Below are 188,499 nucleotides of genomic sequence, written 5' to 3' on the forward strand. Positions count from 1 at the left end.
GCGGCTGGGGCGCACCCGGGCCACCCATGCTCGGATCCGCCAGCATCGTCGCAGCATGATGCACCCCACCACCGGGCGGCGGAGGCATCGAACCAGGAGGACCCGGAGGACCAGGAGGCGCGGGCGGCTGGGGCGCACCCGGGCCACCCATGCTCGGATCCGCCAGCATCGTCGCAGCATGATGCACCCCACCACCGGGCGGCGGAGGCATCGAACCAGGCGGGGCGGGGGGCGCCGGAGGACCGGGCGGGCCGGGCGGGCCCTGCTGGGAGAGCTGCGTCGGCAGGTACCCGCCCGCCGGAGCGCCGGGCGCACCCGGGCCCGAGGGCGGCGGCACAGGCGCACCCGGCCGCGCACCCGGCGTACCGGGGGCACCCGGCGGCGGCGGAGTCGTCGGACCGCCCCCACGCGCCCCGCGCGGCGGCACGACGGCCTTACTGGTGGCCGCGTCCGCGATGTCACCGGCACCGGGGCCGGGACCGGGAACCGGACCGGAAGCACCCGGCACACCCGGCGCAGGCGCACCGCTTCCCCGCGGCTCCAAGCCGGGGGCGATCGCCGTCGGAGGCAACCGACTGCCCCCCGACATCAGGGCGGTCGGCGCGTCGGCCGGCACGACCGGCGGCGGGGTCCCCTCGTCGTCGGCACCCGAGAGCGGCGGCGCGAACACCGTGGCCGGCAGCGGCACCGCACCGTCGTCGGAACCCGCGTTGGTGTCGGTCCCGGCCCAGGGGGTGGACCCAGCGGGCACGCTCGGCGGGGACGCAGCAACGGAGGACGCCGGAACGCCGTCGTTGGCGGTCGGCTCGTACGCGACCGGCCCACCCCGCGAACCCTGCGCATCGGCAGGAGGAGCGGCAGGAGGCGGAGTGTCCGAGGGAGCCGAAGAAGCCGACGGGGCCGAGGGAGCCGCGCCCCCGTCCCGCCCCGCTCGCTGATCCGGAATGCCCAGCTTGTCAGCCGCTTCCTGGAGCCACTCCGGGGGGCTCAGCAGGAACGACGTCTGATTCAGGTCGATGCGCTGCGGCGGCTCCGGAGCAGCCGGAGCCGCGTCGTGCGCCCCGTACTCCTCCTCGTACCGCCGGATCACCTCACCCACCGGCAGCCCCGGCCACAGCGTGGCCTCACCGCTGTCCCGGGCGATCACCAGCCGCTGCCGGCCCCCGTCCGGGACCGGACCCTCGGCACGGTCCTCGCCCCACACCACGAAGCCCAGCTCGAACTCCCGCACCCGCACCTCACGGTGCTGGTACGCGGGCACATCGCCGTTGATCCAGTCGTCCGCGCGCTCCTGCGCCTGCGCAAAGGTCACCATCGCGCTCACCCCTCCACCGGGACGGCCCGCGCGAAGCCGCCGTCCACCATCAGGTTCGCCACGGTCTCCAGCTCCGGCGGATTACCCGCCAGACGCTGCAGGAAAGAATCGAAATCGCCGCCGCACGGCAGCAGCAGCCGTTCCACCCGCTCCTGCACGCTCCAGCCGTCCCGGTCCCGGGCGTCGTCGTACGCACAGAACCAGACCGAGCCGACCCCATGGCCCTTCACCTTCACCGCGAGAAGGCCCCCCTGGACGAAGCCGACGCCCAGGTAGTCCTTGGTGAGGTGGTCCCGCAAGCACTTGTTCACATACACCAGGTCGTTCACGGCGGCCTCCTCGCGCACCGTGAAGAACGGCTGGTCGACCAGGAGACCGAGTTCCGCGTCGAGCGCCGCCCCGACCGGAGCCGAACCACCCGCCGCCTTCAGGAAGGACCGGTACGCACCGGGCAACCGGTAACCGAGGTCCTCCTCCACGCCCAGGATCTGCTGCTCGCTCACCGCCACAGCGCCCTTGGGCAGCCGGAAATGCGCGGGCCGAGTCTCCTGCAAGGGGCGCGTGCCGCGCTTGTTCTGGTCGACCGCCGTGGCAGCGAGGCCGCCGTGGTGCCTGAGCAACGCCTTGACCTCGACCGGGATCAGCTCCATGCGCCGACCGCCGGGGACGTGATGCCAGGTCCAGCCATGCGGGGTCGCGACCGCGGGAATCGTGTCCCACAGCTCATGGCCACTCGCCGCCAGCGCCGCGTTGGCCGAGACGTAGTCGGTGAGCCGCAGCTCATCGACGCCGAAACCCGGCGGAGGCTCGGCGATCTCGGCGGCGGCGCGCGCGTACGGCGCGAAGTCCGGGCTGCCGTGCTCGTCCATCCGCACGCCTCTGGGATGGCGGGACGCCCGGACCGGGTCCGGGAAATGCACGAGCTGCCCGGCATAGGCCGCGTTCGGTGGCGCGGCTTGCTGCCCGAGCCGACCTGTCGTCATGGCGGTTGCCCCCTGCTGCGTCTGGCTGGTGAGGACCGACCTGCCCAAGGGGGCGGTCCGCGCACAGCCTATGCGGTGGCGCAAGAGCGGGTCTCGCCCGTGCGCCGCCCCCTTTCCCTTCCGTCACGAACCGTCACAACGGCGTGACGGACAAGCAACGCTCCTGCCACCTCCGGCGACACGGAGGCACGTTTCCCCGCCCCAGCTTCCCGACCAGCCGGGACATTTGGCAGGCTGTCACCGCAACTCGGGGGCGTGCACATCGCGCAGCTACCGCTGCCGGCACGGGAGGGAAAGCACCAATGCACACCGCACGAACAGTCACGACCGGGGACCCACGCCTCGGCTGGAGCAACACCGGAACCAGCCCCACACCCCGCCTGCACCACCGCCGCGACGGCATCCTGCCCGCCGTGGCCGCGGCGCTGTCCGTACGCGGCGAGACGCTCACCTGCACCGCGGGCAAGGGCGATCAGCCCCCCGTACTGCACCACCTCGTCCAGGACTTCCTCGACACCCTCACCAGCAGCCAGCGCGAACGCTTCACCGGCCGCTGCCCCGAAGCGATACTGCTGTCCCGGCAACTCACCGCCGCGGAAGCCGGCCGCTCCAAGCGGGCCCAGCGCAAACCACTGACCAACGGCGAAGCCCGCCGCGCCCTGAAGCACTCACGGCTCACCGCACGGCGCATCCGCGAGGACGGCGACCCGATGCACGGCAGTTACGCACCGCCGTGCCGCTCCTGCACGGAGATGCTCGCCCACTTCGGCGTACGTCCCGTCGACCTCACGACCACCGGGGCGGCGACCGCCGCCGAGAAGGGCTGACCGGGCGCCGATGCACGACCGAACCGACCTACCCGAACAGGCAGGCCCCACAGGCCGGGACCCCCACGCCACGACCCGCTTCCCCGTCGCCGTCGACGCCTCCCTGCGCGCCGCAGGCTGGCAGCCCGGCCGCTGGGACATCCGCCGGGCCGAGGAGTGGGCCGACGCGCTGCGCTCACACGCGTCACCCGCCGGTCATCAGCACGCGGTCTTCCCGGCCGCCGTCGAGGCGTGGGCGGAATTCGGCGGGCTCCGCATCACGGCGTCCGCGCCCGGCCGGCACATCGCACCGTCCCCCGTACACATCGACCCGATGAGCGGCCTGCATCTCGCCCGCACGCTCGGCGACCTCGGCCGGGCGCTGGAGACCGAGGTCAGCCCTCTCGGCGAGGAAGGGGACGGGCGGGCCGTCCTCGCGATCGACACCGAGGGACGCGTCTACAGCATCGACCACACCGGGGACTGGTACCTCGGCCCGGACATCGACCAGGCACTCGCCACCCTGATCGGCGGCATCCAGCCGGAACGCCTGATCCCCGGCTGAGCGACCGAGCACCGGGGCCGCCCGGTGGCCGCTTCGTCCCCGTCGGACGGGCCGGGCGGCCGGTCCTGCCCGCCCGGTGCCGTCAGGCCGCCCCCCGGTCCGGCAGGACCGCCGACACCCGAAAGCCCCCCGCATCCGTCGGCCCGGAAACGAAGACGCCGCCGAGCCCCAGCACCCGCTCCCGCATACCGACGAGCCCGTTGCCCCCGCTCGGCAGCCCGGCGTCCGCCGTGGCGGCGTCCGACGGGCCGTTCTCCACCTGCATCGCGACCTCCGAGCCCCGGTGCGCGAGCCGCACCCACGTCTTCGCGCCGGCCGCATGCTTGTGCACGTTCGTCAGGGCCTCCTGCACCACCCGGTACGCGGTCTGCTCGACCGCGGGGGCGTACGGGCGGGCCTCACCGTCCACCGAGAGCTCCACCGTCATACCGGCCGCCCTGGACTCTCCGACCAGGGTCTCCACCTCATGCAGCCGAGGCCCGTCCTCCGCCGCGGCAGCCGCCACGGCCGCAGCCGCCCGGCCGACCGACGCGAGCGGTACCTGCGCGGACCGCGCCGCCACGGGCTCCCCGCTCCGCAGCACCCCGAGCATCTCGCGGAGCTCCGTCAGCGCCTGCCGCCCCATGTCACCGACCAGCGCGGCATTCCGTACCGCCTTCGCCGGATCCTTCGGCGCGACGGCCTGCAGCGCGGCAGCGTGCACGACCATCAGGCTGACCCGGTGAGCGACCACGTCATGCATCTCCCGGGCGATCCGGGTGCGCTCCTCCGTACGCGCCCACTCGGCCCGCTCCTCGGCCCGGTCGGCGAGCAGCGAAAGCTCCCGCTCCAGCGAATCCGCCCGCTCCCGCAGGCTCTCCATCAACCGGCGCCGGGCCCCTATGTACAGGCCGAACAGCACGGGCGGCGCGGTGAGCCCGAGCGACATGAACAGCGAGAGCAGCGGTACGTACCAGTCGTCGCGCCCGAAATCGGTCTGCGCGTCGACGCTCTGCCGCAGCCGTACGTACGTGACGATGAACGTCCCCGTGAAGGACATCCCCATCAGCACCGCGGTGATTCTCCGCGGCACATCGGAAGCGGCCAGCGTGTAGAGGCCGACCAGCCCCATCAGGAAACCCATCTCGGCGGGCGTCGTCGCGATCGACACCAGCACCACGGCGATCGGCCAGCGCCGCCGCACCACGAGCACAGCACCCGCGAGCAGCCCGAACACCACACCGACCGGCACCGGCAGCCCGGTGTTCCCGGCGAATTCCACCCCCTCCAGAGCGCATTCCAGCGCCGACAGGACCGCGAGCCCCACGTCCAGGGCGACGCCGCGCCGCCGTTCCCACCACCAATAGCCGCGGGTGGTCGTACCCGCGGCTTCCCGGTATGCCCCCGTTGTGGTCATGCCGTCCAGACTAAGGGCGGACGCACCTCGTTTTCGGGCGACCTGGACAGCAGGCGCGGATCGGGACACCGTGACCCGTCGCGTCCGGGGCCGGTGGTACGGCATAGTGTTGTCTGCCCGGTCGACGGCCTGACGGTATGTCCAGTCGATCGGCTTTGCTGTCCCCTGTGGTGTAACGGCAGCACAGTGGCTTTTGGTGCCATTTGTCCGGGTTCGAATCCTGGCAGGGGAGCTTCTGCGAGCGGGCCCCGACCAGTGCGGTCGGGGCCCGCGCCCGTGTCGGCCCCCAGGCGCCCCGGTATCCTTCGGATGTCCACCACCCGAAGCCGAAGGGCATTTCCGTGAGCGTCATCCGCCCGGCAGCCGTCGTCGTCCTCGCAGCGGGTGAGGGCACCCGTATGAAGTCGAAGACTCCCAAGGTTCTGCACGAGATCTCCGGGCGCTCGCTCGTCGGACATGTCGTCGCCGCCTCCCGCGAACTCGACCCGGAGCATCTCGTCGTGGTCGTCGGCCACGAGAGCGAGCAGGTCGGCGCGCATCTCACCGCGGTCGACGACCGGCTGCGGACTGCCTACCAGGCCGAGCAGCGGGGCACCGGCAACGCCGTGCGCGTCGGTCTCGACGAGCTCGGCGGGACCGTCGAGGGCACCGTGATCGTCGTCTGCGGCGACACCCCGCTGCTGTCCGGCGAGACGCTCGGCGCGCTCGCCGCCACCCACACGGCCGACGCCAACGCCGTCACCGTGCTGACCGCCGAGGTCCCGGACTCCACCGGCTACGGGCGGATCGTCCGTGACCCGGCCGACGGCGCGGTCGTCGAGATCGTCGAGCACAAGGACGCCACCGAGGCCCAGCGCGCGATCCGGGAGATCAACTCCGGGGTCTTCGCGTTCGACGGCCGGCTGCTCGCCGACGCCCTCGGCAAGGTCCGTACGGACAACAGCCAGGGCGAGGAGTACCTCACCGATGTGCTGTCCATCCTGCGCAGGGCCGGGCACCGGGTCGGCGCCTCGGTCGCGGGCGACCACCGCGAGATCCTCGGCATCAACAACCGGGTCCAGCTGGCCGAGGCCCGGCGTCTGCTGAACCAGCGGCTGCTGGAGCGGGCCATGCTGGCCGGGGTGACCGTCGTCGACCCGGCGTCCACGCTGATCGACGCCACCGTCACCTACGAGCGTGACGCGATCGTGCACCCGGGCACCCAGCTGCTCGGCGCCACGCATCTCGCCGAGGACGCCGAGGTCGGGCCCAACTCCCGCCTCAGGGACACCGTCGTGGGCGCGGGCGCGCGGGTGGACAACACGGTCGCGGACGGGGCCGAGGTCGGTGCGGGCGCGACGGTCGGCCCGTACGCGTACCTGCGGCCGGGTACGAGGCTCGGGCGCAAGGCCAAGGCCGGTACGTATGTGGAGATGAAGAACGCGACGATCGGCGAGGGCACGAAGGTCCCGCACCTGAGTTACGTCGGTGACGCGACGATCGGCGATCACACCAACATCGGTGCGGCGAGCGTCTTCGTGAACTACGACGGCGTGGCCAAGCACCACACCACGATCGGCTCCCACTGCCGTACCGGCTCGGACAATATGTTTGTGGCTCCCGTCACGGTCGGGGACGGCGTCTACACCGCCGCCGGCTCGGTCATCACCAAAGACGTGCCGCCCGGTTCGCTGGCCGTCGCGCGCGGTCAGCAAAGGAATATCGAGGGCTGGGTGGCCCGTAAGCGTCCGGGAAGTGCCGCCGCGCAGGCGGCTCAGGCCGCCGCTCCGGAGCACGACAGCGAAAGCTGACCGGAAACAGGTGCGCCGAGCACGGCGTACCGTGATAGATGCTCACCCCATTTCGGCTGGCTCGTTGCACATCGGGACAGATGCGTGCAGCGCCAGGAACACGTCTGAGGAGACTGTGCTGTGACCGGGATCAAGACGACCGGCGAGAAGAAACTGATGCTCTTCTCCGGCCGCGCCCACCCCGAGCTGGCCGAGGAGGTTGCGCACCAATTGGGTGTCGGCCTCGTGCCGACGAAGGCCTTCGATTTCGCCAACGGTGAGATCTACGTGCGTTTCCAGGAGTCCGCTCGCGGCGCCGATTGCTTCCTGATCCAGAGCCACACCGCTCCGATCAACAAGTGGATCATGGAGCAGCTGATCATGCTGGACGCGCTGAAGCGCGCCTCGGCCCGCTCCATCACGGTGATCGTGCCGTTCTACGGTTACGCGCGCCAGGACAAGAAGCACCGCGGTCGCGAGCCGATCTCGGCCCGCCTGGTCGCCGACCTGATGAAGACGGCGGGTGCCGACCGCATCCTCACCGTCGACCTGCACACCGACCAGATCCAGGGCTTCTTCGACGGCCCGGTCGACCACCTCTTCGCGCTGCCGATACTGGCCGACTACGTCGGTGCCAAGGTCGACCGTTCGAAGCTGACGATCGTCTCCCCGGACGCCGGCCGGGTGCGCGTCGCCGACCGCTGGTGCGACCGCCTGGACGCCCCCCTCGCGATCGTCCACAAGCGTCGTGACAAGGACGTCGCCAACCAGGTGACGGTCCACGAGGTCGTCGGCAATGTGAAGGGCCGGGTCTGTGTCCTGGTCGACGACATGATCGACACGGGTGGCACGATCTGCGCCGCGGCCGACGCCCTGTTCGCGCACGGTGCCGAGGACGTCATCGTGACGGCGACCCACGGCGTGCTGTCGGGTCCGGCCGCGGACCGCCTGAAGAATTCCAAGGTCAGCGAGTTCGTCCTCACGAACACCCTGCCGACGCCGGGTGAGCTGGAGCTGGACAAGATCACGGTGCTCTCGATCGCTCCGATGATCGCGCGCGCGGTGCGCGAGGTCTTCGAGGACGGCTCGGTCACCAGCCTCTTCGAAGAGCAGTAAGCAGCACGGCACAGAAGATCCACTTTGGGGTGCGGCCTCCCCGCCGGGTAGACTCAGCGAGTTGCTCGGCGAGGGAGGCCGTACTCATGTGTACGGCGGTCCGTTATCGACGCGCTCTTCGTAGCAGGCCTGTCGTGGGCCGGGTGACCATCCAGTTTTCGTCACCCCACGAGGAGTGCAGTCATGGCCGAGATCAAGCTCGCCGCCCAGCCCCGTACCGAGTTCGGCAAGGGCGCCGCCCGCCGCGCCCGTCGTGACAACCAGGTCCCCGCGGTCGTCTACGGCCACGGCGCCGAGCCGGTCCACGTCACCCTGCCGGCCCACGAGCTGCTCCTCGCGCTCCGCACCGCCAACGTCCTGATCGGCTTGGAGCTCGACGGCAAGGACGCGCTGGTCATCCCGAAGGCCGTGCAGCGCAACCCGCTCAAGGGCGACATCGAGCACGTCGACCTGCTGACCGTGAAGCGCGGCGAGAAGGTCAACGTCGAGATCGCCGTGCACGTCGAGGGCGAGCTCGCCCCGGGCGGCAACCTCCTCGAGTACGTGCAGAACACCCTGCTCGTCGAGGCCGAGGCCACCCACATCCCCGAGTCCGTCACGGTCTCCATCGCGGGCCTGGACGCCGGCGACTCGATCCTCGCCAAGGACGTCCCGCTGCCCAAGGGCTCCGTGCTGGCCGGTGACGAGGACGCCGTCGTGCTCCAGGTCGTCTCCGCGCAGGCCGAGGAGCCGACCGCCGAGGCCGCCGAAGCGGGCGCCGAGGCCTGAGCCTCGCCCTCCCGGCAGCACTGCTGCACTGCTGCACTGCTGCACTGCTGCACTGCTTCACTGACGGGGCGGCGGTTCCTTGTTCGAGGACCCGCCGTCCCGTTTCCGTCCCGTTTCCCTGTAACCGGGCCGTTTCCCTGTAACCGGGCCGTTTCCCTGTAACCGGGCCATCCGGAACCATCCGTACGCGAGGAGACCGAGCGCAGATGTCCGACGCCACCGAACCCTGGCTCATCGTGGGCCTCGGCAATCCCGGTCCCGAGTACGCGGCGAACCGGCACAATGTCGGTTTCATGGTCGTCGATCTCCTCGCGGAGCGGATCGGCGGGAAGTTCAAGCGGGCGCAGAAGGCCCAGGCGCAGGTCGTCGAGGGCCGGATGGGCCCGCCCGGACCGGAGAACCGCCGGGTGATCCTGGCCAAGCCGATGTCGTACATGAACCTCTCCGGCGGCCCCGTCACCGCGCTGCGCGACTTCTACAAGGTGCCGACCGACCACATCGTGGCGATCCACGACGAACTGGACATCGACTACGGGACGCTCCGGCTGAAGCTGGGCGGCGGCGACAACGGACACAACGGGCTCAAGTCGATGACCAAGTCCATGGGCGCCGATTACCACCGGATCCGGTTCGGGATCGGCCGGCCGCCGGGGCGGATGCAGGTCGCCGACTTCGTGCTGAAGGACTTCTCGTCCGTCGAGCGCAAGGAGCTCGGGTACCTGGTGGACCGGGCCGCAGACTCGGTGGAGTGTCTGCTGGCGGAGGGGCTGGAGCGCGCGCAGAGCGCGTACAACTCCTAGCCCGGCCCGCGCACAGAGCGCTTACAACTCCTGGGCCCGGTCCGCGCGCACAACTCTGACATTCCCGCCGGTACCCAGGCGATTTTCAGCCATGAGTTGACCGGGCGCGTTGCTCTGCCCAAGGATCGCTCCCCATGAAGCGGAGCTCCTCCCACCGCGCCCTGGTCCATGCCCGCAACGCCGCCATGGGCTGTGTCGTCCTGCTGCTGCTCGTCGCGGGTGTGTTCTCCTCGTGGAGTTCGGCGCACCACATCGTTCTGCCGAAGGGCCGTGAGCACGGCACGATGACCGTCACGGGCTGTGGCGCCGATGTCTGTACCGGTCCGTTCGCGCCGTCCGGGCAGGCTGCCGCACGCGCCCGGGTGACGATCGAGAAGTCTGTGGCGGCGCGACGGGGCGACCGCTTCCCGGTGGTCGTGAAGCCGGGTACGGACGATGTCGTACGCACGGGGATTCCGGGTTTCCTGCATGCGTGGGTGCCGCTGGGTGGCGCGTTGGTGCTGGCGGCTCTGGTGATCGGCGGCGGTCTGCGGCTGTCCCGGGTCGCCTGGGGTACGGGGATCGCGGGTGCGGTCCTGCTGGTGGCGACGTTCATCGCCCTGTGAGCGGGACCGCACCCGCGTCCCGGCGGCTCAGCCGGTGTTGCGCAGACCCGCGGCGACACCGTTGACGGTGAGCAGCAGGGCCCGGGCGAGCAGCGGGTCGGCCGCCTCGCCGCGCTGGGCCGCCTCGCGCTGGCGGGCGAGCAGGGTGACCTGGAGGTAGGAGATCGGGTCCAGGTAGGCGTCGCGGATGGCGAAGGTCTGCTGGAGCACCGGACTGGTGCCGAGCAGTTCGGATTCGCCGGTGACCTTGAGGACTTCCTCGACGGTGCGCGCGTGCTCGGCCTCGATGTCGGCGAACACGTGCTTCAGCTCGTCGGGGACGAGCGTGTCGACGTAGTGGCGGGCGATCCGCAGATCGGTCTTGGCGAGCGTCATCTCCACGTTCGAGATGAAGTTCCGGAAGAAGTGCCACTGTTCGTGCATCTCGGCGAGGACGGTGTCCAGACCGGCCTCGCGCAGTGCCTTGAGGCCGGAGCCGACGCCGTACCAGCCGGGCACGATCTGCCGTGACTGGGTCCAGCCGAAGACCCACGGGATGGCCCGCAGCCCGTCCAGGCCCGCGCCGGAGTCCGGACGCCGCGACGGACGCGAACCGAGGTGCAGTTCGGCGAGCTGGTCGACGGGGGTGGAGGCGAAGAAGTACGCGGGCAGGTCGGGGTCCTCGACCAGCCTGCGGTACGCGGCGTGCGCGGCGTCGGAGACGGTGTCCATCGCGGCGTCCCAGCGGGCCAGGGCCTCGTCGGACTGGCGGGGGGCGGTGTGCAGCGCGGAGGCCTGGAGGGTGGCCGCGACGGTCAGCTCCAGGTTCTCCCGGGCGAGCGCCGGGATGAGGTACTTGTCGGAGATGACCTCGCCCTGCTCGGTCACCTTGATCTCGCCCTCCAGGGTGCCCCACGGCTGGGCGAGGATCGCGTCGTGCGAGGGGCCGCCGCCGCGGCCGACGGTGCCGCCGCGGCCGTGGAAGAGCCGCAGCCGGACGCCGTAGCGGTGCGCGACGTCGCGCAGCCGGCGCTGTGCCCGGTGGATCTCCCACTGCGAGGTGGTGATGCCGCCGAACTTGGAGGAGTCGGAGTAGCCGAGCATGACCTCCTGCACGTCGCCGCGCAGGGAGACGAGACGGCGGTACGACGGGTCGGCGAGCATCTCGTCGAGGATGACGTCGGCGGCGCGCAGCTCGTCGGTGGTCTCCAGGAGCGGCACGATGCCGATCTTGGCCCAGCCGCCGTGCAGATCGAGCAGTCCGGCCTCGCGGGCCAGGACGGCGGCCGCGAAGACGTCGTCGGCGCCCTGGCACATCGAGATGATGTAGGACTCGATGACCTCGGGGCCGAATCGCTCGAAGGCTTCCTTGATGGTGTGGAAGACGCCGAGGGTCTTCTCGCCCGCGGCGTCCAGCGGGGCCGGGGTCGGGGCGAGCGGGCGGCGCGAGCGCAGTTCCTTGGCGAGCAGCTTCTGCCGGTAGTCGCGCGGCATGTCGGCGTAGCGCCAGGACTCCTCGCCGAGCCGGTCGAAGAGCTGGCCGAGGGCGTGGTGGTGGGCGTCGGCGTGTTCGCGTACGTCCATGGTGGCGAGCTGCAGGCCGAACGCGGCGAGTGTGCGGATGGTGCGGTCCATCCGGCCGTCGGCGAACAGGCCGCCGCGGTGCTCGCGCAGGGAGGTCTGGATGAGCTCCAGGTCGGCGATGAGCTCGGCGGTGCCGAGGTAGTCGCAGCCGGGGCGGTGCGGGGTGCCGCCGGCGAGACGATCGCGGGTGTTGACGAGCTTCTGCCGAATGCAGGTGGCCTTGAGGCGGTACGGTTCCTCGGCGTTCAGCCGCTTGTAGCGGGGGCTGATCTCGGGGAGGCGTTCCAGGTCGGCCTGGAGCGAGGTCAGCAGTTCGTCGGTGGCGCCGGTGTAGCGGATGGAGTTGGAGAGCTGGGCGCGCAGGTGGTCGACGAGTTCCAGGGCGTCGGTGATGCCGTGCTCGTGCTGGAGGATCAGTACTTCGCGGGTGACGGCGGGCGTCACGTTGGGGTTGCCGTCGCGGTCGCCGCCGATCCACGTGCCGAAGGTGAGGGGGCGGGTGCCGGCGGGCAGTTCGACGCCGACGCGCTCCAGTTCGGCCGCGAGGTCTTCGAGTACGTCCCCGACGGCATTGGCGTGCAGTTCGTCGAGGTAGTAGATGGCGTTGCGGGCCTCGTCGGCGGGCTCGGGACGGACGACGCGGAGTTCATCGGTCTGCCAGATGAGGTCGATGTTCTCGGCGAGGCGCAGGTCCTGGCGGCGCCGGTCGGCGTCGATGACCGGTGTTTCCAGCAGTTCGGCGATGCGGCGGAGCTTGTTGAGTACGGAGCGCCGGGCGGCCTCGGTGGGGTGCGCGGTGAAGACGGGCCGTACGTTGAGGTTCTTGACGGTCTCGCGCAGGTGGACCGGGTCCGCGTCCTTCAGCCGGTCGGCGGTGCGGGCGAGGAGCCCGCCCTCGGCGGCGCGGCGGTCGCGCATCTCGTGGGCGCGGTGGACCTGTTCGGTGACGTTGGCGAGGTGGAAGTAGGTGGAGAAGGCGCGCACGAGTTGCGCGGCGGTCTCCAGGTCCGTGTCGCCGAGGAGTTCGGCGGCGGCCTCACCGTCGGTGCGGGTCAGGGCGCGGACGCGCTCGACGAGGTCGAGGAGTTCCTGGCCTTCCTGACGTACGAGGGTCTCGCCCAGCAGGTCGCCGAGGCGGCGGATGTCGGCGCGCAGCTCGGGGCTGGCGGCGGGGGTCTGGTCGGCACTGCTCACAGTGTGCGGCTCCTTGCAGTGAATGAGGAGGTGCGTCGCGTAGCGAATCCCAACAAGGGTGGCGGTGGGAGACGGGCGGGCGGGATCTCCGGGGCCGCGGCCGGCAGCGGTGCTGACGCCACCCCGGGAAAGCAGAGTGCGGACCGCGCTGTCCGACCCCACCAGGATAGGTGTCCACACTGTGGGCGCCGCTCCGCCCCGATCGGGTTTCCCTTCGCGGAAGGCCCGTCGCGCTCTCGTGCGGTGGGCCGTCGCGCTGCCATACTTACGTAAGCGTAGGTTACGGATGCGTAGCCGGAGCAGTCCGTCGTACTCCTCATCCCCAGGGGATCCCCCATGAACACCAGCCCCGCTGAGGTCGACGAGGCCCAGCCGTCGGCGGCCGATGACCAGGCCCTTCTTTCCGCCACGCTCGGCGGCGACAGTAAACGGTCGGTCGAGCAGTTCGCTCTTCTCCTGTTCATCGTGGTGCCGTTCGTGGCGCTGGTCGCGGCGGTGCCGCTGGCCTGGGGCCGGGGCGTGAGCTGGCTCGATGTGGGTCTGCTCGTGGCGATGTACTTCATCGGCTGCCACGGGATCACGATCGGTTTCCACCGCTATTTCACCCACGGTTCCTTCAAGGCGAAGCGCCCGCTCCGTATCGCTCTGGCCGTCGCGGGTTCACTGGCCGTGGAGGGCCCGCTGGTGCGTTGGGTGGCGGATCACCGCAAGCACCACCGCTTCTCGGACGCGGAGGGCGATCCGCACTCGCCGTGGCGGTTCGGCGAGAGCCTCCCGGCCCTGTTGAAGGGGCTGTGGTGGGCGCATATCGGCTGGATGTTCGATGAGGAGCGGACGTCGCAGCAGAAGTACGCCCCCGATCTGATCAAGGATCCGGCGCTCCGGGGGATCTCGCGCCACTTCCTCACCTTCACGACCGTGTCACTGCTGCTTCCGCCGCTGGTCGGCGGTCTGGTGACGATGTCGTGGTGGGGGGCGGCGACGGCCTTCTTCTGGGGTTCTCTCGTCCGGGTGGCGCTGCTGCACCATGTCACGTGGTCGATCAATTCCATCTGTCATGCGGTCGGCAAGCGTCCGTTCAGGTCCCGTGACCGGTCGGGGAACGTGTGGTGGCTGGCGGTGCTGTCGTGCGGCGAGTCCTGGCACAACCTGCACCACGCGGATCCGACGAGTGCGCGGCACGGTGTGATGAAGGGGCAGATCGATTCGAGTGCCCGGCTGATCCGCTGGTTCGAGAAACTGGGCTGGGCGTCCGACGTGCGCTGGCCCGACTCCGCCCGGATCGAGTCCCGCCGTATCGACTCCCGGCGCGACCGTACGCATACCGAAGCGGCATGATTGACGACGTGGCGACCGACTCCAGCACCAGCAGCGAGAACAACCGTCCTTCTTCCGCCCGGCGCACCCGCCGGGTGCGGATGACCGGTAAGGAACGTCGCGAGCAGTTGCTGGACATCGGCCGTACGCTCTTCGCCGACAAGGGCTTCGAGGGCACGTCGGTCGAGGAGATCGCATCCCGGGCCGGTGTTTCCAAGCCGGTCGTCTACGAGCACTTCGGCGGCAAGGAGGGCCTGTACGCCGTCGTGGTGGACCGCGAGATGCGCCAGCTCCTCGACATGGTCACCGGCGCCCTGACCGCGGGCCACCCCCGCGAACTCCTGGAACAGGCCGCGTTCGCCCTGCTCGACTACATCGAGACGTACACGGACGGCTTCCGCATCCTGGTCCGCGACTCCCCCGTCGCCCAGTCGACCGGCACGTTCGCCTCCCTCATCAGTGACATCGCCACCCAGGTGGAGGACATCCTCGGTCTGGAGTTCAAGGCCCGCGGCTTCGACCCGAAGCTGGCCCCGCTGTATGCCCAGGCCCTGGTCGGCATGGTCGCCCTGACCGGCCAGTGGTGGGTCAACGCCCGCAAGCCGAAGAAGGCGGAGGTCGCGGCCCACCTGGTGAACCTGGCCTGGCACGGCCTGGAGAACCTGGAGTCGAAACCGCGGCTGGTAGGGCACCGCAAGAGCTGAGGGGCCGGCGCCCGAGCCGCCGGCGGTCAGGGGTGCATCCGGGCGCCCTCGAGCACCTGGCCGACCGCGTTGCGCAGCCCGTACACGGCAGGACCCACCAGGTCCGGTTGGCCCTTCGCCACAGCCCGTCACCGCCGCGCGGTTGTCCCGGTCATTGCCGGTGGCGAAGAGGCCGGACGTGACGACGGTTTGTTCCACGGAGCGCCGCGGGCGGGACGCAGTAACAGGTGCGTGGGATCAGTCGGCGTCGAGGCCGTCGATCAGGCGGTTGAGGAACCGGGTGAAAGTGGCTTCGGGGGTGAGGGTGCGTCCGGGGGCGGAAAGGGCTTCGGCGAGTTCCGGGTGGCAGCCGTCGGCAGCGACAGCGGCGAGGTAGCGGGCCTCGGCTGCGGCCCGGTTCGGGGATTGTGAGGCTGCGGCCTGCGCGATCTCGTGGGCGGCGTGTCCGGCCACGAATGCGGTGAGCTGGGCGAAGGCCTCCAGCTTCGCCGCACCGTCCAGTCCGGTGGGCCGCAGGACGGCGAGCGCGCGTTCCACGAAGGCCAGCGTGTTGGGGCCCGGAACGCGACGGGTGGACAAGGCGGCGGGCAGCCAGGGGTGGCGCAGCATGTGTGCGCGCTGCAGGTGGGCGATGGTCTTCAGATCGGCACGCCAGTCGCCGCTGGGCGGGTCCGTGGCCGTCAGTTCGCCGCTGACGTGGTCGACCATCAGCTCCAGCAGTGTCTCCTTGTCAGGGGCGTAGCTGTAGAGCGACATGGCACCGGCTCCGACCTGGGCGGCCACCCGCCGCATGGTGACCGCTTCGAGCCCTTCGGCGTCCGCCAGGGTGACGGCTGCCACGATGATCTCCTCCCGGCTGAAGGAGGGCCTGCGGCCCCTGCGGGGCTCGGTGGGACGCAGCCAGAGCTGTTCGGGGTCGACGCCTGCGGCGCCGGACCCCCCGTCACGGGACACGGTCTCGCGCTCCTTCTCCTGGTTGTTGAGGCGGCTCTTGCGAAGGTCATCCAAGCATCCTCTATTCTCGTACACCGTACGTAATAGAAATAGAGGAGGGGACCGATGCCACCACGCACGCCCGACGCCGTGGCCGGACCGGCCTGGGTGCCACCTGCCGGAAAACCGCCGCTGTCCTCACGGATGATGAGAGCGACCTGGCGGGGCCTGCCGGCGAAACGGCATGAGGCCGGATGGGAACCGGGGCTGGTGGTGCCGGCCGCCGACAGCAGCCCGTTGATCACTGATCACTACTTCCCGCGTGCGGAGGGCGACTTCCCGACCCTCCTGGTCCGCTCCCCTTATGGCCGCGGCGTGCCATGGTCTCCCCTGTACGGCCTGCTCTTCGCCGAACAGGGCTTTCACGTGGTCCTGCAGAGCTGTCGCGGCACCGGCGGTTCGGGCGGTGCGTTCGACCTGTGGCGTAACGAGGCCGCGGACGGGCAGGCCACGGTGTCGTGGCTGCGCGAGCAGCCCTGGTTCAACGGAACACTGGGGACCGTCGGCCCCAGTTACCTGGGCTACGTGCAATGGGCCCTTGCCCTGGACCCGCCGCCGGAACTGAAGGCAATGGTGGTGCAGGTGGGCCTGCACGATCCCTACGCCCTGTTCCACGCGGACGGTGCGCTACGCCTGGAGAACGCCCTCGCCGTCGGTATGGGCATGGCCTACCAGCACCGGGGCATGGGACCGTTCCTGAAGGCGACGCTGCGCCTTCAGCGCCGCCTGCGTGACGTCACCACCGCGCAGCCCTTGCGCGGGGCGTACGTGTCCGCCCTCGGGGGCGAGGTGCCCTGGTTGGACGACGTCATGACGCACCCGGACCCCAAGGACGCGTACTGGCACGGCGCGTCGCTGGCGGAACCGGCGGAGCGGCTCAGCGTGCCCACGAGTCTGATCACGGGATGGCATGACGCGCTGGCGGACCAGACCTTCGAGCAGCATGACCGGCTGCGTCGGGCCGGATGCGAGACCGCTCTGCTCGTCGGCCCCTGGACCCACACCTCCGCCCTGCAACAGGGATGGCCCGAGGTGTTCGCCGAGAGCCTCGCGTGGCTGCGCGCCCACCTGTGCGCCGACCCCTCCGGCCTGCGCCCGACCGCGGTGCGCATGCACATCGGCGGCGAAAACGCCTGGCGGGACCTCGACGAGTGGCCGCCGGCCGCGGCTGCCACCTCGTGGTACCCCATCTCCGGCGGGCATCTCACCCAGCAGGCCCCCACGGACTCCGCACCCCTGACCTCATTCCGCTACGACCCGGCCGACCCCACCCCGTCCCTCGGCGGCCCGCTGCTCTCCCGCACCGCCGGCCCCCGCGACAACGGCACCCTGGAAGCCCGAGACGACGTCCTGACATTCACCAGCCCCCCACTGACCGAGCCCCTGGACATTCTGGGCCCGGTCTCGGCTCTGCTGAGCATCTCCACGGACACCGGCCACGCCGACGTCTTCACCCGCCTGTGCGACGTGGACCCACAAGGCCGCTCCGTCAACATCTGTGACGGACTGGGCCGGCTTCGGGCGACTGAACATGTGCCGTCGCAGGTCACCGTGCCGATGAGCTCCACCGCCCATCGCTTCGCCGTCGGTCACCGCATCCGCTGGCAGATCAGCGGAGGCGCCCATCCCCGCTACGCCCGGAATCCCGGCACCGGGGAGCCGCCGGTGGACGCCACCACCTTCACACCGGTGCGCATCGCACTCCACACGGACTCGGCATTGATGCTTCCCCGCAGCTCCGGGCTCACGTGATTCTCCGGCCCTGCGGGAAACGGCCGAGTGGGCCGGGCCGCCAGGCCCGGCCCACTCGGCCGCGCCGTCCCGCAAGGGCCGCAGGCCTCCGCAGGCGGGGAGAGAAGCGCGGAACCTGTAGCAGCCCACGTAGTTGAGGCCGCGAAGCTGCTGCACGCCCACCCGACGCACCTGGTACGGGCGTTCAGCGGCGCCTTCGGCATCGCCCCGCACCAGTACCTGATGGCCCACCGGGTCGACCGCGCCCGACGGCTGCTGCTCGATGGGCAGCCGCCCGGAGAGGTAGCGGCCGCGGCCGGCTTCTACGACCAGTCGCACCTGAACCGGCATTTCAAACGGCTCGTAGGCCCCCCCCGGGCGGTTTGCCCGCGAGGGCTCCGCGGCTGCGGTACCAGTGCCGTGACCGGCCAGGTCCGACCCGGTCCCCGCCGAGGAGGACGGGCACGGGCTGCTGACCGTCGACGCGCCGGCCGCCCGATGGGGGCAGCGGCTCGCGTGCGGAAATCTCCTCGCCCGGCCGGAGGTCGACACGGGCCCTGCGTCACTCGTTGTGATGACGCGCTCGATTCCGACCGCTACCGTGAGGGAGCAGGCCCAGAATCCCGTCCATGGGAGGAATCATGACCGCCGAGCCGATCACCGGGCACAGCAGCCGCTGGCCGGTGCCGCCCCAGGACGGATACACGGTGGACGATCTGTTCACCTTGCCCGATCTCCCGCCGCACACGGAGCTGCTCGACGGGAGCCTGGTTTTTGTGAGTCCACAGCGGGATTTCCACAGCACGATGATTGATCTGCTCATGGCCGGGCTGCGCAGCTGCGCGCCGCCCGCGACGAAGATCCGCCGCGAGATGACGGTGGTCCTCGACCGCCGCAACGGCCCCGAGCCCGATATCTCCGTTGTCCGTGCCGAAGCCGTCACCGGCCCTGACCTGACCCGTTTCCAAGCCGCCGACGTCCTCCTCGCCGTCGAGGTCGTCTCCCCCGACTCCGAGGCCCGTGACCGCGACGCCAAGCCGCAGAAGTACGCCGGGGCCGGTATCCCGAATTTCTGGCTGGTCGAGATGGCCGGCACCGACCAGCACCCGGTGGTGCGGGTCTACGAACTGGACCCGGTGTCCAAGACGTACGCCCTGACGGGAATCCATCACGACCGCCTCAAGACGGGCGTCCCGTTCCCGATCGACATCGACATCACGCGGGACGCGCTCAATCAGCTCTGACGCCGGACACGGACGGGCTCTGCCCGGTCGGCCGCACCGGGCGAACATCCCACTGGCGCCGCTGCCGATACCGTACGAAGACCGAATCACCCGCACCGGAGGTCACCGTGAGCGCCCAGTCCGACAGACCGTACGGACCGCTGATCCCCATGCCTGAGCTCACGCCCGACGCCTTGCGGGCTGCGGTTGCACGGATCGCCCCGAGCCGCATTCCCGCGCTCACTCAGCATCTTTTCGAGGCCACGACGAACGCGCAGCAGACGCAGAGCCTCGCTCCACTGAGCGCGTTCATCCACTCCTGGGCCGTGTTCGTGGCAATCGAGAGGCATCCCGAGCACGCCGCCCGGCTGCATGCGCTGGAGCGGGTCGTGGACGCGGGCGAGGAAGATCCGACCGAAGCGATCACCGAGATACGGCGTATCCATGAGACAGCGGAAGCAGAGGCCGGACTGCGGTGACCGGCTGGACGTGGGACTACAACCCCAGCGCGGAGTACATCACTGGTGAACTACCGCCCGGCGTCGTGGCGGAAGTCGAGCGACTCGCCACTGAGCTCGCCGCGCTCGGGCACGATGCGGTGAAGATCGGCAGGCCGCTCGACAGGGAGGGAGGTCTCCGAGAGTTCGACATCATGGGCGGACGCGGATTCATCAGCTTTCTCGCCGTGCCGCGCCATGAGTGCGTCTATGTCTGCAACGTCACTTGGTACGGATGAGCCCTGCTGCTCGTCAGGCAACCCGCTCCAGGAACTCCAGCCGGTTCCCCACCGGGTCGTGGCTGAAGAAGCGCCGGTGCCCCGGCAGGTCGCCGTCCCAGGTCACCTCCGCGCCGCGTTCCGCCAGCCGGGCCGCGTACGCCTCGATGTCCGTGACGCGCAGGCCGGGGTGGGCCTTCCTCGCCGGATGGAAGTCGGGGTCGATGCCCACGTGGAGCTGGACCGGGCCCGCCTCGAACCAGCAGCCGCCGCGGGAGGCGAGTGCCGGGGGCTTGGGCAGTTCCGTCATGCCGAGGGTGTCGATGTAGTAGGTGCGCAGGGCGTGCTCCGAACCTTCCGGGGCGGCCAGTTGGACGTGGTCGAGGGCGGCGATCATCACTTCTCCTTACGGGCCGCGGCGAAGATGCGGCGGAACGGGAAGACCGTGCCGTGCGGGCCCCGGGGGTAGGCGGTGCGCAGCAGGTCGCGGTATTCGGCGAGGAACGCGTCGCGGGCCCCGGGGTCGTCGGCCAGGGCCGTCAGGACGGGGCGCAGGCCGGTGCCCTTGACCCAGTCGAGCACCGGGTCCTCGCCGGGCAGCAGATGCAGGTACGTGGTCTCCCAGACGTCCGCCGTGATGCCGGGGGCCGTCAGCGCGTCGAGGTAGGCGGCGGGGTTGAGCACCGCGTCGGCGTGGCGCAGTTCGCCGGCCAGGCGGTCGCGCCAGCGCGGGGACCCGGCGAGTTCGCGCATCAGGACGTGGCTGGGCTGGTGGAAGTTGCCGGGGACCTGGAAGGCGAACGTCCCGCCGGGGGTGATGGCGTCCAGCCAGACCGGGAAGCGGGCGGTGTGGTCCGGGACCCACTGGAGCAGGGCGTTGGAGACGATCAGGTCGTACGGCTCCGCGGGGGTCCAGGTCGCTGCGTCGGCCTCGGCGAAGTCCAGGAGGGGGCCGGCGTGGGTACGTGCCTGTTCCAGCATCTGCGGGGAGTTGTCGTAGCCGGTGATGTGCGCCTTCGGCCAGCGGTCGGCCAGCAGCGTCGTCACGTTGCCCGCGCCGCAGCCGAGGTCGGCGATCCGGGGAGCGGGGGCGGCCGGAGGCTCCGCGATGCGGGACAGGAGGTCGTGGAAGGGGCGGGTGCGATGGTCCGCGTGGCGCAGGTACTGCTGCGGATCCCAGGTGGGTGCGGTCATGGGATCAGGATCACGCCAGAACTATCTTGATGTCAAGACACTTGAATTCAAGAGACTTCATGTCGACAGACCCTCTACACTGATCCACATGGAGGACGAGGTCGACCGACTGGTCGCTGCATGGCGCCGCGAGCGCCCCGACCTCGACGTGGAACCACTCGAGGTGCTCAGCCGCGTCTCCCGCCTGGCCCGACATCTGGACCGGGCCCGCCGGATCGCCTTCTCCGAGCACAGCCTGGAGCCTTGGGAGTTCGACGTACTGACGTCCCTGCGCCGCGCCGGCGCCCCCTACCAGCTCTCCCCCGGCCAGTTGCTCACCCAGACCCTGGTCACCTCGGGCACGATGACCAACCGCATCGACCGGCTGACCAAGAAGAACCTCGTCGAGCGGCTCCCCGACCCCAGCGACCGCCGCGGCGTGCTGGTCCGGCTCACCGCCGAGGGGCGCGACAAGGCCGACCAGTCGCTGGCCGGCCTGCTCGCCCAGGAGCGCGCCATCCTGGGCGAGCTCTCCACGCAGCAGCGGGATGAACTGGCCGGGCTGCTACGCCGGTTGACTGCCCCGTTCGACAACATCCCCTAGGGTCTGCCCGGCCGGTTCCAGATCCACCGGTCCGACACCCGCCCGTCGGGCCAGTGCGACCGCGGCCAGCGTCGAGTGCACGCCCAGCTTTCCCAGCACGTTCTGCATGTGCGTACGCACCGTGTGCGGGGAGAGGTAGAGCCGCTCCGCCACCGCCTTGCGCCCCAGGCCCGCGACCATGCAGCGCAGCACCTCGCGCTCGCGCGGGGTCAGCGACTCGACGAGCTGTTCGCTCTCGGTGCGGTGTTTGCGTGCCGCCGTCAGCTCCCGCAGCACGCCCGTGAGCAGGGCGGGGGGCAGATGCGTCTCGTCGCGCAGCACCCCCCGGATGACCGTGAGCAGCCGTTGCAGCGAGCAGTCCTTGGCCACCCAGCCCGAGGCCCCGGCCTGCAGCGCCAGCGCGGCCCGGAGCGGGTCGTCCTTCTCGGCGAGCACCACCGTGCGCACGGAGGGCCGGCCCGAACGGACCCCGGCGACCAGCGAGATGCCGTCCACCGGGGCGGCCTCCCCGCTGCGGGGCGCCGGGACGGCTGCCCGGTGGCCCCGCGCCCCGGCCAGGTTCCGCGCCCCGGCCAGGACGCCCAGTTCGGCATCGATCAGCATCACGTCGTAGCCGCGCCCCTCGGCGGCGGCCCGTTCCAGACACCGCAGCGCGGCGGGGCCGCTGCCCGCCGCCGCCACTTCGACGTCCGGCTCGGCCGCGAGCGCCGCCGCGAGCGACTCTGCGAAGATGCGGTGGTCGTCCACCACGAGAACCCGGATACGAACCACAGGCACCCCCATGCCGCCTCTGTTGCTGGGCCACCCCCGGCCCGACGAAGGGACGGAACGGCGGCGGGTACGGCCGCCCGGATCGGGGAGATGGACCGCAGTCCCACGACCGCCGCCGTGTGTCGACTGCCACCCGCCCCGGGCGCCGTACCCGACTGTTTCGTACCCCTGAATCAGCACCGGCCCCCACCGGTGCTGTGCATCAGCGTACGGCCGTGCGGCCGATGGGGAAGGCGATTCGCAGAAGTGGCAGGCTCCGCTCCGTTGGGTGTGATACGTGATCCGTCGTGAGGCGGAAGTGAACGGCCTCAGCCGAGGCGTCGGGCACCCGCCGAAGGAACCGCCGGGAAGATGCGCGGCGCCGCGTACCCCGCCGAAGCGAACGCCGCCAGCACGGACTTGGCGACCGTATCCGCCTGCGCCTCCTCCACCAGGACGATCGCCGAGCCGCCGAAGCCGCCGCCGGTCATCCGCGCGCCGAGCGCCCCGGCCTCGCCCGCCGCGGACACCACGAGGTCCAACTCCGGGCAGGAGACGCGCAGATCGTCGCGGAGCGAGGCGTGCCCCGCGTCGAGGACCGGGCCCGCTCCCCGCACATCGCCCGCGTCGAGCAGCGCGATGACCTGCTTCACCCGCTCGTTGTCGCTGACCACATGGCGTACGTAGCGCACCACGGACTCGTCGACGCCGGCGTCGGCCAGGGTGTCCAGGGCCGCGCCGAGTCCGTCGTACGGCAGCTCGCGCAGCGTACGTATGCCGAGTGCCGCCGCCCCCGCCTCGCAGCCGGCCCGCCGCTCGGCGTACGCGCCGTCACCGAGCGCGTGCTCGACCTGGGTGTCGACGACCAGCAGCCGCAGTCCGTGGGCGGCCAGGTCGAAGGGGACCTGACGCCGGGTGAGGTCGCGGGTGTCGAGGTACAGGGCGTGTCCCTCGGTGCAGCAGGCGGAGGCCATCTGGTCCATGACCCCGCACGGCACGCCGACGAACGCGTTCTCGGCGCGTTGGCCGATGACTGCCAGCTCCGAGGCGGAGAGCTCCAGTTCGAAGAGGTCGTTCAGCGCCAGCGCGGTGACGACTTCGATGGCCGCGGAGGAGGACAGGCCCGCGCCGGTGGGGACGGTGGAGGTCAGCTGGATGTCCGCCCCGGTGACCGGGTGACCGGCCTCGCGCAGCGCCCAGAGCACTCCGGCCGGGTACGCCGCCCAGCCGTGCCCCTGGTGGGGGGCCAGTTCGTCGAGCCGGAGCCGGACGACGCCGCCCGGCACGTCGGCCGAGTGGAGCCGCAGTTCGCCGTCGGTGCGGCGGGCCACGGCGGCGCGCGCGGTGTGCGGCAGCGCGAGCGGCATCACGAAGCCGTCGTTGAAGTCGGTGTATTCGCCGATCAGGTTGACCCGGCCGGGCGCCGCCCAGACTCCTTCGGGGGCGGTGCCGTACAGCTCGGTGAAGGCGGTGCGCAGCTCAGCGTTGTCGGTCATGGAGTGGTGGGCTCCTCTCGGCGGGCGAACGTCCAGGCGTCGGAGACGATTCCGGTCAGGTCGGCGCGTGACGGCGTCCAGCCGAGCCGCTCCCTGGCGGTGGCGGCGGAGGCGACGAGCACGGCGGGGTCACCGGCGCGGCGCGGGGCCGTGGTCTCGGGGACCGGGTGGCCGGTGACGGCGCGGACGGTCTCGATCACCTCGCGTACCGAGAAGCCGTTGCCGTTGCCGAGGTTGCAGATCAGGTGCTCGCCCGCGGTGGCCGCGTCCAGGGCGAGGAGGTGGGCCTCGGCGAGGTCGGCGACGTGGATGTAGTCGCGGACGCAGGTGCCGTCGGGGGTCGGGTAGTCGTCGCCGTACACGGAGATCGACTCGCGCTGCCCGAGGGCGACCTGGAGGACCAGCGGGACGAGGTGTGATTCGGGGCTGTGCCGTTCCCCGTAACTGCCGTACGCCCCGGCCACGTTGAAGTAGCGCAGCGAGACCGCGGCCAGTCCGTGGGCGGCGGCCTCGCCGGTGATCATGTGGTCGACGGCGAGCTTGGTGGCGCCGTAGGGGTTGGTGGGCGCGGTCGCGTCGGACTCGGTGATGGGGGTGGTGACGGGTTCGCCGTAGGTCGCGGCGGTGGAGGAGAAGACCAGGGTCCGTACGCCGGCGTCCCGCATCGCGGCGAGCAGTGCGACGGAACCGCCGACGTTGTTCACCCAGTACTTCTCAGGGTCCGCGACGGACTCGCCGACCTGGGAGTACGCGGCGAAGTGCAGCACCCCGTCGTAGGAGGCGTCCAGCCACTTCGCCGCGTCCTGGACGCGGCCCTCGATGAACTCGGCCCCGGCCGGGACGCCCTCCCGGAACCCGGTCGAGAGGTCATCCAGGACGGTGACGGTGTGACCGGCCTCCAGCAGGTGCTGGGCGACCACGCTGCCGACATATCCCGCGCCACCTGTGACCAGGCACTTCTTCTGGGGCTTGCTCACTCGCTCGCTACCTCTCGCAGTCGCTGGGCCGCGGCCTCCGGCGGCACATCGTTGATGAACACGTTCATGCCGGATTCGGAACCCGCGAGGAACTTCAGCTTGCCGGATGTGCGTCGTATGGTGAAAAGCTCCAGATGGAGCCCGAACTCCTCCCGCCCCGGAACCCCGAACGGGGCCTGGTGCCAGGCCGAGATGTACGGGGTCGGCGGCTCGCCGGGGCCGAAGATCCGGTCGAATCGCCTCAAGAGTTCCAGATAGACCTGTGGGAACTCCGTGCGCGCGGCCTCGTCGAGTTCCCTCAGATCGGGGACGCGGCGGCGGGGATGGAGATGGACCTCGTACGGCCAGTGCGCCGCGTACGGCACGAAGGCGACCCAGTGCTCGGCGGCGATGACGATCCGCGAGCCGTCCTTCTCCTCGCGGGCCACGACGTCGTCGAAGAGGTTGCGGCCGGTCTCGGCGCGGTGGGCCCGGATCGAGCGGAGCATCAGCTCGGTGCGCGGGGTGACGAAGGGGTATCCGTAGATCTGCCCGTGCGGATGGCCGAGCGTGACGCCGATCTCGGCGCCCCGGTTCTCGAAGCAGAACACCTGCTCGACCTGCGGAAGCCCGGCGAGTTCGGCGGTGCGGTCGGTCCATGCCGCGAGGACCAGGGCGGCCTGGTCCTCGGTGAGGTCGGCGAACGACGCGTCGTGGTCGGAGGTGAAGCAGACGACCTCGCAGCGGCCGGAGTCGCCGGCGAGCGAGGGGAAACGGTTCTCGAAGACGGCGACGTCGTAGTCCGCCTCGGGAATCTCGCTCAGCCGGCCGTCCCGCGAGGGGCAGAGCGGGCACTCGTCGGCCGGCGGGTGGTAGATGCGGCCCTGGCGGTGCGAGGCGATGGCGACGCTGTCGCCGAGGAGAGGGTCACGGCGGATCTCGGACGAGGTCGAGACGGCGTCGAGGGGCCGCAGGTCGGCGGCGTCGCGCACGACATCGTCGCGGCTGTCGTAGTAGAGCAGCTCCCGGCCGTCGGCAAGCGTCGTAACCGTCTTCTTCACCAGGTTCCTCCAAACATAACCAAACACAATGAACCACAAGTCAACAGGAGCGTCAATGGCGAACACGGCGCGAGAAGTGCGCGTACAGGGGTCCGCGATCCAGGTCGCCCCGTGCGCGATGAGTTCAGGAAAAGTGTTCAGCTTTTGAACACAAGAGCGTTGTTTCCTTCGGGTTCAGTTCACGCAACGAAGGAAGCGGGCCTCGATGAAGTCCGGTGTCCGAGGCCGAACTGGCCGAACTGGCCGGACTGGTCTACGGAGCCGAGTCCCCGGACGCCGAGGAGGCGCCGGCCGAGGGCGACAGCGCCTGGTACCGCATGCCGGGCCCACCGGGCTGGGGCGCGATCGCCCTCGCCGCCCTGTGCTACGTCCCGTACTCGTTCTGATCGGAGGAACCCACCATGTCCGGCCCGCACAAGGAAGTCTCCGGACTGGAGCGGAAGTCCGCGACCGCGGCCCGACTCCTTCAGCAGGAGGCCCGGCCTTTCAGCAGGAGGCCCGGCGGCATCACCCGATGCCGCCGGGCCCCTGCCCGTCCAGCGGCACCGCCCGGTCCAGCAGCCCCGTGCGGGCCGCGAGTGCCGCGGCCTCCAGCCGGGAGCCCACGCCCAGCTTCATCAGCACCCGCTGCACATGCGTGCGCGCGGTGCTCGACGCGATCCGCATCCCGGCCGCGATCAGCCGGGTGTCCTGTCCCTCGGCGACCCGCACCAGGACCTCGATCTCGCGCGGGGTCAGCAGCTCCAGCAGCCGCTGCCCCTCGTCGTCCGGCGCCGCGGCCGGGTTGAGCAACTCGGCGAAGGCGCCCTGGAGCAGCTGCGGCGCCACTGCGGCCTCACCGGCGCGCGCCTTGACCATCGCCCGCTCGACGCCCTCCATGCGCTCGTCGTGGCGGACGTATCCCGCGGCGCCCGCCGCGAACGCCGCCGCGATCCCGCGCGGGCTGGGCACCGGACCGAGCACCACCACGGCCACCTGCGGGCGCTCCCGCCGGATCCGTACGATCGGGTCGAAGGCACCGGGCTCGGCGGGCGCCGCGGTGCCGAACAGGCAGACGTCCGGGGCCCTGCTGACCACCAGCTCGGCCGCCCCCGCGGTCGGCGCGGCCGCCGCGAGCACCCGGTGGCCCCGCAGTTTCAGCGCCGAGGCCAGCGCCTCGGCGAGCAGTCGGTGATCGTCGACCACCATGAGCCGCACGCCCATCGAGCACACCCCCGTAGCACCGGCGCCAGGCCCCCCGGCCCGCCCTGACCCGGCAAGCTACACGCTTGTTCGACGTTACGGGCGTCTTACCGGCCAAAAGGCTTGGGATGGCCAACTCGGCGCGCTTTCAAGATCAGTTGACAGCCTGCCATGTTCGCCCGGACGTCGTTTCGATGCGCCTGCCGACCATTACCGTTCGACGACGGCAGCGTCCGGGCCGTCAGGTGTGCGCGGGGGTGGAACCGATGGACAAGCGCCACCCCCGCGCATACGGGGGCAGTTACTCCCTGCCGAAGCCGACCGCCAGGCGGCGGCTCTCGTCCAGGGACCCATGGGGCTTGCTCACCGTGGTGCTGGCCAGGTACAAGTGCCCGTCGTTGTAGAGGAATTCGGAGTAGTCCGGCGTGAAGCTGGTCTCCGCCTCGCGGACGGACCGGTCGCTCGGGTTCTCCATCAGCACCGTCTGCTTGAACGTGGCGCCGTCGATGGAGACGACCTGGCCGCCCTTGTCGTACGGGGGCACCCGGTACGCGATGATGTTGCCGCCGTCCATGCGGATCGGGAACATCGTGTAGCGCTCACCCGCGTCGGCCCGGTCGCTGGTCGGTTTGCCGGTCGTGAGGTCGAAGGAGATTATCTCGTTGGTGTCGCCGTACTCGCCGGTGCCCTCGTGGTCCTCGGTCGGCACGTAGATGCGGTTGTTGCCGACGGCCAGCTGGCTGCAGCTCTCGACCTCGGAGGAGTGGCACTGCGCGGCGTACTTCTCGCCGTCCGCCGCGATCCTGGTGAGCAGCTTGCCGGTGGAGGCGTCGATCGAGAAGAAGTCCGAGATGCCGCTGCCGTCACCGGCGGTGTCGCCGACGTCGGCCGCGACGACCAGCGGCTTGGTGGAGACGATGCTCGCGTAGTCGACACCGGGCGGCATCTTGTACGAGGAGATCGGGGCGCCGGTGGTCGGGTTCAGTGCCTGGATGACGAGCTGCGGGTCGTCGTACGTACCGCACTTGCGGACCACGGCGAGCGCGTCCCCGCCGCCGTAGCCGGCGTCGTAGCAGCCGTCGGTGGAGGCCTTGGGCTTCCAGCGCTCCGCGCCGGTGCTGAGGTCGAACGCCGCGCCGCCCTCGGTGCCGGCCGCGGCGACCGTGGTGCCGCTGAGCGTTATCCCGTCGTACCTGACCGGCTCGTCACCGCTGGTGGCGGCGGTCACCGACTTGCTCCACATCAGCTTGCCGGTGTTCAGGTCGAGCGCGCCGACCTGGTTGCACGGCTGGTACTTCTTGGCCTTGGTCGGCTTGCCCGCCTCGAAGACGACGGCCGTCTTGTAGTCCTTGGACATGTGCCGGGAGGCGGCGCAGACCTGGCCCGCCAGCGGGATGGACCACAGCTTGGTGCCCTTGGCCAGGTCGTAGCCGACGATCTCGTTCAGGCCGGCCTTCACGTACGCCTTGTCGGTCAGCCAGGAACCGTCGACCTTGGTGACGTCGTCGACCTTCGGCAACGGCAGCTGGAAGGCGACCTTGGACTTGGGGTCGGCCGGTGTCTTCTCCTTGCCGCCGCCACCGACCGCGCCGCCCTGGCCGCCGCCCTTGCCCTCGGCGGTGCCGCCGCCGGTCTGGGACGCCTCCTCCTTCTTCTTGCCGTCGTCACCGCCGCTGGAGGAGTACCAGACGCCACCGGCGACGATCAGCACGACGGCGACCGCCGCGGCGACGATGATCTGCGTCTGGGTGCCGAACTTCTTGCCGCCGTTCCCGTTGCCGTTCCCGTTCTGCTGCGGCGGGTACTGCTGCTGCATCGGGGCGGTCGGGTAGCCGTACCCCTGCTGGGGCGGCTGACCGGGCGGCAGGCCCTGCGGGAAGCCGTACCCCTGCTGCGGCTGACCGGGCACGGGCGCCTGCGGGTAGCCGTACCCGGGCTGCGGCGGCTGGCCCGACGGGTAGCCGTACCCGGGCTGCGGCGGCTGGCCCGACGGGTAGCCGTAACCCGGGCCCGGCTGCTGCGGCGGGCCCCCGGGCGGCGGGCTCTGCGGGGCGCCTGCCGGCGGCGGGGCCTGCGGGGCGCCGAATCCGCCCGCGGGCGGGGTGGCCGGCTGCTTGCCGAACGGGTCGGCGGGCGGCGGTGTCGGCGCGCCGAACCCACCCGGCGGGGGGTCCTGCGGGGCACCGAACCCGCCCTGGGGCGGCTCGTTGGGCGGCTGGGGCGGCTGCGTCATGGCGTACGTACCTCGGGGGGAAGGGAGAGTCGGTGAGTCGGGGCGGGCAGCGGCCGAAGGGGCTCGGGCCGCTGCCCGCCGTGAACGTCGGGCGCCGACGGGTCGGTTCCGTCCGTCGGGCGCCGACGGCCCGGTTCCGTCAGAAGTCTTCGTGAGCCGTCAGTTGCCGAAGGCCATCATGGTCTTCGTCTCCAGCTCTTCCTTGTCGTTGCGCCCGCTGACGGTTCCACTCGCGATGAAGGAACGGCCACCGGCGTAGACGATCTTCGTGTTGTAGAAGGTGCTCTCGATCTCGGACATCGACACGGGGTGCTTCAGCACCATCTGCACGCTGCCGCCGGTCGGTGCGAGGGTGGCGATCCCGCCGCCCTTGTTGTAACCCGCCTCCACGTAGAGCAGCACGTTGGCGCCCTCCATGCGCAGCGGCTTCACCGTGCGCTCGGCCGGGGCCGCGGCCTTCCACTTGGGCTTGCCGGTGTTCAGGTCGAACGCGACGACCTTGTTCGTACGGGCGAGGCCGCTGGAGTCCGGCGCGGTCGCGATGTAGAACGTGTTGGCGTCGGCGGCGACGCCGGTGCAGCCGTCCAGGGTCTTGACGAAGACGGCGAAGGCGCTGCCGCAGTCCGGCGCGAACTTGTCGCCCTTGTCACTGACAAGCCCGGAGCGGAACGAGCCGTTCTCCTTGAGCGAGAGGATGCTCCACCCCTTCTCCTTCTCCTTCTTCAGGGAGACCACCAGCGGGCTCACCGAGAAGACCCGGTCGATCTCCCAGCCGCGCTTGGGCCGGTAGGTCCACTTGGGCTTCCCGGTGGTCGGGTCGAGCTCCTGGATCTGGTGCTGCGGATTGTAGGGGTCGTCGGTGCGGCAGTTGGAGGCGGTGATCAGCTTCGGCCCGCCCGCGAAGGCGAACGGCTGGCAGTTGCCCTGCTGCTTGCCGAACAGCTCCTTGCCGTCGCTGACCCGGTAGGCGTTGGAGTTGCCGGTACGCCCGACCGCCACGGTGTCGCCGCTGATGGCGAGCGAGATGTCCGACATGATGTCCCAGATGCCGTTCTTCTTGATCGACTTCTTCCAGCCGACCGTGCCGGTGTTGAGGTCGATCATCTGGAGGTCCGCGCAGACCGCCCTGTCGGTGGTGCCGTTCTTGACCCCGATGACGATCTTGCCGTCGGTGGTGGTCTGCGAGGGTGCCGCGCACAGGTCGGCGGGCAGCTTCAGCGTCCACTTCTGCTTGCCGTCGGCCACGGAGTAGCCGGAAATGCTGCGGTACACGCCCTTGACGACGGTGTCGCCGACGACCCAGGGGCCGTACACGTCCGAGCCGTTGCGCGGCAGGTCGATGTCGTTCTTCTGCAGCCAGAGGACCTTCGCCTCGCCCGGCTTGCGGCCGGCGTTGAGGTCGTCGTCGCTCTCGCGGCCGTCGCCGTTGCCGTTGCCGTTGCCCTCGTCGACGGAGGGCGAGGTGCTCGGCTTGGCGTCGTCGCTCTTCTGCGCGACGGGCTTCTTGTCGTCACCGCCCCCGCTCGTGGCGATGAAGACGCCGCTGCCGATCACGAGGAGCGCGACGACCGCGGCGCCGATGATCAGCGCGGGCTTGCGCTTGAGGAGGCTGCCACCGCCGGGACCGCCCGGGCCGCCCGGGGCCGGTGCGCCGGGGTACTGCTGCTGCGGGTAGCCGTAACCGGGCTGCGCCTGCTGGCCGTACGGGCCGGGCTGCTGGTTGTACGGGCCCGGCTGCTGCGCCTGACCGTACGGGCCCGGCTGCTGGCCGTAGGGGCCCGGCTGCTGCTGGTTGTACGGGCCGGGCTGCTGGGGGTAGCCGTAACCGGGGGCCTGCCCGGGTATCTGGCCGGGGGCCTGACCCGGCATCTGACCGGGCATCTGACCGGGCATCTGGCCCGGCGCCTGGCCGGGGGGCTGGGGATGGCCGTAACCGGGCTGCGCGGGCGGCGCAGTCTGCGGAGCCGGTGGGGTCTGCGGCGGCTGGGCAGGCGGCGGGGTCTGCGGCGGGCCCTGGGGCGGCTGAGGACTTCCCGGCGGCGGCTCCTGCGGTGCGCCGAAGCCCCCCTGCGGCGGTTGCTGACTGGGCGGCTGGGTCATCAGCACGTCCCCCTTCGTGCGGTCCGGTGCCCGTTCCGGTCTCCCCCGCGATTCCGCGGAGTTCGAAGGGGTCGACGAGACCCCTGAACTCCACGGAAAGGAGCGAATCGGGCATGGATCCCGCAGTGTTACGACAGTCGAGCGGGGCTTCTTTGTACCACCCGCATCACCACGGACACCGGGTCGGTCCACCCCCTGTTCCCAAGGGAGAACCGCCCCGTGATGCCCCCGTTACGCCTCTGCCCGTCAACTGCCGAAAGCCACCATCGACTTCATCCACTTCTCGTCGTCGTCACCGATCCCGCTGAGCGTCGCGTGCATAAGAAAACTGCGCCCGTCGAGATAGGCGACCCGGGAATCGAAGAAGTCCCGTTCGACCTTCGCGGCCGACGCCGGGTGCCGCAGCACCATCTGCGGCGTACCGCCGGCCTGCGGGAGGGACGCGATGCCGCCGCCCTTGTTCTTCCCCGCCGCCAGATACATCAGCAGCCTGCCGCCCTCCACCCGCATCGGCATCAGGGTCTGACCGGCCGGCGCCGCGGCCTTCCACCTGGCCCGGCCGGTGTTCAGGTCGAAGGCGACGACCGCGTTGGTGGGGGCGGCGGCGTCCTCGTCGGGCTTGGTCGCCAGATAGACCGTGCGGTCGTCGGCCGCCACCCCGAGGCAGTTGTCGAGGTTCTTGCCCTCGGTGAGGAGGTCACCGCCGCACTTCGTCGCGTAGTTGCCGGTGCCGCCGATCAGTTGGGAACGGTAGGTGCCGTTCTCGTTGAGCACGATAATGGCCCATTCGTCGTCCTGCTTCAGCGAGACGACCAGCGGGCTGACGGAGTAGAACTGCGCGACCTCCCACCCCTTCTTGACCTTGTACGTCCACCGCACCTTGCCGGTGGCCGGGTCGATCCGCTGTACCTGCTGCTCCTTGTGGTCGTCGGCCGCCGTCTGGCAACTGGTGGCGGCGATCGCCACGGGCCCGCTCGCGAAGCCGAACGGCTGGCAGTTGCCCGGCAGTTCCCCGAAGAGCACCTTGCCGTCGCTGACCCGGAAGGCATCCGTCCTGCTGGTGCGGCCCACGGTCACGGTGTCCCCGTTGATCGCCATCGAGACATCGGAGAGCAGATCCCAGGTGCCCTGGCGCTTGTACGTCTTGCGCCAGCCGGCCTTGCCGGTCGTGAGGTCCACCATCTGGAGCGAGTTGCAGAGCGCGTCGTCCGCGGTGCCGGTCTTGATCCCGAGGACGATCCTGCCGTCGGCGGTGGGCTGCGAGGGCGCCGCGCACAGATCCGCCGGCATGCGAAGGCTCCACTTCTGCCCGCCGTCGGTGACCGAATAGCCGGAGACCGTGTGGTACATGGCCTTGACGATGGTGTCGCCGACGATCCAGGGGCCGTACACGTCCGAGCCGTTGCGCGGCAGGTCGACGCCGCCCTCCTGGAGCCAGAGGACCTTCGCCTCGCCCGGCTCGCGCTTGGCGTTGAGCGCGTCGGCCTCCGCGCGGAGGTCGTGCGCACCCTGGCCCTGCCCCTGGCCCTTGCCGTCGCTCCCGTCGCCGGTGGAACTCGGGCCGGGACCGGCGCTCGCCTTCGCCGTGGGCTTCGACGCGCCGTCGCCTCCGCTCGTGGCGAACCAGACGCCACCGCCGGCCAGCAGCACCACGGCGAGCACGGCGCCCAGGACCGCCCCGCGCCTGCCCCGGAAAAGACCTGCGCCCCCGGGCTGCGACTGCGGGTGCTGCGGGTGCTGTGGTGGCGGTGGCGGTGGCGGTGGCGGAGCACCGTAGCCGGGCTGCGGCTGAGCCTGGTAGCCGTACGGACCGGGCTGCGTGGGCGCGTTGTACGGCCCGGGCTGCGTGGGCGCGTTGTACGGCCCCGGCTGCGTGGGCGCGTTGTACGGTCCCGGCTGTACGGGCGGCACCCCGTACGGCCCCGGCGGCGGATCGTACGGGGCGCCGAAGTCTCCCTGCGGCGGTTGCTGGCCGGGCGGCTGGGTCATCAGCACGTCCCCCTTCGTGCGGACCAAATCCGGCACCTGCACCTGCACCTGCACCGGGCAAGGCTTCTTTCTACCACCCGCCCCTTAAGCCCCACAGGTCACACCGGTCGCACCAGTCACACCGCGGGCACTGCAGGCACCGCAGCGATCAGGCGTCCTCGGCCAGTTCCAGCCAGCGCATCTCCAACTCATCGCGCTCCGCGACCAGTTCGCGTAGTTCCGCGTCCAGCTTCGCGACCTTCTCGAAGTCCGTGGCGTTGTCCGCGATCTGTGCGTGCAGCGCGGTCTCCCGCGTCGACACCTTGTCGAGCTGCCGCTCCACCTTCTGCAGTTCCTTCTTCGCCGCACGTGCGGCCTGCGGGGAGACGGTCGCGGCCGGCGCGGCCTTCTCCTTGGCCGCGGGTGCGGCGGAGGGCGTGGCCTCCTCCTCCATCCGCTGCCTGCGCTCCAGGTACTCGTCGATCCCGCGCGGCAGCATCCGCAGCGTGCGGTCGCCGAGCAGCGCCATCACGCGGTCCGTGGTGCGCTCGATGAAGAACCGGTCGTGGGAGATCACGATCATCGACCCGGGCCAGCCGTCGAGGAGGTCCTCCAGCTGGGTCAGGGTCTCGATGTCGAGGTCGTTGGTGGGCTCGTCGAGGAAGAGGACGTTCGGCTCGTCCATCAGCAGACGCAGGATCTGGAGCCGGCGCCGCTCACCGCCGGAGAGGTCGCCGACCGGGGTCCACTGCTTCTCCTTCGAGAAGCCGAACTGCTCGCAGAGCTGGCCCGCGGTCATCTCCCGGCCCTTGCCGAGGTCGACCCGGTCCCGTACCTGCTGCACCGCTTCGAGCACCCGCAGGTTCGGGTTCAGCTCCTGGACCTCCTGGGAGAGGTAGGCGAGCCTGACGGTCCTGCCGACGACGACCTTCCCGGCGGCGGGCTGGGTGTCGCCCTGCGTACGGGCCGCCTCGGCGAGCGCCCGCAGCAGCGAGGTCTTGCCCGCGCCGTTGACCCCGACCAGGCCGATCCGGTCGCCGGGGCCGAGCTGCCAGGTGAGGTGGGTGAGCAGTGTCTTGGGGCCCGCCTGGACGGTCACGTCCTCCAGGTCGAAGACGGTCTTGCCGAGCCGCGCGTTGGCGAACTTCATCAGCTCGCTGGTGTCGCGCGGCGGCGGCACGTCGGCGATCAGTTCGTTGGCCGCCTCGATGCGGTAGCGCGGCTTGGAGGTACGGGCGGGGGCGCCGCGGCGCAGCCAGGCCAGCTCCTTGCGCATCAGGTTCTGCCGCTTGGACTCCTCGGTCGCGGCGATCCGCTCCCGTTCGGCCCGGGCGAAGACGTAGTCGCTGTAGCCGCCCTCGTACTCGTGGACCGTGCCGCGCTGGACGTCCCACATGCGCGTACAGACCTGGTCGAGGAACCAGCGGTCGTGGGTGACGCAGACGAGCGCCGAACGTCGTACCCGCAGATGGCCGGCCAGCCAGGAGATGCCCTCGACGTCGAGGTGGTTGGTCGGCTCGTCGAGGACGATCAGGTCCTGTTCGGCGATGAGCAGCTTGGCCAGCGCGATGCGGCGCCGCTCACCGCCGGAGAGCGGCGCGATGACGGTGTCCAGGCCGTGCTCGAAGCCCGGCAGGGCGAGCCCGCCGAAGAGCCCGGTGAGCACATCGCGGATCTTGGCACTGCCCGCCCACTCGTGGTCGGCGAGGTCGCCGATCACCTCGTGGCGAATGGTCGCCTCCGGGTCGAGCGAGTCGTGCTGGGTCAGGACGCCGAGGCGCAGCCCACCACTGTGGGTGACGCGGCCGCTGTCCGCCTCCTCCAGCCTGGCGAGCATCCGGATGAGGGTCGTCTTGCCGTCGCCGTTACGGCCCACGACACCGATCCGGTCCCCCTCGGACACTCCGAGGGACACGCCGTCGAGCAGGGCACGGGTGCCGTACACCTTGCTGACCTGCTCGACATTGACCAGATTGACGGCCATTTCACTCCTGCCCGGGGGGATCGATCGACTTCCCAGGGTACGGGGCCCGGGGGCGGGATTCCGCGGGCGGCCTTGTCTTCCAGCCGCCTCAGACGTACGCTTTTCTGTACGTACAGCTTCCTGTACATGGACCCACGCCGGGAGGCGAGTATGCGCACCATGACCTACACGGAATCGCGCGCCAAGTACGCGGAGACCCTGAGTGCTGTTGTCAACGACCGCGAAGAAGTCATAGTGACGCGCGCCGGCCACGAGCCCGTGGTAATCGTGGCGCTCGATGAGTACGAGTCCATGAAGGAGACGGCCTACCTGTACCGCAGCCCCGAGAACGCGCGTCGCGTCCTGGCGGCGATCGACGACCTTGAGAACGGTGGCGGCACGGTACGGGAGCTCCTTGAATGAAGCTCGTCGTGCACGATCTCGCATGGACGGACTACGTGTGGTGGCAGACCCAGGACCGGAAGATCCTCAAGCGGATCAATGCCTTGCTCCAGGACATCGTCCGCAACGGAAACGAAGGCATCGGTAAACCGGAACCCTTGCGGCACGATTTCCACGGGTACTGGTCCCGCAGGATCAGCGAGGAACACCGACTCATCTACCGCGTGATCGAGGACGAGGTACGTATCGTCTCGTGCCGCTACCACTACGGCCGCTGAATCGTCGCCCCCGGCGCCGGGGAGACCGCGGCCCGGGCGTTGCGGCACGTTCCCGAGGTGATCAGCGCCTCGGCCACCTTCCGCGCCGACTCCTCGTCGGCCACCAGGAACGCGGTGGTCGGCCCGGAGCCCGAGACCAGGGCGGCCAGGGCACCGGCCCCGGTGCCCGCGGCGAGGGTGTCGGCCAGCGAGGGGCGCAGGGAGAGCGCGGCGGGCTGGAGGTCGTTGCTCAGGGCGCCCGCGAGGGCGGCGGTGTCACCGGCCCCCAGCGCGTCCAGGAGTGCGGTGGACGCGGCGGGGTCCGGGACGTCCGTACCGGCCGTGAGCCGGTCGAACTCGCCGTAGACGGCCGGGGTGGAGAGCCCGCCGTCGGCGACCGCGAAGACCCAGTGGAAGGTTCCGCCGACCTCGATCGGGGTCAGCCGCTCGCCGCGGCCGACGCCGAGGGCCGCGCCGCCGACGAGGCTGAACGGCACGTCGCTGCCCAGCTCCGCGCAGATGGCGAGGAGCTCTTCCCGGGTGGCGCCGGTGGACCAGAGGGCGTCGCAGGCCAGCAGGGCGGCGGCACCGTCGGCGCTGCCGCCCGCCATGCCGCCCGCGACGGGGATGTCCTTGGCGATGTGGATGTGCACATCGGGTGCGATGCCGTGCCGTTCGGCCAGTGCGATCGCGGCGCGGGCGGCGAGGTTCGTCGCGTCCGGCGGGACCTTCGCGGCGTCCGGGCCCGAGCAGGTGATGCGCAGCTCGTCGGCGGGGGTGACGGTGACCTCGTCGTACAGGCCGACGGCGAGGAAGACATTGGCCAGGTCGTGGAAGCCGTCGGGGCGCGGGGCGCCGACCGCGAGCTGGACATTGACCTTGGCCGGTACGCGGACAGTGACGCTCACTCGCCCCTCCCGGAGGGCTCGTTACGGACGTTCCCCGCGGACTCGTCACGGGCGTTCCCGGCGGGCTTGCTCCCGGCAGGCTTGCTCCCGGCAGGCTTGCTCCCGGCAGGCTCGTTCCCGGCGGGCTCGTTCCCGGCAGGCTTGCTCCCGGCAGGCTTGTTCTCGGCGATGGCGGCGAACTCCTCGACCGTCAGCGCCTCGCCGCGGGCCTGCGGCGAGATCCCGGCAGCGACCAGCGCCGCTTCGGCGGCGGGCGCGGAGCCCGCCCAGCCGGCCAGGGCCGCCCGCAGCGTCTTGCGGCGCTGGGCGAACGCCGCGTCGACGACCGCGAAGACCTCGGCCCTGCTCGCGCTCGTCCTGATCGGCTCGGTGCGCCGGACCAGCGACACCAGACCGGAGTCGACGTTCGGGGCGGGCCAGAAGACGTTGCGGCCGATGGAACCGGCCCGCTTGACGTCCGCGTACCAGTTGGCCTTCACCGACGGCACGCCGTAGACCTTGTTGCCCGGCCGGGCGGCCAGCCGGTCGGCGACCTCGGCCTGGACCATGACGAGGGTCCGCTCGATCGACGGGAACCGTTCCAGCATCGTCAGCAGGACCGGCACGGCGACGTTGTACGGAAGGTTCGCGACCAGCGCGGTCGGCGCCGGGCCCGGCAGCTCCCGTACCAGCATCGCGTCGGAGTGCACCAGCGTGAACCGGTCGGCGCGCCCCGGCATCCGGGCGGCGACCGTGGCCGGCAGGGCGCCCGCCAGCACGTCGTCGATCTCGACGGCGACGACCCGGTCCGCCGCCTCCAGCAGCGCCAGGGTCAACGAGCCGAGCCCGGGACCGACTTCGACGACGACGTCGTCCGGGCGGACTTCCGCCGTCCGCACGATCCGGCGGACCGTGTTGGCGTCGATGACGAAGTTCTGACCGCGCTGTTTGGTCGGGCGTACGCCCAGCTCGGCGGCCAGCTCGCGGATGTCTGCGGGGCCCAGGAGGGCATCGGGCTCAGTGGTGCTCACCCGGTAAGCGTACGGCCGCGGCGCGGCCGGGGGCTCGCGCCCGTCCGGCGCACGGCTTCTCCGGCCGGGCGCCGGGCTCCTACCTCCGCGGCCGGACCACGACCTCATCGCCGTCGGCGAGTTCGCTGCCGAGGGCCGGGGTGACGCTGTCGCGGGCGGCGAGCGTGACGCCCTGGTCGGCGAGGAGCTCGTCGACGTCGTCCGCGAAGGTGTGCAGGGTGCGGGGCCTGCCGTCGACGTCGAGCGTCACCGCCTTGTCGCAGGCCACGAACGCCGTGGTGCCACCGGCCAGGAACGCGACGACGAGGGCCTGCGGGACGAGGCGGCGCAGGCTCTCGGGCCCGATCGGGGCCCAGTGCCGCCGGGCGGCCCGGCGCGCCGCCGCCCGGCCGCCGGTGGCATGGGGGGCGGGCGGACGGCCGGGCGACGGCAGGTCGACGACGGTCGGGGCGTGGACCGCCCAGGCGGCGAGCGTCAGCCGCTCATGGAGCGGGACGGACGCGGGGGCGGCGGCCGGAAGCGGGGCGGGCGGTCGCACCACCTCCGTACGCCCCCTGCCGCGTGCCGCGCGGTGACTGCCCTTCGAGTTGCTCACGATGCTCCAGAGGATCCGATCGGCCGGCTCGCCTGATGGCGCCCGGGACGATAGCGGAGCATCGGTGACTCTCCAAAACGGCTCGACCGCGTACCGTCACCGACCGTGGGGGTGCGTACCGTCAGTAGTCGAATGCGCGAGCGGTGTTGTCGGCGATGGCCGACGCCAGGGTGTCCTCGTCCACGCCCTTCACCTCCGCCATGGCACGCAGCGTGACCGGAATGAGATACGGCGCGTTGGGCCGTCCGCGGTACGGGGCGGGGGTCAGGAACGGTGCGTCCGTCTCGACCAGCACCAGTTCCATCGGCGCGACGGCCAGCGCGTCGCGCAGCGGCTGGGCGTTCTTGAAGGTGACATTGCCGGCGAAGGACATGAAGTACCCGGCGGCCGCGCAGGTCCGGGCCATGTCGGCGTCGCCGGAGTAGCAGTGGAAGACGGTCCGCTCGGGGGCGCCCGCGTCGGCGAGGACGCGCAGCACATCCGCGTGCGCCTCGCGATCGTGGATGACCAGCGCCTTGCCGTGCCGCTTGGCGATCTCGATGTGGGCGCGGAAGGACTCCTCCTGCGCGGCCATGCCCTCGGGGCCGGTACGGAAACAGTCGAGCCCGGTCTCGCCGACGCCGCGTACGTGGTCGAGTGCGGCCAGCGCGTCGATCTCCGCGAGCGCCTCGTGCAGCGCCGCTGTCCCGCCCGCTTCGCGCGCCCCCTGTCGCGACCCCCCATCGGGGTCGCCGTGCACGATGCGCGGCGCCTCGTTGGGGTGGAGGGCGACCGCCGCGTGCACGTTCGCGTGCGCGGCGGCGGTCTCGGCGGCCCAGCGTGAACCGGCCACGTCGCAGCCCACCTGGATCACGGTGGTCACGTTGACCGCCGCGGCCCTGGCCAGGCCCTCCTCGACGGTCGCGTCCTGCATGTCCAGGTGGGTGTGCGAATCGGCGACCGGCACCCGGAGGGGTTCGGGCAGCGGCGGGGCTTCGGTACGGCTCATGACGACGATCGTACGAGGACCGCGCCGGACACCTCGTCGGCGGTGGAAGCCGGACGCGCGCCGGGTGTCGCCGGCGGTGGAAGCCGGACGCCTTACCTGCGGTGGAAGGGGTGCAGCAGGTCGGACAGGTGCCAGTGGTGCTGCGCGCCTGCGGGTGCGGCGGTGGTGGCGGCGGCCATGGCCTCGTCGTCCTGGGCGTCGATGCCCTCGACGGGCGGCCGCGTCGGCCGGGGCTTGTGGAGCAGATTCTGGACGGCCGAGACCCGGCCGGCCCGCATGATCCGGACCACGTGCCCGTCGCAGTTCACGCAGCTGGGCCGGGAGAGAGGCGAGGGAACCCGCTCCCCGTCCGCCTTGTATATGACGTAGTCGTTTTTGGAGCCGTCGACGTGGTGCTCTATCTCGTAGGCCTGTTCCCAGCCGTATCCGCACTTCATGCAGGCGAAGGCATACGCCTCATGGACGGTGGTAGGTGTGATCTCGCTCATGCCTGCTCCTTTGGTCCGCCGGACAAGCACTCCGGAGAATGCGTCCTTGGTCCAGTGGACGCCCTTACCGGCGGGAGCGCATCGGACCGTGACGAGTGTTGGAGCGGTTTTGGCCTTCTCGTGGCAGAAAGGCCCGGTGCGCAACTCTCGCTTTGCTCAGGACATCAATTCGTTGACCTATGCGGGGCCGGTTCGCTCCGCATTCTTTGCCGCCACGACCGCGTCGAAGACTTCGCGCTTGGGCAGCCCCGCGTCAGCGGCCACAGCGGCGATGGCTTCCTTGCGTCGCTCCCCCGCCTCCTCGCGCACCCGCACCCTGCGTACCAGCTCCGCGGCGTCCAGTTCCTCGGGTCCGGATTCGGCCGCGCCCTCGACGACGACGGTGATCTCGCCGCGCACCCCTTCGGCCGCCCAGGCCGCCAGCTCGCCCAGCGGGCCGCGCTTCACCTCCTCGTACGTCTTGGTCAGCTCCCGGCACACGGCCGCCCGGCGGTCGGCGCCGAAGACCTCGGCCATCGCCGCGAGGGTGTCGTCGAGCCGGTGCGGGGCCTCGAAGAAGACCATGGTGCGGCGCTCGTCGGCGACCTCGCGCAGTCTGCCGAGCCGTTCGCCCGCCTTGCGCGGCAGGAAGCCCTCGAAGCAGAACCGGTCGACGGGCAGCGCCGACAGGGCGAGAGCGGTGAGCACCGCGGACGGGCCGGGGACCGCGGTGACCTTGATGTCCTTCTCCACCGCCGCGGCCACCAGCCGGTAGCCGGGGTCGGAGACGGACGGCATCCCGGCGTCCGTGACCAGCAGGACGCGGGCGCCGCCGGTCAGTGCCTCGACGAGTTCGGGCGTACGGGCCGACTCGTTTCCCTCGAAGTAGGAGACGACCCGCCCCGTGGTGTGGATGCCGAGCGCCTGGGTGAGGCGGCGCAGCCGCCGGGTGTCCTCGGCGGCGACGACATCGGCCGTCTCCAGTTCGGCGGCGAGGCGTGGCGGGGCGTCCGCCACATCGCCGATGGGGGTTCCTGCGAGTACCAGCGTTCCAGTCGTTCCAGTCACATGAGTCATCCTCCCAGCACGGGCGACAGCGCTCGCACAGACGCGTTCCCTACGATGGCGCGGTGACGAGTACTGCGCCCGAGGCCCGACAGGGTCAAGACGCCGGGGAACCGCACGGCGAAGAGCCCGCCTCCTGGCAACAGCGGCTGCGCCGCTTCGGCCATGCGCCGCGGCCCGGAACCGGGCTGCGTGAACGGCTGGTTCCGCCGTACACCCGGCCCGGCGCCCAGCTGTGGGCGGTACTCGGGATCTCCCCGCCGCTGGCCGGGCGTCTGGTGCGGTGGTCCGCCTGGGGCGGTCCGCTGCTGGTGGCGCTGGTCGCGGGGGTGCTGCGGTTCTGGAAGCTGGGCAGCCCGCACGCGCTGATATTCGACGAGACGTACTACGCCAAGGATTCCTGGGCGCTGATCAACCAGGGGTACGAGAGCGACTGGCCCAAGAACATCGACAAGCTCATCCTCGACGATCCGTCGAAGGTGCACGTTCCGGTGGACCCGGGCTATGTGGTGCATCCGCCGGTCGGCAAGTGGATCATCGGGATCGGTGAGCACTTCTTCGGTTTCACGCCGTTCGGCTGGCGGTTCATGGTCGCGGTGCTCGGCACGCTGTCGGTGCTGATGCTGTGCCGGATCGGCCGGCGGCTGTTCCGCTCGACGTTCCTGGGGTGCCTGGCGGGCGCACTGCTCGCCGTCGACGGTCTGCATTTCGTGATGAGCCGCACCGCGCTGCTCGACCTGGTGCTGATGTTCTTCGTGCTGGCCGCGTTCGGCGCGCTGCTGATCGACCGCGACTGGGCGCGGCGCAGGCTCGCCGCGGCGCTGCCGGTCGACGAGGAGGGTGTGCTGCGCCCCGATGCCGGCGTCGCGGAGAATCTGCGGCTCGGCTGGCGTCCCTGGCGGCTCACCGCCGGTCTGATGCTGGGGCTGGCCTTCGCCACCAAGTGGAACGGCCTGTACATCCTGGCCGGCTTCGGTCTGATGACGGTGCTGTGGGACGTGGGCGCGCGCCGGACCGCGGGTGCGGTGCTGCCGTACCTGGCGGTGCTCAAGCGCGATCTGCTGCCGGCGTTCGTCTCCACGGTCCCGGTCGCGATCCTCACGTACCTCGTGTCCTGGACCGGCTGGATCGTCACCGACAAGGGCTACTACCGGAACTGGGCGCAAACCGACGGCAGGGGCGGCTACTGGACGTGGCTGCCGGACTGGCTGCGCAGCCTGTGGCACTACGAGTACCAGGTCTACGAATTCCATGTGAATCTGACCTCCGGCCACACCTACCAGTCCAATCCCTGGAGCTGGATCGTGCTCGGCCGGCCCGTCTCGTACTTCTGGCAGGAACAGCCGGGCTGCGCGGCGTCGGAGACCGGCAAATGCTCCCGCGAAGTGCTGGCCATCGGGACGCCGCTGCTGTGGTGGGCGGCATGCTTCGCCCTGGTGTACGTGCTGTGGCGCTGGTTCTTCCGGCGCGACTGGCGGGCGGGGGCGATCGCCTGCGGTGTGGCGGCGGGCTGGCTGCCCTGGTTCCTCTACCAGGAGCGGACGATCTTCCTCTTCTACGCGGTCGTGTTCGTGCCGTTCCTGTGTCTGGCGGTGACGATGATGATCGGCGCGATGCTGGGCCCGGCGGCGGGGAGCGGCCCCCGGCAGGAACTCGGCCTGGCGGCCGGCGACGCGTCCGGCGAACGGCGGCGGACGCTGGGGGCTGTCGCGGCGGGCGTGCTGGTGCTGCTGATCATCTGGAACTTCATTTATTTCTGGCCCATTTACACGGGAACGCCCATTCCCGACGGGTCCTGGCGGGACCGGATGTGGCTGGATACCTGGATTTGACCGGCACACCATGATTCGACCGTTGCATTCACGCCGCACGTATCGCGTTCCTATAACAACCATCTCGACTGTCACCACTGTCCCGTAGGGTGCCCAGCAGCATCCCCTTGAACGCGTTCAAGGGGAACTCCTGGGGAGGGGGACTGACGGATGCGCAGTGGAGCGAAGGTCGCGATGGTCGGCGGAGTGTTCGCGGTCGTGGTCGGCGGGGTGGGCTACGGCGCGTACAACGTCCTGGACGGGCTGAACGGCGGTGGCGACGACGGTACGAACAGCAGGTCCGCCTCCGCCGAGGTGAAGACGGGGCCGGTCACCGCCGCGGAGATCGATGACACGGCGAAGAAGTTCCTCAAGGCCTGGGCGAGCGGTGACGCGACCGTCGCGTCCCAGCTCACCAACAACGCGACCGAGGCCGAACCGGCCCTGAGCGGCTACCGCGAGAGCGCCCATGTCACCGATGCGGTGATCACTCCGGGCCCGGCGGTCGGTACGAAGGTGCCCTACACGGTGAAGGCGACCGTGTCGTTCGAGGGGAAGAGCAAGCCGTGGTCGTACTCCTCCGAACTGACCGTGGTGCGCGGCCTGACCACCGGCCGGCCGCTGGTCGAATGGGCCCCCGCCGTGATCCACCCGCAGCTGACGGCCGGTGCGTCGCTGAAGACGGGTGAGGCGTCGACACCGTCGATCGAGGCCGTCGACCACAACGGCAGGGCGCTCACCAAGGAGAAGTACCCCTCCCTGGGCCCGATCCTGGACGCGCTGCGCGACAAGTACGGCGAGAAGGCCGGCGGCACGGCCGGCATCGAGACCTGGATCGAGAGCGAGAACGCGGACGGGCCGGACAAGACCCTGCTGACCCTCACCAAGGGCAGACCGGGCAAGCTGCAGACCACCCTGGACGCGAACGCCCAGGCGGCGGCCGAGACGGCCGTGAAGAAGTTCAGCCAGGCCTCGGTGGTCGCGGTCCGGCCGTCCACGGGCGCGATCCGCGCGGTCGCCAACAATCCGGCCACCGGCTTCAACACGGCGATGCAGGGCAAGCAGGCACCCGGGTCGACGATGAAGATCGTGACGGCGGCGCTGCTGATCGAGAAGGGCCTCGCCTCGGCGAACCAGAAGATCGAGTGCCCGCCCACCGCGATGTACATGGGCCGTACCTTCAAGAACCTGGACGACTTCTCGATCCCCGACGGCACCCTGACGACCAGCTTCGCCCGTTCCTGCAACACGGCCTTCATCAAGCTGATCGACGACACGAAGGACGACGCGGCGCTCGCCAAGGAGGCCCGTGACGTCTTCGGAATCGGCCTGAACTGGCAGACCGGTGTGGTGACCTCCGACGGCAGCGTGCCCGAGGCCACCGGTGGCGAGGCGGCCGCCCAGTACATCGGTCAGGGCACGATCCAGATGAACGCACTCACCATGGCGTCCATCACCGCCACCGCGAAGAACGGCACCTTCCGCCAGCCGATCCTCGTCGACCGGGACCTCGACGGCCGGCCGATCGCCACCGCCTCCCGGTCGCTTTCCCCGTCCGCGTCCCAGCAGGTCACCGACATGATGCGCCAGACAGCGAGTTGGGGTACCGGAAAGGCCGCGATGGCCTCGGTCGGCGGCGACAAGGGCGCCAAGACGGGCTCGGCGGAGGTCGACGGCCAGGCCACGTCCAACAGCTGGTTCACCGGTTTCAGCAACGACCTCGCCGCCGCGGCGGTCGTCCAGTCCGGCGGCCACGGCGGCGACGCGGCGGGCCCGGTGGTGGCAGCGGTGCTCCGAGCGGGATCGTGAGGCGTCCACCCGCCAAGGCCGTGGGCACGTCCGGCCGCGGCCGGTCAGGGCCCCTCGGCTCGCGCATGTTCGTGCTCGGGATATGCGCGTCCGTCGGCGGGATCGCCGGCGCGATCAGAGGCGTGGCGGACGGCGTGGGACTCCTCAAGGTCCTTGGACTACTTGCCGTAGGAGTGCTCGGGGTGACGCTGACCGCCGGCTGCGTCGTGTCGTACGCCGGGAAGAGGTGACGGCGATTCCCTCTCGACGGGGTTCCGCACGCGCGGAACCCCGTCGCGCGCCCCGTACCGCGTTCGCTAGCGTGCGGGGCATGAGCACTCCCGACACCACCGCCGCCGAAGCCCACCCCCGATTCGCCGAGGCCCTGCGGGAGCTGGGCCTCGATGTCGAGGTCCGCCGGTTCCCGGAGGCCACCCGTACCGCCGCCGAGGCCGCTGCCGCGATCGGCTGCGAGCTCAGCGAGATCGTCAAGTCCCTGATCTTCGAGGCCGACGGCGTCCCGGTGCTGGTCCTGATGGACGGCTCCTCGCGCGTCGACGTCGAGCTCGTACGCGCAGAGCTGGGGGCCGGGAAGGTCAAGCGGGCCGGGGCCGATCTGGTCCGGGAGACGACCGGGTACGCGATCGGGGGCGTACCGCCCTTCGGGCACCGTACGACGACCCGGGTGCTGGCCGACCGCGGACTGCTGGACCACGACGTGGTGTGGGCGGCGGCGGGCACCCCGCACACGGTCTTCCCGCTCGACCCCAAGAACCTGATCGGGCACGCCGGTGGAACCGTGGTGGATGTGCGCGAGCAGTCCGCGTGACACCGTTCCTAGCCAGTGTGCATGAGTGAGTCCTGGACCCACTCATATGTGCTGGGCGCATCCCGAACGGTGTTGGATGCACTGGGTCCCCGCTTTCTCGTCCCGTTCGGCGGCATGCCTCCAGGGGCGTGATCCGTTGCGGGTGGGCGGGTTCCGTCACGCCCCCGGGTGCCCGGTGGGGCCTGGGCGGTCCGATGCCCCGCACGATCTTCCCCAAGCTCTCAACTCCGTTCGAGCAGGGGAGACCCCATTGGTCGTGTGGGGGCGGTGCCGTCCTTCCCCAAGCTCTCAACTACGTTCGAGCAGGGGATACCCCATCCCGGACCGGGTGTCCGAGGGCGCGTCGTCCGATCGCGATGCCGGCGGCATCGTGACGGGACATCTTTCGCTTGGGGGTGGCCAGCGGTTTCTGCCAGTGCTGGGCACCCCACATCGAGGTGTAGGCGGGGTCGACCGCGACAATGCTCAGGCCCTGTTCGGCGGCCATGGAAACCAGCCGGGCCTTGAGCTTCCCGGTCGGAATACCTGAGATCAGCTGCCGGAACCGCTTCTTGCGGCCGTGTTTCTCGCGGGTCTTCTCGGTGGTGAAGTCGAGGTCTTCGATGGCGATCGCGCTCACACCGGCCTGTTTGGCCCAGTTGATCAGGCGGGTCAGGGCGTGGCGGATCTGTCCGTCGCGGTGGGTGGCGGTGCCGGAGAGGTCGTAGGGGAAGCGGTGCGGGTCGCCGATGGGGTTGCCGTGCGGGTCGAGGTGGTAGGCGGCGAAGTGGTCGGCGTTGGTGTCGACACCGACCATGCCCCGGGCGCGGGCCGTCTCCAGCGGGATGGTCTGGACGACGGGGCGTTGCCAGGACGCGGTGAGGTACCAGCGGCCACGTTCGGTGTCGAGGTGGATGCGGTAGGCGACGGCACGGTTCGCGGTGATGCGGTCGGCCCACTCCTGGCCCCGGTGCGCGAACCCGATACGGGTGGTGAGGGTGTACCGGCCATGAGGGGCGTTGGCCAGGTGCGCGAGCGGGGCGGGCAGTTTGATGCTGACCTCGCCGTCCGGGGTGACGCGGATCGTTTCGTTCCCGAACCGTTTCCCGGACTCGCCGTCGGCGGCGATGAACCAGCGCTCCGCTTCCCAGCGTTCTCGCCACTGCTCTTCGGTGAGGTGGGCCTGGGTGAGGTGGTGGCGGGTGTTGAGGAGGCGCTTGCCGCCCCGCACCACCCGGACGCGTCCGGCCTGCCGGTCACGAACCGCGGCATCATGCCGCGCTTCCAGCGCCGCGAGACGGCGGGACTTGTGGAACCACTCACCCTTGGAGCGGTAGCCACCGGCTCCCCGCTTGGTGCCCTTCTGCCCGAAGGGGAGGGACAGGCGGTGCCGCAGCATCCCGATCCCGGCTTCCAGATTCCGGATCTGCGCCGCCTGACAACGGCGCGCCAGCGCCCACTGATCATGGGTGGCCTTGGTGATCGCACCGGCGATCCGCGACGACGACTGTGCGGTCAGGTCCCGCTTACGCGCCGCCCAGGTCTCCTTGCTGTGCTCCAGACCATCCGCACAACGGGCCCTGAGATCCCGGGAAGCCAGACGGCCCTGATGCTCACCCACCGCGCGCAGAACCTTCTCGTCCTGGGAGGTGGGGTGCTTGAGACGGTCCCGGATCGCCACCCCGCACGGCCCGGGCACCACGAACGGCGCCGCCAACTCCCGCACACCACCCACCCCAACACCCCCCTCCCACGAGACCGGAAACCCACTACCCAGCCCAACGAGCACCAGCCGCCAAGGTCACCCATTCGGCCCCAGAACTCCCGTTCCCACCCGCGTGAACCCGCCGACAGGACTCACTCCTGCTCACTACAACGCACTTCAGCTCAGCAAACCGACAGCAGCTCACAACCCTCTACCTGAACATCGCACAGCCCAGCTCCGACCGGCTGTGGCGCAGGGCAACCAACGACACCCCCGTGGCCAACGGCTGAACCGGTCGGCATCGGGCTGATGCTGCACACGAGTTGACCGGAAGGGGCGGGCGGCGTCTCCGGGGGCTCGCCGCCCACCCCTTCGCGAGAACGTGACACCCGAACCCCGATGTGTCACGTTCGTTTTGCACCCCACCTGTACTCCGCGCCATGCCGAGGAACAGCTGGGGCGAGCTCCCCGACGAAGTCCACACGGCGATCCGCGAACAGACCGGCCCGATCGAGAGAGTCGAGTCGGCCGGTCATGGGTTCAGCAGTCGGTTCGCCGCCACCCTGGACACCGCCCGGGGCCGGGTCTTCGTCAAGGGAATGCCCCGGGACCGCCCGCCGGTGCCCCCGGCGATACGTACACGGGCTCCGTCACTCCGCCGAAATCGCCTGCCGGAAGCCGGAGTTCACCGCGGTCAGACCGCCGTCCACCCGTAGCGTCGTGCCCGTGATCCAGGCCGCGTCGCGCGAGGCGAGGAAGGCGACGGCGGACGCGATGTCGTCGGGCTCGCCGACCCGGCCGAGCGGGTAGAGGCCACTCACCCGGGACAGTTCCGCGTCACGGCCCGCCCAGGCGGCCGTGCGGATCGTGCCGGGCGCGACCAGGTTGACGCGTACGCCGCGCGGTCCGGCGTGGCCCGCGAGGGTGCGGGTCAGGCTGCCCAGGCCGGCCTTGGCGGCGCTGTAGGCGTGGTTGCCGAAGTCCTGTTCGCCGTTGACCGAGCCGATGTTGACGATCGCGCCCCGGCCGGAGGCCACCAGGTGCGGAAGTGCGGCGCGGGCGCACCGGTACGGGCCGGTGAGGGTGATGTCGAGGTCGCGCTGCCAGGCCTCGTCGGGCTCGTCCTCGAAGAGCGGGGCATCGGGCGTGCAGGCGTACGCGTTGTTGACCAGCACGTCGAGGGAGCCGAAGGCGGCGACGGCGCGGGCGACCGCGGCCTCGACCGCCGCCCGGTCGGACACGTCGCAGGGCAGTGCCTCGGCGGTCCCGCCCGTCTCGCGTATCGCCGCGGCGGTGCGTTCGGCGCGGTCGCCGTCCAGGTCCGTGACCAGGACGCCGGCGCCCTCCGAGGCAAGCCGACGGGCCGTGGCGGCCCCGATGCCCTGGCCCGCCCCGGTGATGAGTACGCCGTATCCGTCGAACCGTGAACCAGCAGAGGAAGGAGGAGTCATAGCGCCGACCGTACTGCCCTGACCAGGGCCTGGGCACGGGGATCGGCGGTGACTCCCTTCCGCAGACCGTTCGTCACATAGCCCAGCGCGATACCGGATTCGGGGTCGGCGAAGCCGAGCGAGCCGCCCCGGCCGGGGTGGCCGAAGGAGCCGGGGGCGAGCAGCGGGGCCGCCGGGCCGTGCAGCATGTAGCCGAGGCCGAAACGGGTGTTGACGACCAGGATCCGGTCCGGACCCGCCGACTCCTCGGTGCGGGCGAGGGTGAGGGTGGCCGGGGCGAACAGGCGGTGGCCGTCGACCGGGCCGATCATCGCGGCGTAGCAGCGGGCCAGCGCGCGGGCGGTGGCGATGCCGTTGGAGGCGGGGAGTTCGGCCGCCCGGTAGTCGGGGGCGTTCTCGTCGGGGAAGGGGTCGATGGCCCCGAAGGCGCGGCGGGTGAGGGACTCCGGATCGCGGTACGCCTCGGCGACGGACCGCTTGGGGCGCATCCGCAGGGTGCCGCCGTTGCCCGCGACGGCCGGCGGTTCGACGGGGCCGATGCGGCCCACCCGGTGCGCCTCGTCGGCCGGGAGGCCGAACCAGAAGTCCAGGCCGAGCGGGCGGGCGATCTCCTCGGCGATCCAGCGGCCGACGGTGCGGCCGGTGACCCTGCGCACCAGTTCGCCGATGAGCCAGCTGTAGGTCTGGGCGTGGTAGCCGTGGTCGGTGCCGGGTTCCCACTGGGGGCGCTGGGCCGCGACGGCCTGCGGACCGGAGACCCCGTCGGCCGCCTCGGAGGGGGTCAGCGGGCAGTCGAGCGCGGGTATGCCGGCCCGGTGGGCGAGGAGGTGACGGACGAGCACCCGCTCCTTGCCGGCCGCCTTGAACTCCGGCCAGTACGTGCCGACCGGGGCGTCGAGATCGACCTGGCCGCGCTGGTGCAGCAGCAGCGGTACGGCGGCGGCGATGCCCTTGCCCGCCGAGCGGACGATCTGCACGGTGTCGACGGCCCACGGCTCGGCCCCGTCGACGTCTCTCGTACCGGCCCACAGATCGACGACCTTGCGCCCGTCCCGGTAGACCGTGACTGCGGCGCCGCGTTCGCCGCGCTGCTCGAAGTTACGGACGAAGGCATCCCGGACCGGTTCGAATCCGGCCGCCACCGTGCCCCGTACGTCCACACCTGTTCCTGCGCTGCCGCTCATCCCCCCATGGTGCATCCCGTCGCAGGTCGCAGATGTGGCGGGTCACCTCGAATCCACGGTCACGGAACGCGGGTCGAAGCCGAAGGGCAGCTCCAGACGGTGGCTGCGCATCAGCTTCTCGTCGCAGAGCAGGTCCTGGGTACGGTCGTCGGCCGCGATGACGCCCTCGCTCAGGACTACCGCGCGCGGGCAGAGCTCCAGGGCGTACGGCAGATCGTGCGTGACCATGAGCACGGTGACGTCCAGGGACCGCAGGATGTCGGCGAGCTCGCGCCGGGAGGCCGGGTCCAGGTTGGAGGACGGCTCGTCCAGGACGAGGATCTCCGGCCGCATGGCGAGGACGGTGGCGACGGCGACGCGGCGGCGCTGGCCGAAGGAGAGGTGGTGCGGCGGCCGGTCCGCGTACTCCGCCATGCCGACCTGCGTCAGCGCTTCGGTGACGCGTTCCTCCAGCGCGGCGCCGCGCAGCCCGGACGCGGCGGGGCCGAAGGCGACGTCCTCCCGGACGGTGGGCATGAAGAGCTGGTCGTCGGGATCCTGGAAGACGATGCCGACGCGGCGGCGGATCTCGGCGAGGTTGCGCTTCTCGACGGGGAGACCGGCGACCCGGACGGTGCCCGCGCCGGCGTCGAGGATGCCGTTGAGGTGGAGGACGAGGGTGGTCTTGCCGGCTCCGTTGGGGCCGAGCAGGGCGACGCGTTCGCCCCGGTCGACCGTCAGGTTCACGCCGAAGAGCGCCTGGTGGCCGTCGGGGTAGGCGTAGGCGAGGCCGCTGACCTCCAGGGACGGCGCGGGGGCGGTGTGCAGGCTCATAGGGTCCATCCCAGCAGACAGATCGTGAGGGCGAGGACGGGGAGGGCGGCGGCGTACGCCCACTGGGTCCGGGAGGCCGTCACCTCGTCGATGACCGGCATGGAACCGGCGTAGCCGCGACTGACCATCGCGAGGTGGACGCGTTCGCCGCGCTCGTACGACCTGATGAAGAGCGCGCCCGCCGATGTGGCCAGGACGCCCCACTGCCGTATCCCGCGGGCCTCGAAGCCGCGGGAGCGGCGGGCGATCGACATCCGGCGCATCTCGTCGGTGATCACATCGCCGTACCGGATCATGAAGGACGCGATCTGGACGAGCAGCGGCGGCAGCTTGAGCCGCTGGAGGCCGAGCAGCAGCGCGCGCAGTTCGGTGGTGGAGGCGAGGAGTACGGAGGCGGCGACGCCGAGGGTGCCCTTGGCCAGGACGTTCCAGGCGCCCCAGAGGCCGGGGACGCTGGCGGAGAGGCCGAGGACGTGGGTCTGCTCGCCGGGCACCACGAACGGCATGAGCAGCGCGAACGCGACGAACGGCACCTCGATGAGCAGCCGCTTGAGCACGAAGCCCGCGGGGATGCGGGCCAGTGCGGTGACGGCGCCGATCAGTACCGCGTAGAGCGCGAACGCCCACACCGCCTCGCGCGGCGTCGAGACGACGACCACGACGAAGCAGAGGGCGGCGGCGAGCTTGCAGTGCGGCGGCAGGTCGTGGACGGGCGAGTGCCCGTGCCGGTAGAGCTTGTGCGCATGTCCCGCGCCCATGTCAGACCATTTCCCGGTCGTGCGCGGAGCCGACGGGCGCGTCCGGCGTGCGACGGCGGCGGATCACGTAGAAGACCCCGCTGCCGACCACGATCGTGGCACCGACACCGATCACCCCGGCGAGGCCGCCGGAGATGCGGGCGTCGGAGACGTCCTTGACGCCGTAGTCGGCGAGCGGGGAGTCCTTGGCGGCGTGCTCCTCGGTCTTCTTGTCGATGCCCTGGTCGGCGGCGACCTTCTCCAGGCCGTCGGGGCTCGCGGAGGCGTAGAAGGAGACGAAGCCCGCCAGGACGAGGGCGGTGACCAGGCCGGTGGCCCAAAGTCCCCGGGTGGAGCGGGCGGCGACCGGGGCAACGGGCTGCCGGGCCGGGGCGTCGACGAGCTCGCCGTCGACCCGGAGCTTGAGCGGGGCGGTGAGTCCGCGGGCGCCGTGGACCAGATCGGGGCGTACGGCGACGACGGCGCCGACGGTCAGCGCGGTGATCACGGCCTCGCCGATCCCGATGAGGACGTGGACCCCGGCCATGGCGGTGAAGACCTTGCCGATCGGGATGTCCGTGGTGCCGCCGATCCAGTAGATCAGCGTGAAGACGCAGGCCGCGGCCGGTACGGAGACCAGGGCGGCGACGAAGGACGCGACCGTCACGGAGCGACGGGTCCGCGGGAGGACGCGGGCCAGCCCGCGGAAGAGGGCGTACGCGACGACGGTGGTCGTGATGCCCATGTCGAGCACGTTCACGCCGAGCGCGGTGAGACCGCCGTCGGCGAAGAGGACGCCCTGCATGAGCAGGACGACGGAGATGCAGAGCACCCCGGTGTACGGCCCGACCAGGATCGCGGCGAGCGCCCCGCCCAGCAGATGCCCGCTGGTGCCCGCGGCGACCGGGAAGTTCAGCATCTGCACGGCGAAGATGAACGCGGCGACGAGACCGGCGAGCGGCGCGGTGCGCTCTCCCCCACTCTCGGCTGCGCTCGAGCGGGAGGTGCCCCCCTGTTCACGGCGGGCACCTCGCAGGCTGACGGCGACGGCGCCCGCGGCGACGACTCCGGCGGCGGCGGAGACGGGGGCGTCGATGAATCCGTCGGGTACATGCATGGAGGGCTCCGCTTCCTGCGATCCTGCGTTACCGCGGATGGTGTCGTGAACCGCTCAATGATAGGGCCTTGTTGCGAATGCTTCGCAAGAGCGGGTATGTCACAGCTGGCCGCCCCCGGCTCCCCCTGGCGGGAGATCTCGCCGCGCCCCCGGCGGAAAATATGGGACATTGGATGACGAACATGAACAGACTGGAGGAGTCGGCCATGCCCCCCGTGATTCATGAACAGGCCGAGGCCTGGCTCGTCAATGACACCCCCGACCTCCCGGCAGTACCGGTCGACCTGCTGTACGACGCCGACGTCGACCCGCGCACCGTCCATGTCGCCTTCCCCGGCGGCACCGACTGGGCCTTCAGCCGCGACCTGCTGGAGCGCGGACTGCGCTCCCCCGCCGAACGCGGCGGCGTCCGGGTGTGGCCGTGCGGCCGGACCCAGCTGGTCGTGGAGCTCCGCTCGAAGGAGGGCGTGGAGGTGGTGCAGTTCGACAACGCGCCGCTGATCCGTTTTCTGCACCGCACCCACGGCGAGAACGCCCCCGGCCCCGCGCGCGTGACCCGTATGGACGCATGACGCATCCGCATGACAGAAGCCCCCGTGCCGCTCGCACAGGGGCTTCCGTCATCGCCCCGGTTCCCCGTCCCCACAGGTAACCGGCGCATCCGGGGCCGCGCTCCGCTCAGGCGCGGGCCCCGGAGGCTCCACGGTTCAGACGCGGGTCAGCTCGCGCTCACCCCCGGCGTCACCGCCGCGTCCGTCACCGCCGCGTCCGTCACCGCCGAAGCCGCCTCCGCCGGTGCCGCCTTCGGACGTCTCGCCGAGCTGCTTGCGCAGCCCCTCGCCCTCCACGTCCACGTTCGGCAGGAGCCGGTCCAGCCAGCGCGGCAGCCACCAGGCGCGCTTGCCGAGCAGGGCGAGGACCGCGGGCACGATCGCCATCCGGACGACGAACGCGTCGAAGAAGACGGCGATGGCGAGCGAGAAGCCGATCATCTTGATCATCGTCTCGCTGGAGCCGATGAACCCGGCGAAGACCGCCATCATGATCACGGCCGCGGCGGTGACGACGCGGGCGCCGTGCTGGAAGCCGGTGACGATCGCCTGCGGGGCCTTCTCCCCGTGGACGTACGCCTCCCGCATCCGGGTCACGAGGAAGACCTCGTAGTCCATGGCCAGACCGAAGACCACGCCCACCATGAAGATCGGCATCATGGACATGATCGGGCCGGTCTGTTCCACGCCGAAGAGCGAGCCGAGCCAGCCCCACTGGAAGACCGCGACGACCGCGCCCAGGGCCGCGACGACCGAGAGCAGGAAGCCGAGGGCCGCCTTCAGCGGCACCAGCACCGACCGGAAGACCAGCATCAGCAGCAGGAAGGCCAGGCCGACGACGAGCGCCAGGTACGGCAGCAGCGCGTCGTTCATCTTCTGCGAGAAGTCGATGTTCATCGCCGTGGAGCCGGTGACCAGAACCTCGGCGCCGGTGCCGGACTTGATGTCCTTGCCGGTGTCTCGGATCGCGTGGACCACGTTCTCGGTCTCGGTGGAGCTCGGCCGGTCCTTCGGGACGACGGTGATCATCGCGGTGTCGCCGGCCTTGTTGAACTGGGCCGGGGAGACGGCGACGACGCCCGGGATGCCGGAGATCTCGTCGGAGACCTGCTTGGCCGCGGTCTTGCCGTCGGAGCTGTTCGCGGTGTCGACGACAACCATCAGCGGCCCGTTGAAGCCGGGGCCGAAGCCGTCGGAGAGCAGGTCGTAGGCGCGCCGCTGGGTGGTGCTGGTGGGCTGGGAGCCGTCGTCCGGCAGACCCATCTCCAGGGAGGCGGCCGGTACGGCGATGACACCGAGGCCGATGACACCGGCCAGCAGCACCCAGACCGGCTTGCGCAGCACGAACCGCGCCCAGCGGGTGCCCATGTTCGGCTTCGGCTCGGGCCGGCTCTCCGCCCCGGACCGGCTCTCCGCCGCAGCGGCCTTGCGCGCCTTGCGTCCCATGACCCGCTTGCCCGCGAAGCCCAGCAGCGCCGGAACCAGGGTGAGCGCGATGAGGACGGCGATCGCGACCGTGCCGGCCGCGGCGAAGCCCATCTTCGACAGCATCGGGATGTTCACGACGGCGAGGCCGACCAGCGCGATCACGACGGTGAGACCGGCGAAGACGACCGCGGAACCGGCCGTGCCGACGGCCCGTCCGGCCGCTTCCTCGCGCTCCCGGCCCTCGGCCAGCTCGGCGCGGTAGCGGGAGACGATGAACAGCGCGTAGTCGATGCCGACCGCGAGGCCGATCATCATCGCGAGGGTGGAGGTGGTGGAGCCCAGGTCGAGCACGTTCGCCAGGGCCGTGATCGTCGAGACGCCGATGCCGACCCCGATCAGGGCGGTGAGCAGCGGCAACCCGGCGGCGATCAGCGAACCGAAGGTGATGACGAGCACCACCGCGGCGATCGCGACGCCGATGATCTCGGTGGCCCCGGTCTCCGGCATCACCTGGAGCGCGTCACCGCCGATCTCCACGGTCATCCCGCTCTTCTGCGCCGCGTGGCCCGCGTCCACCAGGGCGCTGCGGGTCGCGTCGGTCAGCTCCATCGAGTTGACCTTGTAGGACACGGAGACGTACGCCGTGGAGCCGTCCTTGCTGACGGCGTTGCCGGTGTACGGGTCGGTGACGGAGGCGATCTGGTCCGAGCCGGACTTCAGCTCGCCCGCGAGCTTGTTCACCTCGGCCTTGTTCGCCGGGTCCGTCATCTTCTGGCCGTCGGGGGCCTTGAAGACGACCCGTGCGGTCGCGCCGTCGGCGCTGGCGTCGGGGAAGCGCTGTTCCAGCAGGTCGAAGGCCCTCTGAGCCTCCGTACCCGGGATCGAGAAGGAACTGGAGGTGGCGGTGGACGCGGAAGCCGCGCCGAATCCGGCGAGTGCCAGCAGTGCCACCCAGATCAGGGCGACATAGCGGCGGCGCCGGAAGGCGAGCCGTCCGAGCTTGTAGAGGAATGTGGCCACGGAGTCGTACTCCCGGTCAGGTCGTGTGAGTGGAAAAGGGCGTGAGGAACCAGCCCGACGACGAGAGCGGCGTGTCAGGTGGAGCTTGGGGAGGGGGCCGTACGAAGGAGACGGGTCGCGCTGAACGGACCTGCCGCGCGAAGGGGTCAGACGCCGAGAGCGGGGAGGATCACGGAGTCGACGTAGTCGGTGAGGAACGCCTGGTCGACGGGGCGGTTCTCGACCAGCTGCCGAGCGGTGAAGGCACCGATCAGCATGTGCGATACATATTTCAGCGCCGGATGGTCCGGACGCAGTTCACCCCGGTCCACAGCTCGGCGCAGCAGCGTGTCGAGGCCGGTCATCTCCGGCTCGATCAGCAGCTCGCGCAGGGCCTGGAGCAGATCGGGATTGTCGTGGACGGCACGGCTCAGGCCCCGCATCAGCGCGGAGTCCTTCTCCATCTGGCAGTCGTCGCTGCGGCTCAGCACGGCGTGGAAGTCGCCGCGCAGCGATCCGGTGTCGACCTCCGCGAGGGAGACCGGCTTGTTGTGCCGCAGGGCCCTGACGACCAGCTCGGGCTTGCTCCCCCACTGGCGGTAGAGGGTGGCTTTGCTGGAACGGGTACGGGCGGCGACGGCGTCCATGGTCAGGGCGTCGTAGCCGACTTCGCGGAGCAGGTCGAGCACGGCGGCGTACAGCTCGCTCTCACGCTCGGGCGTGAGCCGGGTGCGTGCCATGGGTCGACCTCCTGTTCGCCGTTCTGTCCGCAACTCTCGCACAGCGAGTCAATCGAACGAAACTGTTTCGTACACTTCGACGTTACCCCGCCACCCAGCGAAACGAAAACGTTTCGCTTGTGTTCCGCACCACAAGTTGCCGGGGCCCCCGCACGCGGAAAGCATTGAAGAGTGAGTGACGACGTCGCGTATCTCCGATTCCCGCACCTCCACGACGATCTGCTCTGCTTCGCCGCCGAGGACGACCTCTGGGTCGCTCCCCTCGCGCCGGAGGGGCAGCGGCCGGGCCGCGCGTGGCGGGTGACCGTCGACCGGACCAGAGTCAGCCACCCGCGGTTCTCCCCCGACGGGAGCCGTATCGCCTACACGACCTGGCGCAGCCTCGACCCCGAGATCCACCTCGCACCGGTCGAGGGGGGCCCGGCAAGGCGGCTCACCTACTGGGGGTCGACGGACGCCCGGGTCTGCGGCTGGACCCCCGATCCGGGGGACGCCGCCCAGATCCTCGCCGTGTCCTCGCACAACCAGCCGTTCGCGCACATCTCCTGGGCCTACACCCTCCCCACGGACGGCAGCCCCGGCGGCAAGCTGCCCTGGGGGCCGGTCTCCGACATCGCGGTCGCCGACATCGACGGCGAGCGCCGCACCCTGCTGCTCACCGGCAAGCCGCCGCACGAACCGGCCGCGTGGAAGCGGTACCGGGGCGGTGCGATGGGGCGGCTGTGGCTGCACGGCCGGCGGCTGCTCCCGGACATCGGCGGGCATCTCGACTCACCCATGTTCGTCGGCGACCGGATCGCGTTCCTCTCCGATCACGAGGGCGTCGGCAATCTGTACTCCTGCCGGCCCGACGGCACCGATCTGCGCCGCCACACGGACCACGACGCCTTCTACGCCCGGCACGCCTCCAGCGACGGGCGCCGGGTCGTCTACCAGTGCACGGGCGATGTGTGGCTGGTGGACGACCTGACGTCGCCGGACGCGGTGCCGCGGAAGCTGGAGGTACGGCTCGGCGGGCCGCGCGTCGGACGGCGTACGCACCAGGTGCCGGCCGCCAGCAACATCGACGCGCTGTCCGTGGACGAGACGGGCCGGGCCAGCGCCGTCTCCGTACGCGGCAGCCTGTACTGGCTCACCCACCGCGACGGCCCCGCCCGGACGATCGCCGACACCCCGGGCGTCCGGGTCCGGCTGCCCGAGATGCTCGGCAGCGGCGGCCAGGTCGTCTACGTCACGGACGCCGACGGCGAGGACGCGATCGAGATCGCCTTCCTGCCGCGCGCCAGCGGTGACCGCGCTCCGCGCCGGCTGGCCTCCGGGCAGATCGGCAGGGTCCACGAACTGGCCTCCGACCCGGACGGCGAGCGCCTGGCGATCGCGACGAACGACGGGCGGCTGCTGCTCCTGGACACGGACGAGGAGACGTCCACGGGGGAGCCCGTGGAACTGATCCGCTCCATCAACGGCCCGGTCCGCGACATGGCGTTCTCGCCGGACGGCGCCTGGCTGACCTGGTCGCACCCCGGGATCGGCCGTTCCCTGCGCCAGATCAAACTGGCCCGCATCCTGGGGACGGGATCGCCGGTGATCGTCGATGTCACCAACGGCCGCTTCGAGGACGAGAATCCCGTCTTCACGGGCGACGGACGCTACCTCGCCTTCCTCTCCTGGCGCGGTTTCGACCCGGTGTACGACGTCCACACCGGGGACCTCTCCTTCCCGCTGGGCTGCCGCCCGTACCTGGTGCCGCTCTCCTCGGCGACGCCCTCCCCGTTCGCCCTGTCGCCGGAGGGGCGCCCGGCGGCGGGCGGTCTCGACCCGGCCGACGACGTACCCGATGTCGGTACGGGAGAGGGGCCGTCGACGGTCACGGTCGAGTTCGAGGGGCTGGAGAACCGGGTGACGCCGTTCCCGGTCTCCGCGTCGAAGTACTCGGCACTTCATCCGGTGAGCGGCGGCGGGCTCGTCTGGCTGCGCTGGCCGATCTCCGGCGCGCTCGGTGAGACGTTCGCGAACCCGGCGGACATGTCGGGCCGCCCCACGCTCGAACACTTCAACATCTCCAAGGCCAGGAAGACCGAACTCGTCGGCCACCTGGACTGGTTCGCGGTCAGTGGCGACGCGACGCGGCTGGTCGTCATGGACGAGGGCGAGCTGCGCGCCGTCCCCGCCACCGAGATCGGTGACAGCGACTCGACGGTCTACCTCGACCTGCGCCGCATCCTGCACGAGGTCGACCCGGCGGCGGAGTGGCGGCAGGCCTACGAAGAGGGCGGCCGCATCATCCGCTCGTACTTCTGGGAACCGGACATGTGCGGCATCGACTGGGACGGCGTGCTCGACCAGTACCGCCCGCTGGTCGAACGGGTCGCCTCCCCCGACGAGTTCGCCGATCTGATGCGTGAGGTCCTGGGCGAACTGGGCACCTCGCACGCGTACGTCGCACCGGCCCGCCGCAACGAGGGCCCGCCGCACTACCAGCGGGCGATCGGGCTGCTCGGCGCGAACCTGGTGTGCCGGGACGGCGACTGGACGATCCGGCGCATCCTGCCCGGTGACTCCTCCGACTCCAAGGCCCGTTCCCCGCTGGCCGGTACGGGCATCCGGGAGGGCTCGGTCCTCACCCATGTCGACGGCCGCCCCGTCGACCCGGTGGCGGGCCCGTACCCCCTCCTCTCCGCGGCGGGCGGCACCACGGTCGAACTGACCTTCCGCCCGCCCGGCAACGAAGGCCCTTCCCGCCGCGTCGCGATCATCCCCCTGGTCGACGAACGCCCCCTGCGCTACCAGGACTGGGTGGCCAAACGCCGTGAGGTCGTACGGGAGTTGAGCGGCGGCAAGTGCGGGTATCTGCACATCCCCGACATGGGCGGCTCCGGCTGGGCGCAGTTCAACCGGGACCTGCGCATGGAGGTCTCCCGCCCGGCACTGATCGTCGACGTACGCGGCAACGCGGGCGGCCACATCAGCGAGTTGGTGGTCGAGAAGCTCACCCGGACCATCCTCGGCTGGGACCTGACCCGCAACGCCCAGCCGGTGTCGTACGCGTCCAACGCGCCCCGGGGTCCGGTGGTCGCCCTGGCCGACGAGGCGACGTCCTCCGACGGCGACATGATCACCGCCGTGTTCCGGCTGCTGAAACTGGGCCCGGTGGTGGGCCAGCGGACCTGGGGCGGCGTGGTCGGCATGACCGGCCGGCACCGGCTGGGCGACGGCACGGTGATCACGGTGCCGATGAACGCGGCCTGGTTCGACACGTACGGCTGGTCGGTCGAGAACTACGGTGTCGAACCGGACCTGGAGGCCCTGCGCACCCCGCTCGACTGGGCCGAAGGCCGGTACGCGGTACTCGACGACGCGGTGCGGGTGGCCCTGGACCTGCTGGCCGCGCACCCTGCGGCGACCCCGCCGACGTACGACTCGGTACCGGACCGTCGGCGTCCCCCCTTGCCGCCACGGTAGAAGGCCCCCGCGACGGCTCACCGCTCGGCGCTCAGCGCGTCGGCCCGGCTCCGGATCCGCCGAGGCCCGCCGGTTCGTACACCGGCGGGCCCCACCGGGCAGGCGCCCGCAGTTCGCACCACACCGTCTTCCCGTACGACCCCTGCTCGACGCCCCACCGCAGCGTCAACGCGTCCACGAGCGACAGGCCCCGCCCCGACTCGTCGCCGCTCGCCGCAGTGCGCAACACCGGCCAGGCGCACGGCGCGGGATCGCTCAGCTCGACGCGGATACGGCCAACGCACGTACCGCTGCCCCGGAGCGTGACCGGGGTCCCCTCACCGAGATGCACGATCACATTGGTCAGCAACTCACCGACGCAGAGCAGCAGATCGGGCGAATCCGCCCCCCGCACCGCTCCCGCAAGGTGTGCCGCATCTCCGGTACGGCCTTCGGCACGGCAAGCAGATCCACCGTGAGCGGCAGCGGGCTCATCCACCGGCCGCCGCGTGCACATCGCCGACCTGGTACGGCGCAGCCGCATCGTTACGCAGATCCTGCCGTGGAACGGCCCAACCCGCCCCTTCACCGAACTGTCGCTCTTCCTCATGAACTTCGACGACGAGCCACCTCTGCTCTACACCGAGGGTCCCTACCACGGCCAGACCATCGACGATCCGTCCCTCGTGGTGCAGTACCGCAAGGCATACGATCGGCTGAGGGCCGCCGCCTTGCCGCCAGAGGTGTCCCTCGCCCTGATCGAGAAGGCGGCTGAGGAGTACCGGCATGACCAGCAGCGATCTTGATCTCCGCGCCGCTACCTGGCGCAAGAGCAGCTACAGCAACACCTCCGGCGGCGACTGCCTCGAAGTCGCGGACGGCCTCCCCGGCGTCGTCCCCGTCCGCGACTCCAAGCGCCCCGAAGGACCGGCGCTCGTCATCACCGCGTCCGCCTGGACACCGTTCGTCGAGGCCGTCAAGGCGGACTGACCGCCGCGCCGTTCGCCGCCGGGTAGGTGGGCGTCCCACCACGCGAGGGAACGGAACGCGGGCGGGCGGGCGGGCGGCGGATCGCCTTCGCGTACTTCCTCGCCCCCCACCCCCACCACCACCGGCCGGCTCAACGCCCGGCCGTGATCCTCATTCGGCAGGAGCAACGACGTGCACCAGCTCACGTACGACGACATCAAGGCAGCCACTGACCGGATCGCCGGACACATCCGCCCGGTCACCGTCGCCCCCGTCGACCCGGGAACGATCCGCGCAGCTCAGGGCGGCCTCCTCGACGCCCGGTCCGAGGAGCCCTGCGAGGTCTGGTTCGCGCTGGAGTTCATGCAGCACACCGGCTCCTTCAAGGCGCGCGGCGCGCAGAACTTCGTCCAGGCCCACCGCGAAGCCGGCACCCTGCCGGACGCGGGCGTGACCATCACCTCCGGCGGGAACGCCGGGCTCGCCTGCGCATGGGCGGCCCGGCAGCAGGGCGTGCGCGCCACGGTGTTCGTGCCGACCGTCGCCCCGGCGGTGAAGGTGGCCCGGCTCCGCGACCTCGGGGCGGACGTGCGAGTGGTCGGCGCGGAGTACGCCGAAGCCCTGGAAGCGTGTGCGGAGTTCGCCGTCTCGTCCGGCGCGCTCGCCGCGCACGCCTACGACCACCCGCTGATCGCCGCCGGGGCCGGCACCCTGCTGGAGGAGATCCATGCCCGGATCCCCGGTCTGGACACCGTGGTGGTCTCGGTCGGCGGGGGCGGCCTGTTCGCCGGCGTCGCCACCGCCGCTCAGCACCACGGAATCCGCACGGTCGCCGTCGAGCCGGAGAACTGCCGGGCGCTGAACGCCGCCATCGAGGCCGGTCGCCCGGTCGACGTCCCCGTCGACTCGGTCGCCATCGACGCCCTCGGCGCCCGCCGCGCCACCGCGCTGGCCCTGCACGCCGCCCGCCGGGACGACGTCCGCTCCGTGCTGGTACCGGACGGCGAAATCGTCCGCGCCCGCCAGGAGTTGTGGGACCACCGCCGCGTCGCCGTCGAGCACGCCGCCGCCACCGCACTGGCAGCGCTCACCGCCCCGGACCTTCCGGCCGGGCCGACAACGCCGAGCCACGGCTACCGGCCGGGCAGCGGCGAGCGGGTCGCCGTCGTGCTGTGCGGGGCGAACACCGACCCGAGCGACCTGGTGCACCCGGCCGAGAACTGATATCCGGTGGCCGGCCAGGACTTGCCGCGCTGGGCGGCGACGGCCGAAAGCCCCGGTCCACGCCACGTGAAAGGGGCGCACCCGGAGACCCGGGCACGCCCCTCACAGACAACGCGCAGTGTCGCGAATCGCGTCAGCGGTCGAAGCGCTCGCGGGTGTCGTCCGCAGCGTCCCGGACCCTGTCACGGCCTTGCTGGGCCTTGTCACGGCCCTGCTGCGCCTTGTCACGGCCCTGCTGCGACGTCTTCGAGGCCCGCTCGGACGCGCCCTGCGTCCGCTCCCGGCCCGATTCCTTGCCCTCGCTCGCCTTGTGCTTCGCCTGGTCGGCGAGCTCCTGCGCCTTGTCCTTGAACTGGTCTGCGATACCCATGCTGTTTACTCCTAGTGAGTGCTTGGGGGACGGTCCGTAAGGACCTCGACCAGACTGACACGCTCGGACATTCATCGCATTTCGATCACTTACGCTGCGTACGCACCGCCCGCGCGTCCCGGTCCGCCGCCCCTCCCGCGCCCACGAGCCCCTTGCTCACGCCCTCCAGCCGCGGCCCGAACCGTCGCATCTCCCGCTGCCCGACGACCCCGATGACCGTCGGGAGGCAGCCCCGTACGGACTGCATCCCGCGCAGCCACCACTGCGCGTACACATGCGCGGAGCGCCGCTCGATACCGGCCACGATCCGGTCGACCGCCGGGCCCAGCGGATACGTACGGTTCGACGGCCAGGGCAGCCGCTGCCGCAGTTCCCGCATGACGTCGTCCTGGTCCGCGCCCCGCACCATGTCCGTGTCGGTCCAGGACAGATAGCCGACCCCGACCTTCACCCCGCGGTAGCCGACCTCGGCCCGCAGACTGTGCGCGAACGCCTCCACACCCGACTTGGACGCGCAGTACGCGGTCATCATCGGCGCCGGCGTGATCGCCGCGAGCGAGGCGATCTGCAGGAAGTAGCCGCGGCTCTCCATGAGTACGGGCAGGAACGCCCGCCCCGTCACCGCGCCACCGATCAGATTGACCTCGATGACCCGGCGCCACGCGTCCGGGTCCGAGTCGACGAACGGGCCGCCCGAAGCGACCCCGGCGTTGGCAACGACGATGTCGATCTTCCCGAACCGCTGCTTGACCTCCTCGGCGACGCGGGCCATCGCCTCATGGTCGGTGACGTCCGCAAACCAGTGGTCGCTCTCCGAATGCAGCCGCTCGGAGACCTTCTTCAGCTCGTCCGGCTCCAGGCCGACCAGCGCGAGCCTGGCGCCGCGCGCCGAGAGCTTGCGTGCCAGCAGTTCACCCACGCCACGCGCCGCGCCCGTGACGACGACGACCTGTCCTTCGAGACTCCGCCGGTCGCTCATACGACATCCTCCTTCTCGGCCGTACCGTCCACACCGTCCACACCGTCCGTACTGCCCGCGCCGCCCGCACTGCACGCGCCGCCCGCCGGGACATACGCGGTGACGAGCTCCCGGATCTTCGCGGTGACCGCCTCGGGCGCCTCCACCGGTGTCATGTGCCCCATGCCCGCCAGTTCGGTGAGGCCCAGGCAGTCGGGGAGCGCCGCCGCGATCGCGCGGGCGTGCACGGGCGGCGTCAGCCGGTCCTGCGTACCCGCGATCACCGCCGTGGGCACCCGCAACTCCCGTACCCCGGCGTCGAGATCGAGCTCCGCGAGGACGTGCCCCCAGGCGACCCTGGCCACCCGCGGACACGCGTGCACGATCCGGGCGCAGGTCTCGACCCGTTCCGGAGCCGAGCCCGCTCCCATCGTGCCGTACTTGAGTATCCGCCTGGAGACCGGTGTGACCGGCCCCAGCGGGGCCCGCGCCCCGAGAATCGCGCGGGTCATCCGGGTCCGGACGGCCCCGGCCCGCAACGGCACCACCAGCGACTCGGCGATCAGCCGCGAACTACCGGTGCTGCACAGCAGGACGGCCGCCGCGTGTGCCCGCAGCCCGGCCCGCCGCGCGGCGGCCATCATCGTCATGCCGCCCATGGAGTGCCCGGCGAGCACGGCCTTCTCGCCCGGTGCGAGGGTGGCGGACAGCACCGCTTCGAGGTCGTCGGCGAGGGCGTCCGTGCTGTACCCCTCGCGGCCGGCCGCGGGTGAACGGCCGTGGCCCCGCTGGTCGTAGGCGACGACCCGGTGGTCCACCGCCAGGTCCCGGATCTGCGCGGCCCAGAAGTGGGTGTTGCAGGTCCAGCCATGCGCGAGGACCACCGCGGGGGCGCCGTCCGGCCCGTGCACCTCGACGTGGATCCGGGCGCCGTCGGCGGAGAGCGCGGTCAGTTCGCGCGCGGGGACCGGCGGGGCGTCGTCCCACCGCAGCAGCCGGCTCATCCCACGACCTCCTCGGCGACCGGCCGCTCGGCGGCAGCGGCCCGCTTCGGTATCCGCACGATCTCGTACTCCGCGAGGTCGACCGACCGCGTCGCCTTACGGAATTCGGCGGTGGTGCCCGGCCACACCGTGGTGTTGCGCCCGTTGACGTCCAGGTACCAGCTGGTGCAGCCGCCGGTGTTCCACACGGTGCGCTTCATCCGGTCCTGGACGCGACGGTTCCAGGCGTTGACCGCCGAGGGCCGCGCGTCGAGTGCGACTCGGCCGCCCAGCACGTTCAACTGGCGCAGGTAGTCGGCCATGTAGTTCAGCTGGGACTCGATCATCAGGATCATCGAGGAGTTCCCGAGCCCCGTGTTGGGGCCGATGATCGTCATCCAGTTGGGGAAGCCGGCCGCGCTCGCACCGCGCAACGCCTGCATACCGCCCTTCCAGGACTCGGCGAGCGTGCCGCCTTCCGTGCCCACCACCCGGTCGGCGATCGGCATGTCGGTCACGTGGAAGCCGGTGCCGAAGATGATCGCGTCGACCTCGGTCTCCGTACCGTCACAGGCGACGGCCGTGGAGCCGCGCACCTCGGCCAGACCGGAGGCGACCACGTCCACGTTGGGCTGCGCGAGCGCCGGGTAGTAGGCACTGGAGAGCAGGATGCGCTTGCAGCCGATGCGGTACGAGGGGGTCAGCCTGGCCCGCAGCGCCGGGTCCTTGATGGACCGGGCCATGTTGGACTTGGCTATCTTCTCGACCAGGCCCAGCTCGTTCGGATGCTTGGTGAAGGCGCTGACCTGCAACTCCCGTATGCCCCACAGCAGTCCGCGGCGCGCGGTGCCGGTGACGGGGAGCGTGCGGTGCAGCCAGCGCTCGGCGCCGCTGATCCTGCGGTCCATGCGGGGCATGACCCACGGCGGGGTGCGCTGGAAGAGCGTCAGCCTGGCGGCCTTCGGCTGGATCGAGGGCACGATCTGGATCGCGGAGGCGCCGGTGCCGATCACCGCGACGCGCTTGCCGGTCAGGTCGTAGTCGTGGTCCCAGCGGGCCGAGTGGAAGACCCTGCCGGGGAAGCCGTCGAGCCCGGGGATGTCCGGCATCTTCGGGTCGGAGAGCGGGCCGGTCGCCGAGACGACGACATCGGCGGTGAACGTGACCCCGTTACCGGTCCCGATGACCCAGTGGAGCTCGTCGCGGTCCCAACTCATCTTCATGACTTCATGGTTGAGCCTGATGTGCGGACGCAGCCCGAAGGTGTCCGCGACATGCTCCAGATAGGCGCGGATGTGTTCCTGCCCGGAGAAGGTGCGCGGCCACTCGGGGTTGGGCGCGAACGAGAACGAGTAGAGGTGGGACGGTACGTCGCAGGCGCAGCCCGGATAGCTGTTGTCGCGCCAGGTGCCGCCGACGGAGCCGGCCCGTTCCAGGACGACGAAGTCCGTGATGCCTTCGCGGCGCAGCCGGACCGCGGCCCCGAGGCCCCCGAATCCGGATCCGATCACCGCCACTCGTACGTGCTCGTGCTGGGCCATGCTGCCGCCTCCCGCGGTACGTCACACGACTCTGCCAGCAATCACTGGCATTGTTGGGAGAGTAGAGCAGCTCCGTACTGATGGGTAGGGGTCCGACAAGGGAAAGTTACCGGCGGTACAACATAGGGTGCGGGTGTGGCTGAGGAACGCGAGCACCGCGAATACCGGATGGAGGAGCTGGCCAAGGAGGCCGGCATCCCCGTACGGACCGTGCGCTTCTACCGGGAGCGCGGCCTGATCTCGCCACCCCGCCGCGAGGGGCGCATCGCCTGGTACGACGATCACCACCTGGCCCGGCTGCGCACCATCGCGGGCCTGCTGGAGCGCGGCCACACCCTGACCGGCATCGCCGATCTCGCCCGCACCTTCGAGAGCGGCCGCGATGTCGCCGAGGTGCTGGGCCTGGGCGAACCGAGCGAGGAGACGCCGGTCCGCCTCACCCCCGAGCAGCTCGCGGACCACTTCGAGGGCGAGGTCACCCCGGAGAACCTGGCCGCCGCCCTCGACCTGGGCTATCTGGCCACCGACGGCGACGAGATCGTCCACATCAGCCGCCGTCTGCTGGAGGTCTCGGCGGAGCTGGTACGGGAAGGGGTGCCGCTCGCCACGGTGCTCTCGGCCGGCCACCGGGTCCGCGAACACGCGGACGCGCTCGCCGAACTCTTCGTGAGTGTCCTCGAAGCCCACAGCGACGAGGATGCCCGCGGCGACGCACCCGAACCGCCCCAACTCCGCCCACTGGCCCGTGCGGTGGTGGACGCCGAACTCTCCATGGCCCTGGACCGCCGCCTGCGCCGCGCGGACACCGCACGCACGCCGCGCAAGCCCGCCCCGTGACGCAGCGGGCCCAAAACCGCGCACACCCGACGGCCGACGGGCCGATGACCGAGACCGCGACGACCGACACGGCGTAGAACCACGGGCCGAAGTCCTACAGCTCGAAGACCACCGTCACCGGCGCGTGGTCGCTCCACCGCTCGTCGTGCGTCGCGGCCCGCTCGACCCAGCCCTTCACCGCACGCTCCGCCAAGCGAGGCGAACTGGCGATGAGGTCAATCCGCCAGCCCGTGTCGTTGTCGAAGGCCCGCCCGCGGTAGGACCACCAGGAGTACGGCCCCTCCTCCTCCGGGTGCAGCGCCCGTACGACATCGACGTACGCGGCCTCGCCGAAGACCCGGGTCAGCCACTCCCGCTCCTCGGGGAGGAAGCCGGAGTTCTTCTTGTTGCCCTTCCAGTTCTTCAGGTCGGCCTCCTGGTGGGCGATGTTCCAGTCGCCGCAGACCACGACCTCGCGCCCGTCGGCCGCGGCCCGCCCCCTGAGGCCCTTCAGGTACGGGAGGAACGCGGCCATGAACCGTTCCTTCTCCTCCTGCTTCTCCGTGCCGACCTCGCCGGAGGGCAGATACAGACTGGCGACCGTGACGCCGGGCAGGTCGACCTCGACATAGCGGCCGCTCGCGTCGAACTCCTCGCTCCCGGCGTCCCCGAAGCCGCCGAACCCGATCTGCACTCGCTCGGGCGCACGCCGGGTGTAGAGGGAGACACCCGCCCGCCCCTTGGCGGCGGCCGGCGCGTGCACGGTGTGCCAGCCCTCGGGGTCACGCACCTCGTCGGGCAGCTGCTGCGGCTCGGCCCGCACCTCCTGCAGGCAGATCACATCGGCTTCGGTCCGGGCCAGCCACTCGACGAAGCCCTTTTTGGCGGCGGCGCGGAGCCCATTTACATTGACGGTGGACACAGTGAGCATCCAGGAACGATACCGACAAGACGATCCGCATACCTGTACGATATTCCGCATGAATATCCAGCCACGCCCCTTCGACCACCCCGACGCCGTCAAACTCAACGACCAGGTGCAGCTCGAATACGCCGCGCGGTACGACGACGAGGGCGATGTCACACCGCTCGATGCCTCGATGTTCGAGCCGCCGAACGGTCTGTATCTCCTCGCCTACGATGCGCAGGGCCGCCCCGTCGCCACCGGAGGGTGGCGTTCCCAGGAGCGGAACGAGGAGGGGTACTCCGACGGCGACGCCGAGATCAAGCGGATGTTCGTGATACCCGAGGGCCGTGGCAACGGGCTGGCGCGCCGCATCCTGGCCGCCCTGGAGGCCGACGCCCGGGCGGCGGGCCGTAGCCGGATGGTGCTGGAGACCGGGGACAAGCAGCCCGAGGCCATCGCGCTGTACACGTCCAGCGGTTACACCCTGTGCGAGAAGTTCGGCCACTACCGCACCTACGAGAGCAGCCTCTGCTTCGCGAAGCCGCTGCGGTAGCGGCCCCGCGCTCCCCGTGCATCGGACCCCGGGCCCCGGCCGCGACCGCTCCCCCGGTCAGCGCACTCGCGCGACGCCCACGTAGAACCCACTGCGCTCCTGCGCCGGCGCAGGCTCCTCCTGGTACCACTCCGGGGCGTACACCAGCCCGGGCTCGACGAGATCCAGGCCGTCGAAGAAGGGCTCGACCTCGCTCCGGGTGCGCATCCGCAGCGCGATGGCGCCCTTCTTGTACGCGGTCTCGGTCTCCTGCCGCAGCTCGGGGTGCTGGTCGGCCGTACCGTGCGAGAGGACCAGGAAACTGCCCGCGGGCAGGGCGTCGACCAGGGTGCGGGTGATGCCGTACGGGTCCTGGTCGTCGGGCAGGAAGTGCATGAGCGCGATCAGGGACAGCGCGACGGGCCTGCTGAAGTCCAGCAGCTCACGGGCTCGTTCGAGGATCGCCCGCGGCTCCCGCACATCCGCGTGGAGGTAGTCGGTGGCGCGTTCCGGGCTGCTGACCAGCAGCGCTTCCGCGTGACGCAGGACGATCGGGTCGTTGTCCGCGTAGACGATCCGGGCGGCCGGCGTGATGGCCTGGACGACCTGGTGCAGATTGGGCTCCGTGGGGATACCGGTGCCGATGTCGAGGAACTGGTCGATCCCGCCGCGCGCCAGCCAGGCCGAGGCCCGGTGCATGAACGCCCGGTTCCGCGCCGCGTTGCCCCGCGCCTGAGCGGGCAGCTTCTCCCCTACCCGCTGGTCCACCGGATAGTTGTCCTTGCCGCCCAGGAGCCAGTCGTAGACGCGCGCGGGGTGGGGCTTGCTGGTGTCGATCAGGGGCTGGGGCTGGGGCATTCCGGCCGTCACAGGACGCTCCTCCGTACGGGGTATTCATGAGCAGGCAAGCGCTCTGCCCGCCCGGGCGTCTCGTATTATCGGCCCGCACTGACGTCGAGTACCACCAAGGATTGTGTGAATCACTCCGATCTCCAGGCCAAGGCCCTTTCGCTCGCGGCCGGCATGGCCGCCGCCGATCACAGCCCGGATATCCAGCTGTCCCAGACTCGCCACCGGGCCGCGCTGGTGGCTAACTGGCACATCGCGCGCGGCTCAACCGTCCTCGAACTGGGCTGCGGACAGGGCGACATGACCGCCGTCCTCGCAGAGGCGGTCGGACCCAAGGGGCGCGTGGTGGCCGTCGACGTGGCCGAGCCCTCCTACGGGGCGCCGGTCACGCTCGGGGAATCGGCCGCCCGGCTCGCGGCGGGCCCCCTCGGGCCGCGCATCGACTTCCGCTTCGGCACGAACGTTCTCGACCCATCGGTCGACTTCCCCGAAGGCGCCTTTGACCACGTGGTGCTCGCACACTGCTCCTGGTACTTCGCCTCGCTCGGGCAACTGCGAGACACACTGGCCCGGGTACGGCCGTGGGCGCGGCGACTATGTTTCACCGAGTGGGACTTGACGCCCACCTCTGGCGACCAATTGGCGCACCTCCTCGCCGTGCTGATCCAGGGGCAGATCGAGGCCGCAGGATCGCATGGCGAGGGCAACGTCCGCACGCCCTTCTCCCGTGAGGGGCTGCTGCGGCTCCTGCCTGAGGCCGGATGGACAACCGACGGCAGCGGGTCAGCCGATACCGAAGACCTCCAGGACGGCGACTGGGAAATCGCTGCCTGCCTAGACCTGGCCGGAACGGAGGAACGCTTGGCCGCGCTGCCCGAGCCGGTGCGACAGATCGTCCTGAGCCAGGCCGACGTTCTCCGGGCCATCGCGAGGCGGCGCGGCAACCGAGCGCTCGCTGCGTATTCAGTCACCGCACGCTGACACGCCCCAGCGGCTGGCCGGTCAAAGTTCAGTGACTGACCGACGGCCTCGGCCACACCAAGCGGTAGGCCATGTCAGTCGGCCAGTCCTTGGAGGGTCCGCCAGGGCGCGGAGCGACCGTCGAGGAGGTGGAATTCAGGGGCCCGGACACTGGCAAGACCTGGCGCAGGCAGCGTCACCGCAGCTTCAACTGCTCGCGAAGACGGCTCACATGAGCCTGGATGTCACGTTCGATGCCAGGGGCCGCCTCGGGGGCAAGGTGGGCGGCAGGGTCCGGAGCGGGTTGGCGGCAGGGGCCGCACAGCCCGTCGCGGAACGCCTCGGACTTGCCGGGTGCGCCGCATTCGGTGCACTCGACCATCAGACGGCGTACGGGAGCGCCCGGCGCAGCCGGTGCCGGGGTGACGGGCAGGCGGGGCGGGATCTTGTCGAGGAGGCGACGCCTGACGAAACCGACGGGCGAGTCGACAGCCGCGGGAAGTCCGGCGGTGAGGGCGTGCGTGAGGTAGTCGGCGTCGACACCGCGTGCGAACCACTCGGCGGCCGTCTGCTCCAGCGCTGTGCAGTCTGCGGCGGAGAGGGCCAAGCGGGGTTCGGTACGGCCGAGTCGGGCCAGGGTGAGGAAGGCGATCGAGGAGTGCCCCGAGGCACCCTTGTCGCACTTCGGCTCCGCAGTGCGCTGCTGCGGCACGGCCGGGACGGGTGGCGGTACCACTACGGGTGCGGCCGCTTCGGCCGGGACATCTGCCCGGGGTGCGGCGGGATCGGCAGGGACCCACGGCGGCGGGGTTGCGACGGCCACTGCGGCCTCCTGCGGTACGGGGCGGCTCTCCTCGGCGGCGAGGAAGGTGGTCCACCACTCGTTGTCGCGGGCGGTGCGGGACCAGAAGGTGCGCGTGACCCAGCGGACCTGGCCGCCTTCGCCGGTCAGGCACCGTACGTGACGCAGATGACCGGCCACACCCAGGGCCCGCAGGGCGCTGCCGACGGCCATCTGCCCGTACAGCGGCTGGCTCTTGGCCAGCGACTTGATGTCCATCGCCGCGCCGTCGGGCAGTTTGTCGACGTAGCCCGCGATGTGCCGCTCGCGCTCGGGCAGAAACGCGAAGTCGGCCTCGCGGGGCGGGCGCTGGTCCGGTACGGATCGTTTCCCGTATCCGGACTTGGCCTTCGGGTACGGGCGCGAGGATGCGGGCGCGCACAGGGCAGGGCTAAGGTTCTGGGTAACCACGGGATCGGCCTTTTCGATCTTGGGGTGAGACCCCGGCTCGGTGCTGTGAACACCGCGTCGGGGTCGTTACGTTGGGGGCACCGTAAGCAGCCGCGACTCCGCGCCGCAAGTTGGTCACGATTAGTCATACTTGCTGGCCGTGACGGGTCAGGGAGGGTGGGAAGGTTTCCCCAACCCCCCTTCTTTTACCTACCGGTTGTAAGACACAGCTCGGGTCACGAAGCCCGGACCCCGACGCCCGGAGCCCGAAGCTCAAGACTCGGGCTCGGCGCCGCCCCGTACCCACGAAAGAATGAACAGGCCCCTTCCGAGGCTCGAATCCCGAATCCCGGCTCCCGAATCCCAGCTCCCGAAGCTCGGGCTGCGGGGAGCCCGCGAGCGCACATGATCACGAACCGTCCAATGCGGTGCTCGCGGCCCACACCCAGCGGTTCCGTCGCAGACGGCGGGCCTCTTCGGCCTCGGGTGCGGTTCGGGTGCGGCGAGGTTTCACACCTTGACGATCTCTACCGCGGGACCGCAGAGGAGCGTGAGGTCCTCCGGGTCGGAAGTGAGAACAGTGACCGGCTGGGGCGCGATGCCGGCGATAACGGCAAAGGCAGAGTCGATGGCGTACTTGTGGCCGTGGAGACGGTGGGCGCGCAGGAGGGCGGCGGCCTGGTCGGTGATCTCCTTGGTCACGTCGTGAACGTCGACGCGGGAGAGGACCCACTTGATGCGGGCGGGGTGGACGCGCTCGTAGTCGGCCTCAAGAGTGGTCATGGCGCTTGTGGCCACGCGGACGCCCTCTTCCGACGCCGCTTGGACCAGGGCCACGACAGCACGGTCCTTGCGGTAGAGCTTCGAGAGGCCTTCGCTGGCGAGCAGCAGGGTGCCGGGCATCAGGCTGCCGCTCCGCCGACCTGTCGATGATCATGGCGCAACAGGGCGCGGGCGGCCTCGACCTCCTCGCGGGTGAGCTCGTCGTTGTCGGTCTCGAAGTCGGCGACGATCTCCCGGAGCTTGTCCATGGCGACCCGCTGCTCGAGGGCTTCGGCGACGTAGGCGGAGAACCCGCCGGGCCCGACATGAACGCGTACGGCCTCGGCAAGGTCCTCGGGCAGGCTGATCGAGTACTTCTTACTACCGCTCATGACGTCGATCCTACCCTCGGTGGTATCACCACCGGTATGCAGAGTCGCTGTGGCGCGACCCTCCGCCTCGTAGTGGGCAGGTCTGGCGCTACCAGCTACCAAGACCGCCGGCTCGATGAAGGAGGCCTGTCTCGGGTTCTTGTTCAGCGCACGCGCCGCGCGGGTGAGCTGCTCCTGCTCACACCCGAACCGAACTCGGAGCGGCGCGGCTTGAATCAACGCTTCCGACGCGGCGAAGGACCGGGCTCCGGGACGGGCGGCGGCACGGCAGACGTCACCGGGAGACCTCCAGGGCGATCGCCATCGGAAGGGCAAAGGCTCTGACATCGGCAAGGCTGGGAACGCGGCGCACAGCGACCGCCAGGTTCCCGAGCATGCCTTCGGCGGCACTTTTCGATGAACGAGGAACAAGCGCCGAACGAATCGCGGCACCGAACGCATCCGCCCCACGGCATGCGTACGTCTCCACCGCCGGCCCCGGCCCAACACCCCACGAACATCGCCCAAGTGAGTGGGTGAACAGACTTGGGTACCAACCACGCCTGAAACGACAGAATCCCGGTCCGACGGTGATCGTCGGACCGGGATCCTGTATGTGCGGTGGACCTGTGGGGATTTGAACCCCAGACCCCCTCGATGCGAACGAGGTGCGCTACCAGACTGCGCCACAGGCCCTTGCAACGAGTGAAACTTTAGCACCCCCACGGGCGTGCCCGGAAATCCGGTCCGTACTGGTCAGCCGAGTCGGTGTCGCAGCGGGGCCCGGCGGTCTCACTCGTTGGCGGCACGGGGGCGTTCCCCGTCCTCGTACTGGTCGAAGAGCGGGGTCCGGCCGCGGTCGCGGGTGCGGCGGGACTGGTTGGTGCGCTGGCGCGGCGCCGGGTCGACGGGCGGTGCCGCGACGTACGAGGTGCCCGTCTGGGTGGGTTCGGCGGTGCTGGAGCGGGCCGCGCTCCAGGTCTCCGGGTTGCCGACCTCGACGCCGCCCGTGGCGCGCGGGGCGACCGGGGCGGTGACGTAGGTCGGCAGCGGGACCGGGACCGGCTCCCAGCTGTCGCCCTGGACCCGGCCACGTTCGCGCTGCTGGTCGACCCATTCCGCGTGGTCCGTCTGCTCGACCAGGGCGCGGCGGCCGGCCTCCTGCGGGGAGACCGCGGGTGCGGGCTCGGGCTCGGGGTGGCGCGCTTCGGGCTCCTCGTCGGCCTCTGCGGGGGCCGACGCGGCCGGCTGGTGCCTGCGGGGACGGTTCTCGCGCAGACGCTGCGCCGCCACCTCGGCCCGCCGCCGGTCCATGGTGAAGGCGAACCGGCGTCGCTCCTGGGCGCGCAGATGCACGATGTACGTGCTCAGCAGCAACGCCGGAACCGCGGGCGCCCACAGGAAGCCGAGGCCGCCGACCGCCGCGACGACCGCCCCGAGGGTGAAGGCGAGGAAGAGGACGACGGTGGTACGCCGACGGCGCGCGAGGACCTGCAGGCGCTGGGCACGCCGGACGCGCTCGGCGTCCGCCCCGCCGGGGCGCGGGCGCGCGCGCCGTGCGGATGCGGGGCGCACCCGGTCCGCGCGCTCGGGCGGGCGCGCCGGATCGTGCAACCTGGCTTCGGTATGCGCCGGAGGCGCGGCGAAGGCCCGGACGTCCACGGAATCCATACGGTCCGTGTCGACGTCCGGGTCGGCGTCGGGCCCCGCCTCCTCGGCGGTGCGCTCCCGCAGCTCCCTGGCGTACCGGCGCTCCATTGCCGCCCGTCCGGACAGCAGCCGGATGGCGGTGCTGAAGCGTTCCGTCGGACGGGCTTCGTTGAGCTCGTCCTGCCTGCGGAGCCACATCGGCACCAAGTAGGCGGCCCAGGCCCCGACGATGACTGCGTAGATGAGGCCGCTGCTGCTCACGTCTCACACCGTAGAGGGGTTTGCACGGAGGCATCCGCCAATTGGCCCGGTGTGTCGCACGATCCGGCTGATCTCAAGGACTTTTTTTGTGATTGTTCAGATCGGCAGTGCATGTTTGCGCGTTCATTTGTGCTCATACGCCGATCGATATCGAACACTTATTTCATTTCCGTCGCGTTCCGGGTCGTGCCTGGTGCCAGCGCCGGAGCAGTCCCTCGGGCACTTCCTCCGCGGTGAGCGCGTAGATCAGATGGTCCCGCCAGGCGCCGTCGATGTGGAGATAGCGCGGACGCAGGCCTTCCTCACGGAATCCCAGTTTCTCGACGACCCTTCTGCTGGGCCCGTTCTCCGGCCGAATGCACACCTCGATACGGTGCAGTCCGACCCTTTGGAAGCAGTGGTCGACCGCGAGGGCGACGGCGGTCGGCATCACGCCGCGGCCCGCCACGTCCTGGTCGACCCAGTAGCCGATATGGCCCGAGCACATCGAGCCCCAGGTGATGCCGGCGACCGTCAGCTGGCCGACCAGACGGCCCTCGTACTCGATGGCGAAGGGCAGCATCCGGCCCGCGTTGGCCTCGGAGCGCAGATGACGGACCATCTGACGGTAGGTGGGGCGCTGGGCCACCGGGCCGCCCGGGGCGGGCGGCGGCACGGTCGCCTCCCAGGGACGCAGCCAGTCACGGTTGCGCCGGTTGACCTCGCGCCACATGCGCTGGTCGCGCAGTTTCACCGGGCGGAGGGTGACCTCTCCGTCCGTGAGGACCACCGGCCAGGTCGGGACGTTCAGCTCGGGCTCCCGGGTCGGGGGTGATCGCCGCCGCGAAGCTGGTCGACGGCGTGCACCAGGAGACGTGCGAGGACGGCGAGGCCGTCGCGCACCCCGCCGGTGGAGCCCGGCAGGTTCACGATGAGTGTGTGGCCGGCGACGCCCGCGAGGCCGCGGGAGAGCGCGGCGGTGGGCACCTTGTCGCGGCCCTCGGCACGGATCGCCTCGGGGATGCCGGGGATCTCGTGGTCGAGGACGCGCCGGGTGGCGTCGGGGGTGCGGTCGGTGGGCGAGATGCCCGTACCTCCGGTGGTGACGATGACGTCGTACCCGGCGGCCACCCCGGCGCGCAGCGCCTGTTCGACCGGGTCGCCGTCGGGCACGACCTGCGGCCCGTCGACGGCGAAGCCGAGCCGCGTGAGCGCCTCGGAGATCAGGGGGCCGCCCTTGTCCGCGTAGACCCCTGCGGAGGCGCGGTTCGACGCGGTCACCACAAGGGCGCGGTAGGCCGACGACGCGGCCTCGCCGGGGACGCCCGCCGCTCCGCCGCCGGCCGCTTCACCGGGCGCCGTCACGCGTCCGCTCCGTCCGGCGCGGTGCGCCGGTACTCGCCGGACTTGCCGCCCGACTTCGACTCGACCCGCACGTCCGTGATGACCGCCGCCTTGTCGACCGCCTTGACCATGTCGATCACGGTGAGCGCGGCGACCGAGACGGCCGTCAGGGCCTCCATCTCGACGCCGGTGCGGTCCGTGGTCCTCACCGTGGCGAGAATCTCCACCGCGTCGTCGGCGACACTCAGCTCGACCTCGACACCGGAGACGGCGAGCGGGTGGCAGAGCGGGATCAGCTCGGGGGTGCGCTTGGCGCCCATGATCCCGGCGATCCGGGCGGTGGCGAGAGCGTCGCCCTTGGGCACTCCTTCGCCGCGGAGCAGCTCGATGACGCGCGGCGAGACGAGGACCCGGCCGCTGGCGCTGGCCGCCCGCGCGGTGACGTCCTTCTCCGAGACGTCGACCATGCGGGCCGCGCCCGCCTCGTCGATGTGCGTCAGCCTGTTCTGCGTACTCAACTCACTCCGCCTCGCGGTAGGGCGCCGGTTGTCCGATCGGCCCGCACCACTGGTGCGGGCCGAGGGGCCCGGGGGTGTCCCCGGGACGGCACAGCGGCAGATACCGTACCGCCACCGCCCAAGGATCAGCGGAGCAGGATCACCTCGGTGTCCGTGCCGGGCTCGGCGGAGGTGACGTCCTCGGGCAGCACGATCAGCGCGTCCGCCTGCGCGAGGGCGGCGATCAGATGCGATCCGGAGCCGCCGACGGGGGTGACGGTGCCGGCCTCCGCGTCGTACGTACCGCGCAGGAACTGGCGTCGGCCGGCCGGTGAGGAGAGCGCCTTGTCGGTGTTCAGCGTGGCCCGGGTGGTGGGGCGGTTCACGTCCTGAAGGCCCATCAGGGCGCGGATCACGGGCCGTACGAACAGCTCGAAGGAGACGTACGACGAGACGGGGTTGCCCGGGAGCGCCAGCAGCGGGGTGTGTTCGGGGCCGATCGAGCCGAAGCCCTGCGGTTTGCCGGGCTGCATGGCCAGCTTGCGGAAGTCGATGCCGCTGCCTGGCTCGTCCTCGTCGCCCACCGACGACAGGGCTTCCTTGACGACGTCGTACGCGCCGACGCTGACACCGCCGGTGGTGACGACGATGTCGGCGCGGATCAGCTGGTCCTCGATCGTGGCGCGGAGCGTGTCGGCGTCGTCGGTGACGGCGCCGACCCGGTAGGCGATCGCTCCGGCGTCCCGGGCGGCGGCCGTGAGCGCGAAGCTGTTGGAGTCGTAGATCCGGCCGCCGGTCAGCTCCTCGCCGGGCTGCACCAGCTCGCTGCCGGTCGAGATGACGACGACGCGCGGCCGGGGCCGCACCTTCACCGTGGAACGGCCGATCGCGGCGAGCAGGCCGATCTGCGGCGGGCCGATCACCGATCCGGCACTCAAGGCCAGATCGCCCGGCTTGACGTCGCTGCCGCGAGCCCTGACATGGGCGCGGGCCTCGACGGGGCGGTGGACGCGGACCTCGCCGCCCGCGCCCTCCGGGGCGTCGCGGTGGGCGCGCATCGTGTCGGCCGGGCCGCCGCCCGTACCCCCGTCGGTCCATTCGACCGGGACCACGGCCTCGGCGCCCGCCGGCAACGGGGCGCCGGTCATGATGCGGGCGGCCTCGCCGGGGCCGACGCGCCGGTCTCCGGGCAGCCCGTCGCTGCCGGCCGCGACGTCACCGATGACGGTGAGCACCGCGGGGAACTCCTCGTCGGCGCCCTCGACATCGGCGACACGGACCGCGTACCCGTCCATCGAGCTGTTGTCGAAGGGCGGCAGGGCGATCTCCACGACGACATCCTCGACGAGGACGCAGCCCTGGGCATCGTGCAGTTGCAGCTCGATGGGTTCGAGCGGTCGCACCGCGCCGAGAATGTCTTCCAGGTGCTCGTCCACCGACCAGATCGTGCTGCTCAAGGTGCTACATCTCCTCGGTGACGTAACTGCGGAGCCAGGTCCTGAAGTCCGGGCCCAGGTCTTCACGTTCGCACGCGAGTCTGACAATGGCACGGAGGTAGTCGCTCCGGTCACCGGTGTCATAGCGGCGCCCCTTGAAGACGACGCCGTGCACGGGGCCGCCGATCTTCTCGTCCTCGGCGAGGAGTTGCAGGGCGTCGGTGAGCTGGATCTCGCCGCCGCGCCCCGGCTCGGTCCTGCGCAGTATGCCGAAGACGGCGGGGTCGAGGACGTAGCGGCCGATGATGGCGAGACTGCTGGGTGCCTCGGCCCTGTCGGGCTTCTCGACGAGGCCGGTGACGCGCACCACATCGCCCTCGACGGTGGGCTCCACGGCCGCGCAGCCGTACATGTGGATCTGCTCCGGCGGGACCTCCATCAGCGCGACGACGCTGCCGCCCTCGCGCTCCTGGATCTCGACCATGCGGGCCAGCAGCGGGTCGCGCGGGTCGATCAGGTCGTCGCCGAGGAGGACCGCGAACGGCTGGTCGCCGACGTGCGGCGCGGCGCACAGCACGGCGTGACCGAGACCGCGCGGATCGCCCTGCCGGACGTAGTGCATGGTGGCCAGGTCGCTCGACTCCTGGACCTTCCGGAGCCGTTCGGCGTCTCCCTTGCGGGTGAGCGCGGACTCCAGTTCGTAGTTGCGGTCGAAGTGATCCTCGAGGGGACGCTTGTTGCGGCCGGTGATCATCAGGACGTCGGAGAGGCCGGCGGCCACCGCTTCTTCGACGACGTACTGGATCGCGGGCTTGTCGACGACAGGCAGCATCTCCTTGGGAGTGGCTTTGGTGGCCGGCAGAAAGCGGGTGCCAAGTCCTGCCGCCGGGATGACAGCCTTGCTGATCCTGGTGTGCGACTGAGTCATGCGCAGAACCATAACCGGTACGCATGGGCGGAAGATGAGGTTCCGGTTAACTTTGTACGCCTATGTGAACTTACGAGAAATTCAGGTGCCCATTGAATACCGACATGTCGCGAAAGGCGCTTCTCCGACGTGAACTGCTGGCCGCGCGGCGCCTTCTGACCAGGGAAGACGTGGACAACGCCGCAGCGGTTCTGTCCCGCGGCGCATTGCGTCTTCCGGAGCTCTCCGGGGCCCGCACCGTCGCCGCGTACGTCTCGGTGGGGAGCGAGCCGGGCACCCGTCCCCTGCTGGACGCGCTGCGCGCGCGGGGCGTGCGGGTGCTGCTGCCGGTGCTCCTGGCGGACAACGATCTGGACTGGGCGCCGTACGAGGGAGCCGGCCGTCTGGTGCGGGCCGGTCGCGGGCTGCTGGAGCCGGACGGCGAACGGCTCGGCCCCGACGCCGTTCTGGACGCCGAGGTGGTCCTGCTGCCGGGTCTCGCGGTGGACGCGCGCGGGATGCGGCTGGGCCGTGGCGGCGGCAGTTACGACCGGGTGCTGGCCCGGCTCGCCGCGGCGGGGGCGCATCCGGCGCTGGTCGTCCTGCTGTACGACGACGAGGTGGTCGCGCAGGTCCCTGAGGAACCGCACGACCACCCCGTGGACGTGGTGGTGACTCCGGCCATGACCCGCCGGACGGGTCCTACGGTTTGAGGGTCAGGGTGTCGGTTGTCGACTCGGCGACGGAGTTGGTCCCGAAGGACCAGTCGAGCAGTTCGCCGTTGACCCACTTGTCGGTCTGGTCGGTGTAGTGCGCGCTGAACGCGTGCCCGGAGGCGCCGGAGAGGTTGATCCAGCGGGACTTGTCCCAGTCCCCCACGTTGACGACCATCCGCATCGACGGAACCCAGACGACGTCGTAGCCGCCCGCCGCGTTCCAGCCACTGGCGTTCACCGCGGCCTCGCCGCCGCCGAGGTTCCACGGACCGCGGTTGAGGGCCCGCTGGAGCAGATCGGGGCCCTCGGTGCCGAGGGTCTGGTTCTTCAGGGTCAGCCGGTGCAGCCGGCCCCAGTTCCAGGTGGTGATGTCCTTGCCGAGCTTGGCGGTCAGCTCCCAGCGGGCGTCCGCCATGGCGCGGGCGAAGAGCCGGTCGCGGTTCTCGGTCGCCTCGTCGCGGCCACGCTCCGGCGACTTCCACCAGTCGCTCTTCGGGTCCTCCATCAGCCGCTCGACCACCTGGTACCAGCGGTCGCCGCCGTCCGGCTGTGCCGTGTCCGCGTCGCGCCGGCCGCACTCGCGCACCAGCTTGCCCTGCTCGTCGACCGGGCCCGAGCTGTCGGCCCGCGGTACGTACAGGCACTCGCCCTTGACCCGCAGCTCCTTGGGCAGCTTGTCACCGAAGGCCAGCTTCAGGATGTTGCGCCAGACCGCGTTGAAGTACGCGGCGGCGGCCGAGTCGGGCTCCTGGGTGTAGTCCCAGCCCTCCAGCAGCTTCTGTGCCTCGCGGACGCTCTTGTCCGAGATATTGATCTTCATCAGCTCGGGCACCAGCAGCGCGGCGATCTCGCTGGTGTTGTCCATCTGCATCTTCTGCATGTCTTCGGTCGAGATCTTCCCGCCGCCCTTGATCTTCGACTTGATGAGGTCGTCGATCCGCTGGCTGCGGGCGCCGTAGCCCCAGTCCTTGGTGAGCAGGTGGCGGTACTTCTTCTCGTCGATGACGGCCTGGTTGGCGGTGACGATGTAGCCGCGCTTCGGGTCGTACTCGTAGGGCAGCTCGTCGAACGGGACCGGGTCCTTCTTCCAGCCGTACGCCGAGGACCAGCCGGGGCTGGGCATCGTGCCGTCGCCCTGGAGTCGGACCGGGATCTTCCCGGGCGCCTGGTAGCCGATGTGGCCCTCGGTGTCGGCGTAGATGAGGTTCTGCGAGGGAACCTCGAAGTGCTCGGCCGCCGCCCGGAAGCTCTTGAAGTCCTTGGCCCGGTTGAGCTCGAAGACGGCGTCCATGGATTTGCCGGGCTCCAGTGCGGTCCACTTCAGGGCGACCGCGTAACCGTCGGCCCGGTCCGGGGCCGCGTTGGCGACGGGGGCCTTCTGGCCGACCTTCTCCAGTTCGCTGCTGCGGTCGGAGACCAGCGGACCGTTGTTGGTCTCGCGGACGGTGATGTGCCGGCTCTTGCCACCGGCGACCTTGATGGTCTCCTCGCGGACGGTGAAGGGCTTGACCTTGCCGTCGTACAGGTAGCCGTCGCCGGAGACCTTCTCCAGGAAGAGGTCGGTGACGTCCGCGCCGAGGTTGGTGAAGCCCCAGGAGATGTCCTGGTTGTGGCCGATTATCACGCCGGGCATGCCGGAGAAGGTGTAGCCGGCGGCGTCGTACTGGCACTTCGCCGTGATCTGACGGCAGTGCAGCCCCATCTGGTACCAGAGCGAGGGCAGCTGGGGCGCCAGGTGCGGGTCGTTGGCGAGCAGCGGCTTGCTGGTCGTCGTGTACTTGCCGGAGACCACCCAGGAGTTGGATCCGATGCCGGTGCCGTTCGGGCCGAGGAGCGCCGGGATCTGGTCGAGGGTGTCGGAGAGCGAGGAGAGCTGGGTGTTCAGGCCCTCGGTGGCGCCCGCGGCGGTGTCCGAGCCGATGCTGTCGGACGGTGTCGCGTCCGGGTCGAACTTCCCGGTGACCGGGGAGATCCCGCCCCCGCCGACGATCGGCTTGTGCTTGCCGTACGGGTAGGGCGGGTACAGGTCCTCGATCTGCTTCGTGTCGAGCCTGCTGGTCATCAGCGAGCGGTCGATCTCGTCCTGCATGTTGCCGCGCAGGTCCCAGGCCATGGCCTTGAGCCAGGCGACGGAGTCGACCGGGGTCCACTCGGCCGGCTTGTAGTCGTTGGTGAAGCCGAGGGCGGCGTACTCGACGGAGATGTCCTTGCCGTCGCGCCCCTTCAGGTAGGCGTTGACGCCGTCCGCGTACGCCTGGAGGTTCTTCTTGGTGTCCGCGGACAGGACCTTGTCGTACTCCTCCTGCGCGACCTTGTGCCAGCCGAGCGTGCGCAGGAAGGAGTCCGTCTCGACCTGGCCGGAACCGAACATCTCGGAGAGCCGGCCCGCTGTCATGTGGCGGCGGACGTCCATCTCCCAGAAGCGGTCCTGCGCCTGCACGAAGCCCTGGGCGCGGAAGAGATCGGTGTCGGAGTCCGCGTACAGCTGCGGGATTCCGTAGGAGTCGCGCTTGACGTCGACGGTGCCGTCGAGGCCGTCGAGCTTCAGCGACCCGGTCGTCTGCGGGTACGAGGCCCGCACGGTAGATACGGACCAGAACGCGCCGTACCCGATACCCGCGACAAGCGCCAGCACCAGAACGATCACGATCAGGCGGGCACGTCGCCCCTTCTTCCTGCCGGTCTTCCCACCGGCGGAACCGGTGGTGCCGGAAGAGGCGGTTGTGTTGGCGGGCATCGCTGTCCTTCGAGGGGCAGGTGGTCCTGGGAGTGCAGGAGCAACCATAGGCGCAGCACCGGGGCGGCTCTGACGCGGCATAGGGATGGTTCGCATTCCGCAGCGATCGTACGAACGATCGAACGCGTCAAGAAAGCGTTAAAGATTAGGTAAGGTAACGAAGTGTCGGCCGGGAAGAGCCGATGCCGAGGGTCGATTCGGCAGGCGTACGCAGGGAAGGAACGGCCACTGACTGTCCACGCGCTCAACGAACTCCTGCTCGCCTGCTCACTCGTCCTGCTCGTCGCGGTGGCGGCGGTGCGTGTCTCGTCCCGCAGCGGGCTCCCCAGCCTGCTCCTGTACCTGGGCATCGGGATCGCCATAGGGCAGGACGGCATCTTCGACGTCACGTTCAACAACGCCGAACTGACCCAGGTGATCGGCTATGCCGCACTGGTCGTGATCCTCGCCGAGGGTGGCCTGGGCACGAAGTGGAAAGAGATCAAGCCCGCGCTGCCGGCCGCGGCGATTCTCTCGATCGTCGGCGTCGCGGTGAGTGTCGGCGTCACCGCGGCCGGGGCCCATTACCTGGTCGGCCTGGACTGGCGGCAGTCACTGATCATCGGCGCGGTCGTCTCGTCGACGGACGCCGCCGCGGTCTTCTCCGTACTGCGCAAGGTGCCGCTGCCCGCCCGCATCACGGGTGTACTGGAGGCCGAGTCCGGCTTCAACGACGCCCCTGTGGTGATCCTGGTGGTGGCCTTCTCGGCCAAGGGCCCCGTCGACAGCTGGTACGCACTGGTCGGCGAGATAGCCCTGGAGCTCGCGATCGGCGCGGCCGTCGGGCTCGCTGTCGGCTGGCTCGGCTCGTTCGGACTGCGTCATGTGGCACTGCCCGCGTCCGGTCTCTATCCGATCGCCGTGATGGCGATCGCGGTGTCCGCGTACGCGGCGGGCGCCCTGGCCCACGGCAGTGGCTTCCTCGCCGTCTACCTGGCCGCGATGATCCTCGGCAACGCCAAACTGCCGCACTGGCCCGCCACCCGCGGTTTCGCCGACGGGCTCGGCTGGCTGGCCCAGATCGGCATGTTCGTGCTGCTCGGGCTCCTGGTCACGCCGCACGATCTGTACGACGACTTCTGGCCCGCGGTCATCGTGGGACTGGTACTGACCGTGGTGGCACGTCCGCTGGAGGTCTTCATCTCGCTGGCACCGTTCCGGCTGCCCTGGCAGGAGAAGGCGTTCATGTCCTGGGCGGGGCTGCGCGGCGCCGTACCCATCATCCTGGCGACCATTCCGATGGTGTCCGGAGTCGAGGGCTCCACCCGGATCTTCAACATCGTCTTCGTGCTCGTCGTCGTCTACACCCTCATCCAGGGACCGACCCTGCCCTGGCTGGCGAAGGCTCTGAAGATCGCCGACGTTCCGTCCGAGGCCGCCGACCTGGGCATCGAATCGGCGCCGCTGGAGCGGCTGCGCGGCCATCTGCTGTCGGTGGCGATCCCCGGGAAGTCGAAGATGCACGGCGTGGAGGTCGGGGAGCTGCGACTGCCCGCCGGGGCCGCGGTCACCCTGGTCGTACGGGACGGGAAGAGCTTCGTACCGGCACCGTCGACCGTGCTGCGGCGCGGTGACGAACTGCTGGTGGTCACCACCGACCCGGTGCGCGACGCGGCGGAGGAGCGGCTGCGCGCGGTCGGCGAGGGCGGCAAGCTCGCGGGCTGGCTGGGGAAGACCGGCAAGGGCGGCGAAAGCCTCGCCGGGAACCATGTGGCACATGATGTGGCACACGCGCTGAAGACGGTGACGAAGCGCGGGAAGGCCGACGGGTCCAAAGCGCAGCACTGAGACTCCTGCGTCACCAGGGGTGAAGGTTTCTGCCAGTCAAGGCTCGATGTGCTGCCGATCCGAGGCGGGGGCGAGGGCCCTCTGCACAATCAGAGGTGTGCGGGGGCGTCTGCCTGTATCATGAAGGAGGCCGGTTCGGCCCTTATACGGGGCCGGTCGGCCCGACGACCCACTCGAACGACCCACTCGAACGACCCACTCTGCCTGATGCAGAGCTGGCGCGACCGTATGGCGGTCGTGGCGTCCTCCGCCTCTGCTGAGCGCCCGGCATCTACCGCAGTCCCGCGCGAAGAGGACAGCTCTCGGCAGCACCCGCACGAGCCCGCACCACCCGTGCCGGCCGGCCCCGGGAGCTCTGCCACCAGGCGGCAGAAAGGCATGGACCGTGGCATCCACGGTCTCCGACCGCCCCGGTTACGGGCAGTTGCTGCGCACCCCTGGTGTGTGGACGTTTCTCCTGCCGGGCTTCGCCGCACGGCAGCCCTTCGCGATGCTGACGATCGGCATCGTTCTCCTGGTTCAGCACACCACCGGCTCGTACGGCAGCGCGGGCTCCGTCGCCGCCGTGACCGGTGTCTCCATGGCCCTGTTCGCGCCGCAGACCGGCAAGCTCGCCGACCGTTTCGGCCAGCGCGCCGTGCTGCTGCCCGGTGTCGTGGTGCACGCGGCATCGGTGTCGGCACTGACGGCGCTCGCGCTGGCGGACGCGCCCCTGTGGGCCCTGTTCGCGGCGGCCGTGCCGACCGGTGCGTCGATTCCGCAGATCGGGCCGATGGTCCGGGCCCGCTGGGCGGCCCTGCTGGGCGCGGCACCGGGCCGCGAGGCTTCACCGTTGCTGTCCACCGCAGCCGCGTTCGAATCCGTGACGGACGAGTTCACCTTCGTCATCGGCCCGGTGCTCGCCACCGCGTTGTGTACGGGGGTGCACCCGGCGGCAGGCCTGATCACGGAGGCCGGGCTGACCCTGGTCGGCGGACTGCTCTTCGCCGCCCAGCACCGCACCCAGCCCGCGGTGCGCAATACCGCGCCCGGCACCTCCCGGCGGCATGCGTCCGCGCTGTCCGTACCGGGTGTCCGGGTGCTCGCGGTGGCCTTCCTGGGGATCGGCGCGGTCTTCGGCGGCATGCAGGTCTCGCTGACCGCCTTCGCCGAGGAGATCGGCCGGCCGGGGGCGAACGGCCTGCTGTACGGGATCTTCGCGGCCGGCAACATGCTGGCCGGGATCGCCTGCGGCGCCATTGCCTGGAAGATCGGGCCGCGGCGGCGGCTGATCGTCGGGTACGCGGCGCTGACCCTGACCGCGTCCGGACTGTGGGCGGTGCACTCCGTGCCTCTGCTGGCCGGGCTCGGACTGCTGGTCGGGCTGTCCATCGCCCCGGCCCTGATCAGCGGCTACACGCTGGTGGAGGCGCTGGTTCCGGAGTCCGCCCGGACCGAGGCGTTCACCTGGCTGACGGGCTCGGTCGCCCTCGGCCAGGCGGCCGCGGTGACGGTCGCCGGACGGCTCGCGGACGCACACGGCGCGAGCACCGGATTCGTCGTGCCGCTGGTCGGGACCGTACTCGCGCTGGTCATCCTGGTCGCGCTGCGTTCGAGGCTGGCCCCTGTCCGCGCCACCGTCACAGCCGCGCGTGGCGCGGTTCGCCGCGATGCTGTCACGGCCGGAGAGTGACGATTCCTGCACTCGAATCACTGGAACCACTGGAACCGCGGGTACCAGGTGCAGCTGGAACCGCGGGTACCACTGGAATCAGCGGAATACGTCAGTGTGACTCCTGCGGACTTCTGCGCCGCATGATGTGGCAGCCTTCTCATCCAGGCCGACGGCCCTCATGACGGCCGAGCCCTGACCGCTGCCCACCGGGCAGGTGACAGACGTTACTGCAAACAGCGGCCCGCAGCAGTTACCATTGACGACTGTTAGCACTCATCGAGTGAGAGTGCCAGGAGGAAGACAAGTGCCGACCTATCAGTACCAGTGCACCGAATGCGGCGAGGGCCTCGAGGCGGTGCAGAAGTTCACCGATGATGCCCTGACCGTTTGCCCGAGCTGCGAAGGACGCCTGAAGAAGGTGTTCTCGGCGGTCGGCATTGTCTTCAAGGGTTCCGGTTTCTACCGGAACGACAGCCGTGGCTCCTCGTCGAGCACCACGCCGACGTCGTCCTCGGCGAAGGCGGCCGGTTCCGATTCGTCGTCGTCGACGGGGTCGGACACGAAGTCGTCCGCCTCCTCCTCGGCTGCCGCGTCTTCGACGTCCTCTTCGTCCTCTTCGTCATCGACGAGTGGTACGTCGGCCGCCTGACCCGCACCGCACTTCCCCGAGGACCCCGCCGAACCGTCCGGCGGGGTCGTCGGCGTTTTTCCGCGTCGCTACTGTGATCGCATGGCGAACGCAGAGATCGGTGTCATCGGTGGCTCGGGCTTGTACTCCTTCCTGGAGGACGTCACGGAGGTGCGTGTGGACACCCCGTACGGAAAGCCGAGCGACTCCCTCTTCCTCGGCGAGGCCGGCGGCCGCCGGGTCGCTTTCCTTCCCCGCCACGGACGCGGCCACCATCTACCGCCGCACCGCATCAACTACCGGGCCAACATGTGGGCGCTGCGTTCCGTCGGCGTACGACAGGTGCTGGGCCCGTGCGCGGTGGGCGGACTGCGTCCGGAGTACGGACCGGGTACGCTGCTCGTACCCGACCAGATGGTGGACCGCACCAAGGCTCGTACGCAGACGTACTACGACGGGGAGATCCGGGCCGATGGCGCGGAGTCGAATGTCCTGCATCTGGGCTTCGCCGATCCGTACTGCCCCGAAGGGCGCAGGGCGGCGCTGGCGGCGGCTCGCGCGAAGCGCTGGGAGCCGGTGGACGGCGGGACGCTGGTGGTCGTCGAGGGGCCGCGCTTCTCGACCCGGGCGGAGTCGCGCTGGCATGCGGCGATGGGCTGGTCGGTGGTCGGGATGACGGGGCACCCGGAGGCGATCCTCGCTCGTGAACTGGGCCTCTGCTACACGACGATGACGCTGGTGACGGACCTGGACGCGGGGGCGGAGGCCGGGGAGGGCGTCTCGCACGGGGATGTGCTGAAGGTGTTCGCGGCCAATGTGGACCGGCTGCGCGCAGTGCTCTTCGACGTGGTGGCCACGCTGCCCGCGGCGGCGGACCGCGACTGCCCGTGCTCGCGTGCACTGGACGGGCTGGAGACGGGGATCAAGCTTCCTTAGCCGGGGCAGCCGGTGGAGGCAGCCGGTGGAGGCAGCCGGTGGAGGCAGCCGGGTGACGAGGTTATCCACAACCCTGGGGCTGTCCACAGGCTTCGGCGGGAATCTCGCGGACGGTGGATCGTGAGGGGTGTTCGTCCGAAACTCCTCATGCCAGGTGGTGTTGACCATGTTCCCGTCGTCGCAGTCGTCCCCGTCATCCCCGTCGTCCCTGCCATTCCCGTCACTCCCCTCTTCCGAGTCGTCCCCGTGTGCGCGCTCCGGGCGTTCCGCTCCGACGATGGCTCCAGGGCCTCCGGCATCGGCTCCCCCGCCCTGTGGTGTGCCCGCGTTCGAACCATTGCGGGTGCGCGGAGGCGGTGGGCACCGGCTGCGGCGGGCACTGTGGCGGCAACGCCACACCATGGCCGCCGGACTGGCCCTGACGGCTGCCGCGCTGGCCGCGACGGGGCTGGGCGGGAGCGTCGGGAGCGGCGTGGGCGGCGATTCCGGGCATGGTGCGGGTGCAGAGGCAGGGGGTGCGGCCGGGGCGGCGCCGGAGCGGGCGCGGGGGACGGCTCCGTTGGTGTCCGCACCGGTCCGGATCGCGGATGCGGGGACGGTGCGGCTGTTACGGCCGGGTGACCGCGTCGATGTCATCGCCGCCGAGAGAACCGGATCCGATGCCCGGGTGCTGGCGAAGGGCGCGCGGGTGGCAGACGTACCGCAGGCCCCGGCCGAAGGTTCCGCGGAGGAAGGTGCGCTGATCGTGCTGTCCGTACCGCGGGGCACGGCCGCGTCGCTGGCCGGTGCGGGCATCTCCGCCAGGCTGGCGGTGACCCTGTGCTGATGCGTACTGATGGTCGGTCAAGTAACCGGATCCAAGGCGCAGATCGGGTGATTCCACGGCGTACTGCCGTAGGTTGCGGAGCAGTTTTACAGCTCCTGCCTCAAGGGACCCTGCGTCACGGACCCGAAGATGGGCGAGGCGATCAAGGCGATCGAGGGCATCCGGATCCTGCGGGGTTCGGTGCACAGAGAGAACCGACAGCAGCGTCGTCGGACCACCACGGAGCGGGGGCTCAGATGTGGTGGGGCGGCTTCTCGTCGAGAAAGCGTGCCAGATCGGCGGCGCTGCCGCCGGCCGGGGCCCGCTCGCCCCACCCTCGGTCCGTATCGTCCGCGGACTGCTGGTCCAGCGGATCGTCGAAGATCAGAGCCGGTTCGGGTTTCGGCTGTTCCGGCTGGGACGGCTTCGAATCGCGCGGGCCGGGGGCGGGGGCGGTGCTCATGCATCCAGGGTACGGCGACGGTCTGCGGTACGACGGTCGTCAGCCGGACGTCTGTGATCAGAGGAACGTCGGTGGCCATCGGTACGTCGGTGGTCAGCGGAACGTCGGTGGTCAGCGGTCCTTCGGGTCGAGCAGCCACAGCCCGAGGACGACGAGGAACGACAGACAGAGGAAACCGGCGCCCCACCAGGCCGTGCCGGTGTTGCCCTCCATCCACGCGTCGACGATGACGGTCAGGCCCCAGAGCTGTCCGATGACGACGGTCATGGCCAGGGCCAGCCGGGCCGTCAGTTTCGAGGAGCGTTCGGGCTCCTGGTCGGTCCCCGCGCCCGGGCCGGGACCGGTGTGGCGGATCCGGGGGTCGCCGTAGCCACTGGTGGGGCGGATCTGTGGATAGCGCTCGTGGACGGGGCGGTTGAGCTCGGGGCGGGCACTGCCCGGGTGGTACTCCGGGTACTCCCCCGGGTGTTCCGTGGATTCCTGGCTCCGGGGCTGCTGGGCGTCGGTCATGTCCGCCTGCCGGTGGCCTCGGCCTCAGCGGCCCGGGTACGCGACGTCCTGCCTCTTTGGCGGGCGGCACCGGTCCCGTTCACTCTGACTGTTCCTGGTCCGTCGCCCGTGGGCGGCCCCGGTGCGTCGGCAGCTGTCCCCGACGCATTGGCCACGGGCGCCTCCGCGCCTCCGTCCTTGACCGCGGGGCAGCCGATGCGGGACGCGAGGTCCGGGCGGTCGGCGCTGAGCTGACGGCACAGTCCGTGTTCGATGCTCTCGCCCGAGCGGGTCGTACCGACCGCCCAGATACTGCCGTCGGCCTGCTCGGTGAGCACCACCTTGGGCAGTGCGCGGGGTGGCGGCCCGGCGGTGACCTCGCCGGTGCGGGCATCGAAGACGCCCTCGTGGCAGGGGCAGTACAGCTCGCCCTGCGAGCCGCGGTCCTTGCGCCAGAGCACGGCACAGGCGAGGTGGGTACAGATCGCGGAGTAGCCGACGAGGGTGCCGTCGTCGAGCCGGACGGCGACCGCCCGGTCCTCTTCGTCCGGGTAGTGGAAAGCGATGGACTCGCCGGGAAGGAGCTGAGTGGTGATCTTCTTCGGCGCAGGTGTCTTGCCGTCGTCGGGTTCGCCGTGGCGCGGAAGGATTCCGCCGGCCACGGCGAGACCGCCGACGGCGAGGCCGCCCGAGACGGTCGCGACGATCCGGAGGTAGTCGCGCCGGGTGGTGAGGGAGTCGGCGGCGATCCGGTCGTGCAGGGCTTCGCGCGGGTCCCCGGAGGGCGGCTGGTCGGTGGCGCTCATCGGCGGACGTCCTTCCCGTTGATCTCGACGACGGGAAGGCCGCCGGGCACCGGCCACTGGACCTTGTCTGCGGGGACGACCATGGCCACACCGGTGCGGACCTCGCTGCGGCCGAAGACGAAGGTGTCGGCGACCTGGACGCCGGGGCGCTCGGCCTGGAGTTCCTCGACGGTCCCGTAGAACAGCGCTCCCGTCGGGCAGACGGTCGCGCACATGGGGGCGAGGCCGTAGGCGGTGCGGTCGCAGCAGAGGTTGCATTTCATCTGCAGCTTCGCCTGCAGATCGATCTTCGGGACGCCGAAGGGGCAGGCGTTGACGCAGTTGGCGCAGCCGATGCAGCGGCTGGTGTCGGCCTGCTGCACCACACCGTCGGCGGTCACCAGGATCGCGTCGGCGGGGCAGACCTCGGCGCACGGGGCGACCGGGTCCTCGCAGTGCATGCAGACCGTGGGAAGGGAGGCGACGGACTGGCCCTCGTCGGTGTAGTCGAGGTGGATCATCGATTTGCCGCGGTGCGAGTCGCATTCCCGGCAGGCGGAGACACAGGCCTGGCAGCCGATGCAGCGCCCCGGATCGATGAAGATCGTTCTGCCCATCATGCGGGGATCAGCCCCTCTCCGAGGTACCACGGCCCTGCGGGGACGTGGGCGGCAGCGGGTCGGTACGGGAGACCTGGGTCTCCGGGTAGGCGATATGTCCGGGTGCGACGGGAGGCGCGGGGACCTCGTCGATCCTGTCCGCGTGCTCGATACGGCAGGCGCACACCTTGTACTCGGGGATCTTGGAGCGGGGGTCGAGGGCATCGATGGTGAGGGCGTTGGCCGAGGTGGGAACGGGCCAGTGGTACGGGATGAAGACGGTGTCGGGGCGGATCGCCTCGGTGACCAGGGCGGGGAAGACCTCGCTGCCGCGCCGGGTGACGACGCGGACCGGTTCGCCGTTGCGGAAGCCGTGGGAAGGGTGGAGTTCGGCCCAGGGGCGCGGGGTCTGTTCGACGAGGGCGCCCAGTCGGCGGGTCTGGTTGCCGGACAGGAAGTGGGCGACGGTGCGGCCGGTGGTGAGCGACATGGGGTGCTCGTCGTCGTACGGGTCCATCGGCGGGTGCCACTCGACGACCTGCAGATGGATCTTGCCGTCGGGGTGGTAGGTCTTCCCGTCCTCGAAGAGCCGGGGGGTGCCGGGGTGGTCGGTGGAGGGGCAGGGCCAGGCGATCCCGCCGGTCTCCTCCAGCCGTTCGTAGGTGATGCCGTAGTAGTCGTTGACGGTTCCGGCGGAGGCGGTCCGCAGTTCGTCGAAGACCTCGCGGGAGTCGGCGAAGGCGAATTTGTCACCCGCGCCGAGGCGCTTGGCGAGTTCGCACATCACCCAGGTGTCGGTCCGTACGCCGGGGGGCGGGTCCTGGGCCTTGTTGTGCTTGACCACCCGGGCCTCGGCGTTGGCCATCACCCCTTCGTCCTCGGCCCAGGTGGTGACGGGGAAGACGACATGTGCGTTGGCAGCGGTCTCGGAAAGGAAGAAGTCGAATTGGGCATGGAACTCTGCGGCGTCGTAACCCTCCTTGACCACCTTGTAGTTGGGCAGGGAGACGAAGGGGTTGTTGCAGATGCCGATCAGTCCGCGGATTTCGCGGCGCTGCATCTGCCAGACCATTTCCATCATCGAGGTGCCGGCGGGCGGGAGTTCGGACTCCTCGATCCCCCAGATCTCGCAGATCTGTCTGCGGTGCTCCTCGTTCGTGATCGAGCGGCCGCCGGGAAGGAGGTCGGATTTCTGACCGTGTTCACGGCCGCCCTGGCCGTTGCCCTGGCCGGTGAGGGTGCCGTAGCCGGCGCCGGGCTTGCCGATGTGGCCGGTGGCGGCGCAGAGGTTGATCACGCTGAGGCAGTTCTCGACGCCCTGCGAGTGGTGTTCGATACCGCGGGCGTGCCAGGCCATGGCCTTGGGGGCGCGGGCGAAGGCGCGGGCGACCTGGACGATCTGCTGGGCGGGGACCCCGCAGATCTCGGCGGCCCGGGACGGCGGGTACGCGCGGGCCTTGGCCTTCACGTCCGCCCAGCCGGTGGCGTGGGCGGCGAGATAGGCCTCGTCGGTCAGTCCCTCCTCGATGACCACGCTCAGCACGGAGTTGAAGAAGGCCGAGTCGGTGCCGGGCCTGAGCGCGACATGGATGTCGGCGGTGCGGGCGATCGCGGTTTCCCGGGGATCGACAACGATCAGGCTCGCACCGCGGTCCCGGGCTCCCCACACGTACTGGGTCATCACGGGGAAGCACTCACCGACGTTGGAGCCCGCGATGAGCAGACAGTCGGTGAGCAGGATGTCGGAGAAGGGGTTGCCGGCCCGGTCGATACCGAAAGCGAGTTTGTTGGCGCCCGCGGCGCTGACCATGCAGAGCCGGCCGTTGTAGTCGACATGCCGGGACTTGAGGGCGACCCTGGCGAACTTGCCGACCAGATAGGTCTTTTCGGTGAAGAGACTGGCGCCGCCGAGGAGCCCGAAGGCATCGTTCCCGTAGCTGCGCTGGATGCGCTTGATCTCGGAGACGGTGAAGTCGAGTGCCTCGTCCCAGGAGACCTCGCGGAAGTCCTCGTCCCGGGAGCGGCGCAGGAGCGGGGCGGTCAGCCGGTCGGGGTGGTTGACCTGCTGATATGCGTTGATGCCCTTGGGGCACAGCCGCATCCGGTTGATGTCGTGGTTGCGGGGTTCGACGCCGAAGACCTTGCCTCCCCGGTCGACGCGCAGATACATCCCGCACTGGACCCCGCAGAAACAGCAGTGGGTGGGGACGAGCGTCTCGCCGTCCTGGTCGGCGTGCCACTGGTCGGCGGGGATACCGCCCGCGTCCCGGAAGTCCCGGGTGCCGGGCGGCGCGAGGGAGGAGCCGAGAGGGACGGCCGTACGGGGGGCGGCCGCTCGCGCATCCGGGGTCACTGGAAGCCCTTCTTCACCTGGGAGAGATAGGCGCTGCCGCGCAGCACCCGCTTGCAGCGCGGGCAGTATTCGGCCCACTCGTCGAAGTCGAGACTGAGATCGCGCATGGTGCCGCGGAGGTTCTCGACGTACGGCGCGGTGTCGATGGGCTCCTCGCAGCGGCGGCAGCCGAAGATCTCCTGGTCCTGCCGGGCGGTGTATTTGAACAGCTGCATGCCGACCGCGGCCGGGCGCTGGACGATGTGGAAGAACTTCCCGAACGGGATGTAGATGAGGGTGAAGACCACCGACACCATGTGGAGAATCGCCAGGAACTCGTATCCGCCGCCGTGCAGGAAGATCGACGAGAAAGTGAGCAGCAACCCGGACACGGAGATGACGATCAGGGCAATCAGCGGCACCAGGTCGTACGCGAAGCGCTGGCCGGTGATGGCGCCGCGGTCCTTCATCCGCCGCCAGAGGAAGTACGAGGCGCCGGGGATGACGAGAACGGCGGCGATGTCCAGGCCGTGGAACATCAGCCAGCCGAGGATGTCCAGGGAGTCGAATCCAATGATCTCGAAGCCCCAGATGCGCATCGCGTAGCCGGGGCCCGAGCCGGAACCGGAGGTGAAGGTGAACCAGCCCCAGGTCAGCGGGAAGGTGATCAGGGAGGCGAGGACGCAGCCCCAGAAGATCAGTTGGTGGGCGGCCCAGCGGGCGTGGGAGCGGGCGCCGAGGAATTTCTGGAAGCCCAGGTAGGTGGCGATCATCCGGGGCAGGGCGGTGGGGGCGTTGCGGAAGTTGGCCAGGGAGAAGAAGCTCCGCCACCCCTGCTTGAACAAGCGCCGGGCGCCGGGCGCGGAGACCCAGACGGTGTAACGGTGGGCGACGCCGAAGGCGAGGAAGACGGTGGCGACGGCGTACGGGAGAAGGGCGGAGTCGAAGTTCTCCAGGAGCCGGCTGCCGAACACGATCGCGAGGATCAGCAGGGCGGAGACGATAACCCCGGCCGCGGTCGCACGGGCGGTGACGGACCGGGGCGCGGCGGCCCGGTGTCCGGCACCCTCGGCGGGCTGCGGGGTGCCGGGCGCTCCGGGGAGGCCGGTGTGCCCGCCACCGGGGGCGGGCTGCGCGGCAGCGGCAGAGGCTTCTGGGGGCTGGGTCACCCCGTCACCGTAGGGTCGTATGGGATGGTTGGTCCTGTTTTACGGCTCGGCGGGGTGAGCCCGTTCGCCTGACCGGCTCGCAGATCGTGGGCGGACCCGCGGCGCCCGTCGGGTGGCTCACAGCCCGCCGGAAGGCTCGCGGCGCCCGTCAGGTGACTCACAGCCCGCCGGAAGGCTCGCGGGCCCGTCGTGTGACGCACAGCCCGTCGGACGGCCCGCAGCGCCCTTCAGGTGAACCTGCGGAGACCCGCTGCGGCAGGGTCCGGCCCGGCAAATCCGCGTTGCTCCGTGGTTTCTCCGAGGGCTGTGCGTCCTCGTCCACCGGCCAAAGCTCCACGAGAACTTCCCGCCCTGCGTCCGGGGGCGCGTCCCTGGGCACCACCGACCTCGTCTGGTGTGCTGATGCCATGCCCGGAATGACTGCCCGCAGCCGCGCCGAGAAACATCGCGCGTCGACCCCGCTGGAACTCTTCTTCGACCTCTGCTTCGTCGTCGCCGTGGCCCAGGCGGGCGGGCGGCTGCTGCATGCCGTCGCCGAGGGCCATGCCGCCATCGGAGTCATCAGTTACGCGGCCGTCTTCTTCGCGATCTGGTGGGCCTGGGTCAACTTCAGCTGGTTCGCCTCGGCTTACGACACCGACGATCCGCTGTACCGCGTGGTCACGTTCGTGCAGATCACCGGTGTGCTGATCCTCGCCGCCGGGGTGCCGCGCGCCTTCGACGCGGGCGACTGGACGGTCGTCGTCGTGGGCTACGTCGTGATGCGGCTCGCCCTGACCAGCCAGTGGCTGCGCGCCGCGTACTGCACCCGGGGCCTCGAGCGGCGCGTCGCGCTGCGGTACGCCGTCGGCATCACGGTGGTGCAATGCGGCTGGATCGGCATGCTGTTGCTGACCGACAACACGGGCGGAGCGCGTGCCTCCGTCTTCGTCGTGCTCGTGCTCGCGGAGCTGTCCGTTCCGGCGATCTCCGAGCGCGACCGCCCGACGAGCTGGCATCCGCACCACATCGGTGAGCGGTACGGCCTGTTCACGATCATCGTGCTGGGCGAGACGATCGCGGCGGCCACGGTCGCGGTCCAGGAGGCGGTGGACGAGCATGAAGTGTTCGGTGAGTTGCTGCCGATCGCCGCAGGCGGGCTGTTGATCGTCTTCTCCGCCTGGTGGGTCTACTTCGCCGTGCCGATCCATGACTACCTCCGCGGCAGCAGGGAAGCGTTCATCTGGGGATACGGACACTTCCTGATCTTCGGGTCCGCGGCCGCGATCGGCTCGGGCCTCGAACTCGCGGTGGAGCAGGCCGTGGGCCAGGCCCATGTCTCGGAGACGGTGGCCGCCGCCGCGGTGACCGTGCCCTCGGCGCTCTTCCTGCTGACGGTGTGGGCGCTGCACGCCCGCCACTTCAAGCGCGATCTCGCGGAGCAACTGCCCCTCCCCGTGGCCGCGCCGGCGATCCTGGCCTGTACGTTCGCCGGGGGGTGGGCCGTGTTCGCGGCCGGCCTGGTGGCTGCGGCGACCGTGGCCGCGGGGGTGCTGCTGTCCCGGCGGCCCGCGGTGGCGGGGTGAGCACACGGATGTGGTGCGGTGCCCCACGGACGACGTGTGGTGAGTTGCCAGTGGTGAATCCTGTGAGGAGCGCGTAATGACGGAAGAACCGCACAAGCCGACAGTCCTCTCCACCGTGCAGCACACATCACCCCTGTCCGCCGGGCCGCTCGACGCGCTCACCGATGTGGCCGGGCTGCGCGTCGGCCATGCACAGGTGCCGGGTGCGGGCGCGCTGAGCGGCACCACCGTCGTCCTCGCCCCCGAAGGGGGTGCGATCGCGGCCGTCGACGTACGCGGCGGCGGCCCCGGCACCCGGGAGACGGACGCGCTCGATCCGCGCAATCTGGTGCAGCGCATCGACGCCGTCGTCCTGACGGGCGGCAGCGCGTACGGCCTGGACGCGGCGTCCGGTGTGATGGCCTGGCTGGAGGAACAGGGGCGCGGGGTACGGGTCGGGCCCGATCCGGCGCAGGTGGTGCCGGTCGTCCCGGCCGCGTGCATCTTCGACCTGGGGCGGGGCGGTGACTGGCGGGCCCGCCCGGACGCGTCGACCGGCCGCGCGGCGGTGGCGGACGCGGCGGGTACGGAGACCGGGGCGCCGGTCGTCGAGGGGAATGCCGGCGCCGGTACGGGTGCGGTCGCCGGGCCGCTCAAGGGCGGGGTGGGCACGGCGAGCGTGCGGCTGGCGTCCGGGATCACGGTGGGCGCGCTCGCTGTGGTGAACGCGGCGGGTTCGGTGCTCGATCCGCGTACCGGAGTGCTGTACGGGGAGTACGGCGCCGCCGAACCTCCGGTGCACCCCGCGCCCGAGGTCCACCGTGCGGCGCAGCAGCGCCTGGCCGAGGCCCGGGAGGCGAACGCGCGGCCGCCGCTCAACACCACGCTCGCGGTCGTCGCCACGGACGCCGACCTCACCCGGGCCCAGGCGCAGAAGCTCGCGGGTACGGCGCACGACGGACTGGCGCGCGCCGTCCGCCCCGTACATCTGCTGACCGATGGGGACACGGTTTTCGCGCTGGCCACCGGCGCCCGGTCACTGGATCCGCAGAACCCGATCGCGCTGAACGATCTCCTGGCGGCCGGCGCGGACGCGCTGACCCGTGCCATCGTGAAGGCCGTCCGGGCAGCTCAGAGCGTCAACGGCCGCCCCGGCGGGGGCAGCTACCCCGCGTACAGTGATCTCTACGGGGCGAGCCGGTCCCCGTCGTGGCCGTCGGGGCAAAGCCGCCCGGACCCCGACTCGCCTGCCGGGTAAGAAAGTTCGGACGAACCGCCAGGAACCATCTGCGTGTGTCATACGTTTTCCTGAACCCCGGTCACGATGTCGGACCCAGGGACTACGTTAAGCACGCACCAAGTAACACGCGGCGACGGCCTGGAGACAGCACCTTGAGCGATCCGTACGAGACAACCGAGCAGCACCTCGAGCGACTCCTGCGACGGGCACTCAACTCTTTCGATCTGCCCGACAGTACGGTCGAGAGACTCGGTACCGCACTCGCCCACAGCAGTTCCCTGCACTCCTCGCACCACAGTTCCGTACTCCACCGCGAGACCTACCGGCACACGTATCTGCTGTCCGACGGCACCCCCCTCACCCTGTGGGAGCTGGTGCACGGCGGTCCGCGGAGCGCGATGGACCCGCGCTCCCGGACGGAGCCCGACCTCCGGCACCACGAGCTGTACGACGACGAGGCCGATGCCCATATCGCCGCCGCGCGGCTGACCGGCGGCTTCGGTGACGTCCCGGCGTTCGGGGAGGACGGGCCGCAGGCCGACCTGGAGATACTCACGGTCCTGATGGTGGCTCCCCCGGTCCCGCCGCCCCGGATGTACGCCCCGGACAACTCCGCCGACCACGCCCGCCGCGTCCTGCGCCGCGCGGAGAACAGCGACTGCCCGGGCGAGGAGACCGCCCGGCTGCTGCGCGCCGCCTTCGCCCACCACATCACCCAGGTCTTCGGCCGGCAGTGCCAGGTGGACGGCCGGGACGCCGGATTCACCCTGTACGAGCACGCCTTCCTGCTCCTCGACGGCAGCGAGACGAGCCTGTGGGAGGTCGAGCACACGGCCACGCCGGACGGCCGCCACATGTGCGAGGTGTACGGCGACGAGGACTCCGCGCGCGGTGCCATGGAGAGCCGCACACGCATCTGCTGACCCGAGGACCCGAGGGGACCCGGGCGAGGAACAAAGGGCGACGGTGCCCGCATCCCCGAGGGGTGCGGGCACCGTCGCCCTTCTCCACGCCGGAGCAACGTCGGAGCAACGCCGGAGCAACGTCGGAGCATCAGGGAGTGAAGGCGGGCTCCTTGCCGAGCTCGGGCTTGTTCACGGCGTGCACGGACCCGGCCACGGCGTCCAGGGTCCCGTCGCCCGGATTCCCGTGGTCCACGGCTTCGTCCGTGGTGTCCGCGCCCTCGCCGTCGCCCTCCGCGTGCCGCCGCGGCCGGGCGGGCAGCGCGAACATCACCAGGAAGATCACCGCGAGCACCCCGGCCACCCACCACAGCGAGTGCTGGAACCCCTCCGCGAAGGCCGGGCCCATCTGCTGCGGCGTCAGCCGGTCCCCGATCGAACTGAAGAAGACGACCGAGACCAGTCCGAGCCCGAGCGCGTTGCCCATCTGCTGCACGGTGTTGATCAGTCCGGAGGCCGAACCGGAGTGTTCCTTGGGCACCTCGGACAGCACCATGTCCGTCAGCGGGGCCACGATCAGGCCCATGCCGGCGCCCATGACCACGAGCGGCAGCGCCATCTGCCAGGACGTGATTCCCATGCCGTACCGGTCGGACTCCCAGATGTAGAGGAGCAGGCCGACGATCATCAGCAGCGCGCCGGTCTGGAGGACCTTGCGGCCGAAGCGGGGCACCAGCTTCTGTACGGAGATCCCGGCGGCGAACGAGACGGCGATCGAGAACGGGATACCGGTCGTGCCGGCCCGCAGCGCGCTCCAGCCGAGCCCCTTCTGCATGTACAGCGTCCAGACCAGGAAGAAGATGCCGAGGCCGACACCGAAGGCCAGCTGCACGGCAATGCCCGCCGCGAAGCTCTTGACCCGGAACAGCGACAGCTCCACGAGCGGCGAACCGTCCTTGCGCGCCTTCTCCCGCTCGAACACCACCAGGACCAGGAACACCAGCAGGCTGCCGATCATCGACGCATAGCCCCACAGCGGCCAGCCCAGCTCGCGCCCACGGGTCAGCGGGTAGATCAGCATCAGCAGCCCCAGCGTCACCAGGGCGACGCCGATCAGGTCGAGCCGGAGCGCCTTCGGGGCCTTGGACTCGGTGATGAACTTGCGGCCCAGTACGAGGCCGACGAGGCCGACCGGCAGGTTGATCAGGAAGATCGGCCGCCATTCGAGACCGGCGATGTTCCACTCGGTGAGCAGCGCGCCCAGCAGCGGTCCCATCACAGCGCCGAGGCCGACGATCGCGCCGAAGAGACCGAAGACCTTGCCGCGCTCGTGCGCCGGGAAGGTGGCGTGCACGATCGACAGCACCTGCGGGACCATCAGCGCGGCGGTGCCGCCCTGGAGGATGCGGGAAGCGACCAGCATCTCCGGATTCATCGCAAAGCCGCAGAGCGCGGAGGCCAGCGTGAAGCCGCCTATGCCGATGAGGAACAGCCGCTTGCGGCCGTAGATGTCGCCCAGCCGGCCGCCGGTGATCAGCCCGGCCGCGAAGGCCAGTGCGTATCCGGCGGTGATCCACTGGATCGAGCTGAACGAGGCGCCGGTGTCCTTCTGGATGCTCGGGACGGCGATGTTGACGATCGTGACGTCGACCAGGTCCATGAAGGCCGCGGTCATCACGATGGCGAGCGCGAACCAGCGTCGCCGGTCCGACGGGTCCGAGGACACCGTGGGCCCGGATGCCGTGGACGGCAGAGATGCGGAAGAAGTCATAAGAAGAAGCTAAACAGTCATTAGGACAGGTCATGACCCAATGGATGGGCAACCTGGTGAGACGACCGACACCCGGACACACCGGCACCCGGACACGAGGATGGGCCCATGACGGACACCCCGGCACGACTGCTGAACCTGCTGTCGCTCCTCCAGACGCCTCGCGAGTGGCCGGGCAGCGAGCTCGCCGAACGGCTCGACGTCAGCCCGCGCACCATCCGTCGCGACATCGACCGGCTCCGCGAACTCGGCTATCCGGTCGAGGCCTCACGCGGTTCGGTCGGCGGCTACCGCCTCGTCGCGGGCACCGCCATGCCGCCGCTGCTCCTCGACGACGAGGAGGCGGTGGCCATCGCGGTCGGCCTGCGGGCGGGTGCCGGGCATGCCATCGAGGGGGTCGACGAGGCGTCCGTACGGGCTCTGGCGAAGCTGGAGCAGGTGCTGCCGTCGCGGTTGCGGTACCGGGTCTCGACCCTGCAGAACGCGACGGTGCCGCTGACCCGTGGCGACGGCTCGACGATCGATCCGCACACGCTGACGGTGATGGCGTCGGCGGTCACGGGCCGGGAGCGGCTGCGGTTCGCCTACCGCGCGGGCGACGGCGCGGAGACGAAGCGGGAGGCCGAGCCGTACCGGCTGGTGAGCACGGGGTGGCGCTGGTATCTCGTCGCGTACGACCTGGGGCGCGAGGACTGGCGTACGTTCCGGGTCGACCGGGTCAGCGAGCCGTTCGCGACCGGGGCCCGGTTCACACCGCGCGAGCTGCCCACGGGGGACGCGGCAAAGTTCCTCGCCGGCTCGATCGCCCGGCGGCAGCCGGAGCTGGCGGTGGAGGTGGGTTTCGCGGCCCCGGCGGACTTCGTGTCCGCGCGACTGCCCGCCGCGTTCGGCCCCCTGGAGCGGACCGGCGAGAACAGCTGTCGGCTGCGGGCGGTGCTGTCGGACTCGCTGGAGTGGGTGGCGCTCCGACTCGCGCTGGTGGACTGCGATTTCACCGCCCACGAGCCGCCGCAGCTGGTGGAGTACCTGGGCGATCTGGGCGCCCGCCTGACGCGCGCGACGGCGCGCTGACGCTCCGCCGGCCGGACAGCGGCCGGGGGCGGCGGCCGGGCGGCAGCTTGCGTGCGAGCACCAAAAAGCGTGCGAACGCCAAAAAGAATGAGCCCCGGCGCCAGGGGGGGGTGGGCGCCGGGACTCAGCTCAGGGGGTCACGCGAAGCGACCTATTTCGGAGGTTACTGGACCGGGGCTCACGCCGCAGCGTCAAAACCCGTGTCGTGGGCCATTCGCTTCAGTTCGAGCAGCGCGTGCTTCTCGATCTGCCGGATCCGCTCACGGGTCAGGCCGTGCTGCTTGCCCACCTCGGTGAGGGTCCGCTCACGGCCGTCCTCGATGCCGTACCGCATACGGATGATCGACGCGGTGCGGTTGTCGAGCTTGCCGATCAGGTCCTCCAGCTCCTCGCTGCGCAGCAGCGTCATCACCGACTGCTCGGGTGACACCGCGGAGGTGTCCTCCAGCAGATCGCCGAACTGCGTCTCGCCCTCGTCGTCGACCGACATGTTGAGGCTGACCGGGTCACGGGCCCAGTCCAGGACGTCGCCCACGCGCTCCGGCGTGGAGTCCAGCTCGGCGGCAATCTCCGCGTGGTCCGGCTCGCGCCCGTGAGCACGGGCGAATTCGCGCTGCACCCGGCGTATCCGGCCGAGCTCCTCCACCAGGTGGACGGGGAGCCGGATCGTACGGGACTGGTCGGCTATGGAACGGGTGATGGCCTGACGGATCCACCACGTCGCATACGTGGAGAACTTGAAGCCCTTGGCGTAGTCGAACTTCTCGACCGCGCGCACCAGGCCCGCGTTGCCCTCCTGGATCAGGTCGAGCAGGGGCAGCCCGGCCCGCGGATAGCGGCGGGCGACGGCAACGACGAGTCGGAGGTTGGAACGGATGAATATGTCCTTGGCGCGCTCGCCCTCGGCGACCAGCGCCTCCAGCTCCTCGCGCGACGCTCCGCCGGCTTCGCTCTCCACCGCACCGTCGAGAATCTGCCGCGCGAACACGCCCGCCTCGACGATTTGCGACAGCTCCACCTCCTTCGCGGCATCGAGAAGCGGCGTACGCGCGATCTCGTCCAGGTACATGCCGACCAGGTCGCGATCGGCGATCTCTCCGCTCGAGGCGCGAACACTGCTTGCCCGGCTGCTCCCACCGGTGGTGGACGAACGACGGGCGACGGCACGGGTTGCCATGCGTGCTCCCTTGCTGAGTAGGTCGCGACACCCTCTCGGGTGCCCTGCATCCGATGGAAACAACGACTGGAATCCGGACAGAATTCCCATGCCTGGCATTCATTTTCGCGATCATGCAGTACCCTGTGCCGCCACGAGGGGGGATCGCATGCCGAACACCCGGACAGAAGTGCTGGTCAGGCCGGGCACCGAAGGTGATTTGGTGGCGCTCACGGACATCTACAACCATTACGTGCGTGAGACCGCGCTCACATTCGATACAGCCCCCTTTACACCTGAACGGCGTCTGCCGTGGCTTCGTTCCCACCCTGAAGACGGCCCGCACCGTCTTCTGGTTGCTCAGGATGTCCGCATTGTCGGCCCCGCCTCGATCCTCGGATACGCCACCAGCAGCGCTTTCCGGCCCAAGGCGGCGTACGCAACCTCGGTCGAGGTGAGCGTGTACTGCGCTCCGTCGGCCACCGGCCGCGGCATCGGCACGCTCCTCTACTCGGCCCTGTTCGAGGCGCTGGCCGACGAGGACCTGCATCGCGCGTACGCGGGCATCACGCAGCCCGACGACGCCTCGGTCCGGCTGCACGAGCGCTTCGGCTTCCGCCACGTCGGTACGTATGCCGAGGTGGGCCGGAAGTTCGGCACGTACTGGGACGTGGCCTGGTACGAGAAGCGGCTGGGACCACAGTCCTAGGGCCCGGCCCGAACGCGACCTAGGTCCGCCGCCCGTTACGCACCGCGGGCGCCGCGCCTAGCGTGCTTCCGTATGAGCGACCGCATGGACAACCGTATGGGCGACGCGGCGAGCAGCCATGACGCGACCGACGACCACGGCGCCGCCGGCGGCCACGACACGACCGGCAGCAGCCACGACAAGACCGCCCACGACACCACAGGCACCCTCGACGAGGCGCTGGAGCGCCTCCACACCGCAGGCCCCGAACGGGACGGCTGGCTGAGCAATCACGGCCCGATGGCCGTCGAAGCGCTGGTCCGGCACGGCCAGGCACCGGCCGTCCACCGATGGCTCGACCATTACAGCCACAAGCTGGAGGACATGCCGGACACCGCGTCCCGGGTGACGGCGGCGAACTGGCGCGAGGCCCTGGGCGATCCGCGCCGGATCGCGGACTGGACGCGGTACTTCGAGCGGGAGACGGCCGAGCGCCCCTGGCGGGAGGTCCTGGCCGAGTGGTGGCCGCTGCTGCTGCCCGGCATCGCGGCGGGCGCCACCCATCCGGTGATCCGGGTCGGCCACTCCGTGCGCACCCTGCTCGCCGGTGAGACGAGCGCGCCCCGGATCGCCGAGCTGGCCCACGGCCTCGGCTACTGGGCCGCCCGCCACCGGCCGCTGCCCCCGCTGACCCGGCTCGCGCCCGCCCCGAGCGCCGCGGCCGCGCTGGACTCCGTACCGCCGGTGCCCGAGCAGAGCGGCGGCATCCGGGACCGGCTGGCGCAGCTCACCGGGTTCCCGATGTGGCCACAGCGGTTCACCGACGACCCGGACGAGGCGCGGACCCGGCTGGAGGAGCTGGTGCGGGCCGCGACCCACCGCTATGCCACGCACGGGTACGGCGAACCGATCATGCTGGTGCACGCGGCGACCGCGCCCAACGCCGTGCTGCGCACGCTCCCCGCGCTCCCCCGCGCGCTGTGGGCGCCGAGCCTGCGGGCCGCCTGGGCGGCGAGTGCCGCGGTCACCGCCGCGTACAGCCCGGCCGAGCCGGCCCCGTACACACCGGCTGCCGCGTCCGCGGAGGAGCTCTTCGCGCGGGCGGCGGCGCACGGCGACGATCACACGATCAAGTTCACCGACACCGCGCTGGACGTCGGCGACGCCACAGCCCTCGCCGCCGCGCTCCGCTCGATCGAACTGAATCCGCCGACGCTGTGACGGACCTGCCGACCCCGGAGTCAGTTCTTCCGAACCCGCCACGAACCCGCCACCCCCGTGACAGACCCCCCGAATCCCGCCACGAACCCACGACCCCCGTGACGGGCCGCCCGAACCCGCCACGAACCCGCGACCTCCGTGACGGGCCGCCCGACTCCGCTCGCCGGCCTCAGCCGAACTGCACCGACCGCTTCGCCAGTCCCATCCAGAACCCGTCGATGACGCTGCGGCCCCGGTCCAGCTCGTTCTCCGACGCACCGAGCGTCACGAAGAGCGGCGCGAAGTGCTCGGTGCGCGGGTGGGCCAGCCGGCCGGCCGGGGACTTGTGCTCGAAGTCGAGCAGGGCGTCGATGTCCCGCGCCTGGAGCGCCCGCTTCCCCCAGTCGTCGAACTCCGCCGACCAGCCGGGGGTGCCGCCGCCCGCGTGCCGCAAGGCGGCCAGGTTGTGGGTGAAGAAGCCGCTCCCGACGATCAGGACGCCCTCGTCGCGCAGCGGCGCGAGCTTGCGCCCGATGTCCATCAGCCGCTGCGGGTCCAGGGTCGGCATGGAGATCTGGAGTACGGGGATGTCGGCGTCCGGGAACATCTCCACCAGCGGGACGTACGCCCCGTGGTCGAGCCCGCGGTCCGGGATGTCCTGGACCGGCGTACCGGCACCGCGCAGCAGCTTGCGTACGTTCTCCGCCAGCGCCGGGGCGCCCGGGGCCGCGTACCGCACCTGGTAGTAGTGCTCGGGAAATCCCCAGAAGTCGTACACGAGCGGGACCGTCTCCGTGGCGCCGAGGGCGAGCGGGGCCTCCTCCCAGTGCGCGGAGACCATCAGGATCGCGCGGGGGCGGGGCAGCCCGGCGGACCAGGCGGCCAGTTCGCCGGGCCAGAGCGGGTCGTCGGCCAGCGGCGGTGCGCCGTGGGAAAGGTAGAGGGCGGGCATGCGCTCCGCGGTGACAGTCATGGCACTCCCCATCCGCTGCTGATCGAGGTAATTCTTCTACAGGTGTCTTTGAGAAGGAAAGGTTCTTTAATCTTCAAGTTCCTACCTCCCGAGACCTTAGCTCTATCTAGTTAAATCTTCAAGAAAAGGTCGTACAGTGGAGTACATGACCCCGGCATCCCCCTGCGAGCCCCGCTGGCTCTCCGACGAAGAGCAGCACGTCTGGCGTGCGTATCTCCACGCCACGACGCTCATGGAGGACCATCTCGACCGTCAGCTGCAGCGCGATGCCGGCATGCCGCACATCTATTACGGACTGCTCGTCCAGCTCTCCCAGGCGCCCCGCCGCCGGAAGCGGATGACCGAGCTGGCCAAGGACGCCAAGATCACCCGCTCCCGGCTCTCGCACGCCGTCGCACGGCTGGAGAAGAGCGGCTGGGTGCGCCGCGAGGACTGCCCGTCCGACAAGCGCGGCCAGAACGCGGTCCTCACCGACGAGGGCTACGAGATGCTGCGCCGGTCCGCGCCGGGCCATGTCAGCGCCGTGCGTCAGGCGATGTTCGACCGGCTCACTCCCGAGCAGATGCGCTCGCTGGGCGAGATCATGCAGGTCGTCGCCACCGGACTGCAGCCGGAGGGCACGGACGCGGATCTGCCCTGGCTGCGCTGAGCCGCCCGTCGAAACGGCTCTGCCCCGGTCCCGTCGAACGGAACCGGGGCAGAGCCGCGTAAATCTCGCTCCAGGTCGCACGACCACGTCAGTGGGCGACGACCGGGACCTTGAACTCGTCCTCGACACCGTCGGCGTCGCCCGAACCGGAGGCTCCGCCCACTGCGGTCATCGAGGGGCGTCCGGCGTTGATGAAGGTCACCGCGATCGCGGAGGCCGCCACCAGGATGCCGACGGCCCACCAGATGGCGCCGGTGAAGCCGTGCACCATCGACTGGAGCTTCAGCAGCTCCGGGTCGGTGGCACCGAGCGCGGCGTGCGAGGTGGCGTACGCCGTCGCGGCCGAGGCGGCGACGGTGTTCAGCAGCGCCGTACCGATCGCGCCGCCCACCTGCTGCGAGGTGTTGACCATCGCGGACGCGACACCCGAGTCCCTCGGCTCGACACCGTGCGTGGCCAGCGACATGGCCGGCATGAACGCCGTACCCATGCCCAGGCCCAGCAGGAGCTGTGCGGGCAGGATGAGCAGGGTGTAGGAGGAGCCGATCTCCAGCTGCGTCAGCAGCAGCATGCCGACGGCGGCGGTCAGGAAGCCGGGGCCCATGAGCTTCCGCGCCGGAACCCGGGTCATCAGCCGGGCACCGATCTGCGTCGAGCCGGTGATCATGCCCGCGATCATCGGGAGGAAGGCGAAGCCCGTCCTGATCGGCGAGTAGCCCCTCACGACCTGCAGGTAGTACGTCAGGAAGAGGAACAGCCCGAACATCGCGATGATGGCCAGACCCAGCGAGAGGTAGACGCCACCGCGGTTGCGGTCCAGCAGGACGCGCAGCGGCAGCAGCGGCGACGAGACCCGGGACTCGGTCGCGACGAACGCCAGGAGCAGCACACCGGACGCGATGAACATGCCGATGGTCAGCGGGTCCGACCAGCCTGCGGACTCGGCGCGGGTGAATCCGTACACCAGGGAGACCAGCCCCAGCGCGGACAGGACGACACCGGGGATGTCGAGCGCAGAGCGGTTGCGGCTGCCGGCCGGCTCACGGATCACGAAGTACGCGCCGAGGGCCGCGACGATCGCGAACGGGATGTTGACGAAGAACGTCCAGCGCCAGTTCAGCACCTGGGTCAGGAAGCCGCCGAGGATCAGGCCGACGGCGCCACCGCCACCGGCGATCGCACCGTAGATACCGAACGCCTTGGCGCGCTCCCTGGCATCGGTGAACATCACGGCGAGCAGGGACAGGGCCGCCGGGGCGAGCAGTGCGCCGAAGACGCCCTGGAGTGCACGGGAGCCGAAGAGCATGCCCTGGTTCTGCGCCGCACCACCGAGCGCGGAGGCCAGCGCGAAGCCGATCAGGCCGACGACGAAGGTCCGCTTGCGGCCCCAGAGGTCGGCGATCCGGCCTCCGAAGAGCAGCAGCCCGCCGAAGGCGAGGGCGTAGGCCGTGATGACCCACTGCTTGTTGGCATCGGAAATACCCAGGGCCGTCTGGGCGTGCGGCAGCGCGATGTTCACGATCGTGGCGTCGAGTACGACCATCAGCTGCGCGAGGGCGATGAACGCCAGTGCTTTCCAGCGGCTGGGGTCCGGGAGTCGGATGTCGGCTGTTTTTGGCATGGAGGTATCCACCTAAGGGCGCACGCGGGCGCGCGAGGTCATGAACCGAGAGGTCGGCGAACGGGCAGTCGGTCAGGGACGGTCGAAGACAGCGACCGTCGGCGAAGGGCGGGCGGTGAAAGGGAAGACGGTGAAAGCGCGGGTCGGGAGAGGACGAGGCGTAAGGACGCGGATCGTGAGAGGGCAGGGCATGAAAGCCCGGGTCATGAAAGGTATGGCGCGGTCGAGGTGCACCGGCCGCCCGGTGGCGTGCCCGGTGCGGGCGTCATGACCGGCGCCGCAGATCCTCCAGGGTCGCCGCCGTTCCGGGCAGCCGGGACCGGGCCGGGGCCTCCAGTCCGTCCAGGAACAGCTGTAGATGGCGGTGAGTGAACCGGTCGATGTCCAGGCATCCGATGCCGGGCAGCGGCCGGGTGAGCTGGGAGAGGGCGACCACTACGTCACCGACGGCGATGTCGGTACGCAGGCGCCCCGCGGACATGGCGCGCGACACGAGCCCTTCGACGGCCTCTTCGAGACGTCGGCGCTCGGCGAGCAATTCAGGATGGTCCTTGTCGAAGCCGCCGGACAGCATCGGGCACAGCGCCCCGATCCGTTCGTCGGCCGCCGCGTGCACGAAGCGGCTGAGTGCGGCGAAGGGATCGGCCTCCTCGGCCGTCGCCTCCTCCGCGCGTTCGGTGGTACGGGAGGTGACCGCGAGCACGACTTCGTGCGTCAGCGCGGCCCGGTCGGGGAAGTTGCGGTAGAGCGTGGCGTTGCCGACGCCGGCGCGGCGGGCCACCTCGTCGAGCGGCACATCCGGCCCGAACTCGACGAACATCTCGCGCGCGGCCGTCACGATCCGCTCCCGGTTGCGCAGCGCGTCCGCCCGCGGACGGGTCGTCCGGGGCTGCGCCGCTCCGGTGGCGGCGCGGGTGACGGTATCCACGACGACTGTTCCTGCCTTCCGACTCTTCCTGCTCTTCCGGACCTTCTGGAGCCTCCGGGCCTGCTGACCCGTCCGGCCCTCGTCGCCACGCCCTTCGTCGCCGCGACGCTGTTCGTTCTTCATGGCGACCCCTTCCGTAACCGGGGACCACCTCCCCGGTTCGCGGGGGACACACGTTCAAACGGGGAAAGGATCCCCGGTTATTTCCTCAGCACAAGGTGACCTGACTCACACCTCCGGAACGGGAAAACCAACCGATCGGCGCACTCAACGAGCGGTGCCGCACCACCCGTCACAGGCTGATCCGCAGAGCGCAGTCCGGGCCGGCCGACTGCCGCGGACCCCGAGGCGCCTCTATGCAGAAGCCCCGCCACCGGATACGCAAGCATCGCCACCCGATCGCGCTCGCCTCGGCAACAGCCCTGATCATCGCCACCACGGCCTCGGCCAGCAGCACCCTTCCGATATCCAGCCGGGCCTCGGCCGGCCCGGTGGCCACCGCCCGGTCCGCAGGGACAGCCCCGTGCCGCATACCGGTGACCCTGGGCGTACAGATGTCGGAAGGCATGCCGACACCGGAGGGCTACGCCCGCTCCACGGGCAGGATCCACGCCCTCAACCTGATGATCGACTTCCCGGACGCACCGGGCCCCGAACCGGCGATGGACCGGTTCGCGGAATTCTTCCCGCAGACCATCAACTGGTTCCGGACCGCCTCGTACGGGCGACTCACCTACGTCCCCGACACCCCCTTGAAGTCCTGGCTGCGGATGCCACTGCCGTTCTCGGAGTACGGGGTGGAACGTGGATCAGCGTACGAGCCGGGCTACCGCCACCTCGTCCAGGACATCGTCGCGGCCGCCGATCCGAAGGTCGACTTCAGTACGTACGACCTGGTCAACATCCTGGTCACACCGAACGCCGGGCCCTCCGCCCTGGACACCGTCCTGTCCGTGACCTTCTCCGGCAATCAGGACGCACCGCACGCGGACGGCGCACTCCTCGGCAACACGTCCTTCATCTACAGCCACCAGGACGACGGCTCGGGGTCGTTCAAACAGACCGGATTCCGCGTCCTGCCGCACGAGAACGGGCATATCTTCGGCCTGCCCGACCTCTACACCGTGGAGGGCGGCGGCGCGGTCGGGCACTGGGACATCATGTCCGAGGACTGGGGGGCCAACAACGACCTGCTCGGCTGGCACAAGTGGAAGCTCGGCTGGCTGGACAACAAGCAGATCAGCTGCGCCGCCAGGCCAGGCACCAGCGAGCACGTCCTCGAACCGCTGGCCACCCGGGGCGGGACGAAGCTGGCGTTCGTCCCGCTGAGCAACGCGTCCGGCTACGCGGTGGAGGTACGGACACAGGCGGGCAACGACCAGGCGGTCTGCCGGCCCGGCGTGCTCATCTACAAGGTGAGCACGGACGTCGACACCGGTCAGGGGCCGGTGTCCGTCGCGGACAGCACCAAGGACAGCGGCGGCTGCACCCGGCTGCCCAATGTGCACGCCGGGCTCTCCGACGCCCCCTTCCAGCCCGGCCAGACCTTCACCGACCGGGCCGACGGGATACGCATATCCGTGGTCGACAAGGAGGACAACGGGAACTACCGCGTCCGGATCACTCGCCCCTGACCACACCCCCGGCCGCCCGCCGCACCTCCGCCCCGGCAGGCCCGCGCAGCTCCCGCTCGAGGATCTTCCCGGTCGGATTCCGGGGCAGCGGTCCGCTCATCGACCTGCGTACGTTCGGCAGGCGCGGCTTCACCACGGCCGTCATCGCGATGTTCTTCGTCGGGGCCGTCGCCGAACGCCGTGGGCGCGATCGCCTCGGGCACGTCGGCGGCCAAAGGTCACCGCGCGGGCGGCCTCGACGGTCTACGGTCGCCGCACCTCGAACTGGAAGCAGCCGTACTCCAGGGCCCGCACGTGTACCAGTGCCACCTCCGGCTCGGCAAACGCTTCCTCGAAGGCCCGGTCGAACCCGGCCTCGGCGTTGTCAGGGATCTCGAAGAATCGTCCTCCGACGATGTGTCCTTCGGCGTCGTAGCGGCGGATGGTGCGCAGCGCCCCGGGACGGGCGAAGGGATAGCCCCGGACTCCCCGCGGATCTACGCACTCATCGGCGTGGATGAATACCGGACCCGCTTCGTCGTAGGCTCCGGGCTCGGCCCCGGTCGCCATCGCCCAGCGGCGCAGCGGCGCGTAGGAGACGAGTGCGACTCGTTCGCCGGGCTCGATGGCCCGCAGGCAACACCGCAGCGGACTGCCTACGCAGTCGAGGGGAACACCGTCCTCGCGTGCGGTGTACGGCCGCAGTGGCTGCCCGGCGTCATCGACGTGGCGGAGTTCTTCGAGTGCGGCGGGAGGTATGGGGAGAGGCGTGTACGTGGTCATGGTTCCAGCGTCAGCGGCTCGCCCGTGGCCCGCTGGCGGAATTCGGACGCGAAGGTCCGCCCGCACACCTGCGCTCATCTCGTCGGGCCGGGTGCGGGGGTGCCCACCGCCTTGGCGGGGGACGCGGATCCTTTCGGGCGACGGCCTCGAGACGGTGCCTTCGTGGGGCTGCCCCGGGTGCCGCCCAGGGCGAGGGGGCGCAGCCCGGCGCAAGCAGTCAGGGGGTGGGGCAGCCGTGCCGCTTGCCCGAGGCGGTGGCGTACGACTCCAGAAGCCGCTTGAGCGCCGCGGGGTCACTCGTTCCATGCGTTGCGACGGTGCCGTCCGCCGCCCTGTCCTTGACGCGCACGAGCTTGAAGTAGGCGGTGCCGATGGCTCCCCCGCATTCGAGGGTGCGGGTGTATGCGCCCTTCACCGTTCCCGGATACTTGCCGTCGAGATGCATCTCCTCCTCCGCCGACGGCCCGTAGTAGGCGGTCGTACTGAACAGGCCCAACTTGCCCCGGCTCATCTCGCATTGTTCCGTCAGTGCGCGTCCCGCAGGATTCTCGGTGACGTCGGTTACGCGCAACCGAGCAGCTTCAGACCCGGTCAGCACGCCGCGGCACGTGCCCGTCGCCCGGCCGACGGGCCTCGTCGTCCACCCCGCGCGGTCGACAGTTCCCGGACGTTCGCCGAGCGCTCCCTCGCACTCGGCGCGGCCGGCTGCACGACGCGCACTCTCCGTCGCGACCCGTGCCACTTGGAGCACCTGCCGGGCGGAGAGATCCTCCGACTTCCGGGTCGTCCCGGCCGTGACAAGCAAACCGGCGCCCGCCATCGTCTTGCAGTCGACCAGCACAGCGGCTTCCGGCGAATACCCGCTCACGAAGGACCCGGTCCAACCGTGACCGATCGGCGTTGCCGACTCGTCCGCGGCAGACCCGCTCGCCCGGTAGGCCGCCCGCGGCCATACCCGGAGCTTGAGGACCGGCCCGCCGTCCTGGCCCTCGGCCCAGACCGAGCACCACTGGGAGTCGTAGCCGCCCCAGTCAGCGGTGTGACCGCGCGCCTTCAGCCTGGCGCCGTCGAAGAACTGCCGTGCCTCCTCCACCGCGAGGGAGCCCTGGCACTGGTCTCCGAGGTCTTCGCCGTCACCGTCCTGGAACGAGACGGTCCAGGCCAGCCCGCCGGCAACCAGTACGAGGAGCAGCCCCCCGACGTACAAGGACAGTCTCAGCCGCGTCATTCGTTCCCCCGGATGCGGTTCCACCAGTAATACGCCAACTGCGGTCGTGCGGGCCCTGCGCCCACCACGGTGCGCCGACCGTCGACGCGTTCCGCGAGGACGACTCAGCTTCAGATGATCTCCCCTGCATCTGTCGTCCGCCTACAGCCTACGAGTTCGAACGGCCAGGGCGACCAGGGCCTCGGGACGTAGAGGAGCTTCAAGTCAGGGGCGGCGACGCCACGCCGGCGTGATCGGCTCTGTACGGTTGCCCGGATCAGACGTGGGGGACGACGGCGACAGGGCAACGCGCGTGATGAATGGCGGCTTGGGCCACGGGGCCCAGGTGTGGTGCCAGTGCGGGGCGGCGCTTGCGTCGGCCGACAACGAGCAGGGCGGCGTCATGGGCGGCCCGTACGACAGCCCTGGCGGGGCTTTCGAGAGCGATGCTGTCACTCGCCTCCACGAGCGGGAACTTGTCACGCCAGGGGCGGAGGATCTGGTTGAGGTGCTTCTGCGCGTCCTGGGTGATTTCCTCCGTCACGTCGTGATCCACCCCCCAGGGCACATATGCGCTCAGCGGCAGGCTCTGGCCATGGACGGCTCGAAGAGGCACCCCCCGCGCCGCGGCGGTGCCGAAGGCGAATGCGAGCAGGTCGTCGCAGGGGCCGTGCAGTTTCAGTGCCACCACGACGCCGCCTTCCCCTGCTGGAGCGGGTTGTGGCCCTCGCTCACTCTTTTCGGCGCGCACCAGGACCACCGGCCCCTCGGCCCGTGCCACCACGTGCATGCTGATGTCGCCGAGAAAATAGCTCTCGACGGGCTGCAGCCCGCGCGAACCGAGCACGGTCATCTCGGATTCCGCTGCCGCCAGCAGCAGCGCGTTCTGGGCGTCGTCGGCAACCAGGTTGCCGACGACGGAAAGACCCGGGTGGCGTGCCTGGAGCTCGGCCCGCGCCTTGTGCACGATCCGCCTCGCCCAGTAGTTCTGGTCCATCTCCGCAGGAACGCGGGTCGGTTCTGGTACCAGCAGAGGCCACGCGTGCAGCAGACGCAGCGTGAGCTTGCGCCGCTCCGCTTCGTCGGCGGCCCAACGGGCAGCGGTAAGGCTCTCGGGTGAGCCGTCGAGGCCCACGGTGACGACTGGCTCCATGACGACCGCCTCCGTCTCGTAAGTCTCGTAACCGGTGGAACGACGGCGAGCGAGGCCGCCTGTCCAGCCTGTCGTCCGTGCGCCCTGGTGAGCTTCCGCGCCGACGCGCCGAGCATGGCTTCCTCTCATTCGAGGAGTACCGCAGATCTCCTGGTACCGCATGCGGGCCCTGAGGTGGCAAGGGCCCGTAAAGGCGCAGAATCCGTGCAAGTCCGCACAAGGAGGAAGAGTGGTGGTCATTCCCCGTTGTGTTGGCCATCGGCGGGGGCTGACGATGCCCAGCAACGTGTCCGTCTCGCCCACGACGGGCAGCCGTTCGACGTTCTGCACCTCCATGAGGCGGGCCGCCTCGACCCCGTCCGGACTGCACCATGGCTCCTGGCTGGCCCACGAGGCACGGGAGGCCGATAGTGGAGGAAGGGGAGCAGGCTGGTGCGGCGCGACCGCGCGGTAGCCCGGCAGGAGCTGGACAGCAGCCCTGAAAGGACCGACGCGGCCGGAGGAAGGTGCCGTCCATGTCCAATGCCACGAGCACCGACCTCTACGAGGTCACGATGGCTCAGTCGTATCTGAGCGAGGGCATGACCCGTCCGGCGACGTTCAGTCTGTTCGTACGCGATCTGCCGCCGGACCGGGGCTTTCTTGTCTGTGCCGGGCTGGATTCGGTCCTCGACTACCTCTCCGTCTACCGCGTGGACGCGGATGACGTGGCCGTCTTCGCCGCTGTGCTGGGACGGCGGCCCGAGGATCTGGCACCGCTGCTCGGCCTGGAATTCCAGGGCGACGTCCGGGCAGTGCCCGAGGGGCGCATCGTGCTGGCCGGAGAACCCCTGCTGGAAATCACTGCGCCTCTCCCGCAGGCCCAGCTCGTCGAAACCTTCGTACTCAACCAGCTCAACCACCAGACCGCCGTCGCCTCCAAATGCGCCCGGTGTGTCCTGGCCGCCGCCGGACACCCGGTCGTGGACTTCTCCCTGCGTCGCACTCATGGCATCGAAGCCGGACATCAGGCCGCCCGGCTGGGCGCCCTGGTCGGCTTCGCCGGAACCAGCAATGTGGCGGCGGCTCACTCCCAGGGCCTGACCGCAGTCGGCACGATGGCCCACTCGTACATCGAGGCCTTCGGCACCGAGGAGGACGCGTTCCGGGCATTCGCCCGTTCCCATCCGGGGCCGGTGACATTCCTCGTGGACACCTACGACACCGTGGCGGGTGTGGCGACGGCGGCGCGCGTGCTGCGCGATCTGGGGCTCGGTCCGGGGTGCGCCATCCGGCTGGACAGTGGTGACCTCGGAGCCCTGGCCGTACAGGCGCGGGCCGTTCTCGATGCCGCCGGTCTCCCCGGGACACGGATCGTGGCGAGTGGTGGTCTCGACGAGTTCGCCGTGGACAGCCTGGTCCGCTCCGAAGCCCCCATCGACACCTATGCGGTCGGTACCCGGATCGGCGTCTGCGCGGATGCCCCCTACCTGGATTGCGCATACAAGCTGGTCGAGTACGACAGCCGGCCCGTGATGAAACTGTCCTCGGCCAAGGTGACGGCGCCCGGACGCAAGCAGGTGTACCGAAGACCGGGATACGCGGATCTCATAGCTCTCGCCGACGAGCAGCCGCCGCCGGACGGCGTCCCGCTGCTGGAGTCGGTCATGCGGGAGGGGCAACGCGTTTCGGAACGTGCGGAACTGGACACAGCCCGGCAAAGGTTCGTGGCCGACCTCGCGGCACTGCCGCCCGGGGCCCGCACCATACGGGCGCCCACCGCGCCGAAGGCGGAACTCTCAGGACGCCTCGGCTCTCTCAGCGCGGATGTCCGCCGATACATCGAGAAGAATCTGCTGGGGGGCGTTCACGGAGCCGTCTGATCCGGTCCCGCCATCGGACGCGAGGATCGGCCTCGGCCGACAGAGCCGCCCCGTGCTCCGAGATGGCAGAGCTTGCCCGCCCGGGGCCGGACGGGACCGCGGCAGGGCCACAGGACCCATGTCCATGAACCGGCTGTCCGGCGATGCTGAAATCGCAGACCACAGAGGAGGACACCGATGAGCACTTCCCCGACTCGCGTCACCGCAGCCCTGCCCGCCCGGTACCGTGCCCGCCTGATGCAGATCGGGCAGGAGGTCAATTTCGCCCAGGGAGTCCGTCTCTTCCACGAGGGAGACCACGCAGACCGCTTCTGGCTCCTGCGCTCGGGCACCGTCACGCTGGATTTCCGCGTACCGGGCAGCTCCCCGGCAGCGATCGAGAGTCTCGGGCCCGGCGAACTGGTCGGCTGGGCCTGGCTGTTCGAGCCCCCCATCTGGCACCTCGGCGCAGAGGCGATGACGCCTGTCCGTACCTATGAGTTCGACGCGGCGGCCGTACGCATGATGATGGACGCGGACCCCGCCTTCGGTTCGGCCATCGGCCATTGGGTCGGGCAGGTTCTCGCCCACCGGTTGCAGGCTACGCGGATCCGTCTGCTCGATCTCTACGCCCCTCATGGCAGCGGCGGCTTCGTGTGAGGTACGCCGTCGTGCCACCACCTGGGAGTCACCCCCCGAGGAGCACCCCATGGCTGCATCCCGGTACACCGTCAGCGACGTCATGACCCGCACGGCCGTGGCCATCGGCCGCGACGCCTCGTACAAGGAGATCGTCGAACTGATGCAACAGTGGCAGGTCAGCGCCGTGCCGGTCCTCGGCGGGCGCGGACCTCGCCGTCGTCGGCCGCGGCCTTTGCCGCTCCCCTCCGGTGCCCGTCCCGGGCCGGTGGCCCATGCCGTCCTGCATCACGCCGCCGCCCCCCGTGGCCGTCGTCGCCCACGACCGACGGCCCGGAACGAAGGGAGATCCGGCCATGACGCACCGCACTGTCGCCGAGGTCATGACGCATGACGTGGCCACGGCCAGTCCCGAAGCGTCGCTCAAGACAGTCGCCTGGAGCCTCGCCTACAACAACGTCTCGGCTCTGCCCGTCGTGGACAACCGCCATCACCCCATCGGCATCGTCTCCGAAGCCGACCTGCTCCGCAGGCAGGCCGGTCTGCCGGACGCAGCGGCGCGCGACCAGTTGCGCGAGCCGGCAGCCGTGGACCGCGACACCATGGACGCCCGCACCGCCGGTGATCTGATGTCCGCCCCCGTACTGACGGCCCGGCCCGAGTGGGGCATCGTCGAGACAGCCCGCTTCCTCGACGAGCAGGGCGTCAAACGCCTGCCGGTGATCGATGACACCGGCGTACTCGTGGGCATCGTCAGCCGCTCGGACCTGCTGCGTCCCATGCTCCGCAGGGACGCAGCCATACACGATGAGATCGTCGACGAGGTGCTGGGCCGGACCCTTCGGATGGCGCCGGGAGGCGTGACAGTAAGCGTTCAGGAAGGGGTGGTCTCCCTGAGTGGTGGGGTCGAGCAACGCTCGGCCATCCCGGTGATCGAGCTCCTGTGCCTTTCCGTCGACGGCGTCGTCAGCGTCGACCAGTCTCTCGAATACGCCGTGGACGACCTGCCGCCGGATCTCGATCCGGCACATGGCGGCGGCGACCGATGAGCACGTGCGCCAGGGGACGGAAAGAGCTTCATCCGCTTCTCGCGGATCCTGATCGTGCGGTGCGCGGCCGTCGGTCGCTTCTCCGCATCCTCTCAATAGCTCTTCCCGTCATCTTCATGAAAGCACCGTCCGTGCCTGCCCAACAAGGCCGGCCGGTCCCCGGCGGCCCCCGGCCGGTCCTACCGCCGGGGGCGACGACGCCGACGCTCGGATACGGGCCCTTGTTTCCTGGAGGAGTCATGAAACATCTGCGTACCGTCGACGACGTGATGACGCACGCCCTCATCTCGGTCGACCGCGGAGCGCCGTTCAAGGAGATACGAGCGCCGTTCAAGGAGCCCGACACCGAAGTGCCCGCCTGAAGGAGAGGGACAATGAGGCATCGCAGCGTCGCCGACCTCATGACACCCACGGTCGTCGGCGTCCAGCGCGGCACCACGTTCAAGGAGATCGCCCGGGTCCTCGACCAGTTCGGCGTCACCGCCGTGCCCGTCGTGGACGAGAACGAATGTCCCGTGGGCGTCGTTTCCGAAGCCGACCTGCTCCGCAGGCGCGACTACGGGAGCGGCACGAACACCGCCGTCGAACTCATGAGCCACCCGGCGATCACCGCGTCGCCCGGGTGGAGCGCCGTCCGTGCCGCCCGCGTCATGGAGAAGCACAAGGTCAAGAGGCTCCCCGTCGTCGACAGCGAGGGCCGGCTGGTCGGGGTCCTGAGCCGCAGCGACCTCCTGCAGCTCTTCCTGCGCAGGGACCGCGCAATCCAGGAGGAGATCCTCGAAGACGTCCTGACGCACACGCTGCGGCTCAGTCCCTCGTCGTTGACCGTCGAGGTCGCGGACGGCGTCGTGACCCTCAGCGGCACCGTCAGCCGGCACAGCCTCGTCCCGGTCGTCCTGCGTCTGTGCCGGAGCGTCGACGGAGTCATCGACGTGACCGATCGGCTCGGCTACGAGCAGGACGACCTACCGGTCGACGACGCACGACCGGGCACCCCACGCTAGGAGGGGATCACGGCGCATCGACACGCACCCCCGTTCATGACCCGCGAGGCCGTCACCGTCCCGCAAGCGCCGCCCCCGGACGTATCTCGGAGACCGAACCAGCGCCCCCGAGCCGGAGGCCGTCCCAGGGGGACCCTCATGAACCAACGCATTGTCGTCGGCCTCGACGGATCCGCGGAAAGCGTCGCCGCGGCCCACTGGGCCGCGCGGGAAGCACTTCTTCGCAGCGCGCCAGTGCACCTCGTTCACTCCCACGCACCCGTCGCCGTCATCGCTCACGAATGAGGTCTGCGGGACCGGCTCCCTCACCCCGTCCCAGTGGCCGGTGGCGTACTACCGCACTCCGACAACGCGTTCCACCACTCAGGTGGAAGCCCCGGTCATGTCCTCCGGCTGGATCGCCATCGCGTCGCAACCGCCGAGAATCGGGCCTTCGCCGACGGTGCGGCCTCGATTACGGAGTCCAGGGTGGATGCAACCTTCTCGCTGATCCTGCTTCTTCTCTTCCTCTGGGGTGTGTACTCACAGCGGCTGGCGCGCGTCGAACTCACCGCCCCTGTGGCGTTCGTCCTGCTGGGTCTGCTGCTCGGCGAGGGAATCGGCGTGCTGGACCTGGCTCCGTCCCCTGAAACGGTGCGAGCACTCGCCGAGGTCACGCTGGCCTGGGTGCTCTTCACCGATTCCGCGCGGCTGTCCTTCCGGGCCCTGCGCCCGGAGCTAGGTCTGTATGTGCGGCTTCTGCTGCTCGGGCTGCCGATGTGCATCGGCCTCGGCACCCTGCTGGCCATGGGCCTGCTCCCCGGGGTGTCGGGCTGGGCCGCGCTGTACGTAGCGGCCGCGCTCGCTCCGACGGACGCCGCGCTCGGCGCCACGATGATGGTCGATCCGGTGGTGCCCGCGAGGATCCGCCGGCTCATCAACGTCGAGAGCGGCCTGAACGACGGCATCGCCACCCCGTTCGTCGTGCTCGCCCTGGCCGGAGTCGCCGCGTCCGGCAGTACGCCGGACTCCCAGGTCTCCGGAAGTGCCCTGGTGGAACTCGCCATCGGCCTGGTCCACGGCACCGTGCTCGGGCTGACGGCCGGATGGCTGCTGCGCTGTGCCCTGCGCAGGGGCTGGGCCACCGAGGACGTCGCCGGCACGGGCATCCTGGCTCTGGCCCTCCTCGGCTACACCTCCGCCATCGCGATCGGCGGCAACGGCTTTGTCGCCGCCTTTGCCACCGGCCTGGCCTTCGGATCGACACACGGCGCCCCGCAACGCGTGCTGCTGTTCGCCGAACAGTCCGCTTCACTGCTTTCCGTGCTGGTGTGGCTGCTCTTCGGCGCCGTACTGGTACCGGTCGCCGTCCATCACCTCACCTGGCAGGCGACGCTCTACGCTGTCCTGAGCCTGACGGCGGTACGCATGGTGCCAGTGGCCCTGTCCCTGGCCGGAAGCGGTCTGGACAGGAGAACCGTCCTGTTCGTGGGCTGGTTCGGCCCACGCGGGCTGGCCTCCGTCATCTTCGGTCTGCTGGCGGTCGAGGAACTCGATCCGTCGGCCTCGAAGACCATCGTCCCGGTGGTCGTCTGCACCGTGCTGCTCAGTGTCTTCGCGCACGGCATGACCTCCGCGCCTCTCGCCCGACGCTACGGAGCCGCGCCGGCCCTCACGGCCGCTCCCCAGGCCGGACCGGCCGTGAACGAACTGCCCGTCCGGGGAATTGCAGGCACCGCCGATGGTCACCGGCACAGCAGGGGCGACGGGCCCGCATGACGGAAGGCCAACGCGGGTGAGGCCGCGGACGCGGCGCTCAAGCAGTTGCGGAAGCTGTCGGAGAACTTCCACTACACCCAGGTCGAGTGCAGTCTGATCTCCGGAGCTCTCGACGGCTTCTCGTCCGAAATCACTGCTCCGAAGCGGCGCCTGACTGAGGCACTGGACGATGCGGCCACGCTGGCATACTCCGTCAACGAAGACGGCACCGTCACGTATCCCGCCGGCGGAAGAGCGAGCTCACCGGTTCCTACGACAAGGCCCTCCGAGGTGTCCACCGGGCCCCGCTTATCGCCGAAGGCTCCTCGTCTTCACCCCCCAGGCACCCCAGTTCGCCCGCCACAGGCGCGCGCGATCACGACCCCAGGTATCGACCTCACCCCACCCGCTACACTGTCGGCGGTGGCCCAGCCCTCACGGGCCAGGCCACCGCTACCCTGTCGGCAAACCGACCTGAAGCCCTTTGCCCACCCGGGCCGGGTTTTGGACACGTTTTCCGACAGATCCCCGCCTTCGTAGCTCAGGGGATAGAGCACCGCTCTCCTAAAGCGGGTGTCGCAGGTTCGAATCCTGCCGGGGGCACAGACAGAAGGGCCAGTTCGGAGGCTTGATCCTCTCGAACTGGCCCTTCGTCATGATCGCGGCCGTGCCACACACGTGCCACAACGTGCGCTACGAGTCCGTGTCACCTCGTGCCTTGCGGATCACCGATCCGAGCCGGTCGGCGATCTCCCGGTCACGGCCGCTGACCATGTGCTGATAGATCAGCGCGGCGCGCGAGGTGCTGTGGCCCATCCTCGTCATCCGCTCCCGCAGGCTCGCCCTGGAGGCGGCGAGGTTGTTCCCCGTGTGCCGAAGGTCGTGGAAGTGGACGCCTGCGGTGATCTTGGCTTTCCTCCGAGCCTTGATCCAGTCGTCACGGAAGTTGCTCCGCCGCAGCTGACCGCCTTGAGGGCCGAGGAAGACGTGACCATCACGGCCAGACCCAGCGAAGTGGACAAGGTGTCGTTCCACGTCCGCTCGCAGTTCGCTCGGGTAGGCGACCGGGCGGACTCCAGCGGCGGACTTGGGCGCCTTGTCGAACAGGGCCCCGGTCTGCATCTCCGCCTGCGAGCGGCGAACCATGAGCGCACCGAGTTCCGGCGCGTCATCGGGGTGCTGGACGCCGCAGCGGCAGCGGCCGGAGGTGGGCCGGTTTGTGGACCGGGCCGAAGGACGGGGCGGTGAGCGTGGCGAAGACGCGCGGGTGTTCGCGGAGGCCCGCGCACGGCGCGGGCGCGCGCCGCCTCAGCGGCGCGGCCTGCCTCTGTCTTCGCCCCGGCTGGCCGCGCCCGGCGGCGCGCTACGTGCGACGGGCGGAAGCTAGAAAGCCATCCGCAGGTCAGAACATGCCTCCGGCGGGGGCGCTCAGACTCCGGGATGGGAGGGGCGCCGTTCGCGGGTGCCGGCGGATTCGTGGTGAGCGTTGTTGGCTCCCATCCCGACCACCTTCGCCCCAGGCAGAGCCGAGCAGTCGCGGCCCAGGGCGTCAAGGTCGTTCGTACAGTGGCGCGCTCCACCTTGACGCCCTGAACCACGCCCGCTCCACGACGTGTGGGCCGAAGGCGGCCGGGATGGAAGCTGGGGTGAGTGGTGGGTTGGGGTCGCACCCAGGTGCGGATTGCCTTCGAGCTGTAGCCCTTGTCGCCGACGACGTGATCGGGCCTGACGCGCGGGCGCTCAGTCAAGGACCGCGAGGTGGTCGGCGGCGCCTCCGTGCCACTCGATCATGAAGAGGGTGGCGTCGTCGCTGGTGCGCCCGCGCAGATCCGCTCGCAGCCCGAAGGACCATCCTCGGCCACACCCGACAGACCATTGCGACGAGTTTTCCACAGGATGCGGCACTAGTACTGCAACGGTGTTTGTGCTGATGGGTGGCCAGTTCTATGGGCTGTGTCCGCGTCGTTTGTAGTGACTGACGCGGGCTTGGTGTTGTCGTCGTCGGCGCAGTGTGACCAGTGCAGGATGTGATCGATCGGGGTGGGAGCGCGGTCGTTGAGGCGGGTGATCAGGCGTCTGATTTCGGCGAGGCTGAGGTGGATGAGCTGGGAGGATCCGTTTCTGCTTTGTCTGTGTCCAGTACCCGGGCTCGCAGGACGGTCAGGCAGGCGTGGGCGGCCATGGCGAGGGTGATGTGGCGGTGCCAGCCGGGATAGCGGCGGACTTGGTAGTCGTCCAGGCCGCACTCCTGCTTCGCGCTCTGGAAGCATTCCTCGACAGCCCAGCGGCTGCCGGCGATGTGGATCAGCTGATCGAGCGTGGTGTCCGCGGGGCAGTAGGCGATGTAGTAGGAAATCTCGTCGGGGCGGCTGACGCTGCGGCGGGCGATCACCCAGTGACGGCGGTCCTCCCGGTGCCAGGGCCGCACCTCGACACGTGCCCAGTCAAAGACCCGTGGCCCGTGGGCACCCCTCCCGCAGGAGCGTCGCTTCCACTTCTGCCGGGGCAGAGCGGAAAAGAGGTCGTGGACAGGGTGGTCGAGGGTCCAGCGGGTCACCACGGTGTCATGCCGGGTGGTGGCCATGACGTGGAAGACGTCTGCCTGTTCCAGCTCGTGCCGCCAGCCCTTGCTGAAGCCATAGGCGGCGTCCGCGGTCACCCAACGGAAAGGGATCCGGTCTGCGATCGCCCGACGGACCATCGCCTTGGCCATGACCACCTTCGTCGCGAAGGCGGTCTCATCGGTGATGCCGGCCTGGCGGCAGCGTTCGCGGTCGTCCGTCCAGGACGTGGGCAGATACAGCCGGCGGTCGATCAACGTCCGACCGCACTCGGCGGCGTATGCGAGAAAGACACCGACCTGGTAGTTCTCCGTCCGGCCCGCGGTGCCCGAGTACTGGCGCTGGACACCCGCCGACCGGGTCCCCTTCTTCAGGAAGCCGGTGTCGTCCACGATGAGCACGGCCTCGGGGTCGCCGAGGTGCTCAACGACGTAGTCCCGCAGGTCCTCAAGGACCTCGTCGGCATCCCAGTCGATCCGGTTCAACAGCCGTTGAATGCGGTCCGGCCCGGCATGACCGGCCTGTTCCGCCAGTGTCCAGCCGTTCTTCCGCTCCAGCGGAGCGATCAGCCCCCGCAAATAGGGCCAGTGCCGACTCCCGCGGCTCCGTTCTGGCAAACCGGTGCACGAACCGCTCGTGCACTGCACTCAGTTCGCCCGCCCACACCCGCGCATCAGCCAGGTCCCCACCCATAACAACATCAACGAGCAACCTGCCCAACCGTCACGCAAAGCACCGTTGCAGTACTAGGTTCACCTCTCCCCGAGTTGGCTCAGTATCCGCCGTAGCCGCCGGGTACGCCCACCACGACAATGGCTACGCGGCCGTAGCCATTGTCGTAGCCGTAGCCGTACCCGTTGTCGTAGCCGTAGCCGTTGTAGTAGCCGTAGCCGTACCCGTTGTAGTAGCCGTAGCCGTACCCGTCGCAGTCATCCCACCAGCCGCACCGGTCGTAGGAGTGGCTAGCCGCGGAGGTCGCGTGGGCAGGGGCGGCCGCAGCCGCCCCTGCGGCACCAACGGCGGCGCCACCAGCCAGCATCACACCGGCGGCGGCTACAGCGAGGGAACGCTTGATATGAGGTGCTCGCATGAGTCTCTACCTTTCCTTCCGCCACCGAAGATCGAAGGCAGGTGGCCACAGCGCATGCAAGACATACGGTGCGGTTCGCAGAGGTCACAGCTCAAGGGAGCACGTCTCGCCGCTCATTGGTTCCGGTTCTTCCGGAATCTTGCCGCCCGAGGCGTGCCCCGGTTGCGACTCTCACAGGCATCATGTTAGTAGCACATACCCTCTCCAGCATCTTGAGCAGAAGTCTGCTCAATTCCGCAGGTCAGCGGTCAGCGGTCAGGCCCGAGCCATGACGTCCCCCTGGCGCCGTCCCTCTTCGAGGGTGACGCCCCGAGTTCCTGGCCAACAGTCGGCCGGTGCAACTGTCGACGAGTTGGGAGCCGTACGACCTCACCGCCGGCACTCTCGTCGTCCTCCCCGAGGGAGGGCCCCACGCGGGGGCGGCCGTTGTGAACCGCATGGCCCCGATCGGCGTCAGCCACGCCGTGGAGCAGCCAGAGCCGAGGCAGGCGACCGCCGAAGAGGCGTCGTGGCTCGGCATCCAGAAGGCCGCGCTCGTCACGCACATCCGGCGGACGTACTACAGCGACCAGGGACGGCCCGTCGAGACGGCGGACATCGTGGTGCCCGCCGCTCATTGCGAGATCGTCTACGAGATCCCGATCAACCGGTAACTGACGGCATCCGCCGTAGCTGCGGCTCCCTTCGACCCGCCCGCCAGCTGCCGACTCCATTCGCCAGGATTCGCCACCCCCCACAAGGCGCTCACCAGGCACTCCTAAGTGATCTACGTCAGCCGGAGCCTGCGCCAGCCCTCAACGCCACGGTTCGCTACGGGTTTTCGCCATGATTTGGATCATGGCTCTGGTTCGGAGGCTTGATGCTCCTGGTGACTTGGGGTTTCCTCTTCATGGAGCCGAAAGGCTCCCGCCCTGCGCATAGGGCCTGGCTCCGGGCGACACCCCGAAGCCAGGCCCACATGCGGGGCTACAGGCGGGTCCGGCCGAGTAGATCGCGGCCGGGCTCGCTTGCCGCCCAACCAGCCGTCCGGACTACCTCTGGCGCATCACATAAAGTGCTCGACGCACCCCGCGATGGAAGTGACCGCCGTAAGAATCAGGGCCGCTAACTGAACCCAGTCCGGTAACTGGCTTTGTCTGCGGCGCCGTCTCCGCCGTGTCGATCGCTCCATCTGATCCGATCCCATCTCTCAATGTTCCCAACAGGGTTGGGACCCACCCGATTCAGGCAGGCGTGCGGGAGAGAGACGCATCGGACCCTCCACAAGTTAACCGGCGCTCCAGTGGCGCCAGCGGTAGTTCGGGGTGGCGAATGCTGGCGAACGAGCGCCCACCAACTTCACTTCCCGCGTGTAGGGGAGGGGCCCTTGGGCCACCAGAAGACCGCGTAGAACGAAAGCCCTTGGGCTGACTCCGCCCGTGCCCCACGCGTGCCCCTTCCGTGCCCGATCGGGCGGGAAGCCACGGGGAGACACGGTGACTGGCAGGCAGCGCACAACACAACGGCCCCTGACCGTTTCACCTGGTCAGGGGCCGTTCTACCTGACGGTGGGTGTGGGATTTGAACCCACGGTGACTCGCGCCACGACGGTTTTCAAGATCGCTGATTGCTCGACTCAGCCACTGCGCCTCCACTGGCCTCAGCCGTGCCGCTACTCACCACTGGCTGGAGGGCCGATCATGAGTGCATGGTCTCAAGCATCGTCGTCCAGTACACCGAGCTTCTGCGGACGAGTTCCTATGACTTCTGGGACCGGCTGCGGGAGCTTCTGATGGCCCAGGGACTTGATCCCGATGGGACGGTTGTCGTCGATCTCTTGCAGGGAGGCCTCGATCACGAGGATGGCCGAGTCATTTCCTACGAAGGAAGGGTCTACCGGTTCACCCTCTTCTACGACCAAGCAGCAGAGCATGGTGCGCGCAGCGCGACCCTCGAGAACTGGACTGACATCACGGACTCTTGGCAGAACGGATCGTTGGCTATTCGGACCGCAGACGCCTTCACGTGGAAGTCCCAGGGTACGGACTGACATCAGCCTGCTCGACGGGCCGTCTCTGGCCGGGAGGCCTACACCCAACACCCGCCCGCGACATCGGCCTTGCGGAGGAACCCGCAGCGTCTGAGGTGTGCCAGATGCGTGCCAGGTCCTGCGAGGAAACACGGGGAGCACCGGGTACCGAGGCGGCAGCCAAGCCAGACCCCAGTCCTGCTCAACCGCAGGTCCGCAAGGCGGCCAGCGCTAGATCACCCAACCTTCCCAAGCTGATGCACCCAAGCCGCCCGGTCGTTCGGCAGTGTCGGCGTGAGCTCACGTCCCGATGTCAGTGGCCAATGCGAAGATCCCGGCCAGGCAGACGAGAGGGCAGTCATGGGTACCTGGGACATCGGTCCATTCGACAACGACACAGCCTCGGACTTTGCCAACGACCTGGATGCCGCTGCCGTGGGAGAGCGTGAAACCCTCATCCGCAGGGTCCTGATGCGCACCATCGACAATCAGGACTACCTTGAGGCCCCCGATGCTGAGGAGGCAGTGGCTGCTGCTGCCTTGCCAAACCTGCCGGCAGACCTCAGACGGTTGGCTGTCGAGGCCCTCGCCCGAGTTCTCGCAGACGAATCCGAGCTAGCCGAACTGTGGGGAGAGGCCGAAGACGGCAGGCGGTGGCGCAGCAGCATTGGCCGGCTTCGCCAGGGCCTTGACCCGACACCTCAAGCACGCATGGATGTGCTCTTCGAACTCTGACGGTTCCACCACAGTCTCACGCTCATCGATGGTTACGCCGTTCGCTTGAGGGTCAGGTGTCAGCCACGCGCCATGACATCCACGACTGACATCAACGTGGCCGGACGGCGGCGGATGGAGAGATCCCTTTGCGGATCGGAGGGTCCCCCGCGTCCGAGCTCCCGGCAGGCTGCACAGTGCCGGGATCGAACTCCTAAAGCGGGTGTCGCAGGTTCGAATCCTGCCGGGGCACGGCGCATCACTGCTCTGACCTGGGGGTTCCTCCCCCAGACGGGGCATCCTTCCGGCCTCGGACTTCTCGTCCGGGGCCGTCTGCGTGAGCGGACGGAGAGTTGATCTCCCAAATATGGTCCACCTGATCAACATCATCCGACACGATCCCGCAGGGCTGGACGTCCGTCTCAGACTCGAAGCCTTCGAAGGTGGGGCGCGCTCGCGGCACGAACCGGGATACGGCCTCGTGATCCCCAGGCCCGCCTCGGGGAGAGCGCGCGTGCCGTCGGCGAGGAGTACGCGCCACAGCCACGCGCCGACCTCGTGGCGGTCCTTGGCGGTCGCGGTGACGTCCGCCGGCACCTCGATGCCTTCGAACCGGGCGGCTGTGCCCGCCTCGACAGCCCCGTACAGGTCGAGCAGCCGCTGACGGCCCTCATCGGCGTGGCCGTCGCGGATCCGGAGGCGGGCGAGGTTGACGACAGTCGCGGCGAGGTCCGCGGGTACCTCAGTGCCTTCGAACCGGCCGGCTGCGCCCGCCTCGACCGGGGGACGAGTCGAAATGTTCAGGAGTTTGGCAGCACTGGTACCAGCGAACTCTGTCTCGGCACGCCTCCCGACGGAGGCGAAGGGACGAAGGCGCGTGGCGCGCCATGGTGGGTAGACGGTCCTTGGTCCGGGCGCCCGGCCGCCGGAACCGCCTCCGGCTGCTGGGCCGGAGGCGGTTCATGCGGGATCGCGGGGGCTGCGGGTGTCAGTCCACGCCGATGCTGTTCAGGATCGCCGATGTGACGTGATCGGCGGCGTTGCGGTGGCCGCGGGCGTTGGGGTGCACGAGGGCCACCTGCTGAGAGCCGCTGGCGAGGATGCCCTCGACCCACTTGCCGCTGTCGCAGACGCTGTGGTTCTGGGAGGAGTCGTAGAGGTTGACGAAGCCGGCCGCGTCGTGGGTGCCCGCCGACTTCTCGATGACGTTGTTGAGAGGTTCCAGGACGTCCTGGCGCAGCCAGTCCAGGTCCCCCTGGGTGATCGGCCCGAACTGTTCCAGGTCGTTGTACCGGCACTTGGAGGTGTCCTTGGGGATGACCGTGGGGTAGCCGACGGCCAGGAGCTTGGCGTGCGGCGCCCGCTCGTGGAGCACAGCGAGCATCTCGTCGTACTCCTTGCCCACCTTGGTCAGCCGGCCGGGGATGTCGTCGGCCAGGTCGTCCCGGCACGGGGTGCCCACGCCTCCGCTGCCCGCGCCCAATTCCAGGCAGGTACGCAGGATGCCGTCGAACCCGAGGGTGTTGCCGCCCACCCCGACAGTGACCACGTCGGTGCCGGGGCCCACCGCCTCGGACTGGGGCGGCACTGGCGGGAACGGGTAGTCCGGGTCCTCGGAGAAGGGCGGCAGGTGACGGCCGATCGGCTCCTGCGCTCTGAAGGTGACGTTCTCGATCGTGGCGGCGCCGCAGCTGACGTTGGTCAGGTCGATGAGCCCGCCGAGGTCGCGGTCGATGACCTGGGGGTAGGACTGGTCGGTGCGCTCGCAGCCGTCGCGGGGGACTTCGAAGGTGTCGCCCGCGGCCGGGATGACCCCGGCGGTGTACGAGTCGCCCAGGGCGACCCACTGGTACCTCGCCGCGGCGGCTGCCTGGGGCGCGTTGGCGAGTTGCGCGGGGACTTGGGCGCCTGCGGCGAGAGCCACGGCGGAGCCCAGTACGGCGAGTCGAGTGCGGACGCTTGCCACGAATCCTCCAGGGATACGGCGTTGGTGACACCATGACCATAGAGAGATCGTCACTTAGTGCACTAGAACCAATACGGACAGTCATTCTCAATCACGAAACTCGGACCGTGAGCGGGACGAGCTCCGTGTACTGACCAGTCGCGCCTGTTAAGTGACAGGCGCGGGCGCTGATTTGTGCGATGCGGAGCAGGCCCTGATCAGCCCGCACGGTCCCGGCCTGTTGCGCGGCTCTCAGCAGCTGTCCTATTTGTGATCACCGATGGACTCACCCACCGCCCTCACCCGAGGACACTGCTTCGGATGGCTACTGCCGATAGAGGCCGGGGTGCTGCCGCTACTCATGGACATCGAACACCGGCCGGTGCGGGTGCCTCACGAAGTGCTGAGCAAGTGCTGAGCAAGTGCTGTCGAAACTGGGGTTCTGGCACACATGAGGCCGGGAATCCCCGTAAACACGTGAGAACTACGGAGGGGTGTTTTCCCAGGTCAGACGCCCTGCAGTCGACGTTTCCGCGGGTCACAGCCCCGTCCAGGGAAAACGCCTAAAGCGGGTGTCGCAGGTTCGGATCCTGCCGGGGGCACCACGCATCACCGCCCTGACCTGGGGATTCCCCCCAGGAAGGGACTCTATTCGGCCTCGGACTTCTCGTCCGGGGCCGTTTGCGTGAGCGGAGGGGGCGCCGAGGCCACGCTGCCGGGCCGCTTACGCGGCTTGGAGAACGTTGTACAGATGGGCGACGCCGAGCACGGCATGGTGGACTCCGCCACACGGCTGGTGCCCGGTCAGCCGCCACCAGCGTTCGTTGTCGTTCTCCCGGCGGCCACCTCGGCACCGGACTCGACCCATGCCTTGCAGCCATTGCAGTTGCTCGGCACCGGCTGTCCGACCGCGACGACCAGACGGGGTCCGCGTCAATGACGACCTGAACGATCCGACCGGTGCTCTTCCCGCCACTCGCATGCCGCCAGAGCGCTTAACTCCCGCCGTGCTCAACTGACTTCAGGCATGCCAGAGGTGAATCCCGGTCATGGCCTGCGCGTTTCTCTCCATCTATCAGGCTTCGATGCGAAGCCAGGTGCGGCTGGCGCGCAGCCACAGAAAGCCGTCACGTCCTTGACCGCAGCGCATGACTACCCGACCGGGCACTCTCATTTTGCGCCGCTCGGTCACGCTCCACGTATCGCCGACCAGCTCGGCTCGGACCACTTCGGTCGACCGCCGGTTGTGGACGCGCCTGGTCAGAACTGCTCGACGGCCGCGTACGGCGAATCCGTCCGGATCAGGTACAGGGCTGGGCCAGCTCGTCACCTCACCCGTGGAGGGCGTGATCCGTGTCAGGAACGTGCCCCCGCGGCTGCTGCCGGAATACCAGACCAGCCACACCCTGTCATCCTCGGTGGCGGCGGTGCAGCCCTCCAGGGGCGCATCAGGGAGGCGACCTTCCGGGGCCCACATGGCCAGGCCGTCCGTACTCCAGCCGGCAAGCCCGGCTGCCGACTCCGGATGGCCTCCGTAGATGCCTTCGTCACCGTATGCCGTCCAGATCGATCCGCTCCGATCGGTCACCAGAACAGGAATGTCATCGCCGACGCAGAGGGTTCCCTCCTGTTCGCCGTCCAAAGAGCAGACCACGGCATTCGGTTCCCACGAGCCCGATTCCTCCCTGCGCGTGCGGCCGCTCGCTATCAGGAGCCGAGAGTCAGGCAGAAGAGCGATGTGACTGGGCCAGATCTGAAGATCCTTGATCACTCGGCTTCGAACTGGCCCCTCGGCGCACCGGATGACCAGCATGCCGTCAAAGGGGACCTCCGGGCTCCATCCCACCCAGCCCTTGACGTAGCGGCTTCGGCGTAGGTGCCGCCGGTGGACGAGCAGCACAGCAAGCTCCCCTGTGGGGCCGACAGTCCACCACAGAGGGCGTTGCCCTGCCCAGAGATCCGCAAAGGGCAGCCTCCACACCCTCTGCACCTCGTTGGCTGCCGGCACCGCATCCCCCGCTCTCGTGCAAGCCCCACTACCGATGAAAGGGGAGTGTATTGATACCGAAACGCGCCGCCGAGCCGGCCGGGCGCAACCGAATCACGCGAGCGGCTCATGTGTGCACCCCGAAAGTGACTCCGTGTGGTGCACCGGCACGGGGCCGCACATTTAAAGGTTACCCAGTTGCGCAATATTTCAAGTGCCGGATTGGGGTTCACCATCGGTACGGCGCCCGGTATTGGTGCCGCGTTCATGTCCTGCTCCTACCGTTGCCCGGCCGGGCCTGTCCCGGTGCATCGTCCAGCGTCCGAGGAGGGCACTCCGCACATGCGCAGCAGACCGACCAAAATCCTCGCGGTTCTCGCCGTGACCGGCGCACTTGCCGCCAGCACCGCGGCGACTGCCAACTCCGCGCCCCAGCAGGGCGGCAATGGCAAGAAGCCGGAGATCCGTAACGTCATCTACCTGCTCGGCGACGGCATGGGCCGTACCCATGTCACCGCCGGGCGCGAGCGCTACTACGGCGCCGACGGCAAGCTGAACATGGAGCGGCTGCCGAGCTACGGCGCGGTGGCGACGTCCGCCGTCGAGAAGGGCAGCGACCAGCCGGCTCTGGTCACCGACTCCGCCAGCGCAGCCACCGCGTGGTCCTCCGGCGTGAAGACGTACAACGCGGCCATCGGCGTCGACTCGTACGAGAAGAAGCTGCCCACGCTGATGGAGCAGGCCAAGAAGTCGGGCTTCGCGACCGGCAACGTGTCCACCGCCGAGATCACCGACGCCACCCCGGCAGCCCAGATGAGCCACGCTCTGCTGCGCGGCTGCCAGGGCCCGGTGTACTCCGACGCGGCGTGCCTGCCGAAGAAGGACGACGGGTCCTACGAGGACAAGCCCGCCGACAAGACCCTGATCACGCCGATCGCCCAGCAGATCGCCCGTAACGGCACCGCCGACGTGATCTTCGGCGGCGGCCTCGCACGCTTCGCGCCGGACGACCAGAAGGCGCTGGGGTCGCAGGGCTACCAGGTGCTCGGCAGCTTCGGCGACCCGGCGCTGCCCGCCCAGACCGCTGAGAGCCAGAAGGTCGCGACCAAGGCCGATCTCGACAAGGTCAAGGGCGGCAAGGTCGTCGGGCTGTTCAACCGCGGGAACCTGACGGTCGAGACGTCCAAGGCCGAACTGCCCGCCGACGCCCCGGAGAAGAAGGAGCCGACGCTCGCCGAGCTGACCAAGAAGTCGATCTCGCTGCTCGACGGCCGGTCCAAGAAGGGCTTCCTGCTCCAGGTCGAGGGCGCGCTGATCGACAAGCGCTCGCACGCCAACGACGCGTCGCAGACCCTGGGCGAGATCAAGGCGTTCGACGACGCGGTCAAGGCCGCCACGGACTTCGCGAAGAAGGACGGCCACACCCTCGTCGTCGTGACGGCGGACCACGAGTGCGCCGGCTTCAACATCATCGAGAAGGGCACCTTCACCAACGCCGAGGCGGCGGCCCCGCCGGCCAACAACGACTCGGGCAACACGGCCAACAACTCCGTGCCCGCGCGCTCGTCCTCGGCCAACGTCAAGGACCCGGCCCGCTCCTCCGGCATCGTCAACGGCTCGGGTGCCGGCGACGCCAAGAACTTCGGCCCGGCCACCTTCCGTACCCCCGACGACCCCGCGGGTGTGAAGGACGGCAGCAAGGACGCCAGCCTCTGGCTGACCTACCTGTCCGGTAACCACACCGGCGCCGATGTGCCGATCTACGCGTACGGACCGGGTAACAGCGCCTTCGCCGCCAGCCAGGACAACACCGAGCTCTACGGCAAGATGTACCGCTCGCTGTTCGGCACCGCACCGCACGGCCACTGACCCTCACTCAGCCACGCGACCCGGGGCCGGGAGGGGCAGCCCCTCCCGGCCCCGGGTCGTTCGTATCCCAGGAGCATGTCCGATGAGACACCCGATCCGCATCACGACGGCCGCCGTGCTGGGCGCTATCGCGCTGACCGCTCTCACGGGCTGCGGCACCTCCGCGGGGACCGACCCGGGCAAGGGCGAGCCGCTCGCGGCCGCCACCCCGGCCACCGCCCTGCCCCTTCCCCCTCCCCGTTCCGCGCCGCCCCCGGCCACGACGCTCCCGGCGCCGCCCGAGCAGGGCGAGGTACGTGTCGAGGAAGGGCCGTTCACCGACCGCGTCCGCCTCACGCGGCTCACGCTCACCGGCGAGTCCGCCGTCAGCGGGCATCTGGCAATTACCTCCGACGTCAGCGATGTGCTCGCGCTGGAGCTGAGTGCCGCCTATTACGATTCCAAGGGTCGTTTCATCGGCACCGGCAGCTTCCAGTACCAGGAAGAGGGGCAGGACGCAGAAGGCGGCCATCACCACGACGGACCGCGCGCGGCGGGCGAGGGCATCGACTTCAAGGTGCCCGCCACCAAGCTCACCGGCACCGCGGCGGCCGCCGTCGTCTCCGTCCCCGTCCTGGTCAACGAGTAGCCGGGCTGGTCAACGAGCAGCCGGGCTGGTCAACGAGCAGCCGGGCTGGTCAACGAGCAGCCGGGTGTCCGGTACGACCGGGCGCCGGACGGACGGTCACTCCTCACCGTCGCCCTCGTAGCACTGAGCCTTTTCGGCGTGGCCCCTGATCGGGTGAGGGGATCGGTGTCCGCGGGCCTTGGCCCCCGGATCCAACCTCACCCCGAGAGAACTCCTAAAGCGGGTGTCTCAGGTTCGAATCCTGCCGGGGGCACAGAGAAATACCTGGTCAGAGGGGATTCCGTCCAGCGGATGGGAGAGCTCCTGCGCTTGCAGCACATATGCCGTGCGCGCGGACGGTGGGGAGCTGTCCAGGATGCCCGTCAAGGATGAGCCGGACCGGCGCCGGCACGAGAAGATGGTCGAGCGCGATCTGCTCCGAACGACGGGCGGACCAACGCCCGCCAACGCCCGAAACCGAATCACCCCGTGTCACACGAGCGGGGCCCGAAACACTGTGCTGTCTGCAAGACTTGGAGCACACGCTTCACACGCCACTGGTTGTTCTTCTCGGCTTCATCTCGGGGGATGCATGGACATCGAACTCGCCGAACTGCTCGCCTCGCTGCGGTCGGAGATCAACCGTGCGCGGCTCGAAGCGGACAACCAGGACGTGAAGTTCCGTATCGACTCCATCGACCTGGAACTGCAGGTCGCCGTGGAGAAGTCCGCCGAGGGCAACGCCGGTGTGCGGTTCTGGGTGGTGTCGCTCGGCGGCAAGGGCGCGGCGAAGTCGGCTCAGACCCACACGGTCAAGCTCAGCCTGACCGCCGAAACGGACACCGGTGACCTTGTCCGGACCGGTGACGACGTTTCGGACCTGCTCGCGACGAACTGACCGCTGAATGAGCCCTGTCGACACGGCCCGGGTGGCCGAGGTCCTCGTCAGACGCGGTGACACGGCCGAGTACGGGTCCGGCTACCGCATCGCGTCCCGGCTGATCCTCACGGTGGCCCATCTCCTGGGCGACGGCGACGGCCAGGAGGACGCCCTCTGCACCGTCCTCCTCGGGGGCCAGGACACCCAGCTGCCCGCGACACCGGTGTGGCGGAGTTCCAGCAAGGATCTGGCACTGCTGCGCCTCGACACCCCTGTGGTGGACAGGATCGCACCCGTCGTCTTCGGGCGCCTGCCGGAAGGCCTGGCCAGCATCCCGTTCACCGGGGTCGGATTCCCCGCCTTCGCGATACGGCCCGAGTCGGAGGGGAAGAAGGGGCTGCGACGGCGCGAAAGCAAGCAGGTCACCGGGTTCGTCCAACTCGGCTCGAACATGAAGTCGGAGCTGCTGGACCTCACGTTCACCACTGTTCCGCCCACCGAGCCGGCGCGGGGCAAGCCGGATCCCTGGCGGGGCATCTCGGGGGCCGCGCTGTTCGCCGACGGGAGCGGGCTGCTGATCGGAGTGCAGGCGCAGCGCCTGCCCGCGGCGGGCACCAACAGCGCGGAGGCCGAGCCGATCTCGGCGGCGCTGGACGATCCGGAGTTCTGCTCCGTGCTCGCGCACAGCGGCGTACCGTCCTGGGCCGAGCCCGTCGGTCTGCCCGGCGGTGACACGCGGAGCCCGCTGCGGGCGGTGATCTCGCAGCAGGACCTCATCGACGGCTTCCCGGAGTTCAAGAAGAACCTCACGCCGGAGCGGCTGACCTTCGTCTCGCCCGGCAGCGACCATCCGGCCGAGCCGGGGAAGCTGTTCGTGCGGCTCGTCAACGCCCGGGACAGAGGCGTGCTGCTGGTGGGCGCGGCGGGCGCCGGCAAGACCCGGACCTGCATCGAAGTGGGCCGGCTCGCTCTGGAGGCGGGCTGGCGGGTACTGCACGTCGTGCCCGGCGAGGAAGCATCGATCAACGACCGGATCGCTCAGGAAGTACTCGCGGAGCCGACACCCGTCCTGGTGGTCGTCGACTACCTGAACGAGGCTCAGCTCGACCTGCCGACCCTGCGGCACCAGCTCATCCCCGAGGCCCGTCGCCGCCACATCCACGTGGCACTGATCGCCTCCGTGCGTCCGGGCTGGCTGAAGCTGAAGAAGTCCAACAGCGCGTTGCTGCACCAGCTGTTCGACGAGGTGGAGCTGCGGCAGGACGACGAGTTCCAGCGGCAGCTCACGGACAACGCGCTGACGACGCTGGCACCCACGGCCATCCGCCGTCTGGGAATGGACCGCATGCTGGCGGTCTGCGGACGCCGCCCCATCGTGGCCCTGCTGGTCGCCCGGGAAATGGAACGCCGGGTCAAGGAGAGGCTGTCCATACCCGAGACGGCCGGCCTGCGGGAAGGCGGTGAGCTCCCGGCCTGGCTGGCCAGCCGCCTCGGCGAGGACGAGCTGACCGTGCCCGGCCGTCCGAACACCTACTCCCCGGCCCGCGCGCCCCGCGTTCTCGTGGCTGCCGCGGCGGCCGCGGCAGCCTGCCCCCAGACCCGCCCCGCGGTCGTCGCCGCCGCCCGGGCGGCCCTCGCCGGGGCCGTCGAAACCGGGGAGGACGTGGCAGGGACACCGGACGCCGAAGCCGTGGTGACGACCCTCGTCTCACTGGGCTGGCTGGAGTCCGACGGCGAGGGCGTGCTCTCTGTCGCCCACGACATCGTGGCCGACCAGCTGATGGAGTCCGTCCTCCTGCCGGAACGGGACGGCGACCCGGATGTCACCGGCTCGTACGCCATGCTCACAGGCTGTCTCACCAGTCCCCGCACCGTCGGGCGCTTCGCCGTCAACGTCACCCGTCTCGTCAACGACATGGTGCTCGCCGATCGCGCCGGGCCCTTCATCGCCGTACTGGACGGCTGGTTCACCGGCCAGGCCGGCACCATCGGCCGCATCATGCGGTACGACTCCAGCGTCGGCAGCTACGCCCTCGGCGCCGTCTTCTCGGGACCGCCCTGGTCCGCCACCGCCGTCCGCTGCTGGAAACAGGTCGTCAGCCCCTGGCTCGCCGGCTTCGGCACCGATGTCAATGCCCGCCACCTCCTCTACCGCGGCCTGCGGCATCTGCCCGACCACGGTGCTCAGCTCCTCGTCCCCACGGCACTGGCCTGGCTGCGGTCCCACGGCCAGGCGCACGAGGCGAACTTCGTCCTCGGTCCGCTTCTGTCCCGTACCGACCTCACCCCCGACGACGCCCAACAGGCCATCGCCGCCGCCCTCACCTGGCTCAACACCGACGACCGCACCAGCAATGCCGAAGCCCAGTTCGTCCTCGACCCACTGCTCAACCGCCCCGACCTCACCCCCGACGACGCCCGGAGTGCCATCACCACCGCCCTCACCTGGCTCCACACCGACGACCGCACCACCGCCCCGGAGGCCCAGTACGTCCTCAACTCACTCCTCGACCGCACCGACCTCACCCCCGACGACGCCCAACAGGTCACCGCCGCCGCCCTCACCTGGCTCGGCACCGACGACCACAACACGGTTGTCGAAGCCGGCTTCGTCCTCGACCCGCTCATCAAGCGCGCCGACCTCACACCCCACCATTCCCAGAAGGCCATCGCGGCCACGTTCACCTGGCTCGACACGGACGACCATGCCACTCGCTTCGAGGCCCAGTTCGTCCTGAACTCACTCCTCCCGCGCACCGACCTCACCCCCGACGACGCCCAGAAGGCCATCACCACCACGCTCACCTGGCTCCACACCGACGACCACAACACGGTTGTCGAAGCCGGCTTCGTCCTCGACCCACTCCTCGAGCGCACCGACCTCACACCCCACCATTCCCAGAAGGCCATCGCGGCCACGCTCACCTGGCTCGACACGGACGACCATGCCACTCACCTCGGCGCCCAGTTCGTCCTGAACTCACTCCTCCCACGCACCGACCTCACCCCCGACGACGCCCAGAAGGCCATCACCACCACGCTCACCTGGCTCCACACCGACGACCACGCCGCCACCACAGGGGCCGAGTTCTTGCTGGGCGCACTGCTCAGGAGGCTTCCGATCGACGACGTGCCCGCAGAGGTGACGGAGTTCGTCGACGCGTGGATCGGCACACAGGTGCCGGGGCGGGACTTCTCGTTTCTCAGCAAGTGGGTTCTGCGCAAGCAGCTCATGAGTCCCACGATCCTCAAGGCGCTGCTCACCTGGGTCCACGCCAACCCCGATCACGAGGACCTCGTCCCGCGCATGGCCTCGGCCGGCTTCCAGGTGGGCCCCTACCTGGCGTCCTGGGAAAGCAGCCGCAGTTGGCTCCGCGCCATCGAGCTCAGCCTCGACCACGCCGAACGTCATGGGCCGGCGAGCAATCTCAACGGCGCCCTGGACGTCCTCATATGTCAGCTCGCCACGGCGTTCACCACCGGAGTCGGCGCCGCCTGGGCGGACGACTGCATCCAGCGCTGGCTCGCCCTGCCGTTCTCCATGAACACCGCCGTCTTCCGACCCCACGTCTCGATCGTCGGCCGCTGCCACGCCCTGATCCTCAGCGGCCGGTTCGCCGAAGCGGAGGGGAGGGAACTGGCCGAACGCCTGCACCGGTGGGTCTCCCAATGGGCTCCCGGCACACGCAACACCGAGGCGCTCGCCTTCATCGACGCCCACATGCTGTCGGACAACGGCCACCACACGCTGACGACGGCCGACATCACTCCCCGAGAGCGCCGTGCCGATACCGAGGACCCGGCGAGTCGTTCCGAACGCTGACGTGTGTCCGGGAGTGCGGACGCAGCGTCCGAGATCTCTGTGACGCATGACCTGGATGCCCTCCTCGCCGCAGGTCCAGTTGGCTGCGGTGTTCAGGCCGTGGTGGTCGGCGGCTGCTTCGGCGGAGCGGCGTGGTCAGCCGACGGTTGCTTCAGGACGAGAATGATCAGCAGCGCGAACGCGGTGAGGGCGGTGAGCGTACGCAGGTTGTTGAACAGCTCCCAGCGCCGCAGCATCTCCGCGTGATCGACCGGGGCCGAGGTGAGCGCCCACTCCTTGATCCGGCCGTTGACCGGCACGTTCCCGAACCGGGTTGTCAGGAAGGACGCGAGGGCCGGCAGACCTGCCGTACCCGCGAGCAGCCGGGCGCGGCCGCGTGTCAGGACGGCGAGCGTCAGGGAGCTCAGCGTTGATGCGGCCATCGCGGTCTGCATGGTGATGCCGTTCATCTTCATCAGCTTCGGCGTGGAACGACAGTCGCATGTCGAGCGGTACGGCGTTGAAGGTGGGGACGAGGTTGGCCGCGCCGTAGCCGAATGCGCCGGCGAGGAGGCCGGTGGCGAGCAGGGCGAGTCCTTGGAGGAGTCGGATGCGCACGTTCGTCGGCTCCAGTACATGGGGTTGATGGGGGCCGGGTCCGGTACACGGCCCGAGCGATGAAGACGGTGGAGGCTCTCGGACTCCCGCAGTCACGACTGAGCAGCCTCGAAGCGGTCGCACGGTTCGCCGTGGAGGCGCCCCGGAGGGAGCCTGCGGCCGTAGGCGAGCAGGAGGAGATCCTGTGCGGCACCGGACACAGGCGTTCCGGCTCCGAAGGACCAGTCGAGATCGTTGGCGCGGAGTTCGATGCCGTCGAGGTCGGCTCCGAAGAACTTGAGGGTCCTGGCGTCGATGCCCGACAAGAGGATGCGCAACCGGTCTTCGGGAACCCGGCGGCCGAGGTCCAGCGCGACCGTGATGTCCAGGCCGTGGACCACGTCGTGGCCCAGGGCCGCCTCGATCCCGCCGACCGGCGGCTTCCACGGGTGATCCGCGTTGTCCCTGAGAAAGGCCGCGAGCTCACCCGTGGCAAAGGTGGCCGCGTCCCTGCGGGCACAGCGATCGGTCATCGCGTGGAGCTTGCCGCGCGCCCGGACGAGCTCCCTCGCCATTTTGGGGAACGAGTACCGGAAACCCATCGTCATGTGGGCCGCGACCTCCCGCACCCGCCACCCCGCGCACAGGGTCGGCGCGTCCCATTTCTCGGCCGGCAGACCGTCCAGCACGGCCGCCAGCTCCCGGCGTTCGGCCGCGATCGCCGCTCTGACGTCCCCCGCTGATCTCCGGTCCGTTGTGTTCCCCATGCCCTCAAGGGTCGCGGCGGCCCTGCCATAAGTCCAAGAGTTTGTATTTCTCGCAGCTAGCATCATCCGTTATGGACATCCGGCAGCTGCGGTACTTCGTCACGGTGGTGGAGGAAGCCAATTTCACCCGTGCCGCCGCCCGATTGCACCTGGCACAGCCAGGGGTGAGTGCCCAGGTCCGGCAACTGGAGAAGGAGCTCGGCCGGCCGCTGCTGGACCGCTCCGGCCGGTCGGTGACCCTGACGGAAGTGGGCGAGGCCGTCCTGCCGTACGCGCGGGCCGCGCTTGCCGCAGTCGAAGCGGTACGGCAGACCGTGGACGAGTTCACCGGGCTGCTCCGCGGCCATGTCAACATCGGCCTCGTCTCGGGCGCCGCGGGCGCCGCCACCCATGAATTCGACGTGGCCTCCCTCCTGGCCGACTTCCACGACGACCACCCCCAGGTGGAAATCGTCCTGACCGAGGACACGTCGGAGCGGATGCTCGCCGCCCTGAATCGCGGGGAACTCGACATCGCCGTCATCGGGCTCGCGGACGAGGAACCCCCACCGGGCATCTCCCTCCAGGTCGTGATCGACGACCCCCTGGTGGCCGCCGTCGCCCCGGACGACCCCGCCATGACGCACGCGGGCCGCACGAGCATTCCGCTGGCCGAGCTCCGCGATCGCCCGCTGATCAGCCTGCCGCGTGGCACGGGCATCCGCGGGGTACTCGACCGCGCCTGCGCGCAGGCCGGGTTCCGGCCCCGCATCGCCTTCGAGGCGGCCGCCCCGCTGTCCCTTGCCCGGCTCGCCGTCCGCGGTCTCGGCGTGGCGGTGATCCCGGCCCTTCGGACCGACGCGGCGTCGGCCTTCGGGCTGCGGACGCTGGAGATCACCGGGCCACGGCTACGCGGCCGCATCGCTCTGGCCTGGCGGACGGATGGCCCCTCCGGCCCCGCCGCCGCGGCCTTCCTGGACCTGCTGCGTGCAAGCCTCACCGTGCCTGACGTGCCGGGCTCAGCACAGAGCGGGCCTCGACCCGTACGGGAGCACGGCTTCGCTTCGCCTTCCTCCGCTCGCTGTTGACGACCACCAGATGCAAGCTGCCGCCCCGTCCGTGACATGAGGCCGACGTGATGCGCGACACAGTCGGGGTCAGCAGGCTCGCGGAGGCCTCACCAGGGTGGCGATCTCTGCGGGATCGGTCGGTCCCGGTACGAACACGCCGTCCGCGCCCGCCTGTTCATACGCGTGGAGCCGGAGACGTCGTCGCGGTCTTCTCCCGGCCGCGGGAAGCGGGTGCGCCGCCCGCCGTCAGGTCCCCCACGGAGTCCGCGTAGTACGCCGATCCCTCCAGATGGAAGGCGAGTTGGCGGAAGGTCCACCCCTTTCCGGGCGACCGGTCGAGCTGGTCGGGTGTCAGGGCGTCCAGACGGTTCGCCCAGATCCTGGCCAGGCGCACAAGTCTGCTGCGTGCCTCGTCGAGGTCGGCCTCGGTGAACGGGGCGAGGTCCGCCTCGGTCGTGGTGGCCGAGGCGTGCCAGTGGTCCGGCTGCGTCTCCTCACCCACGAGTCTGGCCTCCATCTCCGCGAGATGGTCGACCATGTGGTCGGCGACGCGGCGGATCGCCTTGTGCGGGGTGTAGATCCGGTCGTCGGCGGGGATGGGGCGGCCGTCCCATCCGGTCCAGGTCTCGGCGAGGCCCAGGACGTGGTCGACCATGGCCGTCAGGATCCGCGCGGGGTCACGGTCGTCGGTCACCGGGGCGTCGTCGAGGGTGTCGGGGGCGTCCGGCGCGAGCAGGCCGGACACGTCAGGCACGTGCGGTGCTTCGAGTACGTCGGGCGCGTCGAGTACATGCTTCGTGTCCGTCATGCCTCGACGCTAGATCCGTAACGCTTCGGTCCCTGCCGAACCATTGCCGACCCTCCTCGGGTTCAGGACGACGTGACGTCCCTCGACCGCCGGCCCGGCGAGGCGCAGTTCGGACACCAGTAGCCCTCCTGCTGGATGAATATCCGTCCGAGCTCCTCGACGTACGGGGAGGCGACGGTCGCCCTGTACAGCACATGGCCGAACAGGTCGGTCTCGACGTCCGGCGGCGGCTCCGCGACGACCAGGTCGAACACAGCCCATGCCTGGCAGCCGCGGCGGTCGTACGCGAGGTAGAACCGCACAGGGCCGGGCGGCTCTCCGTCTGTGGTCGGGCTCGTACGTCGACTACGGCCGCGGAGTCGGCCCCGCGGTGCCGATTCCCGGCCATCGAACCGCCGGACCCGGATGTCGCCCTCGACCGGGTGGTTCCGTGTCCGCGCTCAGCGCAGCTCCTCCGGGCACGGCGTGCCGGGAGACAACTGGTAGGGGGCGGCCAGCCGGTACACGCCCGGCCGCGGCGCGAGCAGTTCCGTCCACTCGTCGCCGTCCTCGTCCTCGTCGACCTTGATCAGGCAGCCGTTGGTGTTGAGAAACGTCCGCGGGCTGTTCTCGTCCTCGCGCCGCTTGGACTCCTCGGTCTCCTGCGGCCGCTCGACGCTCTTGCCCTGGTCGTCGACCAGGGCGAGCCAGCGCGAGTACGGGATGCGGATCAGGATCCGGCCGGCCCTCTTCACATGGATGGTCAGCTCGCCCGCACCGGCCCGGTCCACCGTGGCGGGCGGATCGGCCAGCGGTACCGGGCTGTCGACCTCGAAGAGCCGCCAGTTGGCGTCGGACCAGACCAGCTTCAGATACGGCAGCCCGCCGTCGACGAGCTCCGCCTCCTGCACCGCGCCGGTGGAGTCCGGTGTCCCCCTGGGCAGCACCACGTAGTGCACCGCCCAGCGGTCGAGCCACTCGCGGTAGCCGGCGCTGTTCAAGGTGTCGTCGTAGAAGAGCGGGTTGCGCTCCATGTCCGCCTGCCGGTTCCAGCCACGGGCCAGATTGACGTACGGCGCGAGCGCGGACGCCTCCCGGTGGCTGCTCGCGGGCACGACCTCGACCCGTCCGCGCTCGGCCCCGGCCTCCTGGAGCTGGTTGACCAGCGGGGCCAGCTCACGCGTCCAGGACGCGGCGGGAGCGGTACGGACGATGTCGTCGACGCCCTTGAAGCCGATCCAGAAGTTCAGCCCGGCGAAGGCGAGGACCAGCGCGTACCAGCGCCGGGAGCGTGGCTCCGTGTACGGCAGCGCGGCGAGCAGCACCACACCGGCGAACAGCATCGCCATCCGGGTGACGTTCGAGCCGATCTGCGAGTCGATCACATAGGTCAGCAGCGTCCCGCCGCCGTACACGGCGGCGGCGGTACGGACCGTCTTCCAGTCGCGCGGTACGAGGACGAACACGAGGACCGCGAAGAGGAACGGCAGCGACAGGGTCGCGATCGACATCGGCTGCGTACCGGAGAACGGGAACAGCCACGCGGACAGCGCCACGACCGCGACCGGGGCCAGGCCCAGCGCGTACGCGCCGGGGCGCCGTTTGTTCAGGAAGAGCGCGGCGGCGACCACACCCAGGAACAGACCGGCGACGGGGCTGCTCGCCGTCGCGAGCGCGGCGAGCGGCGCGGCGACGGCCGCCTTCGCCCACCGCCTACGGGGGGCGCAGCGACAGCTGCTCCGGTGGAGCCGGTGCTCGCACCGGAGGTGGGGCCAGCAGAACACCGCGGCCACCGCGCCCACCGCGAACATCATGCCGAGCCCGAACGTCACCCGTCCGGACAGCGCGTTGCACAGGTACGCGAAGGCCCCGGCGAGCGAGCAGGCGAGCGGATTGCGGACGGCCCGGACCCGGACCACGATCAGCGCGGTCAGCGCCGCCGACACGGTCCCGGCGACCATCATCGTCGTACGCACACCGAGCACGGACATCAGATACGGCGACACGACGCTGTACGAGACGGGGTGCATGCCCCCGTACCAGGCGAGGTTGTACGCGGTGCCCGGATGCCGGCCGACGAACTCGGCCCAGGCGTCCTGGGCCGCGAGGTCGCCGCCGCTGTTCGCGAAGAAGAAGAACCAGAGCACGTGGGTGACCGCGGCGACCGCCGTCGCGATCGTCACCGGGTGCCGCAGCAACCGCTCGGCACGGGTCCGCCGCGACGGGGCGGTGCGCGGCCCGGGGCCGTCCGGGCCGTCCGGGGCGGGCGCGGCTGTCCGCGTGCTGTCGCTGCTGCTGCCGCTGTTGCCCCTCATGCCGCCGCTGTCGGCCGCCTCGCGGCCGGGCTTCGGCTTCGCGGTGGTCACTACGGCTCTCCCCGTCTCCCCGTATCCGCCGGCCCCGTACCCCGTACACCTGTGAGGACGCCTTCGCAGCATCCTTGAGTTGCTCCGGGACGCTAACACGTACGCAGTCGGGAAGAGGGTGCCCGGACCGGCACCCTCTTCCCGCTACCGGGCCGTTCCGGCCATCGGCCGGTCAGCCGATCCGGGTCAGCTTGTCCCCGAACGCCGGCTCCGCCAGATCGCTCTGCAGCGCGACGGGCACCTTCACCTGACTGGTGCCCTCACCCACGGTGAGCGTGCCGACGTGGGTGCCGGCCGCCGCCGAGTGCGGGATCGTCTTTCCGTCGTCGGTCAGTTCGATCCTGACCGTGAGACCGGGCCAGCCGACCGCCGTCACGTCCTTGGTCGCGACCACCGGGGTGCTGCCGCCAAGACCGTCGGAGACGGTGCCGACGACATCGCCCTTCTTGATGACCTTCGCGTTCTCCAGCAGATCCTGCGTCGCGATCATGACGTCCTTGCTGACCGCGTTGACCGTGTCGATGATGGACTGCTTGTGCTGGCCGAGGACGGCGCCGACGATCAACTGGTCGGTGTCGCCGACCATCTTGTGCGCGGCGAAGAGCAAGTTGCCGCCGGCCTTGGTGGTGGTGCCGGTCTTGATGCCGAGCGAGCCGTTGAACGGAACGAGGCTGTTCCAGTTGCGCCACTGGTAGCCCGAGGGGTCGGTCCACGACGGCAGCACGGTGATCGCCATCAGCGCCGGGATCTCCACCAGCTTCTGGCCGAGCTTGACCTGGTCCTCGGCCGAACTGACCGTGGTCTCGTGGAGACCGGACGGATCGGTGTAGGTGGTGTTCGTCATCCCGAGCGACTTGGCGGTGTCGTTCATCTTCTTGACGAACGCCTCCTCCGAACCCGCGTCCCAACGCGCCAGCAACCGCGCGATGTTGTTGGCGGAGGGAATCATGATGGCCGCGAGCGCCTGCTTCTCGGTGAGCTTGTCGCCCTTCTTCACGGTGTTGAGCGTCGACTCGTTCACCGCGTCGAGCCCGCCTTCCGCCTCGGCCTTGGCGTCGACCGTGATGGACGGACCCTCCTCACCCTTCTTCAGCGGGTGGTCCTTGAGCACGATGTACGCGGTCATCGCCTTGGCCACACTGCCGATCGGCACGGCCTTCTGCTCGCCGAACGAGTCCACCGTGCCCAGGCCGGTGGCAGCCATGTAGCCCTGGCCCTCGCCCGGCCACGGCAGCGACGGCTTGCTCCCCTTGAAGGTGTACGCCGGCTTCGCCGACATCTGGAGCTCGGGGTCCGGGAGCGGGCGCACCATCTGCACGATCGCAAAGATGATCAGCAGGAGCAGGACCAGTGGGGTCCAGATCTTGACCCGGCGGACGGCGGTGCGGACCGGCGTCTGGGGCGGCGGGGGCGTGTTCGTCAGCTCGGCCAGCAGATCGAGCGGCGGCTTGGGCGGCATCGGCTGCTGCGTGGTCCGCTCGGCACCGAAGAGCGAGGGAGCGGGGGGCCGCGTGCCGGACGCCGCTGCGGGGGCGGTGGCCGGCGCCGGTCGTACGTCGTCCCCGCGCAGGGGTACGAACGTGCTGGTCCGCTCGGCGGCGGACTCGGGCTTGGAATCCGGCTTCGAATCCGGCTTGGAATCCGGCTTGGAATGCGGCTTCGACGGGGACTTCGACGCGGGCGGGGCGATCTTCAGCGCGGTCGTCGGCTGGTCGACCCTGGCCGCCGCCGGCGCCCTGAAGACGGCGGTCGGCTGATCGATTCCGCGCTTGTCCTTGGCGGTCTCGGCCTCGTCGGAGGCGTCGTCGGCCTTGCCTGCGTCGTCCGCGTCAGCGCGGTCCTTGGCGTCGGCTTCGGCGGCTTTCGCTTCCTCGGCGGCAGAGGTCTCCTCCTGCACCCCTGAATCCCGGGCCTCGTCGGAGGCGTCGTCGTCGGAGGCGTCGTCGTCGGACGGCTCGTCCGCGCCGTCGCGCTCCGCCGCGGCGTCGGTGTCCGTGCCGTCCGCGCCATCCGCGCCATCCGCGCTGCCCGTGTCGGACGCAGCCGCACCCTTGGACGCGTCGCCCTTCGGGCTCTCGTCGCTCTCGTCGCTTTCGGCGTCGCCCTTCGATACCCATGCTGCGACCGCCGCACGCAGCCGAACGTCGCCCTCCTCGGGCGCTTCGGCATCGGCGGGCTCGGCACCATCCGCGTCCTCGGAGCTCTCGGAGCTCTCGGAGCTCTCGGAGCTCTCGGAGCTCTCGGAGCTCTCGGAGCTCTCGGAGCTCTCGGAGCTCTCGGAGCTCTCGGACTTCTCGGGGGACTCGACGGACTCTTCGACGGGCTCCGCATCGCTCCCAGAGGCCTCAGGTGCCTCCTCCGGGCCCTCAGCAGCCTTCTCGGCCCCCTCGGAGTCCTCGGAGCTCTCAGCCGCCGAGGAGCCCTCCCGGGCCCCGGAGTCGCCGGAGTTCGAGGAGTCGTCGCCCCGCCCGCCGTCCTCACCGGCTTCGCTGCCCTCGCCGTCGCCGGACGGCCCCGAACTCGATCCCGCCTCCGTCCCCGTGCGGAAAACGGCCGTCGCCGTGTCCGTACCCCCGCCGGCCCCGGCCTCGGCCCCGGCGGACGGTTCATGGAAGACGGCAAGCCGCGGATCACTCTCGCTCCGAGCCGTTCCCGACGACTTCTGCTGCTTCGACTTGTCGGGGGACTCGCCCGCCACCGATGCCTCCTCCATGCGGCGCGGGGACATCCCCGCGCTGTCCGAACCATCTACCAGTGTCCCGTGTGAACCACTGGCCCGGCTGCCAGACGAGAACGACATACCTACTGGTTCCCGTACAAAGCACCCAGGCACCCTCGACAGACCAATGTGAGAGGGGTCACCCTGTCATTCATCCACGCGGGGAGGCATGGATGGGCAGGAGCCGCAGAACAATTCCGGAGGAGCTTCTGCTGCTCGCTCTGGACCCGACCACGGGTACCACAGCGCAGCCGCAGTCGCTCGACCTCGGCCTCGCCGGAGCTCAGCTAGTGGAGCTGGCTCTGGCAGGACGGATAGCCCCTGACGGGGATCGTATCGCCGTGGTGATGCCACGGCCGACAGGAGATCCGACTCTGGACTCCGCACTGGAACTGCTGCGCCGACGCGGCAGCCCGGTTCGGGCGGTCCACTGGATCGGCGGACCCCGGCTGGGGCTGCGCCAGATCTACCTCGCTCATCTGGAGCGGTGCGGCATGGTGCATGCCGTGGCGGGCCAGATGTGCGGAGTGCTGCCGACGACTCGCTACCAGGCGACGGAGACGGCAATCAGCCGGGACATCAGAACCAGGCTGGACAGTGCGATCCGCACCGGCGTACCGCCGGACCCGCGGACCGCGGCGCTCGCCGCACTGGCCCACGCGGTCGGACTCGGCAAGCACCTGTATCCCGGGAACGAGGGGCGTTCATCACGCTCCAGGCTCCGGGACCTGATCAGACACGACCCGATGGGCGGACTCGTGGCGCATGCCGTGATGGACGTCCAGAACGGGGCGGTCGCACAGCCGCGCCGCAACCAGGCGGCCGGAATGCCGTTGCAACCGCAAGTCCAGTCGCAGTCACGCCGCGGCAGCATGGCGCACACCGCGGCCCACTAGGACCGCACCCGTCGCCACACGCACCGCAGCACCAACCGAATACCGCCGCACCGTCGTCCCCAAGACCCGGTTCGGGAGCCGCACCAAGCGCGGGGCAGCCGGAATCACGGCTGCCCCGCGCGCTTGTGTGTGACCATTTCCCAGCGCGGCCGGGGTCGGAGGTGGCAATCTGCTCAGCAGTAGATACGCACAGCTACACAGCCGGAGGTGCCGTTTCCGTGCCGTCCAACGTCAATCCCACCGTCAGGCGACGCCGGTTGGGCCAGGAATTGCGCCGACTGCGCGAACTCAAGGGCATGACGGCCGAGGAGGTCGCGGAGCGACTGCTGGTCTCGCAGTCGAAGATCAGCCGCCTCGAGAACGGCCGCCGCTCCATCAGCCAGCGCGATGTACGTGACCTCTGCGGGGTGTACGAGGTCGAGGATCACCGGGTCGTCGAATCACTCATGCAGATGGCCAAGGATTCGCGCCAGCAGGGCTGGTGGCACGCCTTCGGCGACATCCCGTACAGCGTCTACATCGGCCTGGAGACCGATGCCGAGTCGCTGCGGGTGTACGAACCCCAGGTGGTCCCGGGCCTGTTGCAGACCCGCGGTTACGCCGAGGCACTCATCAACGGCGCACTGCCGGAGGCCCCGCCGAGCGACATCGACAAGCGCGTCAGCGTCCGGGCCCGCCGCCAGGACCGCATCACGGCCCTGGAGAATCCGCTGCGGCTGTGGGCGGTGATCGACGAGTCCGCACTGCATCGGCTGGTCGGCGGCAAGCAGGTGATGATCGAGCAGTTGGAGCAACTGGTCGAGCTGTCGCACCTGCCTCATGTCACCGTGCAGGTACTGCCCTTCGACATGGGTGCGCACCCGGGCATCAACGGGCAGTACGCCGTTCTCGAATTCCCGGACGCCGCCGACTCCAGCGTCGTCTATATCGAGGGCGTCACCAGCGACCTCTATCTGGAGAAGGCCAATGACGTGCAGCGGTACAGCGTCATGTACGAGCACCTGCGGGCACAGGCACTGAATGTCGAGCAGACCCGGCACTTCATCAGCGACATCGCGAAGCAGTACGCCGGGCGCTCGGGCGCGTAAATCCGGACAGCCCGCAAAGTCCGGTATGCAGGAAATGAAGTGATGTTACGAGGAGGGGCGGCGGTACGGTACACCGCCGCCCGCCCGCAACGGAAGGTCTTGGTGGTATATACCATCCGGTCGAGTGAACGCGCCCTTCACTCACGAGCCTTGGCGAGTAGCGTCGATCACGCCAACCGGAACGCTGTTGGTGTCCTTCACACGACTCTCTGAACCGGAGTGAACATGGCCATTCGTCAGGGTGCTACGGACAAGTGGACGAAGTCCTCGTATTCCGGGGGCAACGGAGCCTGCGTCGAAGTCAAGTCCCCTCTCACGCAGGCAATCGCCGTGCGCGACTCGAAGGCCCCCGAAGGCCCTTCGATCACCTTCGTCCCCGCCGCGTGGAACACCTTCGTACGTGACGTCGGCAAGGGTGCCGCCGACGCCTGACCGACACCTTCCCTCGTACGCATCGCAGCATCGATTCCGGTGCTGCCGGTAGCCCTCTCGACTGGTCCGCCGTCCTGGCCGAGGGGGCTCGATGCCCGACCGGCCGCTCGATGCCCGACCGGGCGCTCGATGCCCGACCGGGCGCTCAGCGCAGCCGATCGACGTACAGATCGGTGCCCGGCACGGTCGGGATGAACGGCGCCACCAACTCCACCCGTCCGAGCCCTGATTCCGCGACCACCGCGTCGAACCCGGTGAAGTGCCCGGCCCAGCAGTCCCGTGGGTCCTCCTGGAGGAACCACAACAGGGTCAGCCGGGTTTCGACGCCCTCAACCTGCTTCACGTAGCTCATCCGGTCGCCCGGCAGCGGCGTGGGACGGAAGACGGTCACCATCGCCGCCGGTGAGCCGCCCAGCCGCGTCGGCAGCTGGCGCGAGCGCAGCCACTCCAGCAACTCGGCCCGCTGCTCCGCCCCTTCGGCGTCGATCACCTGAAGGACCAGCCCGCGGTAGGGGTGGTCGAGCGCATGGAAGTCCCGCGGCCCCGCGGCACCGTCCCGGTAGACGGTCGCCTCGTGGTCCTGGAACGACGTGAACACATGGGTGCGGTCCTGGTAGACCCGGCCGTCCCGGTTCAGCCGCTTGTTGATCCCGACGGTCCACTTCATGTGCTCGTCGTAGCGTCCGTCCGTCACCCAGTACGTGGACAGATAGCAGCCGGCGCCGACGGGCTGCGCGACCGCGGACTTCTCCGGGTAGCGCAGTTCCCGCAGCTCCCGGGTGGCGACCCAGCGGCGCCCCGCGAACATCCAGGGCATCGCCATCGCGCCCGCGTAGTAGTGGTCGTCCTCGTACCAGCGGTTGTACGCGTACTCATGGCCCGGATGCGGTTCGACCATGGTGATCAGCGCGTGGCCGGGATGGACTCCGTACGGCCCCAGCGCGGCCAGTTCGGCGTAGGTGTCACTCCGTGTCTCGTCGCTCATGCCGTTCCCCTTCCGTACTCCGCGTCGGCGTCCTACTCTGACGCTCCGTCAGAAGAACTGCCAGAGCCGGGAGATGTCCGATGCTGCTCGCGGGAAAGTCCGTCATCGTGTCCGGCGTGGGCGCCGGGCTCGGGCATCAGGTCGCGGCGACGGTCGTCCGGGACGGCGGCAACGCGGTGCTCGGGGCGCGTACCGCGGCGAATCTCGCCAAGTCGGCCGCGGAGATCGACCCGGAGGGCCGGCACACCGCCCATCTGGCCACCGACATCACGGACGAGGCGCAGTGCGAGGCGCTCGCCGCACTGGCGCTGGAGCGGTTCGGGCGGATCGACGCGGTGGTCCATGTCGCCGCCTGGGACAGCTGTTTCGGCGGAATCGAGGATGCCGACTTCGCCACCTGGCAGTCGGTCGTCGATGTCAATCTGCTCGGCACGCTGCGGATGACCCGCGCCTGCCTGCCCGGCCTCAAGGAGCGGGGCGGCTCGGTGGTCGTCATCGGTACGCAGTCCTCGGTGGCCGCGCCGTCCCAGGTGCGGCAGGCGGCGTACGCGGCGTCGAAGGGGGCGCTCACCTCGGCGATGTACTCCATGGCGCGGGAGTTCGGCCCGTACCGGATCCGGGTGAACACGGTGCTGCCCGGCTGGATGTGGGGGCCGCCGGTGCAGGCGTACGTACGGTTCACGGCGCACACCGAGGGCGTGCCCGAGGCCGAGGTCCTCGGCAGACTCGGCGAGCGCATGGCGCTTCCGGACCTTGCCACGGACGGCGATGTCGCCGACGCCGTCGCGTTTTTGGCCTCGGACCGGGCGCGGGCGATCACCGGGCAGTCCCTGCTGGTCAACGCCGGCGAGCTGATGCGTTAGGACCCGCCGGCCCACGGAACCGGTCGGCCCTCCTCCCTCTCACCTCGCCCTTCCCTCATGCCCTCCTTGCCGGCCGCGCGGGACCCGCATCCCGTGCGGTCTTTCTGCGCTTCTCGATGCCTCCGACGCTCTGCACAGCCTGACGAAGTGCCCGCTCATCGTGTGGCCGCCGTCACGTTCGCGACAACGCCCACGCGGGTCAAGAGCAAGTAAATTGGTTCGACTTGCTGATCGCCGTTCACATGCCTGATCGCGCAAAACCTTGACCGAGGGGCCGGACAGGCGGTTCAATCCCCGATGTCCCCGCTCCCGCACGGGGCTCCGCCGAGCGGCCGTACACGGTTCGGTGAAGACGGATGTCGCGCTGCAGTACCAGGTGGCGCTGCCGCTGGCGATCTCGCTGGTCCTCTACATCGTGATCGGCTTCATCAAGCCGGAGGACACCCCGGAGCGCGACGCGATCATCGAGAAGATCAACTCGGACGGTGACGGCTCGGCGGCCGGGGCGACGGTGCCGGCTCAGGCCGGTCCGGGGGACGCGGCGGTCACGGAGGGCGTGAAGGACTGACGCTCGCCGCTCTACGGGGGTGGGGTGGGGTCGGATACGAACGTGACAGAGAACCGTTTCACTGTCACGTTCTTTTCCTCACCCCACCCCTGCCCTCGCCCGTGCTCCGGGTGTCGGCCATGTAGGCAGCACGTGTCAGCCGCGCGGGTAGCGGGTCAGCCAGCCCGGCGCGGCGGCCGACGGACTGTGCAGGGCCGGGCCCTGGGTCATCTCCATGGCGAAGTCGTCGGCGAGTTCGAGGAGGGTTGCCCGCCCCTCCAACTCCGCGAGCCAGGCCGGCGGCAGCGCGGTCTCGCCGTGCAGCGCACCGAGCAGCGCCCCGCACAGGGCCCCGGTGGCCGCGGAAGGGCCACCGTGGTTGACGGCCAGCCGCAGACCGTGCCGTATGTCCTCGCCGACCAGGGCGCAGTACACGGCGACGGCGAGGACCTCCTCGGCCGAGTCCGTGGCGCCGAGCGACTCGATCAGGGCCGGTCCCGGGATGCCCTGGCGAACGGTGCCGAGGGCCCGCTTCAGCGCTTCGGAGACCGGTTCGTGCCCGGGGCGCTCGGCGAGCAGCGCCAGGGCGTGCTGGACGGAACCGTCCAGGGTCTCGCCGCGGGTCAGCCCGTGCACGATGACGGCGAGGGCGCCCGCGGAGAGCAGGGCGGTGGGGTGGCCGTGGGTCTGCGCGGCACATTCGACGGCCAGTTGGAGGACGAGCTGAGGCTCCCAGCCGACGAGCAGCCCGAACGGCGTGGACCGGGTGAGGGCCGCCGAGTTCCGTGCGGTGGGGTTCTTGGGCCGATCGAGGGTGCCCATGGTGGTGTCCCCCAGCCCGGTGAGGCATTCCCGGGTGGGGGCGCGGCGGGCGTAGAGCCACTCCTGCTGGGCGAGCCAGCCGTTGTCCTTGCGGCGCTCGTCGGGCCCCCAGTCGTGCTGGGTCGCCGCCCAGCGCAGATGGGCGCGGTGCACATCGGTGGGCGGGTGCCAGGCGCCGGTGTCGCGCCGGACCTGGGCGCGGATCAGCCCGTCGACGGTGAACAGGCTGAGCTGGGTGACGGCGGTGACGGTGCCGCGCCCGCCGTGCGCGGGCACGAAGTCGGTGACGGCGTCGGCGCCGTGGGCCGCCCGGATCTCCTCGAGCGTGAGCCCGTCGACCCCCGCCCCGAGTGCGTCACCGATGGCCCCGCCCAGCAGAGCGCCCCGCACCCGGCTACGGAAGTCCTGTTGCTCGGCACGGCCCCAGAGAGCTGTGGTACCTGTGCTCACCGTGCCCCTCCTCCGTCGACCCGTCGACCGCCCGTCCGCCTGCGACTGCGCAGCACTGTAATCGAACCGGAACGGTCGGTTGAGGGCGCGGATCCGAGTACGCGTGGGTATGTGGACGGACGTCCCGCAGGTCGTTTTTGCCTCGCCTTCACCTTCTCCTGGCCCCCGTCCGGGCCGCCCGGACGGGGGCCAGGACGCCGGTGGCGTGCGGGGCATTGTCCCTGCACGAGGCTGCCGCACGGTCCGGGGCGGCCCGCCCTGGAGAGCCATGAGCTGGCACTTTCCTTTCTGGAAAGTACATGCCACGATGGGAAGGAAGGTAGTTCACACAGCGACGCGAAGGCCCAGGAAACACCATGCCCTCACACGAGAACGTCCCTGCACATCCAAGCGCGGTACCCCTATCGGGCGATCTCGCGGCAGATGCCTTGCGGGATGTCGACGCGGCCAGGGCGCTGGCCCGTCTCAAGGCCGGGCTGACTCCCGCCTGGTACGGCCCCGCCGCTGCTGCGGCGGTGTTCGGTCCGGCCCTCGGCGAAGCCTGGGCCGAGGGGCGGGGAGGCTGGGCGGCGCTGCTCTCCCTCCTGATCTCGCTCGCGGGCCTGGCCGTGGTGCTCGTGCTCGTCAACGCCGCAAGGCGACGGACGGGAGTGATGGTGACCTTGCCCTGGTCCGTACGTCTGCGCCGGGCGGCGGTCCCTCTCCTCTCGCTACTGGCCGCGGGGATCGCGACGTACGCACTGTGCCGGCAATTCGGAGCCGACCGCGCGACCACCGAGGCCGTGGTGTTCGCCGTGCTGGGGCTCGGCACCTGGGCGGTGTTCGCCATCCGGAACAAGTCGATCGGAAAGACGCTCGCGCAAGGCTCCTGGAGGACGGATGACCATGGCGTCCGAGTCGGGTGAGCCACTGATCGACGCGACGATCCACCATCCCACCCGGCTGACGGTCGTCGCCTTTCTCTCCGCGTGCGACGAGGCGGAGTTCGCCACCGTGCGCAGTAGCTGCCAGGTGTCCGATTCGGTGCTCAGCAAGATCGCCTCCGCCCTGGAGGAGGCCGGATACCTCGCCATCCGCAAGGGCCACGTCGGCAAGCGCCCCCGAACCTGGCTGTCGCTCACCCCCACGGGGCGACAAGCCCTGGCCCGGCACATCGCGGCACTCCAGGACATCGCCGCCACAGCAAGGCAGGCGGGCGCCAGAGCCCGGGCCGACCCGGCGTGATCTGTTGCATCGAGCGGCACCGCGACCGGGCCGGCGGCATACGGCTCAGTTCGGCAGCACGGGAAGCAGCTCCGGAAGGTGTCCGTCGGACGCGGCGGCCGCCGCCACCCGCTCCTCGGGGACCTCCCCGTACAGCGTCGTACGCGGCTTCGCCGGGCGGCCCGCGAGTTCCGCGATCGCGATCAGGTCCTGGACGGAGCGGTACGAGCCGTAACTGGAGCCCGCCATACGGGAGATGGTCTCCTCCATCAGCGTGCCGCCCAGGTCGTTGGCGCCCGAGCGCAGCATCTCGGCCGCACCCTCCGTGCCGAGCTTCACCCAACTGGTCTGGATGTTCGTGATGTGCGGGTGGAGCAGCAGCCGGGCCATGGCGGTGACGGCCCGGTTGTCGCGGTCGGTCGGGCCGGGGCGGGCGATGCCGGCCAGGTAGACCGGGGCGTTGGTGTGGATGAACGGGAGGGTGACGAACTCCGTGAATCCGCCGGTCTCCTGCTGGAGCCGGGCCAGGGTCCGCAGGTGGCCGAGCCAGTGGCGGGGCTGGTCGACATGGCCGTACATCATCGTGGAGGAGGAGCGCAGGCCCACCTCGTGGGCGGTTCTGATGACCTCCAGCCAGGTCGCCGTCGGCAGCTTGCCCTTGGTGAGGACCCAGCGGACCTCGTCGTCCAGGATCTCGGCCGCCGTGCCGGGGATCGAGCCGAGCCCGGCCTCCTTCGCCGCGATCAGCCAGTCGCGGATCGACATGCCGGTGCGGGTGGCCCCGTTGACGACCTCCATGGGCGAGAAGGCGTGCACGTGCATGCCGGGGACGCGTTCCTTCACGGCCCGTGCGATGTCGAAGTACGCGGTGCCGGGCAGGTCCGGGTGGATGCCGCCCTGCATGCAGACCTCGACCGCGCCGACGTCCCACGCCTGCGCGGCCCGGTCCGCGACCTGGTCCAGGGAGAGGGTGTACGCGTCGGCGTCGGTGCGCCGCTGGGCGAAGGCGCAGAAACGGCAGCCGGTGTAGCAGACGTTGGTGAAGTTGATGTTCCTGGTGACGATGTACGTGACGTCGTCGCCGACCATGTCACGGCGCAGGGTGTCCGCGATCCGGCAGAGTTCGTCGAGCGCCGGGCCGTCCGCGTGGAGCAGGGCGAGGGCCTGGTCGTCGGCGAGCCTCGTCGGGTCGTCGGCGGCCTGGCCAAGTGCCTGGCGTACGTCGGCGTCGATGCGGGACGGGACCATGCCGGGGGCGGCGGCCTCGCGCAGCGCCTCCCAGTCCCCGTACACCTCGTCGAAATCCTCGCGGCGGTCGCCGGTGCGGCCCTCGGTGTCGATGGTGCGGTGGAGGTCGGTGCGGCCGGTGGCGCCGAACTCCTCGTCGGGTTCCTGCCAGGGCAGGCCGGCGGGGATCGCTCCTTCGCGGGCCAGTCCCGTCTCCGGGTCGGCGAGGGCGCGGACGTGCGGGAGGAGGCGGGGATCGAGCCAGGGCTCGCCGCGCTGGATGAATTCGGGGTAGATGGTGAGGCGTTCGCGGAGCGTGAAGCCCGACTCGGCGGTCTTCGCGGCCAGTTCGTCGATGTGGGGCCAGGGGCGTTCGGGGTTCACGTGGTCGGGGGTGAGCGGGGAGACGCCGCCCCAGTCGTCGATGCCCGCGCCGATGAGCAGCGCGTACTCGGCGTCGACGAGGTTCGGCGGGGCCTGGATGCGCGCGGACGGGCCGAGGATGTGCCGGGCGACGGCGATGGCTGCGGCCAGTTCCTCCAGCTCGGCGTCCGGCATGCCGCGCATCGCCGTGTCCGGCTTGGCGCGGAAGTTCTGGACGATGACTTCCTGGATGCCGTGGTAGGCGCGGGCGGTCTTGCGCAGCGCGAAGAGGGAGTCGGCGCGCTCCTCGTACGATTCGCCGATCCCGATCAGGATGCCGGTGGTGAACGGGACGTTGGAGCGGCCCGCGTCTTCGAGGACGCGCAGGCGTACGGCCGGTTCCTTGTCCGGGGAGCCGTGGTGCGGGCCGCCCGGTTCGGACCACAGACGGGTGGCGGTCGTCTCCAGCATCATGCCCATGGACGGGGCGACGGGCTTGAGCCGTTGGAGGTCGGTCCAGGTCAGCACGCCCGGGTTGAGGTGCGGGAGGAGGCCGGTCTCCTCCAGGACCCGGATCGCCATGGCGCGCACGTACGCGAGGGTGTCGTCGTACCCCTCGGCCTCCAGCCACTCCCGCGCCTCGGGCCAGCGGTCCTCGGGCCGGTCGCCGAGCGTGAACAGTGCTTCCTTGCAGCCCATGGCGGCGCCTTCGCGGGCGATGGCCAGCACCTCGTCCGGTGACAGGAACATCCCGTGACCCGCGCGCCGGAGCTTGCCGGGGACGGTGACGAAGGTGCAGTAGTGGCACTTGTCGCGGCAGAGCCGGGTCAGCGGGATGAAGACCTTGCGGGAGTACGTGATGACACCCGGCCGGCCCGCGGCTTCGAGCCCGGCGTCGCGCACCCGGGCGGCCGAGGCGGCGAGATCCGTCAACTCGTCGCCGCGCGCCTGGAGCAGCACGGCGGCCTCGGTCACATCGAGGGCGACACCGTCGCGGGCCCGCTTGAGGGCCCGCCGCATGGAGTTGGTGGTCGGGCGTCCGCGCTGAGGATCGGTCATGAAGCGAGCATACGAGCGAGGCCTGCGCCCCGGACCGGGGACTCCGCTGAGCAGGACGCCCGGACCGGAAGTGCCCGTGCGAGCAGCCCGCGCTAGTTCGGCCGGTCCTCGCGGAGCGACAGGTTCAACCGCTCGCTCGCCAACCGCATGTGCTCCGCCATGGCCGCGTCCGCCGCCTCCGGGTCGCCGGCCCGGATCGCGTCGAGCACCGCCCCGTGCTCATGGAGCGTCCCGCTCACCGTGCCCTCGATGTCCCCGGCCCGCTCCATCCACACCTGGAGCAGCGCCCGGATCGAGTGCAGGATGTCGCTCAGCACGGTGTTGCGGGCGATGTTCGCCGTCTCCAGATGGAAGGCGATGTCGGCGTCGATGAACGCCTTGACGTCCGTTCCCGCCTCCCGCATCCGTTCCAGGTGGCCGGCGAGCCGTTCGACGTCCTCCGCGGAGGCCCGGTCCGCGGCGAGCCGCGCCGACATGCCCTCCATGAACGTACGGACCTCCACCAGGTCCTGGGTACGCCGCTGACCGAGCATCAGCCCCCAGTTGATCGCCCGTGGCAGGAACTCCGACGTCCCCTCGCGCACGTACGAACCCGACCCCGGCCGGATCTCGATGATGCCCAGCACGTCCAGCGCGGAGAGCGCCCCGCGCACGCTGGAGCGCGCGACCCCGAGCGCGTCGGCGAGCTGCCGTTCGGCGGGCAGCCGCGTACCCGGCTTCAGATTGCCCTCGGAGAGGTGGTCGAGGAGCCGCTTGGCCACCTCGCTGACCGAGGATTCACGCACGACAGGACGCAGAAGTGACGTCAGATCGGGCACTTCGGACTGCGTGGAATCGGGCTCTTCGGGCTGCGTGGACACGTCGCCAAGTACATCAGACGTCACCGCGTCCGGCTGGGCCGGGAGCACGGTAGCGCCGCTCATCGGCCATATCAACCCGCTCGTCGGAGCGACGTACGTCACTTTGGTTAATTGGTGACCAATTTTGGATTCGGGGCTAGCGTGTGTGCTGTCAGCGGGTCGGACATGGGCGTTTCTCCCCTATCCCCCCTTTGTCGCCATGTGACATAGAGCCGGACAAAGCGGTCCGGGAACCGAGGAGTCTCCATGGGCGCCACCGCGCATTCAGCCGAGAGATCGGCCGTCGAGAGATCGGCCATCAAGAAGGTCTCGACCCGGCTCGTCCCGTTCGTGGCCCTGATGTTCTTCGTGAACTATCTGGACCGGACTGCGGTCTCCTTCGCCGAGCCGAACGGCATGGGCCAGGACCTCGCGCTCACCGCGGCGCAGTTCGGCTTCGCCTCGGGAATCTTCTTCATCGGTTACATCATTCTCGAAGTGCCCAGCAACATGGCGCTGCACAAGTTCGGCGCCCGCCGCTGGCTGGCCCGGATCATGGTGTCCTGGGGCATCGTCGCGCTGCTGTTCACCTGGGTGCAGAACAGCGAGCAGCTCTACACGCTGAGGTTCCTGCTCGGTGTCGCCGAGGCCGGTTTCTTCCCCGGTGCGATCCTCTTCCTGAGCCAGTGGGTGCCCTCCAGGCACCGTACGAAGGTGCTCGGCCTCTTCTACCTCGCCCAGCCGCTGACCACCGTGATCGGCGCCCCGCTGGCCGGCTGGTTCATCAACCAGCACGGGCTCTTCGGCCTCGAAGGCTGGCGCGTGATGTTCCTCGGCGTGTCCATCCCGGCGATCCTGCTCGGGATCGTCGCCTGGTTCTACCTGATCGACCGGCCGGCCGACGCGAAGTGGCTGACGGCCTCCGAGAAGGAGTGGCTGACCGCCGAACTGGCCGCCGAGAACGCCACGAAGACCGGCGCGGACGAGAAGACGAACCACGGTCGCGAGGCCCTGAAGGCCGCCTTCACCAACAGCCGCGTCTGGACCCTGGCGCTGATCTACTTCGGCTTCATCTACGGCCTGTACGCCCTGGCGTTCTTCCTGCCGACGATCATCAACGGCTTCCAGGAGCAGTTCGGCACCTCGTTCAGCGTCATGGACAAGGCCCTGATCACGGCCATCCCGTACCTCCCGGCCGCGATCGTCCTGTTCTTCTGGTCGCGGCACGCCACCAAGCACGGCGTCGGCAAGTGGCACATCGCGGGCCCGGCCGTCGTCGGCGGCCTCTCCATCCCGATCGCCCTCTACATGGGTTCGCCCGCCGCCACCGTCGCGGTCATCACGATCACCGCGTGTGCGATCTTCGCCGCGCTGCCGGTCTTCTGGTCGGTGCCGTCGCAGTTCCTCACGGGCGCCGCCGCGGCGGCCGGTATCGCACTGATCAACACCGCGGGCAACGTGGCCGGTTTCGCCGCCGGATACGTCACCGGCTGGCTGAAGGACTTCAGCGGCGACTACTACCTGCCGCTGTTCCTGGTCGGCGCCTTCATGCTCATGTCCGCCGCGCTGATGCTGTGGCTCGCGAACCGGTCCAAGGGCCAGGACGCGGGCCGGGGCCGGTCCCTCGTGGAGGCGCACTGATGACCCGCCTGTTCAACGACCCCGCCGCCTTCGCCGACGAGGCGCTCGAAGGCTTCGTCGCCGCCCACCCGCGCCGGGTCCGTAAGGTCCCCGGCGGCGTGGTCCGCGCGACCCGCACCGCACCCGGCCAGGTCGCCGTCGTCGTGGGCGGCGGCTCCGGCCACTACCCGGCCTTCTCCGGCCTGGTGGGCCAGGGCCTCGCACACGGCGCCGCGGTCGGCAACGTCTTCGCCTCGCCCTCCGCCCACCAGGTCCGCCAGGTCGCGAGGGCCGCCCAGACCGGTGGCGGTGTCCTCCTCGCGTACGGAAACTACGCGGGCGACGTCCTCCACTTCGGGCAGGCCGCCGAGCAGTTGGCCGCCGAGGGCATACCCACCCGCACGCTCGGCGTCACCGACGACATGTCCAGCGCCTCCCCTGCCGAGGCCCACAAGCGTCGTGGGGTCGCCGGTGACCTGGTGGTCTTCAAGGCGGCGGCCGCCGCCGCCGAGGCCGGGCACGACCTGGCCGAGGTGACCCGTATCGCCGGGCTGGCCAACGCCCGCACCCGCTCGTTCGGTGTCGCGTTCTCCGGCTGCACGCTGCCGGGCGCCGGCCACCCGCTGTTCACCGTCCCCGAAGGCCGGATGGCCGTCGGCCTCGGCATCCACGGCGAGCCCGGCATGGGCGAGCAGTCCGTCCCGACCGCCGACGGGGCGGCCGAGCTGCTGGTGGAGACCGTGCTCGGCGAACTCCCCGAGGGCGTGGACAGCCCGCGCGGACAGCGCGCGGCCGTCATCCTCAACGGGCTCGGCTCGGTGAAGTACGAGGAGCTGTTCGTCGTCTACCGCCGGGTGGCCCAGCTGCTCGCCGAGGCCGGGGTGCAGGCCGTCGACCCGGAGGTCGGTGAGCTGGTGACCAGCTTCGACATGGCGGGCGTCTCGCTCACCCTGTGCTGGCTGACCGACGAGCTGGAGCCGCTGTGGACGGCCCCGGCGGACGCCCCCGCGTACCGCAAGGGCGTGGTCGAGGCGGCGGACCTCGTCACCGTCGACATCGAGGAGCAGGCCGCCGACGACACCGTCCCGGCCGCGACGGACGAGTCGCGCGCGGCGGCCCGTACCGTCCTCGCCGTCCTCCGCACCCTCAAGGACACCGTCGACACGCACGCCGACGAACTGGGCCGGATCGACGCGGTCGCCGGTGACGGCGACCACGGCATCGGCATGCGACGGGGCGCCACGGGCGCGTACGAAGCAGCGGTCCGCGCCGGGAAGTCGGGGGCGGGCGCCGGCACCCTTCTCCTCCGGGCCGCCGACGCCTGGGCCGACCGGGCGGGCGGCACCTCCGGCGCCCTGTGGGGCGTCATCCTGCGGGCGGTCGGCACGGCGCTCGGCGACACCGACCGGCCGACGGCCCCCGTGGTCGCCGCCGGGGTCGCACAGGCGTCGGCGGCCGTCATGCGGCTGGGCGGGGCCGAGGTCGGCGACAAGACGATGGTCGACGTCCTCGTCCCGTTCGCCGCCGCCCTGACCACCGCCACCGGCGAGGGGCACCCCCTGCCCGCCGCCTGGGACACGGCCGCGAGCACCGCGCGAGCGGCAGCGGCGGCCACCGCCGATCTGCTCCCCCGGATGGGCCGGGCCCGCCCGCACGCCGAGAAGAGCCTCGGCACCCCGGACGCCGGAGCCCACTCCCTGGCCCTGATCGTCCGCGCAGTCCACCCCGTTCTCGCCACGACCCTGGAGAAGCACTGATGCCCGACCAGCCGATGCCCGACCAGTCGACGTCCAGCCGGCCGACGTCCACCCGGCCGACGTCCGACCGGCTCCGCATCGTCGTCGGTTCCGACGACGCCGGTCACGCCTACAAGGAAGCCCTCAAGAAGGACCTGGAGGCCAGCGACCTCGTCGCCGCCGTCACCGATGTGGGTGTCGACGCCGACGGGCACACCGCGTACCCGAAGGTCGCCATCGCCGCCGCGGAAATGGTCGCGCGCGGCGAGGCGGACCGTGCCCTGCTGGTCTGCGGCACCGGCCTCGGGGTCGCCATCGCCGCCAACAAGGTCAAGGGCGTCCGGGCCGTCACCGCCCACGACTCGTTCTCCGTCGAGCGCGCGGTCCTCTCCAACAACGCCCAGGTCCTCACCTTCGGCCAGCGGGTCGTCGGCCTGGAGCTGGCCCGCCGGCTGGCCGCCGAGTGGCTGACGTACCGCTTCGACGAGACGTCGGCGTCGGCCGCCAAGGTCGCCCTGATGAACGACTACGAGAACCAGCAGGAAGCCGCAGCCTGATGTCCGCCGCTCCGCAGAACCACCCCCGGGTCACGATCGGGGTGAGCCTGAAGATGTACTTCAGCCACCACGAGACCCTGAACTGGGCGCGCCGGATCGCCGGCACGGCCGCCCGCCACCCCGCCGTGACCAGCGGCACCGCCGAACTGTTCGTGCTGCCCGCGTTCCCCGCGATCGTCCCGGTGGCCGGCATCCTCGCCGGTACGGCGGTACGGACCGGGGCACAGGACCTGGCGACCGAGGACACCGGCCCGTACACGGGCGAGGTCAGCGGCACCCACCTGAAGGAGATCGGCGCGAGTTACGCCGAGGTCGGGCACGCCGAGCGCCGCCGCCTCTTCGGCGAGGGCGACACGGTGGTGGCCGCGAAGACGGCGGCCGCCCTGCGCAACGGCCTCACCCCGGTCCTCTGCGTCGGCGAGCTCGACCCGGTCGCCCCCGCCGAGGCGGCGTCCCGCACGGTCGCGGAAGCGGCGCGCATCCTGGCCACGGCCGCCCACGACGGCGCGCCCGCCCCGGTCGTCATCGCGTACGAGCCGCAGTGGGCGATCGGCGCTCCCGAACCGGCCTCCCCCGAGCACATCCGCACGGTCTGCGAGGCCCTGACGGCCTGGCTGGCCACCCGGCCCGCCCTCACCGGCAGCCGGGTGATCTACGGCGGCAGCGCGGGCCCCGGCCTGCTGACCGAGCTGGGCACGGGCGTCGGCGGACTGTTCCTGGGCCGCTTCGCCCACGACCCGGCGGCGGTGGAACGCATCCTCGACGAGGCGATGACCCTGCACGCCTCCACTGCGGCCAACTCCCTGGAAGGAGCGGCCTGATGGCTTACGGACTGAGCACGTACGCCTTCTTCTGGCGGATTTCCGAGAGGGCCCCGAAGCCGCTCACCGTGCACGAAATGCTGGCGCAGACGCGGGATTTGGGCGGCGAGGTCTTCCAGATCTGCGACTACCCGCTGATCGAGGCGTTCGACGACGCGCAACTGGACGCGGTACGCGCCACGGCGGCCGAGTACGGCATCACGCTGGAACTGGGCACGCGTGGCGTGCGCACCGGGCACCTGGCCGAATACCTCCGCATCGCGCGGCGCCTGGGCGTCACCCTGGTCCGCTCGATGCTGAACACGGCGGGCCACCGGCCGTCCGTGGCGGAGGCGACCGGCCTGCTGCGCGAGGCCGTCCCCACGTACGCGGCGGCGGGCGTGACACTCGGCCTGGAGACGTACGAGCAGGTCTCCACCGACGACCTGCTGTCCGTCGTACGCGGCGTGGACAGCCCGTACCTGGGCGTCGTGCTCGACCCGGGCAACAGCGTCGCCCGCCTCGAACGCCCGGTGGACGTCATCGACGCCACCGCCCCCTACGTGGTGAACATCCACGTCAAGGACTTCTCGTTCTCCCGCCGTGACGGCTGGGTCGGCTTCACCTTCGCCGGCTGCCTCCTCGGGGAGGGCCTCCTCGACTACGGCCACCTGATCGACACGGTCCGGCCGGACGAGAAGGGCATCAACCAGATCGTGGAGCACTGGCTCCCCTGGCAGGGCGATTTCACCGAGACCGCCCGCCTGGAGGACCAGTGGACCCGGCACAGCATCAACACCCTCATGAGGAGCAAGTAATGGCCACCGAAACCACGACCGCATCCACCACCGTTGCCGTCATCGGGGCCGCCGGCAAGATGGGCCAGCGCGTCTCCAACAACCTGGTCAAGAGCGACTTCACCACCCTCTTCGCCGAGAACTCGCCCCAGGGCCAGGAGCTGATCCGCGAGCTCGGCCGCGAGCTGACCGACGGCGCCGAGGCGGCGGCGCGGGCGGATGTCGTGATCCTCGCCGTGCCGGACGTCGTCCTCGGCAAGGTCTCCGAGCAGCTCGTCCCGGTCATGAAGCCGGGCGCGATCCTGCTGACCCTGGACCCGGCCGCCGCGTATGCCGGTCTGCTGACCCGCCGCGCGGACGTGCACAACGCGGTGGCCCACCCCTGCCACCCGTCGGTGTTCCTGGAGCGCACGACGAAGGAGGAGTGGGCCGACACCTTCGGCGGCATCGCCGCCCCGCAGGAGGTCGTCGCCTCCTTCGAGCCCGCCGCCGAGGCCGCCGACCCGAAGGCCCAGGAGCTGGCCGAGGCCGTCATCTCCACGATGTACGCCCCGGTCGTCGAGGTCCACTGGGTGACCGTGAAGCAGCTCGCCGTCCTGGAGCCGACCCTCGTCGAGACGATCGCCTGCATGGTCGGCGCGCTGCTGACCGAGGCCCTCCACGAGACCGTCCACACGGTGGGCGTCCCGGAGAAGGCCGCCCGCGCGATGCTGCTGGGCCACACCCAGGTGGCGCTGGCCAACACCCTCAAGGGCTCGAACCCGTTCTCCGACGCGTGCCTGATCGCGATGGACTACGGCCGCGAGTCGATCGTCCGCGACGACTGGAAGAACGTCTTCGCCGACGACGAGCTGGACAAGGTCATCACGCGGATGCTCAAGATCAAGGAGATCAAGCGCTGACTTCGCGCCTCCGGTACCCGTACGCGGGCCGGGCACCCCACCACGGACGGGGCGCCCGGCCCGTACGCGTACGTACGACTGTGCCTGCCGTCATGTGAGCCGTGGGCACGAGTACGCGTCGAAAAGGGCCCGGTGCCCTCTCAGCGGCGCCCGTGCCGCCGTCGTCAAGCCGCCGAGGAACGCCCGTCCGCAGAGACCTCATCGGGTCGGCCGCTGTCGTGCGCAGTAGTCGTGCGCAGTAAAGGAAAACGCCGAAGTGTCACCGTCCAGGTCGATGGTGAGCGAGGCGTCCAGCGCCTTGGCCAGGCGTGTCAGCAAGGCCAGAGTCGGCACGGAGTCACCACCCTCGATGTGAGAGATCTGCGGTTGTGTCATCCCTGCGCGACGGGCCAGTTCAGTCTGCGACAGTCCGAGTTCGGTCCGTCGGTCGTAGACAGCCTGCCCCAACGCGAAGGTGTACCCGGCCTCGGTGTAGGCCGGTGACTCCTCGACCGCCTCGCCCAGGAGCTTCCTGGTCTGTCGCGTCTTCCACTGGGAGTGGTCCACAGTTATTCCTCCTCACTCCGGTCATAGCTGTGCTCTGCCGCACCGTGGTCTGCCTCGCACACCTTTTGGGCTTGCTGAGCACGCTCCACCTCAGCAGTCTCGCGCTGCTTGGTCTTCCGGAACACCGTCAGCAACACAATGCGCTTCTCGGGAGCGAGCCAGTAGGTGATCCGCACTGCGCTGCCGTCCATGGTGAAACGCAGCTCACGTAGCTTGCCGCCAAGATGTCTGGAGCAGGGCTCGGCCAGAGTGGTGGTGGAGCCGCTCCCTCATGAGCAGCGCGCGCCCCGTCCGGGCCGCGACGAGCTGTCGGACACCGTCATCCCCGTACGAGCACTGCTCGCACTCCGACACGGGGGCGCCCCTGCCCGAGCCGGGCGGCTCGGGCAGGGGCGCATCTGTGTCACAGGCCCAGGTGTCACGTCGTCCTGATGCGGGGCGTCGGCCACTTCTGGGCGTTCACCCATGCTCCGTACGAAGTCCATGGGACGCCGGGGAACTGCGTGCGCAATGCCTCCAGGTCCACCTGGTAACCGGTGTCCGCCAGAAAGCTGTACATGGCGAACATGTCGGGGCTGGTGGTGCACAGGTCCGCCAGCGGCGTCTGCCGGAACGCGACCGTGCCGCCCGCGGCCCGTCCGATCTCCTCGGCCATCCGGACCGGCGTGGGATCGTCGCCCGCCACCTCGATCCGCTGCCCGATCCATCGGTCCGGATCGGCCACGACCGCGGCCACGACCCGGCCCAGGTCCTGCCGTGCCACCTGCTGGAGCGGGGTGTCGCCGGGAAGCGGCATGGTGAGGAGGCCGGCGGCGACCTCGTCCAGCGCGCCCAGCGCGTTGTCGTAGAAGTAGGTCGGTGCCACCACCGTCGCCGGAAGTCCGGAGCCTGCGAGCAGCTCCTCGGTCCTGGCCTTGGTCTCGAAGTGCGGGATGCCGGTGGCGCGGTCCGCACTGGCGACGGAGGCCAGCACCAGATGCGGCAGTGCGGTGTCCGTGGCGGCCCGTACGATCGCCGCGCCCTGGGCCACCTCCGCTTCCAGACCGTCCTGGAACGGCGTGGTCACGGCGAACGCGGCCGTCGTGCCCCGGAACGCCTCGGCGAGCGAGCCCGCGTCGAACAGGTTGCCGGGGACGACCTCCGCTCCGGCCGCCGCCAGCGCCCTGGCCCGCCCGCTGCCGGGATCACGCACCACGGCGCGCACGGCATGCCCCGCCTCCAACAGGGCGGCGGCCACCGCGCCACCCTGGCCACCGGTCGCTCCGAGTACCGCGATGGACATGGGGCCTCCTTGATCGAGGGACATGTGCCCATGCTGACCAGCGGCGGCCGGACCTGCCACCGGGAGGACACCGGGCGGTGGGCATCGGCTCTGTCCCGTGTCCGCCTCAATGATGACCAGCAAGTAACTCCGCCCAGACCGTCTTTCCCACGATCCGGCCCTTCACGCCCCACGACGTCGCCGGCACCCCGACCAGATGCAGGCCGTACCCCGATTCCGCGCCGGACCGGGGCGGTTGAGGCTCCGGCCCTCGCTCTCCCCGCGCGTCCGACACCTCGATCCGGAGCGTACCCGCGAGGGCGACGAGCCTCAGTTCGAAGTCCCGCCCCGCTACCCGCCCGTGCAGCACCGCGTTGGCCGCCGGCTCGGACACGATCACGGCGGCATCGTCGGAGAGCTCGCTCCCGTACAGCACGCCGTTGGCTTTACAGTCCCCCATGAACCGATAACCGCAGAGCTTGATCCGCTGTCAGGACAGTTCCTGGGCGGCCGTGGTGCGGTTGGGGTCGGCCCCGGCAGCACCGGCGAGCAGGGCGACCAGTCGTTCCACTTGGTCGCGGGGGTCCGGTGCGCCGGCCCAGCTGGTCATCAGCAGGTGGTGGACGGTTCCGACGACGGCGAGCGCGAGCGAGGTGGTGTCGGCATCGTCCGCGAGGCGCCCGAGCCGCTGTTCGGCGCCCAGGTATGCGTTGATCGAGTCCTGGATTGCCGTGAAGCCGGGTGCACCGGCCTCCAGCGCCTGGCGCACCCGGGTGGCGGCGGCGGGGCGGGTGAGGGCAAGACCGGCGACCGTCGGGCCTGCGGAGGTCAGGAGCGCGAGCGCGACCGTGACGAGGTTCTCGGCCACAGTCGCCCGGCCCGCTCGCCCGGCAAGCTCCCCGGCCTGCCGTGCGGTGCGCGCAAACCGGTCCAGGACCAGCTCGGCGACGAATTCGTCCAGCCCGGTGAAGTGGGCGTGCAACAGCCCCTTGGCGCAGCCCGCCTCGCCGGTGATCGCACGGCCGGTCAGGGCGGCTGGGCCCTCACGGGCCAGGACCCGCTCCGCGGCGGCGAACAGCCGCTCGCGAACATCGGGGATCGCTACTCCACGCGGTGACATAGGACCTCTCCTGGTACGCGATTGCGGCACACCCCGGCGCAAGAAGGGGATTGCCGGAATGGGCATCCGCCCATACTGTTTGGGCGGATGCCCATTCTAGGCAGGGCAGACCCCTCACCCACCAGCAGGAGGCACCGGATGCACCACATCGTCAACACCGGGCAGGCGCAGGCATGGAACGGTTACGAGGGCACCCACTGGGCCCGGAACCAGGACCGCTGGGACGCCGTGAACGCGGGCTTCAACGAACCCCTGCTCGCCGCCGCCGCGATCAGGGAACAGGACCACGTCCTGGACATCGGCTGCGGAGCCGGCTGCACGACCCGCCTGGCCGCACCCCAGGCGCTCGACGGACGGGTCGTGGGTCTGGACCTGTCGGCGCCGATGCTGGAGCGCGCCCGCGAGTCAGCGCGACGCGAGAACGTCGGCAACGTGTCCTTCGAGCAAGGAGACGCCCAGGTCCACGCCTTCGCGCCGGGCTCGTTCGACGTCGTGATCAGCCGTTACGGGGTGATGTTCTTCGCCGACCCTGTCGCCGCCTTCACCAACATCGGTCAGGCCCTGCGCCCCGGCGGCCGCATGGCGTTCATCTGCGGCGCAGACGCCGAGGGCAACGAATGGCTCCAGGCCATCGCGACACTGCGCGACATCCTGCCCGTCGGAGGCTTCGGCACGCCGGGAAGTCCGGGAATGTTCTCCCTGGCGGACCCGGACCGCACCAGTGAATTGCTGTCCGCCGCCGGGTTCACGCACATCACCGCGGCACGCGTAGAGGCTCAGGGGACGTGGGGACAGGACGCCGACGACGCGGCCGCCTTCCTGCTGGGCTCCGGTCCCGGACGCCACCTGATGAGCCAGGTCGACCAGGAGACCCAGGACCGCGCCCGCCAGGCACTCACGGACATCCTGCGCCCCCACGAGGAGAACGGCGCGGTGCGACTGCGCAGCACCGCCTGGCTGGTCACCGCCAACCGCCCGAAGTGACCCGGCTCGGCCGACCGGCTCGACCGCTCGCGGCACCTTGCCTCTGCATCTGATACGAGGCGACCGTGCCGGCCTCAGCCATCAACGAGTGGCTGCGACCAGCACTTTCGCAACAGGTCCTGGATCAACGAGACGATCACCAGCATCCGCGCGCGTCAGCCGCCACGTTCAGTCGGGCAGAACGAGTGGTTCGACCCCACGCCGGGCCTCACGACGAGCTGAGAGGGCGTTAAGTCCCATCTCTCTGGGTTCGTGATCGCTCGTTCGTGTGACTGGTTGCCGTTCGGGGCGGCGATTGGGCATGTGCATGCTCGGATATCGGCATGGAGCGTGGGCCGTATCCGAGCGACTTATCGGACGAGCAGTGGGCGTTGATCGAGCCGATGATCTTGTCCTGGAAGCAGGACCGTGTGGCGCGGTCGGCGACCAAGGATCCCGGGACCTGTGATCTCCGGGAGGTCGTGAACGCGATCTTCTACCAGAACCGGACGGGCTGCCAGTGGCGCTACCTGCCCCATGACCTGCCCGCCTGGTCGGCGGTGTTCTATTACTTCACGCTGTGGCGCAAGGACGGGCTCGACCAGCGGATCCAGGAACTCCTGCGCTGCCAAGTGCGGGAGAAGGCCCGCCGATTAGAGGACCCGTCCCTCGTGGTCATCGACACCCAGTCTGTGCGCGCGGCCGCGGGAGTCCCGAAAACCACGACGGGACTGGACGCCAACAAGCGGACGCCGGGGCGCAAGCGGGGACTGGCCGTCGACGTGCTGGGACTGATCATCGGTGTCGTCGTCCTGGCCGCCTCCGCACACGACAACGCCGCCGGGGTGGCCCTGCTCGACCAGGCAGCGGATCGGTGCGGGATGCGCCTGGAGAAGGCCCTGGTGGACCAGGGATTCAAGGACGAGGTCATCATCCACGGTGCACTGCTGGACATCACCGTCGAGGTCGTCCGCCGCAACCCAGAGGACCAAGGCAAAGGCTTCGTCCTACAGCCGAAAAGGTGGGTGGTCGAGCAGGTCAACGCGTACGGGCCGGAAACCCAAAGCAGGCAGCCGTGTCGACCTCGGGATCCCCTACAGAGGTCGCTCGCGGTCTCAGCCGCATTGGTGTCGAGGCTATGCAGCTAGTGGCCCGGAAATGTGGACTAACTGGGCCAACCGTGGAATGGATCTGCACCTGGACCTTGGGTCGGGGCGCCCGGACCCGCCTTGAACAGGCGCTGCGTCAGGCCGTATGGGACTGGCTGGCAGTTGCTGATCAGCCCAGATGAGTTTGCCGTCCGGGATGTGGCGGGTTCCCCATCGGCGGGACGCCGGACTGCCCGGGCTCGATCGGCTCCCGGCGGTGGGCGTGACGCCGGCCGCTCGTCGCGCACGAGGTCTGCGTCCATGTGGCCCGGCCGAGCAGGTGCTGCCACACCTCACGATGATCAGCGGTGGCCGCAGCCGTCTCCCCACCGGGACCTCAGCAAGACCACATCTACCGCTGAAGTACTACCGTTGCGTCATGCGAACTCTCGACCATGCGCGTACGGCACTTGTCCTGATCGACCTGATGGAACGGATCGTCGGTCTGCCGCTGGAACCCCGCACGGGAGACGCGGTGGTCGACGCCGCCCTCACTCTGGCTGGTGAGAGCCGTGCCGTCGGCGCACCGGTCATTGCAGTCCGGGTTGAACGTCCGAACGTCACCGAACAGCCGCCTGGGAGTGAGCTGGTCGCGTCAGTCGCCGAACTCGCGGACGCGGTGGTTGTCAAGCGCACCATCGGCGGCTTCTACGGCACTGGCCTACACGAGCTGCTCCAGCAGCGCGGCGTCGATACCTTGGTGTTCGCGGGCATCGCGACAAACCTCGGCGTCGAATCCACCGCGCGGGCAGCCGCCGATCACGGCTACGACGTGGTGTTTGTCGAGGAAGGCATGGCCGCGCTGACGGCCGAGGAGCACGAGGCGGCCATCTCGCTGAACCTCCCCCGTTTCGGCGACGTAGTACGCCTCACCAACCTGAAGTGGAGTCAGAGGGTTTTGTCAGGTTGAGCGAGTGCTCGAGGGTGTGAGCCGGTTCGACGCGTTTCGGCTTCGGTGGTGACAGCGGCTCAGGCTACGGCGGGCAGGCCGGCGACGCCGGTGATCTGGTCCCAGATCGCGAAGCGGGTGATCACCTCGGCGCGGTAGTTCGGGGCGGTGAGGAGGTGACGGCGGGGTCGGAAGTGGGGTGAGATGCCGCTGAACGCGGCCAGGAACCGTTGTGCGACACCCACCGATCGGAAGCCTTTCATCGCGCGCTCGCGTTGCCTCCTCGGCTGGTGGGAGTTCTCGGCCCGGTTGTTCAGGCCCTTGTGCGAGCGGTGTTCGACCGACGGCATCTCGTGGCGGTGGGCGACGCCGTAGGAGCGGAGCTTGTCGGTGACGATCAACCGGGGCACCGACCGGGTCTTCTTCATCAGCTTCCGGAAGAAACGCCTGGCCGCGGCCGCGTCCCGCCGGTTCTGCAGCAGGATGTCGAGCACGTTCCCGTGCTGGTCCACGGCCCGCCACAGGTACCGCTGCACGCCGTTGATTTTGACGAACACCTCGTCCAAGCGCCACTTGTCACCAGGCCCCGGACGGCGCCGACGTAGAGCAGCGGCATAAGCCGGGCCGAACCGGCGCGTCCACTGGTGGACTGTCTCGTGGCTGACCTCGATGCCGCGCTCGAGCATCAGCTCCTCGATGTCGCGCAGGCTCAGGTTGAAGCGGTGGTACAGCCACACGCAGTGGGAGATGACCTCCGGAGGGAAGCGGAAACCCCGGTACGACGGCGTCACCACGGACAGCCCCTCCAGCGATTCGACCAGACGGATGATCACGCCGCCTGAGAAGGCCACCACACAACCTGACAACGCCCCACTGGCAGCCCGTCCGGTTCTGGTAGAAGATCGCGTTCACGACCTCCCGGAGATCACAGGTCCCGGGATCCTTGGTCGCCGACCGCACCACACGGTCCTGCTTCCAGGACAAGATCATCGGCTCGATCAACGCCCACTGCTCGTCCGATAAGTCGCTCGGATACGGCCCACACTCCATGCCGATATCCGAGCATGCACATGCCCAATCGCCACCCCGAACGGCAACCAGTCACACGAACGAGCGATCACGAACCCAGAGAGATGGGACTTAACGCCCTCTGAGACCTTGCGGTGCCTGATGCGCCAGCCCTGACTCGTTCGCACGAGCTGATCGTCGTAGGTGAAACCGGCAACCGAACCGTCCTGGTTCAAGGCAATGCCCTTCGACCATGCCCGCGCGCCGACGCCGTCCTCACGGACGATGATGCCGATCCACAGGTCCTGACCATTTCTCAACGTGACATGTAGGGGGTGTGGTGTCACGTTGTTCGGATGGGGTGGGGTTGTCTGCGGCGCTCGGGAGAGCACGGGCTGAACAGGCGTCGCGCGACGTGCACCTTCGCGGGGGGACGACAACGCCCCCGTCCTGATGCGTACGGCGGTCCGCACACCGGCGCCGGCTGCGACGCGTGCATGTCGGGCGCTATCGAGTGCTGTACGAGGTCGCAGAAGCCCAGGTCACCATCTTCGTGATCCACCTCGGCCGCGTCGGCTGACCGTCACGGGGTCGTGGCCAACTCGGCCCAGACCGTCTTGCCCACGCCCCGGTCCTTCACGCCCCACGACGCCGCCAGCGCCCCGACCAGATGCAACCCGTACCCCGATTCCGCACCGGACCGGGGCGGTTGAGGCTCCGGCCCTCGCTCTCCCCGCGCGTCCGACACCTCGATCCGGAGCGTACCCGCGAGGGCCACGAGCCTCAGTTCGAAGTCCCGCCCCGCTACGCGTCCGTGCAGCACCGCGTTGGCCGCCAGCTCGGACACGATCACGGCGGCATCGTCGGAGAGCTCGCTCCCGTACGGCACACCCCACTCGTCGAGTTGATGCACAGCGAGCCGACGGGCGAGCCGCGCGCCTCGGCGGGTGGCGCTGAACCGCTGGACGAACTCGGCGCCCACAAGGGTGATTTCGGCGTTCATGTGACTCAGCGTGTCCGGTTCCTCGTACGCTGACCAGGAGTGACACCACGACTCCGAGGAGCTGTACGGGCCCGCCCGGTCGGCTGTACGGGGCGTCGGCCGTGACCGGGCGGACAGAGAGCGGTGCGGGGTAAATGGCGAACGCGGAACGCGAAGAACGACCGGAACGACCGGCCGAGTCGGACGGCACAGCACACCTGTTCAGGGCGCTGGGCAAACAGCTCAAGGTGCTGCGCGAACGCGCGGGCCTGAGCCAGAGGGATCTGGGGCTCGCTGCGCATTGCGGGGAGGACCTGATCTCCGCGATGGAGCGGGGCGTGCGGACGCCGCAGCCGGACTTCCTGGGGCGTGCCGACACGTTGCTGAACGCGGGAGGCGTGCTGGCGGCAGCGGTCGATGAGGTGCGGGAGGCGTTGTCGCGGTCACGGACGCGGCACCCGGACTGGTTCCGCAGCTATGCGCGGGTGGAGGCGGATGCGCTTGCGTTGCACGAGTACAGCGCCCAGGTCGTGCCCGGCCTGCTTCAAACGGAGGCATACGCACGGGCCGTCTTCACACAGCGCCGCCCATTGCTGGACGAGGCGACCATCGAGAAGCGCGTCGCCGACCGGTTGGATCGGCAACAAATCTTCGAGCGCTGGCCTGCGCCGACCTTCAGCTACGTACTGGAAGAAACCCCGTTGCGGCGACCAATCGGAGGCAGAGCCGTCCACACAGAGCAGCTGCAACGGCTCTTGCACATCGGAAGGCTGCGGACGGTGGAGATCCAGGTCATGCCGACGCATCGCGAGGAACACCCTGCGATTGGCGGCACGTTCACCCTGATCACCCCCAAAGGCCGGCAGCAGGCGGTTTACACAGAGCTCTACGGACATCCACGGCTGATCACAGACTCCGAGGAGGTCCGGGTCTTCAGCGAGCGCTATGGGATCATCCGAGCGCAGGCTCTCACCCCGAGGGAGTCCCTGACGCTGATCGAGAAGATGCTGGGAGAGCTATGAACACCGAGCAACTGCACTGGTTCAAGAGCAGCCACAGCGACGGCGAAGGCGGCAACTGCATCGAGGTCGCCTACGGCTGGCACAAGTCCAGTTACAGCACGGGCGAAGGCGGCAACTGCATCGAGGTCGCAACCTGCCCCACCACCGTCCACATCCGCGACTCCAAGAACACCCCGGGCCCCCACCTCGACGTCGCCCCCGCCACCTGGTCCGCCTTCGTGGCGTACGCGCAGCAGGGCTGAGCCCCCACCAGCACTGCACCGGATCAGGGCACCCCCGACTCGGTGCAGTGCGACACGGCCGGCCGCGACTCGGCGGGCCCCGACGTAAAAGCCTTCAAGGCTTTGGGGAGAAGAAACTTCCCCACCCAACCCCCACCCCGGCCACCCACCGCGCGCGTCACTCGCACGGGTGAGGTTCGCCAACTGAGCTGGATTTCGTACCGGTTGGCTGGCATATGCTCACCCCCACAACAACAGACATGCGTCGGCCCCCGGCCAGGACGGCAATCCTGATCGAGGGCCTGACCACCGAGGAAGAGAACCGCTTCCCGATGGATACCCAGCAGATTAGCGCGCCCTCGCGCACCCCGTCCCGCGTACCCGTGGACGCCACACCGACATCCGGTGTCATGCACATCAATTCCCGGCACACCACCCGCTTCACCATCGTCGGCAACCACCTCGCCCAGCACCGCGAGCTCTCCCTCCTCGCGATCGGCCTCGCCACCCACATCCAGTCGCTGCCCACCGGGGCGAAGATCGGCATCAGGTTCCTCGCCGACCGCTTCCCGGAAAGCGAAGCCCGCATCGCCGCCGCCCTGCGGGAGCTCGAGGCCCACGGCTACCTGGAACGCATCCGCGAACGTCTCCCCAACGGCCGCGTCGTCACCCGCACCTGCTCGTACAACCAGCCGGGCTCCACCAGCGCCCGCCCCGTCCCGGCCCCCAAACGACGCCCCAAGCCCAGCCACCCAGCCCCGGCCCCGGTCATCGCCCCGGTCGCCATCCACGCACCACCGGCACCACTGGCACCACTGCCCCCCACCCCCGTAACCGCCACGCCCCCACCGCTCCCCGAACCGCCCCACGTCCCCGCCCCCACCGCAGCCAAGCCCCCGCCCCCACCGCTTCCCCAACCCGCCAACCCCCTCCCCCAACTCCTCCACGCCGCCACCGCGCTCCTCACCGAACTCCACCGCCGCAGCCCCCACATCACCCTCACCGCATGTGACATCGAGCAACTCGCCCCCGCCGTCGCCACCTGGTTCGAACGCGGCGCCACGCCGGCCGCCATCCGCCACGCCCTCACCCAGGACCTCCCCCAGCCCCTCAAATTCCCGGCCAAACTCTTGAGGCACCGCCTCATCGCCCTCCTCCCACCCCCCACCACACCCGCCTACCGGCCCACCCCGCTCCAGAACTGCGACCACTGCGACCGCGCCTTCCGCTCCCCCACCCCCGGCAACTGCCACGACTGCGCGGCCGACGAACCGCACGTCCTGACGGCCTGAGCACGTGCTGAACGTCGGGGTCGGCGGTGTCCCTATCCTGTCCGGATGACCACGATGGCTGCTCCTCCCCTTGAACTCGTCATATTCGACTGCGACGGCGTACTCGTCGACAGCGAACGAATCGCCGTACGCATCCAGGTCGAAGTGGGTGCCGAGCTGGGGTGGCCGCTGACGGCGGACGAGGTGATCGAGAAGTTCGTGGGCCGGTCGAACACGTCCGTCGGCGAGCTGATCGACGCCCACCTGCCCGGCCGGTCCGCCGCGTGGCAGCAACGCTTCGAGGACCTCCACCGCGCCGCCGTGGACACCGAGCTCGTCGCGGTCGACGGCATCCACGAGGCGCTGGCCGCCCTCACACTCCCCACCTGCGTGGCGTCAAGCGGTAGTCACGAGAAGATGCGCCACACCCTCGGCCACACAGGTCTCCACTCACACTTCGAGGGCCGGATCTTCAGCGCGAGCGAAGTCGCGCGCGGCAAGCCCGCCCCCGACATCTTCCTCCACGCGGCCCGGCAGATGGGGGTGGTTCCTGCGGCCTGCGTCGTCGTCGAGGACAGCAAGTACGGGGTCCAGGCGGCCCGTTCTGCCGGTATGCGAGTGCTCGGCTACGCGGGCGGGCTGACCCCGGCACACTGGCTGGAAGGTCCGGACACCGTGGTCTTCGACGACATGCGCAAACTGCCGACACTCCTCACGGAGATCTGACTACTGATCAACCCGGCTTCCTCGCACGTAAGGAACGTCGGGGTGACCGCTACTTGCCCAGTACCGCCTCCATCACGCTCTTCGCGATCGGCGCACCCAGCCGGCCACCGGAGATGTCCGATCGGGAGATGTCCATGTCCGTCGGGTCGATGAACACCGCGACCGCCACCGACCGTCCGTCGGCCTTCTTCCCGTACGAGACGAACCAGCCGTACGGCACCTCGTCCTTCACATTCACGCCGCGCTGCGCCGTGCCGGTCTTGCCGCCGACCGTGACGCCGTCGATCAGGGCCCGCTGGGCGCTGCCCTCCTTCGCGGTGAACTCCATCATTTCCTGGACCTTCTTCGCCGTCGCCTCGGACACGGCCTGGCTCTTGAGCTTCGGTTCGTGCTTCTCCAGGGTCGACAGGTCCGGGCCGCGCAGCTCTTCGACGATGTACGGCTGCATCAGCTTGCCGTCGTTGGCGAGCGCGGCGGTCACCATGGCCATCTGCATCGGTGTGCTGGTGAGGCTGCCCTGGCCCATGCCCGTGAGTGCGGTTCCGGGCTTGTCCAGTTCCTTCGGGTAGAGGCTCCTGGTGGCGAGCATGTCACCGAACTCGTCGGAGTAGACATCCGAGTTGAAGCCGAACTTCTCCGCGGTCTCACGCATCTTGTCGGCGCCGACCTTGGACGCCGCGTCGAGGAAGACGTTGTTGCAGGAGTACTGCATCGCGGTCTTCATGGACGCCTTGCTGCACACCGCGTCACCGGCCTCACTGCTGATCCTGTTCGAGGAAAGTGGCAGGGGATACGGGGAGACGGCGTCGGACGCCGCGTCGACGTCGGTCACCACGCCGTTCTCCAGGGCCGCCGCCGCCGTCAGGATCTTGAACGTGGAGCCGGGCGGGAACGTCTCGCGCAGCGGACGGTTGGCCAGCGGCTTGCTCTTGTCTTTGACGAGTGCCTGGAAGCGGTCGCCCTCCTTGAACGAATTCCCGGCGAAGACCGACGGATCGTACGAGGGTGTGGAGACCAGGGCCAGGACCTTTCCCGTACGCGGGTCGAGAGCGACGACCGCGCCGCGCGCGCCGAGGTCGGTCAGTCCCTTGTACCCGGCCGCCTGTGCCTTCGCATCGATCGTGGTGACCACCGCACCGCCGCGCCGCTCCTCGCCGGTGAGAATGTCCTTGGCGTGCCTGAACGCGAACCGGTCGTCCTGGCCGCTGAGGATGCTGTCGTACGTCTTCTCCAGGAGCGACATGCCTTGCGCCTGGGAGGCGTAGCCGGTGACCGGGGCGTACATGGGGCCGTTCTTGAAGGTCCGCTGGTACTTGAAGTCCGTGCCGTCGACCGCCTTGGAGCCGGTGATCGCCCGGCCGCCCACGATGATGTCGCCGCGCGGGATGGCGAACTGGGCGATCTGCACCCGTTTGTTGCGTTCATGGGTGGCCAGCGACTCGCTCTGGACGTACCCGAGCCAGTTCGCCCGCAGCAGCAGAGCCATCACCAGCAGCCCGCAGAATATGGCTATGCGCCGCAGCGGCCTGTTCATCGCTCTCCCCACTCCCGGGTCTGCTCAGCAGACCCGCTCGATCTTCAACTGATGAAGATGCACAGAAGGGGCGAATTGGTTGCACCGTGCAGTTACAGGAACTCCGCATACGCGTCCAGCGCTCGCAGTACCTCCGCCTCTCCGGCCGGAGGCAGCTGCAGAACGACCTCCTCGATGCCCAGTTCCGCGTAGTGCGCCAGCTTCCCAGGGCTCGGGAGTACCGCGTAGGGGACCACCTGGAGGTGCTTGGGGTCACGGCCGGCCGATTCCCAGGCCGCGCGGAGCTTCGGTACGGACTCCGTCAGGCCCCGGCCGCCGATCGGGAGCCAGCCGTCCGCGTACTGCGCGATGTGCGTGAACAGCTTCGGGCCCGCCGCCCCGCCGATCAGGGTGCGGGGGCCGTTCACCGGGCCGCGGGGTTCCTGGACCGGCTTCGGGTACGCGTGGCTGGCGCGGACCGAGCCGAACTCGCCCTCGTACGCGGTCGGTTCGTCCGACCACAGGGCGCGCATCAGAGCCATCCGGTCGCGGACGAGTTCCCGGCGCGTCGACCAGTTCACGCCGTGGTCCGCGGCTTCCTCGATGTTCCAGCCGTAGCCGAGGCCCAGCGTGAAGCGGCCGCCCGAGAGATGGTCGAGGGTGGCGATCTGCTTCGCCAGGTCGATCGGGTCGTGCTGGGCGACGAGCGTGATGCCGGTGCCGAGAGCGAGGCGTTCGGTGACGGCGGCGGCCTGGGCGAGGGCGACGAAGGGGTCGAGGGTGCGGCCGTACTCGGGCGGGAGTTCGCCGCCCGCCGGGTAGGGGGTTTCCCTGCTGACGGGGATGTGGGTGTGCTCGGGCAGATAGAGCCCGGCGTACCCGCGCTGTTCGAGCTCGCGGGCGAGCCGCAGCGGCGTGATCGTCTCATCGGTGAGGAAGATCGTGGTGGCGATCCGCATGCGAGGACTCCTCCGTCGTGGTCCGGTGACGGCCCCAACGTATGCCGCGCGGAGCGCGAAGCCGAGCGTCCGGGAATTCGGGGCCCGGTCATCCGGGCGGACGAGGCGACGCCCGGCTGCATCGCGGGGCCGGTACGGGCCGGGACCTGGCACATCGCCCTCGGCCCGTACACCGTCGCCCCGGAAGGGCTGCCGTACGAGGTGGCGCTCACCAATCCGGTGTTCCTGGAGGGTTAGGGAGTCGGCGGGGTCGGTCCTCGTCGGAGAGGCCGGGGCGAGAGACCCCGTCCGGCGCTGGTTGCCCCCTCGATAGGGTGACGGCCATGCGGATAAAGATCGTTACAGCCGTCATGGTCGGTGCGGTGGGCCTGTTGGTCACGGGGTGCGGGGGCGGAGGGTCCGGCTCGGACGACGCCGGTGCCAAGCCGGCGGCGGCCCTTCCCGTGCTTCCGCAGAAAGTGCCCGAGCCGCCGGAGATGCCGGAGGGGGAGCTGCAACCGTCTCCGGACGCCGGCGCCCCGTTCAGCAAGAATTTGGCGTACGAGCTGCGCCGCAAGACTCTCGACATGGCCAAGGCCGAAGGGAAGACCGTCGGCGAGTGCCCGGATGACGTGGCCTCGAAGGCCGGTACGCAGGTGACCTGCACGGTCACCTACGAGGGCCTCGAGGTGGTGTGGGATGTGACCATCGGCGAGAACTCCGGCTGGTCGGACAACGTGGTGAAGTACCAAGCGGTCCCGCGCAAGGGTGTCCTTACCCGAGACGGCGCCGCCCGCCTGCTCTACGGCAACTACGACCCCGAACTTGTGCGCTGCAACAACATTCCCAAGGCCGTGCTGGTGCCGCTGGACGTGAAGACCAAGTACACCTGCCAGACCGTGGACAAGGGCAAGCCCGGCCTGGTCGAAGCGGCAAGGGTCACCGACGCCGGACCGCGGTTCTACTGACCACGACGCGTCGCTGCGCCGGCGGCCTGCGGGTGGGGCGCCCGAACCGGGCGGACCGGCTTCACCGACAGCCTCCATGTCGAGAAACTTGACGTCGACATACGTGCCGTCTGCCCCGGTGTCGGCGTCCCTGTGCACGTCACGCCCAGGAGCGTCACAGTGGAAGGGGGGAGGGGCACCCGGCGGGGCTGCCGGAGGAGGTATCCCGATGAACGTGACTGGCGAGAACGGCGACCGGCTCCGGGACTACCGCGGCAAACGGCACTTCGACGCGACCGCGGAGCCGCGCGGAGACGGCGGGCGGACGGGTCCGGCGCCCTGCTTTGTCGTCCAGATCCACCAGGCCCGGCGCATGCACTTCGACTTCCGGCTGGAGGTCGGCGGCGTACTGAAGTCCTGGGCGGTGCCGCGCGGGCCGTCCGAGAACCCGCGCGAGAGGCGGCTGGCCGTCCCCACGGAGGACCACCCGCTGGAGTACCGCACCTTCGAGGGAGTGATCGCGAAGGGCGAGTACGGCGGCGGCACGGTGATCGTCTGGGACCAGGGCACCTACCGGCCGCTCAGCCACGACCGCTGGGGCGCGCCGGTGCCGTTCGAGCAGTCCCTGGAGGACGGGCACGCCACCTTCTGGCTCGACGGCACCAAGCTGCACGGCGAGTTCGCCCTCACCCGCTTCAAGGGCGGCAGCGGGAACGACGCCCCGGGCGAGGAGGTGTGGCTGCTGATCAAGGCGAAAGACGGACAGGCCACCCATGACGGGCCGGACACGCCCGACCCGTACCGGGCACGGTCGGCCCGTACCGGGCGCACGCTGCAGCAGGTCGTCGCCGAGGAAGGGGGCGGGGCCCCGTGACCGCGCGCAGGACCGTGGAGGTGCTCCTCGACCGCTACGGCACCACCTATGCCGCCGAGGCCGGCATCCGGCTGCGGAACACACCGCAGCCCCTGTACCAACTCCTCGTCCTCAGTGATCTGTTGAGCGCCCGCATCCGGGCGTCCGTGGCGGTGGCGGCGGCCCGCGCGCTCTTCGCCCACGGTCTGCGGTCCCCGGACCGGATGATCGGGGCGACCTGGCAGGAGCGCGTCGACGCCCTGGGCGAGGGCGGCTACCGGCGCTACGACGAACGGACCGCCACCCAGCTCGGTGCCGGGGCGGAGCTGCTGCTCGTCGAGTACGGGGGCGATCTGCGGCGGCTGCGCAAGGAGGCCGACGGCGACCTGGACATCCTGCGGTCCGGGCTGCGCAGGACCCCGGGCATGGGCCCGGCCGGTGCGGACATCTTCGTGCGCGAGGTGCAGGCCGTGTGGCCGGAGGCGGCACCGTTCCTGGACGGGAAGGCGCTTCAGGGCGCCGAGAAACTGGGGCTGCCCGCCTCGCCGGCGAATCTCGTACGGCTGGCGGAACAGGTCGATCAAGCCGAGCAGGCCGATCAAGCCGGGCAGGCCGACGACCGCGGGCCCGCCGTGCTCGCGGCGGCCCTGGTGCGTGCCGCTCTGGACAAGCACGTCGTGGACGATGTCGCAGCGCACGCGTGAGGCCCGAGGCCCCGAGGACACCCTGCCGCCCGGCGGGGGCCTGCCCCCGGACGGCGCCCTGCCCCTCCCGGTCGCCGGTCCTGCTGCCGACCCCGACTGCGGCGTGCGCGTCCCGGGCCGTGCGGCGCTGATCCCCATCGGCGTGGGCCGAGCAGGCCGCCGGGTCCTGGGCCGCCTGGACGCCCGCCTGGGGGGAACCGAGCCGCACCAGGGCGGACACAGTCACTGAGGCGATCCGGCCCTCAGTCCTCGACGACCAGCGCCGGAGTCTCCTTCGTCAGCACTTCCCCGCGGAAGAACGAAGGGCTCCTGCGCTGCATCGCGACCATCAGCACCACGCCGAGCAGCAGCAGACCGACACCGATCACGAACACCGAGCCGACCCCGAAGACCGACGAACCGGAGCCGTACGCGGGGTCCCACATGTCGTAGAGGGTCTTGCCGAAGACCGCGGTGAGCAGGATGCCGCCGACGACCGGGAAGAGGCCCTTGAAGACCAGGTCGCGCACGGAGCGCGTCAGGTCGGCGCGGAAGTACCAGGCGCAGGCGAAGGCCGTCAGTGCGTAGTAGAAGCAGATCATGAGGCCGAGCGCGTAGATCGTGTCGACCAGGACGTGTTCGCTGACCAGAGTCATGACCGTGTAGAAGACACCGGTCGCCACGCCCGCCGTGACCGTGGCCTTCCCCGGGGTCCGGAACCGCGGATGGACGCGGGCGTACGAGGCGGGCAGGGCCTCGTACGTGGACATCGCCAGGACCGTGCGGGCCACCGGGATGAAGGTGGTCTGCAGGCTCGCGGCGGCGGAGGCGAGCACGGCGATGAAGAGCAGGACGCCGAGGCCGGGGCCCATGACCGGGCCGGCGAGTGCGGCGAAGACATTGTCGGAGGTGTCCGGGTTGGCGAGGCCGAGACCGGAGCCGCCGGACCCGACCGCCATCTGGGCGGCGACACCGGTGGCCAGGTAGGAGCCGACGAGCACGACCATCGCGATGAGAGCGGCGCGCCCGGGGGTCTTCTCGCTGCCGACGGTCTCCTCGTTGGCGGTCAGACAGGCGTCCCATCCCCAGAACATGAAGATCGACAGCGACAGACCCGCCGTGAACGCCGCGAACGACTGCACCGCGAACGGGTTCAGCCAGGACCAGGAGAAGTCCACCGACGAGGCGAACTCCCCGCTGTTCGCCTTCTGCAGGGCCATCGCCACGAACAGCGCGAGGACGACGAGTTGAAGGCCCACCAAGGCGTACTGGACGCCCTTGGTGGCCGTCATCCCCCGGTAGCTGATCGCCGTGGCGATCGCGATCAGGGTCAGACAGGTGAGGATGTGGACGGGTTTGTTGTCGTCCAGGGCGGCGATCGAACCGCTGCCCGTGATCTCGCCCGCGAGGAGCCAGAAGTACGAGGTGGCGACGCCCGCCAGGTTCGACAGGACGATGATCGTCGCGATGACCAGGCCCCAGCCGCACATCCACCCGACGCGCGGGCCGAAGGCCTTCACCGTCCAGGTGAAGGAGGTGCCGCAGTCCGGCATGGCCTTGTTGAGTTCGCGGTACGCGAAGGCGACGAGCAGCATCGGCAGGAAGCCGGCCAGGAAGACGGCGGGCATCTGCACGCCGACCTCTCCCGCCGTGGAGCCGAGTGTGGAGGTGAGGCAGTAGACGGGGGCGACGGTGGAGATGCCGATGACGGCGCTGCCCATCAGGCCGACGGAGTTCCCGCCGAGGCCCTTGCCGCGTACTCCGCTGCCGGCCGGAGCGTCGCCCCGTACCGTCTCTCCGGCCTGCGGCCGAGCGTCCAGCTGTGTCATGAAGAGGACGTTAAGCGCTGCGATTTCCACATCCGGAGGCTGAGACTCCGCCCCCCTGGTCCTTGAATTCCAAGCATCAGAGCGACCAATGGACAGTCAATTGAAGGCAATCATCGACTACGACCTCCCAATGGGAGGTCGATGCCCGGTTGCAGCACCGTACGAGAATCGCAGCACTGTCCGTTTTGTAGGGATTCAAAATTTTCCCGTGAATGTCCGCTCAGCGGACACCCACGGAGGCACATACACCGCTCACCGGTTCAGCCCGGCCAGACGATCGCCTGGAGTTCGCTGTACGCGTGCAGGGCGTACGAGCCGACATCGCGCCCGACACCGCTCTTCTTGAACCCGCCGAACGGGGCCTCCATGTTCCGCCCGATGGTGTTCACGCCGACCCCGCCGGCGCGCAGCCGCCGGGCCACCCGGAAGGCGCGTGCCACGTCCGAGGACCAGACGTAGTCGATCAGCCCGTAGTCGCTGTCGTTGGCGAGTGCGATGCCCTCCTCCTCGTCGTCGAAGGGGACGACCACGACGACCGGGCCGAAGATCTCCTCGCGGACGACGCGCATGTCGTTGGTGCAGTCGGCGAGGAGGGTGGGCGCGACGTAGAAGCCCCGGTCGGGTCCGGCCGGGCGTTCGCCGCCCGTGACGATCCTGGCCCCCTCCTTCCGCCCCAGCTCGATGTACGACTCGACGCGGTCGCGGTGGGCGGCGGAGATGACCGGCCCGACGACCGTGCCCCTGACCGTCGGATCGCCCACCGGCAGATGACCCGCGTACGCGGTGAGCCGCTCGATCAGGGCGTCGTGGGCCGAGCGCTGGACGAGGACGCGGGTCGGGGCCGTACAGATCTGGCCGCTGTAGAAGGAGAACGTGGTGCCGATGCCCGCCGCCGCGGAGTCGAGGTCCGCGTCGCCGAGGACGACGGCGGCGCCCTTCCCGCCCAGCTCCATCAACTGCCGCTTCATGGAGCGCCCGCACACCTCGGCGATGCGCTGCCCGACGGCGGTGGAGCCGGTGAAGCTGACCATGTCGACGTCCGGCGAGTCGACGGCCGCCTCCCCCGCGTCCGAGCCCGACCCGGTGACGACGTTGACGACGCCCGCCGGGACGCCCGCCTCTTCGAGCGCCTCGGCCATCCGGTAGACGGAGAGCGGGTCCTGCGGTGCGGGTTTCACGACGACCGTGTTGCCCATGGCGAGTGCGGGGGCGATCTTGCCGGCCGGGTTGGCCCAGGGGTTGTTGTACGAGGTGATGCAGGTGACGACGCCGACCGGCTGGCGTACGGCCAGCGCCCCGAAGACTCCGGCCCGGCCCATCGGACCGGCCTCGTTGATCTGCGGTGCGACGGCTTCCTCGACCGGCTCCAGGGCGCCCTTCGCGTACCGGCGGAAGCGGGCGGCGCCGACGGCGACCTGCATGCCCCTGGCCGTTGCCGTGGTGGCGCCGCTCTCCGCCTGGGCGAGCGCGGCATTGCCGGTGAGGTCGCGCTGCATCAGGTCGGCGGCCCGGTCGAGGATCGCGGCCCGCTCCTCGGGGCGGGTGCGGGACCAGGTGGCGAACGCCTCGCGGGCCGCGGACGCCGCCGCGTACACCTGCTCGCGGCTCGCCTCGGGGGCGAGGCCGACGACGCCCTCCGTGGCCGGGTTGATCACCTCGTAATGGCCGCGGTCCGGTTCGGTCCACTCGCCGCCGATGAAAAGGCGCTGGGGGGTGGTCACAGGGTGCTCACCGTCCGGGTGTCGCGGCCCGAGCGGAGCACCGTACCGGGGACCGCGCCCGTCACCTTGTCGTCGCGCAGGGTCTCCACGCCGTTGACGCGGACCGACACGATGCCGATGGCCTTGGAGTCGAGGCGGGGGCTGTCGCCGGGCAGATCGTGTACGAGGGTGGCGGGCCCGGCGTCGATGCGATCGGGGTCGAAGAGGACGAGGTCGGCGTGGAAGCCCTCCTCGATCCTGCCGCGGTCACGAAGCCCGAAGAGGCGGGCCGGGTCGTCGGTGAGCATCTTGACGGCCTGTTCGACGGGGAGGAGCTTGCGTCGGCGCAGGCAGTCGCCGAGGAAGCGGGTGGTGTACGGGGCGCCGCACATCCGGTCCAGGTGGGCGCCCGCGTCGGAGCCGCCGAGCATGACGTCCTCGTGCTCCCAGGTCTGCCGTCGCAGCGCCCAGGAGTCGGGGTCGTTGTCGGTGGGCATGGGCCACAGCACCGTGCGCAGGTCGTCGGCGGCACAGATCTCGACGAGGCAGTGGAAGGGGTCCAGGCCGCGTTCGGCGGCGATGTCGCGGACGACGCGTCCGCTCAGTCCCTCGTTGGCCGCGCTGTACGTGTCCCCGATGACGTACCGGCCGAAGTCGGCGAGCCGGCGGAAGACGCCGGCCTCCTTGCTGTCGGCGCAGCGCAGCATCTCGGTGCGGGTGGCGGTGTCGCGGAGCCGTTCGATGCGTTCGGGGACGGGGAGGGCGAGGACGTCGCCCCAGCCGGGGATGAGGTTGAGGGCGCAGAAGGTGCCGAGCGACATGTTCATGGGGGTGAGGATCGGCATGGTGAGGGCGACGATCCGGCCGCCGGCCCGGCGGGCGCGTTCGCTGGGGACGAGCTGGCGGGGTACGCGTTCGGGGACGGCGGCGTCGATGGTGAGGACGTTCCAGTTCAGCGGGCGGCCGGCGGTGGCGGTCATGTCGACGAGGAGTTCGATCTCCTCGTCGGAGAACTGGTCGAGGCAGCCCGCGACGATCGCTTCGAGCTGGGTGCCCTCGTGTTCGCCGACGGCGCGGGAGAGGGCGAGGAGCTCCTCGGGCAGCGCGTGCCGGGAGGCGACCGGCTGTCCGTCCCCGTCGGAGTGGGTGGCGGACCGGGTGGTGGAAAGGCCCCAGGCCCCGGCGTCCATGGCGTCGTGGAAGAGCGCCAGCATGGCGGCCATCTGACCGGGTGTGGGCTGTCCGCCGATCGCGTCGGCGCCCATGACGTGTCTGCGCAGGGCGCAGTGGCCGACCATGAACCCGGCGTTGACGGCGATCCGTCCTTCGAGGGCGTCGAGGTATTCGCGGAAGCTGGACCAGGTCCAGTCGACGCCCTCCTCCAGGGCCTTGAGGGCCATGCCCTCGACCCGCGCCATCATGCGGCGGGTGTAGTCGGCGTCCTCGGGGCGTTCCGGGTGGAGCGGGGCGAGGGTGAATCCGCAGTTGCCCCCGGCGACGGTGGTGACGCCGTGGTTCATGGACGGGGTGGCGTACGGGTCCCAGAAGAGCTGGGCGTCGTAGTGGGTGTGCGGGTCGACGAAGCCGGGGGCGAGGACGAGCCCGGTGGCGTCCTCGGTGGTGACGGCCTCCTCGGTGAGCGTGCCCGGTTCGGCGATGACGGCGATGCGCCCGTCGCGGAGGCCGATGTCGGCAGGGTACGAGGGCCCGCCGGTGCCGTCCACGACGGTCGCTCCGCGGATGAGGTGGTCGAGCATGACGGGGTTCCCTTCTGTGGTGTGTGTGCGGCCGGGGTGCGCACGGCCGCGGCGCGCACCCCGGCCCCACGGAGCGGCGGTCCGGGAAGACGCCGCTGGTCGGAAATCCAAGCCCGACCGGGCAAAACCAAGCCCGACCGGGCAAAACCAAGCCCCTCCGGCGATTGAGGAGCGGGGGTCCGGGGGCAGCGCCCCCGAAACCCCCCTACGCCGCGCCCCGGAACCGCGAGGTCCGATGCACCGGATCCGTATCGATCTCCGGAATCACGTGCTCCCCGATCAGCCTGATCGAGTTCAGCGTGTCCTCACGGCTCATCCCCACCGGCAGCCCGAAGCTCAGCTGATCCGCCCCCGCCTGCTCCCACCGCTTGCACTGCCGCAGCACCTCGTCGGGATCGCCGCAGATCATCAGCTCCTCGGCGATCAGGAGCTCGATGATCTCCTCGGAGTACTCCGGCAGCAGCTCGGGCCACTCCGGTATGCCCTCGGGCCGGGGGAACGTGTCGTGGTAGCGGAACAGCAGCGACTGCAGGTAGTTCAGCCCGCCGCCCACCGCGATCTCGACGGCCTTCGCGTGCGTCTCGGCGCAGATGGCCGTGGAGGTGACCATGACGTTGTCGTTGACGAAGTCCCCGACGGGTTCGGCCTCCTTGACCGCCGTCTTGTAGGACTCGACGACCCACTCCATGTCGGAGACCTTCTGCACACTGAAGCCCAGCACGCCGAGCCCCTTCTTCCCCGCCATCGCGTACGAGGACGGCGACCCGGCCGCGTACCACATCGCCGGGTGCGACTTCCCGTACGGCTTGGGCAGGATCTTGCGCGGCGGCAGCGACCAGTGCTTGCCCTGGAAGCCGACGTACTCGTCCTGGAGCCACATCTTGGGGAACTCGGCGATGGTCTCTTCCCAGAGTTCCTTGGTGTGGTTCATGTCGGTGATGCCCGGCATGAAGCCCAGGATCTCGTGGCTGCCGGCCCCGCGCCCGGAGCCGAATTCGAAGCGGCCCTCGGAGAGGTGGTCGAGCATGGCGACCTTCTCGGCCACCTTCACCGGGTGGTTGACGGGGGCGAGCGGGTTGAAGATCCCGGATCCGAGGTGGATCCGGTCGGTGGCGTGCGCGAGGTAGCCCAGGTACACATCGTTGGCCGAGAGATGCGAGTACTCCTCCAGGAAGTGATGCTCGGAGGCCCAGGCGTACTTGAAGCCGGACTTGTCCGCCTGGATGACGTACTCGGTCTCCTCGATCAGCGCCTTGTGCTCTGCCCCGGGGTCGGTCCTGGCTCGCGCGGCGGGCACGTACCCCTGTACAAAGAGCCCGAATTCCAAGGGGGTTCACCGTCCTCAATCGTTTCTGACGCCTCGTCAGTTCGTGATGCGTCCGACTGTTCCACCGGCACCCGCACCCGTCAATACCTGACGCACCGTCAGGTAAGGCGACGAGGCCGCTCAGAACAGGCTGACGCCCGCCAGCCAGCCCCCGTCGATGACGAACGGCTGCCCGGTGATGTACGAGGAGTCGTCCGAGGTCAGGAAGAGCGCCAGCGCCGCCACCTCCTCCGGCCGCCCGATCCGCCCCAGCGGCACGAGCTTCCGGTACAGCTCGGCCACCGCCGCCCTGGACTCCTCCGGGTCCGCGGTCGGGTCCAGCGCCGCCGGGTTGGTCATCGCGGTGTCCACGGCCCCGGGGCACAGCGCGTTGACCCGTATCTTCTTTGCCGCCAGCTCCACCGCCGCCACCTTGGTCAGCCCGAGCACCGCGTGCTTGGTGGCGGCGTACGCGCCCACGAACGCCATGCCCGTGAGCCCGGTGTACGAGGCCGTGTTGACGATGGTCCCGCCGCCCGCGGCCTCGATCTCGGGCGCGACGTTCTTGATCCCGAGGAACGCGCCCACCTGGTTCACCTGCACCACCTGCTGGAACTCCTCCAGCGGCGTGGCCACCAGCTCGTTGAACCGGAGGATCCCCGCGTTGTTGACCAGCCCGTCGATCCTCCCGAAGGCGTCCTTCGCCGCGGCGACGGCGGCCTGCCAGTCCTCCTCCCGGCTCACATCCAGATGGACGAACCGGGCGACGTCCTCCCCCAGTTCCTCCCTCATCTCCTTGGCCAGCGCCTCCCCCTGCTCGTCGAGCACATCGGCGATCACCACCCGCGCGCCCTCCGCCGCGAAGAGCCGCGCCTCCTGCTCGCCCTGCCCGCGCGCCGCACCGCTGATCAGTACGGTGCGCCCGTCCAGCTTGCCCATGACCTGACTCCTACCTGTCGAGATGGGGTGCGACCTCGGCGGCGAACGCCGTCATCTGGTCGGTCAGTTCGCTACGGCTCCGGCTGCGGAACCGCACCTGGATCTGGTGAACGCCCATGGCCCCGTACGCGCGCAGCGACTCGGCGAGGGCCTCCGGCTTTCCGGCGAGGGTGCGGCGTCCCACGGACCACTCCGGCTCACCGACGTACAGCGGCTCGGTGATCGCACCGATGACGATCGGGTCCTCGATCCCGGCCGCCTCGCGCAGCTCCTTCAGCCGGGCGATCTGCGCGGGCAGCTTCTCCCGCGGATCGCCCTGCGGCAGCCAGCCGTCGCCCCGCACCGCGGCCCGGCGCACGGCGGCGGGCGAGGAGCCGCCCACCCAGAGCGGCACCCGTTCCTGGGCCGGCCGCGGCAGCTGCCCGAGCCCGGCGAAGGAGAACCGTTCCCCCGCGAACTCGGGGTACTCCTCGGGACCCAGCGCCGTCTTCAGCGCGTCGATGGTCTCGTCGAGGACCCCGCCCCGCCCGTCGAAGTCCGCCCCGAGCGCCTGGAACTCCTCCGGTACGTGCCCGGCTCCGACACCGAGGATCAGCCGACCGCCACAGAGGTGGTCGAGGGTGGCGTACTGCTTGGCGGTGGCCAGCGGGTGCCGCAGGCCGACGACGGCGACATGGCTCATCAGCAGGACGCGCTCGGTGATCCCGGCGAGAAAGGAGAGAGTGGCGACCGGGTCGTACCAGACGGTACCCATGACCCCGGCGAGCCGCCGCGGGATCGCGACGTGGTCACAGCTCGCCAGGTAGGCGAAGCCGGTACGGTCCGCGGTGCGGGCGATCTCGGCGAGATCGACGGGGCCGGCCGCGGCCTCCCACCCCTCGGCATAGATGGTGCTCTGCGACTGGACCGGGAGCTGCATCCCGTACGGCAGCGGCCCGGTGAGCGGTATCGGCACCGAACGGCCTCCTTCCCGCTTGTATCTGACGCGTCGTCACTCGACGGGCGCGGGGGCCATCGTCGTACCTGACGCCACATCAGACAAGGGGCGGGAGCGGGCGACCCGGTGCACCGCGACAGGAGGCAACCGTCGCCGTCCCCTCCGCTCGCCGCGCTCGCGGGCCGGGGAAACGGACGTCCACTTCGATGCCCCGGCTTTCACTCGATGGGTGACACGCGGGGTGCGGGCGGTTGGGCAGGATCACCGCGCCTGAACCGCCCACGTCCAGGCAGTTTCTCGTCCATGCAAAGAGAAGGAGCACGTCTTGAAGCGCATGGGACTTCTGTCCGCCCGCACACTCATCACCGCAGCCGCTTCGGTCCTGCTGGTGGCCGGCAGCGCGCAGGCCGCCGCACCGGCGAAGTACGCGACGCACGCGGAGGCCGCGGCCGTCCTCAAGAAGGCGGGAGTGACCTCGACGTCCAGCGGAAACTGTTCCGACTGGAACAAGAAGTCGTGCACGTCGTTCACCCGGATCAACAAGGCGTCCGTCGCCGGTGTCATCGCCTTCAAGAAGGCCAGCGGCTGCAAGGTGATCATCACCGGAGGGACCGAGGTGGGCCACGCCTCCGGTACGTACAGCCATCGCAACGGATACAAGACGGATATCTCCACCAAGGTTGCGTGTGTCAACACCTACATCACGCACAAGTTCGCCAAGGCGGGGAAGCGCAGCGACGGCGCCGCCCTGTACAAGTCCCCGGCCGGAAACGTGTACGCGAACGAAGGCAGCCACTGGGACATCACGCACTACAACAGCAAGGCGTAGCACTTCCCGCCCTGACGTGACGCGACGTCCGTCCGTCCGACATCGCCAGGCGGACGGACGTCGCCGCGCACCGGTCGGCCGGTCAGCAGTCCGGGATCACGGTTCCGTTGTTGTCCCGGGCCTCGTCATTGCCCCAGCGGGACAGGTAGTACGCCGAGACGTACGCGCCGCGCCCGTCCTTGCCCGCGTACACCGTGTCCAGGTCCGTCTTCAGCCACCAGTGGTTGTAGCTGGAGCCCGAGCCGACCTGGGCACCCCACACCTTGCAGTAGACGTAGTTCGTGCCGGCGTTCAGCACGCCCTGGGCGTCGGCCGTGTTGGGCGCCGCGTAGCCCGTGGCGTTGGCGAAGGTGTCGACCCAGTACTTACCGCCTCCGCCGCCTCCGCAGCCGTTGTCGCTGGTCAGGTACTTGCTGTAGTACGAGCCGGGGTACGGGGCCAGCGACTGCCCGTTGATCGCGATGGTCTGGCCCACGCCGTTGTACAGCTGCTCGTAGTGGATGTGGGCGCCGCTGCTGTTGCCGGTGGAGCCGGTGACGCCGATCTGCTGGCCCTGGGAGACGGAGGCGCCGTCGGCGACGGAGTACGAGGCGAGGTGGAAGTAGTACGTCTGCCAGCCGCCGCCGTGGTCGATGGCGATGTAGTTGCCCGCGCCGCTGGGCTGGGAGTAACGGTGGGCGGTCCCGCCGGACGAGGCGAGGACCGGGGTCCCGGCCGTGGTGCCGCCGTCAGTGCGGACGAAGTCGAGGGCCGATCTGACCTCTGCCGAGTGGTGGCTGTAGGTCCAGGTCTGGCCGCAGGGGAACGGTGCCTTGAAGTTCGGGGCCGCGGCGGCGGGGGTCGCGGTGAGCAGCCCCGCGACGAGGGCCATCAGTCCCAGCAGGGCGATACGTATCGAGCGCATGCGCATGCGCGGTCATCCTCCGAGTCGATTCCGAGTGGAGTACCGAGGTACGGGGGGAGAGCCTTCCGGGTTGAACGGACCCAAGAGTGCCGGAAGTTCGATCGCCCCGTAAGACCTGTGGAGCTCGGCGGAGACGACATGGAGCTGCCGCAGCAGAAGACCTTCATCTGCTGCGGCAGCGGCCACGGGAGCTGTCTTGAACCCTAAGCGGGTTCCTGTCCATTCCCCTTCGAACTAGTCACCTCACGGAGCGCTGGCCGGAATGCAGACCGCGTACGACTGGACGGTCTGCGCGCCGGCACCGTTGTTGTACGCGGAGACGTGCCAGGTGTTGGTCGCGGTGTCCGGGTAGCTCGCGGTCCAGTGGATCTCGTCGTTCTGATTCTGGTTCAGGGCGCCTCCCCCGGTCAGCACGGTCCCGGCCGGGCACACAGCATTGATGTCCTGGACGCTGCTGCCGGCGGGGATGAGCGTGGCGGGGCTGGTGGCGGTCTGAGACGGACCAACAGGTCCCGTCGCGCCGGTGGCACCCGTGGCACCGGTCGGGCCCGCAGGACCAGTCGAACCGGTCGCACCATCAGCACCGTTGGTACCAGCCGCACCCGTGGCACCGGTCGGGCCCGCAGGCCCGGTCGCACCATCAGCACCATTGGTACCAGCCGCACCCGTCGGACCCACAGGACCCGTCGCACCGGTCGCACCATCAGCACCGTTGGTACCAGCCGCACCCGTGGCACCGGTCGGGCCCGCAGGCCCAGTCGCACCATCAGCACCATTGGTACCAGCCGCACCCGTGGCACCCGTGGCACCGGTCGGGCCCGCCGGACCCGTCGAACCGGTCGCACCATCAGCACCGTTGGTACCAGCCGCACCCGTGGCACCCGTGGCACCCGTCACGCCCTGCAGACCCGTCGCACCGGTCGGACCCGTCGCACCGGTCGCACCATCAGTACCGTTGGTACCAGCCGCACCCGTGGCACCCGTGGCACCGGTCACGCCCTGCAGACCCGTCGCACCCGTCGCACCGGTCGGACCCGTCGCACCGGTCGCACCATCAGTACCGTTGGTACCAGCCGCACCCGTGGCACCCGTGGCACCCGTGGCACCGGTCACGCCCTGCAGACCCGTCGCACCGGTCGGACCCGTCGCACCGGTCGCACCATCAGTACCGTTGGTACCAGCCGCACCCGTGGCACCCGTGGCACCGGTCACGCCCTGCAGACCCGTCGCACCCGTCGCACCGGTCGGACCCGTCGCACCGGTCGCACCATCAGTACCGTTGGTACCAGCCGCACCCGTGGCACCCGTGGCACCCGTGGCACCGGTCACGCCCTGCAGACCCGTCGCACCGGTCGGACCCGTCGCACCGGTCGCACCATCAGTACCGTTGGTACCAGCCGCACCCGTGGCACCCGTGGCACCGGTCACGCCCTGCAGACCCGTCGCACCCGTCGGACCCGCGGGACCGGTCGCACCGGTGGCGCCATTGGCACCGGACGCACC

The 188,499-nt window shown here is 70.0% G+C and carries 172 protein-coding genes, 3 tRNA genes and 12 pseudogenes; 88 read left to right on the plus strand and 99 right to left on the minus strand.

Features of this window, described 5'->3' with window-relative positions; genetic code table 11:
- Positions 1-1,315, minus strand: a pseudogene (locus ACFVV1_RS06720) (hypothetical protein); the annotation flags it as partial.
- Between the two features lie 5 nt (positions 1,316-1,320).
- Positions 1,321-2,298, minus strand: a complete 978-nt coding sequence (locus ACFVV1_RS06725; protein WP_389985500.1) for an SMI1/KNR4 family protein — start codon at positions 2,296-2,298, stop codon at positions 1,321-1,323.
- Between the two features lie 302 nt (positions 2,299-2,600).
- Here ACFVV1_RS06725 and ACFVV1_RS06730 point away from each other — a divergent pair, with 302 nt between their 5' ends.
- Both ACFVV1_RS06730 and ACFVV1_RS06735 read left to right on the plus strand, forming a co-directional pair.
- Positions 2,601-3,125, plus strand: a complete 525-nt coding sequence (locus ACFVV1_RS06730) for a YwqJ-related putative deaminase (protein ID WP_389985503.1) — start codon at positions 2,601-2,603, stop codon at positions 3,123-3,125.
- A 10-nt stretch (positions 3,126-3,135) separates the two neighbouring features.
- Positions 3,136-3,669 carry an SUKH-3 domain-containing protein gene (locus tag ACFVV1_RS06735; RefSeq protein ID WP_389985506.1) on the plus strand — a complete coding sequence of 178 codons (534 nt, stop codon included), beginning with the start codon at positions 3,136-3,138 and terminating at the stop codon, positions 3,667-3,669.
- An 82-nt stretch (positions 3,670-3,751) separates the two neighbouring features.
- On the opposite strand, the gene ACFVV1_RS06740 is transcribed toward ACFVV1_RS06735, so the two are convergent.
- Complete coding sequence (locus tag ACFVV1_RS06740) at positions 3,752-5,065, minus strand: sensor histidine kinase (RefSeq protein ID WP_389985509.1); 1,314 nt, start codon at positions 5,063-5,065, stop codon at positions 3,752-3,754.
- Between the two features lie 161 nt (positions 5,066-5,226).
- Here ACFVV1_RS06740 and ACFVV1_RS06745 point away from each other — a divergent pair.
- From ACFVV1_RS06745 to ACFVV1_RS06770, 6 genes are all read left to right on the plus strand, one after another.
- Positions 5,227-5,297: transfer RNA gene (locus tag ACFVV1_RS06745), tRNA-Gln, on the plus strand.
- Positions 5,298-5,406: 109 nt separating this feature from the next.
- A complete protein-coding gene (glmU, locus tag ACFVV1_RS06750; RefSeq protein ID WP_389985512.1) occupies positions 5,407-6,855 on the plus strand; it encodes a bifunctional UDP-N-acetylglucosamine diphosphorylase/glucosamine-1-phosphate N-acetyltransferase GlmU in 1,449 nt (482 codons plus the stop codon).
- A gap of 120 nt (positions 6,856-6,975) precedes the next feature.
- Positions 6,976-7,950: a ribose-phosphate diphosphokinase gene (locus tag ACFVV1_RS06755; RefSeq protein ID WP_389985515.1), complete on the plus strand. Its 975-nt coding sequence runs from the start codon at positions 6,976-6,978 to the stop codon at positions 7,948-7,950.
- 183 nt (positions 7,951-8,133) lie between these two features.
- Positions 8,134-8,718 carry a 50S ribosomal protein L25/general stress protein Ctc gene (locus tag ACFVV1_RS06760; RefSeq protein ID WP_389985518.1) on the plus strand — a complete coding sequence of 195 codons (585 nt, stop codon included), beginning with the start codon at positions 8,134-8,136 and terminating at the stop codon, positions 8,716-8,718.
- A 206-nt stretch (positions 8,719-8,924) separates the two neighbouring features.
- The gene (gene pth / locus ACFVV1_RS06765) at positions 8,925-9,518 is read left to right on the plus strand and encodes an aminoacyl-tRNA hydrolase (protein WP_266746650.1); all 594 of its coding nucleotides are present in this window, start codon (positions 8,925-8,927) and stop codon (positions 9,516-9,518) included.
- 134 nt (positions 9,519-9,652) lie between these two features.
- The gene (locus ACFVV1_RS06770) at positions 9,653-10,123 is read left to right on the plus strand and encodes a hypothetical protein (protein ID WP_389985521.1); all 471 of its coding nucleotides are present in this window, start codon (positions 9,653-9,655) and stop codon (positions 10,121-10,123) included.
- 27 nt (positions 10,124-10,150) lie between these two features.
- Here the strand turns inward: ACFVV1_RS06770 and ppc are convergent, their stop codons facing one another.
- A complete protein-coding gene (gene ppc, locus ACFVV1_RS06775) occupies positions 10,151-12,880 on the minus strand; it encodes a phosphoenolpyruvate carboxylase (protein ID WP_389985523.1) in 2,730 nt (909 codons plus the stop codon).
- 336 nt (positions 12,881-13,216) lie between these two features.
- On the opposite strand from ppc, the gene ACFVV1_RS06780 reads away from it, so the two are divergent.
- On the plus strand, positions 13,217-14,218 hold the full coding sequence (locus ACFVV1_RS06780; RefSeq protein ID WP_389985526.1) for an acyl-CoA desaturase: 1,002 nt from the start codon (positions 13,217-13,219) through the stop codon (positions 14,216-14,218).
- A complete protein-coding gene (locus ACFVV1_RS06785; RefSeq protein WP_389985529.1) occupies positions 14,215-14,901 on the plus strand; it encodes a TetR family transcriptional regulator in 687 nt (228 codons plus the stop codon). The genes ACFVV1_RS06780 and ACFVV1_RS06785 overlap by 4 nt, the downstream gene beginning before the upstream one ends.
- A gap of 26 nt (positions 14,902-14,927) precedes the next feature.
- On the opposite strand, the pseudogene ACFVV1_RS06790 reads toward ACFVV1_RS06785, so the two are convergent.
- Together ACFVV1_RS06790 and ACFVV1_RS06795 are read right to left on the minus strand one after the other, a co-directional pair.
- Positions 14,928-15,087 (minus strand): annotated as a pseudogene (locus tag ACFVV1_RS06790) (DUF2000 family protein); the annotation flags it as partial.
- Between the two features lie 51 nt (positions 15,088-15,138).
- Entirely contained in the window at positions 15,139-15,855 is a 717-nt protein-coding gene (locus ACFVV1_RS06795) for a TetR/AcrR family transcriptional regulator (protein ID WP_389986354.1), read from the minus strand.
- 105 nt (positions 15,856-15,960) lie between these two features.
- Between ACFVV1_RS06795 and ACFVV1_RS06800 the strand changes: the two genes are divergently transcribed.
- From ACFVV1_RS06800 to ACFVV1_RS06820, 5 genes and pseudogenes are all read left to right on the plus strand, one after another.
- Positions 15,961-17,646, plus strand: coding sequence for a CocE/NonD family hydrolase (locus tag ACFVV1_RS06800; RefSeq protein ID WP_389985532.1), 1,686 nt, complete (start codon positions 15,961-15,963; stop codon positions 17,644-17,646).
- Between the two features lie 135 nt (positions 17,647-17,781).
- Positions 17,782-18,049 (plus strand): annotated as a pseudogene (locus ACFVV1_RS06805) (helix-turn-helix domain-containing protein); the annotation flags it as partial.
- 217 nt (positions 18,050-18,266) lie between these two features.
- Positions 18,267-18,869 (plus strand): Uma2 family endonuclease, encoded by a 603-nt coding sequence (locus ACFVV1_RS06810; protein WP_389986357.1) that lies wholly within the window; start codon positions 18,267-18,269, stop codon positions 18,867-18,869.
- Between the two features lie 149 nt (positions 18,870-19,018).
- The gene (locus ACFVV1_RS06815; RefSeq protein WP_389985535.1) at positions 19,019-19,327 is read left to right on the plus strand and encodes a DUF6247 family protein; all 309 of its coding nucleotides are present in this window, start codon (positions 19,019-19,021) and stop codon (positions 19,325-19,327) included.
- The gene (locus ACFVV1_RS06820; protein WP_389985538.1) at positions 19,324-19,584 is read left to right on the plus strand and encodes a hypothetical protein; all 261 of its coding nucleotides are present in this window, start codon (positions 19,324-19,326) and stop codon (positions 19,582-19,584) included. The genes ACFVV1_RS06815 and ACFVV1_RS06820 overlap by 4 nt, the downstream gene beginning before the upstream one ends.
- A 13-nt stretch (positions 19,585-19,597) precedes the next feature.
- Here ACFVV1_RS06820 and ACFVV1_RS06825 read toward each other — a convergent pair whose 3' ends face one another.
- Both ACFVV1_RS06825 and ACFVV1_RS06830 read right to left on the minus strand, forming a co-directional pair.
- Entirely contained in the window at positions 19,598-19,960 is a 363-nt protein-coding gene (locus ACFVV1_RS06825) for a VOC family protein (RefSeq protein WP_389985541.1), read from the minus strand.
- Positions 19,960-20,757 carry a trans-aconitate 2-methyltransferase gene (locus ACFVV1_RS06830; protein ID WP_389985544.1) on the minus strand — a complete coding sequence of 266 codons (798 nt, stop codon included), beginning with the start codon at positions 20,755-20,757 and terminating at the stop codon, positions 19,960-19,962. Before ACFVV1_RS06830 ends, ACFVV1_RS06825 begins: the two co-directional genes overlap by 1 nt.
- Before the next feature lie 88 nt (positions 20,758-20,845).
- Here ACFVV1_RS06830 and ACFVV1_RS06835 point away from each other — a divergent pair, with 88 nt between their 5' ends.
- Positions 20,846-21,340, plus strand: a complete 495-nt coding sequence (locus tag ACFVV1_RS06835) for a MarR family winged helix-turn-helix transcriptional regulator (protein ID WP_389985547.1) — start codon at positions 20,846-20,848, stop codon at positions 21,338-21,340.
- On the opposite strand, the gene ACFVV1_RS06840 is transcribed toward ACFVV1_RS06835, so the two are convergent.
- The 4 genes from ACFVV1_RS06840 to galT form a co-directional block, all read right to left on the minus strand.
- Positions 21,302-22,123, minus strand: coding sequence for a LuxR C-terminal-related transcriptional regulator (locus ACFVV1_RS06840; RefSeq protein ID WP_389985550.1), 822 nt, complete (start codon positions 22,121-22,123; stop codon positions 21,302-21,304). The two genes, ACFVV1_RS06835 and ACFVV1_RS06840, sit on opposite strands and share 39 nt — an antisense overlap.
- A gap of 296 nt (positions 22,124-22,419) precedes the next feature.
- Positions 22,420-23,586, minus strand: coding sequence for a galactokinase (gene galK, locus ACFVV1_RS06845; RefSeq protein WP_389985553.1), 1,167 nt, complete (start codon positions 23,584-23,586; stop codon positions 22,420-22,422).
- Complete coding sequence (gene galE, locus ACFVV1_RS06850; protein WP_389985556.1) at positions 23,583-24,563, minus strand: UDP-glucose 4-epimerase GalE; 981 nt, start codon at positions 24,561-24,563, stop codon at positions 23,583-23,585. Before galE ends, galK begins: the two co-directional genes overlap by 4 nt.
- Positions 24,560-25,603, minus strand: a complete 1,044-nt coding sequence (gene galT, locus ACFVV1_RS06855; protein ID WP_389985559.1) for a galactose-1-phosphate uridylyltransferase — start codon at positions 25,601-25,603, stop codon at positions 24,560-24,562. Before galT ends, galE begins: the two co-directional genes overlap by 4 nt.
- A 215-nt stretch (positions 25,604-25,818) precedes the next feature.
- Here galT and ACFVV1_RS06860 point away from each other — a divergent pair, with 215 nt between their 5' ends.
- Positions 25,819-25,989: a hypothetical protein gene (locus ACFVV1_RS06860; RefSeq protein WP_389986399.1), complete on the plus strand. Its 171-nt coding sequence runs from the start codon at positions 25,819-25,821 to the stop codon at positions 25,987-25,989.
- 121 nt (positions 25,990-26,110) lie between these two features.
- Here ACFVV1_RS06860 and ACFVV1_RS06865 read toward each other — a convergent pair whose 3' ends face one another.
- The 5 genes from ACFVV1_RS06865 to ACFVV1_RS06885 all read right to left on the minus strand — a co-directional run bounded on the left by ACFVV1_RS06865 (position 26,111) and on the right by ACFVV1_RS06885 (position 35,070).
- On the minus strand, positions 26,111-26,806 hold the full coding sequence (locus ACFVV1_RS06865) for a LuxR C-terminal-related transcriptional regulator (RefSeq protein WP_389985562.1): 696 nt from the start codon (positions 26,804-26,806) through the stop codon (positions 26,111-26,113).
- Positions 26,807-27,086: 280 nt separating this feature from the next.
- Positions 27,087-29,018, minus strand: a complete 1,932-nt coding sequence (locus ACFVV1_RS06870; protein ID WP_389985565.1) for a PQQ-binding-like beta-propeller repeat protein — start codon at positions 29,016-29,018, stop codon at positions 27,087-27,089.
- Positions 29,019-29,177: 159 nt separating this feature from the next.
- Complete coding sequence (locus tag ACFVV1_RS06875; RefSeq protein ID WP_389985568.1) at positions 29,178-31,118, minus strand: PQQ-binding-like beta-propeller repeat protein; 1,941 nt, start codon at positions 31,116-31,118, stop codon at positions 29,178-29,180.
- A 246-nt stretch (positions 31,119-31,364) separates the two neighbouring features.
- Entirely contained in the window at positions 31,365-33,107 is a 1,743-nt protein-coding gene (locus tag ACFVV1_RS06880) for a PQQ-binding-like beta-propeller repeat protein (protein ID WP_389985571.1), read from the minus strand.
- A 148-nt stretch (positions 33,108-33,255) separates the two neighbouring features.
- Positions 33,256-35,070: an ABC-F family ATP-binding cassette domain-containing protein gene (locus ACFVV1_RS06885; protein WP_389985574.1), complete on the minus strand. Its 1,815-nt coding sequence runs from the start codon at positions 35,068-35,070 to the stop codon at positions 33,256-33,258.
- 150 nt (positions 35,071-35,220) lie between these two features.
- On the opposite strand from ACFVV1_RS06885, the gene ACFVV1_RS06890 reads away from it, so the two are divergent.
- Together ACFVV1_RS06890 and ACFVV1_RS06895 are read left to right on the plus strand one after the other, a co-directional pair.
- Positions 35,221-35,472 carry a type II toxin-antitoxin system Phd/YefM family antitoxin gene (locus ACFVV1_RS06890; RefSeq protein WP_389985577.1) on the plus strand — a complete coding sequence of 84 codons (252 nt, stop codon included), beginning with the start codon at positions 35,221-35,223 and terminating at the stop codon, positions 35,470-35,472.
- Positions 35,469-35,729 carry a Txe/YoeB family addiction module toxin gene (locus ACFVV1_RS06895; RefSeq protein WP_389985580.1) on the plus strand — a complete coding sequence of 87 codons (261 nt, stop codon included), beginning with the start codon at positions 35,469-35,471 and terminating at the stop codon, positions 35,727-35,729. Before ACFVV1_RS06890 ends, ACFVV1_RS06895 begins: the two co-directional genes overlap by 4 nt.
- Here the strand turns inward: ACFVV1_RS06895 and ACFVV1_RS06900 are convergent.
- From ACFVV1_RS06900 to rsmI, 6 genes are all read right to left on the minus strand, one after another.
- Positions 35,717-36,616: a 4-(cytidine 5'-diphospho)-2-C-methyl-D-erythritol kinase gene (locus ACFVV1_RS06900; protein ID WP_389985583.1), complete on the minus strand. Its 900-nt coding sequence runs from the start codon at positions 36,614-36,616 to the stop codon at positions 35,717-35,719. The genes ACFVV1_RS06895 and ACFVV1_RS06900 overlap by 13 nt on opposite strands.
- Positions 36,613-37,626: a 16S rRNA (adenine(1518)-N(6)/adenine(1519)-N(6))-dimethyltransferase RsmA gene (gene rsmA / locus ACFVV1_RS06905; protein ID WP_389985586.1), complete on the minus strand. Its 1,014-nt coding sequence runs from the start codon at positions 37,624-37,626 to the stop codon at positions 36,613-36,615. Before rsmA ends, ACFVV1_RS06900 begins: the two co-directional genes overlap by 4 nt.
- 79 nt (positions 37,627-37,705) lie before the next feature.
- Positions 37,706-38,221, minus strand: a complete 516-nt coding sequence (locus ACFVV1_RS06910; protein WP_389985589.1) for a ubiquitin-like domain-containing protein — start codon at positions 38,219-38,221, stop codon at positions 37,706-37,708.
- 121 nt (positions 38,222-38,342) lie between these two features.
- Positions 38,343-39,209 carry a TatD family hydrolase gene (locus tag ACFVV1_RS06915; protein WP_389985592.1) on the minus strand — a complete coding sequence of 289 codons (867 nt, stop codon included), beginning with the start codon at positions 39,207-39,209 and terminating at the stop codon, positions 38,343-38,345.
- Between the two features lie 92 nt (positions 39,210-39,301).
- The gene (locus tag ACFVV1_RS06920; RefSeq protein WP_389985595.1) at positions 39,302-39,697 is read right to left on the minus strand and encodes a hypothetical protein; all 396 of its coding nucleotides are present in this window, start codon (positions 39,695-39,697) and stop codon (positions 39,302-39,304) included.
- Positions 39,698-39,874: 177 nt separating this feature from the next.
- Positions 39,875-40,753 carry a 16S rRNA (cytidine(1402)-2'-O)-methyltransferase gene (gene rsmI / locus ACFVV1_RS06925; RefSeq protein ID WP_389985598.1) on the minus strand — a complete coding sequence of 293 codons (879 nt, stop codon included), beginning with the start codon at positions 40,751-40,753 and terminating at the stop codon, positions 39,875-39,877.
- 53 nt (positions 40,754-40,806) lie between these two features.
- Here rsmI and ACFVV1_RS06930 point away from each other — a divergent pair, with 53 nt between their 5' ends.
- The 4 genes from ACFVV1_RS06930 (at position 40,807) to ACFVV1_RS06945 (ending at position 45,169) form a co-directional block, all read left to right on the plus strand.
- The gene (locus ACFVV1_RS06930) at positions 40,807-42,573 is read left to right on the plus strand and encodes a dolichyl-phosphate-mannose--protein mannosyltransferase (protein ID WP_389985601.1); all 1,767 of its coding nucleotides are present in this window, start codon (positions 40,807-40,809) and stop codon (positions 42,571-42,573) included.
- Positions 42,574-42,723: 150 nt separating this feature from the next.
- Positions 42,724-44,361 carry a penicillin-binding transpeptidase domain-containing protein gene (locus ACFVV1_RS06935; RefSeq protein WP_389985603.1) on the plus strand — a complete coding sequence of 546 codons (1,638 nt, stop codon included), beginning with the start codon at positions 42,724-42,726 and terminating at the stop codon, positions 44,359-44,361.
- Positions 44,358-44,591: a hypothetical protein gene (locus tag ACFVV1_RS06940; protein WP_389985606.1), complete on the plus strand. Its 234-nt coding sequence runs from the start codon at positions 44,358-44,360 to the stop codon at positions 44,589-44,591. Before ACFVV1_RS06935 ends, ACFVV1_RS06940 begins: the two co-directional genes overlap by 4 nt.
- A gap of 80 nt (positions 44,592-44,671) precedes the next feature.
- Positions 44,672-45,169: a YbaK/EbsC family protein gene (locus ACFVV1_RS06945; protein ID WP_389985609.1), complete on the plus strand. Its 498-nt coding sequence runs from the start codon at positions 44,672-44,674 to the stop codon at positions 45,167-45,169.
- A gap of 8 nt (positions 45,170-45,177) precedes the next feature.
- Here the strand turns inward: ACFVV1_RS06945 and ACFVV1_RS06950 are convergent.
- From ACFVV1_RS06950 to ACFVV1_RS06975, 6 genes and pseudogenes are all read right to left on the minus strand, one after another.
- Positions 45,178-46,883: pseudogene (locus tag ACFVV1_RS06950) on the minus strand (IS200/IS605 family accessory protein TnpB-related protein).
- Positions 46,884-47,503: 620 nt separating this feature from the next.
- The gene (locus tag ACFVV1_RS06955; protein ID WP_389985612.1) at positions 47,504-48,304 is read right to left on the minus strand and encodes an SDR family NAD(P)-dependent oxidoreductase; all 801 of its coding nucleotides are present in this window, start codon (positions 48,302-48,304) and stop codon (positions 47,504-47,506) included.
- Positions 48,301-49,464 (minus strand): serine hydrolase domain-containing protein, encoded by a 1,164-nt coding sequence (locus ACFVV1_RS06960; protein ID WP_389986360.1) that lies wholly within the window; start codon positions 49,462-49,464, stop codon positions 48,301-48,303. Before ACFVV1_RS06960 ends, ACFVV1_RS06955 begins: the two co-directional genes overlap by 4 nt.
- A gap of 66 nt (positions 49,465-49,530) precedes the next feature.
- Positions 49,531-50,301, minus strand: a complete 771-nt coding sequence (locus ACFVV1_RS06965) for an energy-coupling factor ABC transporter ATP-binding protein (RefSeq protein WP_389985615.1) — start codon at positions 50,299-50,301, stop codon at positions 49,531-49,533.
- Positions 50,298-51,059, minus strand: a complete 762-nt coding sequence (gene cbiQ / locus ACFVV1_RS06970; protein ID WP_389985618.1) for a cobalt ECF transporter T component CbiQ — start codon at positions 51,057-51,059, stop codon at positions 50,298-50,300. Before cbiQ ends, ACFVV1_RS06965 begins: the two co-directional genes overlap by 4 nt.
- Before the next feature lies 1 nt (position 51,060).
- The gene (locus ACFVV1_RS06975; protein WP_389985621.1) at positions 51,061-52,155 is read right to left on the minus strand and encodes an energy-coupling factor ABC transporter permease; all 1,095 of its coding nucleotides are present in this window, start codon (positions 52,153-52,155) and stop codon (positions 51,061-51,063) included.
- A gap of 206 nt (positions 52,156-52,361) precedes the next feature.
- On the opposite strand from ACFVV1_RS06975, the gene ACFVV1_RS06980 reads away from it, so the two are divergent.
- Positions 52,362-52,727, plus strand: a complete 366-nt coding sequence (locus ACFVV1_RS06980) for an SsgA family sporulation/cell division regulator (RefSeq protein ID WP_389985624.1) — start codon at positions 52,362-52,364, stop codon at positions 52,725-52,727.
- A gap of 135 nt (positions 52,728-52,862) precedes the next feature.
- Here ACFVV1_RS06980 and ACFVV1_RS06985 read toward each other — a convergent pair whose 3' ends face one another.
- Complete coding sequence (locus ACFVV1_RS06985; RefSeq protein WP_389985627.1) at positions 52,863-55,154, minus strand: MMPL family transporter; 2,292 nt, start codon at positions 55,152-55,154, stop codon at positions 52,863-52,865.
- Between the two features lie 146 nt (positions 55,155-55,300).
- Complete coding sequence (locus ACFVV1_RS06990) at positions 55,301-55,873, minus strand: TetR/AcrR family transcriptional regulator (protein ID WP_389985630.1); 573 nt, start codon at positions 55,871-55,873, stop codon at positions 55,301-55,303.
- A 171-nt stretch (positions 55,874-56,044) separates the two neighbouring features.
- On the opposite strand from ACFVV1_RS06990, the gene ACFVV1_RS06995 reads away from it, so the two are divergent.
- The gene (locus tag ACFVV1_RS06995) at positions 56,045-59,335 is read left to right on the plus strand and encodes a S41 family peptidase (RefSeq protein ID WP_389985633.1); all 3,291 of its coding nucleotides are present in this window, start codon (positions 56,045-56,047) and stop codon (positions 59,333-59,335) included.
- A gap of 31 nt (positions 59,336-59,366) precedes the next feature.
- Here the strand turns inward: ACFVV1_RS06995 and ACFVV1_RS07000 are convergent, their stop codons facing one another.
- On the minus strand, positions 59,367-59,729 hold the full coding sequence (locus tag ACFVV1_RS07000) for an ATP-binding protein (RefSeq protein WP_389985636.1): 363 nt from the start codon (positions 59,727-59,729) through the stop codon (positions 59,367-59,369).
- A gap of 94 nt (positions 59,730-59,823) precedes the next feature.
- Here ACFVV1_RS07000 and ACFVV1_RS07005 point away from each other — a divergent pair, with 94 nt between their 5' ends.
- The 3 genes from ACFVV1_RS07005 (at position 59,824) to ACFVV1_RS07015 (ending at position 61,507) form a co-directional block, all read left to right on the plus strand.
- Positions 59,824-60,120, plus strand: coding sequence for a Scr1 family TA system antitoxin-like transcriptional regulator (locus tag ACFVV1_RS07005; RefSeq protein WP_389985639.1), 297 nt, complete (start codon positions 59,824-59,826; stop codon positions 60,118-60,120).
- On the plus strand, positions 60,101-60,304 hold the full coding sequence (locus ACFVV1_RS07010; protein WP_389985642.1) for a DUF397 domain-containing protein: 204 nt from the start codon (positions 60,101-60,103) through the stop codon (positions 60,302-60,304). Before ACFVV1_RS07005 ends, ACFVV1_RS07010 begins: the two co-directional genes overlap by 20 nt.
- A 171-nt stretch (positions 60,305-60,475) precedes the next feature.
- Complete coding sequence (locus ACFVV1_RS07015; RefSeq protein WP_389985646.1) at positions 60,476-61,507, plus strand: threonine/serine dehydratase; 1,032 nt, start codon at positions 60,476-60,478, stop codon at positions 61,505-61,507.
- A 133-nt stretch (positions 61,508-61,640) separates the two neighbouring features.
- Here the strand turns inward: ACFVV1_RS07015 and ACFVV1_RS07020 are convergent, their stop codons facing one another.
- From ACFVV1_RS07020 to ACFVV1_RS07035, 4 genes are all read right to left on the minus strand, one after another.
- A complete protein-coding gene (locus ACFVV1_RS07020) occupies positions 61,641-61,877 on the minus strand; it encodes a hypothetical protein (protein WP_389985649.1) in 237 nt (78 codons plus the stop codon).
- Positions 61,878-61,962: 85 nt separating this feature from the next.
- Positions 61,963-62,856, minus strand: a complete 894-nt coding sequence (locus ACFVV1_RS07025; RefSeq protein WP_389985652.1) for an SDR family oxidoreductase — start codon at positions 62,854-62,856, stop codon at positions 61,963-61,965.
- Complete coding sequence (locus tag ACFVV1_RS07030) at positions 62,853-63,839, minus strand: alpha/beta fold hydrolase (RefSeq protein WP_389985655.1); 987 nt, start codon at positions 63,837-63,839, stop codon at positions 62,853-62,855. The genes ACFVV1_RS07025 and ACFVV1_RS07030 overlap by 4 nt, the downstream gene beginning before the upstream one ends.
- On the minus strand, positions 63,836-65,359 hold the full coding sequence (locus ACFVV1_RS07035) for a flavin-containing monooxygenase (RefSeq protein WP_389985658.1): 1,524 nt from the start codon (positions 65,357-65,359) through the stop codon (positions 63,836-63,838). The genes ACFVV1_RS07030 and ACFVV1_RS07035 overlap by 4 nt, the downstream gene beginning before the upstream one ends.
- Before the next feature lie 168 nt (positions 65,360-65,527).
- On the opposite strand from ACFVV1_RS07035, the gene ACFVV1_RS07040 reads away from it, so the two are divergent.
- Positions 65,528-66,196 (plus strand): MerR family transcriptional regulator, encoded by a 669-nt coding sequence (locus ACFVV1_RS07040; protein WP_389986362.1) that lies wholly within the window; start codon positions 65,528-65,530, stop codon positions 66,194-66,196.
- A 94-nt stretch (positions 66,197-66,290) separates the two neighbouring features.
- Here ACFVV1_RS07040 and ACFVV1_RS07045 read toward each other — a convergent pair whose 3' ends face one another.
- Positions 66,291-67,106, minus strand: coding sequence for an exodeoxyribonuclease III (locus ACFVV1_RS07045; protein WP_389985661.1), 816 nt, complete (start codon positions 67,104-67,106; stop codon positions 66,291-66,293).
- Positions 67,107-67,155: 49 nt separating this feature from the next.
- On the opposite strand from ACFVV1_RS07045, the gene ACFVV1_RS07050 reads away from it, so the two are divergent.
- On the plus strand, positions 67,156-67,635 hold the full coding sequence (locus ACFVV1_RS07050; RefSeq protein ID WP_389985664.1) for a GNAT family N-acetyltransferase: 480 nt from the start codon (positions 67,156-67,158) through the stop codon (positions 67,633-67,635).
- Positions 67,636-67,692: 57 nt separating this feature from the next.
- Here ACFVV1_RS07050 and ACFVV1_RS07055 read toward each other — a convergent pair whose 3' ends face one another.
- The gene (locus ACFVV1_RS07055; protein ID WP_389985667.1) at positions 67,693-68,484 is read right to left on the minus strand and encodes an SAM-dependent methyltransferase; all 792 of its coding nucleotides are present in this window, start codon (positions 68,482-68,484) and stop codon (positions 67,693-67,695) included.
- Between the two features lie 105 nt (positions 68,485-68,589).
- On the opposite strand from ACFVV1_RS07055, the gene ACFVV1_RS07060 reads away from it, so the two are divergent.
- Entirely contained in the window at positions 68,590-69,444 is an 855-nt protein-coding gene (locus ACFVV1_RS07060; protein WP_389985670.1) for a methyltransferase domain-containing protein, read from the plus strand.
- 175 nt (positions 69,445-69,619) lie between these two features.
- Here the strand turns inward: ACFVV1_RS07060 and ACFVV1_RS07065 are convergent, their stop codons facing one another.
- The 10 genes from ACFVV1_RS07065 to galU all read right to left on the minus strand — a co-directional run bounded on the left by ACFVV1_RS07065 (position 69,620) and on the right by galU (position 77,882).
- Complete coding sequence (locus ACFVV1_RS07065) at positions 69,620-70,675, minus strand: MarR family transcriptional regulator (RefSeq protein WP_389985673.1); 1,056 nt, start codon at positions 70,673-70,675, stop codon at positions 69,620-69,622.
- 489 nt (positions 70,676-71,164) lie between these two features.
- The gene (locus ACFVV1_RS07070) at positions 71,165-71,557 is read right to left on the minus strand and encodes a DNA-binding protein (RefSeq protein WP_389985675.1); all 393 of its coding nucleotides are present in this window, start codon (positions 71,555-71,557) and stop codon (positions 71,165-71,167) included.
- Complete coding sequence (locus ACFVV1_RS07075) at positions 71,557-71,808, minus strand: hypothetical protein (protein WP_389985678.1); 252 nt, start codon at positions 71,806-71,808, stop codon at positions 71,557-71,559. Before ACFVV1_RS07075 ends, ACFVV1_RS07070 begins: the two co-directional genes overlap by 1 nt.
- A gap of 601 nt (positions 71,809-72,409) precedes the next feature.
- Positions 72,410-72,483, minus strand: a tRNA-Ala gene (locus ACFVV1_RS07080).
- Between the two features lie 96 nt (positions 72,484-72,579).
- Positions 72,580-73,698: a gephyrin-like molybdotransferase receptor GlpR gene (gene glpR, locus ACFVV1_RS07085; RefSeq protein WP_389985681.1), complete on the minus strand. Its 1,119-nt coding sequence runs from the start codon at positions 73,696-73,698 to the stop codon at positions 72,580-72,582.
- Between the two features lie 163 nt (positions 73,699-73,861).
- Positions 73,862-74,467, minus strand: coding sequence for a GNAT family N-acetyltransferase (locus tag ACFVV1_RS07090; RefSeq protein ID WP_389985684.1), 606 nt, complete (start codon positions 74,465-74,467; stop codon positions 73,862-73,864).
- Between the two features lie 17 nt (positions 74,468-74,484).
- Positions 74,485-75,042: a molybdenum cofactor biosynthesis protein B gene (locus ACFVV1_RS07095; RefSeq protein ID WP_389985687.1), complete on the minus strand. Its 558-nt coding sequence runs from the start codon at positions 75,040-75,042 to the stop codon at positions 74,485-74,487.
- Positions 75,039-75,539: a cyclic pyranopterin monophosphate synthase MoaC gene (gene moaC, locus ACFVV1_RS07100; RefSeq protein ID WP_389985690.1), complete on the minus strand. Its 501-nt coding sequence runs from the start codon at positions 75,537-75,539 to the stop codon at positions 75,039-75,041. Before moaC ends, ACFVV1_RS07095 begins: the two co-directional genes overlap by 4 nt.
- A gap of 125 nt (positions 75,540-75,664) precedes the next feature.
- Positions 75,665-76,975: a gephyrin-like molybdotransferase Glp gene (gene glp, locus ACFVV1_RS07105; protein WP_389985693.1), complete on the minus strand. Its 1,311-nt coding sequence runs from the start codon at positions 76,973-76,975 to the stop codon at positions 75,665-75,667.
- Between the two features lie 4 nt (positions 76,976-76,979).
- Positions 76,980-77,882: a UTP--glucose-1-phosphate uridylyltransferase GalU gene (gene galU / locus ACFVV1_RS07110; RefSeq protein WP_389985696.1), complete on the minus strand. Its 903-nt coding sequence runs from the start codon at positions 77,880-77,882 to the stop codon at positions 76,980-76,982.
- A gap of 104 nt (positions 77,883-77,986) precedes the next feature.
- On the opposite strand from galU, the gene ACFVV1_RS07115 reads away from it, so the two are divergent.
- Entirely contained in the window at positions 77,987-78,574 is a 588-nt protein-coding gene (locus tag ACFVV1_RS07115; RefSeq protein ID WP_389985699.1) for a 5-formyltetrahydrofolate cyclo-ligase, read from the plus strand.
- Here the strand turns inward: ACFVV1_RS07115 and ACFVV1_RS07120 are convergent.
- The gene (locus ACFVV1_RS07120) at positions 78,564-81,314 is read right to left on the minus strand and encodes a penicillin acylase family protein (protein ID WP_389985702.1); all 2,751 of its coding nucleotides are present in this window, start codon (positions 81,312-81,314) and stop codon (positions 78,564-78,566) included. The two genes, ACFVV1_RS07115 and ACFVV1_RS07120, sit on opposite strands and share 11 nt — an antisense overlap.
- A 288-nt stretch (positions 81,315-81,602) precedes the next feature.
- Here ACFVV1_RS07120 and ACFVV1_RS07125 point away from each other — a divergent pair, with 288 nt between their 5' ends.
- From ACFVV1_RS07125 to ACFVV1_RS07145, 5 genes are all read left to right on the plus strand, one after another.
- Entirely contained in the window at positions 81,603-83,141 is a 1,539-nt protein-coding gene (locus ACFVV1_RS07125) for a potassium/proton antiporter (protein WP_389986364.1), read from the plus strand.
- 385 nt (positions 83,142-83,526) lie between these two features.
- Complete coding sequence (locus ACFVV1_RS07130) at positions 83,527-84,813, plus strand: MFS transporter (protein ID WP_389985704.1); 1,287 nt, start codon at positions 83,527-83,529, stop codon at positions 84,811-84,813.
- Between the two features lie 286 nt (positions 84,814-85,099).
- Positions 85,100-85,444, plus strand: coding sequence for an FmdB family zinc ribbon protein (locus ACFVV1_RS07135; protein WP_389985707.1), 345 nt, complete (start codon positions 85,100-85,102; stop codon positions 85,442-85,444).
- Between the two features lie 81 nt (positions 85,445-85,525).
- Positions 85,526-86,359: an S-methyl-5'-thioadenosine phosphorylase gene (locus ACFVV1_RS07140; protein WP_389985710.1), complete on the plus strand. Its 834-nt coding sequence runs from the start codon at positions 85,526-85,528 to the stop codon at positions 86,357-86,359.
- 277 nt (positions 86,360-86,636) lie between these two features.
- A complete protein-coding gene (locus ACFVV1_RS07145; RefSeq protein WP_389985713.1) occupies positions 86,637-87,185 on the plus strand; it encodes a hypothetical protein in 549 nt (182 codons plus the stop codon).
- A gap of 232 nt (positions 87,186-87,417) precedes the next feature.
- Here the strand turns inward: ACFVV1_RS07145 and ACFVV1_RS07150 are convergent, their stop codons facing one another.
- The 6 genes from ACFVV1_RS07150 to ACFVV1_RS07175 form a co-directional block, all read right to left on the minus strand.
- Positions 87,418-87,627, minus strand: a complete 210-nt coding sequence (locus tag ACFVV1_RS07150) for a hypothetical protein (RefSeq protein ID WP_383761863.1) — start codon at positions 87,625-87,627, stop codon at positions 87,418-87,420.
- A 111-nt stretch (positions 87,628-87,738) separates the two neighbouring features.
- Positions 87,739-88,137: a hypothetical protein gene (locus tag ACFVV1_RS07155; protein WP_389985716.1), complete on the minus strand. Its 399-nt coding sequence runs from the start codon at positions 88,135-88,137 to the stop codon at positions 87,739-87,741.
- Complete coding sequence (locus ACFVV1_RS07160) at positions 88,134-88,922, minus strand: Rieske (2Fe-2S) protein (RefSeq protein WP_389985719.1); 789 nt, start codon at positions 88,920-88,922, stop codon at positions 88,134-88,136. Before ACFVV1_RS07160 ends, ACFVV1_RS07155 begins: the two co-directional genes overlap by 4 nt.
- Complete coding sequence (locus tag ACFVV1_RS07165) at positions 88,919-89,521, minus strand: 4Fe-4S dicluster domain-containing protein (RefSeq protein WP_389985722.1); 603 nt, start codon at positions 89,519-89,521, stop codon at positions 88,919-88,921. Before ACFVV1_RS07165 ends, ACFVV1_RS07160 begins: the two co-directional genes overlap by 4 nt.
- Before the next feature lie 7 nt (positions 89,522-89,528).
- On the minus strand, positions 89,529-91,853 hold the full coding sequence (locus ACFVV1_RS07170) for a molybdopterin oxidoreductase family protein (RefSeq protein ID WP_389985725.1): 2,325 nt from the start codon (positions 91,851-91,853) through the stop codon (positions 89,529-89,531).
- Positions 91,850-93,001 carry an MFS transporter gene (locus tag ACFVV1_RS07175; protein WP_389985728.1) on the minus strand — a complete coding sequence of 384 codons (1,152 nt, stop codon included), beginning with the start codon at positions 92,999-93,001 and terminating at the stop codon, positions 91,850-91,852. Before ACFVV1_RS07175 ends, ACFVV1_RS07170 begins: the two co-directional genes overlap by 4 nt.
- 416 nt (positions 93,002-93,417) lie before the next feature.
- Here ACFVV1_RS07175 and ACFVV1_RS07180 point away from each other — a divergent pair, with 416 nt between their 5' ends.
- The 3 genes from ACFVV1_RS07180 to ACFVV1_RS07190 all read left to right on the plus strand — a co-directional run bounded on the left by ACFVV1_RS07180 (position 93,418) and on the right by ACFVV1_RS07190 (position 96,708).
- Positions 93,418-94,566, plus strand: coding sequence for a low temperature requirement protein A (locus ACFVV1_RS07180; RefSeq protein ID WP_389985731.1), 1,149 nt, complete (start codon positions 93,418-93,420; stop codon positions 94,564-94,566).
- A gap of 76 nt (positions 94,567-94,642) precedes the next feature.
- Complete coding sequence (locus ACFVV1_RS07185) at positions 94,643-95,803, plus strand: P1 family peptidase (protein WP_389985734.1); 1,161 nt, start codon at positions 94,643-94,645, stop codon at positions 95,801-95,803.
- A gap of 134 nt (positions 95,804-95,937) precedes the next feature.
- The gene (locus tag ACFVV1_RS07190) at positions 95,938-96,708 is read left to right on the plus strand and encodes a DUF6227 family protein (RefSeq protein ID WP_389985737.1); all 771 of its coding nucleotides are present in this window, start codon (positions 95,938-95,940) and stop codon (positions 96,706-96,708) included.
- Between the two features lie 130 nt (positions 96,709-96,838).
- On the opposite strand, the gene ACFVV1_RS07195 is transcribed toward ACFVV1_RS07190, so the two are convergent.
- Positions 96,839-98,458: an MFS transporter gene (locus ACFVV1_RS07195; RefSeq protein ID WP_389985740.1), complete on the minus strand. Its 1,620-nt coding sequence runs from the start codon at positions 98,456-98,458 to the stop codon at positions 96,839-96,841.
- 108 nt (positions 98,459-98,566) lie between these two features.
- Between ACFVV1_RS07195 and ACFVV1_RS07200 the strand changes: the two genes are divergently transcribed.
- A complete protein-coding gene (locus ACFVV1_RS07200; RefSeq protein ID WP_389985743.1) occupies positions 98,567-99,529 on the plus strand; it encodes a helix-turn-helix transcriptional regulator in 963 nt (320 codons plus the stop codon).
- A 178-nt stretch (positions 99,530-99,707) separates the two neighbouring features.
- Here ACFVV1_RS07200 and ACFVV1_RS07205 read toward each other — a convergent pair whose 3' ends face one another.
- Positions 99,708-100,706 carry an RNA polymerase sigma factor RpoD/SigA gene (locus tag ACFVV1_RS07205; protein ID WP_389985746.1) on the minus strand — a complete coding sequence of 333 codons (999 nt, stop codon included), beginning with the start codon at positions 100,704-100,706 and terminating at the stop codon, positions 99,708-99,710.
- Positions 100,707-100,854: 148 nt separating this feature from the next.
- Between ACFVV1_RS07205 and ACFVV1_RS07210 the strand changes: the two genes are divergently transcribed.
- Positions 100,855-101,394 carry a GNAT family N-acetyltransferase gene (locus ACFVV1_RS07210; protein WP_389985749.1) on the plus strand — a complete coding sequence of 180 codons (540 nt, stop codon included), beginning with the start codon at positions 100,855-100,857 and terminating at the stop codon, positions 101,392-101,394.
- Between the two features lie 72 nt (positions 101,395-101,466).
- Positions 101,467-102,594 (plus strand): questin oxidase family protein, encoded by a 1,128-nt coding sequence (locus tag ACFVV1_RS07215; RefSeq protein ID WP_389985752.1) that lies wholly within the window; start codon positions 101,467-101,469, stop codon positions 102,592-102,594.
- A 169-nt stretch (positions 102,595-102,763) separates the two neighbouring features.
- Here ACFVV1_RS07215 and ACFVV1_RS07220 read toward each other — a convergent pair whose 3' ends face one another.
- Complete coding sequence (locus ACFVV1_RS07220) at positions 102,764-103,546, minus strand: dioxygenase (RefSeq protein ID WP_389985755.1); 783 nt, start codon at positions 103,544-103,546, stop codon at positions 102,764-102,766.
- 136 nt (positions 103,547-103,682) lie between these two features.
- On the opposite strand from ACFVV1_RS07220, the gene ACFVV1_RS07225 reads away from it, so the two are divergent.
- Positions 103,683-104,195 (plus strand): MarR family winged helix-turn-helix transcriptional regulator, encoded by a 513-nt coding sequence (locus ACFVV1_RS07225; RefSeq protein ID WP_389985758.1) that lies wholly within the window; start codon positions 103,683-103,685, stop codon positions 104,193-104,195.
- 88 nt (positions 104,196-104,283) lie between these two features.
- Here ACFVV1_RS07225 and ACFVV1_RS07230 read toward each other — a convergent pair whose 3' ends face one another.
- Positions 104,284-105,816, minus strand: coding sequence for an MFS transporter (locus ACFVV1_RS07230; protein ID WP_389985761.1), 1,533 nt, complete (start codon positions 105,814-105,816; stop codon positions 104,284-104,286).
- A gap of 265 nt (positions 105,817-106,081) precedes the next feature.
- Positions 106,082-106,744 (minus strand): TetR/AcrR family transcriptional regulator, encoded by a 663-nt coding sequence (locus ACFVV1_RS07235; protein ID WP_389986367.1) that lies wholly within the window; start codon positions 106,742-106,744, stop codon positions 106,082-106,084.
- Positions 106,745-107,100: 356 nt separating this feature from the next.
- On the opposite strand from ACFVV1_RS07235, the gene ACFVV1_RS07240 reads away from it, so the two are divergent.
- A complete protein-coding gene (locus ACFVV1_RS07240; RefSeq protein WP_389985763.1) occupies positions 107,101-108,378 on the plus strand; it encodes a M6 family metalloprotease domain-containing protein in 1,278 nt (425 codons plus the stop codon).
- Here ACFVV1_RS07240 and ACFVV1_RS07245 read toward each other — a convergent pair.
- The 4 genes from ACFVV1_RS07245 to ACFVV1_RS07260 all read right to left on the minus strand — a co-directional run bounded on the left by ACFVV1_RS07245 (position 108,365) and on the right by ACFVV1_RS07260 (position 111,500).
- A complete protein-coding gene (locus ACFVV1_RS07245; RefSeq protein ID WP_389985766.1) occupies positions 108,365-108,523 on the minus strand; it encodes a hypothetical protein in 159 nt (52 codons plus the stop codon). The two genes, ACFVV1_RS07240 and ACFVV1_RS07245, sit on opposite strands and share 14 nt — an antisense overlap.
- A gap of 98 nt (positions 108,524-108,621) precedes the next feature.
- Positions 108,622-109,140 (minus strand): DUF1203 domain-containing protein, encoded by a 519-nt coding sequence (locus tag ACFVV1_RS07250; protein ID WP_389985769.1) that lies wholly within the window; start codon positions 109,138-109,140, stop codon positions 108,622-108,624.
- A gap of 217 nt (positions 109,141-109,357) precedes the next feature.
- Entirely contained in the window at positions 109,358-110,368 is a 1,011-nt protein-coding gene (locus tag ACFVV1_RS07255; protein WP_389985772.1) for a hypothetical protein, read from the minus strand.
- A 256-nt stretch (positions 110,369-110,624) separates the two neighbouring features.
- The gene (locus tag ACFVV1_RS07260) at positions 110,625-111,500 is read right to left on the minus strand and encodes a universal stress protein (protein ID WP_389985776.1); all 876 of its coding nucleotides are present in this window, start codon (positions 111,498-111,500) and stop codon (positions 110,625-110,627) included.
- A 515-nt stretch (positions 111,501-112,015) separates the two neighbouring features.
- Here ACFVV1_RS07260 and ACFVV1_RS07265 point away from each other — a divergent pair.
- The 9 genes from ACFVV1_RS07265 to ACFVV1_RS07305 all read left to right on the plus strand — a co-directional run bounded on the left by ACFVV1_RS07265 (position 112,016) and on the right by ACFVV1_RS07305 (position 118,373).
- A complete protein-coding gene (locus tag ACFVV1_RS07265; RefSeq protein ID WP_389985779.1) occupies positions 112,016-113,362 on the plus strand; it encodes a nicotinate phosphoribosyltransferase in 1,347 nt (448 codons plus the stop codon).
- A gap of 177 nt (positions 113,363-113,539) precedes the next feature.
- Positions 113,540-114,001: a Crp/Fnr family transcriptional regulator gene (locus ACFVV1_RS07270; RefSeq protein WP_389985782.1), complete on the plus strand. Its 462-nt coding sequence runs from the start codon at positions 113,540-113,542 to the stop codon at positions 113,999-114,001.
- An 82-nt stretch (positions 114,002-114,083) separates the two neighbouring features.
- Entirely contained in the window at positions 114,084-114,374 is a 291-nt protein-coding gene (locus ACFVV1_RS07275; RefSeq protein ID WP_389986370.1) for a hypothetical protein, read from the plus strand.
- Complete coding sequence (locus tag ACFVV1_RS07280; RefSeq protein WP_389985785.1) at positions 114,337-115,029, plus strand: CBS domain-containing protein; 693 nt, start codon at positions 114,337-114,339, stop codon at positions 115,027-115,029. The genes ACFVV1_RS07275 and ACFVV1_RS07280 overlap by 38 nt, the downstream gene beginning before the upstream one ends.
- A 239-nt stretch (positions 115,030-115,268) precedes the next feature.
- Entirely contained in the window at positions 115,269-115,391 is a 123-nt protein-coding gene (locus ACFVV1_RS07285) for a hypothetical protein (protein ID WP_389985788.1), read from the plus strand.
- A gap of 12 nt (positions 115,392-115,403) precedes the next feature.
- Positions 115,404-116,033, plus strand: a complete 630-nt coding sequence (locus ACFVV1_RS07290; RefSeq protein ID WP_389985791.1) for a CBS domain-containing protein — start codon at positions 115,404-115,406, stop codon at positions 116,031-116,033.
- A 138-nt stretch (positions 116,034-116,171) separates the two neighbouring features.
- Positions 116,172-116,318, plus strand: a complete 147-nt coding sequence (locus ACFVV1_RS07295; protein ID WP_389985794.1) for a universal stress protein — start codon at positions 116,172-116,174, stop codon at positions 116,316-116,318.
- Between the two features lie 183 nt (positions 116,319-116,501).
- The gene (locus ACFVV1_RS07300; protein ID WP_389985796.1) at positions 116,502-117,791 is read left to right on the plus strand and encodes a cation:proton antiporter; all 1,290 of its coding nucleotides are present in this window, start codon (positions 116,502-116,504) and stop codon (positions 117,789-117,791) included.
- A 509-nt stretch (positions 117,792-118,300) separates the two neighbouring features.
- A tRNA-Arg gene (locus ACFVV1_RS07305) sits at positions 118,301-118,373 on the plus strand.
- A gap of 90 nt (positions 118,374-118,463) precedes the next feature.
- On the opposite strand, the pseudogene ACFVV1_RS07310 reads toward ACFVV1_RS07305, so the two are convergent.
- From ACFVV1_RS07310 to ACFVV1_RS07320, 3 genes and pseudogenes are all read right to left on the minus strand, one after another.
- A pseudogene (locus ACFVV1_RS07310) lies at positions 118,464-119,049 on the minus strand (tyrosine-type recombinase/integrase); the annotation flags it as partial.
- Between the two features lie 789 nt (positions 119,050-119,838).
- Positions 119,839-121,024: pseudogene (locus tag ACFVV1_RS07315) on the minus strand (IS701 family transposase).
- A gap of 79 nt (positions 121,025-121,103) precedes the next feature.
- Positions 121,104-121,421, minus strand: a complete 318-nt coding sequence (locus tag ACFVV1_RS07320) for a hypothetical protein (protein WP_389985799.1) — start codon at positions 121,419-121,421, stop codon at positions 121,104-121,106.
- A 311-nt stretch (positions 121,422-121,732) separates the two neighbouring features.
- Between ACFVV1_RS07320 and ACFVV1_RS07325 the strand changes: the two are divergent.
- From ACFVV1_RS07325 to ACFVV1_RS07335, 3 genes and pseudogenes are all read left to right on the plus strand, one after another.
- Positions 121,733-122,074: pseudogene (locus tag ACFVV1_RS07325) on the plus strand (UTRA domain-containing protein); the annotation flags it as partial.
- Positions 122,075-123,108: 1,034 nt separating this feature from the next.
- Entirely contained in the window at positions 123,109-123,450 is a 342-nt protein-coding gene (locus ACFVV1_RS07330) for a hypothetical protein (RefSeq protein ID WP_389985802.1), read from the plus strand.
- 339 nt (positions 123,451-123,789) lie between these two features.
- Entirely contained in the window at positions 123,790-124,164 is a 375-nt protein-coding gene (locus ACFVV1_RS07335) for a DUF4259 domain-containing protein (protein WP_389985805.1), read from the plus strand.
- A 471-nt stretch (positions 124,165-124,635) separates the two neighbouring features.
- Here the strand turns inward: ACFVV1_RS07335 and ACFVV1_RS07340 are convergent.
- The 3 genes and pseudogenes from ACFVV1_RS07340 to ACFVV1_RS07350 form a co-directional block, all read right to left on the minus strand.
- Positions 124,636-124,860 (minus strand): annotated as a pseudogene (locus ACFVV1_RS07340) (hypothetical protein); the annotation flags it as partial.
- 271 nt (positions 124,861-125,131) lie between these two features.
- A complete protein-coding gene (locus ACFVV1_RS07345) occupies positions 125,132-126,109 on the minus strand; it encodes an SGNH/GDSL hydrolase family protein (protein WP_389985808.1) in 978 nt (325 codons plus the stop codon).
- Positions 126,110-127,163: 1,054 nt separating this feature from the next.
- On the minus strand, positions 127,164-127,988 hold the full coding sequence (locus tag ACFVV1_RS07350) for a hypothetical protein (RefSeq protein WP_389985810.1): 825 nt from the start codon (positions 127,986-127,988) through the stop codon (positions 127,164-127,166).
- 429 nt (positions 127,989-128,417) lie between these two features.
- On the opposite strand from ACFVV1_RS07350, the gene ACFVV1_RS07355 reads away from it, so the two are divergent.
- The 4 genes from ACFVV1_RS07355 (at position 128,418) to ACFVV1_RS07370 (ending at position 135,254) form a co-directional block, all read left to right on the plus strand.
- Positions 128,418-129,944, plus strand: a complete 1,527-nt coding sequence (locus tag ACFVV1_RS07355) for an alkaline phosphatase (RefSeq protein ID WP_389985813.1) — start codon at positions 128,418-128,420, stop codon at positions 129,942-129,944.
- Between the two features lie 82 nt (positions 129,945-130,026).
- Entirely contained in the window at positions 130,027-130,572 is a 546-nt protein-coding gene (locus tag ACFVV1_RS07360; RefSeq protein WP_389985816.1) for a hypothetical protein, read from the plus strand.
- 571 nt (positions 130,573-131,143) lie between these two features.
- Positions 131,144-131,449 carry a trypco2 family protein gene (locus ACFVV1_RS07365; RefSeq protein WP_389985819.1) on the plus strand — a complete coding sequence of 102 codons (306 nt, stop codon included), beginning with the start codon at positions 131,144-131,146 and terminating at the stop codon, positions 131,447-131,449.
- A gap of 7 nt (positions 131,450-131,456) precedes the next feature.
- A complete protein-coding gene (locus ACFVV1_RS07370; RefSeq protein ID WP_389985822.1) occupies positions 131,457-135,254 on the plus strand; it encodes a trypsin-like peptidase domain-containing protein in 3,798 nt (1,265 codons plus the stop codon).
- 92 nt (positions 135,255-135,346) lie between these two features.
- Here ACFVV1_RS07370 and ACFVV1_RS07375 read toward each other — a convergent pair whose 3' ends face one another.
- Positions 135,347-135,703: an anthrone oxygenase family protein gene (locus ACFVV1_RS07375; protein WP_389985825.1), complete on the minus strand. Its 357-nt coding sequence runs from the start codon at positions 135,701-135,703 to the stop codon at positions 135,347-135,349.
- On the opposite strand from ACFVV1_RS07375, the gene ACFVV1_RS07380 reads away from it, so the two are divergent.
- Positions 135,687-135,914 carry a hypothetical protein gene (locus ACFVV1_RS07380; RefSeq protein ID WP_389985828.1) on the plus strand — a complete coding sequence of 76 codons (228 nt, stop codon included), beginning with the start codon at positions 135,687-135,689 and terminating at the stop codon, positions 135,912-135,914. The two genes, ACFVV1_RS07375 and ACFVV1_RS07380, sit on opposite strands and share 17 nt — an antisense overlap.
- A 29-nt stretch (positions 135,915-135,943) precedes the next feature.
- Here the strand turns inward: ACFVV1_RS07380 and ACFVV1_RS07385 are convergent, their stop codons facing one another.
- Complete coding sequence (locus tag ACFVV1_RS07385) at positions 135,944-136,597, minus strand: maleylpyruvate isomerase family mycothiol-dependent enzyme (protein ID WP_389985831.1); 654 nt, start codon at positions 136,595-136,597, stop codon at positions 135,944-135,946.
- A gap of 71 nt (positions 136,598-136,668) precedes the next feature.
- Here ACFVV1_RS07385 and ACFVV1_RS07390 point away from each other — a divergent pair, with 71 nt between their 5' ends.
- The gene (locus ACFVV1_RS07390; protein ID WP_389985834.1) at positions 136,669-137,664 is read left to right on the plus strand and encodes a LysR family transcriptional regulator; all 996 of its coding nucleotides are present in this window, start codon (positions 136,669-136,671) and stop codon (positions 137,662-137,664) included.
- Positions 137,665-137,751: 87 nt separating this feature from the next.
- On the opposite strand, the pseudogene ACFVV1_RS07395 reads toward ACFVV1_RS07390, so the two are convergent.
- The 5 genes and pseudogenes from ACFVV1_RS07395 to ACFVV1_RS07415 all read right to left on the minus strand — a co-directional run.
- A pseudogene (locus ACFVV1_RS07395) lies at positions 137,752-137,838 on the minus strand (isocitrate lyase/phosphoenolpyruvate mutase family protein); the annotation flags it as partial.
- Positions 137,822-138,454, minus strand: coding sequence for a hypothetical protein (locus ACFVV1_RS07400; protein WP_389985837.1), 633 nt, complete (start codon positions 138,452-138,454; stop codon positions 137,822-137,824). The pseudogene ACFVV1_RS07395 and the gene ACFVV1_RS07400, both read right to left, overlap by 17 nt.
- Positions 138,455-138,516: 62 nt before the next feature.
- Positions 138,517-138,756, minus strand: a complete 240-nt coding sequence (locus tag ACFVV1_RS07405) for a hypothetical protein (RefSeq protein ID WP_389985840.1) — start codon at positions 138,754-138,756, stop codon at positions 138,517-138,519.
- A 138-nt stretch (positions 138,757-138,894) separates the two neighbouring features.
- Positions 138,895-140,799: an MFS transporter gene (locus ACFVV1_RS07410; protein WP_389985843.1), complete on the minus strand. Its 1,905-nt coding sequence runs from the start codon at positions 140,797-140,799 to the stop codon at positions 138,895-138,897.
- A 172-nt stretch (positions 140,800-140,971) separates the two neighbouring features.
- Complete coding sequence (locus tag ACFVV1_RS07415) at positions 140,972-143,527, minus strand: D-alanyl-D-alanine carboxypeptidase (protein WP_389985846.1); 2,556 nt, start codon at positions 143,525-143,527, stop codon at positions 140,972-140,974.
- 164 nt (positions 143,528-143,691) lie between these two features.
- On the opposite strand from ACFVV1_RS07415, the gene ACFVV1_RS07420 reads away from it, so the two are divergent.
- The 3 genes from ACFVV1_RS07420 (at position 143,692) to ACFVV1_RS07430 (ending at position 145,934) form a co-directional block, all read left to right on the plus strand.
- Positions 143,692-144,414 (plus strand): GPP34 family phosphoprotein, encoded by a 723-nt coding sequence (locus ACFVV1_RS07420; protein ID WP_389985849.1) that lies wholly within the window; start codon positions 143,692-143,694, stop codon positions 144,412-144,414.
- A gap of 218 nt (positions 144,415-144,632) precedes the next feature.
- The gene (locus ACFVV1_RS07425) at positions 144,633-145,502 is read left to right on the plus strand and encodes a helix-turn-helix domain-containing protein (protein ID WP_389985852.1); all 870 of its coding nucleotides are present in this window, start codon (positions 144,633-144,635) and stop codon (positions 145,500-145,502) included.
- Between the two features lie 225 nt (positions 145,503-145,727).
- Positions 145,728-145,934, plus strand: coding sequence for a DUF397 domain-containing protein (locus ACFVV1_RS07430; RefSeq protein ID WP_389985855.1), 207 nt, complete (start codon positions 145,728-145,730; stop codon positions 145,932-145,934).
- A gap of 145 nt (positions 145,935-146,079) precedes the next feature.
- Here the strand turns inward: ACFVV1_RS07430 and ACFVV1_RS07435 are convergent, their stop codons facing one another.
- Positions 146,080-146,919 carry a hypothetical protein gene (locus tag ACFVV1_RS07435; RefSeq protein WP_389985858.1) on the minus strand — a complete coding sequence of 280 codons (840 nt, stop codon included), beginning with the start codon at positions 146,917-146,919 and terminating at the stop codon, positions 146,080-146,082.
- An 80-nt stretch (positions 146,920-146,999) separates the two neighbouring features.
- On the opposite strand from ACFVV1_RS07435, the gene ACFVV1_RS07440 reads away from it, so the two are divergent.
- Together ACFVV1_RS07440 and ACFVV1_RS07445 are read left to right on the plus strand one after the other, a co-directional pair.
- Complete coding sequence (locus ACFVV1_RS07440) at positions 147,000-147,782, plus strand: SDR family oxidoreductase (protein ID WP_389985862.1); 783 nt, start codon at positions 147,000-147,002, stop codon at positions 147,780-147,782.
- Between the two features lie 340 nt (positions 147,783-148,122).
- Positions 148,123-148,350: pseudogene (locus ACFVV1_RS07445) on the plus strand (Na+:solute symporter); the annotation flags it as partial.
- A gap of 135 nt (positions 148,351-148,485) precedes the next feature.
- Here ACFVV1_RS07445 and ACFVV1_RS07450 read toward each other — a convergent pair.
- Positions 148,486-149,601, minus strand: coding sequence for an ADP-ribosylglycohydrolase family protein (locus ACFVV1_RS07450; RefSeq protein ID WP_389985865.1), 1,116 nt, complete (start codon positions 149,599-149,601; stop codon positions 148,486-148,488).
- Between the two features lie 356 nt (positions 149,602-149,957).
- Between ACFVV1_RS07450 and ACFVV1_RS07455 the strand changes: the two genes are divergently transcribed.
- The gene (locus ACFVV1_RS07455) at positions 149,958-150,506 is read left to right on the plus strand and encodes a hypothetical protein (RefSeq protein WP_389985868.1); all 549 of its coding nucleotides are present in this window, start codon (positions 149,958-149,960) and stop codon (positions 150,504-150,506) included.
- Entirely contained in the window at positions 150,487-150,825 is a 339-nt protein-coding gene (locus ACFVV1_RS07460; protein ID WP_389985871.1) for a winged helix-turn-helix domain-containing protein, read from the plus strand. Before ACFVV1_RS07455 ends, ACFVV1_RS07460 begins: the two co-directional genes overlap by 20 nt.
- A gap of 45 nt (positions 150,826-150,870) precedes the next feature.
- Here the strand turns inward: ACFVV1_RS07460 and ACFVV1_RS07465 are convergent, their stop codons facing one another.
- Positions 150,871-153,453 (minus strand): bifunctional FO biosynthesis protein CofGH, encoded by a 2,583-nt coding sequence (locus ACFVV1_RS07465; RefSeq protein WP_389985874.1) that lies wholly within the window; start codon positions 153,451-153,453, stop codon positions 150,871-150,873.
- 92 nt (positions 153,454-153,545) lie between these two features.
- The gene (locus tag ACFVV1_RS07470) at positions 153,546-154,313 is read right to left on the minus strand and encodes a FadR/GntR family transcriptional regulator (RefSeq protein ID WP_266746815.1); all 768 of its coding nucleotides are present in this window, start codon (positions 154,311-154,313) and stop codon (positions 153,546-153,548) included.
- 246 nt (positions 154,314-154,559) lie between these two features.
- On the opposite strand from ACFVV1_RS07470, the gene ACFVV1_RS07475 reads away from it, so the two are divergent.
- The 6 genes from ACFVV1_RS07475 to ACFVV1_RS07500 are packed head-to-tail and all read left to right on the plus strand — an operon-like array spanning position 154,560 to position 160,704.
- Complete coding sequence (locus ACFVV1_RS07475) at positions 154,560-155,933, plus strand: MFS transporter (protein WP_389985879.1); 1,374 nt, start codon at positions 154,560-154,562, stop codon at positions 155,931-155,933.
- On the plus strand, positions 155,933-157,669 hold the full coding sequence (locus ACFVV1_RS07480; protein WP_389985882.1) for a dihydroxyacetone kinase family protein: 1,737 nt from the start codon (positions 155,933-155,935) through the stop codon (positions 157,667-157,669). Before ACFVV1_RS07475 ends, ACFVV1_RS07480 begins: the two co-directional genes overlap by 1 nt.
- A 14-nt stretch (positions 157,670-157,683) precedes the next feature.
- On the plus strand, positions 157,684-158,205 hold the full coding sequence (locus ACFVV1_RS07485) for a ribose-5-phosphate isomerase (protein WP_389986373.1): 522 nt from the start codon (positions 157,684-157,686) through the stop codon (positions 158,203-158,205).
- Positions 158,205-159,026, plus strand: a complete 822-nt coding sequence (locus tag ACFVV1_RS07490; RefSeq protein ID WP_389985885.1) for a triose-phosphate isomerase — start codon at positions 158,205-158,207, stop codon at positions 159,024-159,026. The genes ACFVV1_RS07485 and ACFVV1_RS07490 overlap by 1 nt, the downstream gene beginning before the upstream one ends.
- Positions 159,026-159,823, plus strand: a complete 798-nt coding sequence (locus ACFVV1_RS07495) for a sugar phosphate isomerase/epimerase family protein (RefSeq protein WP_389985888.1) — start codon at positions 159,026-159,028, stop codon at positions 159,821-159,823. Before ACFVV1_RS07490 ends, ACFVV1_RS07495 begins: the two co-directional genes overlap by 1 nt.
- Entirely contained in the window at positions 159,823-160,704 is an 882-nt protein-coding gene (locus tag ACFVV1_RS07500; protein ID WP_389985891.1) for a phosphogluconate dehydrogenase C-terminal domain-containing protein, read from the plus strand. Before ACFVV1_RS07495 ends, ACFVV1_RS07500 begins: the two co-directional genes overlap by 1 nt.
- Before the next feature lie 198 nt (positions 160,705-160,902).
- Here ACFVV1_RS07500 and ACFVV1_RS07505 read toward each other — a convergent pair whose 3' ends face one another.
- From ACFVV1_RS07505 to ACFVV1_RS07525, 5 genes and pseudogenes are all read right to left on the minus strand, one after another.
- On the minus strand, positions 160,903-161,250 hold the full coding sequence (locus ACFVV1_RS07505; protein WP_389985894.1) for a helix-turn-helix domain-containing protein: 348 nt from the start codon (positions 161,248-161,250) through the stop codon (positions 160,903-160,905).
- Positions 161,251-161,252: 2 nt separating this feature from the next.
- Positions 161,253-161,504 (minus strand): annotated as a pseudogene (locus ACFVV1_RS07510) (type II toxin-antitoxin system RelE/ParE family toxin); the annotation flags it as partial.
- 164 nt (positions 161,505-161,668) lie between these two features.
- Positions 161,669-162,532 (minus strand): NmrA family NAD(P)-binding protein, encoded by an 864-nt coding sequence (locus ACFVV1_RS07515; RefSeq protein ID WP_389985898.1) that lies wholly within the window; start codon positions 162,530-162,532, stop codon positions 161,669-161,671.
- A gap of 106 nt (positions 162,533-162,638) precedes the next feature.
- The gene (locus ACFVV1_RS07520; RefSeq protein WP_389985901.1) at positions 162,639-162,971 is read right to left on the minus strand and encodes an ATP-binding protein; all 333 of its coding nucleotides are present in this window, start codon (positions 162,969-162,971) and stop codon (positions 162,639-162,641) included.
- Between the two features lie 30 nt (positions 162,972-163,001).
- The gene (locus ACFVV1_RS07525; RefSeq protein WP_389985904.1) at positions 163,002-163,631 is read right to left on the minus strand and encodes a TetR family transcriptional regulator; all 630 of its coding nucleotides are present in this window, start codon (positions 163,629-163,631) and stop codon (positions 163,002-163,004) included.
- Positions 163,632-163,769: 138 nt separating this feature from the next.
- Here ACFVV1_RS07525 and ACFVV1_RS07530 point away from each other — a divergent pair, with 138 nt between their 5' ends.
- The 3 genes from ACFVV1_RS07530 to ACFVV1_RS07540 all read left to right on the plus strand — a co-directional run bounded on the left by ACFVV1_RS07530 (position 163,770) and on the right by ACFVV1_RS07540 (position 166,652).
- Positions 163,770-164,615, plus strand: a complete 846-nt coding sequence (locus ACFVV1_RS07530; protein WP_389985907.1) for a class I SAM-dependent methyltransferase — start codon at positions 163,770-163,772, stop codon at positions 164,613-164,615.
- A gap of 323 nt (positions 164,616-164,938) precedes the next feature.
- Entirely contained in the window at positions 164,939-165,742 is an 804-nt protein-coding gene (locus tag ACFVV1_RS07535; protein ID WP_389985910.1) for an IS5 family transposase, read from the plus strand.
- Between the two features lie 379 nt (positions 165,743-166,121).
- Positions 166,122-166,652, plus strand: a complete 531-nt coding sequence (locus tag ACFVV1_RS07540; RefSeq protein ID WP_389985913.1) for an isochorismatase family protein — start codon at positions 166,122-166,124, stop codon at positions 166,650-166,652.
- A 59-nt stretch (positions 166,653-166,711) separates the two neighbouring features.
- Here the strand turns inward: ACFVV1_RS07540 and ACFVV1_RS07545 are convergent, their stop codons facing one another.
- From ACFVV1_RS07545 to ACFVV1_RS07555, 3 genes and pseudogenes are all read right to left on the minus strand, one after another.
- The gene (locus ACFVV1_RS07545; RefSeq protein WP_389985916.1) at positions 166,712-167,425 is read right to left on the minus strand and encodes an IS6 family transposase; all 714 of its coding nucleotides are present in this window, start codon (positions 167,423-167,425) and stop codon (positions 166,712-166,714) included.
- 64 nt (positions 167,426-167,489) lie between these two features.
- Positions 167,490-167,681, minus strand: a pseudogene (locus ACFVV1_RS07550) (transposase); the annotation flags it as partial.
- 541 nt (positions 167,682-168,222) lie between these two features.
- The gene (locus ACFVV1_RS07555) at positions 168,223-168,642 is read right to left on the minus strand and encodes an ATP-binding protein (protein ID WP_389985919.1); all 420 of its coding nucleotides are present in this window, start codon (positions 168,640-168,642) and stop codon (positions 168,223-168,225) included.
- A 134-nt stretch (positions 168,643-168,776) separates the two neighbouring features.
- On the opposite strand from ACFVV1_RS07555, the gene ACFVV1_RS07560 reads away from it, so the two are divergent.
- From ACFVV1_RS07560 to ACFVV1_RS07575, 4 genes are all read left to right on the plus strand, one after another.
- Positions 168,777-169,643 carry a Scr1 family TA system antitoxin-like transcriptional regulator gene (locus tag ACFVV1_RS07560; RefSeq protein ID WP_389985922.1) on the plus strand — a complete coding sequence of 289 codons (867 nt, stop codon included), beginning with the start codon at positions 168,777-168,779 and terminating at the stop codon, positions 169,641-169,643.
- Positions 169,640-169,885 (plus strand): DUF397 domain-containing protein, encoded by a 246-nt coding sequence (locus tag ACFVV1_RS07565; protein WP_389985925.1) that lies wholly within the window; start codon positions 169,640-169,642, stop codon positions 169,883-169,885. Before ACFVV1_RS07560 ends, ACFVV1_RS07565 begins: the two co-directional genes overlap by 4 nt.
- A gap of 311 nt (positions 169,886-170,196) precedes the next feature.
- Positions 170,197-171,156, plus strand: a complete 960-nt coding sequence (locus ACFVV1_RS07570) for a helix-turn-helix domain-containing protein (RefSeq protein ID WP_389986376.1) — start codon at positions 170,197-170,199, stop codon at positions 171,154-171,156.
- A 54-nt stretch (positions 171,157-171,210) separates the two neighbouring features.
- Positions 171,211-171,861 carry an HAD family hydrolase gene (locus ACFVV1_RS07575; protein WP_389986379.1) on the plus strand — a complete coding sequence of 217 codons (651 nt, stop codon included), beginning with the start codon at positions 171,211-171,213 and terminating at the stop codon, positions 171,859-171,861.
- A 49-nt stretch (positions 171,862-171,910) separates the two neighbouring features.
- Here ACFVV1_RS07575 and ACFVV1_RS07580 read toward each other — a convergent pair whose 3' ends face one another.
- Together ACFVV1_RS07580 and ACFVV1_RS07585 are read right to left on the minus strand one after the other, a co-directional pair.
- Complete coding sequence (locus ACFVV1_RS07580) at positions 171,911-173,395, minus strand: peptidoglycan D,D-transpeptidase FtsI family protein (protein WP_389985928.1); 1,485 nt, start codon at positions 173,393-173,395, stop codon at positions 171,911-171,913.
- A gap of 92 nt (positions 173,396-173,487) precedes the next feature.
- A complete protein-coding gene (locus ACFVV1_RS07585) occupies positions 173,488-174,333 on the minus strand; it encodes an LLM class F420-dependent oxidoreductase (RefSeq protein WP_389985931.1) in 846 nt (281 codons plus the stop codon).
- Between the two features lie 323 nt (positions 174,334-174,656).
- Here ACFVV1_RS07585 and ACFVV1_RS07590 point away from each other — a divergent pair, with 323 nt between their 5' ends.
- The 4 genes from ACFVV1_RS07590 (at position 174,657) to ACFVV1_RS07605 (ending at position 177,045) form a co-directional block, all read left to right on the plus strand.
- Positions 174,657-175,280 (plus strand): hypothetical protein, encoded by a 624-nt coding sequence (locus ACFVV1_RS07590; protein ID WP_389985934.1) that lies wholly within the window; start codon positions 174,657-174,659, stop codon positions 175,278-175,280.
- 208 nt (positions 175,281-175,488) lie between these two features.
- Entirely contained in the window at positions 175,489-176,133 is a 645-nt protein-coding gene (locus ACFVV1_RS07595; protein WP_389985938.1) for a DNA polymerase ligase N-terminal domain-containing protein, read from the plus strand.
- On the plus strand, positions 176,130-176,816 hold the full coding sequence (locus ACFVV1_RS07600) for an endonuclease (RefSeq protein ID WP_389985941.1): 687 nt from the start codon (positions 176,130-176,132) through the stop codon (positions 176,814-176,816). Before ACFVV1_RS07595 ends, ACFVV1_RS07600 begins: the two co-directional genes overlap by 4 nt.
- Complete coding sequence (locus tag ACFVV1_RS07605) at positions 176,797-177,045, plus strand: hypothetical protein (protein ID WP_389985944.1); 249 nt, start codon at positions 176,797-176,799, stop codon at positions 177,043-177,045. Before ACFVV1_RS07600 ends, ACFVV1_RS07605 begins: the two co-directional genes overlap by 20 nt.
- Before the next feature lie 13 nt (positions 177,046-177,058).
- Here the strand turns inward: ACFVV1_RS07605 and ACFVV1_RS07610 are convergent, their stop codons facing one another.
- The 6 genes from ACFVV1_RS07610 to ACFVV1_RS07635 all read right to left on the minus strand — a co-directional run bounded on the left by ACFVV1_RS07610 (position 177,059) and on the right by ACFVV1_RS07635 (position 185,245).
- Entirely contained in the window at positions 177,059-178,624 is a 1,566-nt protein-coding gene (locus ACFVV1_RS07610; protein ID WP_389985947.1) for an APC family permease, read from the minus strand.
- A 260-nt stretch (positions 178,625-178,884) separates the two neighbouring features.
- The gene (locus ACFVV1_RS07615) at positions 178,885-180,345 is read right to left on the minus strand and encodes an aldehyde dehydrogenase family protein (RefSeq protein WP_389985950.1); all 1,461 of its coding nucleotides are present in this window, start codon (positions 180,343-180,345) and stop codon (positions 178,885-178,887) included.
- A complete protein-coding gene (locus tag ACFVV1_RS07620; RefSeq protein ID WP_389985953.1) occupies positions 180,342-182,081 on the minus strand; it encodes an amidohydrolase family protein in 1,740 nt (579 codons plus the stop codon). Before ACFVV1_RS07620 ends, ACFVV1_RS07615 begins: the two co-directional genes overlap by 4 nt.
- A 205-nt stretch (positions 182,082-182,286) precedes the next feature.
- Positions 182,287-183,408, minus strand: a complete 1,122-nt coding sequence (locus ACFVV1_RS07625) for an LLM class flavin-dependent oxidoreductase (protein WP_389985956.1) — start codon at positions 183,406-183,408, stop codon at positions 182,287-182,289.
- A gap of 120 nt (positions 183,409-183,528) precedes the next feature.
- Positions 183,529-184,326, minus strand: a complete 798-nt coding sequence (locus ACFVV1_RS07630; protein WP_389985959.1) for an SDR family NAD(P)-dependent oxidoreductase — start codon at positions 184,324-184,326, stop codon at positions 183,529-183,531.
- 10 nt (positions 184,327-184,336) lie between these two features.
- Entirely contained in the window at positions 184,337-185,245 is a 909-nt protein-coding gene (locus ACFVV1_RS07635; protein ID WP_389986381.1) for a TIGR03619 family F420-dependent LLM class oxidoreductase, read from the minus strand.
- A 352-nt stretch (positions 185,246-185,597) separates the two neighbouring features.
- Here ACFVV1_RS07635 and ACFVV1_RS07640 point away from each other — a divergent pair, with 352 nt between their 5' ends.
- Entirely contained in the window at positions 185,598-186,092 is a 495-nt protein-coding gene (locus ACFVV1_RS07640; protein WP_389986383.1) for a hypothetical protein, read from the plus strand.
- A gap of 82 nt (positions 186,093-186,174) precedes the next feature.
- On the opposite strand, the gene ACFVV1_RS07645 is transcribed toward ACFVV1_RS07640, so the two are convergent.
- Positions 186,175-186,996 carry a M23 family metallopeptidase gene (locus ACFVV1_RS07645; RefSeq protein ID WP_389985962.1) on the minus strand — a complete coding sequence of 274 codons (822 nt, stop codon included), beginning with the start codon at positions 186,994-186,996 and terminating at the stop codon, positions 186,175-186,177.
- Between the two features lie 243 nt (positions 186,997-187,239).
- On the minus strand, positions 187,240-187,410 hold the full coding sequence (locus ACFVV1_RS07650; protein WP_389985965.1) for a hypothetical protein: 171 nt from the start codon (positions 187,408-187,410) through the stop codon (positions 187,240-187,242).
- Positions 187,411-188,499 lie beyond the last annotated feature (1,089 nt).

This window comes from Streptomyces sp. NPDC058092 (assembly GCF_042884935.1).
Taxonomy (GTDB): Bacteria; Actinomycetota; Actinomycetes; order Streptomycetales; family Streptomycetaceae; genus Streptomyces.

Excerpts from the sequence above, each read along its gene's own strand:
- ACFVV1_RS06725 (WP_389985500.1), bottom strand. The coding sequence starts at position 2,298 with ATGACGACAGGTCGGCTCGGGCAGCAAGCCGCGCCACCGAACGCGGCC.
- ACFVV1_RS06730 (WP_389985503.1), top strand. The coding sequence starts at position 2,601 with ATGCACACCGCACGAACAGTCACGACCGGGGACCCACGCCTCGGCTGG.
- ACFVV1_RS06735 (WP_389985506.1), top strand. The coding sequence starts at position 3,136 with ATGCACGACCGAACCGACCTACCCGAACAGGCAGGCCCCACAGGCCGG.
- ACFVV1_RS06740 (WP_389985509.1), bottom strand. The coding sequence starts at position 5,065 with ATGACCACAACGGGGGCATACCGGGAAGCCGCGGGTACGACCACCCGC.
- ACFVV1_RS06760 (WP_389985518.1), top strand. The coding sequence starts at position 8,134 with ATGGCCGAGATCAAGCTCGCCGCCCAGCCCCGTACCGAGTTCGGCAAG.
- pth (WP_266746650.1), top strand. The coding sequence starts at position 8,925 with ATGTCCGACGCCACCGAACCCTGGCTCATCGTGGGCCTCGGCAATCCC.
- ACFVV1_RS06770 (WP_389985521.1), top strand. The coding sequence starts at position 9,653 with ATGAAGCGGAGCTCCTCCCACCGCGCCCTGGTCCATGCCCGCAACGCC.
- ACFVV1_RS06780 (WP_389985526.1), top strand. The coding sequence starts at position 13,217 with ATGAACACCAGCCCCGCTGAGGTCGACGAGGCCCAGCCGTCGGCGGCC.
- ACFVV1_RS06785 (WP_389985529.1), top strand. The coding sequence starts at position 14,215 with ATGATTGACGACGTGGCGACCGACTCCAGCACCAGCAGCGAGAACAAC.
- ACFVV1_RS06800 (WP_389985532.1), top strand. The coding sequence starts at position 15,961 with ATGCCACCACGCACGCCCGACGCCGTGGCCGGACCGGCCTGGGTGCCA.
- ACFVV1_RS06810 (WP_389986357.1), top strand. The coding sequence starts at position 18,267 with ATGACCGCCGAGCCGATCACCGGGCACAGCAGCCGCTGGCCGGTGCCG.
- ACFVV1_RS06815 (WP_389985535.1), top strand. The coding sequence starts at position 19,019 with ATGCCTGAGCTCACGCCCGACGCCTTGCGGGCTGCGGTTGCACGGATC.
- ACFVV1_RS06825 (WP_389985541.1), bottom strand. The coding sequence starts at position 19,960 with ATGATCGCCGCCCTCGACCACGTCCAACTGGCCGCCCCGGAAGGTTCG.
- ACFVV1_RS06830 (WP_389985544.1), bottom strand. The coding sequence starts at position 20,757 with ATGACCGCACCCACCTGGGATCCGCAGCAGTACCTGCGCCACGCGGAC.
- ACFVV1_RS06835 (WP_389985547.1), top strand. The coding sequence starts at position 20,846 with ATGGAGGACGAGGTCGACCGACTGGTCGCTGCATGGCGCCGCGAGCGC.
- ACFVV1_RS06840 (WP_389985550.1), bottom strand. The coding sequence starts at position 22,123 with ATGGGGGTGCCTGTGGTTCGTATCCGGGTTCTCGTGGTGGACGACCAC.
- galK (WP_389985553.1), bottom strand. The coding sequence starts at position 23,586 with ATGACCGACAACGCTGAGCTGCGCACCGCCTTCACCGAGCTGTACGGC.
- ACFVV1_RS06865 (WP_389985562.1), bottom strand. The coding sequence starts at position 26,806 with ATGGGCGTGCGGCTCATGGTGGTCGACGATCACCGACTGCTCGCCGAG.
- ACFVV1_RS06870 (WP_389985565.1), bottom strand. The coding sequence starts at position 29,018 with ATGACGCAGCCGCCCCAGCCGCCCAACGAGCCGCCCCAGGGCGGGTTC.
- ACFVV1_RS06875 (WP_389985568.1), bottom strand. The coding sequence starts at position 31,118 with ATGACCCAGCCGCCCAGTCAGCAACCGCCGCAGGGGGGCTTCGGCGCA.
- ACFVV1_RS06880 (WP_389985571.1), bottom strand. The coding sequence starts at position 33,107 with ATGACCCAGCCGCCCGGCCAGCAACCGCCGCAGGGAGACTTCGGCGCC.
- ACFVV1_RS06885 (WP_389985574.1), bottom strand. The coding sequence starts at position 35,070 with ATGGCCGTCAATCTGGTCAATGTCGAGCAGGTCAGCAAGGTGTACGGC.
- ACFVV1_RS06890 (WP_389985577.1), top strand. The coding sequence starts at position 35,221 with ATGCGCACCATGACCTACACGGAATCGCGCGCCAAGTACGCGGAGACC.
- ACFVV1_RS06895 (WP_389985580.1), top strand. The coding sequence starts at position 35,469 with ATGAAGCTCGTCGTGCACGATCTCGCATGGACGGACTACGTGTGGTGG.
- ACFVV1_RS06915 (WP_389985592.1), bottom strand. The coding sequence starts at position 39,209 with ATGAGCCGTACCGAAGCCCCGCCGCTGCCCGAACCCCTCCGGGTGCCG.
- ACFVV1_RS06920 (WP_389985595.1), bottom strand. The coding sequence starts at position 39,697 with ATGAGCGAGATCACACCTACCACCGTCCATGAGGCGTATGCCTTCGCC.
- rsmI (WP_389985598.1), bottom strand. The coding sequence starts at position 40,753 with ATGACTCATGTGACTGGAACGACTGGAACGCTGGTACTCGCAGGAACC.
- ACFVV1_RS06935 (WP_389985603.1), top strand. The coding sequence starts at position 42,724 with ATGCGCAGTGGAGCGAAGGTCGCGATGGTCGGCGGAGTGTTCGCGGTC.
- ACFVV1_RS06945 (WP_389985609.1), top strand. The coding sequence starts at position 44,672 with ATGAGCACTCCCGACACCACCGCCGCCGAAGCCCACCCCCGATTCGCC.
- ACFVV1_RS06955 (WP_389985612.1), bottom strand. The coding sequence starts at position 48,304 with ATGACTCCTCCTTCCTCTGCTGGTTCACGGTTCGACGGATACGGCGTA.
- ACFVV1_RS06965 (WP_389985615.1), bottom strand. The coding sequence starts at position 50,301 with ATGAGCCTGCACACCGCCCCCGCGCCGTCCCTGGAGGTCAGCGGCCTC.
- cbiQ (WP_389985618.1), bottom strand. The coding sequence starts at position 51,059 with ATGGGCGCGGGACATGCGCACAAGCTCTACCGGCACGGGCACTCGCCC.
- ACFVV1_RS06975 (WP_389985621.1), bottom strand. The coding sequence starts at position 52,155 with ATGCATGTACCCGACGGATTCATCGACGCCCCCGTCTCCGCCGCCGCC.
- ACFVV1_RS06980 (WP_389985624.1), top strand. The coding sequence starts at position 52,362 with ATGCCCCCCGTGATTCATGAACAGGCCGAGGCCTGGCTCGTCAATGAC.
- ACFVV1_RS06990 (WP_389985630.1), bottom strand. The coding sequence starts at position 55,873 with ATGGCACGCACCCGGCTCACGCCCGAGCGTGAGAGCGAGCTGTACGCC.
- ACFVV1_RS07010 (WP_389985642.1), top strand. The coding sequence starts at position 60,101 with ATGACCAGCAGCGATCTTGATCTCCGCGCCGCTACCTGGCGCAAGAGC.
- ACFVV1_RS07020 (WP_389985649.1), bottom strand. The coding sequence starts at position 61,877 with ATGGGTATCGCAGACCAGTTCAAGGACAAGGCGCAGGAGCTCGCCGAC.
- ACFVV1_RS07025 (WP_389985652.1), bottom strand. The coding sequence starts at position 62,856 with ATGAGCGACCGGCGGAGTCTCGAAGGACAGGTCGTCGTCGTCACGGGC.
- ACFVV1_RS07030 (WP_389985655.1), bottom strand. The coding sequence starts at position 63,839 with ATGAGCCGGCTGCTGCGGTGGGACGACGCCCCGCCGGTCCCCGCGCGC.
- ACFVV1_RS07035 (WP_389985658.1), bottom strand. The coding sequence starts at position 65,359 with ATGGCCCAGCACGAGCACGTACGAGTGGCGGTGATCGGATCCGGATTC.
- ACFVV1_RS07040 (WP_389986362.1), top strand. The coding sequence starts at position 65,528 with ATGGAGGAGCTGGCCAAGGAGGCCGGCATCCCCGTACGGACCGTGCGC.
- ACFVV1_RS07045 (WP_389985661.1), bottom strand. The coding sequence starts at position 67,106 with ATGCTCACTGTGTCCACCGTCAATGTAAATGGGCTCCGCGCCGCCGCC.
- ACFVV1_RS07050 (WP_389985664.1), top strand. The coding sequence starts at position 67,156 with ATGAATATCCAGCCACGCCCCTTCGACCACCCCGACGCCGTCAAACTC.
- ACFVV1_RS07070 (WP_389985675.1), bottom strand. The coding sequence starts at position 71,557 with ATGCCCGGCACCCTGCTGCTCGCCAGCGAAGGCCTCTCGAAGCTCTAC.
- ACFVV1_RS07075 (WP_389985678.1), bottom strand. The coding sequence starts at position 71,808 with ATGAGCGGTAGTAAGAAGTACTCGATCAGCCTGCCCGAGGACCTTGCC.
- galU (WP_389985696.1), bottom strand. The coding sequence starts at position 77,882 with ATGACTCAGTCGCACACCAGGATCAGCAAGGCTGTCATCCCGGCGGCA.
- ACFVV1_RS07115 (WP_389985699.1), top strand. The coding sequence starts at position 77,987 with ATGTCGCGAAAGGCGCTTCTCCGACGTGAACTGCTGGCCGCGCGGCGC.
- ACFVV1_RS07120 (WP_389985702.1), bottom strand. The coding sequence starts at position 81,314 with ATGCCCGCCAACACAACCGCCTCTTCCGGCACCACCGGTTCCGCCGGT.
- ACFVV1_RS07140 (WP_389985710.1), top strand. The coding sequence starts at position 85,526 with ATGGCGAACGCAGAGATCGGTGTCATCGGTGGCTCGGGCTTGTACTCC.
- ACFVV1_RS07145 (WP_389985713.1), top strand. The coding sequence starts at position 86,637 with ATGGCTCCAGGGCCTCCGGCATCGGCTCCCCCGCCCTGTGGTGTGCCC.
- ACFVV1_RS07150 (WP_383761863.1), bottom strand. The coding sequence starts at position 87,627 with ATGAGCACCGCCCCCGCCCCCGGCCCGCGCGATTCGAAGCCGTCCCAG.
- ACFVV1_RS07155 (WP_389985716.1), bottom strand. The coding sequence starts at position 88,137 with ATGACCGACGCCCAGCAGCCCCGGAGCCAGGAATCCACGGAACACCCG.
- ACFVV1_RS07160 (WP_389985719.1), bottom strand. The coding sequence starts at position 88,922 with ATGAGCGCCACCGACCAGCCGCCCTCCGGGGACCCGCGCGAAGCCCTG.
- ACFVV1_RS07165 (WP_389985722.1), bottom strand. The coding sequence starts at position 89,521 with ATGATGGGCAGAACGATCTTCATCGATCCGGGGCGCTGCATCGGCTGC.
- ACFVV1_RS07180 (WP_389985731.1), top strand. The coding sequence starts at position 93,418 with ATGACTGCCCGCAGCCGCGCCGAGAAACATCGCGCGTCGACCCCGCTG.
- ACFVV1_RS07185 (WP_389985734.1), top strand. The coding sequence starts at position 94,643 with ATGACGGAAGAACCGCACAAGCCGACAGTCCTCTCCACCGTGCAGCAC.
- ACFVV1_RS07195 (WP_389985740.1), bottom strand. The coding sequence starts at position 98,458 with ATGACTTCTTCCGCATCTCTGCCGTCCACGGCATCCGGGCCCACGGTG.
- ACFVV1_RS07200 (WP_389985743.1), top strand. The coding sequence starts at position 98,567 with ATGACGGACACCCCGGCACGACTGCTGAACCTGCTGTCGCTCCTCCAG.
- ACFVV1_RS07205 (WP_389985746.1), bottom strand. The coding sequence starts at position 100,706 with ATGGCAACCCGTGCCGTCGCCCGTCGTTCGTCCACCACCGGTGGGAGC.
- ACFVV1_RS07210 (WP_389985749.1), top strand. The coding sequence starts at position 100,855 with ATGCCGAACACCCGGACAGAAGTGCTGGTCAGGCCGGGCACCGAAGGT.
- ACFVV1_RS07215 (WP_389985752.1), top strand. The coding sequence starts at position 101,467 with ATGAGCGACCGCATGGACAACCGTATGGGCGACGCGGCGAGCAGCCAT.
- ACFVV1_RS07220 (WP_389985755.1), bottom strand. The coding sequence starts at position 103,546 with ATGACTGTCACCGCGGAGCGCATGCCCGCCCTCTACCTTTCCCACGGC.
- ACFVV1_RS07230 (WP_389985761.1), bottom strand. The coding sequence starts at position 105,816 with ATGCCAAAAACAGCCGACATCCGACTCCCGGACCCCAGCCGCTGGAAA.
- ACFVV1_RS07240 (WP_389985763.1), top strand. The coding sequence starts at position 107,101 with ATGCAGAAGCCCCGCCACCGGATACGCAAGCATCGCCACCCGATCGCG.
- ACFVV1_RS07245 (WP_389985766.1), bottom strand. The coding sequence starts at position 108,523 with ATGACGGCCGTGGTGAAGCCGCGCCTGCCGAACGTACGCAGGTCGATG.
- ACFVV1_RS07250 (WP_389985769.1), bottom strand. The coding sequence starts at position 109,140 with ATGACCACGTACACGCCTCTCCCCATACCTCCCGCCGCACTCGAAGAA.
- ACFVV1_RS07255 (WP_389985772.1), bottom strand. The coding sequence starts at position 110,368 with ATGACGCGGCTGAGACTGTCCTTGTACGTCGGGGGGCTGCTCCTCGTA.
- ACFVV1_RS07260 (WP_389985776.1), bottom strand. The coding sequence starts at position 111,500 with ATGGAGCCAGTCGTCACCGTGGGCCTCGACGGCTCACCCGAGAGCCTT.
- ACFVV1_RS07265 (WP_389985779.1), top strand. The coding sequence starts at position 112,016 with ATGTCCAATGCCACGAGCACCGACCTCTACGAGGTCACGATGGCTCAG.
- ACFVV1_RS07270 (WP_389985782.1), top strand. The coding sequence starts at position 113,540 with ATGAGCACTTCCCCGACTCGCGTCACCGCAGCCCTGCCCGCCCGGTAC.
- ACFVV1_RS07275 (WP_389986370.1), top strand. The coding sequence starts at position 114,084 with ATGACCCGCACGGCCGTGGCCATCGGCCGCGACGCCTCGTACAAGGAG.
- ACFVV1_RS07280 (WP_389985785.1), top strand. The coding sequence starts at position 114,337 with ATGACGCACCGCACTGTCGCCGAGGTCATGACGCATGACGTGGCCACG.
- ACFVV1_RS07285 (WP_389985788.1), top strand. The coding sequence starts at position 115,269 with ATGAAACATCTGCGTACCGTCGACGACGTGATGACGCACGCCCTCATC.
- ACFVV1_RS07290 (WP_389985791.1), top strand. The coding sequence starts at position 115,404 with ATGAGGCATCGCAGCGTCGCCGACCTCATGACACCCACGGTCGTCGGC.
- ACFVV1_RS07295 (WP_389985794.1), top strand. The coding sequence starts at position 116,172 with ATGAACCAACGCATTGTCGTCGGCCTCGACGGATCCGCGGAAAGCGTC.
- ACFVV1_RS07320 (WP_389985799.1), bottom strand. The coding sequence starts at position 121,421 with ATGCGAGCACCTCATATCAAGCGTTCCCTCGCTGTAGCCGCCGCCGGT.
- ACFVV1_RS07330 (WP_389985802.1), top strand. The coding sequence starts at position 123,109 with ATGGTCTCAAGCATCGTCGTCCAGTACACCGAGCTTCTGCGGACGAGT.
- ACFVV1_RS07335 (WP_389985805.1), top strand. The coding sequence starts at position 123,790 with ATGGGTACCTGGGACATCGGTCCATTCGACAACGACACAGCCTCGGAC.
- ACFVV1_RS07355 (WP_389985813.1), top strand. The coding sequence starts at position 128,418 with ATGCGCAGCAGACCGACCAAAATCCTCGCGGTTCTCGCCGTGACCGGC.
- ACFVV1_RS07360 (WP_389985816.1), top strand. The coding sequence starts at position 130,027 with ATGAGACACCCGATCCGCATCACGACGGCCGCCGTGCTGGGCGCTATC.
- ACFVV1_RS07365 (WP_389985819.1), top strand. The coding sequence starts at position 131,144 with ATGGACATCGAACTCGCCGAACTGCTCGCCTCGCTGCGGTCGGAGATC.
- ACFVV1_RS07370 (WP_389985822.1), top strand. The coding sequence starts at position 131,457 with ATGAGCCCTGTCGACACGGCCCGGGTGGCCGAGGTCCTCGTCAGACGC.
- ACFVV1_RS07380 (WP_389985828.1), top strand. The coding sequence starts at position 135,687 with ATGGTGATGCCGTTCATCTTCATCAGCTTCGGCGTGGAACGACAGTCG.
- ACFVV1_RS07375 (WP_389985825.1), bottom strand. The coding sequence starts at position 135,703 with ATGAACGGCATCACCATGCAGACCGCGATGGCCGCATCAACGCTGAGC.
- ACFVV1_RS07385 (WP_389985831.1), bottom strand. The coding sequence starts at position 136,597 with ATGGGGAACACAACGGACCGGAGATCAGCGGGGGACGTCAGAGCGGCG.
- ACFVV1_RS07390 (WP_389985834.1), top strand. The coding sequence starts at position 136,669 with ATGGACATCCGGCAGCTGCGGTACTTCGTCACGGTGGTGGAGGAAGCC.
- ACFVV1_RS07400 (WP_389985837.1), bottom strand. The coding sequence starts at position 138,454 with ATGACGGACACGAAGCATGTACTCGACGCGCCCGACGTACTCGAAGCA.
- ACFVV1_RS07415 (WP_389985846.1), bottom strand. The coding sequence starts at position 143,527 with ATGTCCCCGCGCCGCATGGAGGAGGCATCGGTGGCGGGCGAGTCCCCC.
- ACFVV1_RS07420 (WP_389985849.1), top strand. The coding sequence starts at position 143,692 with ATGGGCAGGAGCCGCAGAACAATTCCGGAGGAGCTTCTGCTGCTCGCT.
- ACFVV1_RS07430 (WP_389985855.1), top strand. The coding sequence starts at position 145,728 with ATGGCCATTCGTCAGGGTGCTACGGACAAGTGGACGAAGTCCTCGTAT.
- ACFVV1_RS07435 (WP_389985858.1), bottom strand. The coding sequence starts at position 146,919 with ATGAGCGACGAGACACGGAGTGACACCTACGCCGAACTGGCCGCGCTG.
- ACFVV1_RS07440 (WP_389985862.1), top strand. The coding sequence starts at position 147,000 with ATGCTGCTCGCGGGAAAGTCCGTCATCGTGTCCGGCGTGGGCGCCGGG.
- ACFVV1_RS07455 (WP_389985868.1), top strand. The coding sequence starts at position 149,958 with ATGCCCTCACACGAGAACGTCCCTGCACATCCAAGCGCGGTACCCCTA.
- ACFVV1_RS07460 (WP_389985871.1), top strand. The coding sequence starts at position 150,487 with ATGGCGTCCGAGTCGGGTGAGCCACTGATCGACGCGACGATCCACCAT.
- ACFVV1_RS07465 (WP_389985874.1), bottom strand. The coding sequence starts at position 153,453 with ATGACCGATCCTCAGCGCGGACGCCCGACCACCAACTCCATGCGGCGG.
- ACFVV1_RS07475 (WP_389985879.1), top strand. The coding sequence starts at position 154,560 with ATGGGCGCCACCGCGCATTCAGCCGAGAGATCGGCCGTCGAGAGATCG.
- ACFVV1_RS07480 (WP_389985882.1), top strand. The coding sequence starts at position 155,933 with ATGACCCGCCTGTTCAACGACCCCGCCGCCTTCGCCGACGAGGCGCTC.
- ACFVV1_RS07485 (WP_389986373.1), top strand. The coding sequence starts at position 157,684 with ATGCCCGACCAGTCGACGTCCAGCCGGCCGACGTCCACCCGGCCGACG.
- ACFVV1_RS07490 (WP_389985885.1), top strand. The coding sequence starts at position 158,205 with ATGTCCGCCGCTCCGCAGAACCACCCCCGGGTCACGATCGGGGTGAGC.
- ACFVV1_RS07495 (WP_389985888.1), top strand. The coding sequence starts at position 159,026 with ATGGCTTACGGACTGAGCACGTACGCCTTCTTCTGGCGGATTTCCGAG.
- ACFVV1_RS07500 (WP_389985891.1), top strand. The coding sequence starts at position 159,823 with ATGGCCACCGAAACCACGACCGCATCCACCACCGTTGCCGTCATCGGG.
- ACFVV1_RS07515 (WP_389985898.1), bottom strand. The coding sequence starts at position 162,532 with ATGTCCATCGCGGTACTCGGAGCGACCGGTGGCCAGGGTGGCGCGGTG.
- ACFVV1_RS07520 (WP_389985901.1), bottom strand. The coding sequence starts at position 162,971 with ATGGGGGACTGTAAAGCCAACGGCGTGCTGTACGGGAGCGAGCTCTCC.
- ACFVV1_RS07525 (WP_389985904.1), bottom strand. The coding sequence starts at position 163,631 with ATGTCACCGCGTGGAGTAGCGATCCCCGATGTTCGCGAGCGGCTGTTC.
- ACFVV1_RS07530 (WP_389985907.1), top strand. The coding sequence starts at position 163,770 with ATGCACCACATCGTCAACACCGGGCAGGCGCAGGCATGGAACGGTTAC.
- ACFVV1_RS07535 (WP_389985910.1), top strand. The coding sequence starts at position 164,939 with ATGGAGCGTGGGCCGTATCCGAGCGACTTATCGGACGAGCAGTGGGCG.
- ACFVV1_RS07540 (WP_389985913.1), top strand. The coding sequence starts at position 166,122 with ATGCGAACTCTCGACCATGCGCGTACGGCACTTGTCCTGATCGACCTG.
- ACFVV1_RS07555 (WP_389985919.1), bottom strand. The coding sequence starts at position 168,642 with ATGAACGCCGAAATCACCCTTGTGGGCGCCGAGTTCGTCCAGCGGTTC.
- ACFVV1_RS07560 (WP_389985922.1), top strand. The coding sequence starts at position 168,777 with ATGGCGAACGCGGAACGCGAAGAACGACCGGAACGACCGGCCGAGTCG.
- ACFVV1_RS07565 (WP_389985925.1), top strand. The coding sequence starts at position 169,640 with ATGAACACCGAGCAACTGCACTGGTTCAAGAGCAGCCACAGCGACGGC.
- ACFVV1_RS07570 (WP_389986376.1), top strand. The coding sequence starts at position 170,197 with ATGGATACCCAGCAGATTAGCGCGCCCTCGCGCACCCCGTCCCGCGTA.
- ACFVV1_RS07575 (WP_389986379.1), top strand. The coding sequence starts at position 171,211 with ATGGCTGCTCCTCCCCTTGAACTCGTCATATTCGACTGCGACGGCGTA.
- ACFVV1_RS07580 (WP_389985928.1), bottom strand. The coding sequence starts at position 173,395 with ATGAACAGGCCGCTGCGGCGCATAGCCATATTCTGCGGGCTGCTGGTG.
- ACFVV1_RS07585 (WP_389985931.1), bottom strand. The coding sequence starts at position 174,333 with ATGCGGATCGCCACCACGATCTTCCTCACCGATGAGACGATCACGCCG.
- ACFVV1_RS07590 (WP_389985934.1), top strand. The coding sequence starts at position 174,657 with ATGCGGATAAAGATCGTTACAGCCGTCATGGTCGGTGCGGTGGGCCTG.
- ACFVV1_RS07595 (WP_389985938.1), top strand. The coding sequence starts at position 175,489 with ATGAACGTGACTGGCGAGAACGGCGACCGGCTCCGGGACTACCGCGGC.
- ACFVV1_RS07605 (WP_389985944.1), top strand. The coding sequence starts at position 176,797 with ATGTCGCAGCGCACGCGTGAGGCCCGAGGCCCCGAGGACACCCTGCCG.
- ACFVV1_RS07610 (WP_389985947.1), bottom strand. The coding sequence starts at position 178,624 with ATGACACAGCTGGACGCTCGGCCGCAGGCCGGAGAGACGGTACGGGGC.
- ACFVV1_RS07620 (WP_389985953.1), bottom strand. The coding sequence starts at position 182,081 with ATGCTCGACCACCTCATCCGCGGAGCGACCGTCGTGGACGGCACCGGC.
- ACFVV1_RS07630 (WP_389985959.1), bottom strand. The coding sequence starts at position 184,326 with ATGGGCAAGCTGGACGGGCGCACCGTACTGATCAGCGGTGCGGCGCGC.
- ACFVV1_RS07635 (WP_389986381.1), bottom strand. The coding sequence starts at position 185,245 with ATGCAGCTCCCGGTCCAGTCGCAGAGCACCATCTATGCCGAGGGGTGG.
- ACFVV1_RS07640 (WP_389986383.1), top strand. The coding sequence starts at position 185,598 with ATGGGACTTCTGTCCGCCCGCACACTCATCACCGCAGCCGCTTCGGTC.
- ACFVV1_RS07645 (WP_389985962.1), bottom strand. The coding sequence starts at position 186,996 with ATGCGCTCGATACGTATCGCCCTGCTGGGACTGATGGCCCTCGTCGCG.